201 protein-coding genes, 2 tRNA genes and 2 pseudogenes (1 of these 205 running past the window's edge) are annotated in these 230,686 nt (G+C 59.8%); 94 read left to right on the top strand and 111 right to left on the bottom strand.

All coding sequences use genetic code 11. From position 1 onward, the window contains the following. Nucleotides 1–544, top strand: the final stretch of a protein-coding gene (rapA, locus tag C8K63_RS11140) for an RNA polymerase-associated protein RapA (RefSeq protein ID WP_108216745.1). Its footprint begins 2,303 nt before the window's first position; the window shows 544 of its 2,847 coding nt (coding positions 2,304–2,847); the start codon falls outside the window, past its left edge; the stop codon is at nucleotides 542–544. Between the two features lie 73 nt (nucleotides 545–617). On the opposite strand, the gene C8K63_RS11135 is transcribed toward rapA, so the two are convergent. Then, the gene (locus C8K63_RS11135; RefSeq protein ID WP_108216744.1) at nucleotides 618–1,967 is read right to left on the bottom strand and encodes an MFS transporter; all 1,350 of its coding nucleotides are present in this window, start codon (nucleotides 1,965–1,967) and stop codon (nucleotides 618–620) included. Between the two features lie 268 nt (nucleotides 1,968–2,235). Here C8K63_RS11135 and C8K63_RS11130 point away from each other — a divergent pair, with 268 nt between their 5' ends. Both C8K63_RS11130 and C8K63_RS11125 read left to right on the top strand, forming a co-directional pair. Further along, on the top strand, nucleotides 2,236–2,601 hold the full coding sequence (locus tag C8K63_RS11130; RefSeq protein WP_108216743.1) for a YkgJ family cysteine cluster protein: 366 nt from the start codon (nucleotides 2,236–2,238) through the stop codon (nucleotides 2,599–2,601). A gap of 147 nt (nucleotides 2,602–2,748) precedes the next feature. Next, a complete protein-coding gene (locus tag C8K63_RS11125; RefSeq protein WP_305889176.1) occupies nucleotides 2,749–4,965 on the top strand; it encodes a bifunctional diguanylate cyclase/phosphodiesterase in 2,217 nt (738 codons plus the stop codon). Here C8K63_RS11125 and C8K63_RS11120 read toward each other — a convergent pair. Then, entirely contained in the window at nucleotides 4,922–5,818 is an 897-nt protein-coding gene (locus C8K63_RS11120) for an NAD(P)-dependent oxidoreductase (protein WP_108216741.1), read from the bottom strand. The genes C8K63_RS11125 and C8K63_RS11120 overlap by 44 nt on opposite strands. A gap of 197 nt (nucleotides 5,819–6,015) precedes the next feature. Between C8K63_RS11120 and C8K63_RS11115 the strand changes: the two genes are divergently transcribed. Continuing rightward, nucleotides 6,016–8,211, top strand: coding sequence for a hypothetical protein (locus C8K63_RS11115; RefSeq protein WP_108216740.1), 2,196 nt, complete (start codon nucleotides 6,016–6,018; stop codon nucleotides 8,209–8,211). Nucleotides 8,212–8,506: 295 nt separating this feature from the next. Here the strand turns inward: C8K63_RS11115 and C8K63_RS11110 are convergent, their stop codons facing one another. Then, nucleotides 8,507–8,812, bottom strand: a complete 306-nt coding sequence (locus C8K63_RS11110) for a DUF2288 domain-containing protein (protein WP_108216739.1) — start codon at nucleotides 8,810–8,812, stop codon at nucleotides 8,507–8,509. A 353-nt stretch (nucleotides 8,813–9,165) separates the two neighbouring features. On the opposite strand from C8K63_RS11110, the gene C8K63_RS11105 reads away from it, so the two are divergent. The 5 genes from C8K63_RS11105 (at nucleotide 9,166) to C8K63_RS11085 (ending at nucleotide 14,168) form a co-directional block, all read left to right on the top strand. Then, complete coding sequence (locus tag C8K63_RS11105) at nucleotides 9,166–10,293, top strand: branched-chain amino acid ABC transporter substrate-binding protein (RefSeq protein ID WP_108216738.1); 1,128 nt, start codon at nucleotides 9,166–9,168, stop codon at nucleotides 10,291–10,293. 232 nt (nucleotides 10,294–10,525) lie between these two features. Continuing rightward, entirely contained in the window at nucleotides 10,526–11,449 is a 924-nt protein-coding gene (gene livH / locus C8K63_RS11100) for a high-affinity branched-chain amino acid ABC transporter permease LivH (RefSeq protein WP_108216737.1), read from the top strand. Further along, nucleotides 11,446–12,702, top strand: coding sequence for a high-affinity branched-chain amino acid ABC transporter permease LivM (locus C8K63_RS11095; RefSeq protein WP_108216736.1), 1,257 nt, complete (start codon nucleotides 11,446–11,448; stop codon nucleotides 12,700–12,702). Before livH ends, C8K63_RS11095 begins: the two co-directional genes overlap by 4 nt. After that, nucleotides 12,699–13,466 carry a high-affinity branched-chain amino acid ABC transporter ATP-binding protein LivG gene (gene livG / locus C8K63_RS11090; protein WP_108216735.1) on the top strand — a complete coding sequence of 256 codons (768 nt, stop codon included), beginning with the start codon at nucleotides 12,699–12,701 and terminating at the stop codon, nucleotides 13,464–13,466. The genes C8K63_RS11095 and livG overlap by 4 nt, the downstream gene beginning before the upstream one ends. Then, nucleotides 13,467–14,168 (top strand): ABC transporter ATP-binding protein, encoded by a 702-nt coding sequence (locus C8K63_RS11085; RefSeq protein ID WP_108216734.1) that lies wholly within the window; start codon nucleotides 13,467–13,469, stop codon nucleotides 14,166–14,168. 170 nt (nucleotides 14,169–14,338) lie between these two features. Here C8K63_RS11085 and C8K63_RS11080 read toward each other — a convergent pair whose 3' ends face one another. After that, nucleotides 14,339–15,247 (bottom strand): LysR family transcriptional regulator, encoded by a 909-nt coding sequence (locus C8K63_RS11080; protein WP_108216733.1) that lies wholly within the window; start codon nucleotides 15,245–15,247, stop codon nucleotides 14,339–14,341. Nucleotides 15,248–15,354: 107 nt separating this feature from the next. On the opposite strand from C8K63_RS11080, the gene C8K63_RS11075 reads away from it, so the two are divergent. After that, on the top strand, nucleotides 15,355–15,954 hold the full coding sequence (locus tag C8K63_RS11075; protein WP_108216732.1) for a short chain dehydrogenase: 600 nt from the start codon (nucleotides 15,355–15,357) through the stop codon (nucleotides 15,952–15,954). 12 nt (nucleotides 15,955–15,966) lie between these two features. Here the strand turns inward: C8K63_RS11075 and C8K63_RS11070 are convergent, their stop codons facing one another. Further along, nucleotides 15,967–16,323, bottom strand: a complete 357-nt coding sequence (locus C8K63_RS11070) for a hypothetical protein (RefSeq protein WP_108216731.1) — start codon at nucleotides 16,321–16,323, stop codon at nucleotides 15,967–15,969. Nucleotides 16,324–16,496: 173 nt separating this feature from the next. Between C8K63_RS11070 and C8K63_RS11065 the strand changes: the two genes are divergently transcribed. Together C8K63_RS11065 and C8K63_RS11060 are read left to right on the top strand one after the other, a co-directional pair. Continuing rightward, a complete protein-coding gene (locus C8K63_RS11065) occupies nucleotides 16,497–17,165 on the top strand; it encodes a COG3650 family protein (protein ID WP_108216730.1) in 669 nt (222 codons plus the stop codon). 107 nt (nucleotides 17,166–17,272) lie between these two features. Beyond that, nucleotides 17,273–18,886 (top strand): NAD(P)/FAD-dependent oxidoreductase, encoded by a 1,614-nt coding sequence (locus tag C8K63_RS11060; protein ID WP_108216729.1) that lies wholly within the window; start codon nucleotides 17,273–17,275, stop codon nucleotides 18,884–18,886. 95 nt (nucleotides 18,887–18,981) lie between these two features. Here the strand turns inward: C8K63_RS11060 and C8K63_RS11055 are convergent, their stop codons facing one another. Continuing rightward, a complete protein-coding gene (locus C8K63_RS11055) occupies nucleotides 18,982–20,079 on the bottom strand; it encodes a PLP-dependent cysteine synthase family protein (protein WP_177413312.1) in 1,098 nt (365 codons plus the stop codon). Between the two features lie 247 nt (nucleotides 20,080–20,326). On the opposite strand from C8K63_RS11055, the gene nhaA reads away from it, so the two are divergent. Continuing rightward, nucleotides 20,327–21,514, top strand: coding sequence for a Na+/H+ antiporter NhaA (nhaA, locus tag C8K63_RS11050; protein ID WP_108216727.1), 1,188 nt, complete (start codon nucleotides 20,327–20,329; stop codon nucleotides 21,512–21,514). A gap of 103 nt (nucleotides 21,515–21,617) precedes the next feature. Here the strand turns inward: nhaA and C8K63_RS11045 are convergent, their stop codons facing one another. Beyond that, entirely contained in the window at nucleotides 21,618–22,082 is a 465-nt protein-coding gene (locus C8K63_RS11045) for a glycine zipper 2TM domain-containing protein (RefSeq protein WP_108216726.1), read from the bottom strand. Between the two features lie 164 nt (nucleotides 22,083–22,246). Here C8K63_RS11045 and C8K63_RS11040 point away from each other — a divergent pair, with 164 nt between their 5' ends. Further along, nucleotides 22,247–22,483 (top strand): hypothetical protein, encoded by a 237-nt coding sequence (locus C8K63_RS11040; protein ID WP_108216725.1) that lies wholly within the window; start codon nucleotides 22,247–22,249, stop codon nucleotides 22,481–22,483. Between the two features lie 5 nt (nucleotides 22,484–22,488). Here C8K63_RS11040 and pdxH read toward each other — a convergent pair whose 3' ends face one another. From pdxH to dinG, 5 genes are all read right to left on the bottom strand, one after another. Then, nucleotides 22,489–23,136 carry a pyridoxamine 5'-phosphate oxidase gene (gene pdxH, locus C8K63_RS11035; RefSeq protein WP_108216724.1) on the bottom strand — a complete coding sequence of 216 codons (648 nt, stop codon included), beginning with the start codon at nucleotides 23,134–23,136 and terminating at the stop codon, nucleotides 22,489–22,491. 24 nt (nucleotides 23,137–23,160) lie between these two features. Next, nucleotides 23,161–24,168 carry an OmpA family protein gene (locus tag C8K63_RS11030; protein WP_108216723.1) on the bottom strand — a complete coding sequence of 336 codons (1,008 nt, stop codon included), beginning with the start codon at nucleotides 24,166–24,168 and terminating at the stop codon, nucleotides 23,161–23,163. Nucleotides 24,169–24,281: 113 nt separating this feature from the next. Further along, nucleotides 24,282–25,427: a serine hydrolase domain-containing protein gene (locus C8K63_RS11025; protein ID WP_108216722.1), complete on the bottom strand. Its 1,146-nt coding sequence runs from the start codon at nucleotides 25,425–25,427 to the stop codon at nucleotides 24,282–24,284. Nucleotides 25,428–25,639: 212 nt separating this feature from the next. After that, on the bottom strand, nucleotides 25,640–28,039 hold the full coding sequence (locus C8K63_RS11020; protein WP_108216721.1) for a beta-galactosidase: 2,400 nt from the start codon (nucleotides 28,037–28,039) through the stop codon (nucleotides 25,640–25,642). 95 nt (nucleotides 28,040–28,134) lie between these two features. Then, nucleotides 28,135–30,279 (bottom strand): ATP-dependent DNA helicase DinG, encoded by a 2,145-nt coding sequence (gene dinG, locus C8K63_RS11015; RefSeq protein ID WP_007992389.1) that lies wholly within the window; start codon nucleotides 30,277–30,279, stop codon nucleotides 28,135–28,137. Between the two features lie 99 nt (nucleotides 30,280–30,378). On the opposite strand from dinG, the gene C8K63_RS11010 reads away from it, so the two are divergent. Further along, nucleotides 30,379–30,843, top strand: coding sequence for a CopD family protein (locus tag C8K63_RS11010; protein ID WP_108216720.1), 465 nt, complete (start codon nucleotides 30,379–30,381; stop codon nucleotides 30,841–30,843). Between the two features lie 220 nt (nucleotides 30,844–31,063). Here C8K63_RS11010 and C8K63_RS11005 read toward each other — a convergent pair whose 3' ends face one another. The 4 genes from C8K63_RS11005 to C8K63_RS10990 form a co-directional block, all read right to left on the bottom strand. Then, complete coding sequence (locus C8K63_RS11005) at nucleotides 31,064–31,822, bottom strand: hypothetical protein (RefSeq protein WP_108216719.1); 759 nt, start codon at nucleotides 31,820–31,822, stop codon at nucleotides 31,064–31,066. Continuing rightward, complete coding sequence (locus C8K63_RS11000; RefSeq protein WP_108216718.1) at nucleotides 31,815–32,093, bottom strand: DUF1145 domain-containing protein; 279 nt, start codon at nucleotides 32,091–32,093, stop codon at nucleotides 31,815–31,817. The genes C8K63_RS11005 and C8K63_RS11000 overlap by 8 nt, the downstream gene beginning before the upstream one ends. A 148-nt stretch (nucleotides 32,094–32,241) precedes the next feature. Beyond that, on the bottom strand, nucleotides 32,242–32,952 hold the full coding sequence (locus C8K63_RS10995) for an OmpA family protein (RefSeq protein ID WP_108216717.1): 711 nt from the start codon (nucleotides 32,950–32,952) through the stop codon (nucleotides 32,242–32,244). A 90-nt stretch (nucleotides 32,953–33,042) separates the two neighbouring features. Further along, nucleotides 33,043–33,738: an OmpA family protein gene (locus C8K63_RS10990; protein ID WP_108216716.1), complete on the bottom strand. Its 696-nt coding sequence runs from the start codon at nucleotides 33,736–33,738 to the stop codon at nucleotides 33,043–33,045. Nucleotides 33,739–33,927: 189 nt separating this feature from the next. On the opposite strand from C8K63_RS10990, the gene C8K63_RS10985 reads away from it, so the two are divergent. The 4 genes from C8K63_RS10985 (at nucleotide 33,928) to C8K63_RS10970 (ending at nucleotide 35,698) form a co-directional block, all read left to right on the top strand. Further along, nucleotides 33,928–34,425: a DUF6231 family protein gene (locus C8K63_RS10985; RefSeq protein ID WP_108216715.1), complete on the top strand. Its 498-nt coding sequence runs from the start codon at nucleotides 33,928–33,930 to the stop codon at nucleotides 34,423–34,425. A 4-nt stretch (nucleotides 34,426–34,429) separates the two neighbouring features. Then, nucleotides 34,430–34,906, top strand: coding sequence for a YchJ family protein (locus C8K63_RS10980; RefSeq protein WP_108216714.1), 477 nt, complete (start codon nucleotides 34,430–34,432; stop codon nucleotides 34,904–34,906). Nucleotides 34,907–34,994: 88 nt separating this feature from the next. Then, nucleotides 34,995–35,489, top strand: a complete 495-nt coding sequence (locus tag C8K63_RS10975) for an LEA type 2 family protein (RefSeq protein WP_108216713.1) — start codon at nucleotides 34,995–34,997, stop codon at nucleotides 35,487–35,489. After that, complete coding sequence (locus C8K63_RS10970) at nucleotides 35,486–35,698, top strand: SEC-C metal-binding domain-containing protein (protein ID WP_108216712.1); 213 nt, start codon at nucleotides 35,486–35,488, stop codon at nucleotides 35,696–35,698. The genes C8K63_RS10975 and C8K63_RS10970 overlap by 4 nt, the downstream gene beginning before the upstream one ends. Before the next feature lie 162 nt (nucleotides 35,699–35,860). Here C8K63_RS10970 and C8K63_RS10965 read toward each other — a convergent pair whose 3' ends face one another. Then, nucleotides 35,861–36,418, bottom strand: a complete 558-nt coding sequence (locus tag C8K63_RS10965) for a cysteine hydrolase family protein (protein WP_108216711.1) — start codon at nucleotides 36,416–36,418, stop codon at nucleotides 35,861–35,863. Nucleotides 36,419–36,672: 254 nt separating this feature from the next. Here C8K63_RS10965 and C8K63_RS10960 point away from each other — a divergent pair, with 254 nt between their 5' ends. The 8 genes from C8K63_RS10960 (at nucleotide 36,673) to C8K63_RS10925 (ending at nucleotide 46,423) form a co-directional block, all read left to right on the top strand. Beyond that, nucleotides 36,673–39,123 (top strand): penicillin acylase family protein, encoded by a 2,451-nt coding sequence (locus C8K63_RS10960; RefSeq protein ID WP_108216710.1) that lies wholly within the window; start codon nucleotides 36,673–36,675, stop codon nucleotides 39,121–39,123. A 156-nt stretch (nucleotides 39,124–39,279) separates the two neighbouring features. Then, a complete protein-coding gene (locus C8K63_RS10955) occupies nucleotides 39,280–40,332 on the top strand; it encodes a ligase-associated DNA damage response exonuclease (RefSeq protein WP_108216709.1) in 1,053 nt (350 codons plus the stop codon). Then, a complete protein-coding gene (locus C8K63_RS10950) occupies nucleotides 40,329–41,999 on the top strand; it encodes an ATP-dependent DNA ligase (RefSeq protein WP_108216708.1) in 1,671 nt (556 codons plus the stop codon). Before C8K63_RS10955 ends, C8K63_RS10950 begins: the two co-directional genes overlap by 4 nt. Before the next feature lie 225 nt (nucleotides 42,000–42,224). Continuing rightward, the gene (locus C8K63_RS10945; protein WP_007996874.1) at nucleotides 42,225–43,007 is read left to right on the top strand and encodes a transporter substrate-binding domain-containing protein; all 783 of its coding nucleotides are present in this window, start codon (nucleotides 42,225–42,227) and stop codon (nucleotides 43,005–43,007) included. Between the two features lie 56 nt (nucleotides 43,008–43,063). Continuing rightward, a complete protein-coding gene (locus tag C8K63_RS10940; RefSeq protein ID WP_108216707.1) occupies nucleotides 43,064–43,792 on the top strand; it encodes an ABC transporter permease in 729 nt (242 codons plus the stop codon). Beyond that, the gene (locus C8K63_RS10935) at nucleotides 43,789–44,499 is read left to right on the top strand and encodes an ABC transporter permease (RefSeq protein ID WP_108216706.1); all 711 of its coding nucleotides are present in this window, start codon (nucleotides 43,789–43,791) and stop codon (nucleotides 44,497–44,499) included. The genes C8K63_RS10940 and C8K63_RS10935 overlap by 4 nt, the downstream gene beginning before the upstream one ends. A gap of 27 nt (nucleotides 44,500–44,526) precedes the next feature. Then, nucleotides 44,527–45,645: a succinylglutamate desuccinylase/aspartoacylase family protein gene (locus tag C8K63_RS10930; RefSeq protein WP_108216705.1), complete on the top strand. Its 1,119-nt coding sequence runs from the start codon at nucleotides 44,527–44,529 to the stop codon at nucleotides 45,643–45,645. Between the two features lie 13 nt (nucleotides 45,646–45,658). Beyond that, nucleotides 45,659–46,423: an ABC transporter ATP-binding protein gene (locus C8K63_RS10925; protein ID WP_108216704.1), complete on the top strand. Its 765-nt coding sequence runs from the start codon at nucleotides 45,659–45,661 to the stop codon at nucleotides 46,421–46,423. A 147-nt stretch (nucleotides 46,424–46,570) separates the two neighbouring features. Here the strand turns inward: C8K63_RS10925 and C8K63_RS10920 are convergent, their stop codons facing one another. Together C8K63_RS10920 and dcd are read right to left on the bottom strand one after the other, a co-directional pair. Beyond that, entirely contained in the window at nucleotides 46,571–46,780 is a 210-nt protein-coding gene (locus tag C8K63_RS10920; RefSeq protein ID WP_108216703.1) for a hypothetical protein, read from the bottom strand. A 107-nt stretch (nucleotides 46,781–46,887) separates the two neighbouring features. Beyond that, entirely contained in the window at nucleotides 46,888–47,454 is a 567-nt protein-coding gene (gene dcd / locus C8K63_RS10915) for a dCTP deaminase (RefSeq protein WP_085724551.1), read from the bottom strand. Nucleotides 47,455–47,807: 353 nt separating this feature from the next. On the opposite strand from dcd, the gene C8K63_RS10910 reads away from it, so the two are divergent. Then, nucleotides 47,808–48,017: a cold-shock protein gene (locus tag C8K63_RS10910; protein ID WP_002554837.1), complete on the top strand. Its 210-nt coding sequence runs from the start codon at nucleotides 47,808–47,810 to the stop codon at nucleotides 48,015–48,017. Between the two features lie 160 nt (nucleotides 48,018–48,177). On the opposite strand, the gene C8K63_RS10905 is transcribed toward C8K63_RS10910, so the two are convergent. Then, nucleotides 48,178–49,185: a DUF481 domain-containing protein gene (locus C8K63_RS10905; protein WP_108216702.1), complete on the bottom strand. Its 1,008-nt coding sequence runs from the start codon at nucleotides 49,183–49,185 to the stop codon at nucleotides 48,178–48,180. A 163-nt stretch (nucleotides 49,186–49,348) separates the two neighbouring features. On the opposite strand from C8K63_RS10905, the gene C8K63_RS10900 reads away from it, so the two are divergent. From C8K63_RS10900 to C8K63_RS10885, 4 genes are all read left to right on the top strand, one after another. Further along, nucleotides 49,349–49,702, top strand: a complete 354-nt coding sequence (locus C8K63_RS10900) for an MGMT family protein (RefSeq protein ID WP_108216701.1) — start codon at nucleotides 49,349–49,351, stop codon at nucleotides 49,700–49,702. 44 nt (nucleotides 49,703–49,746) lie between these two features. Next, complete coding sequence (locus C8K63_RS10895; RefSeq protein ID WP_108216700.1) at nucleotides 49,747–51,306, top strand: AmpG family muropeptide MFS transporter; 1,560 nt, start codon at nucleotides 49,747–49,749, stop codon at nucleotides 51,304–51,306. Nucleotides 51,307–51,449: 143 nt separating this feature from the next. Further along, entirely contained in the window at nucleotides 51,450–53,165 is a 1,716-nt protein-coding gene (locus C8K63_RS10890; protein ID WP_108216699.1) for a proline--tRNA ligase, read from the top strand. A 19-nt stretch (nucleotides 53,166–53,184) separates the two neighbouring features. Further along, on the top strand, nucleotides 53,185–54,138 hold the full coding sequence (locus tag C8K63_RS10885) for a hypothetical protein (RefSeq protein WP_108216698.1): 954 nt from the start codon (nucleotides 53,185–53,187) through the stop codon (nucleotides 54,136–54,138). A gap of 96 nt (nucleotides 54,139–54,234) precedes the next feature. Here the strand turns inward: C8K63_RS10885 and dinB are convergent, their stop codons facing one another. Further along, nucleotides 54,235–55,296, bottom strand: coding sequence for a DNA polymerase IV (gene dinB / locus C8K63_RS10880; protein ID WP_108216697.1), 1,062 nt, complete (start codon nucleotides 55,294–55,296; stop codon nucleotides 54,235–54,237). Nucleotides 55,297–55,596: 300 nt separating this feature from the next. On the opposite strand from dinB, the gene C8K63_RS10875 reads away from it, so the two are divergent. The 4 genes from C8K63_RS10875 (at nucleotide 55,597) to C8K63_RS10860 (ending at nucleotide 60,199) form a co-directional block, all read left to right on the top strand. After that, nucleotides 55,597–55,673, top strand: a tRNA-Met gene (locus tag C8K63_RS10875). Nucleotides 55,674–55,905: 232 nt separating this feature from the next. Further along, nucleotides 55,906–55,982, top strand: a tRNA-Met gene (locus tag C8K63_RS10870). A gap of 279 nt (nucleotides 55,983–56,261) precedes the next feature. Then, a complete protein-coding gene (gene mprF / locus C8K63_RS10865) occupies nucleotides 56,262–58,904 on the top strand; it encodes a bifunctional lysylphosphatidylglycerol flippase/synthetase MprF (RefSeq protein ID WP_108216696.1) in 2,643 nt (880 codons plus the stop codon). Further along, a complete protein-coding gene (locus tag C8K63_RS10860) occupies nucleotides 58,904–60,199 on the top strand; it encodes a virulence factor family protein (protein WP_108216695.1) in 1,296 nt (431 codons plus the stop codon). Before mprF ends, C8K63_RS10860 begins: the two co-directional genes overlap by 1 nt. A gap of 169 nt (nucleotides 60,200–60,368) precedes the next feature. Here C8K63_RS10860 and C8K63_RS10855 read toward each other — a convergent pair whose 3' ends face one another. Further along, the gene (locus C8K63_RS10855; RefSeq protein WP_108216694.1) at nucleotides 60,369–62,270 is read right to left on the bottom strand and encodes a potassium transporter Kup; all 1,902 of its coding nucleotides are present in this window, start codon (nucleotides 62,268–62,270) and stop codon (nucleotides 60,369–60,371) included. A gap of 293 nt (nucleotides 62,271–62,563) precedes the next feature. Here C8K63_RS10855 and rimO point away from each other — a divergent pair, with 293 nt between their 5' ends. The 5 genes from rimO to tsaA all read left to right on the top strand — a co-directional run bounded on the left by rimO (nucleotide 62,564) and on the right by tsaA (nucleotide 66,895). After that, nucleotides 62,564–63,901 carry a 30S ribosomal protein S12 methylthiotransferase RimO gene (gene rimO, locus C8K63_RS10850; protein ID WP_108216693.1) on the top strand — a complete coding sequence of 446 codons (1,338 nt, stop codon included), beginning with the start codon at nucleotides 62,564–62,566 and terminating at the stop codon, nucleotides 63,899–63,901. A gap of 111 nt (nucleotides 63,902–64,012) precedes the next feature. Next, entirely contained in the window at nucleotides 64,013–64,486 is a 474-nt protein-coding gene (locus tag C8K63_RS10845) for a GNAT family N-acetyltransferase (protein WP_108216692.1), read from the top strand. A 155-nt stretch (nucleotides 64,487–64,641) separates the two neighbouring features. After that, on the top strand, nucleotides 64,642–65,352 hold the full coding sequence (locus C8K63_RS10840; RefSeq protein WP_007992725.1) for an rRNA pseudouridine synthase: 711 nt from the start codon (nucleotides 64,642–64,644) through the stop codon (nucleotides 65,350–65,352). 76 nt (nucleotides 65,353–65,428) lie between these two features. Next, nucleotides 65,429–65,899 (top strand): DUF1456 family protein, encoded by a 471-nt coding sequence (locus tag C8K63_RS10835; protein WP_108216691.1) that lies wholly within the window; start codon nucleotides 65,429–65,431, stop codon nucleotides 65,897–65,899. 297 nt (nucleotides 65,900–66,196) lie between these two features. After that, on the top strand, nucleotides 66,197–66,895 hold the full coding sequence (gene tsaA / locus C8K63_RS10830; protein WP_108216690.1) for a tRNA (N6-threonylcarbamoyladenosine(37)-N6)-methyltransferase TrmO: 699 nt from the start codon (nucleotides 66,197–66,199) through the stop codon (nucleotides 66,893–66,895). A gap of 183 nt (nucleotides 66,896–67,078) precedes the next feature. Here tsaA and fpr read toward each other — a convergent pair whose 3' ends face one another. Next, complete coding sequence (gene fpr / locus C8K63_RS10825; RefSeq protein ID WP_003443014.1) at nucleotides 67,079–67,858, bottom strand: ferredoxin-NADP reductase; 780 nt, start codon at nucleotides 67,856–67,858, stop codon at nucleotides 67,079–67,081. Between the two features lie 136 nt (nucleotides 67,859–67,994). On the opposite strand from fpr, the gene C8K63_RS10820 reads away from it, so the two are divergent. Next, on the top strand, nucleotides 67,995–68,921 hold the full coding sequence (locus C8K63_RS10820; RefSeq protein WP_108216689.1) for a LysR family transcriptional regulator: 927 nt from the start codon (nucleotides 67,995–67,997) through the stop codon (nucleotides 68,919–68,921). Here C8K63_RS10820 and C8K63_RS10815 read toward each other — a convergent pair. From C8K63_RS10815 to C8K63_RS10805, 3 genes are all read right to left on the bottom strand, one after another. Further along, nucleotides 68,918–69,280, bottom strand: a complete 363-nt coding sequence (locus tag C8K63_RS10815) for a diacylglycerol kinase (RefSeq protein ID WP_007996906.1) — start codon at nucleotides 69,278–69,280, stop codon at nucleotides 68,918–68,920. The genes C8K63_RS10820 and C8K63_RS10815 overlap by 4 nt on opposite strands. A 75-nt stretch (nucleotides 69,281–69,355) precedes the next feature. Continuing rightward, nucleotides 69,356–70,006: a response regulator transcription factor ErdR gene (erdR, locus tag C8K63_RS10810; RefSeq protein ID WP_108216688.1), complete on the bottom strand. Its 651-nt coding sequence runs from the start codon at nucleotides 70,004–70,006 to the stop codon at nucleotides 69,356–69,358. Between the two features lie 222 nt (nucleotides 70,007–70,228). Then, nucleotides 70,229–70,987: a tRNA-uridine aminocarboxypropyltransferase gene (locus C8K63_RS10805; protein WP_108216687.1), complete on the bottom strand. Its 759-nt coding sequence runs from the start codon at nucleotides 70,985–70,987 to the stop codon at nucleotides 70,229–70,231. 188 nt (nucleotides 70,988–71,175) lie between these two features. Here C8K63_RS10805 and C8K63_RS10800 point away from each other — a divergent pair, with 188 nt between their 5' ends. Next, nucleotides 71,176–71,598: a quorum-sensing-regulated virulence factor family protein gene (locus tag C8K63_RS10800; RefSeq protein WP_108216686.1), complete on the top strand. Its 423-nt coding sequence runs from the start codon at nucleotides 71,176–71,178 to the stop codon at nucleotides 71,596–71,598. Here C8K63_RS10800 and C8K63_RS10795 read toward each other — a convergent pair whose 3' ends face one another. Then, complete coding sequence (locus tag C8K63_RS10795) at nucleotides 71,599–71,793, bottom strand: hypothetical protein (RefSeq protein ID WP_108216685.1); 195 nt, start codon at nucleotides 71,791–71,793, stop codon at nucleotides 71,599–71,601. 480 nt (nucleotides 71,794–72,273) lie between these two features. On the opposite strand from C8K63_RS10795, the gene C8K63_RS10790 reads away from it, so the two are divergent. Continuing rightward, complete coding sequence (locus C8K63_RS10790; RefSeq protein WP_108216684.1) at nucleotides 72,274–73,392, top strand: TIGR00730 family Rossman fold protein; 1,119 nt, start codon at nucleotides 72,274–72,276, stop codon at nucleotides 73,390–73,392. Nucleotides 73,393–73,436: 44 nt separating this feature from the next. Here C8K63_RS10790 and recX read toward each other — a convergent pair whose 3' ends face one another. The 5 genes from recX to C8K63_RS10765 all read right to left on the bottom strand — a co-directional run bounded on the left by recX (nucleotide 73,437) and on the right by C8K63_RS10765 (nucleotide 76,923). Next, the gene (recX, locus tag C8K63_RS10785; protein ID WP_108216683.1) at nucleotides 73,437–73,904 is read right to left on the bottom strand and encodes a recombination regulator RecX; all 468 of its coding nucleotides are present in this window, start codon (nucleotides 73,902–73,904) and stop codon (nucleotides 73,437–73,439) included. Nucleotides 73,905–73,912: 8 nt separating this feature from the next. Then, complete coding sequence (recA, locus tag C8K63_RS10780; RefSeq protein WP_007996915.1) at nucleotides 73,913–74,971, bottom strand: recombinase RecA; 1,059 nt, start codon at nucleotides 74,969–74,971, stop codon at nucleotides 73,913–73,915. Nucleotides 74,972–75,054: 83 nt separating this feature from the next. Beyond that, complete coding sequence (locus C8K63_RS10775) at nucleotides 75,055–75,555, bottom strand: CinA family protein (RefSeq protein ID WP_108216872.1); 501 nt, start codon at nucleotides 75,553–75,555, stop codon at nucleotides 75,055–75,057. A 119-nt stretch (nucleotides 75,556–75,674) separates the two neighbouring features. Beyond that, nucleotides 75,675–76,016, bottom strand: coding sequence for a phage holin family protein (locus tag C8K63_RS10770; RefSeq protein WP_108216682.1), 342 nt, complete (start codon nucleotides 76,014–76,016; stop codon nucleotides 75,675–75,677). 172 nt (nucleotides 76,017–76,188) lie between these two features. Then, nucleotides 76,189–76,923, bottom strand: a complete 735-nt coding sequence (locus C8K63_RS10765) for an XRE family transcriptional regulator (RefSeq protein ID WP_108216871.1) — start codon at nucleotides 76,921–76,923, stop codon at nucleotides 76,189–76,191. Nucleotides 76,924–77,128: 205 nt separating this feature from the next. Between C8K63_RS10765 and mutS the strand changes: the two genes are divergently transcribed. Further along, nucleotides 77,129–79,708 carry a DNA mismatch repair protein MutS gene (mutS, locus tag C8K63_RS10760; RefSeq protein ID WP_108216681.1) on the top strand — a complete coding sequence of 860 codons (2,580 nt, stop codon included), beginning with the start codon at nucleotides 77,129–77,131 and terminating at the stop codon, nucleotides 79,706–79,708. 142 nt (nucleotides 79,709–79,850) lie between these two features. Continuing rightward, entirely contained in the window at nucleotides 79,851–80,189 is a 339-nt protein-coding gene (fdxA, locus tag C8K63_RS10755; protein ID WP_108216680.1) for a ferredoxin FdxA, read from the top strand. A gap of 472 nt (nucleotides 80,190–80,661) precedes the next feature. Here fdxA and rpoS read toward each other — a convergent pair whose 3' ends face one another. The 8 genes from rpoS to C8K63_RS10715 form a co-directional block, all read right to left on the bottom strand. After that, on the bottom strand, nucleotides 80,662–81,669 hold the full coding sequence (gene rpoS, locus C8K63_RS10750; protein ID WP_108216679.1) for an RNA polymerase sigma factor RpoS: 1,008 nt from the start codon (nucleotides 81,667–81,669) through the stop codon (nucleotides 80,662–80,664). A 106-nt stretch (nucleotides 81,670–81,775) separates the two neighbouring features. Continuing rightward, nucleotides 81,776–82,633 (bottom strand): peptidoglycan DD-metalloendopeptidase family protein, encoded by an 858-nt coding sequence (locus C8K63_RS10745; protein ID WP_108216678.1) that lies wholly within the window; start codon nucleotides 82,631–82,633, stop codon nucleotides 81,776–81,778. A 212-nt stretch (nucleotides 82,634–82,845) separates the two neighbouring features. After that, nucleotides 82,846–83,481 (bottom strand): protein-L-isoaspartate(D-aspartate) O-methyltransferase, encoded by a 636-nt coding sequence (locus tag C8K63_RS10740; RefSeq protein ID WP_177323574.1) that lies wholly within the window; start codon nucleotides 83,479–83,481, stop codon nucleotides 82,846–82,848. A gap of 41 nt (nucleotides 83,482–83,522) precedes the next feature. Beyond that, on the bottom strand, nucleotides 83,523–84,272 hold the full coding sequence (surE, locus tag C8K63_RS10735) for a 5'/3'-nucleotidase SurE (protein WP_108216677.1): 750 nt from the start codon (nucleotides 84,270–84,272) through the stop codon (nucleotides 83,523–83,525). Next, nucleotides 84,260–85,318 (bottom strand): tRNA pseudouridine(13) synthase TruD, encoded by a 1,059-nt coding sequence (gene truD, locus C8K63_RS10730; RefSeq protein ID WP_108216676.1) that lies wholly within the window; start codon nucleotides 85,316–85,318, stop codon nucleotides 84,260–84,262. The genes surE and truD overlap by 13 nt, the downstream gene beginning before the upstream one ends. Continuing rightward, nucleotides 85,315–85,788, bottom strand: coding sequence for a 2-C-methyl-D-erythritol 2,4-cyclodiphosphate synthase (gene ispF / locus C8K63_RS10725; RefSeq protein WP_108216675.1), 474 nt, complete (start codon nucleotides 85,786–85,788; stop codon nucleotides 85,315–85,317). The genes truD and ispF overlap by 4 nt, the downstream gene beginning before the upstream one ends. 43 nt (nucleotides 85,789–85,831) lie before the next feature. Then, complete coding sequence (fghA, locus tag C8K63_RS10720; protein ID WP_108216674.1) at nucleotides 85,832–86,677, bottom strand: S-formylglutathione hydrolase; 846 nt, start codon at nucleotides 86,675–86,677, stop codon at nucleotides 85,832–85,834. 8 nt (nucleotides 86,678–86,685) lie between these two features. Continuing rightward, entirely contained in the window at nucleotides 86,686–87,798 is a 1,113-nt protein-coding gene (locus C8K63_RS10715; protein WP_108216673.1) for an S-(hydroxymethyl)glutathione dehydrogenase/class III alcohol dehydrogenase, read from the bottom strand. 106 nt (nucleotides 87,799–87,904) lie between these two features. On the opposite strand from C8K63_RS10715, the gene C8K63_RS10710 reads away from it, so the two are divergent. Beyond that, nucleotides 87,905–88,801, top strand: coding sequence for a LysR substrate-binding domain-containing protein (locus C8K63_RS10710; protein ID WP_108216672.1), 897 nt, complete (start codon nucleotides 87,905–87,907; stop codon nucleotides 88,799–88,801). A 103-nt stretch (nucleotides 88,802–88,904) separates the two neighbouring features. On the opposite strand, the gene ispD is transcribed toward C8K63_RS10710, so the two are convergent. The 23 genes from ispD to rpsB all read right to left on the bottom strand — a co-directional run bounded on the left by ispD (nucleotide 88,905) and on the right by rpsB (nucleotide 115,037). Then, nucleotides 88,905–89,612 carry a 2-C-methyl-D-erythritol 4-phosphate cytidylyltransferase gene (gene ispD / locus C8K63_RS10705; protein WP_108216671.1) on the bottom strand — a complete coding sequence of 236 codons (708 nt, stop codon included), beginning with the start codon at nucleotides 89,610–89,612 and terminating at the stop codon, nucleotides 88,905–88,907. Further along, on the bottom strand, nucleotides 89,609–89,887 hold the full coding sequence (ftsB, locus tag C8K63_RS10700) for a cell division protein FtsB (RefSeq protein WP_008057335.1): 279 nt from the start codon (nucleotides 89,885–89,887) through the stop codon (nucleotides 89,609–89,611). Before ftsB ends, ispD begins: the two co-directional genes overlap by 4 nt. Before the next feature lie 169 nt (nucleotides 89,888–90,056). Continuing rightward, on the bottom strand, nucleotides 90,057–91,346 hold the full coding sequence (gene eno / locus C8K63_RS10695; protein WP_056720952.1) for a phosphopyruvate hydratase: 1,290 nt from the start codon (nucleotides 91,344–91,346) through the stop codon (nucleotides 90,057–90,059). A 156-nt stretch (nucleotides 91,347–91,502) separates the two neighbouring features. Further along, on the bottom strand, nucleotides 91,503–92,348 hold the full coding sequence (gene kdsA, locus C8K63_RS10690; protein WP_084322286.1) for a 3-deoxy-8-phosphooctulonate synthase: 846 nt from the start codon (nucleotides 92,346–92,348) through the stop codon (nucleotides 91,503–91,505). A gap of 5 nt (nucleotides 92,349–92,353) precedes the next feature. Next, entirely contained in the window at nucleotides 92,354–93,985 is a 1,632-nt protein-coding gene (locus C8K63_RS10685; RefSeq protein ID WP_095943886.1) for a CTP synthase, read from the bottom strand. A gap of 274 nt (nucleotides 93,986–94,259) precedes the next feature. Then, nucleotides 94,260–95,588, bottom strand: coding sequence for a tRNA lysidine(34) synthetase TilS (tilS, locus tag C8K63_RS10680; RefSeq protein WP_108216670.1), 1,329 nt, complete (start codon nucleotides 95,586–95,588; stop codon nucleotides 94,260–94,262). Nucleotides 95,589–95,719: 131 nt separating this feature from the next. Continuing rightward, nucleotides 95,720–96,667: an acetyl-CoA carboxylase carboxyltransferase subunit alpha gene (locus tag C8K63_RS10670; protein ID WP_108216669.1), complete on the bottom strand. Its 948-nt coding sequence runs from the start codon at nucleotides 96,665–96,667 to the stop codon at nucleotides 95,720–95,722. 139 nt (nucleotides 96,668–96,806) lie between these two features. Continuing rightward, nucleotides 96,807–100,328 carry a DNA polymerase III subunit alpha gene (dnaE, locus tag C8K63_RS10665; protein ID WP_108216668.1) on the bottom strand — a complete coding sequence of 1,174 codons (3,522 nt, stop codon included), beginning with the start codon at nucleotides 100,326–100,328 and terminating at the stop codon, nucleotides 96,807–96,809. A 76-nt stretch (nucleotides 100,329–100,404) separates the two neighbouring features. Further along, nucleotides 100,405–101,031 carry a ribonuclease HII gene (gene rnhB, locus C8K63_RS10660; protein WP_108216667.1) on the bottom strand — a complete coding sequence of 209 codons (627 nt, stop codon included), beginning with the start codon at nucleotides 101,029–101,031 and terminating at the stop codon, nucleotides 100,405–100,407. A gap of 11 nt (nucleotides 101,032–101,042) precedes the next feature. Further along, nucleotides 101,043–102,173: a lipid-A-disaccharide synthase gene (gene lpxB, locus C8K63_RS10655; protein WP_108216666.1), complete on the bottom strand. Its 1,131-nt coding sequence runs from the start codon at nucleotides 102,171–102,173 to the stop codon at nucleotides 101,043–101,045. 2 nt (nucleotides 102,174–102,175) lie between these two features. Next, nucleotides 102,176–102,952, bottom strand: a complete 777-nt coding sequence (lpxA, locus tag C8K63_RS10650) for an acyl-ACP--UDP-N-acetylglucosamine O-acyltransferase (protein ID WP_108216665.1) — start codon at nucleotides 102,950–102,952, stop codon at nucleotides 102,176–102,178. Continuing rightward, on the bottom strand, nucleotides 102,949–103,389 hold the full coding sequence (gene fabZ, locus C8K63_RS10645; RefSeq protein WP_007978374.1) for a 3-hydroxyacyl-ACP dehydratase FabZ: 441 nt from the start codon (nucleotides 103,387–103,389) through the stop codon (nucleotides 102,949–102,951). Before fabZ ends, lpxA begins: the two co-directional genes overlap by 4 nt. 108 nt (nucleotides 103,390–103,497) lie before the next feature. Continuing rightward, on the bottom strand, nucleotides 103,498–104,553 hold the full coding sequence (lpxD, locus tag C8K63_RS10640; RefSeq protein WP_108216664.1) for a UDP-3-O-(3-hydroxymyristoyl)glucosamine N-acyltransferase: 1,056 nt from the start codon (nucleotides 104,551–104,553) through the stop codon (nucleotides 103,498–103,500). Between the two features lie 3 nt (nucleotides 104,554–104,556). Beyond that, a complete protein-coding gene (locus C8K63_RS10635; RefSeq protein ID WP_108216663.1) occupies nucleotides 104,557–105,060 on the bottom strand; it encodes an OmpH family outer membrane protein in 504 nt (167 codons plus the stop codon). Between the two features lie 45 nt (nucleotides 105,061–105,105). After that, entirely contained in the window at nucleotides 105,106–107,496 is a 2,391-nt protein-coding gene (bamA, locus tag C8K63_RS10630; protein ID WP_108216662.1) for an outer membrane protein assembly factor BamA, read from the bottom strand. A gap of 74 nt (nucleotides 107,497–107,570) precedes the next feature. Beyond that, nucleotides 107,571–108,923 (bottom strand): sigma E protease regulator RseP, encoded by a 1,353-nt coding sequence (gene rseP, locus C8K63_RS10625; RefSeq protein ID WP_108216661.1) that lies wholly within the window; start codon nucleotides 108,921–108,923, stop codon nucleotides 107,571–107,573. Nucleotides 108,924–108,976: 53 nt separating this feature from the next. Further along, nucleotides 108,977–110,167 (bottom strand): 1-deoxy-D-xylulose-5-phosphate reductoisomerase, encoded by a 1,191-nt coding sequence (ispC, locus tag C8K63_RS10620; RefSeq protein ID WP_108216660.1) that lies wholly within the window; start codon nucleotides 110,165–110,167, stop codon nucleotides 108,977–108,979. Continuing rightward, a complete protein-coding gene (locus tag C8K63_RS10615) occupies nucleotides 110,164–110,970 on the bottom strand; it encodes a phosphatidate cytidylyltransferase (protein WP_108216659.1) in 807 nt (268 codons plus the stop codon). Before C8K63_RS10615 ends, ispC begins: the two co-directional genes overlap by 4 nt. After that, nucleotides 110,970–111,725, bottom strand: a complete 756-nt coding sequence (uppS, locus tag C8K63_RS10610) for a polyprenyl diphosphate synthase (protein WP_108216658.1) — start codon at nucleotides 111,723–111,725, stop codon at nucleotides 110,970–110,972. Before uppS ends, C8K63_RS10615 begins: the two co-directional genes overlap by 1 nt. Nucleotides 111,726–111,738: 13 nt before the next feature. Next, the gene (gene frr / locus C8K63_RS10605; RefSeq protein ID WP_108216657.1) at nucleotides 111,739–112,296 is read right to left on the bottom strand and encodes a ribosome recycling factor; all 558 of its coding nucleotides are present in this window, start codon (nucleotides 112,294–112,296) and stop codon (nucleotides 111,739–111,741) included. Then, nucleotides 112,293–113,036, bottom strand: coding sequence for a UMP kinase (gene pyrH / locus C8K63_RS10600; RefSeq protein ID WP_108216656.1), 744 nt, complete (start codon nucleotides 113,034–113,036; stop codon nucleotides 112,293–112,295). Before pyrH ends, frr begins: the two co-directional genes overlap by 4 nt. Nucleotides 113,037–113,246: 210 nt before the next feature. Further along, nucleotides 113,247–114,110, bottom strand: a complete 864-nt coding sequence (tsf, locus tag C8K63_RS10595) for a translation elongation factor Ts (protein ID WP_108216655.1) — start codon at nucleotides 114,108–114,110, stop codon at nucleotides 113,247–113,249. Nucleotides 114,111–114,299: 189 nt separating this feature from the next. Then, on the bottom strand, nucleotides 114,300–115,037 hold the full coding sequence (gene rpsB, locus C8K63_RS10590; RefSeq protein ID WP_008052780.1) for a 30S ribosomal protein S2: 738 nt from the start codon (nucleotides 115,035–115,037) through the stop codon (nucleotides 114,300–114,302). Between the two features lie 370 nt (nucleotides 115,038–115,407). Here rpsB and map point away from each other — a divergent pair, with 370 nt between their 5' ends. From map to dapC, 3 genes are all read left to right on the top strand, one after another. Continuing rightward, nucleotides 115,408–116,190: a type I methionyl aminopeptidase gene (map, locus tag C8K63_RS10585; protein ID WP_108216654.1), complete on the top strand. Its 783-nt coding sequence runs from the start codon at nucleotides 115,408–115,410 to the stop codon at nucleotides 116,188–116,190. A gap of 41 nt (nucleotides 116,191–116,231) precedes the next feature. Continuing rightward, nucleotides 116,232–118,934 carry a [protein-PII] uridylyltransferase gene (locus C8K63_RS10580; RefSeq protein WP_108216653.1) on the top strand — a complete coding sequence of 901 codons (2,703 nt, stop codon included), beginning with the start codon at nucleotides 116,232–116,234 and terminating at the stop codon, nucleotides 118,932–118,934. Between the two features lie 180 nt (nucleotides 118,935–119,114). Next, nucleotides 119,115–120,314, top strand: a complete 1,200-nt coding sequence (dapC, locus tag C8K63_RS10575; RefSeq protein WP_108216652.1) for a succinyldiaminopimelate transaminase — start codon at nucleotides 119,115–119,117, stop codon at nucleotides 120,312–120,314. A 25-nt stretch (nucleotides 120,315–120,339) separates the two neighbouring features. On the opposite strand, the gene C8K63_RS10570 is transcribed toward dapC, so the two are convergent. Next, nucleotides 120,340–120,546, bottom strand: coding sequence for a hypothetical protein (locus C8K63_RS10570; RefSeq protein ID WP_108216651.1), 207 nt, complete (start codon nucleotides 120,544–120,546; stop codon nucleotides 120,340–120,342). 32 nt (nucleotides 120,547–120,578) lie between these two features. Here C8K63_RS10570 and C8K63_RS10565 point away from each other — a divergent pair, with 32 nt between their 5' ends. From C8K63_RS10565 to C8K63_RS10550, 4 genes are all read left to right on the top strand, one after another. Further along, nucleotides 120,579–120,941, top strand: a complete 363-nt coding sequence (locus tag C8K63_RS10565) for an ArsC family reductase (protein WP_007978403.1) — start codon at nucleotides 120,579–120,581, stop codon at nucleotides 120,939–120,941. A 32-nt stretch (nucleotides 120,942–120,973) separates the two neighbouring features. Continuing rightward, nucleotides 120,974–122,008: a 2,3,4,5-tetrahydropyridine-2,6-dicarboxylate N-succinyltransferase gene (dapD, locus tag C8K63_RS10560; RefSeq protein ID WP_108216650.1), complete on the top strand. Its 1,035-nt coding sequence runs from the start codon at nucleotides 120,974–120,976 to the stop codon at nucleotides 122,006–122,008. 152 nt (nucleotides 122,009–122,160) lie between these two features. Next, nucleotides 122,161–123,366, top strand: a complete 1,206-nt coding sequence (locus tag C8K63_RS10555) for an aminotransferase class V-fold PLP-dependent enzyme (protein WP_108216649.1) — start codon at nucleotides 122,161–122,163, stop codon at nucleotides 123,364–123,366. Further along, entirely contained in the window at nucleotides 123,363–123,767 is a 405-nt protein-coding gene (locus C8K63_RS10550; RefSeq protein ID WP_108216648.1) for a SufE family protein, read from the top strand. The genes C8K63_RS10555 and C8K63_RS10550 overlap by 4 nt, the downstream gene beginning before the upstream one ends. A gap of 103 nt (nucleotides 123,768–123,870) precedes the next feature. Here C8K63_RS10550 and tcdA read toward each other — a convergent pair whose 3' ends face one another. Continuing rightward, nucleotides 123,871–124,689 carry a tRNA cyclic N6-threonylcarbamoyladenosine(37) synthase TcdA gene (gene tcdA, locus C8K63_RS10545; RefSeq protein ID WP_008019563.1) on the bottom strand — a complete coding sequence of 273 codons (819 nt, stop codon included), beginning with the start codon at nucleotides 124,687–124,689 and terminating at the stop codon, nucleotides 123,871–123,873. Between the two features lie 209 nt (nucleotides 124,690–124,898). Between tcdA and C8K63_RS10540 the strand changes: the two genes are divergently transcribed. The 4 genes from C8K63_RS10540 to C8K63_RS10520 all read left to right on the top strand — a co-directional run bounded on the left by C8K63_RS10540 (nucleotide 124,899) and on the right by C8K63_RS10520 (nucleotide 130,136). Further along, nucleotides 124,899–127,490, top strand: a complete 2,592-nt coding sequence (locus C8K63_RS10540) for a glycosyltransferase (protein ID WP_108216647.1) — start codon at nucleotides 124,899–124,901, stop codon at nucleotides 127,488–127,490. 223 nt (nucleotides 127,491–127,713) lie between these two features. After that, the gene (gene dapE, locus C8K63_RS10530; RefSeq protein ID WP_108216645.1) at nucleotides 127,714–128,865 is read left to right on the top strand and encodes a succinyl-diaminopimelate desuccinylase; all 1,152 of its coding nucleotides are present in this window, start codon (nucleotides 127,714–127,716) and stop codon (nucleotides 128,863–128,865) included. Further along, nucleotides 128,865–129,674: a putative RNA methyltransferase gene (locus C8K63_RS10525; protein WP_108216644.1), complete on the top strand. Its 810-nt coding sequence runs from the start codon at nucleotides 128,865–128,867 to the stop codon at nucleotides 129,672–129,674. The genes dapE and C8K63_RS10525 overlap by 1 nt, the downstream gene beginning before the upstream one ends. A gap of 84 nt (nucleotides 129,675–129,758) precedes the next feature. Continuing rightward, nucleotides 129,759–130,136, top strand: a complete 378-nt coding sequence (locus tag C8K63_RS10520; protein WP_108216643.1) for a hypothetical protein — start codon at nucleotides 129,759–129,761, stop codon at nucleotides 130,134–130,136. Between the two features lie 135 nt (nucleotides 130,137–130,271). Here C8K63_RS10520 and C8K63_RS10510 read toward each other — a convergent pair whose 3' ends face one another. Then, a complete protein-coding gene (locus C8K63_RS10510) occupies nucleotides 130,272–130,481 on the bottom strand; it encodes a cold shock domain-containing protein (RefSeq protein WP_007954750.1) in 210 nt (69 codons plus the stop codon). A gap of 236 nt (nucleotides 130,482–130,717) precedes the next feature. Here C8K63_RS10510 and plsB point away from each other — a divergent pair, with 236 nt between their 5' ends. The 4 genes from plsB to C8K63_RS10490 all read left to right on the top strand — a co-directional run bounded on the left by plsB (nucleotide 130,718) and on the right by C8K63_RS10490 (nucleotide 134,970). After that, nucleotides 130,718–133,210 (top strand): glycerol-3-phosphate 1-O-acyltransferase PlsB, encoded by a 2,493-nt coding sequence (gene plsB, locus C8K63_RS10505; RefSeq protein WP_108216642.1) that lies wholly within the window; start codon nucleotides 130,718–130,720, stop codon nucleotides 133,208–133,210. A 168-nt stretch (nucleotides 133,211–133,378) separates the two neighbouring features. Beyond that, on the top strand, nucleotides 133,379–133,720 hold the full coding sequence (locus C8K63_RS10500; protein WP_108216641.1) for a YbaY family lipoprotein: 342 nt from the start codon (nucleotides 133,379–133,381) through the stop codon (nucleotides 133,718–133,720). Between the two features lie 134 nt (nucleotides 133,721–133,854). Next, entirely contained in the window at nucleotides 133,855–134,253 is a 399-nt protein-coding gene (locus C8K63_RS10495) for a YbaY family lipoprotein (RefSeq protein ID WP_108216640.1), read from the top strand. A 27-nt stretch (nucleotides 134,254–134,280) separates the two neighbouring features. Beyond that, nucleotides 134,281–134,970, top strand: coding sequence for a DUF4197 domain-containing protein (locus tag C8K63_RS10490; protein WP_108216639.1), 690 nt, complete (start codon nucleotides 134,281–134,283; stop codon nucleotides 134,968–134,970). Between the two features lie 110 nt (nucleotides 134,971–135,080). Here C8K63_RS10490 and C8K63_RS10485 read toward each other — a convergent pair whose 3' ends face one another. The 4 genes from C8K63_RS10485 to C8K63_RS10460 form a co-directional block, all read right to left on the bottom strand. Next, nucleotides 135,081–136,427 (bottom strand): Fic family protein, encoded by a 1,347-nt coding sequence (locus C8K63_RS10485; protein ID WP_108216638.1) that lies wholly within the window; start codon nucleotides 136,425–136,427, stop codon nucleotides 135,081–135,083. Between the two features lie 143 nt (nucleotides 136,428–136,570). Next, entirely contained in the window at nucleotides 136,571–136,852 is a 282-nt protein-coding gene (locus C8K63_RS10480; protein WP_108216637.1) for a DUF6124 family protein, read from the bottom strand. Between the two features lie 1,035 nt (nucleotides 136,853–137,887). Next, nucleotides 137,888–140,953: an efflux RND transporter permease subunit gene (locus C8K63_RS10465; protein ID WP_108216635.1), complete on the bottom strand. Its 3,066-nt coding sequence runs from the start codon at nucleotides 140,951–140,953 to the stop codon at nucleotides 137,888–137,890. 6 nt (nucleotides 140,954–140,959) lie between these two features. Further along, entirely contained in the window at nucleotides 140,960–142,060 is a 1,101-nt protein-coding gene (locus tag C8K63_RS10460; protein ID WP_108216634.1) for an efflux RND transporter periplasmic adaptor subunit, read from the bottom strand. 93 nt (nucleotides 142,061–142,153) lie between these two features. Here C8K63_RS10460 and C8K63_RS10455 point away from each other — a divergent pair, with 93 nt between their 5' ends. Continuing rightward, the gene (locus tag C8K63_RS10455; RefSeq protein ID WP_108216633.1) at nucleotides 142,154–142,798 is read left to right on the top strand and encodes a TetR/AcrR family transcriptional regulator; all 645 of its coding nucleotides are present in this window, start codon (nucleotides 142,154–142,156) and stop codon (nucleotides 142,796–142,798) included. Between the two features lie 117 nt (nucleotides 142,799–142,915). On the opposite strand, the gene C8K63_RS10450 is transcribed toward C8K63_RS10455, so the two are convergent. Next, nucleotides 142,916–143,698, bottom strand: a complete 783-nt coding sequence (locus C8K63_RS10450; protein ID WP_007995774.1) for a class I SAM-dependent methyltransferase — start codon at nucleotides 143,696–143,698, stop codon at nucleotides 142,916–142,918. A 93-nt stretch (nucleotides 143,699–143,791) separates the two neighbouring features. Here C8K63_RS10450 and C8K63_RS10445 point away from each other — a divergent pair, with 93 nt between their 5' ends. Next, nucleotides 143,792–144,412, top strand: a complete 621-nt coding sequence (locus tag C8K63_RS10445; protein ID WP_108216632.1) for an energy transducer TonB — start codon at nucleotides 143,792–143,794, stop codon at nucleotides 144,410–144,412. 3 nt (nucleotides 144,413–144,415) lie between these two features. Here C8K63_RS10445 and C8K63_RS10440 read toward each other — a convergent pair whose 3' ends face one another. From C8K63_RS10440 to ppc, 6 genes are all read right to left on the bottom strand, one after another. After that, nucleotides 144,416–145,237, bottom strand: coding sequence for an isocitrate lyase/phosphoenolpyruvate mutase family protein (locus tag C8K63_RS10440; protein ID WP_108216631.1), 822 nt, complete (start codon nucleotides 145,235–145,237; stop codon nucleotides 144,416–144,418). A 33-nt stretch (nucleotides 145,238–145,270) separates the two neighbouring features. After that, the gene (locus tag C8K63_RS10435; protein WP_108216630.1) at nucleotides 145,271–146,131 is read right to left on the bottom strand and encodes a DUF72 domain-containing protein; all 861 of its coding nucleotides are present in this window, start codon (nucleotides 146,129–146,131) and stop codon (nucleotides 145,271–145,273) included. Next, nucleotides 146,131–146,436: a hypothetical protein gene (locus C8K63_RS10430; protein ID WP_108216629.1), complete on the bottom strand. Its 306-nt coding sequence runs from the start codon at nucleotides 146,434–146,436 to the stop codon at nucleotides 146,131–146,133. Before C8K63_RS10430 ends, C8K63_RS10435 begins: the two co-directional genes overlap by 1 nt. 217 nt (nucleotides 146,437–146,653) lie before the next feature. Continuing rightward, nucleotides 146,654–147,328: a tRNA (adenosine(37)-N6)-threonylcarbamoyltransferase complex dimerization subunit type 1 TsaB gene (tsaB, locus tag C8K63_RS10425; protein ID WP_108216628.1), complete on the bottom strand. Its 675-nt coding sequence runs from the start codon at nucleotides 147,326–147,328 to the stop codon at nucleotides 146,654–146,656. A 94-nt stretch (nucleotides 147,329–147,422) separates the two neighbouring features. After that, nucleotides 147,423–148,070 (bottom strand): adenylate kinase, encoded by a 648-nt coding sequence (gene adk, locus C8K63_RS10420; protein WP_108216627.1) that lies wholly within the window; start codon nucleotides 148,068–148,070, stop codon nucleotides 147,423–147,425. 288 nt (nucleotides 148,071–148,358) lie between these two features. Further along, entirely contained in the window at nucleotides 148,359–150,989 is a 2,631-nt protein-coding gene (ppc, locus tag C8K63_RS10415; protein WP_108216626.1) for a phosphoenolpyruvate carboxylase, read from the bottom strand. Between the two features lie 200 nt (nucleotides 150,990–151,189). On the opposite strand from ppc, the gene C8K63_RS10410 reads away from it, so the two are divergent. From C8K63_RS10410 to C8K63_RS10395, 3 genes are all read left to right on the top strand, one after another. Then, nucleotides 151,190–151,534 (top strand): pilin assembly protein, encoded by a 345-nt coding sequence (locus tag C8K63_RS10410; protein WP_104450704.1) that lies wholly within the window; start codon nucleotides 151,190–151,192, stop codon nucleotides 151,532–151,534. 374 nt (nucleotides 151,535–151,908) lie between these two features. After that, nucleotides 151,909–152,322, top strand: a complete 414-nt coding sequence (locus C8K63_RS10400; RefSeq protein ID WP_108216625.1) for a DUF4398 domain-containing protein — start codon at nucleotides 151,909–151,911, stop codon at nucleotides 152,320–152,322. A 46-nt stretch (nucleotides 152,323–152,368) separates the two neighbouring features. Then, nucleotides 152,369–153,166: an OmpA family protein gene (locus tag C8K63_RS10395; RefSeq protein ID WP_108216624.1), complete on the top strand. Its 798-nt coding sequence runs from the start codon at nucleotides 152,369–152,371 to the stop codon at nucleotides 153,164–153,166. A 141-nt stretch (nucleotides 153,167–153,307) separates the two neighbouring features. On the opposite strand, the gene C8K63_RS10390 is transcribed toward C8K63_RS10395, so the two are convergent. The 7 genes from C8K63_RS10390 to prfB form a co-directional block, all read right to left on the bottom strand. Next, complete coding sequence (locus tag C8K63_RS10390; RefSeq protein ID WP_007975029.1) at nucleotides 153,308–153,637, bottom strand: hypothetical protein; 330 nt, start codon at nucleotides 153,635–153,637, stop codon at nucleotides 153,308–153,310. Then, nucleotides 153,634–154,548 (bottom strand): alpha/beta hydrolase, encoded by a 915-nt coding sequence (locus tag C8K63_RS10385; protein WP_108216623.1) that lies wholly within the window; start codon nucleotides 154,546–154,548, stop codon nucleotides 153,634–153,636. Before C8K63_RS10385 ends, C8K63_RS10390 begins: the two co-directional genes overlap by 4 nt. Before the next feature lie 65 nt (nucleotides 154,549–154,613). Further along, entirely contained in the window at nucleotides 154,614–155,891 is a 1,278-nt protein-coding gene (locus tag C8K63_RS10380; RefSeq protein WP_108216622.1) for a flavohemoglobin expression-modulating QEGLA motif protein, read from the bottom strand. 32 nt (nucleotides 155,892–155,923) lie between these two features. Further along, a complete protein-coding gene (locus C8K63_RS10375) occupies nucleotides 155,924–156,478 on the bottom strand; it encodes a hypothetical protein (RefSeq protein WP_108216621.1) in 555 nt (184 codons plus the stop codon). Nucleotides 156,479–156,522: 44 nt separating this feature from the next. After that, nucleotides 156,523–157,239: a TetR/AcrR family transcriptional regulator gene (locus C8K63_RS10370; protein ID WP_108216620.1), complete on the bottom strand. Its 717-nt coding sequence runs from the start codon at nucleotides 157,237–157,239 to the stop codon at nucleotides 156,523–156,525. Between the two features lie 99 nt (nucleotides 157,240–157,338). After that, nucleotides 157,339–158,841: a lysine--tRNA ligase gene (lysS, locus tag C8K63_RS10365; RefSeq protein WP_008019605.1), complete on the bottom strand. Its 1,503-nt coding sequence runs from the start codon at nucleotides 158,839–158,841 to the stop codon at nucleotides 157,339–157,341. Nucleotides 158,842–158,936: 95 nt separating this feature from the next. After that, nucleotides 158,937–160,032 (bottom strand): peptide chain release factor 2 gene (gene prfB / locus C8K63_RS10360; RefSeq protein ID WP_108216619.1). Its coding sequence is split into 2 segments (ribosomal slippage): nucleotides 158,937–159,959 and nucleotides 159,961–160,032, totalling 1,095 coding nucleotides; the frame shifts between segments, so codons are not numbered across the junction. 415 nt (nucleotides 160,033–160,447) lie between these two features. Between prfB and C8K63_RS10355 the strand changes: the two genes are divergently transcribed. After that, entirely contained in the window at nucleotides 160,448–160,804 is a 357-nt protein-coding gene (locus C8K63_RS10355; protein ID WP_371920752.1) for a hypothetical protein, read from the top strand. A 252-nt stretch (nucleotides 160,805–161,056) separates the two neighbouring features. On the opposite strand, the gene C8K63_RS10350 is transcribed toward C8K63_RS10355, so the two are convergent. The 8 genes from C8K63_RS10350 to C8K63_RS10315 form a co-directional block, all read right to left on the bottom strand. Further along, the gene (locus C8K63_RS10350; protein ID WP_108216617.1) at nucleotides 161,057–162,058 is read right to left on the bottom strand and encodes a PleD family two-component system response regulator; all 1,002 of its coding nucleotides are present in this window, start codon (nucleotides 162,056–162,058) and stop codon (nucleotides 161,057–161,059) included. 48 nt (nucleotides 162,059–162,106) lie between these two features. Further along, entirely contained in the window at nucleotides 162,107–163,117 is a 1,011-nt protein-coding gene (locus C8K63_RS10345) for a chemotaxis response regulator protein-glutamate methylesterase (RefSeq protein ID WP_108216616.1), read from the bottom strand. Beyond that, nucleotides 163,114–165,393, bottom strand: coding sequence for a hybrid sensor histidine kinase/response regulator (locus C8K63_RS10340; protein ID WP_108216615.1), 2,280 nt, complete (start codon nucleotides 165,391–165,393; stop codon nucleotides 163,114–163,116). Before C8K63_RS10340 ends, C8K63_RS10345 begins: the two co-directional genes overlap by 4 nt. After that, nucleotides 165,390–166,070 carry a chemotaxis protein CheW gene (locus C8K63_RS10335; RefSeq protein WP_108216614.1) on the bottom strand — a complete coding sequence of 227 codons (681 nt, stop codon included), beginning with the start codon at nucleotides 166,068–166,070 and terminating at the stop codon, nucleotides 165,390–165,392. Before C8K63_RS10335 ends, C8K63_RS10340 begins: the two co-directional genes overlap by 4 nt. Then, entirely contained in the window at nucleotides 166,067–167,344 is a 1,278-nt protein-coding gene (locus C8K63_RS10330) for a protein-glutamate O-methyltransferase CheR (RefSeq protein WP_108216613.1), read from the bottom strand. Before C8K63_RS10330 ends, C8K63_RS10335 begins: the two co-directional genes overlap by 4 nt. Further along, nucleotides 167,341–167,877, bottom strand: a complete 537-nt coding sequence (locus tag C8K63_RS10325; protein ID WP_108216612.1) for a chemotaxis protein CheW — start codon at nucleotides 167,875–167,877, stop codon at nucleotides 167,341–167,343. Before C8K63_RS10325 ends, C8K63_RS10330 begins: the two co-directional genes overlap by 4 nt. Beyond that, the gene (locus C8K63_RS10320; protein ID WP_108216611.1) at nucleotides 167,877–169,499 is read right to left on the bottom strand and encodes a methyl-accepting chemotaxis protein; all 1,623 of its coding nucleotides are present in this window, start codon (nucleotides 169,497–169,499) and stop codon (nucleotides 167,877–167,879) included. Before C8K63_RS10320 ends, C8K63_RS10325 begins: the two co-directional genes overlap by 1 nt. 276 nt (nucleotides 169,500–169,775) lie before the next feature. Further along, complete coding sequence (locus C8K63_RS10315; RefSeq protein WP_108216610.1) at nucleotides 169,776–170,468, bottom strand: tellurite resistance TerB family protein; 693 nt, start codon at nucleotides 170,466–170,468, stop codon at nucleotides 169,776–169,778. Between the two features lie 194 nt (nucleotides 170,469–170,662). On the opposite strand from C8K63_RS10315, the gene C8K63_RS10310 reads away from it, so the two are divergent. From C8K63_RS10310 to C8K63_RS10275, 8 genes are all read left to right on the top strand, one after another. Continuing rightward, nucleotides 170,663–171,577 (top strand): LysR family transcriptional regulator, encoded by a 915-nt coding sequence (locus C8K63_RS10310; RefSeq protein WP_108216609.1) that lies wholly within the window; start codon nucleotides 170,663–170,665, stop codon nucleotides 171,575–171,577. Between the two features lie 147 nt (nucleotides 171,578–171,724). Beyond that, nucleotides 171,725–173,182: a gamma-aminobutyraldehyde dehydrogenase gene (locus C8K63_RS10305; RefSeq protein ID WP_256594926.1), complete on the top strand. Its 1,458-nt coding sequence runs from the start codon at nucleotides 171,725–171,727 to the stop codon at nucleotides 173,180–173,182. Nucleotides 173,183–173,375: 193 nt separating this feature from the next. Further along, nucleotides 173,376–174,527, top strand: a complete 1,152-nt coding sequence (gene ydcS / locus C8K63_RS10300; RefSeq protein WP_108216607.1) for a putative ABC transporter substrate-binding protein YdcS — start codon at nucleotides 173,376–173,378, stop codon at nucleotides 174,525–174,527. A 184-nt stretch (nucleotides 174,528–174,711) separates the two neighbouring features. After that, on the top strand, nucleotides 174,712–175,749 hold the full coding sequence (locus C8K63_RS10295) for an ABC transporter ATP-binding protein (protein ID WP_108216606.1): 1,038 nt from the start codon (nucleotides 174,712–174,714) through the stop codon (nucleotides 175,747–175,749). Nucleotide 175,750: 1 nt separating this feature from the next. Continuing rightward, a complete protein-coding gene (locus tag C8K63_RS10290) occupies nucleotides 175,751–176,698 on the top strand; it encodes an ABC transporter permease (RefSeq protein ID WP_108216605.1) in 948 nt (315 codons plus the stop codon). After that, a complete protein-coding gene (locus tag C8K63_RS10285) occupies nucleotides 176,688–177,515 on the top strand; it encodes an ABC transporter permease (RefSeq protein WP_108216604.1) in 828 nt (275 codons plus the stop codon). The genes C8K63_RS10290 and C8K63_RS10285 overlap by 11 nt, the downstream gene beginning before the upstream one ends. A 166-nt stretch (nucleotides 177,516–177,681) precedes the next feature. Further along, nucleotides 177,682–179,106, top strand: coding sequence for a gamma-aminobutyraldehyde dehydrogenase (locus C8K63_RS10280; protein ID WP_108216603.1), 1,425 nt, complete (start codon nucleotides 177,682–177,684; stop codon nucleotides 179,104–179,106). Between the two features lie 228 nt (nucleotides 179,107–179,334). Continuing rightward, the gene (locus C8K63_RS10275) at nucleotides 179,335–180,819 is read left to right on the top strand and encodes an APC family permease (protein WP_108216602.1); all 1,485 of its coding nucleotides are present in this window, start codon (nucleotides 179,335–179,337) and stop codon (nucleotides 180,817–180,819) included. 225 nt (nucleotides 180,820–181,044) lie between these two features. Here C8K63_RS10275 and C8K63_RS10270 read toward each other — a convergent pair whose 3' ends face one another. Then, the gene (locus tag C8K63_RS10270; protein WP_108216601.1) at nucleotides 181,045–182,082 is read right to left on the bottom strand and encodes a type II toxin-antitoxin system PemK/MazF family toxin; all 1,038 of its coding nucleotides are present in this window, start codon (nucleotides 182,080–182,082) and stop codon (nucleotides 181,045–181,047) included. A gap of 550 nt (nucleotides 182,083–182,632) precedes the next feature. On the opposite strand from C8K63_RS10270, the gene C8K63_RS10265 reads away from it, so the two are divergent. Next, nucleotides 182,633–183,145 carry a Bro-N domain-containing protein gene (locus tag C8K63_RS10265; RefSeq protein ID WP_108216600.1) on the top strand — a complete coding sequence of 171 codons (513 nt, stop codon included), beginning with the start codon at nucleotides 182,633–182,635 and terminating at the stop codon, nucleotides 183,143–183,145. Nucleotides 183,146–183,448: 303 nt separating this feature from the next. Here C8K63_RS10265 and C8K63_RS10255 read toward each other — a convergent pair whose 3' ends face one another. Further along, nucleotides 183,449–183,634, bottom strand: a complete 186-nt coding sequence (locus C8K63_RS10255; RefSeq protein WP_108216598.1) for a hypothetical protein — start codon at nucleotides 183,632–183,634, stop codon at nucleotides 183,449–183,451. 418 nt (nucleotides 183,635–184,052) lie between these two features. On the opposite strand from C8K63_RS10255, the gene C8K63_RS10250 reads away from it, so the two are divergent. The 7 genes from C8K63_RS10250 to C8K63_RS10220 all read left to right on the top strand — a co-directional run bounded on the left by C8K63_RS10250 (nucleotide 184,053) and on the right by C8K63_RS10220 (nucleotide 192,611). Further along, complete coding sequence (locus C8K63_RS10250; RefSeq protein ID WP_108216597.1) at nucleotides 184,053–185,681, top strand: glucan biosynthesis protein D; 1,629 nt, start codon at nucleotides 184,053–184,055, stop codon at nucleotides 185,679–185,681. A 277-nt stretch (nucleotides 185,682–185,958) separates the two neighbouring features. Further along, nucleotides 185,959–186,873, top strand: a complete 915-nt coding sequence (locus C8K63_RS10245; RefSeq protein ID WP_008021031.1) for a glutamate/aspartate ABC transporter substrate-binding protein — start codon at nucleotides 185,959–185,961, stop codon at nucleotides 186,871–186,873. 194 nt (nucleotides 186,874–187,067) lie between these two features. Beyond that, on the top strand, nucleotides 187,068–187,814 hold the full coding sequence (locus C8K63_RS10240) for an amino acid ABC transporter permease (protein WP_108216596.1): 747 nt from the start codon (nucleotides 187,068–187,070) through the stop codon (nucleotides 187,812–187,814). Continuing rightward, the gene (locus C8K63_RS10235; RefSeq protein WP_108216595.1) at nucleotides 187,814–188,485 is read left to right on the top strand and encodes an amino acid ABC transporter permease; all 672 of its coding nucleotides are present in this window, start codon (nucleotides 187,814–187,816) and stop codon (nucleotides 188,483–188,485) included. The genes C8K63_RS10240 and C8K63_RS10235 overlap by 1 nt, the downstream gene beginning before the upstream one ends. Next, a complete protein-coding gene (locus C8K63_RS10230) occupies nucleotides 188,482–189,216 on the top strand; it encodes an amino acid ABC transporter ATP-binding protein (RefSeq protein WP_007985725.1) in 735 nt (244 codons plus the stop codon). Before C8K63_RS10235 ends, C8K63_RS10230 begins: the two co-directional genes overlap by 4 nt. Before the next feature lie 168 nt (nucleotides 189,217–189,384). After that, the gene (locus C8K63_RS10225; protein ID WP_108216594.1) at nucleotides 189,385–191,286 is read left to right on the top strand and encodes a sensor histidine kinase; all 1,902 of its coding nucleotides are present in this window, start codon (nucleotides 189,385–189,387) and stop codon (nucleotides 191,284–191,286) included. Beyond that, on the top strand, nucleotides 191,283–192,611 hold the full coding sequence (locus C8K63_RS10220; RefSeq protein ID WP_108216593.1) for a sigma-54 dependent transcriptional regulator: 1,329 nt from the start codon (nucleotides 191,283–191,285) through the stop codon (nucleotides 192,609–192,611). The genes C8K63_RS10225 and C8K63_RS10220 overlap by 4 nt, the downstream gene beginning before the upstream one ends. 124 nt (nucleotides 192,612–192,735) lie before the next feature. On the opposite strand, the gene C8K63_RS10210 is transcribed toward C8K63_RS10220, so the two are convergent. After that, entirely contained in the window at nucleotides 192,736–193,770 is a 1,035-nt protein-coding gene (locus tag C8K63_RS10210; protein ID WP_108216592.1) for an alpha/beta fold hydrolase, read from the bottom strand. 243 nt (nucleotides 193,771–194,013) lie between these two features. On the opposite strand from C8K63_RS10210, the gene metR reads away from it, so the two are divergent. Continuing rightward, complete coding sequence (metR, locus tag C8K63_RS10205; protein WP_108216591.1) at nucleotides 194,014–194,931, top strand: transcriptional regulator MetR; 918 nt, start codon at nucleotides 194,014–194,016, stop codon at nucleotides 194,929–194,931. Between the two features lie 111 nt (nucleotides 194,932–195,042). Here the strand turns inward: metR and C8K63_RS10200 are convergent, their stop codons facing one another. From C8K63_RS10200 to C8K63_RS10185, 4 genes and pseudogenes are all read right to left on the bottom strand, one after another. Continuing rightward, nucleotides 195,043–195,540, bottom strand: a complete 498-nt coding sequence (locus tag C8K63_RS10200) for a GNAT family N-acetyltransferase (protein ID WP_108216590.1) — start codon at nucleotides 195,538–195,540, stop codon at nucleotides 195,043–195,045. 2 nt (nucleotides 195,541–195,542) lie between these two features. Then, nucleotides 195,543–195,659: pseudogene (locus tag C8K63_RS10195) on the bottom strand (LysE family translocator); the annotation flags it as partial. Between the two features lie 65 nt (nucleotides 195,660–195,724). After that, a complete protein-coding gene (locus tag C8K63_RS10190; protein WP_108216589.1) occupies nucleotides 195,725–196,159 on the bottom strand; it encodes an NUDIX domain-containing protein in 435 nt (144 codons plus the stop codon). An 86-nt stretch (nucleotides 196,160–196,245) separates the two neighbouring features. Continuing rightward, a pseudogene (locus C8K63_RS10185) lies at nucleotides 196,246–196,386 on the bottom strand (HD domain-containing phosphohydrolase); the annotation flags it as partial. Between the two features lie 211 nt (nucleotides 196,387–196,597). Here C8K63_RS10185 and C8K63_RS10180 point away from each other — a divergent pair. From C8K63_RS10180 to C8K63_RS10165, 4 genes are read left to right on the top strand one after another with little or no spacing between them, the layout of a single operon-like run. Next, complete coding sequence (locus tag C8K63_RS10180; RefSeq protein WP_108216588.1) at nucleotides 196,598–198,862, top strand: EAL domain-containing protein; 2,265 nt, start codon at nucleotides 196,598–196,600, stop codon at nucleotides 198,860–198,862. Then, a complete protein-coding gene (locus C8K63_RS10175) occupies nucleotides 198,859–200,733 on the top strand; it encodes a bifunctional diguanylate cyclase/phosphodiesterase (protein ID WP_108216587.1) in 1,875 nt (624 codons plus the stop codon). Before C8K63_RS10180 ends, C8K63_RS10175 begins: the two co-directional genes overlap by 4 nt. Beyond that, entirely contained in the window at nucleotides 200,730–201,734 is a 1,005-nt protein-coding gene (locus C8K63_RS10170; RefSeq protein ID WP_256594925.1) for a cytochrome-c peroxidase, read from the top strand. The genes C8K63_RS10175 and C8K63_RS10170 overlap by 4 nt, the downstream gene beginning before the upstream one ends. Then, on the top strand, nucleotides 201,731–203,545 hold the full coding sequence (locus tag C8K63_RS10165) for a DAHL domain-containing protein (protein ID WP_108216586.1): 1,815 nt from the start codon (nucleotides 201,731–201,733) through the stop codon (nucleotides 203,543–203,545). The genes C8K63_RS10170 and C8K63_RS10165 overlap by 4 nt, the downstream gene beginning before the upstream one ends. A 70-nt stretch (nucleotides 203,546–203,615) precedes the next feature. On the opposite strand, the gene C8K63_RS10160 is transcribed toward C8K63_RS10165, so the two are convergent. After that, nucleotides 203,616–204,941 (bottom strand): APC family permease, encoded by a 1,326-nt coding sequence (locus tag C8K63_RS10160; protein WP_108216585.1) that lies wholly within the window; start codon nucleotides 204,939–204,941, stop codon nucleotides 203,616–203,618. A gap of 184 nt (nucleotides 204,942–205,125) precedes the next feature. Continuing rightward, nucleotides 205,126–205,947: a carbon-nitrogen hydrolase family protein gene (locus tag C8K63_RS10155; RefSeq protein WP_108216584.1), complete on the bottom strand. Its 822-nt coding sequence runs from the start codon at nucleotides 205,945–205,947 to the stop codon at nucleotides 205,126–205,128. Nucleotides 205,948–206,071: 124 nt separating this feature from the next. Between C8K63_RS10155 and C8K63_RS10150 the strand changes: the two genes are divergently transcribed. Both C8K63_RS10150 and C8K63_RS10145 read left to right on the top strand, forming a co-directional pair. Further along, on the top strand, nucleotides 206,072–206,872 hold the full coding sequence (locus tag C8K63_RS10150) for a LuxR C-terminal-related transcriptional regulator (protein ID WP_108216583.1): 801 nt from the start codon (nucleotides 206,072–206,074) through the stop codon (nucleotides 206,870–206,872). Between the two features lie 158 nt (nucleotides 206,873–207,030). After that, a complete protein-coding gene (locus tag C8K63_RS10145; protein ID WP_108216582.1) occupies nucleotides 207,031–208,650 on the top strand; it encodes an FMN-binding glutamate synthase family protein in 1,620 nt (539 codons plus the stop codon). 27 nt (nucleotides 208,651–208,677) lie between these two features. On the opposite strand, the gene C8K63_RS10140 is transcribed toward C8K63_RS10145, so the two are convergent. From C8K63_RS10140 to C8K63_RS10130, 3 genes are read right to left on the bottom strand one after another with little or no spacing between them, the layout of a single operon-like run. Next, nucleotides 208,678–210,186 (bottom strand): glucosyltransferase domain-containing protein, encoded by a 1,509-nt coding sequence (locus tag C8K63_RS10140; protein WP_108216581.1) that lies wholly within the window; start codon nucleotides 210,184–210,186, stop codon nucleotides 208,678–208,680. A 1-nt stretch (nucleotide 210,187) separates the two neighbouring features. Next, nucleotides 210,188–211,129: a glycosyltransferase family 2 protein gene (locus C8K63_RS10135; RefSeq protein WP_108216580.1), complete on the bottom strand. Its 942-nt coding sequence runs from the start codon at nucleotides 211,127–211,129 to the stop codon at nucleotides 210,188–210,190. Then, complete coding sequence (locus C8K63_RS10130) at nucleotides 211,126–211,500, bottom strand: GtrA family protein (protein ID WP_108216579.1); 375 nt, start codon at nucleotides 211,498–211,500, stop codon at nucleotides 211,126–211,128. Before C8K63_RS10130 ends, C8K63_RS10135 begins: the two co-directional genes overlap by 4 nt. A 246-nt stretch (nucleotides 211,501–211,746) precedes the next feature. Here C8K63_RS10130 and C8K63_RS10125 point away from each other — a divergent pair, with 246 nt between their 5' ends. Continuing rightward, the gene (locus tag C8K63_RS10125; RefSeq protein ID WP_108216869.1) at nucleotides 211,747–212,886 is read left to right on the top strand and encodes an OpgC family protein; all 1,140 of its coding nucleotides are present in this window, start codon (nucleotides 211,747–211,749) and stop codon (nucleotides 212,884–212,886) included. A gap of 112 nt (nucleotides 212,887–212,998) precedes the next feature. Here C8K63_RS10125 and C8K63_RS10120 read toward each other — a convergent pair whose 3' ends face one another. Continuing rightward, the gene (locus C8K63_RS10120) at nucleotides 212,999–214,420 is read right to left on the bottom strand and encodes an amino acid permease (protein ID WP_108216578.1); all 1,422 of its coding nucleotides are present in this window, start codon (nucleotides 214,418–214,420) and stop codon (nucleotides 212,999–213,001) included. 648 nt (nucleotides 214,421–215,068) lie between these two features. Here C8K63_RS10120 and C8K63_RS10115 point away from each other — a divergent pair. Both C8K63_RS10115 and C8K63_RS10110 read left to right on the top strand, forming a co-directional pair. Continuing rightward, complete coding sequence (locus tag C8K63_RS10115; protein ID WP_108216577.1) at nucleotides 215,069–218,179, top strand: transglycosylase domain-containing protein; 3,111 nt, start codon at nucleotides 215,069–215,071, stop codon at nucleotides 218,177–218,179. Nucleotides 218,180–218,343: 164 nt separating this feature from the next. Further along, complete coding sequence (locus C8K63_RS10110; protein WP_108216576.1) at nucleotides 218,344–223,281, top strand: NEL-type E3 ubiquitin ligase domain-containing protein; 4,938 nt, start codon at nucleotides 218,344–218,346, stop codon at nucleotides 223,279–223,281. A 72-nt stretch (nucleotides 223,282–223,353) separates the two neighbouring features. Here C8K63_RS10110 and C8K63_RS10105 read toward each other — a convergent pair whose 3' ends face one another. From C8K63_RS10105 to C8K63_RS10080, 6 genes are all read right to left on the bottom strand, one after another. After that, nucleotides 223,354–224,574 carry a hypothetical protein gene (locus C8K63_RS10105; RefSeq protein ID WP_256594922.1) on the bottom strand — a complete coding sequence of 407 codons (1,221 nt, stop codon included), beginning with the start codon at nucleotides 224,572–224,574 and terminating at the stop codon, nucleotides 223,354–223,356. A 35-nt stretch (nucleotides 224,575–224,609) separates the two neighbouring features. After that, complete coding sequence (locus C8K63_RS10100) at nucleotides 224,610–225,104, bottom strand: CS1 type fimbrial major subunit (protein ID WP_108216575.1); 495 nt, start codon at nucleotides 225,102–225,104, stop codon at nucleotides 224,610–224,612. 31 nt (nucleotides 225,105–225,135) lie between these two features. Then, nucleotides 225,136–225,879 carry a pilus assembly protein gene (locus C8K63_RS10095; protein ID WP_108216574.1) on the bottom strand — a complete coding sequence of 248 codons (744 nt, stop codon included), beginning with the start codon at nucleotides 225,877–225,879 and terminating at the stop codon, nucleotides 225,136–225,138. Between the two features lie 42 nt (nucleotides 225,880–225,921). After that, on the bottom strand, nucleotides 225,922–227,172 hold the full coding sequence (locus C8K63_RS10090) for a hypothetical protein (RefSeq protein WP_108216573.1): 1,251 nt from the start codon (nucleotides 227,170–227,172) through the stop codon (nucleotides 225,922–225,924). Nucleotides 227,173–227,175: 3 nt separating this feature from the next. Further along, nucleotides 227,176–229,701 carry a CS1-pili formation C-terminal domain-containing protein gene (locus C8K63_RS10085; protein ID WP_108216572.1) on the bottom strand — a complete coding sequence of 842 codons (2,526 nt, stop codon included), beginning with the start codon at nucleotides 229,699–229,701 and terminating at the stop codon, nucleotides 227,176–227,178. 109 nt (nucleotides 229,702–229,810) lie between these two features. Beyond that, nucleotides 229,811–230,305 carry a CS1 type fimbrial major subunit gene (locus tag C8K63_RS10080; protein ID WP_223531167.1) on the bottom strand — a complete coding sequence of 165 codons (495 nt, stop codon included), beginning with the start codon at nucleotides 230,303–230,305 and terminating at the stop codon, nucleotides 229,811–229,813. Nucleotides 230,306–230,686: the final 381 nt, after the last annotated feature.

Here is a 230,686-nt window from a genome sequence, read left to right as displayed (position 1 = left end):
TGGCATGGACCTGGTCCTGTCCGGCTCGATGGGCAACACCGCCGTGGCGCTGATCAAGAACAAGGCACTCAAGCCGGGCACCGTGTTGCTGGAATTGCTGTATGTCAGCGAAGTGGTTGCCCCGCGCTCACTGCAACTGGGCCGCTACCTGCCGCCGGCCGCCCTGCGCTGCCTGCTCGATACCAATGGCAACGACCTGTCGGCCCGCGTTTCGTTCGAAACCTTGAACGATCAGCTTGAAAGCGTGCCACGTGCCAGCGCCAACAAGTTCATCCAGGCCCAGCGTGACCAGTTGACGCCACGGATCAACGCCGGTGAAGCGAAGATCCTGCCCCGTCACACTGAACGTGTCGCCGAGGCGCAGCGTCGCCTGGCCGCCGATACCGAAGAAGAACTGGCGCGCCTCACCGCGCTGCAAGCGGTCAACCCGACCGTACGCGACAGCGAACTGGTTGCCCTGCGCAAACAACGCGAGCAAGGCCTGGCCATGCTCGACAAGGCTGCGCTGCGACTGGAAGCGATTCGGGTGTTGGTGGCGGGTTAACTCCCTGCTCCACCCTGCTGAAAAAGAAGGCCCGCAGCGATGCGGGCCTTTTGTTTTAGAACATCAAAAGATCTTAAGCAGTCACCGCAGAACCCTCAGGCTCAACCACCGCCACCAACCCTTCCTTCATCCGCATTGCATCGCGCACAAAACACCGCGAAGCCAGCACCAGAAACACCACGGTGAACAACAGCGCCACCGGAATCAGGTACATCGCATCGTGCAGGCCGACCGCCTTGAAAGCTTCGGTCATCTGCCCGGCACCAACCGCCAGCATCGCCGAGTGGGCAAAGTGATCCGACAAGGCCCCGACCACCACCGGCCCCAAACCGCCGCCCAACAGATACAGCCCGGCAAAGAACAGCGCCATGGCCGTCGCTCGCAACCGAGGCTCGACCACATCCTGAATCGCCGTGTACACGCAGGTGTAGAAGTTGTAGGCGAACAGCCAGCCCACACTGAATACGGCGATAAACACACCGATCTCGATGCGCCCGGAATGCAGCGCCCACGCGGTGCAGACCGTCGAAATCACCAGGCTGAAGGCCGCAAACAACAGCCGCCCGTTGGCAATCCGCTGGTGAACCTTGTCCGCGATCCAGCCACCGAGGGTCAGGCCGACCAACCCGGTCACGCCGACAATAACCCCGGTGGCGACCGCCGCTTCCTGCAACGGCATGAGGAAGTAGCGTTGCAGCATCGGCACCAGAAACGAGTTGCAGGCATAAGTGGCGAAGTTGAAACACAGGCCGGCCATCACCAGCCACAGGAAAGTCGGCACAGCCAGTACCCGCCGGATCGGCCGATCGATCTTTTCCTGCGACACCTGAACGCTCTCGGCGGCGCCGCGTTTCGGTTCCTTGATGAAAAACATGAAGATCGCGAGGACCAGCCCGGGCACCGCTGCGATAAAGAACGGCGCGCGCCAGCTATCGAAGGCCTTGACCATCGCGCCGATGGTGAAGAACGCCAGCAACAGCCCCAACGGCAGCCCGAGCATGAAGATGCCCATGGCGCGGGCCCGGCGGTGAGCCGGGAACAAGTCGCCGATCAGCGAGTTGGCGGCTGGCGCGTAACTGGCCTCGCCGATACCGATGCCCATGCGCACGATCAGGAAGCTCCAGAAACTGCCCACCATACCGTTGACGGCGGTCAAACCGCTCCACACCGCCAGCCCCCAACCCATCAGCTTGCTGCGCGAGCCGGTATCGGCCATGCGCCCCAATGGCAAGCCGGCAATGGCGTAGACGATGGTGAATGCCGTACCGATGATCCCCAGCTGGAAATCGCTGAGGTGCCATTCCATGCGAATGGGTTCGATGATGATGGCCGGAATGGTGCGGTCGAAAAAATTGAACAGATTGGCCAGGAACAACAGGAACAGGATGCGCCAGGCATTGGCCGCTTGGGTCGAGTTCTGCATGGGTCCGTCTCTTTTATTGTTTTTGGGGCGTCACTGCCCCCGGACTTTGCAATCTAGACAGAGCGGCCACACCTGTCTTTCATTATTCGCCAGGCTGATACCAACCCATGGGACGCAACCTGTAGGAGCTTTCGCAGGGCGGGTATTTCGCAGTCCGTCCGGTCGTTGAAAAATACCTTTCTCCCCCCCTTCCCAAGCCGTTGGCGAAGCCTAGAATAGCGGCCTTGATTCCCCCCTGTGTTTCCACCCCTCCTTACGATAATCGCCCATGTCCGAAGCCAGTCCGTGTCTGAATTGCGGTGCCTGCTGTTCTCATTTTCGCGTGTCATTTTTCTGGGGTGAATGCGCCTCATCCGGAGGGACGGTACCCGATGAGCTTGTCGAGCAGATCAGCCCCAGTCGGGTCGCGATGCTCGGCACCGGCTGCAAACCCGTGCGCTGCACCAGCCTGGTGGGAGACGTGGGCAGTACGGTGCAGTGCTCGATTTACGAAAAACGCTCCAGCACCTGCCGGGAGTTCGACGCTTCGTGGGTCGATGGCCTGGCCAATCCCGATTGCGACGCGGCCCGTGCCGCTTTCGGCTTGCCGGCCCTGCAACCCGCATTCGAGACGCCCCAGAAGCACATCGCCTGAGTGTTAGCACTAATCGCTATTAAGCTAATATCAAAATGTTTGGCATCAATATGCCACTATCGCTTGCGCTCCATCCACGCCCTCTATACTCCAGGACATTCGCTGGCGCTCCTTGCGCCGGCCTGAAGGATAACGATGGGGCGTGCTATGGAGTGGCCTGGTTTGCATTTCCTTACCGAGCTACCAGAGAGTGGGCAGGTCGTACTTAATTGCACACATGACCCTTTTCTGGTGCTGCTGGCTTATCTGGTCGCCTGTGTCGGCAGCTTCGCGACACTGGACATGGCCGAACGGGTTGCTCACGCTGAAAAATCCGCTTCCCAAACGCTCTGGCGCTGGGTTGGCAGCGGATGCCTGGCCGGCAGTATCTGGGCCATGCACTTCGTCGGGATGCTGGCATTCCAGGCGCCTATCGCTCTTCACTACCAACTGCCTGTCACGGTGTTCTCACTAACCATCGCGCTGCTCGCCGCGTGGCTGGCCATGCATACCCTCAGCCTTCCCGAGCTGAGTTTGCGACGGTGCCTCACGGCATCGATCGGGATCGGCATGGGTATCGCGACCATGCATTACGTGGGCATGACGGCCATGCACGCCAATGCCTCGGTCTATTACCATCCGGGCCTGTTTGCCCTTTCCATTGCAATCGCGATCGGTGCCGCACTGGCAGCCTTGTTACTGGCATGGTATCTGCGCGACGGCGCCGGCATGCTGCATCAGCTCATCAAATACTGCGCCAGCCTGTTGCTCGGGGCTGGCATCCTCAGTATGCACCTCACGGCCATGGCCGCCTTCAACCTGGTGCTGCCCGAAGGCAGCCTGCCAGCGCAAACCGGCGATCACAGCCAACTGCAGCTGGCACTGACCGTGGCGGTCATGACCCTGCTGATCATCGGCAGCAGCATCAGCGCGGCGCTGGCGGACAAGAAACTGCAACGCAAGGACCACGATCTGCAACGGGTCAACTCCCTGCTCAGCCAGTTGGACCAGGCGCGCAGGTCGCTGCAACAGGTGGCGCACTACGACCCGCTGACCAACCTGATCAACCGCCGCGGATTCAACCAGGTCTTCGCCGAAAAACTCATCGAGAAAACCAACAAAGGCGGGATGCTGGCGGTCATGTTCCTGGACATCGACCATTTCAAGCGGATCAACGACAGCCTTGGCCACGATGCCGGTGACGAACTGCTCAAAGTGCTTGCCGGGCACATCAAGAGTTCGGTTCGCAGTCACGAAGATGTGGTCGCACGCTTTGGCGGCGACGAGTTCTGCCTGCTCATCGACCTGCATGATCGTGAAGAGGCGCGGCATATGGCCCAACGCATCATGTTGAAAATGAAGGAGCCTATCGAACTGGCCGGCAGGCGCATGGTCATGACCACCAGCATCGGCATCAGCCTGTTTCCGGAGGATGGCAAGACGTGTGAAGAACTGCTGAAGAACGCCGACCTTGCGCTGTATCAGTCCAAGGGCGGTGGCCGCAACGGCCTGAGCTTTTTCAGCGCCAAACTGAAAACCCGCGCCACACTGGAACTGCAACTGGAAGAAGAACTGCGCCATGCCCTGCGTGAAGACAATGGCCTGATGCTCTATTACCAGCCGATCTATGACCTCAAGACCGGTCAGGTCAGCAAGCTCGAAGCCTTGATCCGCTGGCAGCACCCGGTCCACGGGTTCCTCGTGCCGGATCGTTTTATCGCGATCGCCGAGGCCAACGGCCTGATCGCCGAACTGGACAACTGGGTGCTGCGCAAGGCCTGCGAGGATCTGGGTGAGTTGTCGCGCCAGGGTTATGCAGACCTCAAGATCGCCGTGAACTGCTCGCCCCTGAGCCTGGCACGCGTAGAACTGGCCGATGAAATCGAGTACGCATTGCGAGCCGCCGGTGTGAAGCCCCAACAGCTGGAACTGGAAGTCACGGAAAACGCCTTGATGGGCAATATCGCCAACACACTGATGTTGCTGCGACAGATTCGTGCCCTCGGCGTGTCCCTGTCGATCGACGACTTCGGCACCGGCTATTCATCCCTGGCCTACCTCAAGCGCTTGCCGCTCAACACATTGAAAATCGACCGTTCGTTCATCCAGGACATCCCCAAGGCCACCCAGGACATGGAGATTGTCCAGGCGATCATCGTCATGGCCCATACCCTGCACCTGCAAGTGGTCACCGAAGGGGTCGAAACCTTCGAGCAATATCAGTTCCTGGAAAACCATGGCTGTGATTTCGTTCAGGGCTATTTACTCAGTCGGCCGGTGCCGCTGGCCGAACTGCATCCGGTGCTGAACGAAATCAATCAGCGCGAGCACGCCTGTACCGTCACGACGCTGAGCCTGGCTCACGGTACATCTGCACTAATGTAGAGGGGTCCTTTTCAAGGGACCCCTGACTCCCATGCAGGCGCATCAACTGCGCGGCCAGGCCGCTGATCGGTGTCGCCGAGCCTTGCTCTCGCGAAAACTTTACCGCCGTATCCAGATCCTTGAGCAACGTGCGCACGTGCCACTTGATCGGTTCGAAACGGTTTTCAGCCATTTGCGGGGCGAGGATCTGCAACGGTTTCGAATCGGCAAAGCCGCCGGCCAGCGCTTCGGCGATCAGGCTTGCATCAACCCCGGAACGTTCCGCCAACGCGACCACTTCGGCAATCACCAAGGCATTGCAGGCGACGATCATCTGGTTGCACGCCTTGGTCACCTGCCCTGCCCCGACGCCGCCCATGTGCGTCACACGTTGCCCCAGGTTCAGCAGAACGGGACGAACCCGATCCAGATCCTCCGACTCGCCACCCACCATGATCGCCAGGCTCCCGGCTTCGGCCCCGACCACACCGCCGGACACCGGTGTGTCGAGCCAGCCCATGCCGGTTTTACCGGCGAGTTCTGCGGCCATTTCCCGTGTGGCGTTAGGCTCCAGGCTGGAAAAGTCCACCAGTAACTGGCCTTTCTTTGCCCCCTCGATAATGCCTGCCGGACCAAACACTACCTCGCGTACGACCGACGTATCTGCCAGGCACAACATCACCACGTCCGCGTGCTGGCACAGTTCTGCCGGGCTGGCGACCTGGCGTGCGCCGGCCTCCACCAGCGGCTTGCACTTGTCCGGATTGCGATTCCATACCGCCAGCGGATAACCCGCCGCCAACAGGCGCCGGCACATCGGCAACCCCATCAGGCCGATCCCGGCAAACCCCAGCGCAGGTAGCATTGACATCATTTTGCCTCCTTTAGATTAAAGATCACCGAATATTGGCCGATCCATCATGACTCAGGAAAGGATTCACGCCGAGTGATGCTCAGGCCAAGGACCAAGGCATGGTCCAGGTACGCGCTGAAAAAAAGACGCGATTGTATTCCGTGACGGTTCGACGACTGCGAGTCGGCCAACCAATCAGCCCAGGTAGATGGCGAACAATGACTTCTAAAAACAACCCGGCCACTGCGGTAACCGATCTGACGTTGAGCCCCGCGGCCAACAGCCCGTCATCACCGAAGCCATTGATTCAATCGCGCCCGTTGGCAACCCAGCAATACCTGTACTTCACCGAAACCAACACCGACCGCATCCTCGACAACCTCGACGGCCTGCGCGACATGGTGTTCCCGCGCGCAGCGCATCTGGAGGGCGACAGCGAACAGCACAACGATCAGGAATTCCCGTCGGTGTGCCTGATCGGCCTGGGCCGCTGCGGCTCGAACATAGCGCTGGACGTGGCGGAGCTGGTGTACAACGCCCGCAAGTTCTACCTCAACGAATTCAATAACGAAGATCGCCTGTCGCCGGACAAGCGTTTTGCCGAAAAGGGCTACAGCCCGGCCCAGTGGATCCGCAACAACCTGCGCCTGGGCCAGAACAAAAACACCAAGCCGGTGTTTCTGGTCGAGCCACTGGTGATGCTCGGCGACCTGGACAAGGACATCGCCGGACGCATCCGTTTCTCGCGCAAGGGCGAAAAAAGCGGGTTCCTGCGCGACTACAGCAAGATGAAAATCATGGACTTGTCGGAAGTCCACGCCGGTGGCGCCGGTAACGCGCCGATCCTCGGCCAGTACCTGGCCAAGATCATCCTGAACAAGGACACCCAGCGTTTCTCCAGCCCTGACTGGAAGATGATCCACTCGTACCTGATCGACAGCTGCGGCATCAAGGCCAACCAGTCGCGCCTGTATTTCTCGATCTTCAGTGCCGGTGGCGGTACCGGTTCGGGCATGGCCTCGGAATTCGGCCTGGCCCAACAGCACTCGTACATGAACAAGACGTTCGACACCAAACCGATGGACGAGCACGACAGCAAGAGCGGCCACGCCTTCGTCTTCGAACCGATCTTCACCAGTGGCATCTGCGTACTGCCGAACATTTCCGATCACCGCAGTGAAATGTCCGAGGCGCTGCACATCAACGCCGGCCGCCTGCTGTGCAAATACCTGTCGGAAGAGTGGGACTTCTCCTACAACTTCGCCAACGAAGACAGCAGCGAAGCCAGCGTCATGGGCCGCATCCGCCCATGGAACGCGATGATGTTGATCTCCAACGACATCATGCGTTACGCCGAAGAGAACGATGACGGCAATATCCAGAACATTGATGTCAATGCCATGGAAAAGCATGCCAACCAATACATCTCACAGCAGATCTTCAACATTCTCACGGCCCAGGCGGTGACCACCGACTACGACCAGAACTATTTCCGTCGCGCCGGCATCGACATCGGCGAAACCATCCGCCTGGACGCCAACGACCTGTTCATGAGCCTGGCCGGCCCGGTGGCGATTGCCTACGCAGAGTCCGTGGTGCCGGAAACCCCGCCGCCGAGCAGCGACAAATTCAAGGTGTTCGAGAAAGAGCCGCAGCGCCTGAACATCGACGACCTGTTCTTCCGTTCGATCGACCTGCCGCACTTCAACAAGGTCACCCAGGCCATCGAAGGCATCAGCCTGTTGCCGATCGAATCCAAGCGCTATCGCGCGTCGCTGGAGCAGTACAAGAACTCGGGGTACGACGCGGCGGCCCTGCACGACCTGCACTTCTTCAAGAACTGCTCGTCGGTGGTGTCGATCGTTTCCTTGCCGAAGGACTACAAGCTCTCCTACATGGATTTGAACCGGTTGAAGACTCACCTCAACAGCCTGTTCCCCAACACCACGCTCAAGCGCTACGCGCTGGTGATCGGTGCCTCGGCCAACCTGTCGCTGACCACCCTGATCGCCAAGAGCCCGTGCCTGTCGGACGACTTCCTGACACTGATCGTGGCGTTCATCAAGCGTTGCTTTGCGAAAAACCCGTACCGCTTCGACGAGACCCTGGACAACTCGATCCTCGACTTCATCATCAACGAACAGTTCGACGAAGACCGGATCGACGAGTTGCTCAACGAATTCGAGAACCCGGCGAAGATCCTCGATACCAACTGGTACGCGATCAAGCCGATGTACGAGAAGAAGTACCGAGAGCTGATCAATGACAAGGACAAGTTCGTCTCGATCAACGACATCCGCCTGTCGCGCGATTGCGTGAAGAAATCGATCAAATACCTGCGCGAGATCTACCGTCACCGCATTGGCAAGACCAAGGTCATTTCGTTGAATAACCATACGGGCAAGACGGCTTGATGAGGTATGCCTGAAAAGATCGCAGCCTTCGGCAGCTCCTACGGGCTGCGGTTCACATGACACCGCAGCGCGCCTTTGTAGGAGCTGCCGAAGGCTGCGATCTTTTGATCTGATCTTTTGATCTTTTATCCAACATCCAGAAACAATTGAGCAGCCGTTCAGTTGTCCTCTCAACTGTTCCCGTTACGTTTACGTCACCGTGAAGCTGTGGCCTTTCTCCACGGCAACATGCCATCACGCTACCCGGCTACACACTTTCCCCTCTGAAAAGAACGCACCAAACAAGTGCAACCTTTCAAGCCTGCGCCCTTTCCTGGACCAGAATCCACGGCGAAACAACCACGGCCCACAACTGCGGATCACGTTCAAAAAGATCCAGCGCCCGCGTTTCAGACAGCTTGCCGAGCTTGTCGCCGGCCAGCCAGGCAGCCACTTTCACCCCTTCATCCTGGGCCACGGCCTCGGCGGCGGCGATCAAATCCAGGCCAGGATCGACCCACAATAGGGCACCCTTGGCGAAGAACGGCTCCAGCTCTTTCCAGGTAATAGATGCGGTTTCACCAAGCAGCTTGGCATAGAGGGTGCTAGGTTCTTGATTCATGGGACTGTCCGGAAAAAGAAATCGACGCGAATGATAACGTCGCTGGTCTGGCAGAAAAACCCGGATGCAATTGAGTGACCGAAATGAAAAGCGCAGTAGAGCCAGGGAATGCACTGAATCCGGCTATAAGCCCTTCAACACCCCCGCCGCAATTCTGTCTTTTTCTTTCAATAAAGCGACACTTGCAGGTTTTGCCCCCCGGCGCCGCCTTCCCAGGCTGACAATCGGCGCTCTACACTGTACCGGTACAGTTGCCGGGGGGCATTTCCGGGGGGATGTCGTGGATATCTGACCCGGTTCTGCTGCCATCGGCGCCAGGACTATAAAAACTACAACAGTAAGAGTGGAGCACTATGACTAAGGCTACTAAGCAGATTTCCAAACTGTTTGCCGCTATGGTTCTGGCCGGGGTTGCCAGCCATTCGTTCGCAGCTGACACCATCAAGATCGGCATCGCCGGCCCTAAAACCGGTCCTGTAGCCCAATACGGCGACATGCAGTTCAGTGGCGCCAAAATGGCCATCGAGCAGATCAACGCCAAGGGCGGCGTAGACGGCAAGAAACTCGAAGCCGTTGAATACGATGACGCCTGTGATCCAAAACAAGCGGTAGCAGTCGCGAACAAAGTCGTCAACGATGGCGTCAAGTTCGTGGTCGGTCACCTGTGCTCCAGCTCCACTCAACCGGCTTCGGACATCTACGAAGACGAAGGCGTGATCATGATCACCCCGGCTGCCACCAGCCCGGACATCACCAGCCGTGGTTACAAAATGGTGTTCCGCACCATCGGCCTGGACAGCGCCCAGGGCCCTGCCGCCGGTAACTACATTGCCGATTTCGTAAAACCGAAAATCGTTGCCGTCCTGCACGACAAACAGCAATACGGTGAAGGCATCGCCACCGCCGTGAAGAAAACCCTGGAAGGCAAAGGCGTGAAAGTTGCCGTGTTCGAAGGCATCAACGCCGGCGACAAAGACTTCTCGTCGATGATCTCCAAGCTCAAGCAAGCCAACGTCGACTTCGTCTACTACGGCGGCTACCACCCGGAGCTGGGTCTGATCCTGCGTCAATCCCAGGAAAAAGGCCTGAAAGCCAAATTCATGGGTCCGGAAGGCGTGGGTAACGACTCCATTTCGCAGATCGCCAAGGACGCTTCCGAAGGTCTGCTGGTGACCCTGCCGAAATCCTTCGACCAGGATCCGGCCAACGTCGCCCTGGCTGACGCGTTCAAAGCCAAGAAAGAAGACCCGAGCGGTCCGTTCGTGTTCCCGGCCTACTCGGCTGTGACCGTGATCGCCGACGGCATCAAGGCCGCCAAGTCCGAAGACGCCGCCAAAGTGGCTGAAGCCATCCACGCCGGCACCTTCAAGACCCCGACTGGCGACCTGAGCTTCGACGCCAAGGGTGACCTGAAAGACTTCAAATTTGTGGTTTACGAGTGGCACTTCGGCAAACCTAAAACTGAAGCCAAGCCTCAGTAAGGCGTTGCCTGACTGACTGCCAATAAAGCCCACGGCGTGCCGTGGGCTTTATTTTACGAACGTATTGGGCCGCGCTGGCGTGATCCGCCAGTCTCCCCACCTGAAAATCTCAAAACCGTCATCAGCGGTTCGCTGGCAAACCCCGAATTCGAAGTGGATGCAGATCCACGGGGCTCGGGCGGGAAAATGACTCCACCAGTGAAATGCGTATCAGGTTTTTAGGAGCGCTGTAATGCCTGACATCTATCACTTTTTCCAACAGCTGGTTAATGGTCTGACCATTGGCAGCACGTATGCCCTGATCGCCATCGGCTATACGATGGTTTACGGCATCATTGGAATGATCAACTTCGCCCACGGCGAGGTGTACATGATCGGCTCCTACGTGGCGTTCATCGCCATCGCCGGGCTGGCCATGCTGGGACTCGACAGCGTTCCGCTGTTGATGACCGCTGCTTTTCTGGCAACCATTGTCGTCACCAGTGCCTACGGCTACAGCATCGAACGGATCGCCTACCGCCCCTTGCGCGGCAGCAACCGTCTGATCCCGCTGATTTCCGCCATCGGCATGTCGATCTTCCTGCAGAACACGGTTCTGCTGGCGCAAGACTCCAAGGACAAATCCATTCCCAACCTGATTCCGGGCAACTTTGCCATCGGCCCAGGTGGCGCACATGAAGTGCTGATTTCCTACATGCAAATCGTGGTGTTCGTGGTGACCTTTGTCGCCATGCTCGGCCTGACGCTATTCATCTCCCGCTCTCGCTTGGGTCGCGCCTGCCGCGCCTGTGCCGAAGACATCAAGATGGCCAATCTTCTGGGTATCAACACCAACAACATCATTGCCCTGACCTTCGTCGTCGGTGCCGCACTGGCGGCCATCGCGGCCGTGCTGCTGAGCATGCAATACGGTGTGATCAACCCGAACGCCGGTTTCCTGGTCGGCCTCAAGGCCTTCACCGCCGCGGTACTGGGTGGTATCGGCAGCATCCCCGGCGCCATGCTCGGGGGGATCGTGCTGGGGGTGGCGGAAGCCTTTGGTGCCGATATCTTCGGCGACCAGTACAAGGACGTCGTGGCGTTCGGTCTATTGGTTCTGGTGTTGTTGTTCCGGCCAACCGGCCTGTTGGGACGTCCGGAGGTTGAGAAAGTATGACTAGGAATCTTAAACAGGCACTGTTCAGTGCCTTGCTGGTGTGGGCCGTTGCCTACCCGGTACTCGGTCTGAAGCTGACCATCGTCGGCATCGACCTCGAAGTCCATGGCACCAGCACTACAACGCTGATCACCATCGCCGTGTGCTCGGTGCTGATGTTCCTTCGTGTACTGTTCGACCAGCAGATCAGCTCGGCCTGGCGCTCCTCGCCCAGCATGCCTCTGATTCCGGCCAAGGCCAGCAACTTCCTGACCCTGCCGACCACCCAACGCTGGATCATCATCGCGCTGATCGCCGGTGCGCTGATCTGGCCGTTCTTCGGCTCTCGCGGCGCGGTAGACATCGCCACGCTGGTGCTGATCTACGTGATGCTCGGCCTCGGCCTGAACATCGTGGTCGGCCTGGCCGGCCTGCTCGACCTCGGTTATGTCGGCTTCTATGCCGTCGGCGCCTACAGTTATGCGCTGCTGTCGCACTACTACGGTTTGAGCTTCTGGATCTGCCTGCCGATTGCCGGGATGATGGCGGCCACCTTCGGCTTCCTGCTGGGCTTCCCGGTCCTGCGTCTGCGTGGTGACTATCTGGCGATCGTGACGCTGGGCTTCGGTGAAATCATCCGGCTGTTCCTGCGTAACCTGACTGGCCTTACGGGGGGGCCGAACGGCATCAGCAACATCGAGAAACCGACGTTCTTCGGCCTGACCTTCGAACGTAAAGCGGCTGAAGGCCTGCAGACGTTCCACGAGTACTTCGGCCTGGAATACAACTCGATCAACAAGGTGATCTTCCTCTACCTGGTGGCGTTGTTTCTCGCGCTGTTCGCCCTGTTCGTCATCAACCGCTTGCTGCGCATGCCTCTGGGCCGTGCCTGGGAAGCCCTGCGTGAAGACGAAATCGCCTGCCGTGCGCTGGGTCTGAACCCGACGATCATCAAGCTTTCAGCCTTCACCCTGGGTGCCTGCTTTGCTGGTTTCGCCGGCAGCTTCTTCGCCGCGCGTCAGGGCCTGGTGACACCAGAGTCCTTCACCTTCATCGAGTCGGCGACCATCCTCGCCATCGTGGTGTTGGGCGGCATGGGCTCGCAACTGGGTGTCGTACTCGCGGCCACGGTAATGATCCTGTTGCCGGAAATGATGCGTGAGTTCAGTGAATACCGCATGTTGATGTTCGGCGCCTTGATGGTGCTGATGATGATCTGGCGTCCTCAAGGTCTGCTGCCCATGCAACGTCCTCACATGGAGCTGCGCAAATGAGCCGCGAGATCCTCAAAGTAGAAAACCTGAGCATGCGCTTCGGCGGCTTGCTGGCGGTCAACGGCGTGGCCTTGAGCGTGAAGGAAAAACAGGTGGTGGCATTGATCGGCCCTAACGGCGCCGGCAAGACCACCGTGTTCAACTGCCTGACCGGCTTCTACAAGCCAAGCGGCGGCAGCATCCTGCTGGACGGCGAGTCGATCGAGGGCCTGCCCGGCCACAAGATCGCCCTCAAGGGCGTGGTGCGCACCTTCCAGAACGTGCGGTTGTTCAAGGACATGACCGCGGTCGAGAACCTCTTGATCGCCCAGCACCGTCACCTGAACACCAACTTCCTGTCCGGTCTGTTCAAGACGCCGTCGTTCCGCAAAAGCGAGCGCGAGGCCATGGAATTCGCCGAGTACTGGCTGGACAAGGTCAACCTCAAGGCGTTTGCCAACCGTCCTGCTGGCACCCTGGCCTACGGTCAGCAACGTCGTCTGGAAATCGCTCGCTGCATGATGACCCGTCCGCGGATCCTCATGCTCGACGAACCGGCCGCGGGCCTGAACCCGAAGGAAACCGAAGACCTCAAGGCGCTGATCAGCATGCTGCGTGAAGAGCACAACGTCACCGTGCTGCTGATCGAACACGACATGAAACTGGTCATGAGCATTTCCGACCACATCGTCGTGATCAACCAGGGTACCCCCCTGGCCAACGGCACGCCGGAACAGATCCGCGACAATCCTGAAGTGATCAAAGCCTACCTGGGGGAAGCGTAAATGCTGCAGTTCGAAAACGTTTCCACCTTCTACGGCAAGATCCAGGCCCTGCACAGCGTCAACGTCGAAGTCCGCCAGGGCGAGATCGTGACCCTGATCGGCGCCAACGGTGCCGGCAAGTCGACCCTGCTGATGACGCTCTGCGGTTCGCCGCAGGCCCACAGCGGCAGCATCCGCTACATGGGTGAGGAACTGGTCGGCCAGGACTCCTCGCAGATCATGCGCAAGAGCATCGCCGTGGTACCGGAAGGTCGTCGGGTGTTTTCCCGCCTGACCGTGGAAGAAAACCTCTCCATGGGTGGTTTCTTCACCGCCAAGGGCGACTATGAGGAACAGATGGACAAGGTCCTCGGACTTTTCCCACGCCTGAAGGAACGCTTCGCCCAGCGTGGTGGCACCATGTCCGGTGGCGAACAGCAAATGCTCGCCATCGGCCGTGCGCTGATGAGCAAGCCCAAGCTGTTGCTGCTCGACGAGCCTTCCCTGGGCCTGGCACCGATCATCATCCAGCAGATCTTCGACATCATCGAACAGCTGCGCAAGGACGGTGTAACGGTGTTCCTGGTCGAGCAGAACGCCAACCAGGCGCTGAAAATCGCTGACCGCGCCTACGTGCTGGAGAACGGCCGGGTCGTGATGCAAGGCACCGGCGAAGCATTGCTGACCGACCCGAAAGTGCGCGAAGCGTACCTCGGCGGCTAAGCCATTGCGGTAAACAGAAAACGGCCTTCGGGCCGTTTTTTTATGCCCACCATGAGATCCCTTGTAGGAGCGAGCTCGCTCGCGATGGACGTTAACGATGACGGTGGCTGGCTGGATGAACGTGGTGTCTATACGTTCTTCGCGAGCAAGCTCGCTCCTACAGGGGGTCGCTACAGTCGATCCAGCGCCTCCCCACTGCGCTTGAACCACCCGATCAAATAATCCGCCAGCACCTGCGTGCGCTTGGGCAATCCGCCCTGATAAGGATGCACCAGATACATCGGCATGCTGCGGGTCTGATAATCGCGCAGGAGCCATCGCAAACGCCCGTCGGCCAGTTCTGTTGGCAAACAGTAGGATGGCAGGCGCGCAATACCGGCACCGACCAGTGCGGCTTTCTTCAACAGGTTGTAGTGGTTGCTGGCGAACGGCCCCGACACCCGCACCCGCAACAATTCATGCTGCTGGTGATACAGCCATTCTTCGCGGCCGCTGTAATGGCTGTTGAGCAGGCAACGATGTTCGGCCAGCGCCTGGGGCGTTTGCGGTTCACCGTATTGCTCCAGGTAAGCCGGGCTGGCGCAGGTCAGTTCTTGCCAAGCCAGCAACGGACGCGCCACCAGTCGCTGGTCAATCGCCACGTCAGAACGAATCGCCAGATCGAAGCCGTCGCGGGACAGTTCGCGGTAGCTGTTGTTGAGCTCCAGTTCGATCTGCACCTGGGGATACCTGGCGGAGAACTCCAGCAACAAGCCATCGAAGAAGGTTTCCCCGAGCGATACCGGAACTGTCATCCGTACCGGGCCGGCCATGTCGTCCTTCAGCCGCGCCAGCGCCTGACGCGCCCGCTCGACTTGCACCACCAGCGCCTGAGCCTGTGGCAACAACGCAGCGCCGGCTGCCGTCAGGCTCAAACGGCGAGTGGTGCGCTGCAACAGCACCACGCAAAACTGCGCCTCCAACTGGCTGATGCGCTTGGACAGCTGGCCTTTGCTGCAACCGAGCTGCTGCGCCGCCAGGGTGAAACTTCCCGCTTCGATCAATACGGCGAACGCGGCCAGGTCATCCATCTCACTCATGGATTGTTTCCATTTGAAAACCAAAGGTTGCCTATTAGTGCGCTTATCTAGAGAAAAAACCACTCTAAACTGATGCCTTGTTCAACCCATAACGAGGATCAGCTTCCATGAAAATTCTTTTGATCGGCGCAGGCGGTACCATCGGATCGGCTATCGACAAAGAACTATCGCAACGCCACGAAATCATCCGCATCGGTCGCACCAGCGGCGACTTCCGGGTGGACATCAGTGACAGCGCCTCGATTCGCAAACTATTCGCGCAGACCGGCAAATTCGACGCGCTGGTGTGCGCCGCGGGCAACGTGACCTTTGCCCCGCTCAATGAGATGACCGAAGAGAGCTTTGCCCTGGGCCTGAAAGACAAACTCATGGGCCAGGTCAACCTGTTGCTGATCGGTCGCGAGTTCGCCAACGACGGCGCTTCGTTCACCTTCACCACTGGCGTACTCAGTCACGATCCGATTTACAGTGGTGCCTCGGCAGCCTTGGTCAACGGTGCACTGGACAGCTTCGTCCGGGCCGCCGCCATCGAACTGCCCCGCGGCTTGCGTGTGAATTCGATCAGCCCGAACGTCCTGGTCGAGGCCATGGGCAAATACGCGCCGTACTTCCGTGGCTTCAAGCCGGTTCCTGCGGCGGATGTGGCCTTGGCCTACGCCAAAAGCGTGGAAGGCCTGCAAACGGGTCAGACCTTTCAGGTAGGCTGAGCCGGTTCAAGCTCAATCAACCAACGTGGGCAAGAGGTCTTTGGCGATGGCTTTCGGGATGGACACTCTGAACTGCGATCCCAGGACCGATTGCACTGTCGTCTCAGAAACCTTCCAGCCATTGATCGATAGCGTCAATTTCTGGCCTACCGACTCGAGGCTAATGCGCTGCATGCGCTCAGTTGCTTCAGGACTGAGCGTGACATTCATTTCAAACACCGAATGAAGTCTGTCGTTGTCCTTCAATAGCAAATCCATTCGGGTGAAGTCGGTTGCCGAAGACAAATTGATCTCGGCAGCCTGACTGCCCGTGGCCCCCGTCATCACAATTAAAAACAACCAGCTCTTCCAGCCCATAGCGTTCTTCATATCCGCCCCCTGTAAAACCGCGGCAGCTTACCTTTGGCACCCTGAAACTCGGCATCGGAATAATTCACAAGATGTTGCCGCAAATCACCCTCTACTTTGCCAGAGAGCAACTCCAGCCTTGTGATGAACGGTCAGCCTGAGTAACGTGGCGGCACTTGTCAGGAGACCCCAAGATGCGTGTTGCCCGTTCCCTAGTCCTCATAGCCCTGCTTCCGCTGTTCGCCGCTTGCCAGTTGTTCGAGGGCGAACGGCAGAACGCCTCCCACGTCGGCCAGACACGCATGCAAGGCCAGTTGACCGCGGCGGACGGCAAGCTGCTGTTCCAGCCGTGCAACCAGGCAAACCGCTACGTGGTCAACGACACGGGCGGTACCAGCGTCCTGCAGCAGGCCGCAAACCTGGCGGACAAGCAGGGCAAACTGTTTGCCGACGTGCGTGGGCGCGTTGTGGCCGGCAGCGGTGGTGACGGCCAGCTCGATCTGGAGCAGTTGTACCGCGTCGAGCGCTCGGGCACCGCGTGCGACGATCCGAATTTCAAGCTGCTGACCCTGCGCGCCGCCGGCCATACGCCGGAGTGGGACGTCAAGGTCAGCGGCAAAGGCATGGTCATTGACAGCGCCGGCCAGCCGCCCCTCGCCGTGCCCTACGTGGAAGAGCAACTGGGCGACGGCCGTTTCAACCTCAGCACCGAAGTCAATAACCAACACATAGAACTGTGGGTTGCACCGCAACGTTGCGTCGACAGCAGAACTGGCAGCATCCAGCACATGAGTGCCGAGCTGCGCGTTGACGGCCAGGTCCAGCGTGGATGCGGGTATTTCGGCGGCTCGCGCGACGACTGATTCGACGAGAGGCGGTTTTTGCCTCACTGGACGCTGTCTTTGGGGCTTATAATCGCCGGCTTCAAACGCCCTGGCGCAGTTGTGCGCCCCGCGAACCGGATCCCGCCATGTTACGAATCACCGAACTCAAGTTGCCGATCGACCATCCCGATGAAGACCTGCGCCCTGCCATCGTGCAGCGCTTAGGGCTTGCCAGCGATGACCTGCTCGATTTCACCTTGTTCAAGCGCAGCTACGATGCGCGTAAAAAGTCCTCCGAGCTGTGCTTCATCTACACCATCGACCTTGAAGTTCGCGACGAGGCGGCGGTACTGCACAAGTTCGCCGATGACCGTAACGTCAACGTGGCTCCGGATGTCAGTTACAAAGCGGTAGGCCAGGCACCGGCCGACCTGAGCGCACGTCCGATCGTCGTCGGCTTCGGTCCGTGCGGGATTTTCGCCGGGCTGCTGCTGGCGCAAATGGGCTTCAAGCCAATCATCCTCGAGCGCGGCACCGAAGTACGCCAGCGCACCAAGGATACCTGGGGCCTGTGGCGCAAAAGCGTGCTCAACCCCGAGTCCAACGTGCAATTTGGTGAAGGCGGCGCGGGGACTTTCTCCGACGGCAAGCTCTACAGCCAGATCAAGGATCCGAAATTCCTCGGTCGCAAAGTCCTGCACGAATTCGTCAAGGCCGGCGCGCCGGAAGAGATCCTCTACGTCAGCAAACCGCACATCGGTACATTCCGCCTGACCGGCGTCGTGGAAAACATGCGTGAGCAGATTCGCGCCCTCGGCGGCGAAGTGCGCTTCCAGCAGCGGGTCACCGACGTATTGATCGAAGACGGCCAACTGGTCGGCGTCGAGCTCAATGGTGGCGAGCAGATACATTCCAGGCACGTGATCCTCGCCCTCGGCCACAGTGCCCGCGACACCTTCCGCATGCTTCACGGGCGAGGCGTGTTCATGGAAGCCAAGCCGTTTTCGGTGGGTTTCCGCATCGAGCACCCGCAATCGCTGATCGACCGTGCCCGCCTGGGCAAATACGCCGGCCACCCGAAACTGGGCGCCGCCGACTACAAACTGGTGCACCACGCCAAGAACGGCCGTTCGGTCTACAGCTTCTGCATGTGCCCGGGCGGTACGGTGGTGGCGGCGACTTCCGAGCCGAACCGCGTGGTCACCAATGGCATGAGCCAGTACTCGCGTAACGAGCGCAATGCCAACTCCGGGATCGTCGTCGGCATTACCCCGGAAGTCGACTATCCGGGCGGCCCGCTGGCCGGTATCGAGCTGCAGGAACGCCTGGAATCCCACGCCTTTGTGCTGGGCGGCAGCAACTACGAAGCCCCGGCGCAACTGGTCGGCGATTTTATCGCGGGTAAACCGTCCACCGAACTGGGCAGCGTCGAACCGTCCTACAAGCCGGGTATTGCCCTGGGTGATCTGGCGTTGGCACTGCCGGCGTTCGCCATCGAAGCGATTCGCGAAGCCTTGCCGGCGTTCGAAAAGCAGATTCGTGGTTACTCGCTGCACGATGCGGTGTTGACCGGCATCGAGACCCGTACCTCCTCACCGCTGCGCATTACCCGCAACGAGTCGTTGCAGAGCCTGAACGTGAAAGGTCTGTTCCCGGCCGGTGAGGGTGCCGGTTATGCAGGTGGGATTCTGTCGGCGGGTGTTGACGGGATTCGCATTGCCGAGGCTGTGGCTCGGGATATCCTCGGCCTCGAGGCTTAAGCCTTAAAGCAAAAGATCGCAGCCTTCGGCAGCTCCTACAGGATTTACACCATTCCCTGTAGGAGCTGCCGAAGGCTGCGATCTTTTCATTTGTGTCAGATATTGGCGCGCAACACGCTAGCCGGCAGTGCCTCACCCCGCTCCACCGTCGCTGCCACTGCAGCCATCAAACCACTCAATTCATACCCCTGAGCCTTGAGCCAGTCCTGATCGTAATAGGTCGTGGCGTAGCGCTCGCCACTGTCGCACAGAATCGCCACCATCGACCCCGTCTCCCCCTGCGCCTTCATGTGTTGAGCGGCCATCAGTGCGCCGATCAGGTTGGTCCCGCTCGACCCGCCCACATGGCGTCCCAAACGCTCCGCCAGGTAGTGCATGGCCGCCAGTGACAGGGCATCCGGCACCTTGACCATCGCGTCGATCACCTTGGGCAAAAACGACGCCTCCACACGCGGCCGACCGATACCTTCGATCCGCGAGCCGTGGTCCAGTCGCAGGCTGGCATCGCCGGTCTGGTAGTAATCGAAGAACACCGAACGCTCGGCATCGGCACACAGCACGCGGGTGCAATGCTGGCGATAACGCACGTATCGGCCCAGGGTGGCCGTGGTGCCCCCGGTACCGGGGCTGGAAATCAGCCAGCTCGGCTCGGGGTGCTGCTCGAAACGCATCTGATGAAAGATCGACTCGGCAATGTTGTTGTTCGCCCGCCAGTCGGTGGCGCGCTCGGCGTAGGTGAACTGGTCAATGAAGTGCCCGTCGTGCTCGCGGGCCAGGCGCTCGGACTCTGCATAGATCTGGGTCGGATCGTCCACCAGGTGGCTTTGGCCGCCATAGAAGGCGATTTGCGCGATCTTTTCTTTCGAGGTAGTCGCCGGCATCACCGCAATGAATGGCAAGCCCAGCATACGCGCGAAGTACGCTTCGGAAATCGCCGTGGAACCGCTGGAAGCCTCAATGACCGGCGCCCCTGGCTTGAGCCAGCCATTACACAGCGCGTACAGGAACAGCGAACGGGCCAGTCGGTGCTTGAGACTGCCCGTGGGGTGGCTGGATTCATCCTTGAAGTACAACTCGATGCCAGGAAAACCCGGCAGCGGCAAGGGGATCAGGTGGGTGTCGGCGCTGCGCTGGAAATCGGCTTCGATGATCCGGATCGCTTCGCGGGACCACTGTCGGTTGTCGCTCATGATGGATTTCTCGTTGAATCGGGCAGGAGTCGGCCTTTTATCAAGGCTCATCCAACAAGCTTAGGAAAAAACCTACATCCAGCACAGATACAGCTGAGGTCCAATACGCCCGACAACTGCTAGGCTCAGCTTGGTACTAGCGGCTCACTCTGTAACGGCATATAACAAAAAAGAATATAACTTTTGTTTTAACAACTAACAGTACTTGTTAGGGTGTAACACCTTTTGAACTCACGGATGGAGAGCGACCTTGCCTCTGCGTAGCACTTTCACGCGTTTCTTTCAGTTGGAAGCTGCCAGCGGTCTGTTACTGATCGCCGCTGCCGTTCTGGCTCTAATCATCAACAACTCGCCGCTGGCGTGGTTGTACAACGGCCTGCTGGACACCCCCGTGGTGGCGCAGATCGGCGCGCTTAACATCGCCAAGCCGTTGCTGCTGTGGATCAACGACGGCCTGATGGCGCTGTTTTTCCTGCTGATCGGCCTGGAAGTGAAGCGCGAAGTCCTCGACGGCCAGTTGTCCAAACCGTCGCAAATCGTCCTGCCTGGCGCGGCGGCGATTGGTGGCATGGTGGTGCCGGCGCTGATCTACTGGTACCTCAATCGCGACACGCCACCGGCCCTCAACGGCTGGGCAATCCCGACCGCTACCGACATCGCCTTCGCCCTTGGCGTGCTGGCGCTGCTGGGCAAACGCGTTCCGGTCTCGCTGAAACTGTTCCTGATGACCCTGGCGATCATCGACGACCTCGGCGCGATCATCATTATCGCAATCTTCTATTCCGGCGCCCTGTCGACCCTGTCCCTGGCGCTGGCCGCGGCCTGTATTGCAGCGCTGATCGGGATGAACCGGCTCGGCGTGGTCAAGCTCGGGCCCTACATGATCATTGGCTTGATACTCTGGGTTTGCGTGCTCAAGAGCGGTGTCCACGCCACGCTGGCCGGTGTGACCCTGGCTTTCTGCATTCCGCTGCGCACGAAAAATGCCGAGCCCTCGCCATTGCTGACCCTGGAACACGCCCTGCACCCGTGGGTCGCCTACGGCATTCTGCCGCTGTTCGCGTTTGCCAATGCCGGCCTGTCCCTGAGCGGTGTCACCGTCGAAAGCTTCACTCACCACGTCCCCATGGGCATCGCCATCGGGTTGTTGCTGGGCAAGACCGTCGGTGTCTTCGGCCTGACCTGGCTGGCCGTGAAAACCGGTATCGCCGCCCTGCCCCAAGGCGCCAATTGGGGCCAGATACTAGGTGTGGCGATTCTCTGCGGCATAGGTTTTACGATGAGCCTGTTTGTCGGCTCGCTGGCCTTTGAGCCGGGGGTGAGTGATTTCGCCGGGATGGATCGCATGGGAATCCTGACCGGTTCGATTCTGGCCGCGCTGATCGGTTATGGGGTGACGGCCATGGCGAGTCGCAAGGGTTCCAGCCTGGCATCCTGATAAACCGCGATAACGCTTGGTGCCAATCAAGACTCGCCTCAGCCAAAAACAAAAAACCCGATCAGTCACCTGATCGGGTTTTTTGTTTATCCGGTGTTTACGCTTAGTGCGAAACGCGGCTGGTGCCACCCACACTGGCGATACGCACACGCTCACCAACACGGAACACTTCGTTTGGCTGAACTTCCTGAACGTAGGCGCGCATGCTGCCATCATCTTCGCGCACGGTGATTTCCACGCCCTGGGTGCGGGTCAAGCCTTCTTCAGCGGCCGAGCCGATCAGGCCGCCAGCGACTGCGCCGATGACCGCAGCAACAACACTACCTTTACCACCACCGATCGAGCTGCCACCCACGCCGCCGACCACTGCGCCTGCAGCGCCGCCGATCGGGGTTTTGGTGCCTTCGATTTTCACCGGACGCAATGCTTCGATGGTGCCCATGCGAACGGTCTGCACGCGACGTGCTTCGTCACGGGAGTAGGAGTCACCGGTCAGGCTCGATTGGCAACCAGTGAGCAACATTGCCATCGTGGAAAAGGAAGCAACCAGTAGAACAGACTTACGCATAGCATCAACTCCAAAGAAACAGATATTCATTAAACTCCGCAGCTTGACGCCTGTCACGGCACCGCCCGGATAAAATTGGTTTGATTCAGGCTCCGTTAAGGCGCCTCCGCGAACTCACACAGTAGCGGCAAAATCGGAAAACTGCCCACTGGCCAAGGACTCTCATGGACTATTTTATCATCGTCGTCACGACTGTTGCCGGTTTGTACTTCCATTGGTGGCTGTACGTGCGGATCAAACGCTGGATGGACCGCGACCTGGCACTAGCGCTGGCGGGCAAGGATGAGCAGAAAAAAGCCTTCATGCTCGAACGGTTGGCGAGTGCTCAGGCGCAGAAGATCAAGCGTCGAGACCTGCCGAAGTGGCTGGAGGCCGCTGCGGCAGACTATCCCGGTGGGTAAACTGCTCAGGGGGCCAGACGTTCAAGAATCCAGTCGGCGCCCTGCTGGCGGTAATTGAGGCGGTCGTGCAGGCGGCTTGGGCGGCCCTGCCAGAATTCGATGCGCTCCGGCAGCAGGCGATAACCACCCCAGTGTTCCGGGCAATGCGGCTGGGTGTCGCTGAAACGTTGCTCGGTGTCCTTGAGCAGCGCTTCCAACTCGCCACGACCGGCGATCACGCGGCTCTGCGGCGATGCCCAGGCCCCCAGGCGACTGCCCAGTGGACGGACCTGATAATAGGCATCGGACTCTTCAGGCGTGACCTTCACCACCCGCCCTTCGATGCGCACCTGGCGCTCCAGCGCCGGCCAGAAAAACGTCATGGCCGCGAACGGATTCGTGGCCAGGTGTTGGCCCTTGGCGCTTTCGTAGTTGGTGAAAAAGGTGAAGCCCTGCTCGTCCAGGCCCTTGAGCAACAGTATGCGACAGTGCGGTCGACCGTCCTGGTCGACGGTGGCCAGGGTCATGGCATTGGCTTCCACCGGCGCCTGTTCGGTTTTCACCGCGTCGGCGAACCACTGGTGGAACAGCGCAAACGGCTCGGCCGGGGCTTGTGCCTCGGTCAGGCCATCACGGGTGTAGTCACGACGCATATCAGCCAGGCCCTGGGTCATGGCGCATTCCTTTTGGTTAACCTATCACTGCTTTGCAGTATCGGTGGTGGCGACTTTCTTGTCAGCCGTCGAGGCTTTGGCTGGCGTGGTCTTTTTTGCCGGCGTTGCGGTTTTCGCAGGTGTTTTCTTGGCCGACGCTTTTTTCGCCGGGGCTTTTTTCGTCGCTGGAACAGCAGCCTTTTTAGTCGCTGGGGCCGGTGTCACAGGCTTGGCAACCGGTTTGACGTCAGCGGCAGCGACCATGGTCACCGGGGCTGGCGCCGGCATGTTGTACTTGCTCAGCAGCGCGACCATGGTGTTTTGCGGAGTCACCAGCAATTCCACGCGGCGGTTCAACGCACGCCCTTGCACGCTGTCGTTGGCGGCACGCGGCGCATCACCGCCCAGGCCACGCAGCATCAAGCGATCACGCTGCAAACCACTGAGACGGAAAATCGCCGCAACGGACTGGGCGCGCTCCTGGCTCAGTTTGACGTTGGCAGGCGCAGCGCCGGACGTATCGCTGTGGCCGAGGATCAAGACAGAGGTCTTTGGATCGGCTTCAAGGATTTTCGCAACCCGGGTAAACGGACCGAGTGTGACCGGCAGCAGCATGGCCGGACGATCAGGATTGAACGAGCCTTCGACCGGCGCAGTCACCACCAGCACGTTTTCGCGGCGTTCGAGTTGCATGTTGCTGCCCTTGACCGCCTCGCGCAGGCGCGGTTCGTAGTCGTCAAGCCAGGCCTGGGTGACTTTCGGGTCGGGCATCGGCACAGCCTTGGCGGTGCTCTGCTCGCTGCCGCCGAACGGCCAGTACCACTTGCTGCCGCTAGCGGTTTCGGCCTTGGCCACCGCAACGGGTTTGACTTCAGGTTTTACCTGCGGCTTGACCGCGGGCTTGTCGGCGCTGTCGTCCGAACCGAATGGCCAGTACCAGTGGCTGCTGCTTTCAGTCTTGGCAACGGGGGCCGCCGCGTCTTTCTGTGGAGTCTGTGCGCAACCGGTAATAGCGAAGCACAGGGCCAAGGCGAGGGTTTTATTGGATGACATTGGATATCCACAAAAATGAAGTCAAAAAAATCAGGCCACATCGGCCCGTATAAACAGACGCTTTGAAACTGGAAAGGCAATCGGGTTCCAGCACTGGAACCCGATGACCGCTTTTACAGACAAGTGGCCAGAACCCGCACCAGCTTTTGCGCGCGCGGATCCATCAAGACGTACGGCCCCAGGGTATTTGTCACAAATCCGAAGGCCACATCGTGCTCCGGGTCAGCAAAGCCAACGGAACCGCCGGCGCCGGGATGACCAAACGCCCGCGGACCAAGGCCGAAGGTGGCGTTGGCAACATCCGGTTGATCGAGCATGCAACCCAGGCCGAAACGGGTCCGGGTCAGTAAAGTCTTGTCCTCGCCGAGACTGTGCTCGCGGGTTAGTTCATCGAGCATTTCGCTTTCCAGCAGGCTGCCGTCGAGCAGGCCTGCATAGAAGCCGGCCAGGCTGCGGGCATTGCCGTGGCCATTGGCGGCCGGTTGCTGCATGCGTCGCCACTCGGATTTGTTGGTGCTGGTCATGATCGACGGCGGGTTGGTGAACGCCCGGGTCGTCATGGCCGTTGGCTCACGCATGGTCACTTGCAGCAGGCGCTGGGCGGCGGCATCGCCGACATTGCCCTTGCCCCGCGCAATGTGGGCCACACGATAGAACTCTTCGTCGGCCAGGCCGACATGAAAGTCCAGGCCCAACGGTTTGGCGACCCGCGCGACGATGGATTCCCCCGGTCCACGACCGTCGGCACGGCGCAGCAATTCACCGACCAGCCAGCCATAGGTGATCGCCGCGTAACCGTGACCCTCGCCCGGCGTCCACCACGGCGCTTCGGCGGCCAGGGCGTCGACCATGGTTTGCCAGTCGTAAAGGGCTTCGGGGGCCAGTAACTCGCGCAATGCCGGCAGGCCGGCCTGATGGCAAAGCAGTTGACGCAGGGTAACGGACTCTTTGCCGGCAGCGGCAAATTCGGGCCAGTAGCGCGCAACCGGGGCATCCAGTTGCAGCTTGCCTTCGGCCACCAATTGCAGCGCGGTGACGGCGGTAAAGGTCTTGGTGCAGGAGAACAGGTTGGCGATGGTGTCGCTGTGCCAAGCCTCGGCCCCGTCCTTGTCCGCAGTGCCGGCCCACAGATCGAGGACGGTTTCGCCACCGACCTGGATGCACAACGCTGCGCCACGCTCCTGAGGATCGTCGAACAGCGCCGCGAACGCCTCTCGCACCGCTTCGAACTTAAGCTCGTAATGACCCTGAATCTGCACCCGCAACTCCCCGGATTAACGCTCTACAAAGTGGTCGGCATTGTTCCAGCCCTTGAGGGTTTTGGGAACAGGGTTGAGCTGGATGGTTGTGGCGAGGGGGCTTGCCCCCGTTGGAGCGCGCAGCGCTCCCAAATTATTCAGCCGTTGCCGAGATTTTAGGGTTGCTACGCAACCCAACGGGGGCAAGCCCCCTCGCCACAGGGTTTCGGGTCTTAGTGACCTTTGCCGGAATGCCCGCCAGCGCCCTTCCCCGGCCCCTTGCCGGCCTCGGCCTTGCGGCCGCCCTCGGCGTCGTGACTGGCTTTGTCGGCGGCGGCCGCAGACTTCTCGGCCTCCTTGCCCAATTGCTCGACCGTCGTCAGGTTGCTCTTGCGCACGCTGTCGACAAAGCCCTGGAACGGCAGATCAGTAATGCCCACCAACCCGAAGTGACCGTTTTCACCGTCAAGCAGGCGCCCGGTGACCGGTTGATCGAGGTACTGAAACCAATGCACACCAACAATCGACGGCTCGCTCAAGGCCTGCTTGAGGAAGTTGGCATACGCCGCGCCGCGGTCCTCCTCCTTCGCCAACGGCGTGACGCCGCCCCAGAACGGGCCACGATCGGTCGAGCCAAAATTGAACTCGGTGATCAGCACGGGTTTGTCGAGACTGCGCAGTTTGGCGAAGTCGTAACCATCCTGAGGTTGCAAGGTATACATGTTGAAACTCAACACGTCGCAATACTGGGCGCAGGACTCCACGGCCTCCGGCGTGCTGATGGCGAAACGGCCGCCGAGCAGCAGCTGGTTCGGCGCGTGCCACTTGAGGGAGTCGGAGAGGGTCTTGAAATAAGTGTCGGCAAGGACCTTCTGGAAGTATTTGAAGTCAGCTTCGATTTCCGGGTGCTCGGCGCTTGGCAGTGGCGGTACGAACCCCGGGTCTTCCATCAGCTCCCAGGCCGGCAGATCAATGCCCCAGGCCTTCGACAAGCCAGCCTGATTACGGTACTTGTCGCGCAGTTGCTTGAGGAACGCGCGCTTGGCCGGCACGTCGGTGGTCATTTTCAAGGTGCCGTACGCCAGGGCATAACGGGCTTTCGGGTCATCGCCGGGACCGGCCCAGGCCAGTTCATTGTCCGCGTAGTAACCGATCAGCCACGGATCGTCACGATGGTCGCGGGCGGCGATGGCCACGGCACGTTCGGTGGCCATGGCGAAACGCGGGTCGAACGGGTCGGGCATGCCGCCCCACCAGTCGGTACCGGTGCTGATGCTGGCGTAGTCGCCGACGATCGACAGCGGCAAGGTGTACGGCACGCGATCAGCGTTGCCCAGTACCGGAGCACTCCAGTTGCCAATGGTGTTGAAGCCCCAGGCCTGCAAGCGATCAAGAGTGTGACTGGCCCAGCGTTGCTCGTCGAACAGCGCCTTGCACGGTTCGACAGATTTCGGCTCTGCCACTTTCGCTACCCTCGCTTCGGCGACGCCGGCCTTGGTTTCGCTGCCCAACGCGCAAGGATCACCATACAGACGCTGCAGGTTGGCAGCGTAGAAGTCGTACCAGCGTCCGGCATTATAGCCGCGTCCTTGATCGGACCCGTTGCCGCTACGGTTGTCGCCATCGCCATAGTGGTTGGCCAGCGCCTCGTCGGTCTTGGGCAGGGATTCGAACATCCACTCGCGACCGGCAACATAGGTCTGGTTGACATCCGGAGCCACGGTATTGACCCCGAGGGAATAGAACGGGTGGCCTTCAGGCGTCACCAGATACCAGCGACCGTCATGCTTCTCTGTGCGGAAAAAACCGCTGGCCTTGAAGGACGGGCCTTTGGTCAAACCACCGAATTTGTCCAGGGAGGACTTTTCGCGCTCGGCCAGCCAGGTTTTCAGTTGCTGCTGCTCTTTGCCGGCAGCGCCCTTGAGTTGTTCGTCGCTGCTGATTTTTTCCGGCCATTTAGCCCGGGTCGACTGGCCGTATGCATCCACCAATCCGCCATACACGGCTTGGGTGACCGACTCGCCGTCCTGCACACCAAAGCGTTCCAGCAGGATGCTTTGCGCGACCTTCGGCTGGTCCATCGACAAGCTCACCGACACCACTTGGCTGCGATCCAGGTCACCGGCGCTACTGGCCAGCAACACACGCTGCCCCTCGACAGTCACAGGCATCGGTGGGCCAGCCTTCATGCCCTGGCTCAGTGGTGAAGTCGCTTGCAAAGGCACCAACAGGGTTTGCGCAGGCCCCGCCGGCAAATCGACGCGGCTGACCAGCGTCTTGCCGTCGTTGCTCTGGATGGTCACGTACAGGGTCAGGGCCCAGTTCATCGCGCTCTGGATCCGCAGACTCATGACGCCCGACTGCGACCAGTCCCAAGCGCCGGTTTGCGGGGTCAGGCGCAATGTCGGCCGGGCGGCCGGGTTGAACGTCACCCGGCGCAGCACTTCGCCCTCGGGGGTTTGCTCGCCGTTGGATTGCGGCAGGCTGGCGTCCTGAGTCGCCACCTGGACCACGTCGGCGGGGCGTACAAAGTTGAACAGCGTCTGCGGGCTGGCGGGAGCGGCCAGCAGAGGTGTTGCGAACAGCAGGGCAAAAACGGCAGGTAACGAACGGCGCAGCGAACGGCAAATCATGAGAACGAAAATCTCCCTAACGACCCGGATGGGCCAGTGGAAAAGCGATGGCAGAGAGATAGACAACGCGGTGGGCAAAACCGCCCACCGGTGTTTCAGGAAATTTCTCGACGGAACGGCGGCAACGCGTTGAGGATGGCTTTGCCATAGCGCTGGGTCACCAGGCGCCGGTCGAGCAAGGTGATGGTGCCGCGGTCTTCTTCGGTGCGCAGCAAGCGACCACAGGCCTGGACCAGTTTTAGCGAGGCGTCCGGCACGGAGATTTCCATGAACGGATTGCCGCCCCGGGCTTCGATCCACTCGGCCAGCGCCGCTTCGACCGGATCATCGGGTACCGAGAAAGGAATCTTGGCAATGACCACGTGCTCGCAATAGGCACCGGGCAAGTCGACCCCTTCGGCGAAGCTCGCCAGGCCGAACAGCACGCTGGAGTCGCCGCCATCGACTCGCGCCTTGTGCTTGTTGAGGGTTTCCTGTTTCGACAGGTTGCCCTGGATGAACACTTGCTTGCGCCAGTCGCGGTCCAGGCCATCGAACACGTCCTGCATCTGTTTACGCGAGGAAAACAGCACCAGCGTGCCCCGCGAGCCTTCGACCAATTCAGGCAGATCACGAATGATCGCGGCGGTATGCGCTGCTGCATCACGGGGGTCGGCGTTCAGGTTCGGCACCCGCAACACACCGGCGTCGGCATGATGGAACGGGCTTGGCACCACCGCCGTCACGGCTTTTTTCGGCAGGCCGGCGCGCATGCGGAAGCGGTCGAAGGTGCCGAGTGCGGTCAAGGTCGCCGAGGTGACCAGACAGCCATACGCCACATTCCACAAATTGCGCCGGAGCATTTCCGCCGCGAGGATGGGACTTGCGTTGACCTCGATATCGAACAGCGAACCGCTCTCGGCCAGAGTCAGCCAGCGCGCCATGGGCGGGTTGTCTTCCGGGTCTTCGACGGTGAAGGCGGTCCACAGCTCCCAGTTGCCGGAAGAACGCGACAGCAGGCTGCCGAACAGCGGATACCACTCTTCGGCCTGGTTGCTGGCGATGCCAATGTTGACCTCGCCGTCCATGCCTTCCTTGAGCAGTTCGGTCAGGCGGGTGAACAGGTCCGTCAGGCGCGCGAAGCCTTTCTTCAGTTCAATGCCCATCTCGCGCATGTGCTCGGGAATCACACCGCCGACGAATCGGTGACGCGGGCGCTCGCGGCCTTCAACGTCTTCGCCGGGTTTGAAATCGGCAATCTGCTCGCAGGCGGTGAACATGAACTGCTGCTGGGTCTTGATCTCCCGCGCCAGCTCCGGCACCTGCTCGATCAACTTGCCCAAGTCGCCCGGCAACGGGTGCTGGGCCAACAGTTTGGTGAGGTTCTTGGCGGTGGTTTCCAGCCAGTCGGCGGTGGAGCGCAGGCGCGTGTAATGGGCGAAGTGGCCGATGGCCTTGTCCGGCAGGTGATGGCCTTCGTCGAACACGTAGATGGTGTCGCGCGGGTCAGGCAGCACCGCGCCGCCGCCCAGGGCCAGGTCGGCCAGAACCATGTCGTGGTTGGTGACGATCACGTCAACCTTGCCCATGCCTTCGCGGGCCTTGTAGAAGGCGCACTGGCCGAAGTTCGGGCAATGACGGTTGGTGCACTGGCTGTGGTCGGTGGTCAAGCGCGCCCAGTCGGCGTCTTCCAGGGCGGTTGACCAACTGTCGCGGTCACCGTCCCATTTATTGCCGGCGAGCTTCTCGATCATGCTGGTGAACAGCTTCTGGCTGGCCTCGTCGACCTCGATCTTGAAACCTTCTTCTTCGAACAACTGCGCCGTGGCGGTCTGCGCGTGGCCTTCCTGAAGCAACATGTCGAGCTTGGACAGGCACATGTAGCGCCCGCGCCCCTTGGCCAGGGCGAAGCTGAAGTTCAGCCCGCTGTTGCGCATCAGGTCGGGCAAGTCCTTGTAGACGATCTGCTCTTGCAGGGCCACGGTGGCCGTGGCGATCACCAGGCGCTTGCCGGCGGCCTTCGCCGTGGGAATCGCCGCCAGGCTGTAGGCCACGGTCTTGCCGGTACCGGTGCCGGCTTCCACCGCGACAATCGCGGGGTCGCCACTGCGCCGGCCTTCGTCGTCGGTGTCGATGTCACCCAGGACCTTGGCGACTTCGGCGATCATCAGGCGTTGGCCATAACGCGGCTTGAGGCTCTTGGCTTCGAGAAAACGCGAGTAGGCGCCCTGGATCGTGGTTTTGAGTTCGGTGCTGATCATGGATTGTCGGGCGCAAAAAACGCTGGATAAATTTTCAGTGGTTCGGTTTGGTCGCTATCATACCCCGCTAATGAATACCGCGCAGAACGGAGTAACCCAATGACACCTTTTAGCCTCATCTATAGCCTGCATGTACTGGCGGCCCTGGTCTGGGTCGGCGGCATGTTTTTCGCCTGGATGGTCCTGCGCCCCGCGGCGATCACGGCGCTGGAGGGCCCTGCCCGGCTGAAGCTGTGGGTAGAAGTGTTTCAAGGTTTTTTCCGCTGGGTCTGGGTGGCGGTGGTGCTGTTGCCGGTCAGCGGCGTGGGCATGCTGAATTTGCACTTCAACGGTTTTGAAACCGCACCGCGCTATGTACAGGTGATGATGGGTTTGTATGTGGTGATGACGGCGCTGTTTATCCGCATTCAGGCGCTGATGCTGCCGGAACTGCGCACCGCCGTGACCGGGCAGGACTGGCCCGCGGGGGCCAGTGTACTTGGACGGATTCGCCGCTTGGTGGGTATCAATTTGTTAGTGGGGTTGGCGGTGGTGGCGATAGCGGCGGCTCGGCCGATGTTTTGAAGTAACTCTGGCCTGAGAGGTGGTTGTGGCGAGGGAGCTTGTCGGAGCGCCGCATCGTCCCGCTGGGTTGCGAAGCGACCCTAAAACTGGCGACCACGTTTTTTCAGAAAATAAGTGGTGACCGTTTTTACGACTGCTTCGCAGTCGAACGGGACGGTGCGGCGACCCGACAAGCTCCCTCGCCACTGGAAATCAATTGCCACATACTTCCTGGCGAGATTTACAACCGCTGCACCGTCACCGAACCCGCCGCACCTTCAGCTCCCGGCTGTCCATCGGTGCCAGGTTTACCGCTCTTGCCGCCATCGGCCTTGTAAATCAGGCAGCCCTTGGCCTTGCCACCCGCGCCCGGCTTGCCGCCCGGGCCGGCCAGGCCACCGGCACCGCCGGCCACCTGAACCTTGATCCGGTCTGTCGGGTAGTCGTGCGGCACTGCCAGTTTAACCAGAGCCCCCGGAGCCCCTGGCTGGCCGTTGCTGCCGTCACTGCCATCGGCACCGCGACCGGCTTGACCCCAGGTGCAGCCCGGTTCCTCGCCGTTGGCCCCATCGAGACCAATAAACCCCGGTGCGCCCGCACCACCACGAGCATCAACGATCAATTGCGGTGCGTTCAGGGCCTTGATCTGCAAATCAAGATTGCGTCCGGATCGGGCGGCCTTCTGATAGGTTCCGGGTGCGCCACGGGCGGTGATCTGACTGCCTTCGGACAAATCAGCGCGACGGACCTTCAGGGCCAGCGCCTGCTCCCCCGGCACGATGGCAATGCGCGCTTCACGCCCCAGATGCAATTCACCCACGGTGACTTCGGTCACGTTCGAGGGAATCAGCAAGGTGCCGTAATCGGCCACTTCCAGGCGTTCCAGTTGCAGAGTGCTGGCGGTGTTGGGCAAGCGCATCAGCGAGTTGGGTTCGACACTCACCACCTGCGCGCTGGCCAATGGGCTGATGAGTGCGGCGAGCAGACAGAGTTTACGCATGGGAAGCCTTCGAAGCGGTGGGGGCTGGAATGGTTTGCAGATGGAATACGCCGAAAATGACGATCTTCAGACGGTCAAGCCAGGGATGGGCGCGACCCCGGAGGCTGCGATAGCACAGCAACGCTTCCAGAAGATGGATGAACCCCAACAGGCCGCCGGCCAGATTGACCAACGGGTGCAGCGGAAAGACGAACGGTGTGAGCAGATTGACCAGCACTACTGACCAGAACAGCAAGGTCAGTAACCGCCCCAGTCCCCATAAGACTTTCATACGCGCCCCCAATGAGAATTATTGTTTGCGCGAACAGTAACGGCTTCCACGCGGGATAAGCCAGAGGGCAACGGAAAAATCTTCATGCAGGCCGCCGAACGGCCGTCGCACCGCTCACAAATGTCGCCCGACGGCTCTATCTCATGGCTCAGCGGTTTATATGCAGATCCACGCGACGGTTTTTCGCACGGCCTTCTTCTGTTTTGTTGTCGGCAATCGGTTGGCTCGCGCCGTTGCCTTCGCTGGTGACTTTGTTCGGCGCCACACCCTGGCTTAACAAGTATTCCGCCACGCTGCTGGCACGTCGCTCCGACAAGGTCTGGTTATAGGCATCCGAACCGACGCTGTCGGTATGGCCGACCACTTTGATGCTGACCACATCGGCATCCTCGAACTTGCTCATCAACGCGTCCAGTTGACTCTTCGCCGTCGGGGTCAGGTCGGATTGATTGAAGGCAAACAGTACGTCATCGCTCAGGGTGATGACTTCGGATTGCGCAGGCTCGGCCTGGACGCTGTCCGGGTACTGCGGCGCCGGGCAACCGCGATGGTCGACCGGGGTATTGGCGGGAGTATCAGCGCAACGGTCACGTCGGTCGAAAACGCCGTCGCCGTCTTCGTCGCCATCCTGGGCATAGCAGATCAAGCCGCCAGACAAGATACCCAGCGCCGCCCCACCCGCGGCCCAAGCGCCACTCTCGATTGCGCCCAGGCCACCACCGACCAGGCCGCCGATCACGCTGCAAATTGGCCAGGTACGTTGATTGAGGGGGGCAGTGCCATCGCTGTGGGTGGCGCAACCGGTCAAGAGGCTGCCAAGTAGCAGAACCGGCAAGACGGTCCTTGTGAGAACGATCATGTTGAAAGCTCCTGTGTCACCGGCCAATACCGGTCACACAGGAGTAAAGACCCGCATCCGCGACTGCACAAGGCGCGGACCCGGGGGGGCTTAACGCTGGATTTTGATTTCGGTACGACGGTTCTGTGCACGGCCGTCAGCGGTTTTGTTGTCCGCAACTGGCTGGCTTTCACCGGCACCGACAACCGACACGAAGTTGCTGCGAGGTACGCCTTGCCCGATGAGGTATTCAACCACCGAGTGGGCGCGTTTATCCGACAGTTTCTGGTTATAGGTGTCACTGCCCACGCTGTCGGTATGGCCGGTTACGGTCAGTTGAGCAGTAGGGGCCTCGGCTTTCAAGCGAGTGGCAATCTTGTCGAGTACCTGTTTATCGGACGAGGTAAGCGTGGCTTTATTAAACTGGAAGTGAACATCGCGGATGACGATGGTTTCTTCCTGGACTACAGCCACTTCTTCGACCACAGGTGCAGGTGCAGGTGGTGGGCAACCGTTGGCATCGACCTTAACGCCTTTTGGCGTGCCTGGGCACTTGTCGCGACTGTCTGGCACACCATCGCCGTCTTCGTCGCCATCACCATGAACCCAGCAATAAGCCGCCGCCGTACCGCCGACGAGCAGAGCACCATACCCTGCCCATGCCGAGCTTTCGGTCGCACCGAGGCCCGCACCCACGACACCACCGACCGCCGCACAGGTCGGCCAGTCGGTTTTCTGCAAACCTGCGCAACCAGTCAAGACACTGGTTAGCAGAACCAAGGGTAATGCTGTCCGTACTATGCTCATCTAGTTTTCTCCTGAGGGATCGGCTTAAAACCGATTCAGGTAGTAAAGACCCGAGTTTTAATCTCCGCCAGCAATAGGCCATGCTGTTTATTCGTGTATTAACGACAGGTTGATGCTTTTGTCGCCCGGCCGCTCTAGGCCCGAACGTTCGGTCAGGCTAGTCTTGGCAGATCTGATTGAGGATCTTCGATGATTGCAGGTATTTCTTCACGCACGCCGCAGCAGGCACTGGCCGCTTTGCTTGACCGATATGCCCCCGCGCGCCTGTTGTTGATCGGCGCCAGCGAGTTCCCGGCGCTGGAGGCTTTCAAGCTCGCTCACCCGGACAGCAGCGTCGCTTTCGCTGCCCCCGGGCCGTTGCCCGACGAGTTGGCGGCCCGCCGATTCGACCTGGCCCTGGTGGTCGATTGCCTGGAGCATTTGCCCAAGCGCAACGGCCTGAATCTGCTGGGCGGCATTCGCAACCTCAACGCCAGCCGCATCGCCGTGTTGGCGGATCTGTCAGCGTGTGGTTGGCAGGAAACCGACTTTTTCTCCCTGGCCCTGCAAGCCAGCGAACGCTTTCAACGGGACGAACAGGTCTTGACCCTGTTCACCTACGATCTGCTTGAATACAAACAAGTCCCTGACTGGCTCAATTCGCGCTTCTGGGCCAATCCGGAAAACTTCGGGAAATACTGGTGGTAATGCAATGAGTACACCCATTTGCCCTTGCGGCAGCGGCACCCTGCTCGACGCCTGCTGCGGTCACTACCATGCCGGGCACCCGGCGCCGTGCGCCGAAGCCTTGATGCGCTCGCGCTACAGCGCCTACGTGCTGGGGTTGGTCGACTATCTGGTGGCCACCACCCTGCCCGCCCAACAGGCCGGCCTGGACCGTCAATCGATCAGCGACTGGAGCGCGCAAAGTACGTGGCTGGGCCTTGAGGTGGAAAGCTCCGAAGTGCTGGGCGGCCAGCCTGAACACGCTTTCGTGACCTTCACTGCACGCTGGCACGACAGTAATGGCGAGCACAGCCACCGCGAGCGTTCGTCATTTGTGCAAAACACCGGGCGCTGGTATTTCATCGACCCCACCGTGCCGCTCAAGCCCGGACGCAATGACACCTGCCCATGCGCGAGTGGGCAGAAGTTCAAGAAGTGTTGCGCAGGCTATTTCAGCAGTTAGGACATGGAATGTCTGTTCACCCCCGCAGGAGCTGCCGAAGGCTGCGATCTTTTGGGTCTGGACCGGGGCTCAAGGGAGAAACACCACGATGATCATCCGCCACGGCGCACTCTATCTGCTGATGTTGTTCCTGACACTCGGACTCGGCGGCTGTACATCGTGGTTCGACGACGACTTGCCGGACCCCGAGGTCCATCTGGTGAAGATCGAGGTGGTCAGCGCCAAACTGCTGGAACAGAAATTCCTCCTGCACTTTCGCATCGACAACCCCAACGACAGCGACCTGACGGTGCGCAGTCTGGAGTATCGCGTTCACCTGGGTGACATACTGCTGGCCGACGGCGAGTACGAACACTGGTTCACCATCGGCCCCAGGCACAGCGCTTACTTCAAGGTGCCGATCCGCACCAACCTGTGGTCCAAGGTCCGTGATCTGGCCAAACTGCTGAAAAAATCCGATCAACCCATTCCCTATCGTCTGGATGGTGAACTGGAAACCGGTATATTCATCGCCCACTACGTGCACCTGGCGCGCAATGGCGTGATAATCGCCGCCGATTTAATTCCGGAGCAACACCGATGACCCAGCAACCCCACGTCCACGGCCCTGACTGCAACCACGATCATGATCATGACCATCACCACCATGATCACGACCACGGCCATGTCCACGGTCCGAACTGCGGCCACGCTCACCAGGAACCGGCGCGCAATGCCCTGAAAGACGTCGGCCGCAACGATCCGTGCCCATGCGGCAACGGCAAGAAATTCAAGAAGTGCCACGGCGCTTGATGCTTCGGGCGAAGGCTTGCTTCGCCTGTTGAATCGCCTTCGCGAGCAGACCTGTGCTGTGGATGCAGTTCCCTTGCACGCGATGGACTGTCAGTCGACATCTGTGTAGCTGACACACCATCGCGAGCAATCGAGCGTCGACCGGCTGCTCCTACAGGTTTTTCAGTCCGCCTTTAATACACATGCGGTGCTGACCACCGTCGCATACTCCCCCTGCAAATTCCCCAGCGACATCGCATGCACCTCTTCGGCGCTATGGACATGGCCGAAAAAGTCAGCCTTGTCGAAGGTAAAGCACGCATCCTCGGCCACCCAGGTATCAAAACCCAGGTTGCCTGCGCTACGCGCCGTGGATTCCACCGAGTTGTGGGTCGCGACACCCACGATGATCAATTGCCCGATCCCCGCCTCGCGCAACTCAGTCTCCAGCCCCGTCGAACAAAACGCATCAGGCACCTGTTTCTGGATCAAGCGTTCACCGGCCATGGGCTGAAACCGCTCCTGAAACTCCACCCCCGACTGCTGCGGCCAGAACACTGAGTCCTCCGAGCGGGACAGGTGCTGCACATGGATCACCGGCCGAACCGTGCGCCGCCAATGGTCGAGCAATTCCAGCATGCGCGCTTCAGCCTGAGGATTATTCCGGCGGCCGAGTCTGGGATGCAGGATGCCTTTTTGTTGATCAATGATGATCAGTGCCGCGTTTGTCTTGAGCTCCATGCCGGCTTTTCTCCAGGATTGTCGAGCGTGTCGCACTTCAATACCACCAGTTACGGCTGGCAAGCCACTGTTGAGTGTCAAAAGATCGCAGCCTTCGGCAGCTCCTGCGCGAGATCGGCGTATCTCTACAGGAGCTGCCGAAGGCTGCGATCTTTGACAAATCCTGAAATAACCTCTTACCCCGCTTGCGCGGCCATCACCTGCTCACTAACGTAGCGCCTTTATTGCGCCACCACCCCCGCAGGAGCTTTGCCATGGCCTCGCCAGCCCTTACTCATTTTCTACCCCGGTTCGGCGTTGCCGCAGCAGTGGCCGGTGCCTTGAGCCTGACCGGTTGTCAGAACTTCAACGCCCAGGACACCCTCCCGCCGACCTCCGGCGTGCAACCGCTCAAGGGCCTGGCGCAGAACGTTTCGGTGCGCCGCAATGCCATGGGCATGCCGCTGATCGAAAGCAACAGCTTCCACGACGCGCTCTTCACCCTCGGCTACGTGCATGCCAGCGACCGCATCACGCAGATGGTCACCCTGCGCCTGCTGGCCCAGGGCCGTTTGGCCGAGATGCACGGCGCCGACCTGCTGGATGCCGACCGTTACATGCGGGCGGTCAACCTGAAGAAAAGTGCTGGCGAGTTGTACAAGGCCTCTTCGCCGCGTCTCAAGCGCTTCTTCGAGGTCTATGCGCGCGGCGTCAACGCCTACCTTTTCCGCTACCGCGACAAACTGCCGGCGGACCTCGCGGCCTCCGGGTACCAGCCTGAATACTGGCAACCGGAAGATTCGGCGCTGATTTTCTGCCTGTTGAACTTCAGCCAGTCGACCAACCTGCCGGAAGAAATTTCCACACTGGTACTGGCCCAGACCGTCACCACCGACAAACTGGCGTGGCTGACGCCGTCAGCTCCCGACGAAAAACTGCCGGTCGGCGAAAGCGAAAAACTGCAAGGCATCAAACTCAACGGGCAAGTGCCGGGGCTGGCCGAACTCGGCAAGGCCACCGGGCAACTGTCGGACCTGAACCTGCTCGGCGCCACCTCGTCGAACAACTGGGCCATCGCCCCGCAACGCAGCCGCAGCGGCAAGAGCCTGCTGGCCAGTGACAGTCACGGCCCGCTGGGCGTGCCTTCGCTGTTCAGTTACGTGCAGATTCGCGCGCCGAAATATCAGGCATCCGGCGTGACCATCGCCGGTCTGCCAATGGTGCTCGGTGGTTTCAACGGCAAGGTAGCGTGGAGCGTGACGTCCGTGACGGGTGACAACCAGGACCTGTTCCTGGAGAAGATCAAACGCCAGGGCAACGGGCTCACCTACGAAAACGCCGGGAAGTGGCAGCCGGCGATCGTGCGCAACGAAACCTATTTCGTCAAAGGCCAGCGGTCGATTCGCGAAGCGGTGTACGAAACCCGCCATGGCCCGCTGCTCAATAGCGCCCAGGGCACCACGCTGGCCAATGGTTTCGGCCTGGCCTTGCAGGCACCGAACTTCACCGATGACAAGACCCTGGACGCGTTCTTTGACCTGTCCCGCGCCCAGAGCGTCGAGAAAGCCTCGGATGCCAGCCGAGAAATCCGCGCCATCGCGCTGAACCTGGTGTTTGCCGACGCAAGCCACATCGGCTGGCAAGTCACCGGTCGTTACCCGAACCGCCGCGAAGGCGAAGGCCTGTTGCCCTCGCCGGGCTGGGAAGGTCGATACGATTGGGACGGTTACGCCGACCCGATGCTGCACCCGTACGATCAGGACCCTGCCCAGGGCTGGCTCGGCACCGCCAACCAGCGGGTCATTCCCCATGGCTACGGCATGCAGCTGTCAAATTCCTGGGCCGCTCCGGAGCGCGGCGAGCGCCTGGCCGAACTGGCCGGCGCAGGCAAACACGACAGCCGCAGCCTGATCGCCATGCAATACGACCAGACCACTACCTTCGCTGCCAAGCTGAAGAAAATGTTTGAAGCGCCGGGCATGACCCAGCCGCTCAAACAAGCCATGGACGCCTTGCCGGCGGCAGATCGTGCCAAGGCACACGAGGCCTACAGCCGCCTGATGGCGTTCGACGGCAAGCTCGGCCCGACCTCCACCGATGCGGCAATCTACGAACTGTTCCTGCAGGAAAGCACCCGGCAGATCTTCCTCGATGAACTGGGCCCGGAAAGCAGCCCGGCATGGAAGGCCTTTGTCGCCAACGGCAAGCTTTCCTACGCGGCCCAGGCCGATCACTTGCTCGGGCGTGAAGACAGCCCGTTCTGGGATGACGTGCGCACCGCGCAGAAAGAAGACAAACCGGTGATCCTCGCTCGCAGCCTCGCCGCGGCGATCAGCGCAGGCGACAGCCAATTGGGCAGTGATCACAAGGCCTGGCAGTGGGGCAAACTGCACCGCTATGAATGGAAGAACAGCAGCGGCCAGACCGTACGCGGACCGCTGCCGGCCGGTGGCGATCACACCACGCTCAATACCGCCGCCTTCGCCTGGGGCCAGGACTTCAACACTACGCTGGCGCCAGCCATGCGGTTTATCGTCGACTTCGGCCAGTCCGAACCGCTGATGGCGCAAAACGGCACCGGCCAATCCGGCAACCCGGTCAGCCCTAACTACCTCAACGGCATCGAACCGTGGCTCAAGGGCCAGTACATGAGCCTGCCGATGCAGCCGCAGAACTTCGACAACGCCTATGGCAAGGCACGGTTGACGCTGACGCCCGGCAAATAACCACGCCCCCTATCTGTGGGAGATTCTATGGTTGAGGGCTTTCCCTCAACCATAGAATCTCCCACAGGGGATGTTATTAATCCCCCCAAAAACAAATAGAACTTCTCGCCACACGCCAACCTCATAGCTGACAAGCCCCTCCACTCCGGTAACGAAATGGACCTTGTTATCTCGCGCCCCGAAGGTTTGTACTGCCCCGCCGGCGACTTCTACATCGACCCGTGGCGGCCGGTCGAACGCGCCGTGATCACCCACGCCCACGACGATCATGCCCGCGCCGGCAATCAGCATTACCTGGCGGCAGCGCCCGGCGAGGCCATCCTGCGCACGCGACTGGGCCAGAACATCAACCTGCAGACCCTGCGCTATGGCGAGCGCCTGCTGCATCGAGGCGTGCGCCTCAGTTTTCATCCCGCCGGCCATGTGCTCGGCTCGGCGCAAGTACGCCTGGAATACGGCGCACAAGTCTGGGTCGCATCCGGGGACTACAAGATCGAGCCCGACGGCACTTGCGCGCCGTTTGAACCGGTACGCTGCGACACCTTCATCACCGGCTCGACCTTTGGCCTGCCGATCTACCGCTGGCAACCCCAGGCACAGGTGTTTGCCGAGATCGATCAATGGTGGCAGGCCAATGCGGCTGTCGAAAAAGCCAGCGTGCTGTTCTGTTATTCCCTCGGCAAGGCCCAGCGCATTCTCCATGGCATCGACGCACGACTCGGTCCCATTCTGGTGCATGGCGCCGTCGAATCCATCAACGAGATCTACCGCGAAGCGGGGGTTTATCTGCCGCCCACGACTCATGCCGCCGACGTAAAAAAGAGCGACCCGCTGATGCGCAAGGCGCTGGTGCTCGCCCCCCCTTCAACGGCGAACAGCAGCTGGATGCGTCGCTTCGGCGATTACAGCGATGGCTTCGCCAGTGGCTGGATGCGCTTGCGTGGCATGCGTCGGCAGCGCGGTGTGGACCGTGGCTTCGTGCTGTCCGACCACGCCGACTGGCCCGGCCTGCTCTGGGCCATCGAACAGACTGGCGCTGAGCGGATCATGGTGACCGATGGATCGGCCGGCGCACTGGTACGCCATCTGCGCGAGCAGGGGCTCGAGGCCATGGCGTTCAATACCCAATACGGTGATCACGAAGAGGATGTGGTCATCGCCGAAGCCGAGCCTGCCGAGCCTGCCGAGCCTGCCGAGATGCTGCCATGAAGGCGTTCGCCGAACTGTATACCGAACTGGACACGTGCACCTCGAACAACGCCAGACTGGCGGCATTGCAAAACTACTTCGCCCAGGCCAGGCCGGAAGATGCTGCCTGGGCGTTGTACTTTCTGTCAGGGGGACGCCCCCGGCAATTGGTGCCGGTACGGGTCCTGCGCGAATTGGCCGTGGCGTTTTCCGGTTTGCCGCAATGGCTGTTCGAAGAGAGTTACCAGGCAGTCGGTGATCTCGCGGAAACCATTTCGCTGGTTGTACCGCAAGCGTCGCATCATTCGACCGACGGGCTGGCCGCGTGGATCGAGGACAAATTGCTGCCACTGCGCGGCGAAACAGAGCAGTCCCTCGCTCGACGATTACCGGCGCTGTGGACGCAACTGGACGGTCCGAGCCTGATGGTCTGCATCAAACTGATCACCGGCAGCTTGCGCGTCGTGGTGTCCAGGTTATTGGTGACCCGTGCCCTGGCAGCCATGGCTCACCTGGACTGCAAACGTGTGGCCCAGCGCATGGTGGGTTACACCGACCAGACCCATCGCCCCAGTGCCACCCGCTACTTAAAATTGATCGCCGCCGAATCCCGGGATGAACGCGCCCAGCGTGGTGGCCAGCCCTACCCGTTTTTCCTCGCCCACGTCTTGTCGCCACCCGTGGAGCAATTCGAAGCCCTGCTCGGCCCTGCCCAGCACTGGCAAGCGGAATGGAAATGGGATGGTATCCGCGCCCAGGTGATCAAGCGCGAAGGGCGACTGTGGATCTGGTCGCGGGGTGAAGGGCTGGTGACCGAACGCTTCCCTGAACTGGACAGCTTATTTCTGAGCCTTCCCGACGGAACGGTGATCGACGGCGAGATCGTCGCCTGGAAATCTGCAGCAACCGCCATCGACAAGGTGTTTCAACCCGCGGCGCAACCTTTCGCCCTCCTGCAACAACGCATCGTTCGCAAAACCCTGGACCGGAAAATCCTCGAAGAAGTGCCAGTCGTGTTAATCGCCTTCGATTTGCTCGAATGGCAGGGTGAAGACTGGCGCAACCGGCGTCAGGCCGAGCGACGCGCGCAACTGGAACGGGTGACCAGTGACTGTGCCAATCCGCGGTTGCGCCTCTCGCCATTGGTGACCGGCGACACGTGGCTCGACCTCGCCCGCCAGCGCGAGACATCCCGCGCCCTCGGTGTCGAAGGCCTGATGCTCAAGCCACGCGATGCCCTGTACGGCGTCGGCCGGACCAAGGACCTGGGTGCGTGGTGGAAATGGAAAGTCGACCCTTTCAGCGTTGACGCCGTGCTGATCCATGCGCAACGGGGGCAAGGACGCCGGGCCAGCCTCTACAGCGATTACACGTTCGCCGTGTGGGACGGCCCGCCAGACGCCAGCGAACGTTCCCTGGTGCCGTTCGCCAAAGCGCATTCAGGGTTGAGCGATGACGAAATCCGCCAGGTCGACAGCATCGTGCGCAAGACCACGGTGGAAAAAATCGGCCCAGTGAGCAGCGTCCAGCCGAGCCTGGTGTTTGAATTGGGTTTCGAGGGGATCGCCCTCTCCCACCGTCACGAAAGTGGCATTGCCGTGCGTTTTCCGCGCATCTTGCGCTGGCGCAAGGACAAGTCGGTCGACGAAGCCGACAGTTTGACGACCCTGCAAAATCTGCTCGGCTGAGCCTTCTTTTTATCCTCAAAATTTTTTCTTTTTGAGTCGAACGGGTGCGGCCATTTCCCTGCGCCCGTTTTCGTGCATAAATCTGTCTCCGGCTATTTCCAGACACCTTTTAAAACGCTTGTTCGGCACTCTGGTTCGGAAATTGCTACTTTCAACAGGTCTTACGCTTTCCAGTAACAATAATTCTGCGCCACAAGCGCTCATATTGGTTTTAGGGATTGAATAATGAAAAAAGCATTGCTGACCCTTTCTGCACTGGCGTTGTGCATGGCCGCTGGCTCCGCCATGGCGAAGGAGTACAAAGAACTGCGTTTCGGCGTTGACCCTTCTTACGCACCGTTCGAGTCAAAAGCGGCCGACGGCAGCCTGGTAGGCTTCGACATCGATCTGGGGAACGCGATCTGCGCCGAACTGAAGGTCAAGTGCAAGTGGGTCGAAAGTGACTTCGATGGCATGATTCCCGGTCTCAAAGCCAATAAATTCGACGGTGTGATCTCGTCGATGACCGTAACCCCGGCCCGTGAAAAAGTCATCGACTTCTCCAGCGAGCTGTTTTCCGGCCCAACCGCTTACGTGTCCAAGAAAGGTTCCGGCGTGACCGCAGACGTCGCGTCCCTCAAGGGCAAAACCGTCGGCTACGAACAAGGCACCATTCAGGAAGCCTATGCCAAAGCCATTCTGGACAAGGCCGGCGTAAAAACCCAGGCCTACGCCAACCAGGATCAGGTCTACGCTGACTTGACTTCCGGTCGTCTCGATGCAGGGATCCAGGACATGCTGCAAGCCGAACTGGGCTTCCTGAAGTCGCCACAGGGTGCCGACTACGAAGTCAGCAAGCCGGTCGACAATGAACTGCTGCCGGCCAAAACAGCGGTCGGTATTAAGAAAGGTAACACCGAGCTGAAAGCACTTTTGGATAAAGGTATCAAAGCGTTACACGATGATGGCACCTACGCCACCATTCAGAAGAAACACTTTGGCGATCTGAATCTGTACAGCGGCAAATAATGCCCGGCGCCCATCTCTGGATGGGCGCTTTTTTCATCCGATCAGGCTGCTGATTTATGTTTGAAAACCTACTGGAAAATCTGGGGCTCTCTGCCTTCAGCCTCAAGGGCTTCGGTCCGCTGCTGATGCAAGGCACCTGGATGACGATCAAATTGTCGGCGTTATCGCTGTTGGTAGCCGTGTTGCTCGGGCTGCTTGGCGCCAGTGCCAAGTTGTCAAAAGTCAAACTGATGCGCGTGCCTGCCCAGCTTTACACCACACTTATTCGCGGCGTTCCGGACCTGGTCCTGATGCTGCTGATTTTCTACAGCCTGCAAACCTGGCTGACCTCGTTTACCGATTTCATGGAATGGGAATACATCGAAATCAACCCGTTCAGCGCCGGGGTCATTACCCTGGGCTTCATCTACGGTGCGTATTTCACCGAAACCTTCCGTGGCGCGATTCTCGCGGTTCCGCGGGGCCAGGTCGAAGCGGCTACCGCTTATGGCCTCAAGCGCGGCCAGCGTTTCTGGATCGTGGTGTTCCCACAGATGATGCGTTATGCCCTGCCAGGTATCGGTAACAACTGGATGGTAATGCTCAAGGCCACCGCCCTGGTGTCGATCATCGGCCTGGCCGATCTGGTCAAGGCTGCCCAGGACGCCGGCAAAAGCAGCTATCAGCTGTTTTACTTCCTGGTACTTGCCGCGCTGATCTATCTGGTGATCACCAGCGCGTCCAACTTCATTCTGCGCTGGCTCGAACGTCGTTACTCCGCCGGTACCCGGGAGGCCGTACGATGATCGAACTCCTGCAGGAATACTGGAAACCCTTCCTTTACAGCGACGGCAACAACATCACCGGTCTGGCCATGACCATGTGGTTGCTCAGCGCATCGATATTCTTCGGTTTCATCGTCTCGATTCCGCTGTCTATCGCCCGGGTTTCACCGCGCCTCTACATTCGCTGGCCGGTGCAGTTCTACACCTACCTGTTCCGTGGCACGCCGCTGTATATCCAGCTTCTGATCTGCTACACCGGGATCTACAGCCTGGCCGCCGTGCGCGCACAACCGCTGCTCGACAGCTTCTTCCGCGATGCGATGAACTGCACCATCCTGGCCTTTGCCCTGAACACCTGCGCCTACACCACCGAGATTTTCGCCGGGGCAATCCGCAGCATGGCCCACGGTGAAGTGGAAGCGGCCAAGGCTTACGGACTGACCGGCTGGAAACTGTACGCCTATGTGATCATGCCGTCGGCCCTGCGTCGTTCGTTGCCGTATTACAGCAACGAAGTGATCCTGATGCTGCACTCGACCACCGTGGCCTTCACCGCGACTATCCCGGACATCCTGAAAGTCGCGCGGGACGCCAACTCGGCGACCTTCCTGACCTTCCAGTCGTTCGGTATCGCCGCGCTGATCTACCTGACCGTCACTTTTGCGCTGGTCGGCCTGTTCCGCCTTGCCGAACGCCGATGGCTGGCCTTCCTCGGGCCGACCCACTAGGACTCCGTTTTCAGGAAACAAAAATCCATGCGCCACCAGACTCATGACCTGCTGGCCCCGCTACCGGGGACTGCACGACAGATCCACAGTTTTCACTTCGGCCCACAACCCGCCAACGGCAAGATCTACATCCAGGCCTCCCTGCACGCCGACGAAATGCCCGGCATGCTGGTGGCCTGGCACCTCAAGCAACGCCTGGCGGAGCTGGAAGCCGCTGGCCGTTTGCGCAGCGAAATCGTCCTGGTCCCGGTCGCCAACCCGATTGGCCTGGAACAAGTACTGATGGACGTGCCGCTGGGCCGCTTCGAGCTGGAAACCGGGCAGAACTTCAATCGCTGGTTCGTCGACCTGAGTGAAGAAGTCGGCAACGAGATCGAAGGCCAACTCGGCAACGACCCGCAGCACAACCTCGAATTGATTCGTAACAGCCTGCGCAATGCGCTGGCCCGGCAAACCGCCAGCACCCAGCTGCAATCCCAGCGCCTGACCCTGCAACGGCTGGCCTGCGATGCCGACATGGTGCTCGACCTGCATTGTGATTTCGAAGCGGTCGCACACCTGTACACCACGCCGGAGGCTTGGCCACAGGTCGAGCCACTGGCCCGCTACATCGGTGCCGAGGCCAGCCTGTTGGCGACCGATTCCGGGGGCCAGTCGTTCGACGAATGCTTCACCCTGCTCTGGTGGCAGTTGAAGGAACGCTTCGGCGAACACTTCGACATTCCACCAGGCAGTTTTTCGGTGACCGTCGAATTGCGCGGCCAGGGCGACGTCAATCACCCGCTGGCGAGCCTCGACTGTCAGGCGTTGATCGACTATCTGATCCATTTCGGCGCGATCGCCGGCGAACCCGCGCCCCTGCCCGACCTGCCCTATCCGGCGACACCGCTGGCCGGTGTAGAGCCGGTGGCCACACCGGTGGGCGGGCTGCTGGTGTTCACCGCATTGCCGGGGGAATACCTTGAGGCCGGGCAACTGATCGCCGAGATCATTGATCCCGTCAACGATCTGGTCACTCCCGTTCATTGCGCCACAGCCGGGTTGATGTACGCCCGCTCGCTGCGCCGCATGGCCACTGCCGGCATGGTGATTGCCCACGTCGCAGGCACCGAAGCCTATCGCAGCGGCTATCTACTTTCGCCTTGAGGATGCACGCCCCATGTACAAATTGACCATCGAAGGCCTGCATAAGAGTTATGGCGATCATGAAGTCCTCAAAGGTGTTTCACTCAAGGCCAGGACCGGCGACGTCATCAGCCTGATCGGCGCCAGCGGCTCGGGCAAAAGCACCTTTCTGCGTTGCATCAACTTCCTGGAACAACCCAACGACGGCGCCATGAGCCTCGACGGGCAGAACATCCGCATGATCAAGGACCGTCACGGCATACACGTGGCCGATGCCAATGAACTGCAGCGCATTCGCACCCGCCTGGCCATGGTGTTCCAGCACTTCAACCTGTGGAGCCACATGACGGTGCTGGAAAACATCACCATGGCCCCGCGCCGGGTGCTGGGGTGTGACCGGAAAGAAGCCGAGGACCGCGCCCGGCGCTACCTCGACAAGGTGGGGCTGGCCTCCCGTGTGGCGGACCAATACCCGGCCTTCCTGTCCGGCGGTCAGCAACAACGGGTAGCGATTGCCCGCGCACTGGCCATGGAGCCGGAAGTCATGCTGTTCGACGAACCGACCTCGGCGCTGGACCCGGAACTGGTGGGTGAAGTGCTGAAGGTGATCCAGGGCCTGGCCGAGGAAGGCCGGACCATGATCATGGTGACCCACGAAATGAGCTTCGCCCGCAAAGTGTCGAGCCAAGTGCTGTTTCTGCACAAGGGCCTGGTTGAGGAAGAAGGCGCGCCAGACAACGTGCTGGGCAATCCGAAAAGCGAGCGGTTGAAGCAGTTCCTCAGCGGCAACCTGAAGTAACGCCTGACAAAAAAACTGTGGGAGCGAGCCTGCTCGCGAATGCGGTCTGACATTCAACATTTGTGTTGTCTGACACACCGATTTCGCGAGCAGGTCGGATCGCCGCACCGTCGCTCCCACATTTTTTGATCTGTAGTGTCTGAACTGTCAGACCATAGGCGCAGGCGGCGGCTCATCCGGCAGCGTAGGCTCGCCCGGTTCGTTAGGCTGTTCGTTCGGGGTATCAGGATCAGGCTGGCCGGGGATACCCCCTGCCATGCTGACGGGCGGATGTGCCAACAAGGACCAGGCCAGAACGCCAACCTGATTGGGTTCCAGCCTTGCCAGTTCAGCACTGATTCGCGGATCGATCTTCATTCGGCACTCCTAGGCGATGACCCGACCCGCCTTGCGCGGATCGGAACAGTACACCCCATAGAGTGTACGCCCGCTCAGGAATTCCCGGCACTTGTCGGACGGTTGACTCAGGTGCGAGGCAGGGTCACGCCACGCTGCCCCTGGTACTTGCCGCCACGGTCCTTGTAGGACACTTCACATTCTTCGTCAGATTCGAGGAACAGCATCTGCGCCACGCCTTCGTTCGCGTAGATTTTCGCCGGCAAATTGGTGGTATTGGAGAACTCAAGGGTCACGTGACCTTCCCACTCAGGCTCGAGCGGCGTGACGTTGACGATGATGCCGCAGCGCGCGTAGGTGCTTTTACCCAGGCAAATGGTCAAGACATTACGCGGAATGCGGAAGTATTCGACGGTGCTGGCCAGGGCGAAGGAATTAGGCGGAATGATGCACACGTCGCTGTGGATGTCGACGAAGCTGCCGGCATCGAAGTTTTTCGGATCGACGATGGCCGAATTGATGTTGGTGAACACCTTGAAATGACTGGTGCAACGCACATCGTAGCCGTAGCTCGACACGCCATAGGAGATCACACGGCTATCGTCGCTGCCGCGCATCTGGCGCTCGACGAAAGGCTCGATCATGCCGTGTTCCTGCGCCATGCGGCGAATCCACTTGTCCGATTTGATGCTCATGGCGGGTGTCCTGAATAGCGAGGTCGAAAAATTCTGTCCGGCATCTTACCGGGCGCGCCGCCGGGTTCAAAGTCCGCGGTGCAATTCTCGCCGAACAGGCAGGAATTACCTGTGCTGGCGACGAACCGTCGCACCGCCGATCCTTAAATCAGAGAAACCTTCGCAAGAAGCATTGGCACGTCCCGGAAAAAGGGTTAAGGTGGCGCCACTGTGCTGCTTGTGTCACTGAGAATCTCTACACGATATGTTGAATTTCGATCCAACCATCTACAAGAATTTTTCCTGCTCTTTGCACTCAGTCTCGGCCAGGGTTCTTCCTGAGTCGCAGTTATCTTTGTTCAAGGAGTTACACCATGTCTAATCGCCAAACCGGTACCGTTAAGTGGTTCAACGATGAAAAAGGCTTCGGCTTCATCACTCCACAATCCGGTGACGACCTGTTCGTTCACTTCAAAGCTATCCAATCCGACGGCTTCAAAAGCCTGAAAGAAGGCCAACAGGTTTCTTTCATCGCTACCCGCGGTCAGAAAGGCATGCAAGCTGAAGAAGTTCAAGTTATCTAACTTGTACTTGCTTTAGTAAAAAAGCCCCGCCCTCAACAGCGGGGCTTTTTTGTGCCTGTGTGTTTTTCACAGGTAAAAAAGATCGCAGCCTGCGGCAGCTCCTACAGGGTGAACATAACCCCCCTGTAGGAGCTGCCGCAGGCTGCGATCTTTTAGCGTATTACCAAGTCACGCCAAATCCTGCGGTGTAGCGTGTCTTGTCCAGATCCGCATCATCGGTGCCGCTGATGATGTCCCGCTCCGCCTTCAGGTTCAGCGAAGCCCAGTCAGTCACCTTGTAGCGTAACCCCATCTCGGCATCGAGTGCGTAGTCGGCCACACCCGACAGCGGCTTGCCGACCTCACCACTGGTGAAGAACTCGACATGCTTGCCGATCAGGTAGCGGTTGTAATCCCACGTCATGGCCAGTGCGTAGAAATTGTCCTTGCTGCCATCGGAGAACTCATAGTCCGTGCGGTTGACCAGCGAGCCCAGGGAGAACGCCCCGAGCTCGTTATCCCAGAACTGATAGCCGGGACCGGTACCGACGGTGCGCTGACGGGATAGGTGTTCGACCTTGTCGCGCTTGTACTCCAGACGCCCCTGCCAGAACCATTGCTCGGTCAGGAATCGGTCAATGGAGTACTCGGCCCGCCAGTTGTCGGTGGTCACCACGTCATCCTGGAACTCGCGGTTGTATTCACCCTCGGCGGTGTGCCGCCAGCGACCGTGGCGCGCACTGGTCTTGAAATCGATGTCGTAGTCATCGGTGTCGTTTTCCGCCCGCTGATAATCCAGCGCGATATCGACGTTGCCTTTCCACACCAGATCCTCGACCACCGGTTTTGGCTTGAGAATCTGCTGAATGCTCGCCAGTTCGACCGTCCTCGGTGCGTCGCCATTGGCCAGCGTGACCTTACCGGCGTCCGCCGCTTTCAGCGACTTGGCTTTCTCGCCACTGTAGGCATCCTGCTTGACCAGCAATTGCTGATCGCTGTCCAGAGTCTTGACCTGTTTCCAGTCGATCGTCACCGCACCGGCGTACTCGGTCTGGATCAGCAGCTTGCCGCCATCGAACAGCGTGATCTTGCCGCTCAGCTTGTCACCGTTCTTCAACCACACGGTATCGGCTAACAAGGGAGTAGAAGCACTGAGGACAGCGAGGTACAGCAGGGATCTGGACAACATAAGCAAAATACGGGCTCGGGCTTGCGAGAAAAGTCGGCATTATCCGTAGGAATAATGTCCTGACAAGGACTGACCCGACTATTTCTGTTGAGTTCATTTCTCAACCGCCTGTACAGGATTTACTCTATAGATGGTAAAGCAGACTTCTTCAGGAATGACGGACGTGACCGATCCAACCGATGAACCCGAGAGTGCGGCGCAAATCCGACGCACGGCGCTGTATCTGACACTGGCGCAAGTTCCCGAGGGCAAAGTCGTCAGCTACGGTCAATTGGCCGAGCTTGCAGGACTGGGTCGCGCCGCCCGCTGGGTCGGCCGCACCCTCAGCGAATTGCCGAGCGACAGCAAATTACCCTGGCATCGCGTTCTGGGTGCAAACGGGCGTATCAGCCTGCCGGCGGGCAGCCCTTCGGGCGATGAGCAGCGCGTACGATTACGCATGGAGGGCATCAGCGTCCTGAATAATCGTGTTGATATTCAGCGCCATGGCTGGCGTCCGGTAGAGCACAGCGGTTAGAGTGCGCGCTTTGTTTCCGTATTTCTTGAGGCAGACTCCAGCCCATGCCCCGTAAAACCTGGCGCGCCGCGCTCGCCGCTTATGCCAGCCCTTCGACACTCGTGCTGTTGCTGCTTGGTTTCGCCGCCGGCCTGCCCTACATGCTGGTGTTTTCAACGCTTTCAGTCTGGCTGCGTGAGGCTGGCGTGGCGCGTGAAACCATTGGCTATGCAAGCCTGATTGGCCTGGCATATGCCTTCAAATGGGTCTGGTCACCGTTGCTCGACCAATGGCGACTGCCATTGCTTGGCAAACTCGGTCGACGACGATCCTGGCTCGTGCTGTCCCAGGCACTGGTCATCCTTGGCCTGATCGGGATGGGTTTCTGCGATCCGCAAAAGCATTTGTCCTGGCTGATCGCCATTGCCGTGGTCGTCGCTTTCGCATCAGCGACGCAGGATATTGCGGTAGACGCCTATCGCCTGGAAATCGCCGAAGACAATCGTCAGGCCGCCCTGGCCGCCAGCTACATGTCCGGCTACCGGGTCGCCGCGCTGCTGGCGACTGCAGGCGCGCTGTACTTCGCCGAAGGCTTTGGCTCCACCGGCTTCAACTACAAGCATTCGGCCTGGGCCGGCACTTACATTCTGTTCGGGGTGCTGATGGTCCCGGCACTGCTGACTTCCACGTTCATGCGCGAACCACCCGTGCCGTTGCGCACGCAACTGCAGGCCGGTCGCTACAGCTTCGTGCATCAACTGGCCTCGGTGTTCGTGCTGATCATTTTGCTGGTGTCCGTGCCGGCCATGTTCACCCAGCTCTACTACACCGACTTCGCCAGCGTACTGTTCGAAGGCGTGAGCGTGCTCGACCTGCTGCTCGAAGACCGCGCGTTCCTGCGGGCCATCCTCTATATCACGCTCACCGCCCTGTGCCTCTCGGCCATGGGCCGTCGCGGCCTGGCACCCGTGCTGACTCCGATCAACGACTTCATCCTGCGATACCGCTGGCAAGCGTTGCTACTACTCGGCTTGATTGCCACCTATCGGATGTCCGATACGGTCATGGGCGTGATGGCCAACGTGTTCTACATCGACCAGGGCTTCACCAAGGACCAGATCGCCAGCGTCAGCAAAATCTTCGGCCTGATCATGACCCTGGTGGGTGCCGGCATGGGCGGCCTGCTGATCGTGCGTTTCGGCATCTTGCCGATCCTGTTTATCGGCGGCGTCGCATCCGCGGCGACCAACATCCTGTTCCTGATACTCGCCGATATGGGCCCCAACCTGAACATGCTGGTGCTGACCATCTCCCTGGACAACTTCAGTTCAGGCCTGGCCACCTCGGCGTTCGTCGCCTACCTGTCGAGCCTGACCAACCTCAAGTTCTCCGCCACCCAATACGCCCTGCTCAGCTCGATCATGCTGTTGCTGCCGCGCCTGATCGGTGGCTATTCCGGGGTCATGGTGGAAAAATTCGGTTACCACAATTTCTTTCTGATCACCGCCCTGCTGGGCGTCCCGACCCTGCTGTTGATCGCCTTGCACTGGTTCCAGGAGAACCGCCGCGCAGGTCCGACACCGACACCGGAACCGGTGCAGACCCCGGTCACCGAAGAATCGTAGGATCTTTACTCAGGAACAATCGCGGAGGGCCGAGTGAATCGTGCCCTCCTGCCACACCACTGACCGCGCGCCTGTACGCCAGCGGATCTCGCCCGTACAATGCTCCGTCACTTCTCGTCATCAGCAATCGATAACGGCCAACCATGCGCACCAGTCAATTTTTGCTCGCCACACAAAAAGAAACGCCTTCCGACGCGGTCGTGATCAGCCACCAGCTGATGCTGCGCGCCGGCATGATCCGCAAACTCGCCTCGGGCCTGTATACCTGGCTGCCGATGGGCTTGCGGGTAATGCGCAAGGTCGAAGCTGTCGTTCGTGAAGAAATGAACGCCGCCGGCTCTCTCGAAGTGTTGATGCCGAGCACGCAACCGGCTGAGCTGTGGCAGGAATCCGGGCGCTGGGAAGAGTACGGCCCTGAATTGCTGCGCTTCAAGGATCGCCACGGTCGCGACTTCTGCGCAGGTCCCACCCACGAAGAAGTCATCACCGATCTGATGCGCAACGAATTGAGCAGCTACAAGCAGCTGCCGATCAACCTGTACCAGATCCAGACCAAATTCCGTGACGAAACCCGCCCACGCTTCGGCTTGATGCGTGGCCGCGAATTCATCATGAAGGACGCCTACTCCTTCCACGCCGACCAGCCTTCGCTGCAGGTCACCTACGACCGCATGCACCAGGCTTACTGCAACGTGTTCACCCGTCTGGGCCTGAGATTCCGCCCTGTTGAAGCCGACAACGGCTCCATCGGCGGCGCCGGCTCCCACGAGTTCCACGTTCTGGCCGAATCGGGCGAAGACGACATCGTCTTCAGTAACGGTTCCGACTACGCGGCGAACATCGAGAAAGCCGAGGCTGTGCCACGGGAATCCTCGCGCGCCGCTCCGAGCGAAGAACTGCGCCTGGTCGACACGCCGAATGCCAAGACCATTGCGCAACTGGTCGAAAGCTTCAACCTGCCGATCGAGAAAACCATCAAGACCCTCGTGGTGCACGCCGAAGAGAAAGGCAAGCTGATTGCCCTGATCATCCGTGGCGACCATGAGCTGAACGAAATCAAGGCGGCCAACCAGCCAGGCGTTGCCAGCCCGCTGGTCATGGCTTCGGAAAGCGAACTGCGCGACGCCATTGGCGCCGGTGCCGGTTCCCTGGGTCCGTTGAACCTGCCGCTGCCGATCATCATCGACCGTTCGGTCGAACTGATGAGCGACTTCGGCATCGGCGCCAACATCGACGACAAACACTACTTCGGCGTGAACTGGGAGCGCGACTTGCCTGTTCCGACCGTTGCCGACCTGCGCAACGTTGTGGCCGGCGACCCGAGCCCGGACGGCAAAGGCACCCTGGAAATCAAGCGCGGCATCGAAGTCGGGCACATCTTCCAGCTGGGCAACAAGTACAGCAAAGCGATGAAGTGCGAAGTGCTGGGCGAAAACGGCAAGCCGGTCACCCTGGAAATGGGCTGCTACGGCATCGGCGTGTCCCGCGTGGTAGCGGCTGCCATCGAGCAGAACAACGACGAAAACGGGATCATCTGGAGCGACACCCTCGCGCCCTTCCAGATCGCCCTGGTGCCGCTGCGCTACGAAACCGAACAGGTTCGTGAAGCCACCGACAAGCTGTACGCGCAACTCACCGCTGCCGGCTTCGAAGTGCTGCTCGACGACCGCGACAAGAAAACCAGCCCGGGCATCAAGTTCGCGGACATGGAGCTGATCGGAATTCCACACCGGATCGTGGTCAGCGACCGCGGCCTGGCCGAAGGCAACCTGGAATACAAGAGCCGCACCGAGGCCGATGCGCAAGCGCTGCCGGTCGACGACGTACTGTCGTTCCTTCAGGCCCGCATCCGCCGCTGATACCAGACATAGAGGCGTCATGTTCAAGCGAAACACCTTAGGCCTCGGTGGTGCCGCCTTGTGCGGCACCCTGCTGGTCAGCGGCTGTGCCAACCACATGTCACAACGCAGCGAGCAAGAGGAACGTGTCGAGCGCAAACTGCTCGATCACAGCCTGCAGATCGATGTCGGTGAGCCCAAGGTGCTTGAGCTGCCGCAACGGCGGGTGAAAATTCACGAGCAGAAGACTTTCGAAGTCACCGAGTACGAAGTCACGCGTCACTACGACCGCTATACGCCGTACCAACCCTGGCGGGAGATTTACGAAATCCCGCTGGGCGCGGTGGCCGTGGTGGCGGGTGTCGGTGCCAACGTGGTCAATGTGTTCGCCCTCGGCAATCTGCCGGACAGCGTGACCAAGGATTGGCTGAGCTACGGTTTCGCCGGGCTCAACCCGTTCATGAACGTGCAGTCCCACGGGCGCGCGCAGCAGAACCTGGCCGGCATTGATGAAGTCCAGCACGACAAGCGTACGGAATATTCAAGCCTGCCCTGGAGCGAGCGCCCGGTCGAGGTCAAGGCCGGCAAGGAAACCTTCGAGCTGACCACCGACAAAAACGGCGTGTTACGCCTGAATCTGTTGGACAACCCGTTCGCCGAACATGACATCAATCATCTGAGCCGCTTGCTGATCCGTGTTGAGGATGCCCAGGGCAACGTGCACAACGATTCCACCCTGGTCATCAGCAGCAACTTGCGCAGCAAGCTCTATGAGGCCCACGGGTTGATTTATGACGATCTCGAAGGTGACGAAGTCAGCCAATGGGTCCACCGGGTCAAACGCCTGTCGGAGCTGGGTCTTGAAGAGGAAGCCAGTGAGCTGGAACAGAGCCTGATCGAACTGACGCGCAATGATCCTGAATTGCAGACCGAATTCCTCAAGTCACTGGCCCGCAATGGCGAGCGACTGGTGGCTAATCCGGGGCTGAACTAAACCCCAAAAAAAGATCGCAGCCTGCGGCAGCTCCTACAACAGATCGCGTTCTTCTGTAGGAGCTGCCGCAGGCTGCGATCTTTTGTGTTTCAGAATTTACCGCTCAAACAACTCCATCTGCTCGAACCCGCCCCGCAAGTCCTCCAGCCGCACGCCGACGCCCAACAACCGCACGGGTTTACCGCCGCGATTGAAGGCCTGGGTCAGCATCAACTGATAACTGCCCAGATCCCGCCCTGCCCCGGCCTGCTCCAATGTCGTCTGGGTGAAGTCGTGGAACTTCACTTTGACGAATGGCTTGCCCGGACGATAGCTGCTGTCAATTCGCGCCATGCGGCCAGCCAGGGTCTCCAGCAGCTCGGGCAATTTATCCAGGCAACTCTTCAGATCTGGCAGATCGACGTCGTAGGTGTTTTCGACACTGATCGACTGACGACGACTGTCGTTGTGCACCACGCGGTCATCGATCCCACGGGCCAGGCTCCAGAGTCGCTCGCCAAAGCTGCCGAATTCACGCACCAGCGCCAACTTGTCCCACTCGCGCAATTGCAGGCAATCGGTGATCCCCAGCTTGCCGAGTTTGTCGGCGGTGACTCTTCCGACCCCGTGCAATTTGCTCACCGGCAAGCCACTGACAAAATCCTCGACCTGGTCCGGCGTGATGACGAACAGGCCATTGGGCTTTTTCCAGTCACTGGCGATCTTGGCCAGAAACTTGTTCGGCGCCACACCCGCCGACACGGTGATATGCAACTGGTTGGAGACCCGGCGCCGGATGTCCTGGGCGATGCGCGTTGCGCTACCACCGAAATGCGCACTGTCCGACACATCGAGGTACGCCTCATCGAGCGAGAGCGGCTCGATGATCTCGGTGTAATCGCGAAAGATCGTGTGGATTTCCCTGGAAGCTTCTCTATAGGCGTCCATGCGTGGCTTGACGATGGTCAGGTCCGGGCACAGTTTCAAGGCATGCCCGGAGGACATCGCCGAACGCACCCCGTACGCTCGCGCCTCATAATTGCAGGTGGCGATCACCCCGCGCCGGTCCGCCGCCCCACCTACCGCCAGTGGTTTACCGGCCAGGCGTGGGTCGTCGCGCATTTCGATGGCTGCATAGAAGCAGTCACAATCGACGTGGATGATCTTGCGTTGAGTCATAGCAAAGCCGTGTTCATGGCAAAGAAAAGGCGTCATGGCGTGCCGGACAAACAGTATCTCACCGACACCTGTATATAGCACCAGTAGTCTGAATGTTCTTTTCCAATCGTAGGAAGAGTCGATTGTGAATTTATTTTTTCAATCGAAAAATTACTTTCAATAGACGCGCAGGCCTTGTCCTGCCTGCCTCACAGACCGGTCGACCTCCCCTTTTGAACGCTAACCGATTGAACAGGAAGAGGTTTTATCGGAATTGGAGGTTGACACCCGAGCGCATCTCTATAGAATGAGCCACACAGACGCGGGATGGAGCAGTCTGGTAGCTCGTCGGGCTCATAACCCGAAGGTCGTCGGTTCAAATCCGGCTCCCGCAACCAAACATCAAAAAAGGCTACTCGAAAGAGTGGCCTTTTTTGTGCGTGCTCGTTTTGTAGCATCGAACACCGAAACAAGGCCTGGACACTCAACGACACCGAAACCGGAAATCGTTCTGATTCCGAAACTTAGGCCATCGCTGCGACCGTTTGCCGCGATTCAACATTTATTTGACCTGCTTCAGGATTAACGGTTGACACCTCGGCGTATCTCTATAGAATGCCGCCACACAGACGCGGGATGGAGCAGTCTGGTAGCTCGTCGGGCTCATAACCCGAAGGTCGTCGGTTCAAATCCGGCTCCCGCAACCAAACATCAAAAAAGGCTACTCGAAAGAGTGGCCTTTTTTGTATCTGTTGAAAAAGTCCTTTCGCAACAATGACCTGTCACTGTGAAGCAAGCCGTTTGGGGAGCACCCATGCGCCGGGTTCAGACTATGCTCTATCGCAGGCTGAAGCCTTCACGACTGATGACGCGCCGTCCCCGTTGCCCGGTGATAGGCGTTAATATTTGTGATTATTTTTTTCTGCAGGGATTGGTAACTTGGCTGGATACCCCCATCCTGTCGCGCACAATCCAAGAGGTGATTGATGCGCGCCAACTCGTCTGACTCACAAGACACTGTCACAGCGACACAACCGATCAAGGCTGAGCGTCTGCGCCTGCTCGATCGTTTGAGCAAATACCGTCAACCCATTGGCCTGGCGGTCACCCTGCTGTTGTTCGCGATCGCGCTGATTGCCTGTCGCCACCTGTTGAGCGAACTCGATCTTTACGCGCTGCACGATTCGATCCTCGAAGTCCCGAAACCTGCATTGCTGGGCGCACTGGGCGCAACCGTGGTGGGCTTCATCATTTTGCTCGGCTACGAATGGTCGGCCAGCCGCTATGCCGGGGTAAGCCTGGCACCGCGCGAGTTGGCGCTGGGTGGTTTCACGGCCTTTGCCATTGGCAACGCCATCGGTCTTTCAATGTTGTCGGGCGGTTCGGTGCGCTATCGCCTCTATGCCCGTCATGGTCTGGGAGCGGCTGAAGTCGCCCGCATGACATTGTTCGCCAGCCTCTCGCTGGGTTGCGCCCTGCCGCCGCTGGCTGCCCTGGCGACGCTCAGCGACCTGCCGGCGGCGTCCACCGCCCTGGGACTCTCCGAGACGTTGCTGGGTGTGGTGGCAGGTGCCGTGCTCGTACTGTTTTCGGTGCTGGCTATCGGTATCTACCGTCGGCGGCTGCCGGAACAGCCTTACCCAGACAACCTGCTGGTCAAGGTCGGGCGCCGCACCTTGCGCCTGCCCGGGCGTCGCCTGACGTTCCTGCAATTGATCATCACAGCCCTGGACGTAGCAGCCGCCGCGACCGTGCTCTATCTGCTGCTGCCGGAAACACCGCCCTTCGGTGCGTTCCTGCTGGTTTACCTGCTGGCGCTGGCCGCCGGCGTGCTCAGCCATGTGCCGGGTGGTGTCGGGGTGTTCGAGGCGATTTTGCTGGCGGCGTTTTCCGATACCCTTGGCGCTGCGCCACTGGCGGCCGCCCTGCTGCTCTATCGCTTGATCTACGTGGTCCTGCCCTTGCTGGTGGCCTGCCTGCTGTTGCTGATCAACGAAGGTCAGCGCCTGTTCCAGACACGCCAGACATTGCGCGCGGCCTCAGGCCTGGCGGCTCCGATACTGGCGGTGCTGGTATTCCTGTCCGGTGTTGTCCTGCTGTTCTCCGGCGCCACCCCGGAAATCGATACCCGCCTGGAACACATCGGTTTTCTGATCCCCCATCGACTGGTCGATGCTTCGCACTTTGGTGCCAGCCTGGTCGGCGTTCTTTGCCTGTTGCTGGCCCAGGGGCTGCGTCGCCGGCTGTCGGCCGCATGGATGCTGACCACCATTCTGTTGCTGGTCGGCGCCCTGCTCTCACTGCTCAAAGGCTTTGACTGGGAGGAAGCCAGCCTGATGGTGCTGACGGCGAGCCTGCTCGGGGTATTCCGTCGCTCGTTCTATCGCCCCAGCCGCCTGACCGAAGTACCGTTCTCGCCGCTGTACCTGGTGGCCAGCCTGTGCGTGCTCGGTGCGTCGATCTGGTTGCTGCTGTTCGCCTATCAGGACGTTCCATACAGCCACCAGCTCTGGTGGCAGTTCACTCTGGACGCCGATGCCCCTCGCGGCCTGCGTTCATTGCTCGGGGCTGCCGTGCTGCTGATGGTGGTGTCGCTGACCTGGCTGCTGCGCACCGCGCGTCCGGTGATCCACCTGCCGACGCCCGACGAACTGGAGCGCGCCAGCAAGATCCTCATGGCATCGGCCCAACCGGATGGCGGCCTGGCCCTGACCGGTGACAAGGCGCTGCTGTTTCACCCCAACGACGAGGCGTTCCTGATGTACGCCCGCCGTGGCCGCAGCCTGGTAGCGTTGTATGACCCGATCGGCCCGGGCCAGCAACGGGCAGAAATGATCTGGCAGTTCCGCGACCTGTGCGACATCCACCACGCCCGTCCCGTGTTCTATCAAGTGCGCGCCGAGAACCTGCCGTACTACATGGACATCGGCCTGACCGCGATCAAGCTCGGCGAAGAAGCCCGGGTCGACCTCAAGCGCTTTGATCTCGAAGCCAAGGGCAAAGAGATGAAGGACCTGCGCTACACCTGGAACCGAGGCACCCGCGATGGTCTGTCCCTGGAAATCCATGAACCGGGCCACGCGCCAATGGATGAGCTCAAGGTGATATCCGATGCCTGGCTGACCGGCAAGAACGTGCGCGAGAAAGGCTTCTCTCTCGGCCGCTTCAGTGATGACTACCTCAAGTATTTCCGCATCGCGGTGATTCGTTTCGAAGGACGCCCGGTAGCGTTCGCCAACCTGCTCGAGACCTACGGCCATGACCTGGCCAGCCTCGACCTGATGCGTGCGCACCCGGATGCCCCGAAGCTGACCATGGAGTTCATGATGGTCGGCCTGATTCAACATTATAAAAACCATGGGTACGCGCGTTTCAGCCTGGGCATGGTGCCGTTGTCGGGGTTGCAACCCCGTCGCGGCGCGCCATTGACCCAGCGCCTGGGCTCGATGGTATTCCGCCGTGGTGAGCAGCTGTACAACTTCCAGGGCTTGCGCCGTTTCAAAGACAAGTTCCAGCCTGATTGGGAACCCCGTTATATGGCCGTGCCCGCCGGACTCGATCCGCTGGTTGCGCTGGCCGACACTGCCGCCCTGATCGCGGGCGGCTTGACCGGATTGGTGAAACGCTGATGATTCAACGCTCCTTGCGGTATGTATTGGGCACACTGGTGATAGTGGCCCTGGTTCTCGGTGGCGGTTACTGGTACCTGAAACGCCCGGCACCGGAACCGACCCTCCAATTGCTGACCCCGGCCGACGGTGCGGCGATGACCCGCGTCATCCCCGGCACCACGCCACGCGCCCAGGTGCTGGTAGCGGTCAACGAAGACCAGAAACTCAGCGACAAGCAATTGATGACCCTCAGCCGTAGCGGCGCGGCGCAGATTGTCCAGGTGATCCTGCCCAAGGACTGCCTGCTGCAAAGCCGTGCCCTGCAATCGGGCCTGAGAGAGCTCAAAGGCCCTGCGACCCTGGTCAGCGGTATCGGCCCGGGTGCCGTGCTGGCCTGGCGCTGGTTGTCCGAGCAGAAGAACGACAAGGCTCAGGCCGTTTCGGTCGACCTGGCCCTGGAAAAACCTGGCTGCACGCACCTGCTGCCGAAAAGCGCGGCCCACGGCCACTGGCTGGTGGCATGGAACGACAACCCGGACGACACCAGCGCCGGCTTCGTGCGCGATCAACCGAACGCCGAAACCAGCATCAGCGACTACGACATCAACCTGCCACAAGTGCTGAACAACGAGCTGCGCAAGATCCTCGTCGGTGGTGACAAGGCTGCTGGCGGCCTACAGATCCCGGTGGTCGAAGTGCCAGCAGGCCAGGCCAGGGACACCGTCACCCTGTTCCTGTCCGGTGATGGCGGCTGGCGCGACCTCGACCGCGACGTGGCGGGCGAGATGGCCAAGATCGGCTATCCGGTAGTCGGCATCGACACCCTGCGCTACTACTGGCAGCACAAGAGCCCGGAGCAAAGCGCACTGGACCTGGCGGAACTGATGCAACACTACCGACAGAAATGGGGCACCAAGCGCTTCATCCTGACCGGTTACTCGTTCGGCGCAGATGTTCTGCCAGCGATCTACAACCGCCTGGCCGAGTCGGAGCAGCAACGCGTCGACGCGATCATCCTGCTGGCCTTCGCCCGTACCGGCAGCTTCGAGATCGAAGTCGAAGGCTGGCTCGGCAACGCCGGCAAGGAAGCCGCCACCGGTCCGGAAATGGCCAAACTGCCAGCCGCCAAAGTGGTGTGCATCTACGGTGAAGAAGAAACCGACGAAAGCGGCTGCACCGACAAGACGGCGGTGGGCGAAGCCATCAAGCTGCCTGGCGGCCATCACTTCGACGAGAACTATCCGGCGCTGGCACAGCGTCTGGTGGATGTGATCGAGAAGCGGCAAGCCAAAGAAGCAGAAGCTCAAGAGTGATCTGAGCCTCGCTGAAGAAAAGCCCCCGCCATCTCACGATAGCGGGGGCTTTTTCATTCAACGCCACAAATCCCTGTAGGAGCGAGCCTGCTCGCGACGGTCTTCAACGATAACGCTGAACACCTGACACCCAGTGGTGATCTCAGGTTCATCGCGAGCAAGCTCGCTCCTACATCTCCACCTGCGTCCCCAACTCAATCACCCGGTTCAACGGCAGATTGAAGAAGCGCAAATTGCCGTTGGCGTTCTGCAACATGAACGCAAACAGCGCCTCACGCCAGCGCGACATGCCTTCGAGCTTGGAGGCAATGACCGTTTCGCGGCTGAGGAAGTAGGTGGTGCGCATCGGGCTGAAGTCCAGTTCTTCGAGATGACACAGTTTCAACGCCTTCGGTACGTCCGGCTCGTCGGTAAAGCCGAAGTGCAGAATCACCCGGTAGAAACCTTCGCCATAGGCATCGACCTCGAACCGTCGTGTTGGCGGCACCCGCGGGATGTCTTCGTACACCACCGTCAGCAACACCACTCGCTCGTGCAGTACCTGGTTGTGCAGCAGGTTGTGCAATAGCGCGTGGGGCACGGCATCCGGCCGTGCCGTCAGGAACACAGCGGTGCCCTGAACCCGATGGGGCGGTTGTACGGCAATGCTGCTGATGAAGATCGGCAGCGGCAATCCACCCTCATCGATACGCTCGACCAGCAACTGCTTGCCGCGCTTCCAGGTGGTCATCAGCACAAACAGCGCGAAACCGGCGATCACCGGGAATGCACCGCCCTGAACGATTTTCGGCACGTTGGCGGCGAAGTACACACCGTCTACCAACAGGAAACCCAACAGGATCGGCACCACAAGGACCGGCGGCCACTTCCACAGCAACAGGATTACCGCGGACACCAGAATGCTGGTCATCAGCATGGTCCCGGTCACCGCCACACCGTAGGCCGAGGCCAGGGCACCGGAGGATTCGAAACCCAGCACCAACAGCACCACGCCGACCATCAGCGCCCAGTTCACCGCGCCGATGTAGATCTGGCCCTGTTCAGCACTGGAGGTGTGCTGGATGTGCATGCGCGGAATGTAACCGAGCTGGATCGCCTGACGGGTCAGGGAGAACGCACCGGAAATTACCGCTTGTGAGGCAATCACCGTGGCCAGTGTCGACAGGCCGACCAGCGGGAGCAATGCCCAACTCGGTGCCAGCAGGTAGAACGGGTTGCGGGCCGCCTCCGGGTCGCCTAGCAGCAAGGCACCCTGACCAAAATAGTTCAGTACCAACGCCGGCAGCACGAGGATGAACCAAGCACGAGCGATCGGCTTGCGGCCGAAGTGGCCCATGTCCGCGTACAGTGCTTCGGCACCGGTCAGTGCGAGCACCACGGCACCGAGAATCGACACGCCCATGCCCGGATGGACCACGAAGAAACGTACGCCCCATACCGGGTTCATCGCTTGCAGGACTTCCGGATGCTGGCTGATGCCATAGACGCCGAGTGCCCCCAGCACGAGGAACCAGGTGACCATGATCGGCCCGAACAGAATGCCGATGCGTGCCGTACCGTGACGCTGGATCAGAAACAGCGCGACCAGCACTACCAGCGACAGCGGCACCACCCAATGGTCGATGCCTTCGAAGGCCAGCCCCAGGCCTTCAATCGCCGACAACACGGAGATCGCCGGGGTAATCATGCTGTCGCCATAAAACAACGCCGCGCCGATCAGCCCGCAGACCACCAGCAACATGCGCAATTTCGCGTGCCCCGCCGCCGCCCGCCGGGCCAGTGCGGTCAAGGCCATGATCCCGCCTTCGCCCTGGTTGTCGGCGCGCAGCACAAACATCATGTACTTGATCGACACGACCCAGATCAGCGACCAGAAAATGAGTGCCAGAATCCCCAGCACCCCGTCATGGTTGACCGGCACGCCATAGCCTCCGGAAAACACTTCTTTGAGGGTGTACAACGGACTGGTGCCGATATCGCCATAAACCACCCCGACTGCCGCGACCAGCATGCCGATCGGCTTCACCGCCGAATGTTCGGCACCTGCAGCCTGACTACTTGCCTGCCCCATCCACCACTCCTACTTCTCAGACCCGGGCTTCTTTGAAAGAAGCACTATGCTTTGTCGTGCAGCATGCGCTGTTTTACTTCACGTTACAGACGTTTTGTTGACAGTAAAAAATCAGTAAAGCGTAACGGCACGAAGCATAGCGCAGCACTCGTCGTATTTCCCTGCATAAAGCTGGTCAAGTGAACGACTGATCGCTAGAATTGCGCACTTTTTGATCAGAGGCGCCGTTCAAGCGCCCGTCCGTCGGTTTTGCCCTACCCGGCAAGCGGCGTCACAAAATACCGAGGTTAGACATGTCCACCACTCCTGCGCCGGCCAATCCAAAGGTTGGCTTCGTATCCCTGGGTTGCCCCAAAGCACTGGTCGACTCCGAGCGCATCCTTACCCAGCTGCGCATGGAAGGCTATGACGTGGTGTCCACCTACCAGGACGCCGACGTCGTGGTAGTCAACACTTGCGGCTTCATCGATTCGGCCAAGGCCGAGTCCCTGGAAGTGATTGGCGAAGCCATCAAGGAAAACGGCAAGGTTATCGTGACCGGCTGCATGGGCGTCGATGAAGGCAACATTCGCAACGTACATCCGAGCGTGCTGGCCGTGACCGGTCCGCAGCAGTACGAGCAAGTGGTCAACGCCGTGCACGAAGTCGTGCCGCCGCGCCAGGACCACAACCCGCTGATCGACCTGGTGCCGCCGCAAGGCATCAAACTGACCCCGCGCCACTACGCCTACCTGAAGATCTCCGAAGGCTGCAACCACAGCTGCAGCTTCTGCATCATCCCGTCGATGCGCGGCAAGCTGGTCAGCCGTCCGGTCGGTGACGTGCTCGACGAGGCTCAGCGCCTGGTCAAGTCCGGCGTCAAGGAACTGCTGGTGATCTCCCAAGACACCAGCGCCTATGGCGTCGACGTGAAATACCGCACCGGTTTCTGGAACGGCGCGCCGGTGAAAACCCGCATGACCGAACTCTGCGAAGCCCTCAGCACCCTCGGTGTCTGGGTGCGCCTGCACTACGTTTACCCGTACCCGCACGTTGACGAGCTGATCCCGCTGATGGCCGCCGGCAAGATCCTGCCGTACCTGGACATCCCGTTCCAGCACGCCAGCCCGAAAGTGCTCAAGTCAATGAAACGCCCAGCCTTCGAAGACAAGACCCTGGCACGGATCAAGAACTGGCGCGAAATCTGTCCGGACCTGATCATTCGTTCGACCTTCATCGTCGGCTTCCCGGGCGAAACCGAAGAAGACTTCCAGTACCTGCTGAACTGGCTGACCGAAGCCCAGCTCGACCGTGTCGGCTGCTTCCAGTACTCGCCGGTAGAAGGCGCACCGGCCAATGACCTGGACCTGGAAGTCGTCCCGGACGACGTCAAGCAGGACCGTTGGGAGCGCTTCATGGCGCACCAGCAGGCCATCAGCTCGGCGCGCCTGCAAATGCGCATTGGCCGCGAGATCGAAGTGCTGGTCGATGAAGTCGACGAGCAAGGCGCGGTGGGTCGCTGCTTCTTCGACGCCCCGGAAATCGACGGCAACGTATTCATCGACAACGGCAGCAACCTCAAGCCGGGCGACAAGGTCTGGTGCAAAGTGACCGACGCCGACGAATACGATCTGTGGGCTGAACAGATCTAAACGCAAAAAATACACAAAGCCCCGCACTCTTGACGAGATGCGGGGCTTTTTTACGGCTATCGTTTGAGATTGAACGGACTCACATCACTCACGCATCAGGGGCAGACAGGCATGCGTCAGCATTCGGTCATCCACACGCCGAAACTCGGCGACTACGAAGAACTGACCCGGGTCTGGGAGGCCTCGGTACGCGCTACCCACGACTTTCTACCGGACAGCTACATCAAACTGCTGAAAAACCTGGTGCTGACCCGCTACCTCGACTCGGTGATGCTGATCTGCACCAAAGATTCGAACCAACGCATCACCGGGTTCGCCGGCGTCGCGGCCGGCAAGATCGAAATGCTCTTCATCGACCCCGACCATCGCGGCCAAGGCCTGGGCAAGAAATTGTTGCGCTATGCCCTGGAACACCTGAACGCAGACGAACTGGACGTCAACGAACAGAACCCGCAGGCCCTGGGCTTTTACTTCAAGCAGGGCTTCGAGGTGATCGGTCGCTCGGAAGTCGATGGCATGGGGCAGCCGTATCCGTTGCTGCACATGCGTTTGCGTCAGGATCAACAATATTCACGCCATGGCTGAGCCAACACCGATACCGATGTAGGAGCTGCCGAAGGCTGCGATCTTTGCTTTTAAGATCAAAAGATCGCAGCCTTCGGCAGCTCCTGCAAATGGAACCGGGATTAACCGGCGCCAGGCAGGTACAATGCCCACCCCCTTTTTGTTACGGCCCTGACATGACTGACCCGATTCGTCTCTCCAAACGCCTCATCGAACTCGTCGGCTGTTCCCGTCGGGAGGCTGAGCTGTTCATCGAGGGCGGCTGGGTCACCGTCGACGGCGTGGTCATCGACGAGCCGCAATTCAAGGTCGACACCCAGAAAGTCGAGCTTGATCCAGAGGCCAAGGCCACCGCTCCGGAACCGGTGACCCTGCTGCTCAATGTGCCCGCCGGCATGGACGCAGACACCGCCATGGCCACCCTCGGCGCCGAAACCCTGAGCGAAGAACACCGCTACGGCAAGCGCCCGTTGCGCGGGCACTTCCTGCGCCTGACCGCCAGCACTGACCTGCAGGCCAACGCCAGCGGTCTGCTGGTGTTCACCCAGGACTGGAAAATCCTGCGCAAACTCACCGCCGACTCCAGCAAGATCGAGCAAGAGTATGTGGTCGAGGTTGAAGGCGAGATGGTGGCTCACGGCCTCAACCGTCTGAACCACGGCCTGACCTACAAGGGCAAGGAGCTGCCGGCGGTCAAGGCCAGCTGGCAGAACGAAAACCGCCTGCGCTTTGCCATGAAGAACCCGCAACCGGGCATCATCGCCCAGCTGTGCCAAGCCGTCGGCCTGAAGGTCGTCGCCATCCGTCGCATCCGCATCGGTGGCGTGTCCATCGGCAAAGTGCCCGTGGGGCAATGGCGCTACCTGTCCGGCAAAGAGAAGTTCTAAGGCTCCCCGCGCCACCACACCTTTCGGCGCTGCTGTTTTCGGCGGCGCCCATAGCCGAATTATCAGGACTGCACACATGATTCATAACGACGTACTGCGCAGCGTGCGCTACATGCTCGACATCAGCGACAAAAAAGTCATCGAGATCATCAAGCTCGGCGGCATGAACGTGACCCTGCCGGACCTGCTGACGTACCTCGACAAGAAAGAAGAAGACGAGGAAGGTTTCGTACGCTGCCCGGACGAAGTCATGGCGCACTTCCTCGACGGCCTGGTGATCTTCAAGCGCGGCAAGGACGAAAGCCGTCCGCCGCAGCCGATCGAAGTGCCGGTGACCAACAACATCATCCTGAAAAAGCTGCGGGTCGCGTTCGAGCTGAAAGAAGACGACATGCACGCGATCCTCAAGGCCGCCGAGTTCCCGGTGTCCAAGCCTGAGCTGAGCGCACTGTTTCGCAAGTTCGGCCACACCAACTATCGCCCGTGCGGCGACCAGCTGCTGCGCAATTTCCTCAAGGGCCTGACCCTGCGCGTTCGCCCGCAATAAACCTCCAGGCTGATTGCTACTGAACTGGCCTAATAATTCCGGACACCTCTTAAGGGCGATATGATTTCGCCAACTTGGAGGTTCCATGAACGAAAGAAAGGTCTATACCCGCGAGTACCGCAGGGGTCTACATGACAGGGAATATCATTCCCCTGGATGGCGGGTTCAGTCTTTAAAAGATCGCAGCCTGCGGCAGCTCCTACGCCGAACGAATTCCTCTGTAGGAGCTGCCGCAGGCTGCGATCTTTTGATCTTTGCGGCATCATGCCCTATCTAAATCCACCTCGACCCCAAACCATGACCTACAGCGTTTCCCCCATCGGCTTCGTGCGCTCCTGCTTCAAGGAGAAGTTCGCCATTCCGCGCCAGCCGCAACTGGCCCCGGCCGCCCGTGGCGTGCTGGAACTGGTGGCACCGTTCGATCAAGGGGACGCCGTACAGGGCCTGGAGCAGGTCAGCCATGTATGGCTGTTGTTCCTGTTCCACCAGGCCCTGGAAGAAAAGCCTCGCTTGAAAGTCCGCCCTCCTCGCCTGGGCGGCAACAAATCCATGGGCGTGTTCGCCACCCGCGCCACCCACCGCCCCAATGGCATCGGGCAGTCTGTGGTGAAACTGGACAAGGTCGAAGCCAACCGCTTGTGGATCTCGGGCATCGATCTGCTGGATGGCACGCCGATACTCGATATCAAACCCTACGTGCCCTACGCCGATATCATCGACACAGCCTCCAACAGCATCGCCAGCGCCGCGCCGCAGCTGATCCCCGTACAGTGGACGGATACAGCGCTGCAACAGGCTCACGGGCATGCCCAGCGCCTTGCAGAGCCTTTGATTGAGCTGATCGAGCAATGCCTGGCGCAGGATCCGCGCCCGGCCTATCAAACGCCTGCACCGGAGCGGGAATACGGCGCGCAGTTCTGGGATCTGGATGTGCGTTGGCATTACCCGACACCGGAGCTGATCCGCGTACTGGAAGTCATTCCCGCAAAGGGCTGAACGCCGGAAACGAATAAGCCCGCATGACCTTCCCAAGTCATGCGGGCTTTTCAGATGCGCTGCAAATCTACTGTAGGAGCGAGCCTGCTCGCGAAAAACCTGAGGACGCCGCTGGGTATCAAGCTTCCCGCGTTATCGTTGACCTCCATCGCGAGCAGGCTCGCTCCTACAAGTGACCTACGGTCACTTCTCGACGAACGCACGCTCGATCAGGTAATCACCCGGCTCGCGCATCCGCGGCGAAACCTTCAGGCCGAAGCTGTTCAGCACTTCGCTGGTCTCGTCGAGCATGCTCGGGCTGCCGCACAGCATGGCGCGGTCGTCCTGCGGGTTGATCGGTGGCAGGCCGATGTCGCTGAACAGCTTGCCGCTGCGCATCAGGTCGGTCAGGCGACCTTCGTTCTCGAACGGCTCGCGGGTCACGGTCGGGTAGTAGATCAACTTGTCACGCAATGCTTCGCCAAAGAATTCGTTCTGCGGCAGGTGCTCGGTGATGAACTCGCGGTAAGCGACTTCGTTGACGTAACGCACGCCGTGGCACAGGATCACTTTTTCGAAACGCTCGTAGGTTTCCGGGTCCTGGATGACGCTCATGAACGGCGCCAGACCGGTACCGGTGCTGAGCAGGTACAAATGTTTGCCAGGCTTCAAGTCATCCAGTACCAGCGTGCCGGTAGGCTTCTTGCTGATGATGATCTCGTCGCCTTCCTTCAGATGCTGCAACTGCGAAGTCAGCGGACCATCAGGCACCTTGATGCTGAAGAACTCGAGATGCTCTTCCCAGTTCGGGCTGGCAATCGAGTAAGCGCGCATAAGCGGGCGGCCGTTGGGCTGTTGCAGGCCGATCATCACGAACTGACCGTTCTCGAAGCGCAGGCCCGGATCACGGGTGCACTTGAAGCTGAACAGAGTGTCGTTCCAGTGGTGAACACTGAGGACACGCTCGTGGTTCATGTTGCTCATGTACGTGGGACTCCTGGAGATTTGGTCTGCGCATGCGCTGCTCTAAAGAAGCGGTGCGCAATTGCATCGCATTCTAATAGCAGTAACAATATCTGTTAAATGGATTATTAAGATAAGGGTTATCGGTTATATCGATATGCGATTTACTCTCCGTCAACTTCAAGTATTCGTCGCCGTCGCCCAGCAGGAAAGCGTATCCCGTGCTGCGGGTCTGCTCAACCTCTCGCAATCGGCGGCGAGCACCTCGATCACCGAGCTGGAGCGCCAGTGCAGCTGCCAGTTGTTCGACCGCGCCGGCAAACGGTTGAGCCTCAACGCGCTCGGCAAACAGCTGCTGCCCCAGGCTGTGGCCTTGCTGGACCAGGCCAAGGAAATCGAAGACTTGCTCAACGGCAAGTCCGGCTTCGGCTCGCTGGCTGTCGGCGCGACCCTGACCATCGGCAATTACCTGGCCACCCTGCTGATCGGCAGTTTCATGCAGCGCCATCCGGAAAGCCAGGTGAAGCTGCATGTGCAGAACACTGCCAATATCGTGCAGCAAGTGGCCCACTATGAAATTGATCTGGGTCTAATCGAAGGCGACTGCAGTCACCCGGACATCGAAGTACAAAGCTGGGTCGAGGACGAACTGGTGGTGTTTTGCGCCCCTCAGCATCCGCTGGCCAGGCGCGGTACGGCGACCATGGACGAGTTGAGCCACGAAGCGTGGATCTTGCGCGAACAAGGCTCCGGCACGCGGTTGACCTTCGATCAAGCCATGCGCCATCACCGCACTTCGTTAAATATCCGCCTGGAGCTTGAGCACACCGAAGCGATCAAGCGCGCGGTGGAGTCAGGCTTGGGGATTGGCTGCATTTCCAGGCTGGCTTTGCGCGACGCATTCCGCCGCGGCAGCCTGGTGCCTGTCGAGACGCCGGATCTGGATCTGGCGCGACAGTTTTATTTCATCTGGCATAAACAGAAATATCAGACCTCGGCGATGCGCGAGTTCCTCGATCTGTGCCGCGCCTTCACCGCCGGGGTCCGGCGCAGCGACGAGATCGTGCTGCCGACGATCGCCTAGAGCAGAATTACCGCCCACACCAGGGCAATCATGCTCAATGCCACGAACTGGGCGGCACTGCCCATGTCCTTGGCATTCTTGGACAGCGGGTGCCGCTCAAGGGAAATGCGGTCGATGGCCGCTTCCACTGCCGAGTTGAGCAACTCGACGATCAACGCCAACAGGCATACCGCGATCAACAACGCCCGTTCGACCCGGCTGACATTCAGGAAGAACGACAGGGGAATCAGGATGACGTTGAGCAATACCAATTGCCGAAAGGCGGCTTCACCGGTGAAGGCTGCGCGCAGGCCGTCCAGCGAATAACCGGAGGCATTGAGAATACGTTTCAGGCCGGTCTGGCCTTTGAAAGGTGACATAGAGTGGGCAACTGACAAAAAAGAAGTGGGAAAGCTAGATCAACCAAAGTCAAAAAAGCGTGAAGTCGCCAGCCTTTAATGGCTGGAAATTGACTCAAGTTGTTGCAAGAGCAGCGCAGCCTGGGTCCGGGTCCGCACATTCAGTTTACGGAAAATCGCGGTCACGTGCGCCTTGATCGTCGCCTCGGAAACACTCAGCTCGTAGGCGATCTGCTTGTTCAGCAAGCCTTCGCAGACCATGGTCAGCACCCGGAATTGCTGCGGCGTCAGGCTGGCAAGACCTTCGCTGGCCGCCTTGGCCTCTTCCGAGACGCTGACCGCTTCGAACGCCTGCGGCGGCCAGAACACGTCACCATCGAGGACCGCACGCACGGCTTTCTGGATCACACTCAAGTCGCTGGATTTAGGAATGAAGCCACTGGCGCCGAATTCACGAGACTTGACCATGATGGTCGGCTCTTCCTGGGCCGAAACCATGACCACCGGAATCTGCGGATACTGACCGCGCAGCAGGACCAGTCCGGAAAAACCGTAGGCTCCCGGCATGTTCAGGTCCAGCAGTACCAGATCCCAATCGGATTTTTCCGTCAGGCGCACTTCCAGTTCGGCGATGCTCGCCACTTCCACCAGACGGACATCCGGGCCAAGGCCCAGGGTCAGCGCTTGGTGCAAGGCACTACGAAAAAGTGGGTGGTCATCGGCAATCAGGATTTCGTATGTGGCCATTTTTCAAATGATCCTGTTTTTTTTTCATGGGACGCCCGATGCATTCGGACCTCGCCAAAGCACCTCAAGGCACAGCCACGGAGCTGCACCGACAAGGCACGTTCAACGCAAAAAAACGCGTTGCAAATTCAGGCCGCGCCCTAATCGGCGCCAAGCATGCCCAGCGAAGCCGGGGTGGTCAAGCAGCATGGCCGGTACAGGTTATTGCAGTATGCGCAACAATCAGCCCATCAACGGAGTGACCGGCTGAACATAGGGCATCAACTCGGCGTGCGCCGGGGTCGAAACGTTCATGTCCAACTGATGTTTGGCGTCGAGGTAATGCTGGCTGAACACATCGAAGTAGGCATCCAGCGCCGAGGCTGCGGTTACATCGCCTGCAAGGTCGAGGCACAGCGCCGCCACTTCCGCCGTGCACAGATGCTCGCTGCGAGTCGAGCGGCGCAACCGGTAGCGGGAGAGTTTCTCCGGCAGCAGGCTGAGGATCGGCAGTCGGTCGAAATAGGGGCTCTTGCGAAAGATCTTCCGTGCTTCGGTCCAGGTCGCATCCAACAGAATGAACAGCGGGCGCTTCGTGCCATCGACGTCCACAGTGTTTGTCACGCGTTCAGGTTCGACGTACTCCCCCGGAAACACCAGGTAAGGCTGCCATTGCGGGTCGGACAACAGCGCCAGCAACTTCGGATCGACCTCGGTACGGGACCAGATGAAGGCATGGTTGTCAGGTACCACGTCGGCGATCAGCCAACCGGTGTTGCTCGGTTTGAACACTTCCTTGTTGGTCATGATCAGGCACACGCCGGAGCGGGTAGCGACCTGCGGACGCCATGCGCACAGGCAGTGGCTCTCGATCACCCGACAGTCACGGCAACGCGGCGCACGCCAGCCGCGGGCCTGAATCGGCTTGATGCCCTCCTCCTCACGCTGATCGCGCAAGCGGGCTACGGCATTCAAGGCAAATCGCGCGGGGGTATGGCTCATAGCGGGCAACGCCCACAGAGAAGGGAAATCGACACGAAAAACACTCGACAGGGTAAAAAGTGCCAGCAGTTTACCAGACCGCCCGGCGCAAGCCTGTACCGTCCAGCCCACCTCCCCTATAATTCGCCGCCACTGAACGCACAGTCACGTGACGGGTCAAAGCCCCATCACTGAACCAGGAGAGTTTCATGCTGCGCCTTATCGTTCCTACCGCGGCCATTTTGCTGGCGTCGTCCTTCAACGCTCAGGCTGCGTCCCTGAAAGACACGGAACTGAACAAAATGCTGCAAAACGTCGCCACCCAGAGCAGCGTCGGCACTCCGCGAGCGATCAACGAAGACATACTCGATCAAGGCTACACCGTTGAAGGCAAGCAGTTGATCAACCATCTGAGCGTGCAGAGCAGCCACGCCGACAAGATGCGTGCAGACCCGAAAGCGGTGTACTTCCAGTTGGGAGCTTCTGTCTGCAGAAACGAAGGGTTTCGCAAGCTGATGGCCAAGGGCGCGATCATGCGTTACGACTTCACCGAAGTGAAGACCAACCGTCCGGTCGGCTCCGCAAGTTTCCAGGAATCGGATTGCCTGCAATCGGCCGGGAAGAAAAAGTAATCACTGGGAATTGGCGCGCCGCTGTTCATCTTCGGCGCGCAGTTCTGCCAGCAGCGCCTGCAAGTAATGTGAACGGCGTTCGCCACCGCGCAAACGTCGGCAGCACTCCTCTTCGAGACTCAAATGATGGGTCTCGGCTGATGACTTCAGCAATCGATACAGCTGCGTATCGATCTCCAGAACGACTCTGGTCATGGTTACCGCCTCCCTGCACCTCACTCATGATTGAGCGATAAATCCTTAAGCCGCTTGTACCGTGCGCCCTGCCGTTGACGCAAAGTTGTCGTGTGACGCTTGTAACTTAGTAAATCAGAGCGCCGCACATGCGACGCACGTTCAGACGAGCGGTGAATACACCTTGCAAATCGTCAATAAGCGGTTGCCAGGAAAAACTTTGTGGCGCAATGATCAAGGCAGCGCAAATCACTGTGAAGGTCTAGATTTCAGGGTACCCACGTTTACTTTTTCAGGGCTCGAAAGGGGCTGGCCGTCGCTTGTCGTGTTGTGCGAACGTTTCTTTCATCCAAGGGAAAAACAGAACCTGTTTGGATGATCCGATGCTTTCGGATCAAGTAGATCGCCCAGGCATGGGCCAGGGCAGACAGCGACACATGGAGTGTCGTGGCACCGACGTACGTTCTCGGGCCGAGGGTTCTGTGCAGAAGGAGAAGTTGAATGCCTTACCAACCGAATGACCTCCTGAGCCGTCATTTTGAAGAAAGCGGCCACGACCTCATCAGCAAGGTCGAAGAACAACTCAAGCTGATTTCACCCAACAGTCCGAACACCCCGATCTACCGCGACATGATCCTGACCGTGCTGCGCATGGCCCAGGAAGACCACAACCGCTGGAATGCCAAAATCACCCTGCAAGCCCTTCGCGAACTGGAACAGGCTTTCCGCGTGCTTGAACAGTTCAAGGGGCGACGCAAAGTCACTGTTTTCGGCTCGGCCCGTACTCCCATGGAACATCCGCTCTACAGCATGGCCCGGGAGCTCGGCGCTGCGCTGGCGCGCTCGGACATGATGGTCATTACCGGCGCTGGCGGCGGCATCATGGCCGCCGCCCATGATGGCGCCGGCCTGACACACAGCCTGGGGTTCAACATCACGCTGCCCTTCGAGCAACATGCCAACCCCACTGTCGACGGCACGACCAACCTGCTGCCCTTCCACTTCTTCTTCACTCGCAAGCTGTTCTTCGTCAAGGAAGCCGATGCCCTGGTGCTGTGCCCGGGCGGCTTCGGTACGCTGGATGAAGCGCTGGAAGTGCTGACGCTGATCCAGACCGGCAAGAGCCCATTGGTGCCAGTGGTGCTACTGGACACGCCGGGCGGCAAATTCTGGCAAGGCGCACTGGACTTCATTCACCAGCAACTGGAGGAAAACCACTACATCCTGTCCACTGACATGAAGCTGGTGAAACTGGTCTACAACGTCGAAGAAGCGGTAGAGCACATCAACCAGTTCTACAGCAACTTCCACTCCAGTCGCTGGCTCAAGCATCAGTTCCTGATTCGCATGAATCACGCACTCAGCGACCACGCACTCGAACACATACAGGAGGCTTTCGCCGACCTGTGTCTGAGCGATCATTTCCATCAGCAAACTTACAGCGGCGAAGAACACGACGAAGCCGAATTCAGCCATCTGACGCGGTTGGTCTTCAACTTCAACGCCCGCAATCATGGCCGCCTGCGCGAGCTTGTGGACCACATCAACCTGCCGGAAAACTGGGCACAATCAAAACCCCAAGTGCAGCAACGCACGCGGGAGCCCTCAAAGGTTACGTGAGGCATAAAAAACGGCCCGTTATCGAAATAGCGGGCCGTTTCAGTTCAATCGTCCATTCCTCGACCGCTGAACAGGCGGTTGATCATTTCCATGGAGTATCCCCGATACGCCAGGAACCGGCCTTGTTTGGCTCGCTCCCGGGCGTCTGCCGGCAATTGCCCGGAGAACTTGCGCCGCCAGGTATCGGCCAGTTGCTCCTGCCAGTCGATACCGCTCTCACGCAGGGCGAGTTCAATATCGCTGCGCTGCAGGCCGCGCTGGCTCAACTCCTCACGGATGCGTAAAGGGCCATAACCGGAGCGGGCGCGGTAGGAAACGAAACTTTCGAGGTAACGGGCCTCGGACAACAACCCCTCTTCCGTCAACCGGTCGAGTGCTGTTTCGATCATGTCAGGGAGGGCGCCGCGCTGACGCAGTTTACGCGTCAGCTCGACACGACCGTGCTCGCGTCGTGCGAGCAGGTCCATTGCGGTTCGTCGCACCGCGACGAGTGTATCGAGTACGGCGGTCATTGCTTCGATCAGATATCAGCGTCAGCCAGGTCGTCTTCGGTCTCTTTGACCGCAGAAGCTTTGGCATCTGCTACCGATGCCGGGGACAGCAGCTTGTCACGCAGTTGCTTCTCCAGCTTTGCCGCGACTTCCGGGTTGTCTGCCAGGAACTTGGCCGAGTTGGCCTTGCCCTGACCGATCTTGGTGCCTTCATAGGCATACCAGGCGCCGGACTTCTCAACGAAACCGTGCAGAACCCCCAGGTCGATCATCTCGCCGTTGAGGTAGATGCCCTTGCCGTAAAGAATCTGGAACTCGGCCTGACGGAACGGCGAAGCCACCTTGTTCTTTACAACCTTGACGCGGGTTTCGCTACCGACGACTTCATCACCTTCTTTCACCGCGCCGGTACGACGGATGTCCAGACGAACCGATGCGTAGAACTTCAGTGCGTTACCACCGGTGGTGGTTTCCGGGCTACCGAACATCACGCCGATTTTCATACGGATCTGGTTGATGAAGATCACCAGGCAGTTGGCGTTCTTGATGTTACCGGTGATTTTACGCAGCGCCTGGGACATCAAACGGGCTTGCAGGCCCACGTGCATGTCACCCATTTCGCCTTCGATTTCAGCCTTTGGCACCAGCGCGGCCACGGAGTCGACGATGATCACGTCAACCGCGTTGGAACGCACCAGCATGTCGGTGATTTCCAGGGCCTGCTCGCCGGTGTCCGGCTGGGAAACCAGCAGGTCGTCGACGTTGACGCCCAGCTTGCCGGCGTACTCAGGGTCGAGGGCGTGTTCGGCGTCGACGAATGCGCAGGTCGCGCCGGCTTTTTGAGCCTGGGCGATCACGGACAAGGTCAGCGTGGTTTTACCGGAAGATTCGGGACCGTAGATTTCAACAATACGGCCTTTTGGCAGACCGCCGATACCAAGAGCGATGTCCAGACCCAGAGAGCCAGTGGAGATGGCCGGGATCGCCTGACGGTCCTGATCGCCCATACGCATTACGGCACCCTTGCCGAATTGACGTTCGATCTGACCCAGGGCCGCAGCCAAGGCTTTCTTCTTGTTGTCGTCCATTAAAGTCCTCACGTAATCAATAAGGCCTGACGGCCAACACCTGTATAAGTAGCCAGTATTATTCCACAGCGATTCCGGATCGCCTACCCCTGATTTGAGATTTCTGCCGCGGCATACCGCAGCAGCCCCTCTAGCGCGGCCTTCACCGTTTGTCGGCGGACGTCGTCGCGATTACCCGGGAAGTGCTTCCGCTCGCAGAACACCTGATCTCCGACACCCCAGGCCAGCCAAACCGTGCCAACCGGCTTGCTCGCCGTTCCACCATCCGGCCCGGCGATGCCACTGACCGCCACGGAGAAATACGCGCTGTTTTTCTTCTGTGCCCCCCGGACCATGGCCTCGACCACCTCGCGGCTGACCGCCCCCACGGTGGTGAACAACTCCACCGGGACATCCAGTTGCAGGGTTTTCTGCCGGTTGGAGTAGGTGACATAACCGGCCTCGAACCAGGCCGAGCTGCCTGGAATCCGGGTGATGGCCTCGGCGATGCCACCGCCGGTGCAGGACTCCGCCGTAGTGACGTGGGCATTGAGAACCTGCAGGCGTCTGCCAAGTTCGGCGGCGAGCTGGGTGATTTCGTTCACGGTCATCTCCTGATCGGGCGGGATGAGGTTAACCGTACACGAGCAGACCGCACTTGCAAGCGACAGGACCGATCAAAATGTAAGGAATCAGAGGCTCTGGAAAAGGCCTGTCGGGGGAATCAATCTTCCACGTCGCCGGACGGAGCATGACCGATACCCATGCGCTTGACCGCCCAACGCTCATACAGCCCTAAAACTACGTCTGTCCCGGCCATCGCCGCCAGGCAACCACCCGCACAAGCGGCCCAAATGGAAACATTGGCGGCGTGCAGCAACATGATGACCGAGGCGCCACAGATCATGCTGGAGCCAGACCGCAGGCTCAGGCGCCAGACAAGGGGCCAGCCACGAACGCCCTCTTTATCGGCACGCCACATTTCACCGGCAACGCCACCGAGTATTGGCAGACTGATGACCAGCCACAGAGGCATGTCCAGCAACGCATATTGCTCAGCGGCCATTTCATGCCTCCTTGAGTGAACGGTCACACCGCATTCTTGAATAGATAGGCAAGCAGATTATGCATTGATGCATATTCAGTCAATGCATTAACGCATTGAAAGATGATTCAATGTTTTCAGCACGCGAAAAAAAACCCGCTCGGGAAGCAGGTTTTATCTGAACGCACGGGCGTTAGCGGGCGTACATACCCCACCAGAAGACATGACCGAGGATAACAATCGGCTCCTCCTGGATTTCCTGAAAGGTGTAATCTTCATCCGGATGCTCGTCACGGTTGAAGCTGCGCAGGCGAATCCCGGTCGGCAGGCGATACAGTTGCTTCACCCGCAATTGGCCGTTGTGGTTGATTGCGTAAAGGTCGCCATCAACGATATCGCCGATACCGCACTTGCCGGCATTGACCCCGACCGTGGCGCCGTCACGCAGTACCGGCAACATGCTGTTGCCCCGCACTGTCACGCATTTGGCCTGGTCGAACTGCACGCCGTTATGGCGCAGGCTACGCTTTCCAAAGCGCAAGCTAGAGCGCTCGCTTTCTTCGATGACGAATCTTCCTGATCCTGCAGCCAATTCAACCTCGCGAAGAAAGGGGACCGACACCTCGTCGTCATCGACGGGGGTATCGTCATCCCACAGACTTATATCCTTGAGTTCCGAATGCACGGGAGCGCGCCCGGCATTAGCGGCAGACGAGACGTCCGCGCGGCCGCGCAACTGATCGGTGCTCAAGGAGAAATACTCGGCAATCTTCGAAATATGTTTATCCGAGGGATCGACGATCTTCCCGCTGAGAATGCGCGAGAGCGTGGATTGAGGCACGCCGGTTCGACGGTGAAGCTCCGTGGGGGAGATCCCGTGCTGATCGAGCAATGCTCTTAATACGGTAGATACGTTGCGTTTTTGCATAACGCGCATAGTGCTTGCTCTACTCAAAGAAGACAATGCCGATTTGCATAAGTCATGCATATCCAGATTTCAAATGGCAAAGGAGTCCCGGCCGTGATGCCTGCGTCGGGTAGACCGCCCATGGTAACCTTGCGCCCATCGCGGAAAAGCCCGGCCGTTGCCCCGCTTTTGCCCCACCTCTTTCAACGAGCTTCCTGACAATCCGATGAATAAAGCCGTCTCCGACCTGTCCTCCCACACCCCGATGATGCAACAGTACTGGCGCCTGAAAAACCAGCACCCGGACCAGCTGATGTTCTACCGCATGGGCGACTTCTACGAGATCTTCTATGAAGACGCGAAGAAGGCCGCCAAGTTGCTGGACATCACCCTGACGGCCCGTGGGCAGTCGGCCGGGCAGGCGATTCCGATGTGCGGGATTCCCTACCATGCCGCCGAGGGTTACCTGGCAAAACTGGTGAAGCTTGGCGAATCGGTGGTGATCTGCGAGCAGATCGGCGACCCGGCCACCAGCAAAGGGCCGGTGGAGCGGCAGGTCGTGCGCATCATCACGCCGGGGACGGTGAGTGACGAAGCGCTGCTCGACGAGCGCCGCGATAACCTGATCGCCGCTGTTCTGGGTGATGAACGCCTGTTCGGCCTGGCGGTGCTGGACATCACCAGTGGCAATTTCAGCGTGCTGGAAATCAAGGGTTGGGAAAATCTGCTGGCGGAGCTGGAGCGAGTCAACCCGGTAGAGCTGCTGATCCCGGATGACTGGCCGAAGGATTTGCCGGCGGAAAAACGTCGCGGTGTGCGTCGCCGTGCGCCGTGGGATTTCGAGCGCGATTCGGCGCTCAAAAGCCTGTGCCAGCAATTCTCGACCCAGGATCTCAAGGGCTTTGGCTGCGAAAACCTGACCCTGGCCATCGGCGCCGCCGGTTGCCTGCTGGCCTACGCCAAGGAAACCCAGCGTACCGCCCTGCCCCATTTGCGCAGCCTGCGGCATGAACGCCTGGACGACACCGTGGTGCTCGATGGCGCCAGCCGTCGTAACCTGGAGCTCGACACCAACCTGGCCGGGGGGCGCGACAACACCCTGCAATCGGTGGTCGACCGCTGCCAGACCGCCATGGGCAGCCGCCTGCTGACCCGCTGGCTGAATCGGCCGTTGCGCGATTTGACGGTGCTGCTGGCGCGTCAGACCTCGATCACTTGCCTGCTCGACGGTTACCGCTTCGAAAGACTGCAACCGCAGCTCAAGGAGATCGGCGACATCGAGCGGATTCTTGCGCGAATCGGTCTGCGCAATGCCCGCCCGCGCGACCTCGCCCGCTTGCGTGACGCCCTCGGCGCACTGCCGGAGCTGCAAGTGGCGATGACGGAGCTCGAAGCCCCGCATCTCCAGCAACTCGCCACCATCACCAGCACCTACCCGGAACTGGCGGCACTCCTGGAAAAAGCCATCATCGACAACCCGCCCGCGGTCATTCGTGACGGCGGCGTACTGAAAACCGGCTACGACAGCGAACTCGACGAACTGCAGTCGCTGAGCGAAAACGCCGGACAGTTCCTGATCGACCTCGAGGCGCGGGAAAAGGCTCGCACCGGCCTGTCGCACCTGAAGGTCGGTTACAACCGCATCCACGGCTACTTCATCGAACTGCCAAGCAAGCAGGCGGAATCGGCACCGGCCGACTACATTCGCCGCCAGACGCTCAAAGGTGCCGAGCGCTTCATTACACCGGAACTCAAAGCGTTCGAAGACAAGGCATTGTCGGCCAAGAGCCGTGCCCTGGCCCGCGAGAAGATGCTTTACGAAGCGCTGCTCGAAGATCTGATCGCCCAGCTGCCGCCATTGCAGGACACCGCCGGCGCCCTGGCCGAGCTGGACGTTTTGAGCAACCTGGCCGAGCGTGCGCTGAACCTCGACCTGAACTGCCCGCGCTTCGTCAGCGAACCGTGCATGCGCATCAGCCAGGGTCGTCACCCGGTGGTCGAACAAGTGCTGACCACGCCGTTCGTGGCCAACGACCTGAGCCTGGACGACAACACCCGCATGCTGGTGATCACCGGTCCGAACATGGGCGGTAAATCCACCTACATGCGTCAGACCGCATTGATTGTGCTGCTGGCGCACATCGGCAGCTTCGTGCCAGCGGCCAGTTGCGAATTGTCGCTGGTCGACCGCATCTTCACCCGGATCGGCTCCAGTGATGACCTGGCCGGCGGGCGTTCCACCTTTATGGTGGAAATGAGTGAAACCGCGAACATTCTGCACAACGCCACCGAGCGCAGCCTGGTACTGATGGACGAAGTCGGACGCGGCACCAGCACGTTCGACGGTCTGTCCCTGGCATGGGCGGCGGCCGAGCGCCTGGCGCATCTGCGTGCCTACACGCTGTTCGCCACCCACTACTTTGAACTGACCGTCCTGCCGGAAGCCCAGCCACTGGTGGCCAACGTGCACCTCAATGCCACCGAGCACAACGAACGCATCGTATTCCTGCACCACGTGCTGCCTGGACCTGCCAGCCAGAGTTATGGCCTGGCCGTTGCGCAACTGGCGGGCGTACCGAGTGATGTCATCACCCGTGCTCGTGAGCATTTGAGCCGTCTGGAAGACACCGCCCTGCCCCACGAAACACCGGCACCGGCCAAAGGCAAACCGGCTGCGCCGCTGCAAAGCGATCTGTTTGCCAGCTTGCCGCACCCGGTACTGGATGACCTGGCCAAGCTCGACCTGGACGACATGACGCCACGTCGTGCTCTCGAAATGCTCTATACACTAAAGACACGGATCTAACGCTGCGGCTTGCAAGCTGTTAGAATCTCGCGCGGTTTGGGATGCTGCTGGCTAATAGCCTGGCCAGCAGACTATCGCTCCCGAACCTGGCGACCCCTACGAGAAGGGGCGCAGCAAGCCGCGCCTGAGGAGAAAATTAGAAATGACCTTCGTCGTCACCGACAACTGCATCAAGTGCAAGTACACCGACTGCGTAGAAGTCTGTCCGGTGGACTGCTTTTACGAAGGCCCGAATTTCCTGGTGATCCACCCGGATGAGTGCATCGATTGCGCGCTGTGCGAACCTGAATGCCCTGCCGTGGCTATCTTCTCCGAAGATGAAGTTCCAGCCGGCATGGAAAACTTTATTCAGCTGAACGCTGAGTTGGCCGATATCTGGCCTAACATCACCGAGAAGAAAGAATCGTTGCCTGATGCAGAAAAGTTTGATCGCATCATTAACAAATCTGTAGGCAGCAAGCTCAAAGACCTCGAACGCTGATTACCCCCGCGTTCCTGTAAAAGGCCCCAAAAGGGCCTTTTTGCTTTTCTGCAGGCAAAAAAAGGGGCGGTTTGACCCGCCCACATTTTTTCCCTATTCCCTGTGTTCCTTTTCATCGTCCTGATGAATCGCGTCCTGCGATGTCCATTTCCTTCATCCATGAAGGACGTGTCTATCCGTCGACACAACCTGAATATTAGAGTTTTCCCCTCGAAGATCAACCGCCCCCTTGGCGCGAATTCTAACTATCACACTTCATCAACAATAAAAAATAGCCATATAAATCATAAAGATATAGGAAAATAGAGTTCAGTATGGACGATTGCCAGGGTGTAAAAATAACGAACACTTACGCAAGTGTAAGCCTGGACTTACAGCACGAAACCAAAATCCCGAGTGGACTCGTTCTTCTGCTCAGACAATAAAAAACCCCGATCCGGTCGGGGTTTTTTATGCCATCGCAGTGAGCGCCTTATTGGAACAGCGACTCGCTCGACAGACCATTTTTTTCCAGGATCTCGCGCAGCCGCTTCAAGCCTTCGACCTGAATCTGTCTGACCCGCTCACGGGTCAGGCCGATTTCCAGGCCTACGTCTTCAAGGGTGCTGCTTTCATGACCGCGCAGGCCGAAGCGGCGTACTACCACTTCGCGTTGCTTGTCGGTCAGCTCCGAGAGCCATTGATCGATGCTCTGGGACAGGTCGTCGTCCTGCAGCAGTTCGCATGGATCGGTTGGACGGTCGTCAGTCAGGGTATCAAGCAGGGTTTTATCCGAGTCCGGACCCAACGAGACGTCGACCGAAGAAACCCGCTCGTTCAGGCCGAGCATACGCTTGACCTCTCCAACCGGCTTTTCCAGCAGGTTGGCGATTTCTTCGGGTGAGGGTTCATGGTCGAGTTTTTGCGTCAACTCCCGCGCAGCCCGCAGGTACACATTCAGCTCTTTGACCACATGGATCGGCAACCGGATGGTCCGGGTCTGATTCATGATTGCGCGTTCGATGGTCTGGCGAATCCACCAGGTCGCGTAGGTCGAGAAGCGGAAACCGCGTTCCGGATCGAACTTCTCCACCGCCCGGATCAAGCCGAGGTTGCCCTCTTCGATCAGGTCCAGCAGCGACAACCCACGATTGACGTAGCGTCGGGCGATTTTCACCACCAGCCGCAGGTTACTTTCAATCATGCGTTTGCGCCCGGCCGGATCGCCACTTTGCGACAGGCGCGCAAAATGAACTTCTTCTTCGGGTGACAGCAGGGGAGAGAAACCAATTTCATTGAGATACAGCTGCGTGGCATCAAGTGCCCGCGTGTAGTCAATGTACTTGTGTTGTTTCAACGATGCGGAGTGTTTGGATTTGGCACGAACGGAAGGTGGAGCCGCCCCTTCATCATTCGACATCGAATCCATATCGATGCTGCTCTCCATCAGGAGAACCTCATCGTCGATGTCAAACTCCGGCACTTCTTTACTGAGAGCCATTGTTATAGTCCTTTGGTGAGTTCGACCTCAAGCTCAAGCGGCGCCTTTCTCCCTGGCAACGCTGGAGCCTGTTCCCCTCTACGCGACGGAACAGGCTGGTAAGCGATCAACGACGTGGCAGGAATTGCAGCGGATCTACAGGTTTACCCTGGCGGCGAATCTCAAAATGCAGTTTCACCCGGTCTGTACCCGTTGACCCCATTTCGGCAATTGTCTGTCCGACCTTGACCTGCTGCCCCTCCCGAACCAAAAGCCTGCGGTTATGTCCGTAGGCACTGACGTAGGTTTCACTGTGTTTGATGATCACTAATTCGCCGTAGCCCCTTAAGCCACTCCCGGCATACACCACCGTCCCATCAGACGCAGCTAAAACAGGCTGTCCCAAATCTCCGGCGATATCAATTCCTTTATTCAAACTACCGTTTGAAGAGAATTTCCCGATAAGAATGCCATTAGATGGCCATCCCCAGCCGGTCGGGGCTGGCCCGGGAGGGGGCAATGGAGCCGGGGCAGGCTTGTTCGCGACGGACGGTACAATCGTTGTCGTGCTGGTGGTCGCACCGTTTACCGGACGACGGATGACCGTTGTTTTACTCGACGACGAAGGTGTTGAACTGGACGAACTGACCACCGTCGTCGACGTTGAATCGGTGCGACCATCAAAGCGAATCGTCTGACCCGGACGAATGGTGTAAGGCGCAGGAATGTTATTGCGTGCCGCCAGGGCCTTGTAGTCCCAGCCGTAACGAAAGGCGATGGAGAACAGGGTGTCCTTGGGCCGAACGACGTATTGTCCCGTGGTCACGACCGGGCGCTGAGGCGCGGCATTGTTGCTGTCCACGACACGAACATCGCTGGATTTGTTGCTGGAACAACCGACCAGCAAGGTGCTCAAGACAAGGCCAGTCACCAGGCGCTGAAAACTCGTTTTACTCATTCGCTGCGCAATGACTGTGAGACTCACCCGCCGCTCCCTCTGTGGTGGCTGAAAATGTGAAATGCCGGATTTCGGCAATGAACTGTCGCAAGTATAACGGGCCGTGCACGCTGTACCTTTAATGTAGCGAATCGGTGTCGCGCACACGTTTGCTGCCTGACGATGAATCCCGTTTAACCGCACGATGCCGCTGTAAGACAAAGGCAATCGCAGAGAATTCAGCGTGCCGAAACAAATGCTCAGGCCAGTGGCCCATTGAGCAATGGCACGAAGCGTACAGCCCCCAGAACATGCCTGGAAAAACCCTGTTCCTCGCGAATGATCAGCATCAATTGCTGGACTTCTCCGGACCCGACAGGGATCACCATTCGGCCTCCCGGTGCCAACTGGTCAAGCAATGCCTGGGGCACATCGGTCGCCACTGCAGTGACGATAATCCCGTTGTACGGCGCCAGTGCCGGCCAGCCCTCCCAGCCATCGCCCCAGCGGAACACCACGTTGCGCAGGTTCAGTTCGACCAGACGTTCCTTCGCACGATCCTGCAAAACCTTGATGCGCTCGACCGAGAACACACGCTCGACGAGTTGCGACAGCACCGCCGTCTGATAACCCGAGCCGGTGCCGATCTCCAGCACCTTGTCGAGGGGACCTGCCTCCAGCAGCAGCTCGCTCATGCGCGCCACCATATATGGCTGGGAGATAGTCTGGTTATTGCCGATCGGCAGCGCTGTGTCTTCATAAGCACGATGCGCCAGCGCTTCGTCGACGAACAGGTGGCGCGGGGTCCGGCGAATGACCTCCAGCACCCTGGCGTTGGAGATACCTTCTTCGTACAGGCGCTGGATGAGCCGCTCCCGGGTTCGCTGGGAGGTCATGCCAATGCCGCGACGCAGCATATCGTCTTGTTCGCGACCCATCAGCGCAGTCCCTCCAGCCAGCCGTCCAGACTTCTGAAGGCATCATTGAAGGTGCGATCCAGTTGCAACGGCGTGATCGAAACATAACCCTGCATCACTGCATGGAAATCGGTACCCGGGCCACCGTCTTCGGCATCCCCGGCCGCCGCGATCCAGTAACCGGACTTGCCCCGCGGATCCACCACTTTCATCGGTGCCGCGGCACGGGCGCGATGACCCAGGCGGGTCAGCTGGATACCGCGGATATGGTCCAGCGGCAAATTGGGAATGTTCACGTTCAGTACCGTACGCGGCGGCAGATCCAGGTCAGCATGGGCTTCGACCAGTTTGCGCGCGAAATAGGCAGCTGTGGGAAGGTTCTCTACCTGACGTGAGACCAGCGAAAAGGCAAATGAAGGGTGTTTCAGGAAACGCCCCTCAAGGGCCGCCGCCACCGTACCGGAATACAGGACATCGTCCCCCAGGTTCGCGCCCAGGTTGATACCGGAAACCACCATGTCCGCTTCGCGCTCCAGCAGGCCGTTGAGGCCCAGGTGCACGCAATCGGTGGGTGTGCCGTTGAGGCTGATAAAGCCGTTGGCCAGGGTTTGCGGGTGCAACGGACGGTCGAGCGTCAGCGAACTGCTGGCGCCGCTTTTGTCCTGGTCCGGGGCGATAACCACGCATTCGGTGTAATCCGCCAGCGCAGCATAAAGCGCGGCGAGACCGGGTGCGGTTACCCCATCGTCGTTAGAAATCAGAATACGCATGGGCTGTCCGTCTGCCCCACCGGCACCAGATCAACAAGCTCACGCACCAATACGGTGGCGAAGCATCCGGCCGGCAGGATGAATTCCAGTTGCAGAATGTCAGGCTCGGGATAATGCCACGTCAGCCCGCCAATGGGCAGCCGCAGGATGCGACGTTCGTGGCTCATACCGGCGTTGATCAACCAGTCACGCAAATCTGCTTCGCGTGCGGCGATGGCCTGCTCCAGTTCATGGACAACGCCCGTGGCCGGCGAGTCACCTTCGCCCCACTGCGGACCGGTCGGGTGCAGATCGAGAATCGCCAGGCGCGGGTCGCTGCACTCGGCTTCGCCTGCCGGGAAAAAGCTGCGACTGTCGGTGAACGCCAGCAGATCGCCCACCAAGGCACGCTGCCAGGTGCCATCGGCGACACGCGCGGCCAGCACCTGATTGAACAGAAAACTGCGCGCAGTGGAAAGCAGACGCGAGCGCACATTGCGCTGCTCCGGCAAAGCCTTGCGCGCGGCCCAGGCGCGTGCGTCGACGACGTTGCCGCCGTCATGGCCGAAACGCTGGGCGCCGAAATAATTGGGGATACCTTGTTTGGCAATCAGTTGCAGACGCTCTTCAAGCGCAGGCTTGTCGCCGGCGAATTGCGTCAGGCGCAAGGTGAAGCCGTTGGCCGAGTGCGCACCGCGTTGCAACTTGCGCTTGTGGCGGGCGGTCTTGAGAATCTTCAGCGTATCGTTTTGCGCGGCCGACAGATCAGGGTCGGCCTTGCCCGGCAGTTGCACGCTGAACCACTGGCGAGTCAACGCCTGACGATCCTTGAGCCCGGCATAGCTGACGGTGCGCAATGGCACACCTGCTGCCTTGGCAATCCGTCGTGCCGCTTCTTCTGTGTTCAGACCGCGCTTTTCCACCCAGATCCACAAGTGTTCGCCTTCGCCACTCAGGGGGATGTCGAGGACTTCGTCGACCTGGAAATCTTCCGCGATGGCTTTCAGTACCGCGGTGCCGAGGGGCTCACCATAGGCCCGCGGGCCGAGCAGTTGCGCCTCGTTCATGCGCGCAGCAACAAGGCAACGGAGTGCACGGCAATGCCCTCTTCGCGACCGACAAAGCCGAGCTTTTCGGTGGTGGTAGCTTTCACGTTCACTTGATCCAACTCTACTTGAAGATCCGCGGCAATCAGCGCGCGCATCGATTCGATATGCGGGGCCATTTTCGGCGTCTGGGCGACAATGGTGTTATCGACGTTGCCGACTTTCCAGCCCTTGGCATGGACCAGCGCGACGACGTGACGCAACAGCGCACGGCTGTCGGCGCCCTTGAATTGCGGGTCGGTATCCGGGAAATGCTTGCCGATGTCTCCCAGCGCCGCGGCGCCGAGCAAGGCATCGCTCAAGGCGTGCAAGAGGACGTCACCGTCAGAGTGAGCGAGCAGCCCGAAGCTGTGTGCAATGCGCACGCCGCCCAGAGTGATGAAGTCGCCTTCAGTGAAACGGTGCACATCATAGCCGTGGCCAATACGCATAAAAAAACGCCCCGATTTTTGTCAGGGCGTGATTCTACCTGCATTAGGCACCTAGAGCATGCGCGTGATGCCGCAAGTGGTCGTCAATGAAACTGGCGATGAAGAAATAGCTGTGGTCATAGCCGGGTTGCAGGCGCAACGTCAACGGGTGACCCGCCAGTTTGGCCGCCTGCTGCAAGGCGTCCGGCTTGAGCTGGTTGGCGAGGAAATCATCGCGATCACCTTGGTCGACCAACAGCGACAGCTTTTCATCAGCCTCGGCAATCAACGCGCAGGCATCCCATTCGCGCCATTTCGAACGGTCCTCTCCCAGATAGCGGGAGAAGGCTTTCTGCCCCCACGGGCAATCCATCGGATTGTTGATGGGCGAGAACGCCGATACCGACAGATAGCGCCCCGGATTGCGCAATGCGCAGACCAGCGCACCGTGGCCGCCCATGGAATGGCCACTGATGCCGCGTTTGTCCGACGCAGGGAAATGGGCTTCGACCAATGTCGGCAATTCCTGCACGACATAGTCATGCATCCGATAGTGGCGCGACCAGGGTTCCTGGGTTGCATTCAGATAAAACCCGGCGCCAAGGCCGAAGTCCCAGGTGCCATCCGGATCGCCCGGCACATCAGGACCGCGAGGGCTGGTGTCCGGTGCGACGATGATCAGCCCCAACTCGGCGGCCATGCGCATGGCGCCGGCCTTTTGCATGAAGTTCTCGTCGGTGCAGGTCAGGCCGGACAACCAGTACAACACCGGCAATTTGCCGCCCTGCTCCGCCTGCGGTGGCAGGTAGACGGCGAACACCATGTCGCAGCCGAGCACTTCCGAGCGATGGCGATAGCGCTTGTGCCAGCCGCCGAAGCTTTTCTGGCAGGAGATATTTTCCAGGCTCATGACAGACCTCAGAAATGGATGACGGAGCGAATGCTTTTTCCTTCATGCATCAGGTCAAACGCCTTGTTGATATCTTCAAGGCCCATGGTGTGGGTGATGAAGGTATCCAGCGGAATCTCACCGGACTCGGCCATTTCCACATAGCTTGGCAATTCGGTACGGCCGCGCACGCCACCAAACGCCGAACCGCGCCAGACACGACCGGTGACCAACTGGAACGGACGGGTCGAGATTTCCTGCCCGGCACCGGCAACGCCGATGATGACCGATTCGCCCCAGCCCTTGTGGCAGCACTCCAGCGCCGCGCGCATCAGTTGCACGTTGCCGATGCACTCGAATGAAAAATCGACGCCACCATCGGTCATGTCGACGATGACTTCCTGGATCGGGCGATCGAAGTCCTTCGGATTCACGCAGTCGGTTGCACCCAACTGTTTGGCGATTTCGAATTTCGCCGGATTGATGTCGATCGCGATGATACGGGCAGCCTTGGCTTTGACAGCGCCAATGACAGCCGACAGACCGATGCCGCCGAGGCCGAAAATGGCTACGGTGTCACCCGGTTTCACCTTCGCGGTGTTGAGTACCGCACCGATGCCGGTGGTGACACCGCAGCCCAACAGGCAGACTTTTTCCAGCGGTGCTTCTTTAGGAATCTTGGCGACGGAGATTTCTGGCAGCACGGTGTACTCGGAAAAAGTCGAGGTGCCCATGTAATGAAAAATCGTTTCGCCCTTGTAGGAAAAACGCGAAGTGCCATCCGGCATCAGGCCTTTACCCTGGGTCGCTCGAATCGCCTGGCAGAGGTTGGTTTTGCCCGACAGACAGAATTTGCACTTGCCGCATTCCGGGGTGTACAGCGGGATCACATGGTCGCCGACCGCAAGGGAAGTCACGCCCTCGCCAATCGCTTCCACGATCGCCCCACCCTCATGGCCGAGGATCGACGGGAAGATGCCTTCCGGATCAGCGCCGGACAAGGTGTAGGCATCGGTATGGCAGACACCGGAAGCCACCACGCGCAGCAAGACTTCGCCGGCCTTGGGCATAGCGACATCGACTTCAACGATTTCGAGGGGTTTCTTGGCCTCGAAGGCAACGGCGGCGCGCGACTTGATCATGATGACTCTCCAGTGAAGAAAACGAGACAGGGAGTGTAATACAGCGCCTTACAGTGAATAATCCGGACAAAAGCAAAACATTATTGCTGCACAGGGATAATCATCCATGTCCGAAAACCGCTGGGAAGGAATCGACGAATTTGTCGCCGTGGCTGAATGCAGCCAGTTTACCGCTGCCGCGGAACGCCTCGGGGTTTCTTCTTCCCATATCAGTCGACAAATCGTACGCCTCGAAGAGCGCCTGCAAACCCGTCTGCTCTATCGCAGTACTCGCCGGGTCACGCTGACCGAAGCCGGGCAAACCTTCCTGCAGCACTGCCAGCGTTTGCAGGACGGCCGCGAAGAGGCCTTGCGGGCGGTGGGCGACCTGACCAGCGAACCCAAGGGCATGCTGCGCATGACCTGCGCCGTGGCGTACGGCGAGCGCTTCATTGTGCCGCTGGTGACCCGCTTCATGGGGCTGTATCCGCAACTGCGCATCGACATTGAACTGACCAATCGCCAGCTTGACCTGGTGCACGAAGGCCTCGACCTGGCGATTCGCCTCGGGCGTTTGCAGGACTCACGGCTGGTCGCCACCCGCCTCGCGCCACGGCGTATGTTTCTCTGCGCATCGCCTTCTTACATTGAGCATTACGGTCGGCCGCACAGCCTGTCGGAACTCAGTCGCCACAACTGCCTAATCGGCAGCTCGGACTTATGGCAACTGGAACAGAACGGGCGGGAGTTTTCGCAAAGGGTGCAGGGAAACTGGCGTTGCAACAGTGGGCAAGCCGTACTGGATGCCGCGCTGCAAGGCGTAGGACTGTGTCAGTTGCCGGACTATTACGTGCTGGAACATTTGAATAGCGGCGCGTTGATTTCATTGCTGGAAGCACATCAACCACCGAACACGGCGGTTTGGGCGCTGTATCCGCAGCAGCGGCATTTGTCTCCGAAGGTGCGCAAGTTGGTGGATTTTTTGAAGGAGGGATTGGCAGAAAGGCAGGAGTACAGGATTTAAGATCAAAAGATCGCAGCCTGCGGCAGCTCCTACAGAGAACGGGTACGACATCCATTTGCGGATCACCTGAAATCCTGTAGGAGCTGCCGCAGGCTGCGATCTTTTAGCGACGATTGGCCCAACGCTGCCTCAACCATTCAAGGTCTTCAGGACGCGTGACCTTGAGGTTGTCGGACCGTCCTTCGATCAGACGTGGGGCCGAACCGGCCCACTCCATCGCCGAAGCTTCGTCAGTAATAACGGCATCGGCCACCAGACTGTCCGCCAAAGCCCGATGCAACGCCCCAAGGCGAAACATCTGCGGTGTGTAGGCCTGCCAGATCACGCTGCGATCCACGGTTTCGACCACGCGACCGTGCTTGTCGACTCGCTTGAGCGTATCCCGAGCCGGAACCGCCAGCAGTCCGCCGACAGGATCGTCTGCCAGCTCAGCCAGCAGCTTGTCCAGATCGCCACGACTGAGGTTCGGCCGTGCGGCATCGTGAACCAGTACCCAATCCTCATCGTCGGCACCTTGCGCATGCAGGTGCAGCAACGCATTGAGCACCGACCCGGAACGTTCGGAGCCACCCTCGACCCGGGCAATACGCGGATCACTGGCACACGCCAGGTTCGGCCAATAAGGATCGTCAACAGCAAGACTGACCACCAGACCTTTCAGGCCTGGATGACCAAGGAAACAGCCGAGGCTGTGTTCGAGAATAGTGCGCCCGCCCAGTTGCAAGTATTGCTTGGGACGGTCTGCAGCCATACGGGCACCGACGCCCGCGGCAGGAATCACGGCCCAGAAGGCCGGCAAGGTCTGGTTCATTGCGCGAGCTGGTAAAGGGTTTCACCGTCCTTGACCATGCCCAACTCATGGCGAGCCCGCTCTTCAACGGTCTCCATGCCCTTTTTCAACTCACTGACTTCAGCGTCCATCACCCGATTGCGTTCCAGCAATGTCTGGTTCTCAGCTTGCTGATCGGCAATCTGCTGAGTCAACTCGGCCACTTGCGCCAGGCTGCCATTACCCACCCACAAGCGGTACTGCAGGCCAGCCAGCAGCAGGAGCAAGACGAGGAACAACCAATTGGGACTGCGCATCGAATATCAGGTATCCAGTGAAAAAAGACAGCCATGCCAAACGTGAAGCTTCTGATAGCACGAAGCCTGGAAGAACCAGGCTTGTGCTTATAAGGCATCAGATTAGTGGCAAAAACGTCGCTGTAGCGATTTTTCCGACACAATCCGGTGTCTTTTTACCAGTTACCGCTTAACCGCGGAACTCGCTGCGACCGTTGTACTTGGCTTTGCCGTTCAACTGCTCTTCGATACGCAGCAGTTGGTTGTACTTGGAAACGCGGTCGGAACGGCACAGGGAACCGGTCTTGATCTGGCCAGCCGAGGTGCCCACGGCCAGGTCGGCAATGGTCGAGTCTTCGGTTTCGCCGGAGCGGTGCGAGATCACGGCGGTGTAACCGGCAGCCTTGGCCATCTGGATGGCTTCCAGGGTTTCGGTCAGGGTGCCGATCTGGTTGAACTTGATCAGGATCGAGTTGGCGATCTTCTTGTCGATGCCTTCTTTCAGGATCTTGGTGTTGGTGACGAACAGGTCGTCGCCTACCAGTTGGGTTTTCTCGCCGATCTTGTCGGTGAGGATCTTCCAGCCAGCCCAGTCGGACTCGTCCAGGCCATCTTCGATGGAGATGATCGGGTAGCGCTCGGTCAGGCCTTTGAGGTAGTCAGCGAAACCTTCGGCGGTGAACACCTGGCCTTCGCCGGACAGGTTGTACTTGCCGTCTTCGTAGAATTCGCTGGCTGCGCAGTCCAGAGCCAGGGTCACGTCGGTGCCCAGCTTGTAACCGGCGTTGGCCACGGCTTCGGAGATCACTTTCAAAGCGTCTTCGTTGGAAGCCAGGTTCGGCGCGAAACCACCTTCGTCACCCACGGCAGTGCTCAGGCCACGGGCCTTCAGCACAGCTTTGAGGTGGTGGAAAATCTCGGTGCCCATGCGCAGACCTTCCGAGAAAGACTTGGCGCCAACCGGCTGAACCATGAATTCCTGGATGTCGACGTTGTTATCGGCGTGCTCGCCGCCGTTGATGATGTTCATCATCGGAACCGGCATCGAGTAGACACCCGGGGTGCCGTTCAGGTTGGCGATGTGAGCGTACAGCGGCAGGTCCTGGTCCTGTGCTGCTGCCTTGGCCGCGGCCAGGGAAACGGCGAGGATCGCGTTGGCGCCCAGGGAGCCTTTGTTTTCAGTACCGTCGAGCTTGATCATTGCCAGATCGAGCGCTTTCTGGTCGCTTGGGTCCATGCCTTTCAACAGGTCGCGGATCGGACCGTTGATGTTGGCTACTGCCTTCAGAACGCCCTTGCCCAGGTAACGGCTCTTGTCGCCATCACGCAGCTCGAGCGCTTCACGCGAGCCAGTGGAAGCACCGGACGGCGCGCAGGCACTGCCGATGATGCCGTTGTCGAGAAGCACGTCCGCTTCCACGGTGGGATTGCCACGGGAGTCGAGAACTTCACGACCTTTGATGTCGACGATTTTAGCCATTGTTGTAAACACTCCAAAGTTGACGAAAACGACGCAGCTGTAGGAAATCTTCAATCGTCGGCAAGTGAGGTGCAGCGGGCTGTCTTGCAGACGACAAGGCTCAGGCCCGAGGGCCTGAGCGTTAAATCGTGCGGTACTTTACCGGAGAATTGAGAATTACGCGGTTTCTACCGTCGGAAAACTCTTCACCAGTTCGTCCAAAGCCTTGAGCTGGGCCAGGAATGGCTCCAGTTTGTCCAGGCGCAAGGCGCAAGGACCGTCGCATTTGGCGTTGTCCGGATCCGGGTGGGCTTCCAGGAACAGGCCGGCCAGGGACTGGCTCATGCCGGCTTTTGCCAGATCGAGGACCTGGGCGCGACGACCACCGGCGGAATCGGAACGACCGCCAGGCATTTGCAGCGCATGGGTCACGTCGAAGAACACCGGGTATTCAAACTGCTTCATGATGCCGAAGCCGAGCATGTCGACGACCAGGTTGTTGTAGCCGAAGCTCGAACCACGCTCGCAGAGGATCAACTGATCGTTACCGGCTTCTACGCATTTGTTCAGGATGTGTTTCATTTCCTGAGGCGCGAGGAACTGGGCTTTCTTGATGTTGATCACTGCACCGGTCTTGGCCATCGCGACCACGAGGTCGGTCTGGCGTGACAGGAAGGCTGGCAACTGGATGATGTCGCAGACTTCAGCGACGACCGCGGCCTGCTCAGGTTCGTGGACGTCGGTGATGATCGGCACGCCGAAGGCTTGCTTGATGTCCTGGAAGATGCGCATGCCCTCTTCCAGGCCAGGACCACGATAGGAGGTCACAGAAGACCGGTTGGCCTTATCGAAACTGGCCTTGAACACGTAAGGGATACCGAGCTTTTCGGTGACCTTCACATACTCTTCGCAAACCTGCATTGCCATGTCACGGCTTTCCAGCACATTCATGCCGCCGAACAGCACCATGGGTTTGTCGTTGGCAATCTCGATGTCGCCGACGCGGATGATCTTCTGTGCCATCGGGGTTACGCCTTCTTCTGGTGTTGAGTCAACGCTGCCTTGACGAAACCGCTGAACAGCGGGTGACCGTCGCGTGGCGTCGAGGTGAACTCTGGGTGGAACTGGCAAGCGACGAACCATGGGTGATCCGGAGCTTCAACCACTTCAACCAGTGCGCCATCCCCGGAGCGACCGGAGATTTTCAAACCAGCCTCCATGATTTGCGGCAGCAGGTTGTTGTTCACTTCGTAGCGATGACGATGACGCTCGACAATCACATCCTTGCCGTAGCAACCGTGGACCAGGGAGCCCGGCTCCAGCAGGCAATCCTGCGCACCCAGGCGCATGGTGCCGCCCAGATCGGAAGTTTCGGTACGGGTTTCGACAGCGCCGGTGGCATCTTCCCACTCGGTGATCAGGCCCACGACCGGGTGACCGCTTGCACGATCGAACTCGGTGGAGTTGGCGTCTTTCCAGCCCATCACGTTACGGGCGAACTCGATAACGGCCACTTGCATGCCTAGGCAGATGCCCAGGTACGGAACCTTGTTTTCGCGAGCGTATTGAACGGCAGTGATCTTGCCTTCAACGCCACGCAGACCGAAGCCGCCAGGTACCAGGATGGCATCGACGCCTTCCAGCAACGCAGTGCCCTGGTTCTCGATGTCTTCGGAATCGATGTAGCGCAGGTTGACCTTGGTACGGTTGCTGATGCCGGCATGACTCATCGCTTCGATCAGCGACTTGTAGGCGTCCAGCAGTTCCATGTACTTGCCGACCATGGCGATGGTGACTTCGTGCTCAGGGTTGAGCTTGGCGTCGACCACGGCTTCCCACTCGGACAGATCGGCACCGCCGCATTGCAGGCCGAAACGCTCGACGACGAAATCGTCCAGGCCCTGGGAATGCAGGATGCCCGGGATCTTGTAGATGGTGTCAGCGTCTTCCAGGCCGATCACCGCACGCTCTTCAACGTTGGTGAATTGCGCGATCTTGCGACGCGAGGAAATATCGATCGGGTGGTCGGAGCGGCAGACCAGCACGTCAGGTTGCAGGCCGATGGAACGCAGTTCCTTCACCGAGTGCTGGGTTGGCTTGGTCTTGGTTTCGCCGGCAGTGGCGATGTACGGCACCAGTGTCAGGTGCATCAGCATCGCGCGCTTGGCGCCGACTTCGAAACGCAGTTGGCGGATCGCCTCGAGGAACGGTTGCGACTCGATGTCACCCACGGTGCCGCCGATCTCGACCATAGCCACGTCAGCGTCGCCCGCACCCTTGATGATGCGGCGCTTGATTTCGTCGGTGATGTGCGGGATCACCTGGATGGTTGCACCCAGGTAGTCACCACGGCGCTCTTTGCGCAGGACGTGTTCGTAGACACGGCCGGTGGTGAAGTTGTTGTTCTGGGTCATGGTCGTGCGGATGAACCGCTCGTAGTGGCCCAGGTCCAGGTCGGTCTCGGCGCCGTCGTGAGTGACGAACACTTCACCGTGCTGGAACGGGCTCATGGTGCCCGGGTCGACGTTGATGTACGGGTCCAGCTTCAGCATGGTGACCTTAAGTCCCCGCGCCTCCAGGATGGCCGCCAATGATGCCGATGCAATGCCTTTCCCCAATGAAGAAACAACACCGCCCGTGACGAATATGTAGCGCGTCATGAAAAACCCTAGAAGTCTGCGTTAAAGCGGTCCGAGCCGCCGGGGAAAGCGAAGGAAGGCCGAAGCCCCCGATCACCTGCATTAATCACAGTGCACCTTTCAAAAAAACCGCCGCGTTGGGACAGACCGGAAAATGAAACACCGGTTCGTTGCTCGCTACACATTTTTTGGAATCGCCCAGCAAAGACTGCCTGGTAATCGGCAACTCCTGCAATTCAGGCGAATCCACAGAAGTTGTATCAAGAAGGGAGCGTAGTCTACCGGAAAGCCCCTTTCATCTCAAACCCAGATCCTCGCCTGGTGGCTGCCAATGTAAATTCCAGCCTCCGCTCACACTACCGTCGAGTCCTTTCAGGTTCGCCACTGCCAGCAATTGGTCGTTTTTGTAGAGCAGCGGCAATCTGCCGCGTACGAAGGACGGTACACCGTTTTCATTGAGCAAACGTTTCAGGTCCCGATGGCCGCGGCCAGGCAAAATCATGACCTCTCCCCCTTCACGATAGCGGATCTGTAACGGGCCATCGGGTATTTGCCCGGTGAGCGAAAGCACGCCGTTGTCCGGGATAGCCAGCGGTGACGCCGGATCCTGCCACGCTCCGGCGACGGGCAGTGGACGCAACCAGCAACCGGACAGCCACCAGATCCGCCCGCCTGCACGGTGCAGTTCACCGTCCGCCAGCCGCCACACCGGACAGGCATCGCCGTTGGCGTCGCGCAAATCCTCCCAACCCGACCAATGGTCGGTGTCCGGCAGACGGGTCAACGGTTCGAGCCAATGACTCAAGGCATTGCGCTGCCGGGCAACAGACAATTGCGCAAGCGGCGCCAGTTCAAGGGATCGCAACCCCAGCCAGTCGAACTCACTGGCAGCGCTGGCCTCACGCAAATCCATGTCGGCCAGCTCTTCGAGCAACCCCTGCGCTTCAGTCAAATGCGCCGCGCTGCGGGCCATGGTCGCCACCGCTTGCGGCCAGCGCTGGATCAGCACGGGGAAGACTTGATGCCTAAGGTAATTGCGCGAGTACTGCCGATCCTGGTTCGAGGGATCTTCAATCCAGCTCAAGCCGTGCGCACCGGCATAAGCCTCCAGTTCAGCCCGCGTGACATCAAGCAATGGCCGCAGCAGATGCCCTCTACCCAACGGGCGTTGACGCGGCATACCGGACAATCCGCGCACGCCCGCTCCGCGCAACAGACGAAACAACAGGGTTTCCGCCTGATCGTCGCGGTGCTGGGCTGTCAGCAGCACTTCACCGGGCCGAGTCACTTCGATGAATGCGTGATAACGCGCGTCCCGGGCTGCACGCTCCAGGCTGGCGCCTGGCTTCACCTGTACGCAAACGATCTGCAACGGGACGCCCAGCGCAGCGCACACAGAACGACAATGCTCCGGCCACGCATCGGCCACGGCTTGAAGGCCGTGATGAACGTGGATGGCACTCAGCGCCGGCAGGGATTCGGTTCTTGCGAGGTGTGCAAGAAGGTGCAGCAGGACGGTGGAGTCCAGGCCACCGGAGAAGGCGATGCGCCAGGCTGTGGCGTTGCGCCAAGGCTGCAGACTCAGCAGAAGCCTGGCAGGCCAATCAAGATCGGAAGGATTCATCAGGATCGATCGCCTCACATAAATACCCTGTAGGAGCTGCCGCAGGCTGCGATCTTTTGACTTCGATTTTAAAAAACAAGATCAAAAGATCGCAGCCTGCGGCAGCTCCTACAAGGGTACCGCGAGGTCAGTTAGAGACCGTAGCTCATCAGACGCTCATAACGACGGGCCAGCAGCGCGTCGTTATCGAACTTCTTCAGCATCGCCAGTTGCGAGCTCAACTCGGCGCGGATCGATGCCGCTGCGGTGGCCGGATCACGGTGCGCACCGCCCAATGGCTCGCCAATCACCTTGTCCACGATACCAAGACCCTTGAGGCGCTCGGCGGTGATGCCCATCGCTTCTGCGGCATCCGGTGCTTTCTCGGCGGTTTTCCACAGAATCGAAGCGCAACCTTCCGGCGAGATCACCGCGTAGGTCGAGTACTGCAGCATGTTCAACTGGTCGCAGACACCGATCGCCAGTGCACCACCGGAACCACCCTCACCGATCACGGTGGCGATGATTGGGGTTTTCAGACGAGCCATGACACGCAGGTTCCAGGCGATCGCTTCGCTCTGGTTACGCTCTTCGGCGTCGATGCCAGGGTAGGCGCCGGGAGTGTCAATGAAGGTCAGGATCGGCATTTTGAAACGCTCGGCCATTTCCATCAGGCGGCAAGCCTTGCGGTAGCCTTCCGGACGTGGCATGCCGAAGTTGCGGCGAACTTTCTCGCGTACTTCACGGCCCTTCTGGTGACCGATGATCATCACCGGCTGGTCGTCCAGACGGGCAATACCGCCAACGATGGCAGCGTCGTCGGAGAAGTGACGGTCACCGTGCAACTCATCGAACTCGGTGAAGATGTGTTCGATGTAGTCCAGGGTATAGGGACGTTTCGGGTGACGCGCCAGACGTGCGATCTGCCAGCTGGTCAGCTTGCCGAAAATGTCTTCGGTCAGCGTTTTGCTCTTGTCCTGCAGGCGGGAGATCTCATCGCCGATATTCAGCGAATTGTCATTACCGACCAAGCGCAACTCTTCGATCTTGGCTTGCAGGTCGGCGATCGGCTGTTCGAAATCTAGAAAATTCGGGTTCATAGGCGTCCGTCTTGGGTCGAGTCCCAAGGGATCTTGGGCCGGCCGGTTGTCTATTCGCGCCCTACCTTAAGGGAGAGGCGCGTTGAGGTCGAGATTAAAAATTCAGGTTGCGGGCAGGCGCTCTGATATCACCTGCCGGTCAACGGTATTGGAGGAAGACGTTGTCTCGCCCGAACTGGTCACGCAGGGCTTGAATCAACGCATCCGCCGGATCGATCCGCCAGCCTTCGCCGAACTGCAACAAGGCCTTCGCATCAGGGCTGGTGTAATCCATGGTGATCGGACAAGCACCGCGGTGACGCTTCAACAGTTCACCCAGCCAGCGTAGCTGATCGCCCTTGAGGTCCTTGGCGTGCAACTTCAGGCGCAGGCTTTCGGCCAGGTTGGTGCGCGCATCTTCCATGCTCATCACCCGCTTGACCCGCAACTTCAGGCCACCGGAGAAGTCGTCATTGCTGACCTCGCCTTCGACCACCACCATCGCGTCGGTCTGCAACAGCGACTGCGCGGAGTGGAATGCTTCGGAAAACAGCGAGGCCTCGATCCGTCCTGAGCGGTCGTCGAGGGTGATGAACCCCATCTTGTCGCCCTTTTTGTTCTTCATCACCCGCAAGGCGATGATCATCCCAGCGACCGTCTGGGTATCGCGCGCCGGTTTCAGGTCGATGATGCGCTGACGGGCAAAGCGACGGATTTCACCTTCGTACTCGTCGATCGGGTGACCGGTCAGGTACAGGCCGAGGGTATCTTTCTCCCCTTTCAGGCGCTCCTTGAGGGTCAGCTCCTTGGCCTTGCGGTGATTGGCGTAGACGTCGGCGTCTTCTTCGACAAACAGACCGCCGAACAGGTCGGAGTGACCGCTGTCCTGGGTGCGTGCAGTTTGTTCGGCCGCCTTGATCGCTTCTTCCATGGCCGTCAGCAGCACCGCTCGATTGCGGTCGATGTTGGCCTGGTAGGCTTTCTGCTCATCGTGGAAATACGGCCCGAGGCGATCCAGCGCGCCGCTGCGGATCAAGCCATCAAGGGTGCGCTTGTTGATGCGTTTGAGGTCGACCCGGGCGCAGAAATCGAACAGGTCCTTGAACGGACCGGCCAGACGCGCTTCGGTGATCGCCTCGACCGGGCCCTCACCCACACCCTTGATGGCACCCAGACCGTAAATGATCCGGCCTTCGTCGTTCACCGTGAACTTGAATTCGGACGTGTTCACGTCCGGCGCGTCGAGACGCAGCTTCATGGTCCGCACTTCTTCGATCAAGGTCACGACCTTGTCGGTGTTGTGCATATCCGCCGAAAGTACCGCGGCCATGAACGGCGCCGGGTAATGCGCTTTCAGCCATGCGGTCTGGTACGACACCAGACCATAAGCGGCGGAGTGGGACTTGTTGAAGCCGTAACCGGCGAATTTTTCCACCAGGTCGAAGATGTTACCGGCGAGGTCCGCATCGATATTGTTGGTGGCGCAACCTTCAATGAAACCGCCGCGCTGCTTGGCCATTTCCTCGGGTTTTTTCTTACCCATGGCGCGACGCAGCATGTCCGCGCCACCGAGGGTGTAACCGGCCATGACCTGGGCAATCTGCATCACCTGTTCCTGATACAGGATGATGCCGTAAGTCGGTGCCAGTACAGGCTTGAGGCCTTCGTACTGGTAGTCCGAGTGCGGGTACGCCAGCTCGGCGCGGCCGTGCTTACGGTTGATGAAGTCGTCCACCATGCCCGATTGCAGCGGGCCCGGACGGAACAACGCCACCAGTGCGATCAAGTCTTCCAGGCAGTCGGGCTTGAGCTTCTTGATCAGCTCTTTCATGCCCCGGGATTCAAGCTGGAACACCGCCGTGGTTTCGGCTTTTTGCAGCAGGGTGTAGGTCGGCTTGTCGTCCAGCGGGATGAACGCGATATCCAGTGGCGGCTCGTTGACCTTGGCGCGGTCGCGGTTGATGGTTTTCAGCGCCCAGTCGATGATCGTCAGGGTTCGCAGGCCGAGGAAGTCGAACTTCACCAGACCGGCCGCTTCGACGTCGTCCTTGTCGAACTGGGTTACCAGGCCGTCACCGGCTTCGTCGCAATAGATCGGCGAGAAGTCGGTCAGCTTGGTTGGCGCGATCACCACACCGCCGGCGTGCTTGCCGACGTTACGCACAACGCCTTCGAGCTTGCGGGCCATTTCCCAGATTTCCGCAGCCTCTTCATCGACCTTGATGAAATCGCGCAGGATCTCTTCCTGCTCGTAGGCTTTTTCCAGGGTCATGCCGACTTCGAACGGAATCATCTTCGACAGGCGATCCGCCAGGCCATAGGACTTGCCCTGCACCCGCGCCACGTCGCGGACCACAGCCTTGGCGGCCATGGAACCGAAGGTGATGATCTGGCTTACCGCATTGCGGCCGTACTTCTCGGCCACGTAGTCGATCACCCGGTCACGACCATCCATGCAGAAGTCGACGTCGAAGTCGGGCATGGAAACCCGTTCCGGGTTGAGGAATCGTTCGAACAGCAGGTCGTATTCCAGCGGGTCGAGGTCGGTGATCTTCTGCACATAGGCCACCAGCGACCCGGCACCCGATCCACGGCCAGGACCTACCGGTACGCCGTTGTTCTTGGCCCACTGGATAAAGTCCATCACGATCAGGAAGTACCCGGGGAACCCCATCTGGATAATGATATCCAGCTCGAAATTCAGCCGGTCGACATAGACCTGGCGCTTGGCTTCGTAGTCTTCGGTGGTGTCCCTGGGCAGCAGAACGCTAAGCCGCTCCTCCAGACCGTCGAAGGACACCTTGCGGAAGTACTCGTCGATGGTCATGCCATCGGGGATCGGGAAGTTGGGCAGGAAGTGCGTGCCCAGCTTCACTTCGATGTTGCAGCGCTTGGCGATCTCGACGGTGTTTTCCAGCGCCTCGGGAATGTCGCTGAACAGCTCGGCCATTTCCTCGGCGCTTTTGAGGTACTGCTGATCGCTGTAATTCTTCGAACGCCGTGGATCGTCGAGGGCGCGGCCTTCACCGATGCAAACGCGGGTTTCGTGGGCGGCGAAGTCTTCCTGCTTGATGAAGCGTACGTCATTGGTCGCCACCAGCGGCGCACCGAGCTTCTCGGCCAGGGCCACGGCGCCGTGCAGCTGTTCTTCATCGTTCGGGCGATTGGTGCGCTGGATTTCCAGGTAGAAACGATCCGGAAACACGTCCATCCATTCGCGGGCAAGGGTTTCGGCCTCGGCGGGATTGCCGCTGAGCATGGCCTGGCCGATCTCGCCTTCTTTGGCCGCCGAGAGCATGATCAGGCCCGCATTGGCTTCAGCGACCCATTCGCGCTCGATGATGATCGAGCCGTTGCGCTGACCATCTATATAGCCGCGGGAAATCAGTTCTGTGAGGTTGCGATAGCCTTCGGCATTCATCACCAGCAGGCTGATCCGGCTCAGCGGGTTGTCCGGATCCTTGTTCGACAGCCACAGGTCGGCACCGCAGATCGGCTTGATCCCGGCACCCATGGCGTTTTTATAGAATTTGACCAGGGAACACATGTTGTTCTGGTCAGTGACCGCTACGGCAGGCATGTTCATGCCGACCAGGGTCTTGACCAGCGGCTTGATCCGCACCAGACCGTCGACCAGGGAGTATTCAGTGTGCAGGCGTAGGTGAACGAATGAAGCCGGCATAGTGATCCTGTCTGAGAACGTAAAGACAACAAGGCCCGGATTGTACCGGGCCTTGAGTAAAACATCAGCCTCGCGACTAACTCTCGATGAGACCTTCCCGCGCCTCATACGCCAGCCGCACCGGGGCAAACGAACGCCGGTGAATCGGGGTCGGACCAAGACGGGCGAGCGCTTCCAGATGAACGGGGGTCGGGTAGCCCTTGTGGCCGCCAATGCCGTAACCCGGGTAGATCAATTCGAACGCGGCCATTTCCCGGTCGCGACTGACCTTGGCCAGAATCGATGCGGCGGCGATAGCTGGAACCTTGCTATCGCCCTTGACCACGGCTTCGGAGCGCATCGGCAGTTTCGGGCAACGGTTGCCGTCGATCATCGCCAGCTTCGGCTGGATATGCAGCCCGGCGACCGCACGCTGCATGGCCAGCATGGTGGCGTGCAGGATATTGAGTTCGTCGATTTCTTCGACTTCGGCGCGAGCGATACACCAGCTCAGGGCTTTTTCGCAGATTTCGTCGTAGAGCTTTTCGCGGCGGGCTTCGGTGAGTTTCTTCGAATCGTTCAGGCCGAGGATCGGGCGGTTCGGATCGAGGATCACCGCTGCTGTCACTACCGCACCACAGAGCGGGCCGCGACCGACTTCATCGACACCGGCAACCAATTCTTCGACTTGCGCGACCAAGGTGAAATCCAGCCCCATCTGCATGCTTGTTTTACTCATTTAACTTGGCCGATCAGGTTCAAAACTGCGTCCGCAGCCTGGTTGGAGGCATCCAGACGCAGGGTCCGGTGAATCTCATCAAAGCCACGGGTCTGCTCTTCACCGCCTTCGATCAGCGGTGACAAGGTCTGGGCCAGCGCTTCGACCGTGGCATCGTCCTGCAGCAACTCGGGCACCAACAGACGCTGGGCCAGCAAGTTCGGCAATGAAATGTAGGGGCTTTTCACCATGCGCTTGAGAATCCAGAACGTCAGCGGTGCCAGACGGTAGGCAACCACCATCGGCCGCTTGTACAGCAATGCTTCAAGCGTTGCGGTTCCGGAGGCAATCAGCACGGCGTCGCAGGCTGCCAGGGCCAGATGTGAGTTGCCATCGAGCAAGGTCAGCGGCAGATCACGGCCGGCCAGCAACTCCTCCAGTTGAGCCCGGCGCTGCGGACTGGCGCAAGGCATGACAAACCGCACGCCCGGGTGCAGCGTACGCAAGCGCTGGGCCGTATCGAGGAACAACGCGCCGAGTCGACCAACTTCACCACCGCGGCTGCCGGGCATCAACGCCACCAGCGGCCCGTCAGGCAAACCAAGTTCGGCCCGCGCTGCGCTGCGATTGGCTTCGAGTGGAATGGCGTCGGCCAGGGTATGACCGACGAACCGCACCGGTACGCCCTTCTCTTCGTAGAATCTGGCTTCGAACGGGAACAGAGTGAGCATCAGGTCGCAACCTTCGCGAATCTTCAGCACCCGCTTCTGCCGCCAGGCCCAGACCGACGGGCTGACGTAATGCACGGTCTTGATCCCGGCCTGGCGCAGCTTGAGTTCGATATTGAGGTTGAAGTCTGGCGCGTCGATACCGATGAACACATCGGGTTTCGCGTCGATCAGGTCGGTGACCAGCTTCTTGCGCCGTGCCAGCAACTCGCGTAACCGGCCCAGCACTTCCACCAGACCCATGACGGACAGACGTTCCATCGGGAAGTACGGGGTCAGGCCTTCGGCCTGCATCAGCGGACCACCGACGCCAATGAATTCGACCATCGGGTGACGAGCCTTGAGTGCGCGCATGAGGCCCGCGCCCAGAATGTCGCCGGAAGCCTCGCCCGCTACCAGCGCAATACGCAGATTGGCCATGATTAGCGGGTGATGCCGCGGGTCGAAGACTGGATGGAGTCGCGGAACACCGCTACTTCCGGGAACTGCGCAGAAGGCTCGGACAGTTCGACGAGCGCCTGCTCCACGGTCAGACCCTGGCGGTAAACCACCTTATAGGCACGACGCAGGGCGTGAATCGCATCTTCGCTGAAACCGCGACGGCGCATGCCCTCGAAGTTCATGCTGCGGGCTTCGGCCGGGTTACCGAACACAGTGACATACGCAGGAACATCCTTGCCGATTGCAGTACCCATGCCTGAAAAGCTGTGGGCGCCAATATGGCAATACTGGTGAACCAGGGTAAAACCGGAAAGGATCGCCCAGTCTTCCACATGCACATGGCCCGCCAGTGCGGTGTTGTTCACCAGGATGCAGTGGTTGCCGATAACGCTGTCGTGGCCGATGTGGGCATAGGCCATGATCAGGTTGTGATCGCCCAGGGTCGTTTCCGAACGGTCCTGGATGGTGCCACGGTGAATCGTCACGCCTTCGCGGATGATGTTGTGATCACCAATCACCAGGCGGGTTTCCTCGCCCTTGTACTTCAGGTCAGGTGTGTCTTCGCCCACCGAGGAAAACTGGTAGATGCGATTGTGCTTACCGATTCGCGTCGGACCCTTGAGGATCACGTGCGGCCCGATGACTGTCCCCTCGCCGATTTCCACACCTGCGCCGACGATCGACCACGGGCCGACCTCGACGCCGTCAGCCAGAACGGCTGTCGGATCGATGATTGCACGAGGGTCAATCAAACTCATAGCTTGCGTTCCGCGCAGATGATTTCAGCGGAGCAGACAGGCTTGCCGTCGACCGAAGCCTGGCATTCGAACTTCCAGATTTGACGCTTGCAGCTAATGAACTTGGCTTCAAGGATCAGCTGATCGCCCGGCAGAACCGGCTGGCGGAAGCGCAGCTTGTCGGAACCGACGAAGTAATAAAGAGTGCCGTCGGCCGGTTTCACGTCGAGCATTTTGAAACCAAGGATCCCGGCAGCCTGAGCCATTGCTTCGATGATCAATACGCCAGGCATGATTGGATGCGCAGGGAAGTGACCATTGAAGAACGGTTCGTTGATGCTGACATTCTTGTAGGCGCGAATGCGCTTGCCTTCAACATCCAGCTCCACTACCCGGTCCACCAGCAGGAACGGGTAACGGTGAGGCAGGTATTCGCGAATCTCGTTGATGTCCATCATTTCGGGGGGAAGCCTATGTAAAGATTGGGAGCGCGCGACTGACGCACGTTCCGCTAGCAAATCAAGGAGGCAGTCTAGCGGCTGTGCACACTTGATATGGAAATGGTATCAGCCATCTGATGAAGCATTACCGTCAGGGGTCACTTCCCCTACTTGCTTTTCCAGCTGGCGCAGACGCCGCGCGATGTCATCGAGCTGACGAATGCGTGCTGCGCTTTTGCGCCACTCGGCCGCCGGCTGCATGGCCGTACCCGAAGAATAGGCACCCGGCTCGGTAATCGAGTGGGTCACCATGGTCATCCCGGTAATGAAAACGTTGTCACAAATGTCGATGTGCCCCACCAGCCCTACGCCACCGGCGAGCATGCAGTGCTTGCCGATCCTGGTGCTGCCGGAGATCCCGACGCACGCCGCCATGGCGGTGTGATCACCGACCTGAACGTTGTGGGCAATCTGAATCTGGTTGTCGAGCTTCACACCGTTGCCGATGATGGTATCGGCCAGCGCACCGCGATCTATAGCTGTATTCACGCCGATTTCAACGTCATCGCCGATCAACACGCCACCGATCTGGGCGATTTTCTGCCAGATACCTTTTTCATTGGCAAAACCAAAGCCTTCGCCTCCGAGCACCGCTCCGGACTGAATGACGACCCGTTTGCCGACGCGAACGTCGTGATACAGGGTCACACGCGGCGCGAGCCAGCCACCCTCACCCACCACGCTGCGAGCACCGATGAAGCAATGCGCACCGACAGTCGTACCGGCTGCAACCTGCGCACCGCTTTCGATCACCACAAAAGCACCGATACTCGCCGCAGGATCGACGACCGCATCCGCAGCGATCACTGCCGTGGGATGTATGCCGGCAGCGGCCTTGGGCTTGGGATCGAACAGGTGGGAAACACGTGCGTAGGCCGCATACGGATCCGGCACCACCAGTACATCCCCGCAATGACCTTCGGCGTCAGCGGCTTTCAGCAACAAGGCTGCAGCCTGGCTGCCTGCCAGGTACTTACGGTATTGGGGGTTTGCGAGAAAGCTCAACTGAGCTGGGCCAGCCTCCTGCAAGGTGGCTAGCCCAGTAATTGCTTTCTCGGGATCGCCACGTAGCGTGGCGCCGAGGAACTCGGCCAACTGGCCGAGCTTAATGGTCACGGTCATGGATTACTTCAGCTGATTCATGCGCTCGATAACCTGGCGCGTGATGTCGTACTGAGGCTTGACATCAATCACTGCGCCACGCTCGAAGACCAGGTCAAAAGCACCTTTCTTGATGACTTCTTCCACAGCGCTGTCCAGTTTCGGCTTGAGCTGCTTCAGCATTTCACGGTCGGCAACGGCCTTGGCTTCGTTCAGTTCCTTGGACTGGAACTGGAAGTCACGGGCCTTTTGCTTGAATTCAAGCTCCAGACGCTCGCGCTCGCCCTGCTGCATTTTGTCGCCACCGGACATCAGGCGGTCCTGAATGCCCTTGGCGCTGGTTTCCAGAGTCTTGAGCTTGGTCAGCTGAGGACCGAATTTTTTCTCGGCATCCACGGCGTACTTCTTGGCCGCGTCGGACTCCAGCAGAGCCATCTGATAGTTCAGAACAGCAATTTTCATGTCGGCAAATGCCGGACCAGCGACCAGTACGCTGGCCAGGAGAACCAATTGAGTCAACTTACGCACGATGCACTCCTACAAAATTCATTGTCGTTATCTTGGGTCAGACGCTTAGAACGTCTGGCCGAGGGAAAATTGGAACACTTGAGTCTCAGCGTTATCCGGTTTCTTGACCGGCATGGCCAATGCGAAACTCAGAGGACCCAGTGCGGTGACCCAGGTCACACCCACACCGACAGAACTGGCCATATCGCTCAAGCTTATGTCGTTGCACTGCGTGTTGGACTTCGACGCAGGGTTGGTATTGGTCGTCTGCTCGCACTTGGAGTCGAATACATTACCCACATCCCAGAATACCGAAGTACGCAGGGATCGCTGATCCTTGACGAAAGGCATAGGGAACAGTACTTCAACACCGCCCTGGATCAGGACGTTACCACCAAACGGCAGTGGATCATCGTCCGGATCAGCCGCCGTTCCGGCATTACCCGTTACACCTACGCCACGACTCGGCGTACTACGAGGACCCAGAGTGCTGTCCTTGAAGCCACGAACCGAATTGAAACCACCAGCATAGTAGTTTTCATAGAATGGCAAGCCATCGGTAGAGCCGTAACCGTCGCCATAACCCAATTCGGTGTGCAGGCGCATGGTGTAATTGTCGCTCAGTGGCTGGAACAACTGGCCACGGTAATCGAGCTTGAAGAACGACAGGTCGCTACCCGGTATGGTGGCTTCCGCCGTCAAGCTTTGAGAATGACCACGGGTCGCCAATACACCCTTGTTCAGGGTGGATTCGGACCAGCCGGCCGAAGCCTTGAAGTTCAGGTACTGATCACCTTCACGGTTAACGAAGTCGAAAATCTCGTCGACGGTGAATTGACCGGTCTTGATCTTGTCCTGTTGCGCATTCAGACCGAAGGTCAGACGCGAAGTCTCGCTGATTGGATAACCGACACTCACACCGGCACCCAGGCTGTCTACGGCGTAGCTGGCGACATCGGTATCGAGCTCATCGTAGTCAGTCGTGCGGTAGAACGCGTTGTAACCCAGGCTCACGCCGTCGGCGGTCCAGTAGGGGTCTACAAAGCCGAAGTTATAGCGGGTCTGGTATTGGCTTTTGGTCAAACCGATGCTGACCTTGTTACCCGTACCCAGGAAGTTGTTCTGGGTGATCGAGCCACCAAGGATCAGACCGGCACTCTGGGCGAAACCGACGCTGGCGGTAATCGAACCGGAGGCTTGCTCTTCAACGCTGTAGTTGACGTCCACCTGGTCATCGACACCCGGCACGGCCGGGGTTTCAACGTTGACTTCCTTGAAGAAACCCAGACGTTCCAGACGGGTCTTGGACTGGTCGATCAGGTAGGTCGAAGCCCAGCCGCCTTCCATCTGGCGCATTTCACGACGCAGCACTTCGTCTTCGGACTTGGTGTTGCCACGGAAGTTGATGCGGTTCACGTAGGCACGCTTGCCCGGATCGACCGCGAACAGGATGTCTACGGTGTGATCTTCATCGTGCGGTTGAGGCACGCCGTTGACGTTGGCGAAGGTATAACCCTCGTTACCCAGACGGCGGGTGATCAGTTCGGAGGTGGTGGTCATCAGCTTGCGCGAGAACACCTGGCCTTTTTGCACCAGCAGCAGGGACTTGACCTGGTCTTCAGGGACTTTCAGGTCGCCGCTGAGCTTGACGTCACGAACGGTGTATTTCTCGCCTTCGTTGACGTTGACGGTGATGTAGACGTGTTTCTTGTCCGGCGTAATGGAGACCTGGGTCGAAGCGATATCCATGTTGATATAGCCACGGTCCAGGTAGTAGGAACGCAGACGCTCCAGGTCACCGGACAGTTTTTCACGGGCGTACTTGTCGTCGTTCTTGAAGAACGACAACCAGTTGGTGGTCTTGAGTTCGAACAGGTCGATCAGGTCTTCATCGGGGAAAACCGTGTTGCCCACCACGTTGATGTGCTGGATAGCGGCAACCGTACCTTCGTTGATGTTGACCTTCAGGCCGACGCGGTTACGCGGTTGCGGCACCACTTCGGTATCGACGGTAGCCGAGTAGCGACCCTGGGCGACGTACTGGCGCTGCAGTTCGTTACGAACACCTTCGAGGGTGGCACGCTGGAATATCTCGCCTTCGGCCAGACCGGATTGCTTGAGGCCTTTCATCAGGTCTTCGGTAGAGATCGCCTTGTTACCTTCGATCTCGATACTGGCAACAGACGGGCGCTCGACTACCGTGATGACCAGGACGTTGCCATCGCGGCCCAGCTGGATATCTTGAAAGAAACCGGTTTTGAACAACGCACGAGTGGATTCCACCAGGCGACGATCATCCGCCTGTTCACCGACGTTCAGCGGCAAAGCACCAAAGACGCTCCCCGCGGAGACCCGCTGGAGGCCATTGACGCGAATATCAGAGATAGTGAAGGACTCGGCGTGAACTTCGGCGATCATCAATACGGTGAGAACCGCAGTTAGCAGCAGACGTTTCATGAAGTCCTTTCTTATTCCAACTGGCAATAAACAAACTGCCGCAAAATGCGGCAGATTCGCAATTCAGCGAAGCGTTACAATCGACCCAGATCATTGACCAGAGCAAGCAACATCACCCCGATCACCAAACTGATACCGATCTGTACCCCCCAACCTTGCACCCGATCCGACAAGGGACGACCACGCGCCCACTCGATCAGATAAAACAACAAATGCCCCCCATCCAGTACCGGAATGGGCAACAAATTCAGAACGCCCAGGCTAATACTCAGATAAGCAAGGAAATTCAGGAAATCAGCAACGCCCGACTGGGCCGAAGCGCCCGCCACTTTAGCAATGGTTATCGGTCCACTCAAGTTTTTTACCGAGAGCTCGCCGAACAACATTTTCTTCAGAGAATCAAGGGTCAGCACGCTCATGGTCCAGGTGCGTCGAGCCCCCTCGCCAATCGCTGCCAATGGCCCGTAACTGACCTCGCGGATCATTTCCGGTGGCCAATCGACCGCCTTCACCCCAGCCCCCAGGTAACCGCTGGGTGACTTGCTCTCGCCGCGAGCGGCCAGCGTCACCGGGACGTCGATTTGAGCACCGTCGCGCTCGACCCGCAGCATGATTTTGGTATCAGGATGCATACGGACGGTATCGACGACCTGCTGCCAGTCATCCAGCGTATGACCATCAAGCTCCAGTAACCGGTCACCCGTCTTCAGGCCGGCAGCCTGAGCTGGCCCCTTTGGATCGAGCTCAGCCAGGACAGGCGGCAATGCCGGGCGCCACGGGCGAATCCCCAATGAGTGGATAGGATCGGGTTCGTCAGCCCCTTTGAGCCACTTGTTCAGCGCAAGCTCACGAGGAGAATCAGCCGTGGAGCCCTGTTCGCGAACCATTATCTGCAACGAGCCGCTTTCACCCAGGCGACGAACCAATCGCAGATTCACCTCCGCCCAGCCAGAAGTCGCCTCACCATCAATGGCCACGATTTCCTGGCCGGGACTCAAACCCGCCTTGGCCGCAATACTGCCGGACTCGACAGCCCCGATGACTGGACGCACCTGCTCGCTGCCGAGCATTGCCAAACCCCAGAAGAACACCAATGCCAGCAGGAAATTGGCTATCGGCCCTGCAGCTACGATGGCAATGCGCTGACGAACGGATTTGCGATTGAAGGTCTGGCCGAGCTGATCGAGGGGCACTTCACCCTCGCGTTCGTCGAGCATTTTGACGTAGCCGCCCAATGGGATCGCGGCGACGACGAATTCGGTGCCTTGCTTGTCGTGCCAGCGCAACAAAGGCATGCCGAAGCCTACGGAGAAGCGCAGCACTTTGACCCCACAACGACGCGCGACCCAAAAATGGCCGAACTCGTGGAAGGTAACCAGCACACCCAGAGCAACCAGGGTGCCGACAATCATATAGAGCGCGCTCATCTACTTTCTCCGCAATCCGATCCGCTGCTGCCTGGGCCAACTGTCCGCAGCATTTACCGCCCGTGACGACTCAACCATTGTCCAGCCAGCAATCGCGCCTTCGCGTCTGCCGTGAACACTGCCTCGAGATCACCCACTGCCACTACGGGCTCCAGATTCAATACTTCTTCGATGATACTCGCGATTTCCGGGTAACGAACCCGTTCGTCGAGAAATGCCGCCACCGCCACTTCGTTCGCCGCATTGAGCATTGCCGGCGCACTGTTACCCGCCTCGGCTGCCTGACGGGCCAGACGCAGGCAAGGGAAACGCTCTTCATCCGGTGCCTGGAAGTCCAGCCGTGCAATGGCAAACAGATCCAGCGGTGCCACACCCGAGTCAATCCGTTCCGGCCAGGCCAGGGCATTGGCGATGGGCGTGCGCATGTCCGGATTACCCAATTGCGCCAGAACGGAACCATCGACGTAGTCGACCAGCGAATGGATCACACTTTGCGGGTGAACCACCACCTCGACCTGGGATGGCCTGGCATCGAACAGCCAGCAGGCTTCGATCAACTCAAGCCCCTTGTTCATCATGCTGGCCGAGTCAACGGAGATTTTTCGCCCCATGGACCAGTTCGGGTGCGCACACGCCTGATCGGGAGAAACATGCGCCAGCTCAGCCATTGGCGTCTGCCGGAACGGACCGCCGGAAGCTGTCAGCAGAATCCGACGCACACCGACCGCCTCAAGGCCACGGGCATAATCCAGCGGCATGCACTGAAAAATCGCGTTGTGCTCGCTATCGATCGGCAGCAACACCGAACCGCTCTGGCGCACCGCCTGCATAAACAGCGCGCCGGACATGACCAGTGCTTCTTTATTGGCCAGGAGGATCTTCTTGCCAGCCTCCACCGCCGCCAGTGTCGGGCGCAATCCCGCTGCACCGACGATGGCCGCCATGACCGTATCGACTTCCGGATCGGAAGCGACCTGACACAAACCTTCCTCACCCACCAGAACACGGGTCGAAAGACCTGCCGCGCGCAAATCATCCTGCAAGGTGCGGGCAGCCGCGACCTCAGGCACGACAGCAAATCGCGGCACATGGCGCACGCAGAGCGCCAGCAATTCACTCAAGCGGGTGAAGCCACTCAAGGCAAAGACCTGATAACGGTCAGGATGGCGAGCGATGACGTCGAGCGTACTCAGGCCAATCGAGCCGGTCGCACCCAGCACGGTAATCTGTTGCGAGCGGCTCATGGGGCCGCCATCCACAGCAGCACGGCAAATACCGGAATCGCTGCCGTCAGGCTGTCGATGCGATCCAGCACGCCGCCGTGCCCCGGAAGCAGATTGCTGCTGTCCTTGATCCCGGACTGGCGCTTGAACATGCTCTCAGTGAGGTCGCCCACCACCGAAATGAACACGATCAGCGCAGCACCGATCAGCCCTTTAAGCAGCTCGGCCACCGTCCAGTCGCGCACCAGGGCAACCATTGCGGTAATCGCCAGACTCAGCGCCAGACCACCGTACACGCCCTCCCAGCTCTTGCCCGGACTGACTTGCGGTGCGAGCTTGCGCTTGCCGAAAGCACGACCAGAGAAGTAGGCGCCAACATCGGCCCCCCAGACCAACACCATCACCGCCATGATCAGCCAGTTACCCAGCGGGTATTGCTTGATCTGCACCAGGCCTTGCCAGGCCGGCAGGAGAATCAACAGGCCGATCACCAACCTGGTCGCCGCATTGGACCAATGCTCGCTCGAACGCGGATAGGTCAGCACCAGATACGTCGCCACCGCCCACCACAACACCGAAGCCCCCAATACCCAAGGCGCGAGGCCGGGCAGGATGTACATGAGGAACAGCATCAATGCGACCACAACGGCATAGCCGACGCGGAACGCCTGAGCGGCGAAACCCGCCAGGCGCGCCCACTCCCAGGCACCAAGGGTTACGACCAGACCGATGAACAGTGCAAAACCGGAACCTTCAAGCAGGAAAAACCCGCACAAGGCAATCGGCAGCAGGATCAGCGCGGTGATGATTCGTTGTTTAAGCATTAAACCCGGGCTCCAGCCTCGACCTGCTCGCTCGTTTTACCGAAGCGGCGCTGGCGGGAAGCGAAATCGGCCAGCGCATTGCGCATGGCATCGTGTTTGAAGTCCGGCCAGAACAGGTCGGAAAAATACAACTCGGCATAGGCCAGTTGCCAGAGCAGGAAGTTGCTGATGCGGTGCTCGCCACCGGTACGGATACACAGGTCCGGCAACGGCAGGTCGCCCGTGACCAGGCAGGTCTGCAGCAGTCCAGGCGTGATGTCTTCCGGACGCAAGTGCCCGGCCTGAACTTCTCGCGCCAGTCGTTGCGCAGCTTGCGCGATATCCCACTGACCACCGTAATTGGCGGCGATCTGCAGGATAAAACGATTGGCGCCAACCGTCATGGCCTCGGCTTCACGCATGGCAGCCTGCAGCTCCGGATGAAAACGCGAGCGGTCACCAATGATGCGCAGACTGATGTTGTTGTCGTTGAGGCGCTTGGCCTCACGACGCAACGCCCTGAAGAACAGATCCATCAAGGCGCTGACCTCATCGGCCGGACGCTGCCAGTTCTCGCTGGAAAAGGCGAACAGGGTCAACACTTCGACCTTGGCCTCAGCACAAACCTCAATGACCGCACGTACCGCATCCACGCCCGCTTTATGCCCGGCGACACCCGGCATAAAGCGCTTCTTCGCCCAGCGATTGTTACCATCCATGATAATCGCGACATGGCGCGGCACCGCGGACGGTGCAGTCTGCTTGGTCTTTTCCATGAAAACGCGACCCTTATACGGCCATCAGGTCTTTTTCTTTCTCTGCCAGCTTCGCGTCGATTTCGGCCACGAACTTCTTGGTCAGATCGTCAATCTCGCCAGTGGCACGACGCTCTTCGTCTTCGCTGATTTCTTTTTCCTTGACCAGATCCTTGAGCTGGCTGTTGGCATCACGACGGATGTTGCGCACCGCTACACGGGCATCCTCAGCAACGTCGCGAGCCTGCTTGGTGAAGCCACGACGGGTTTCTTCAGTCAGTGCAGGCATGGAGATCAGCAGCAGCTCGCCTAGGTTGGTCGGGTTCAGGTTCAGACCCGCGCTACCGATCGCCTTGTCGACAGCACCCAGCATGTTGCGCTCGAAGGCGACGACTTGCAGGGTACGGGCGTCCTTGACGGTGATGTTGGCCACTTGCTTGATCGGGGTGTCGGCGCCGTAGTACGGCACCATCACGCCTTCCAGGATGCTCGGGTGCGCCTGGCCGGTACGAATGCGACCGAAATTGTGCGCCAGCGATTCCACGGACTTCTGCATGCGCTCTTTAGCGTCTTTCTTGATTTCGTTGATCATTGTTCGCCTTCCTCGATCAGGGTTCCTTCAGCGCCGCCATGCACGATGTTCAGCAGGGCGCCGGGCTTGTTCATGTTAAATACGCGTAGCGGCATCTTGTGGTCGCGGCACAGGCAAATCGCCGTCAGATCCATCACACCCAGCTTGCGATCCAGCACTTCATCGTACGTCAGATGATCGAACTTCTCGGCATGCGGGTCTTTGAACGGGTCTGCGGTGTAGACGCCATCGACCTTGGTCGCCTTGAGCACGACATCGGCATCGATTTCGATTGCACGCAGGCAGGCAGCCGAATCCGTCGTAAAGAACGGGTTACCCGTACCGGCCGCGAAAATCACCACGTCCTTGGAGTTCAAGTGGCGCATGGCCTTGCGGCGATCGTAGTGATCGGTCACGCCTACCATGGAAATGGCCGACATCACGATGGCCGAGATATTGGCACGTTCCAGCGCGTCGCGCATTGCCAGGGCGTTCATCACAGTGGCCAGCATGCCCATGTGGTCGCCGGTAACCCGATCCATGCCCGCCGCGCTGAGCGCCGCGCCGCGGAACAGGTTGCCACCACCGATGACCAGACCGACCTGAACACCGATGCCGACCAGTTGGCCAACTTCCAATGCCATGCGATCCAGAACTTTCGGGTCGATCCCGAACTCTTCCGAGCCCATCAGGGCCTCGCCGCTAAGCTTGAGTAGAATGCGTTTATAGCGAGCCTGATAACCACTGCCCTGCTGAGCCATTGCGAATCTCTCCTGCGGCGTATTTTAAAAATTCTTTGCGAGCTGTTTACAGCTGGCGTTCAATCTAGCTTGGCGCTGCTTCAGCGCCATCGGAACATGGCTTTGTAAGTCAGTTCCAAACGGAAACCAATTAAAAATTGGTGCCCCATCTGAAAAGAGGCTGCGCGCGTGAGCGGGCAGCCTCTTCTGGGCGACAGTTAAAAAACCGTCTTATTGCTTGGCGGCAGCCAGCTGGGCAGCAACTTCTTCTGCGAAGTTGTCCACTGGCTTCTCGATGCCTTCGCCTACTTTGAAGTAAGTGAAGGAAACGATTTCAGCGCCGGCTTTCTTGGCCAGTTCGCCGACCTTGATTTCAGGGTTCTTGACGAACGCCTGCTCAACCAGGCTGGCTTCGGCCAGGAACTTGCTGATACGGCCTTTGACCATGTTTTCAACGATGTTTTCCGGCTTGCCGGCGATCTTGTCAGCGTTCAGCGTCAGGAACACGCCTTTCTCGCGCTCGATCGCTTCAGCGGAAACTTCCGATGGCAGCAGGAATTCAGGATTGGTAGCCGCTACGTGCATAGCGATGTCCTTGGCCAGCTCAACACTGCCGCCTTTCAGGACAACTGCAACACCGATCTTGTTGCCGTGCAGGTAGCCACCGACAACGTCACCTTCAACGCGTGCCAGACGACGGATGTTGACGTTTTCGCCAACCTTGCCGACCAGTACCAGGCGAGCAGTTTCTTGAGCTTCGATCAGCGGAGCAACATCAGTCAACTTGTCGGCGAACGCTTTTTCAACGCTTGCTGCAACAAATTCCTTGAAGTCGTCCTGCAGGGCCAGGAAGTCGGTCTGCGAGTTCACTTCCAGCAGAACGGCGGATTTACCGTCTTCCTTCAGCGCGATTGCGCCTTCAGCGGCAACGTTGCCGGCTTTCTTGGCAGCCTTGATGGCGCCCGAAGCACGCATGTCATCAATGGCTTTCTCGATGTCGCCGCCAGCCTTGGTCAAGGCCTTTTTGCAATCCATCATGCCTTCGCCGGTACGCTCGCGCAGTTCTTTGACCAACGCTGCAGTAATCTCTGCCATTTCAAAATCCTCTTGGATAGGTTTTCAACCATTCCACCCGATCGAACGGGCGATCAATTCTTCCCGAACCACCCTTGTTAGCTGCCGCACGTTACAGATAGAGCAGTGGGCGCCGACAAATGGTTTTCGAGGTGGCAAAAAGGGGGCCAAGCCCCCTTTTTGCTTACTGAGTCAACGCCAGGGCGTCAATTACTCAGCTGCAGCCTGAGTTTCTTCAGCTGCGAACTCAACGGTGCCGCCGGCAACATTGTTGCGACCGCGGATGACAGCGTCAGCCATCGAACCCATGTACAGCTGGATAGCGCGGATTGCGTCATCGTTGCCTGGGATGATGTAGTCAACGCCTTCCGGGCTGCTGTTGGTATCGACTACGCCGATAACCGGGATGCCCAGCTTGTTGGCTTCGGTGATCGCGATACGCTCGTGATCAACGTCGATAACGAACAGAGCGTCTGGCAGACCGCCCATGTCCTTGATACCACCCAGGGAACGATCCAGCTTTTCCAGGTCACGAGTGCGCATCAGCGCTTCTTTCTTGGTCAGCTTGGCGAAAGTACCGTCTTCTGCTTGAACTTCAAGGTCACGCAGACGCTTGATGGAAGCACGAATGGTCTTGAAGTTGGTCAGCATGCCGCCCAACCAGCGGTGATCGACGTACGGCGAACCGCAACGTGCTGCTTCTTCAGCAACGATCTTGCCAGCGGAACGCTTGGTGCCGACGAACAGAATCTTGTTTTTGCCCTGGGCCAGACGCTCTACGAAAGTCAGAGCTTCGTTGAACATTGGCAGGGTTTTTTCAAGGTTGATGATGTGGATCTTGTTACGCGCGCCGAAAATGTACTTGCCCATTTTCGGGTTCCAGTAACGGGTCTGGTGACCGAAGTGCACACCGGCCTTCAGCATATCGCGCATGTTGACTTGGGACATGATAGTTCCTTAATAAGTCGGGTTTGGCCTCCACGTATCCCAATGACCAACCAGCAGCATCAGCTGAAGGCACCCAGGTCATCGTGTCGACACGTGTGTGGATTTAGGCTTTTCGGGACATCCCCGGAAAGCGGCGCATTTTATATCACAAGGCAGGGCAAAACGAAACCCGGATTCTGAAATCCTGGCGGGCGCTTTGTTCCATCCCTTGGAATCCGCCAAGAATGCACCATTCTATAGAGAGAAGCGATGCACACAGGCGCGGATTTGCGCTGATCGTCTGGTAGAATCGCATTTTCAGGGCTGCGAAGATCGATCGCGCAATGCCCTTTCCGTTTAGAAAGCGCCGCCTGGCGCAGAGAGAGCCTGTATGACCGTCACCCTCAAAACCCCCGAGGATATTGCCAAAATGCGTATCGCCGGCAAACTGGCCGCCGATGTGCTGGAAATGATTGCCGAATATGTCAAGCCGGGCGTTACCACCGACCAACTGGACCAGATCTGCCACGACTACATCGTCAACGAGCAGAAAGCCATCCCTGCCCCGCTCAACTACAAGGGTTATCCGAAGTCGATCTGCACGTCGATCAACCACGTAGTCTGCCACGGCATCCCGAACGACAAGCCGCTGAAAGATGGCGATACCCTGAACATCGACGTCACCGTCATCAAGGACGGTTACCACGGCGACACCAGCCGCATGTTCCACGTCGGCACCGTGCCGGTCTGGGCCGAGCGCCTGTCCAAGGTGACTCAGGAGTGCATGTACAAGGCGATTGAAATCGTCAAACCCGGCTGCCGCCTGGGCGACATCGGTGAAATCATCCAGAAGCACGCTGAAAAAAACGGATTCTCGGTGGTTCGCGAGTTCTGCGGCCACGGTATCGGCAAGGTGTTCCACGAAGAGCCGCAGATTTTGCACTACGGCCGCGCGGGCACCGGCATGGAACTCAAGGCCGGCATGACCTTCACCATCGAGCCGATGATCAACCAGGGCCGTGCCGACACCAAGGTACTGGGCGACGGCTGGACCGCGATCACCAAGGACCGCAAGCTCTCGGCACAGTGGGAGCACACCCTGCTGGTGACCGAAACCGGTTACGAGATCTTCACCCTGCGCAGCGATGACACCATCCCTCGCGTTTCGGCCTGATCCCGTTACCGTACATCGCCTACAGAAAGGAAAGCCAATCGATGCCGCAGGTGGATCCCGAACTCTTCGACCGCGGCCAGTTCCAGGCTGAACTGGCCCTGAAGGCTAGCCCGATCGCGGCCTTCAAGAAGGCGATCCGCCAGGCCCGCGAGGTGCTTGACGCGCGCTTTCGTAGCGGCCGCGACATTCGCCGGCTGATCGAGGATCGCGCCTGGTTCGTCGACAACATCCTGCAGAAAGCCTGGGATCAGTTCAGCTGGAGCGAGGACGCCGACATCGCACTGGTTGCGGTCGGCGGCTACGGCCGTGGTGAATTGCATCCTTACTCCGATATCGATTTGCTGATCCTGCTGGACAGCGCCGACCATGAAGTTTTCCGCGATTCCATCGAGCGTTTTCTGACGCTGCTGTGGGACATCGGCCTGGAGGTCGGTCAGAGCGTTCGCTCGGTCGACGAGTGCGCCATCGAAGCCCGCGCCGACCTGACGGTCGTCACCAACCTGATGGAAAGCCGCACCATCGCCGGCCCCGAGCATTTGCGCCAGCGCATGCTGGACGCCACCAGCACCGCGCACATGTGGCCGAGCAAGGACTTCTTCCTGGCCAAGCGTGCCGAACAAAAGGCCCGCCACCACAAGTACAACGACACCGAATACAACCTGGAACCCAACGTCAAAGGCTCGCCCGGCGGCCTGCGGGATATCCAGACGATCTTGTGGGTGGCCCGTCGCGAGTACGGCACCCTGAACTTGCGGGCACTGGCGGGCGAAGGATTCCTGGTCGAGAGTGAAAATGCCCTGCTCGCCTCTTCCCAGGAGTTCCTGTGGAAGGTTCGCTATGCCCTGCACATGCTCGCCGGCCGCTCCGAAGACCGCCTGCTGTTCGATCACCAGCGCACCATTGCCGGACTGCTGGGCTTCAAAGGCGACGACGCCAAACAAGCCATCGAAAATTTCATGCAGCAGTATTACCGGGTGGTGATGAGCATCGCCCAGCTCAGCGACCTGATCATCCAGCACTTCGAGGAAGTCATCCTCGCACCGGAAGACCAAGCGCCGCCGCAGCCGATCAACTCGCGCTTCCAGCTGCATGACGGCTACATCGAAGCACGCCACGACAACGTCTTCCGCCGCACGCCGTTCGCCATGCTCGAAATCTTCGTGCTGATGGCCCAGCAGCCGGAAATCAAGGGCGTGCGCGCCGACACCATTCGTCTGCTGCGGGAGCACCGTCACCTGATCGACGACGACTTCCGCAACGATATTCGCAATACCAGCCTGTTTATCGAATTGTTCAAATGCAAGATCGGCATCCACCGCAACCTGCGGCGAATGAACCGTTACGGCATCCTGGGGCGCTATCTACCCGAATTCGGTTTTATCGTCGGGCAGATGCAACACGACCTGTTCCACATCTATACGGTCGACGCGCACACCCTGAACCTGATCAAACACCTGCGTAAGTTGCAGTACACCCAGGTGTCGGAAAAATTCCCGCTGGCCAGCAAGCTCATGGGCAAGCTGCCCAAACCCGAGCTGATCTACATGGCCGGCCTGTACCACGACATCGGCAAAGGCCGGCATGGCGATCACTCGGACATCGGCGCCGTGGATGCCGAGGCCTTTTGCCAGCGCCACCATCTGCCAGTGTGGGACAGCCGCCTGATCGTGTGGCTGGTGCAAAACCACCTGGTGATGTCGACCACCGCCCAGCGCAAGGACTTGTCCGACCCGCAGGTGATCCACGATTTCGCACAGATCGTCGGCGACGAAACCCGCCTCAACTATCTGTATGTGCTGACCGTCGCCGACATCAACGCCACCAACCCGACCCTGTGGAACTCCTGGCGCGCCAGCCTGCTGCGCCAGCTCTATACCGAGACCAAGCGCGCCCTGCGTCGTGGCCTGGAGAACCCGGTGGACCGCGAAGAACAGATCCGTCAGACCCAGAGCGCCGCCCTGGATATCCTGGTGCGCGGCGGCACCGACCCGGACGATGTCGAGCAACTGTGGGCGCAGTTGGGTGATGACTATTTCCTGCGCCACACCGCCGGCGACGTGGCCTGGCACAGCGACGCGATCCTCCAGCAACCGGCCGACGGCGGGCCGTTGGTACTGATCAAGGAAACCACCCAGCGCGAATTTGAAGGTGGTACGCAAATCTTCATCTACGCCCCCGACCAGCACGACTTCTTTGCCGTGACCGTGGCCGCGATGGACCAGCTCAACCTGAACATTCACGACGCCCGGGTCATCACCTCCACCAGCCAGTTCACCCTCGACACCTACATCGTGCTCGACACCGACGGCGACTCGATCGGCGATAACCCGGCGCGGATCAAGCAAATCCGTGACGGTCTGACCGAAGCCCTGCGCAACCCGGACGACTACCCGACCATCATCCAGCGCCGGGTTCCACGCCAGCTCAAGCATTTCGCCTTTGCGCCGCAGGTAACGATCCACAACGACGCCCAGCGCCAGGTGACGGTACTGGAGCTCACGGCGCCCGACCGCCCGGGCCTGCTGGCGCGGATTGGCACGATTTTCCTGGAGTTCGATCTGTCGCTGCAAAACGCCAAGATCGCCACCCTCGGTGAGCGCGTGGAAGACGTGTTTTTCATCACCGACGCCAACAACCAGCCGCTGTCCGACCCGCTGCTGTGCAGCCGCCTGCAGGATGCGATCGTCGAACAACTGAGCGTCAACCAGGAACCCGATATCAAACTGACGCGCATCAGCATCTGAATCAACCGACCCCTATCCGGGGGGCGAACCTGCCCCTTGTAGGAGCTGGCTTGCCAGCGAAGGAATCAAAAGCGCCACGCTTACCCAGTAAGCACGCGTTATCGTTGACGACCATCGCTGGCAAGCCAGCTCCTACAGGAAACAGGGCTTGCCCGTTCCCACACCGAACGAGATACATTGATGAACAACGCTCTGTCCCAGCTCCAGCCCTACCCGTTCGAGAAACTCCGCGCCCTGCTCGGCAGCGTGACGCCCAACCCGGACAAGCGCCCGATCGCGCTGTCCATCGGCGAGCCGAAACACCGTTCGCCAAGCTTTGTCGCCGAGGCCCTGGCCAACAATCTGGAAAAAATGGCCGTGTACCCGACCACCCTCGGTATCCCGGAGCTGCGCGAAGCCATCGCGGCATGGTGCGAACGTCGCTTCGATGTCCCCAAAGGCTGGATCGACCCGGCGCGCAACGTACTGCCGGTCAACGGCACCCGCGAAGCGCTGTTCGCCTTCACGCAGACCGTGGTCAACCGTGGCGATGACGCGCTGGTGGTCAGCCCGAACCCGTTCTATCAGATCTACGAAGGCGCGGCGTTCCTCGCCGGGGCCAAGCCGCATTACCTGCCGTGCCTGGACGAAAACGGCTTCAACCCGGATTTCGACGCCGTGTCGCCAGACATCTGGAAACGCTGCCAAATCCTGTTCCTGTGCTCGCCAGGCAACCCGACCGGTGCTTTGATTCCGGTGCAAACCCTGAAAAAGCTGATCGCCCTGGCCGACGAATATGACTTCGTGATTGCCGCCGATGAGTGCTACAGCGAGCTGTACTTCGACGAACAAACCCCGCCGCCAGGCCTGCTCAGCGCTTGCACAGAACTGGGTCGCAAGGACTTCAAGCGTTGCGTGGTGTTCCACAGCCTGTCCAAGCGTTCGAACCTGCCGGGACTGCGTTCGGGCTTTGTCACCGGTGACGCCGACATTCTCAAGGGCTTCCTGCTCTATCGCACCTACCACGGCTGCGCGATGCCGGTTCAAACACAACTGGCCAGTGTTGCCGCGTGGAATGACGAGGTGCATGTGCGCGCCAACCGTGCGCTGTATCGCGAGAAGTTCGATGCAGTTCTGGAAATCCTCAGCCCGGTCATGGACGTACAGCGGCCAGATGGCAGCTTCTACCTGTGGCCGAATGTAGCCGGTGACGACGCCGCCTTCTGCCGCGACCTGTTCGAGCAGGAGCACGTGACCGTGGTGCCGGGTTCTTACCTGTCGCGAGATGTGGATGGCGTCAACCCGGGTGCCGGGCGTGTACGCTTGGCTCTGGTTGCGCCGCTTGCCGAGTGTGTCGAAGCTGCCGAGCGGATTCGCGCGTTCATCCAGCGCCGCAAATAACCGCGCCGCCGCTCAGGGCCAGGTGTTACTTCACCTGGCCGGGTTCGGGCTCACTCAAATCCAGCTCCCCCAACACCTCACGCAACACGTCATCGCCAATCCGGTGATGACGACTGCGGCTGTACAACTCCGGGCGCTGCGCCCGCCCTGAAACACCGCTCCCACAGGTTTTGTGTTGACAGGACAACCAGCCGCCGCGAAACCGTTCGGCCATGGCATAATCCCAGACCATTTATTTCCAGCACCTGTAAAGGGGGCAATTCCTTGACCGTTTCAAGCAAAACGTTGCACCTTTTCGGCATCAAAGCCTGCGACACCATGAAAAAGGCGCGCACCTGGCTCGATGAACACGCTGTCAGCTATGACTTTCATGATTACAAAGCGGTCGGTATCGACCGTGAACACCTCACCCAATGGTGCAGCGAGCACGGCTGGGAAGTGGTGTTGAACCGTGCAGGCACGACCTTTCGCAAGCTCGACGACGAACGTAAAGCCGATCTCGACCAGACGAAAGCCATCGAACTGATGCTCGCACAACCCTCGATGATCAAGCGCCCGGTGCTCGATCTCGGTGACCGAACCCTGATTGGCTTCAAGCCAGATATCTACGCGGCCGCGCTCAAGTAAGCAGCCCGTTCCATTTTGTTAGAGGTATCAACATGTCTACTACCCTGTTCAGCCTGGCCTTCGGCGTCGGCACTCAAAACCGTCAAGGCGCATGGCTGGAAGTGTTCTACGCCGCCCCGGTACTCAAGCCATCGGCTGAAGTCGTCGCCGTTATCGCACCGATCCTGGGCTACACCGAAGGCAATCAGGCCATCGCATTCAGCACCGCCCAGGCCTCGCAACTGGCCGAAGCCCTCAAAGGCGTCGACGCTGCCCAGGCTGCCCTGCTGACCCGTCTGGCCGAGAGCCACAAGCCGCTGGTTGCCACCTTGCTGGCTGAAGACACCCAGCTGTCGTCCACCCCGGAGGCCTACCTCAAGCTGCACCTGCTGAGCCATCGCCTGGTCAAGCCACACGGCCTGAACCTGGCCGGGATCTTCCCGTTGCTGCCAAACGTGGCCTGGACCAGCCAGGGCGCGGTCGACCTGAGCGAACTGGCCGAACTGCAACTCGAAGCCCGCCTGCGCGGCGAGCTGCTGGAAGTGTTCTCGGTGGACAAGTTCCCGAAAATGACCGACTACGTGGTTCCGGCCGGCGTGCGTATCGCTGACGCTGCACGTCTGCGCCTGGGCGCTTACGTGGGCGAAGGCACCACCGTGATGCACGAAGGTTTCATCAACTTCAATGCCGGCACCGAAGGCCCGGGCATGATCGAAGGCCGCGTTTCCGCTGGCGTATTCGTCGGCAAGGGTTCGGACCTGGGCGGGGGCTGCTCGACCATGGGCACCCTGTCGGGCGGCGGCAACATCGTGATCAAGGTCGGCGAAGGCTGCCTGATCGGCGCCAACGCCGGTATCGGTATCCCGCTGGGCGACCGCAACACCGTCGAGTCGGGCCTGTACGTGACCGCCGGCACCAAAGTCGCGCTGCTGGACGAGAACAATCAGCTGGTCAAAGTCGTGAAGGCCCGTGAACTGGCCGGCCAGACCGACCTGCTGTTCCGTCGCAATTCGCAAACCGGTGCCGTGGAGTGCAAAACCCACAAATCGGCCATCGAACTGAACGAAGCGCTGCACGCTCATAACTAAGCGTCACGCATTCACCTGTGTAGGAGCGAGCTTGCTCGCGATGGACGTCAACGATAACGCGCTGCACCAGACACCCCGCGTCATCCTTGCATTCTTCGCGAGCAAGCTCGCTCCTACACGGGTCAGGCGTAAACCCTCCAGGGCCCGATAGCATGATGATTCTCTCTCCCTGGCGCGCCGATTTTCCGGCCATCGCCGCCCTGCAACGGCAAGGCCAGACCTATCTGGACAACGCCGCGACCACGCAAAAACCCCAAACCCTGCTGGATGCCCTGGCGCATTACTACGCCAACGGCGCGGCCAACGTGCATCGGGCGCAGCATTTGCCTGGCGCCCACGCCACCCAGGCGTTCGAGGACAGCCGCCGCAAAGTCGCGCAATGGCTCAATGCCGGCGACTGCGGGCAGATCATCTTTACCCACGGCGCGACGTCCGCGCTGAATCTCCTGGCCTATGGCCTGGAACATCTTTTCAATCCGGGCGACGAGATTGTCATCAGCGCCCTGGAACATCACGCCAACTTGTTGCCGTGGCAGCAACTGGCGCACCGTCGCGACCTGAAACTGGTGATCCTGCCGCTGGATGCCGACGGCGTGATCGACCTCGAAGCCGCCACCGGTTTGATCGGTTCGCGCACACGTCTGTTGGCCGTCAGTCAACTGTCCAACGTGATTGGCGCGTGGCAACCGCTACCTCAATTGCTGGCACTGGCCAAGGCGCACAACGCCCTGACCGTGATCGATGGCGCCCAGGGCGTGGTCCATGGCCGCCACGACGTGCAAGCACTGGGCTGCGACTTCTATGTGTTTTCCAGTCACAAGCTCTACGGCCCTGATGGCCTGGGCGTGCTGTTCGGGCGCAATGCAGCTCTGCAACAGCTGCGTCCCTGGCAGTTCGGCGGTGAAATGGTGCTCGATGCCAATTATCACGACGCACGCTTTCGCCCGGCACCTCTGGGTTTCGAGGCCGGGACGCCGCCGATTGCCAGTGTGATCGGCCTGGGAGCGACCCTGGATTATCTCGCAGGGCTCGATCAGGAGGCCGTGTCCGCCCATGAAGCGGCGTTGCATGCCTGTCTGCTCAAGGGCCTGGAGGCACGTCACGGCATCCGCCTGCTGGGCAAACCGCAAGTGGCACTGGCCAGTTTTACCGTCGAGGGTGTGCATAACTCCGATCTCGCGCATTTGCTGACCGAACAAGGGATCGCGGTCCGTGCCGGCCATCACTGCGCCATGCCGCTGCTCAAAAGTTTTGAACTGGCCGGGGCAATTCGGGTGTCGTTGGCGCTGTACAACGATTCCGAAGACCTGGAGCGGTTCTTTGAAGCCCTGGATCGGGCGCTGGAGCTATTGCGATGAACTTGCCTGCCGATGCCGTGACAGCACTCGAGACCTTCCAGAAAGCGGCCGGCTGGGAACAGCGCGCACGCCTGCTGATGCAATGGGGCGAGCGTCTGCCGGCCTTGAGTGATGCGCAGATGTGCGATGCCAACCGGGTGCACGGCTGTGAAAGCCAGGTGTGGCTGGTGGGCGAATTGCGCGATGATCATTGGCTGTTCAGCGCCAACAGCGACGCGCGCTTGATTCGCGGGTTGGTGGCGTTGCTGCTGGCGCGGGTCAATGGATTATCGACGGCCGAGTTGCAGCAGGTGGATTTGCCGGACTGGTTCAATCAGTTGGGGTTGGGGCGGCAGTTGTCCGAGTCGCGCAGTAATGGCTTGAATGCGGTGCTTCAGCGAATGCGGGAGTTAGCTCAATAAGGGGCTGCTTCGCAGCCCATCGCGAGCAGGCTCGCTCCCACAGGGGGAACGCATTCCAATGTGGGAGCGAGCCTGCTCGCGAAGAGGCCATCAGCCATACCGATCAGGCCTCAGGCTTGACCCGATCCGCCGGCCGCCGCACACCCGCCACGATCTTGTCCACGGCCTTGGTCGCCGCGACCATGCCGAAGGTCGCCGTCACCATCATCACTGCGCCAAACCCGCCGGCGCAGTCGAGCTTCACGCCATCACCGACAAAGCTTTTCTGCAGGCAAATGCTGCCATCCGGTTTCGGATAACGCAGTTGTTCGGTGGAAAACACGCACGGCACGCTGTAATGGCGGGTCACGGTGCGTGAGAAGCCGTAGTCGCGGCGCAGTGTCGAGCGCACTTTCGAGGCCAGCGGATCATTGAACGTGCGATTCAGGTCGCAGACCTGGATCAATGTCGGGTCAATCTGCCCACCCGCGCCGCCGGTGGTGATGATCTGGATCTTGCGGCGCTTGCACCAGGCGATCAGCGCGGCCTTGGCGTTGACGCTGTCGATGCAGTCGATCACACAGTCGATGTTCGGCGTGATGTACTCGGCCATGGTGTCGCGGGTAACGAAGTCAGGCACCGCGTGCACTGTGCAGTCCGGGTTGATCCCGCGCAGACGCTCGGCCATCACCTCGACCTTGGGCTTGCCCACCGTGCTGTCCAGCGCATGCAGCTGGCGGTTGGCATTGCTGACGCAGACGTCGTCCAGGTCGAACAGCGAAATCTCGCCGACACCACAACGGGCCATGGCTTCCGCCGCCCAGGAACCTACTCCACCGACACCGACGATCGCCACATGGGCCGCGCGCAGGCGCTCAAGGCCTTCGATGCCATACAAACGGGCAATGCCTGCAAACCGCGGATCTTCTGTACTCATAACCATTACCCCAAAAACCGGCGGGCATTATATGGCGAGTTGAAGACAAAATCAGTTATAGGAAAAAGCGAAAGAACTTTAGCGAAGCCAGATTGCCCAATGTCTGGCAATTCCCTGTCCGCTGTACGACCAGAGAATGCCCGGTGTAGGATGCGCGCCCCTTGGCGACCGCCAACCGTTCCTTCGTTCCACAGTCTTTGGAACCCGAAATAACTATGTCATCGCGTAAATTTGGACTCAACCTGGTCGTGGTGCTCGCCATCGCTGCCTTGTTTACCGGCTTCTGGGCGCTGATCAACCGCCCGGTCACCGCCCCCAACTGGCCTGAACAGATCTCCGGTTTCTCGTACTCGCCTTTCCAGCAGGGCCAGTTCCCGCAGAAAGACCAGTACCCGACCGACGATCAAATGCGTCGCGACCTGGAGATCATGAGCAAGCTGACGGACAACATCCGCATCTACTCGGTCGATGGCACCCTGCAAAACATCCCGAAACTGGCGGAAGAGTTCGGCTTGCGGGTGACCCTGGGGATCTGGATCAGTCCGGATCAGGAACGCAACGAACGGGAAATCACCCGCGCCATTGAAATCGCCAACGCCTCGCGCAGCGTGGTTCGTGTGGTGGTCGGCAACGAAGCGATTTTCCGCAAGGAAATCACTGCCAAGGAACTCAGCGTCATGCTCGATCGCGTGCGTGCCGCCGTGAAGGTGCCGGTAACCACGTCCGAGCAGTGGCACGTGTGGGAAGAACACCCGGAACTGGCCAAACACGTCGACCTGATCGCCGCGCACATCCTGCCTTACTGGGAATTCATCCCGATGGACAAGGCCGGGCAGTTCGTCCTCGACCGCGCCCGCGACCTGAAGAAGATGTTCCCGAAAAAGCCGCTGCTGCTGTCCGAAGTGGGCTGGCCGAGCAACGGCCGCATGCGCGGTGGCGCCGATGCCTCCCCGGCGGACCAGGCGATCTACCTGCGAACCCTGGTCAACAAACTCAACCGTCAGGGCTTCAACTACTTCGTGATCGAAGCGTTTGACCAGCCGTGGAAAGCCAGCGACGAAGGTTCCGTCGGCGCCTATTGGGGCGTGTTCAACGCCGCGCGCCAGCAGAAGTTCAACTTCGAAGGCCCGGTGGTGGCGATTCCGCAATGGCGTGTGTTGGCCATTGGTTCGGTGGTATTGGCGCTGTTGTCGCTGACCCTGCTGATGATCGACGGCTCGGCCCTGCGCCAGCGTGGCCGTACCTTCCTGACCTTCGTTGCCTTCCTCTGTGGTTCGGTGCTGGTGTGGATCGGTTACGACTACAGCCAGCAATACAGCACCTGGTTCAGCCTGACAGTGGGCTTTTTGCTCGCCCTCGGTGCGCTAGGGGTGTTTATCGTACTGCTGACCGAAGCCCATGAACTGGCCGAAGCGGTGTGGGTGCACAAGCGCCGGCGCGAGTTCCTGCCGGTGGAAGGCGACTCCAGCTACCGCCCGAAAGTGTCGATTCACGTGCCCTGCTACAACGAGCCGCCGGAGATGGTCAAACAGACCCTCAACGCCTTGGCCAACCTCGACTATCCGGACTTCGAAGTCCTGATCATCGACAACAACACCAAGGACCCGGCGGTCTGGGAACCGGTGCGCGATTATTGCGAAACCCTCGGCCCGCGCTTCAAGTTCTTCCACGTGGCACCGCTGGCCGGCTTCAAGGGCGGCGCGCTGAACTACCTGATTCCGCACACTGCCAAGGATGCCGAAGTCATTGCCGTGATCGACTCGGACTACTGCGTCGACCGCAACTGGCTCAAGCACATGGTGCCGCACTTCGCCGACCCGAAAATCGCCGTGGTGCAGTCGCCGCAAGATTACCGCGACCAGAACGAAAGCACTTTCAAGAAGCTCTGCTACGCGGAATACAAAGGTTTCTTCCACATCGGCATGGTCACCCGCAACGACCGTGACGCGATCATCCAGCACGGCACCATGACCATGACCCGTCGCTCGGTGCTCGAAGAGCTGGGCTGGGCCGACTGGTGCATCTGTGAAGACGCCGAGCTTGGCCTGCGGGTATTCGAGAAAGGCCTGTCGGCGGCGTATTACCACACCAGCTACGGCAAAGGCCTGATGCCCGATACCTTCATCGACTTCAAGAAGCAGCGTTTCCGCTGGGCCTACGGAGCGATTCAGATCATCAAGCGTCACACCGCCAGCCTGCTGCGCGGCAAAGACACCGAACTGACCCGTGGCCAGCGCTACCACTTCCTCGCGGGCTGGTTGCCGTGGGTGGCGGACGGCATGAACATCTTCTTCACCGTCGGTGCGCTGTTGTGGTCGGCGGCGATGATCATCGTGCCGCACCGGGTCGATCCGCCGCTGCTGATTTTCGCGATCCCGCCATTGGCGCTGTTCGTGTTCAAGGTCGCCAAGATCATCTTCCTCTACCGCCGAGCGGTCGGGGTCAACTTGAAGGATGCCTTCTGCGCGGCGCTGGCCGGTCTGGCGTTGTCCCACACTATCGCCAAAGCGGTGCTGTACGGTTTCTTCACCAGCAGCATTCCGTTCTTCCGTACGCCGAAAAATGCCGACAACCATGGCTTCTGGGTGGCGATTTCGGAAGCCCGGGAAGAGATGTTCATCATGCTGCTGTTGTGGGCTGCGGCCTTGGGAATCTTCCTGGTGCAAGGCCTGCCGAGCAATGACATGCGCTTCTGGGTGACCATGCTGCTGGTGCAGTCGCTGCCGTACGTCGCGGCGCTGATCATGGCGTTCCTGTCGTCGCTGCCCAAACCGACCGCCGAGCCTGAAACGGCACCTGTCGTCTAAATCTTTGCAGATGCACTAAACGGCGGCCAATGGTCGCCGTTTTGCTTTAAGATAACCGCCATTTTGCGGGGCTTGAGCCCAATGGCCTGACCCAATACCTGTAGGAGCGAGCTTGCTCGCGAGAAACGCAAGGGCAACGCGGTTGTTCAGATCGCACGCGTTATCGTTAACGTCCATCGCAAGCAAGCTCGCTCCTACACATTTACAGCATCCGGAGTTTTCCATGACGGCCCACGCCGACCTTTCGCCGACCCTCCAACTCGCCATCGACCTGATCCGCCGTCCGTCCGTGACGCCGATCGACGCCGATTGCCAGAAGCAGATGATGCAGCGCCTGGGCGATGCCGGTTTCACCCTGGAACCGATGCGCATCGAAGATGTGGATAACTTCTGGGCCACCCACGGCCAGGACGACGGTCCGGTGCTGTGCTTCGCCGGCCACACCGACGTGGTCCCGACCGGCCCGGTGGCGGCCTGGCAGATCGAACCGTTCAACGCGCTGATCGACGAACACGGCATGCTCTGCGGCCGTGGCGCCGCCGACATGAAAGGCAGCCTCGCCGCCATGACCGTCGCGTCCGAGCGTTTTGTCGCCGACTACCCGAATCACAAGGGCAAAGTCGCGTTCCTGATCACCAGCGACGAAGAAGGCCCGGCGCACCACGGCACCAAGGCCGTGATCGAACGCCTGGCCGCGCGCAAGGAACGTCTGGACTGGTGCATCGTCGGCGAACCGTCGAGCACCACCCTGGTGGGTGACGTGGTCAAGAACGGCCGTCGCGGCTCCCTCGGCGCCAAGCTGACCGTGCGCGGTGTGCAGGGCCACGTGGCCTATCCGCACCTGGCGAAGAACCCGATCCACCTCGCCGCCCCGGCCTTGGCGGAACTTGCCGCCGAGCATTGGGACCACGGCAACGACTTCTTCCCGCCGACCAGTTTCCAGATCTCCAACGTCAACTCCGGCACCGGTGCGACCAACGTGATCCCGGGTGACCTGGTGGCGGTGTTCAACTTCCGCTTCTCCACCGAGTCCACCGTCGAAGGCCTGCAAAAACGCGTGGCCGACATCCTCGACAAGCATGGCCTGGACTGGCACGTCGATTGGGCCCTGTCCGGCCTGCCGTTCCTCACCGAGCCGGGCGCGCTGCTGGACGCGGTATCGTCGAGCATCAAGGACATCACCGGTCGCGAAACAAAAGCCTCCACCAGCGGTGGCACCTCAGACGGGCGCTTCATCGCAACCATGGGCACCCAAGTGGTTGAGCTGGGCCCGGTCAACGCGACCATCCACCAGGTCAACGAGCGTGTGCTGGCAGCGGATCTCGACGTGCTGACCGAAATCTACTACCAGACCCTGATCAAGTTGCTCGCCTGATGCTCACGTGCCCGATCTGCAGTGAACCGCTGAACGCGGTGGAAAACGGCGTGGCCTGCCCCGCCGGGCATCGTTTCGACCGTGCGCGCCAGGGTTACTTGAACCTGTTGCCGGTGCAGCACAAGAACAGCCGCGACCCTGGGGATAACCAGGCCATGGTCGAAGCCCGCCGCGACTTCCTGAATGCCGGGCACTACGCCCCGGTGGCCAGGCGTCTGGCGCAGCTGGCGGCCGGTTACGCGCCGGCCCGCTGGGTCGATATCGGTTGCGGCGAGGGTTACTACACCGCGCAGATCGCCGAGGCCTTGCCGGACGCTGATGGCTACGCGCTGGACATCTCCCGCGAAGCCGTCAAACGCGCCTGCAAACGCAACCCCAAGCTCACCTGGTTGATCGCCAGCATGGCGCGCGTGCCATTGGCTGCCGGCAGTTGCCAGTTCCTGGCGAGCGTCTTCAGCCCGCTGGATTGGGAGGAAGCCAAACGCCTGCTCAGCGTCGGCGGCGGTCTGATGAAAGTCGGGCCGACCAGCGGCCACCTGATGGAACTGCGCGAGCGGCTGTACGACGAAGTCCGTGAATACATTGACGACAAACACCTGGACCTGATGCCGGAAGGCATGGCGCTGGCGCACAGCGAGACGCTGACGTTCAAGCTGACGCTGAACAAGCCGCAGGACCGCGCCAACCTGCTGGCCATGACCCCCCACGGTTGGCGCGCCAGTGCCGAGCGCCGGGCAGCGGTCATCGAACAGGCGGAACCGTTCGAGCTCACCGTATCGATGCGCTACGATTATTTCGTACTTCAATAACTTCAAACATTTTTGGTCTTGAGCAACAGCTCAAGACCGGCTAAATCCGCGAATGGATTTTTCAGACCCGCAGTGAGGACATCCATGCGCCAACCCGATATCGAGATTTACCTGAAAGACGCCGACGTCGACCACAAGGCCATTTCCGCCTGGCTCGGTGCGGCATTGGGCCCGTGCACGGATTGGGTCCAGAAGGGCCAGACCTACAAGTGCAAGGCCGGCAACGTGCCAGTGACCTGGTTGCCAAAAGCCGTCGGCAAATGGAACAGCCTGTACCTGGAAAGCGACCAGACCCCATGGGACGACGACATCGCCTGCGCCCGCGCCGCGTTTGCCGCGCTGAACGTCGAAGTGCGTTGCGCACCGGGTAGCTGGGTCGAGGAGGAAGGTGAGGAGACGGCGGATCGCTGGCTTCGCATCAGCGCCGATGGTGAAGAAGAGATCACCTGGAAAACTGCATAAAGCCTGAACACCGCCCCTGTAGGAGCGAGCTTGCTCGCGATGGTCGTCAACGATAACGCGTCAATTCAGCAAAAGCGCGGAGTCCTTGAGTTCCTCGCGAGCAAGCTCGCTCCTACAGTGGTTTTTGCGTGTGGTTTACAGACCTACAACATCCTCAGCCTGCAACCCCTTCTGCCCTTCCACCACCGCATATTCAACCTGCTGGCCCTCGGTCAGGGAACGGTGGCCTTCGCCGCGAATCGCGCGGTAGTGCACGAACACGTCCACCCCGTCCTCGCGCTGAATGAAGCCGTAGCCCTTGGCGTCGTTGAACCACTTCACGTTGCCGGTTTCGCGTGTTGCCATTTGTTCATACTCCCTTTTTATTATTGATCGGGCTTTTCGCAGGAAAGCCTCGGGAACGTCAGCCTGCGCATACCGGTCCCATGAGGGCAACGGCGACAGAGCGCCGAGTATATGACAGACGTTAAAACTCTCAACAGGAGTTTACTTTCGCGCTTTTTTGCCGATTTTCGATGAATCCGGCACACTATCGCCCTCCCAAGCAAACGCTCGGTTTTATTCACTCACGCAGAAGCCGTATGACCCGCTCCCCGTTTCGCCGTCTTGTGTTTGGCACCCTGCGCCGCCTGTTGTACCTCTGGGTTCGCTCCGAGACGATCAACCAGTCGTCGCTCACCCTCAACCTCGACCGCAGTCGTCCGGTGTTCTACGTCCTGCAAAACCCTTCGCTGACCGACCTCGCCGTGGTCGACACCGAGTGCAGCAAGGCCGGCCTGCCACGCCCGGTGCTGCCGGTATCGGTGGGCAACCTGCTGGAACCCGCTGCGTTCTTCTACCTGACGCCGGACCCGGACTGGCTCGGCCGACAGGACAAGCGCGGTGCACCGCCGACGTTGACTCGCCTGGTCAGCGCCCTGAGCCAGAACGCCGCCGAAGATGCGCAGATCATCCCGGTCAGCGTGTTCTGGGGCCAGTCGCCGGACAGCGAAAACAGCCCGTGGAAACTCCTGTTCGCCGACAGCTGGGCCGTTACCGGGCGCCTGCGTCGCTTGCTGAGCATCATCGTGCTGGGACGCAAGACCCGCGTGCAGTTCTCCGCGCCGATCCACCTGCGCGAACTGATCGAGCACGACAAGGGCCACGAGCGCACCGTGCGCATGGCCCAGCGCATCCTGCGGGTGCATTTCCGCAACCTGAAGGCCGCAGTGATCGGCCCGGACATTTCCCACCGGCGCAACCTGGTCAAAGGCCTGCTCAACCAGCCACAGGTCAAACAAGCGATCCTCGACGAAGCCGAACGCGAGAACATTTCACCGGAGAAAGCCAAAGCTCAAGCGCTGCGCTATGGCAACGAAATAGCCTCGGACTACACCTACACTGCGATCCGTTTTATGGAAGTGGTGCTGAGCTGGTTCTGGAACAAGATCTACGACGGCATCAAGGTCAACCACATCGAAGGCGTGCAGAAGGTCGCCCAGGGTCACGAAGTGATCTACGTGCCGTGCCACCGCAGCCACATCGACTATCTGCTGCTGTCATATCTGCTGTTCCGCAACGGCCTGACCCCACCGCACATCGCCGCCGGCATCAACCTGAACATGCCGGTGATCGGCGGCCTGCTGCGTCGCGGCGGTGCGTTTTTCATGCGCCGCACCTTCAAGGGCAATCCGCTGTACACCTCGGTGTTCAACGAATACCTGCACACCCTGTTCACCAAGGGCTTCCCGGTGGAGTACTTCGTCGAGGGCGGCCGTTCGCGCACCGGGCGCATGCTGCAACCGAAGACCGGGATGCTGGCGATCACCCTGCGCAGTTTCCTGCGTTCGTCGCGCATGCCCATCGTCTTCGTGCCGGTGTACATCGGCTACGAGCGCGTGCTGGAAGGCCGGACCTACCTCGGCGAGTTGCGCGGTGCGGCCAAGAAAAAAGAATCGATCTTCGATATTTTCAAAGTCATTGGCGCACTCAAGCAGCGCTTCGGCCAAGTGGCGGTGAACTTCGGCGAGCCGATCAAACTGGCGGAATTCCTCGACAGCGAACAGCCGGACTGGCGCCAACAGGACCTCGGCCCGCAGTTCAGACCCGCCTGGCTCAACGAAACCACCAACCGCCTCGGTGAGAAAGTCGCCCGGCATTTGAACGAAGCGGCGGCGATCAACCCGGTCAACCTGGTGGCACTGGCGTTGCTGTCCACCAGCCGCCTGGCCCTGGACGACCGCGCCATGGCACGGGTGCTCGACCTGTATCTGGCACTGTTGCGCAAGGTCCCGTACTCGCCACACACCACCCTGCCGGACGGCGATGGTCGCGCCCTGATCGAGCACGTGAAGGACATGGACCTGCTGTCCGAGCAGAGTGATGCCCTGGGCAAGATTCTCTATCTGGACGAGCAGAACGCCGTCCTGATGACCTACTACCGCAACAACGTGCTGCACATCTTCGCCTTGCCGGCGCTGCTGGCGAGCTTCTTCCAGAGTGCATCGCGCATGAACCGCGAACAGATCCTGCGCTACACCCGCGCGTTGTATCCCTACCTGCAGGCGGAGCTGTTTATTCGCTGGTCGCTGGACGAACTGGACGCAGTAATCGATCAATGGCTGGAAGCCTTCGTCGAACAAGGCCTGCTGCGTTTCGAAAACGACGTGTACCTGCGCCCGGCGCCAAGCTCGCGGCATTTCGTGCTGTTGACGCTACTGTCGAAAAGCATTGCCCAGACCCTGCAGCGCTTCTACATGACCGTGTCCCTGCTGCTCAACAGCGGCCAGAACAGCATCAGCGCCGAAGAACTGGAAGACCTGTGCACGGTCATGGCCCAGCGCCTGTCGATCCTGCATGGCCTGAACGCCCCCGAATTCTTCGACAAGAGCCTGTTCCGTCACTTCATCCAGACCATGCTCGACCTCGACGTGCTCAAGCGCGATGAAGCGGGCAAGTTGAGCTATCACGAACTGCTCGGCGAACTGGCCGAAGGCGCGGCCAAACGGGTGTTGCCGGCGGAGATTCGTTTGTCGATCCGTCAGGTGGCGTTGCATCGCAGTGAAGATGCGGCGGAGCTGGTAACACCGCTCTGATTGCATCGGATCACTGCACGCAGGTTTATGGCTGAAGCAAGGACGCTTCTGACCCATGCCACTCTCTCTTCGCCCCTGCCTGCAGGAATTCCCCTACATAGAAATCGCTGCCTCGACCCTATGCTGGGCGCTCGTCAATACCGACGATCAATCGATAAGGAAATCAATATGAGCAACGAACCCGTAAAGACCATTGGTGGCAAAGTGCATTACCTGGAAAAGATTGCGCTGATGCCTGACTCGACTCTTCATGTCCGCCTGCTGGATGTCAGCCTGCAAGAGGTCGCCGCTAAGGAACTGGCCGTACAGATCACTCCCAATGCAGAAAATGTCGGGCTGAACTTCAACCTGACGTACAAGCTTGCCGATGTCCTGCCCGGCCATACCTATGCAATCAACGCGAGCATCACCCACGAAGACCGTCTGGTCTTCACCACCACTCAACAACACCGGGTGGAATTGGGTGTCGATTATGTAAAGGGGCAGGAAGTGCTGGTCAGCCGCGTCTGAGAACGCCCCGAGGCAAGTTCGGCGATATCCCTGGCACCATATTGCAACATGTTACCGGGGTTATCGCCGGTAAAATCCGCTAAATTGTCGTTGGCGCCGGTTTTCTTCAGGCGCCAACGACAAGGATCCGCTTCATGAAAAAACTCTCTCTCCTCGGGCTTACGGTTTTGCTCGGCGCCTGCCAATCCATGCAATCTGCCCCGAAGGCCAGCCTCGACGGCGAAGTCTTTTACCTGCAACGCAGCACCCTGCCGCCCACCGCCACCCTGAGCGTGAGCTTGCAGGACGTGTCCCTGGCCGACGCACCGGCCATTGTCCTCGACGAACAGAAAGGTCAGGTCAAAGGTCAGGTGCCACTGCCGTTTCATCTGAGTTACGATCCGGCGCAGGTCAAACCAGGCCATCGCTACTCGGTCAGCGCGCGCATCGAAGTCGACGGCAAACTGATGTTCATCACCACCGAAAACCATGCCGTGCAGCTTGATGGCAAAGACCCGCAACCGCTGAAAATCCGCGTCGACGCCGTTCGCTAATTCTCTTTTTTGAACAAGGAAGCTGCCATGCTCCGCCCTACCCTCCGTTTTGCCGGCCTGTGCGCAGGTTTGATGTTCTGCGCCAGCGCGATGGCGCTGTCGCTCAGCGATCTGTCGCAAAAAGACGCCACCGGTGGTCTCAAGGACGCCCTGACCCAAGGTGCGCAACTGGCCGTGAAACAGCTCGGCACTCCCGGGGGCTTCAGCAACAACCCCGAAGTAAAAATCGAACTGCCGGGCAAACTGGGCAAAGTCGCCAGCAAGATGAAACAGTTCGGCATGGGTGATCAGGTCGATGAACTGGAAGCCAGCATGAACAAGGCGGCGGAAAGCGCCGTGACCCAGGCCCAGCCAATCCTTGTCGATGCCGTGAAGAAAATGACCGTTGAAGACGCCAAGGGCATCCTCAGCGGCGGCAACGAGTCGGCCACCCAATACCTGAACAAGACCAGCCGCGAACAGATCCGCGCCAAGTTCCTGCCGATCGTCAAGCAAGCCACCGACAAGGTTGGCCTGGCCCAACAGTACAACTCGTTCGCCGGGCAAGCGGCGACCATGGGCGTAGTGGATGCGAAGAATGCCAACGTCGAAAACTACGTCACCGAGCAGGCCTTGAATGGCTTGTTCGAAATGATCGGCAAACAGGAAGAGACCATCCGCAAGAACCCCGCGGCGGCGGCCACCAGTTTGGCGAAGAAGGTGTTTGGTACGCTCTAGGCCACGCGCAACCCTTGTAGGAGCGAACTTGCTCGCGATGAGGTCGTCTCAGTCGGCATCGATGCTGGCTGATATTGCGCAATCGCGAGCAAGCTCGCTCCTGCAAGGAATCAGGTTGCCGAGACCGGTCGTAGAAAGAACACCCACTCGCGCCCCATCTTGCGTTTCTCGAACAACTTCAACGCGACCAGCCCATTTAGCGTGGCTGACGCTGTGTTGTAGGAACAACCCAGATTCTCCTTCACGTTGACCGCCGTGAACTCCTTGGCCATTCCACTCCTGGCCACTTGAAACAATGCCCGCTGTTTCTCGGTGAGCTGGTCGAGAAAACCACTTTCACGCAACCAGCAATCGAATTGCTGCGCATCCTCCAGACTTTTCCGATACGCCTCGGTAAAACTGCCCACAGCCCGCAACACCACCGAACACTGGAAATCGACGAAATACGTCAGATCCAGGTCATCCGCCTCGGTATTCAAATACGACCGCCCGTACTTCAACGGCGCATTGCGCAACAAGACACTGATAGCGATGTAGCGAAACGCCGAGTAGTCATTTTTGAACATGAACCAGTAAAACAACGCGCGCGCTACCCGACCGTTGCCGTCGCGAAAAGGATGCTCGTAACCCAGGACGAAATGCAGCGCGATGGCTTTGATCAATGGATGAAGGTAGTCCGCTTGATGAGGGTTGTTATAGGGTTGGTTGATCCACTTGGCCAGCACCTGCAAACGTGACACGAGCCCTGCTGCAGGCGGTGGCGAATGCACGGTGTTGCCCTCGCCATCCTGGACTACGACATCATCGTTGGTCCTGAATGCGCCAGGCGAATACCGCGAATCGTCGATACCCTCGACGCCAACTCGATGCATGGCTGCAATCAGCTCAACGCTCAGCGGCTCGTAACGCTGCTCCCAGGCGAAGTTCATCATCTTGAAGTTACCGATGACCATTCGCTCATCCGGCGTGCGCGGCGAACGATGGCGCTTAAGCATGTCCTTGGCCACCCGCGTCGTGGTGGCCGCACCTTCGAGCTGGCTACTGCTGATGGCCTCGTCTTCGATCAGATCATTGAGCAAATAGCTGAAATGAGCGCGCTCGCCAATCTGGCCGGTCATGTATTCCAGCACTGCGGTTGTCGCCTGACGATCCACTACGGAAATGGCTTTTTGCGCCTGCGGCGTCAGCATGAATTTCAGCCAGCACGCCGGTTCACCCAATGGCAAAAGATTCAAATACTGTGCGGTCCGCGCTTTCTTGACCAAGGCCCAGCACAGATTCGAATCCAGCCCGGGCGCCCAGCGATAGCGCAATGCATCGAACGGCAGGTAACGCCCCTGATCGTCCAGGGGCTTGAGCAAGGCGAGGTATTGCGAAAGGCGTTCCTTGTGGGGCGACTGCCCCAGCCGCTCAAATACCGGATCGAACCGGCCTCTCAAGGTGGGTGGGTTTTTCATGGCACTGTCTCAAACATGCGTGAAACCGGACGCTGAGTACAACACCTGACCTTTTTAGCCTCAATATCAGACGGGTCCGAGATAGATGTAGGAACAATGAATGCCCGCTGGCCGGTACAGGTTCAGCAGGCTTTTTCCTTTTGCTATTGCTGCGGATCCAGCTGATCGAGGACGCGATTCACTGATAGCTGCGCCAGGACAATCATCTGCTGAATGCCGAGTGCCAGATTGCAGGTGGGGCCGCTCAGGATGGACGACAGTTCGGTTGCCATCACATTCGCTGAGGCAAGGGTTTCGTAGGCATGGACGAGGAGGGTTTCGGAATTGACGTCTGGACGGATGGTGAAAATTGGGCAGGGACGACTTGAAGTGCCGATATGCTCTTCAGACTCTGAAGCCGGGGGGTTTGGGCTAGGTTTGATCATCATAAAGCTCCTAACGAAAGTCGGAGCAGCCAGCATCACTTGCAGATGATGGGTGGCAGCTGTGTGCAGGTCTGCAAGACCGAGTCGTTAGGCAACCTCGGCAGACCCGAAGATCTCCCGCACACAGCCACCATAAATCGGTGGTCGCTAAAAAAGCGCCACGATTATAGGTGCGCCAGTGGGCGCCTAACAAACTATTGGCGGGCTTGCAGTCCCGGTCGCTGAATTGGCAGCGACCGTCAGAGGCTAGAGATCGTGCTTCCGACAGGCAACCTGAAAGTCTTGTGGGAATGGTCTGAATTGTTGGCTTGGGCGATAAACATTGTTGACTGTCGGGCAGCCATCGCGAGCAGGCTCACTCCTACAGGTGCTGAGTACATCTGTGAGAGATTGGTCGGCTGGCGGGCCGCCTTCGCTGGCAAGCCAGCTCCTACAGGGATTGGGGACATCTGCAAGAAATTGGTCGGCTGGCAGGCCTGGTTATTCATGCGTACGCATTTCCCTGTAGGAGCTGTCGAGTGCAACGAGGCTGCGATCTTCTGGCTTTATTCCTTACAAACAAGATCAAAAGATCGCAGCCTTCGGCAGCTCCTACAGTTGGGCTGGGTACATTCGAAAGAAATTGGTCGGCTGGCAGGCCGCCTTCGCTGGCAAGCCAGCTCCTACAGAAAAGCAAAGGCAGATCGGCGTACACCCGCCGCTTTTCACCACTCAACAGGCCGAGCGTTAGCTCGCCTGCAGCTTTTGATCTTGATCCACCCGCCCCCTCGGCAGGCTGAGTGGAGGTGTTCATCCGGGGATGGGCGCGCAGCGCCGTTCGACGCAGTCGAACTCATTGCATGTAGGTCGAAGCGAAGCCGACCGGAGGGCAATGCCCCCGGATGAATGCCGGAACGAAGGAACCCCGAGCCTAAGCGAGGGGCCGTACGTTCGGGGCGAGACCTTTTGGTTCCTTTTGGGGCGTTTGCCAAAAGGGACTCGCCGTAAGGGCGAAACCGCCAGCCGCCGTTACCGCAGCAACGGATATGTACCCGGTCAAACGGTCTCCTTCCTGACCCGGAACCAGGCCGCATACAACGCCGGCAAAAACAAAAGCGTCAACGCCGTCGCAACGATCAACCCCCCCATGATCGCCACCGCCATCGGTCCGAAAAACACACTGCGCGACAACGGAATCATGGCAAGCACCGCCGCCAGCGCCGTCAACACAATCGGCCGAAACCGCCGAACCGTCGCCTCGATAATCGCCTGCCAAGGCTTAAGCCCAGCAGAAATATCCTGCTCGATCTGATCCACCAGAATCACCGAGTTACGCATGATCATCCCCGACAAGGCGATGGTCCCCAGCATGGCCACGAAACCGAACGGCTGGCGGAACACCAACAGAAACAGCGTCACCCCGATCAACCCCAGCGGCGCCGTCAGAAACACCATCGCCGTGCGCGAGAAACTGCGCAGTTGCAGCATCAGCAAGGTCAACACCACCACGATGAACAACGGCACGCCGGCCTTCACCGAATTCTGTCCGCGCGCGGAGTCTTCCACCGTACCGCCGACATCCAGCAAGTACCCATCGGGCAGTTCGGCGCGGATCGGATCGAGGGTCGGCATGATCTGCTGCACCAGCGTCGCCGGTTGCTGCTTGTCATAGATGTCGGCACGAACGGTCACGTTGGGCAAGCGGTTGCGGTGCCAGATGACGCCCTCTTCGAAGCCGTACTCCAGGGTCGCGATCTGCGACAGCGCGACGCTGCGACTGTTATCGGTCGGTACCGCCAGGCTCGGCAGCAACGACAGTTCGGTGCGCTCACGCAAGGTGCCGCGCAGCAGGATCTCGATCAACTCGTTGTCTTCGCGGTACTGGCTGACGCTGGAACCGGTCAGGGAGCTTTGCAGGAACCCGGACAGGTTCGCCGTGCTCACGCCCAGCGCCCGTGCGCGGTCCTGATCGATGTTCAGGTACACCACCTTGCTCGGTTCTTCCCAGTCCAGGTGGACGTTGACCACATGCGGGTTCTCGCGAACCTTGGCCGCGACTTTGCGCGCCAGCGCCCGCACCTCCTCGATGTGCTCCCCGGTCACACGGAACTGCACCGGGTAACCAACCGGCGGACCGTTTTCCAGGCGCGTAACCCGTGAGCGCAAGGCCGGGAATTGCTCATTGAGTGTTGCGATCAACCAGGTACGCAGGGTTTCTCGTTCCTCGATGGTTTTCGCCAGGACGACAAACTGGGCGAAGCTCGCCGCCGGCAGTTGCTGATCCAGCGGCAGGTAAAAACGCGGCGAACCGGTGCCGACGTAGGCCACGTAATTGTCGATCCCCGCCTTGTCCTTGAGCAGCGCCTCAAGGCGCTTGACCTCGTCGGCGGTGTTGCTCAGCGAAGCGCCTTCGGCCAGTTTCAGGTCGACCATCAACTCCAGGCGACCCGATGCCGGGAAGAACTGCTGCGGCACAAACTTGAACAGCACGATGGAGACGATGAACAGCATCACGGTCGCTGTGATCACGGTTTTACGCCAGCGCACGCACCACTCCACCAGACGCCGGACGCGCTGATAAAACGGCGTGGCATACGGATCCGGCTGGCCGGCACCGTGCTTGGCGGCGTGAATCTTCGCCAGGTCCGGCAGGAGTTTTTCCCCCAGATACGGCACGAAGACCACCGCAGCCACCCACGACGCCAACAGCGCGATCGTGACCACCTCGAAGATCGAACGGGTGTATTCGCCCGTGCCCGATTGAGCCGTGGCGATCGGCAGGAAGCCGGCCGCGGTGATCAGCGTACCGGTGAGCATCGGGAATGCGGTACTGGTCCAGGCATAACTCGCCGCTTTGACCCGGTCGAAACCCTGCTCCATTTTGATCGCCATCATTTCCACGGCGATGATCGCATCGTCCACCAGCAAACCCAGGGCCAGTACCAGCGCGCCGAGGGAAATCTTGTGCAGGCCGATGCCGAGGTAATACATGCACGCGAACGTCATCGCCAGCACCAGCGGAATCGCCAGGGCCACCACCATGCCGGTGCGCACACCCAGGGAGAAGAAGCTCACCAGCAACACAATGGCCAGCGCCTCGACCAGTACTTGCACGAACTCGCCGACACCGGTTTTCACCGCGGCCGGTTGGTCGGAGACTTTGCGCAGCTCCATACCGGCCGGGAGGTTTTTCTGGATACGGGCGAACTCGATTTCCAGCGCCTTGCCCAACACCAGAATGTCACCGCCGTCCTTCATTGCCACCGCAAGGCCGATGGCGTCTTGTGCCATAAAGCGCATGCGCGGTGCCGGTGGATCATTGAAACCACGCCGCACATTGGCCACATCGGAGATGTGGAAGGTGCGATCACCGACGCGGATCGGGAAGTTCTTGATCTCGTCGACCGTCTGAAAATTCCCCGTTACCCGTAGTTGCAATCGCTCGCTGCTGGTCTCGAAGAAACCTGCCGTGGACACCGCGTTCTGTTCTTCAAGGGCTTGCTGGACAGCTGCCAGCGGCAAGCCGAGGGTGGCGAGCTTGACGTTGGAGAGTTCGATCCAGATTTTCTCGTCCTGCAAGCCCAGCAGTTCGACCTTGCCCACATCCTTGACCCGTTGCAGCTGGATCTGGATGCGGTCGGCGTAATCCTTGAGCACGGCGTAGTCGAAGCCCTCGCCGGTCAGGGCGTAGATATTGCCGAACGTGGTGCCGAATTCATCGTTGAAAAACGGCCCCTGAATCCCCGGCGGCAGGGTATGACGGATGTCACTGATCTTCTTGCGCACCTGATACCAGAGCTCCGGGATCTCCACCGAATGCATGGAGTCGCGAGCGATGAAGGTGACCTGGGATTCGCCCGGACGGGAGAACGACACAATGCGCTCGTACTCGCCGGTTTCCATCAGTTTCTTTTCGATGCGTTCGGTGACCTGGCGCGAGACTTCCTCAGCGGTCGCTCCCGGCCAGTTGGTGCGAATCACCATGGCCTTGAAGGTGAACGGCGGGTCTTCACTCTGGCCGAGCTTGGTGTAGGAAAGTGCGCCGACGATGGCCAGCAACAGCATCAGGAACAGGACGATCTGGCGATTACGCAGCGCCCATTCGGAAACGTTGAAGCGCATCGGGGCTTACTCCTTGTCCGCCAGATTGACCACACGATTGGAGCGATCCACCGGGCGTACCTGCTGCCCTTCGAGAAGCACATGAACACCGGCGGCCACGACCCAGTCGCTGGCGTTGAGTCCCTCAAACACCGGTACGGTTTTCTCGCCGAAGGCACCGACCCGCACCGGGGCTTTTTTCAAAGTATTGTTGGCGCTGACGACCCAGACATAGGTCACGCCGTTTTCCGCCGTCAGCGCAGACAGCGGAACGGACAGAGGAACCACGTCTGCGGCCTGCACAAACACTCGGGCGCTCTGGCCCAGTTCGACAGGAACCTTGCCGGAACTGAAGGCAATGCGGGCCGCGAAGGTGCGCGATTTTGGATCAGCCGACGGCGACAGTTCACGGATACGCCCTTCGAATCGCTGATCGGGCTGGGTCCAGAGTTCCACCGACACCGGCTCACCGACCTTGAAGCGACCGAAGTTCTGCTCCGGCAGGCTGATCAAGACTTCACGCTCGCCATCGGTGGCCAGTGTGAACACCGTTTGCCCGGCGGCCACGACTTGCCCGACTTCCACCAGACGCTTGGCCACGACACCGTCCTGCGGCGCACGCAACACGGCGTAACTGGCCTGGTTATTGGAGACGTTGAATTCGGCTTTGATTTGCTTGAGGCGCGCTTCGCCGGAACGGTAGAGGTTTTCGGCGTTGTCGTACTGCGAGCGGCTGACCAGTTGGCGCTCCATCAGGGTCTTGTAGCGATCACGCTCGGAACGCACCAGGTTCAGGTTGGCCTCGGCGGCGGCAACCTGGGCGCGAGTGGCCTCCAGTTGCAGGCGCACGTCCTGAGGGTCGAGCTCCGCCAAGGGCTGATCGGCCTTGACCCGCTGCCCCTCTTCTACCAGTCGTCGGCTTACCTTGCCGCCGATTCGGAACGCCAGGTCCGGCTCATAACGCGCGCGAACTTCACCGGGATAGCTTTCCATGGACTGCGCCGAAGGCTCTGGCTGGACCACCATGGCCGGGCGCACGCTGACTGTCGGTGCCTCTTCGTGACCACACGCAGACAATAAAAAAGCCAGGGTGACTGGCAACGCGAGGGGCAAGGCATAGCGGAACATGGTAAAGGACCTTTCGCTAATGGTACTTTGAATAATTATACTGAGCAGTATGTTATTAATAGCAAACTCACGAGTCCAGTAATAAAAACGAATATGCCAAACAATCTTTCAGCACCCAATGGCCCAGGCAGACCCAAGGACATGGTCAAGCGCCAGGCGATTCTCGATGCAGCCAAAGCGCTGTTTCTGAGTAAGGGTTATGCCAATACCAGCATGGATGCCGTCGCAGCCGAGGCCGGTGTGTCGAAGCTGACGGTCTACAGCCACTTCAACGACAAGGAGACGCTGTTCTCCGCCGCCGTGATGGCCAAGTGCGAGGAGCAGTTGCCACCGCTGTTTTTCGAATTGCCGGAAGGCGTGGCGGTGGAAACCGTGTTGCTGAACATCGCGCGCGGTTTTCATCAACTGATCAACAGTGATGAATCAGTGAACCTGCATCGCTTGATGATGACCCTGGGCAGCCAGGACCCAAAGCTGTCACAGATATTCTTCGAAGCCGGGCCGGAGCGCATGCTGCATGGCATGGAGCGCCTGCTGAGCAAGATCGATGAAAGCGGTGTGCTGCGCATCGACAAGCCGCACAACGCCGCCGAGCACTTCTTCTGCCTGCTCAAGGGCGCCGGGAATTTCCGCTTGCTGTATGGCTGCGGCGAGCCGCTGGTTGGCGAGGCGGCGGAGAGCCATGTGCGGGAGGTGGTGGGGTTGTTTATGCGGGCTTATCGGCCTGAGCAGGCCTGATGGATTTGCGGTGTCAGGGGTAAAGCTATCGCGAGCAGGCTCGCTCCTACACTGGCTCTATGCAACACCGTAGATCCCTGTAGGAGCGAGCCTGCTCGCGATGGAGGCGACTCGGTCTCAGGGTTTGAGCGCCTTCTTCGGATAAATGTCATACCGACTGGACTTGCCATCCAGCGCATGGCTCGGCTTCGGCCCGTCGATGCACGGTGCCTTGCGCGGGCGCTTGACCACCACCCGGTGGCTGGCCAGGGCCAAGGCGGCTTCGAGCAATGCCGGCGCATCCGGGTCATCGCCCACCAATGGCCGGAACAGGCGCATTTCCTTCTTCACCAGCGCAGTTTTCTCACGATGCGGGAACATCGGGTCGAGATAGATCACCTGCGGCGGCTCGCCTTCCCAGTTGCGCATCACTTCGATCGAGTTGCCCTTGAGCAAGCGCATACGCGCCACGATCGGCGCCACATCGAAATCTTCCGCGCCACGGGCCAGGCCGTCTTCCAGCAAGGCGCCGATCAGCGGCTGACGCTCGATCAGGCTCATCTCGCAACCGAGACTGGCCAGCACGAACGCGTCTTTACCCAGCCCCGCCGTGGCATCCAGCACCCGCGGACGCACGCCTTGGGCGACGCCAACGGCCTTGGCGATCATCTGCCCGCTGCCGCCGCCGTACAGCCGGCGATGGGCCGCACCGCCCTCGACGAAGTCCACCCGCACCGGCCCCGGTGCATCCGGCCCCAGCTGTTGCAGCTGCAAGCCCTGGTCGCCCACCTGCAAGGCAAACTCGCCATCCGCCACTTGCATTGGCAAGCCCAGGCGCTCGGCCCATTGCTCGGCTTGTGGCTCGAAAGCCGCGTCCAGGGCCTGGACATGGATGCGGCAGGCCGCAGGTTGATCAATCATCGGAAAACACGCTCAAAAAATTAATGATCGGCAAAAACGGCCGATAACAAAACTATCGAGCATTTTGCCAGAGCTGAGCGTCGACCGAGAGAAATGTCAGACATTCAACCCACAATCACAGGTTTTATCTCGCCCTACGGCGACTACAACCTGCGAAACACCCAGGCACTGAGCGGCGTCAGCCACATCTGGCAGGATTTCTTTGCCCGGGCGCTGGCCGAACAGTCGGGTGAAGTGCTGCCGCAATCGCTGAACTTTCCACCGGTCGATCTCCAAAGTCCCGTCGAGCCGACCGTCGGCAGCGAGCTGCTGGAGCACATCGTGGCCCAGCGCGAATGCGAGGTGAAAGACAAGGTAATCCGCCCGCCCGAGCCACTGTTCCTGCCGATTGCCGAATTCGAAATGGACCTGGCCGACAAACCACGCCCACCGTTCCCGGCGGATGAAATCGTCGCCCAGCAAAAACAGCAGGACTTCGAAAGCGGCTGGGTTCGCCCGATCGTGCTGAAAGCCGGTCAACCGATATACGAAGCAGGCCCTGCCCCGCAACCGCGCCCGCTGCACTTGCCTATTGCCGAATTCGAACTCGACCTTCTCGACAAGCCGTTCCCGCCGTTCTCACCGCAAGAACGGGTGGAGCAGCAGAAACAGCTCGATTTCGATAATGGCTGGGCCCGCCCGATCATCTTGCAGAACCTGCGTATCGCCGCCTGATCCTCAGCCTTTAAAAAACTGATTGGCCTTCTGGTACGGCATCGACCGGGACGTGAAACCGAACGTACCTGACGTCTGGATCTCTTCGGCGGCGCGAAAGAATTCGCCATAGGCCGCCAGTGCGAGCGCCGAACCGACGCTGATGCGTTTGACGCCCATCTCACCCAACTGCGCGACCGTCAGCTTCAAGCCCCCCGACATCAACACATTCACCGGTTTCGGCGCCACGGCGCGCACCACCGCCAGCACATCCTCGGCGCTGCGCAGACCCGGTGCGTAGAGCACATCGGCACCGGCCTCGGCGAATGCCTGCAAGCGGCGGATGGTGTCGGCCAGATCGGGATTGCCGTGCAGGAAGTTTTCCGCCCGGGCAGTCAACGTAAAGTGGAACGGCAGACTGCGAGCGGCAGCCACAGCGGCCTCGATTCGCGCCACGGCATGTTCGAAACAGTAGATCGGGCCTTCTTCGCGGCCGGTGGCATCTTCGATTGAACCACCGACGGCTCCGGCCCCTGCTGCGCGCAAGATACTTTTCGCGCAGTCGGCCGGGTTGTCGGCAAAGCCGTTTTCCAGGTCCACGGCAACCGGCAGGTCGGTGGCGGCGACAATCGCCTTAACGTTCAGCAGGGTATCGTCGAGGGTCAATCCGCCATCGGCACGGCCCTGGGAAAAGGCATAACCGGCACTGGTGGTCGCCAGCGCCTCGAAGCCGAGGCTGGCGAGCATTTTCGCCGAGCCGGCATCCCACGGATTGGGAATCACAAAAGCCCCGGGGCGTTCATGAAGGGCTTTGAACGCTTGGGCTCGAAGGGTTTGCGCGTCCATTGGTCAGGCTCCTGAAGGGGGAAAGAATCCGCCTCAGAGCAGGCCAAGTTGCTCGATGGCGGGCTCTCTGTATAGCTCAGGTAGCGCCGGCAAGCCAGGCAAACGCAGCATCAGCCTGGCGTGAAAGCGCTGCGCCAGCTTCGCCGCCAGTACGTTGTCGGCGGTGTGCAGGAAGATGTACGGCGTGCGACCTTCTTCGATCCACACCGCGATCTTTTCGACCCACGGTTCCAGGAACGTATCGTTGGCCTCAAGCGTCGGATGGCCAATAAAACGCACCTGCGGGCATTGCGTGAATGCCGCCGGACGCGGTGGCACACGGGGTTTCTTCGATTGAGCGTGGAGCACCGAAGGTTCGGTCGAGGTGCAACTGAACAGCGCACGGGGATCGAGACAGATGCGTTCGACTCCACGATCCAGCAGCAGACGGTTGAGCATTCGCTCGCTGTCACCCTTGGCAAAAAACTCGTCATGCCGCACTTCCACGGCCAGCGGCCGCTGCAGGGCATCGATAAATCCGGCCAGTTCGGGCAATCGTTGGGGCGTGAAGCTTTTCGGCAGCTGCAACCACAGTGGCGACACCCGCTCACCGAGAGGGCTGAGCAATTGCACGAAGGTTTCGGCGTCGGTCAGCTGCTCGCGCAGGTCTCCACCGTGGCTGATCTCGCCGGGAAACTTGGCGGTGAAGCGAAAGTGCTCGGGCATGTTGTCGGCCCAACGCTGCACGGTGCTGGCAGCCGGGCTCGCGTAGAAAGTCGTGTTGCCTTCTACGGCATTGAATACCTGGGAATAGAGATCAAGAAAATTGGCGGGTTTGGCGTCCGGCGGATACAGGTAATCGCGCCAGGCGTTCTCGCTCCAGGACGGACAACCAAGGTAATACGGCAGCAACATCAGATGTACAGGTCGAGACCCAGCACATCCGCTTCCCAATCGACGAAACCGGCGGTGCTCAGGTAGCTGGCCAGGGCCATCGCCACGCTTTTGCTCATGGCACGGTGGTAAATCAGGTCTTGCTGACGGGCGGGGAGATTGCTCAGTTTTTGCGCAGAGGCTTTGGCAGCGCGGGCAGCCAATTGCTCTTCAGTCGGGAACTCCAGCTCGCCTTCGATATCAATGGCGTCATCTTCCAGCACGCGGCCTTGGCGAGGTTTGCGCTTGATGGGGTAGGACTGAGAGGAGGCGCCGTCTATACGCATGCGTGCATACTCGGAATCAGTGATGGCAGTTTAGTGGCGCATTTCCCACATCGCAAACCGCCGAGTGATAACTAGAACACATAAAAGGCAAAAGGTTTAAAAGCCGAGGCTAAAAATGACGATTGGTGGTGCCTGGAAAAAATCGCAGCCTGCGGCAGCGCCTACAGGGAAATGCGAGCGTCTGTAGGAGCTGCCGCAGGCTGCGATCTGTTAAGGCTTAACGCGCCTTGGGCGTCGCCACTTTATCGCGCAGATAAACCGGCTGCGCCTCATCAGCCACGATCGCCTCGCCGCGCTCCCAGGCAAATCGCGCCAGGGTCAGCAGGTCTTCGGCGTGGGGCAACATGCCCGCGTCCTGCCCGCTCAGGCTGACAGCGATACGCTCGGCATATCCCCAACCAGTGCCCGCGCCGAACCATTCGCCGCTGGCATCGGCCGGCAATGCAGCAGACTCCGGCGACAGTACCGCTTCAGCACCCACCAGGCGCATCTCCCCGGCCGTTTCGCGGTAGCAACCCCAATACACTTCATCCATGCGTGCATCGATGGCAGCAGCCACCTGGCTGGCGCCGTGTTCGCGCAACGCACGTTGCGCCAGCACGGCCAGGTTCGACACCGGCAACACCGGGCGATCCAGGGCAAACGCCAGGCCTTGCACCACGCCGATGGCGATGCGTACGCCCGTGAAGGCGCCCGGGCCACGGCCAAACGCGATGGCATCGACCGCTTGCAGTGTGGTCCCGGCATCGGCCAGTAACTGCTGGATCATCGGCAACAGCTTCTGCGCGTGCAGGCGCGGGATCACCTCGTAATGGCTCGTGACCTTGCCGTCATGCAGCAAGGCAACGGAGCAAGCTTCAGTCGCGGTGTCCAGGGCCAGCAAGGTGCTCATCGATGTTTCCGTAAAAGAGGTCAGAAAAAAGTGCGTCAGTATAAACAACTACGGCCCGCAAGCGGGCCGTGGATGATGCAGCGGATCAGGTTTTTCAGCTCAGGGCTGCAAGCACCTTGGCGGTGATCGCTTCAACCGAACCGACGCCTTCGATATGGCTGTACTGCGGCTTGCCATTGGCAGCCGCCAGCTTCTGGTAGAAATCCACCAGCGGCTTGGTCTGGGAGTGGTAGACCGACAGGCGATGACGCACGGTTTCTTCGGTGTCGTCCTTGCGCTGTACCAGCTCTTCACCGGTGACGTCGTCTTTGCCAGCCACTTTCGGCGGGTTGTAGACGATGTGGTACACGCGGCCGCTGGCCTCGTGAACACGGCGACCGGCGATACGCTGGACGATTTCTTCGTCTTCGACGGCGATTTCAACCACTGCATCCAGCTCGACGCCGGCCGTCACCAGGGCTTCAGCCTGGGGAATGGTGCGCGGGAAGCCGTCGAACAGGAAACCGTTGGCGCAGTCGGACTGGGCGATGCGGTCCTTGACCAGTGCGATGATCAGGTCATCGGACACCAGGCCACCGGCATCCATGATGCTTTTAGCCTTGATGCCCAACTCGGTGCCGGCCTTGACCGCTGCACGCAGCATGTCGCCGGTGGAGATTTGTGGAATGCCGAATTTTTCGGTGATGAACTTAGCCTGAGTACCTTTACCGGCCCCGGGAGCTCCCAGCAGAATGACGCGCATCGATGTGCTCCTCAATTTTTTATATGGATAACGTCAGATTCGCCTCATTGGGCCAATCTCAAAAATAGGGTCGTGACCGCCCAAACGGCCAAAGGCTGCTCAAGATACACAGCAGGGTGCGCCCACACAAGACGCCAAAAGTCGGAGAAACCGCTGCCTCTTGCGACCATTGCGCGCGGTTTGCCAAGTCGCAACCCCATCATTAACTGTCGCCTGACAGCACTTTTCAACCCGTCATACGGCGGCATCCGGCTCACCTGCCGGATGCCTGACCCCACGGCAAAAATCTTAGCCGGTGTTACGCAAACCGGCGGCAATCCCCGCCACAGACACCAGCAAAGCCTGTTCTACCGGGCTGCCCTGCGCCACGTCCTGCACTCTTGAACGGGCCAGCAACTCGGCCTGCAATAGATGAAGCGGGTCGAGGTAAGTGTTGCGCAAGCGGATGAACTCAAGGGTCGCCGGGCTATGTGCCAGCAGCTGCGACTGCCCGGTCAGGCCGAGAACGATGGTGCACGCCTGCGACAATAGGTCGCGTAAATGCGCACCCAATGGCAACAGATTCGGCTCCACCAGACGCTCATCGTAGGACTGGGCAATGTCGGCATCTGCCTTGGCCAGGACCATTTCCAGCATGTCGATGCGGGTGCGGAAGAACGGCCACTGCTCACGCATCTGCCCCAGCAGTTCGCCTTCGCCGCGCTCCAGGGCCTTGCTCAGGGCCGCTTCCCAACCCAGCCAGGCCGGCAGCATCAGGCGCGTTTGGGTCCAGCCGAAAATCCACGGAATCGCCCGCAGGCTTTCGATCCCCCCGGCGCGACGCTTGGCCGGACGACTGCCCAGTGGCAAACGACCGAGCTCCTGTTCCGGCGTGGACTGGCGGAAATACTCCACGAACTGCGGATTTTCCCGCACCACGGCGCGGTAAGCGCTGACACCGTCTGCGGCCAGTTCGTCCATCAGATGGCGCCACTCGGGCGTAGGTGGCGGCGGAGGCAGCAAGGTCGCCTCGAGCACGGCGGCCAGGTACAGGTTGAGGTTCTGTTCGGCGATGTCCGGCAGGCCGAATTTGAATCGAATCATTTCGCCCTGTTCAGTGGTGCGGAAACGACCCGCCACCGAACCCGGTGGCTGCGACAGGATCGCCGCGTGGGCCGGGCCGCCGCCTCGCCCCACGGTGCCGCCACGACCGTGGAACAACAGCAGTTCCACTTGCTGCGCACGACAGATGTCCACCAAACGCTCCTGTGCCCGGTACTGCGCCCAGGCCGCCGCCGTGGTGCCGGCGTCCTTGGCCGAGTCGGAGTAGCCGATCATCACTTCCTGCGGCCCTTGCAGGCGCGCGCGATAGCCCGGCAACAGCAGCAGCTTTTCGATCACCGGGCCGGCATTGTCGAGGTCGGCGAGAGTTTCAAACAGCGGCACCACGCGCATCGGCCGCAACACGCCGGACTCTTTGAGCAACAACTGCACGGCGAGTACATCGGAAGCCGCACCGGCCATGGAAATCACATAGGAACCGAGGGATGCCTCAGGCGCAGCGGCGATTTCCCGGCAGGTCGCCAGCACCTCGGCGGTGTCTGCCGAAGGCTTGAAGTACGCCGGCAACAAGGGACGACGATTGCTCAATTCGCGCATCAGAAAGGCGATGCGCTCTTCCTCGCTCCAGTCCTCGTAGCTTCCCAGGCCAAGGTAGTCGGTGATTTCGGTCATCGCCGCGGTGTGCCGTGACGAGTCCTGGCGCACATCCAGACGAACAAGGAACAGTCCGAACGTCACGGCCCGACGCAGGCAGTCGAGCAACGGCCCGTCGGCGATCACGCCCATGCCGCACTCGTGCAAAGAGTGGTAGCAAAGTTCCAGCGGATCGAGCAGTTCGCGGTTGTTTTGCAGCACTTCGGCCGGTGCCGGCGTTGGCGTCGACAAGGCGGCGTGTGCCCAGTTGCGCGTCGCCCGCAGACGTTCGCGTAGCTGTTTGAGCACGGCCCGGTAAGGTTCGGCGCTGTCACCGGCCTTGGCCCTCAATTCATCGTTGGCCTGCTGCATCGATAGTTCAGCGGCGAGGCGATCGACATCCCGAAGGTACAAATCGGCCGCCATCCAGCGCGCCAACAGTAAAACCTCACGGGTGACCGCAGCGGTCACGTTGGGGTTGCCGTCGCGGTCGCCGCCCATCCACGAGGCGAAACGAATCGGTGCCGCCTCCAGTGGCAAGTGCAAGCCGGTGGCGGTGTGCAGGGCCTGATCGGCCTTGCGCAGATAATTGGGAATGGCCTGCCACAGTGAATGCTCGATCACCGCGAAGCCCCACTTGGCTTCATCCACCGGCGTCGGACGCGTGCGGCGAATTTCTTCGGTGTGCCAGGCTTCGGCGATCAGACGCTGCAAGGTGGTCTTGATCTGCTCGCGCTCGGCACTGGTCAGGTCACGGTGATCCTGAGCCGCCAGTTGCGCGGCGATGGCGTCGTACTTCTGGATCAGCGTGCGGCGTGCTACTTCGGTGGGATGCGCCGTGAGTACCAACTCGATCTCCAGCCGGCCCAGTTGCCGGGCCAGCGCGTCGGCGCCATGCCCCTCGGCACCAAGGCGCGCAAGCAACTCCGGCAACACCCGGGCTTCGAACGGCGCCTCCTGGGATTCCTCGCGGCGGTGAATCAACTGATATTGCTCTGCGATATTGGCCAGGTTGAGAAACTGGTTGAACGCCCGCGCCACCGGCAGCAACTCGTCTTCGGTCAACTGGTTGAGGCTGGCACTGAGTTCGGCGTCCATGGAGCCGCGCCGGTCAGCCTTGGCGCCCTTGCGGATCTGCTCGATCTTGTCGAGAAAACCCTCGCCATATTGCTCACGAATGGTGTTGCCCAACAGCTCACCCAGCAGGTGAACGTCCTCGCGCAAGCGTGCATCAATATCGGTCATCAGCAGGTCTCCAGCAAAAATCCGGGCGGCTAAGAACCTAAAGAGTGCCGCCCCAGACGGGTTCTTACAAGCAAGACGACGAAGGGCCTTCAAACCTTGCCTGTTGAAGCTAGTCTGAAGATAAGCTGCACAATGGCTGTCGCCGGCCAATGCCGGACACTCACCCTGCCTGCCACGAGCGGGAGCGCAATGAGGTCAATATGAAAATCCGCGAGCTTGCCCACCACTGGGAAGAAAACGCCAAGGGTCGCCTGACCGACACCGGCTACTCGATTCATCTGGACGTGGAGTCTGCCGCACGGCTGGCCGCGCTCGTCGAGATGTACCCCAAGCGGCATCCCGAAGAACTGCTCGGCGACCTGATCGGCGCCGCGCTGGAAGAGCTGGAAAGAAGTTTCCCGTATGTCAAAGGTTCGACCGTGGTCGCCACCGATGAAGAAGGCGATCCGCTGTACGAAGACATCGGGCCGACCCCGCGCTTTCTGGCGCTGTCCCGTCGGCATTTGCACGATTTGTCGATGCCTGACGACAAACAGAAACACTGATTTTCCGCAGAACCTGTGGGAGCGGGCTTGCTCGCGAAAGCGTTCTGTCAGTTGGAATTGATGTTGACTGACACGACGCTTTCGCGAGCAGGCTCGCTCCCACATTGCCCCGTATTCCCCTTCAAAAGCCGCGTTTCGTCGGGCCGACCAAAGGCCTGGAAACACGGCTGCGCATGGCGCAAATCCCCGTCCCAGAGCCCGGTCGATTCGATCACGGCTTTTTCAATAGCTGACTAAATTCTCTGAACTTTCAAAAAAAGCCTCGGGTCAACCCAAGTAACCACGCCTGGGACGAGCGTTTCAAAATACCCCGCAATCGATGGTTTCAGTGCCTTGCCCAGGGTGGACTTCGACGTTTTTCAGGAATTGGCCCAATGGAGTTGAAGACCATGAAAACCCGAACCAGCACGTCCTCATTTACCTGTTCGCAAAACCTCAGACTGGCGGCGTTGGCCCTGGGCAGCTGCCTGGTCCTGGCCGGCTGCGCCGGTAACCCGCCGACCGAGCAGTACGCAGTCACCCAATCGGCCGTCAACGATGCCGTGAGCGCCGGCGGCACCGAGTTCGCCGCCGTGGAAATGAAGTCGGCCCAGGACAAGCTCAAGCAAGCCGAAATCGCCATGCACGACAAGAAATACGACCAGGCGCGGATGCTCGCTGAACAGGCCGAGTGGGACGCTCGCGTGGCCGAGCGCAAGGCCCAGGCGATGAAGGCCGAACAATCAGTGAAGGACGCGCAGAAAGGCGTCCAGGAATTGCGTCAGGAAAGCCAGCGCAGCGTTCAGTAAGCGGCGCGGCACCCCCGCATTCCCACTCGACTAAAAGGACGAAATCATGAAACCTGATCAATTGATGATCCCTGCCCTGCTGGCTGTCACCGTCGCCCTGACAGCCTGCTCCACACCACCCAACGCCAACCTCGAACAGGCCCGCAGCAACTACACCGGCCTGCAAACCGATCCGCAAGCGGCCAAGGTTGCGGCCCTGGAAACCAAGGAGGCCAGCGATTACCTGGACATGGCCGATAAGGCCTACATGGACAAGGAGGACGCGGCCAAGGTCGACCAGCTTGCCTATTTGACCAATCAACGCGTCGAAGTGGCCAAGCAGACCATCGCCCTGCGCACCGCCGAGGCCAGTCTGAAAGATGCCTCGGCGCAACGGGCTCAGGCCCGCCTCGACGCCCGTGATCAGCAGATAAAACAGTTGAAGGACAGCCTCAACGCCAGGCAGACCGATCGCGGGACGCTGGTGACCTTCGGGGATGTGCTGTTCGCCACCGACAAGGCCGAGCTGAAAGCCAACGGCCTGGCGAACATCAATAAACTGGCGCAGTACCTCCAGGAAAACCCCGAGCGCAAAGTGATCGTCGAGGGCTATACCGACAGCACCGGTACGGCGTCGCACAATCAGTCGCTGTCGGAGCGTCGCGCGGGTTCCGTACGTGCTGCACTGGTGAAGATGGGCGTTGATCCGGCGCGTATCGTCACCCAGGGTTACGGCAAGGAGTATCCGGTGGCAGATAACAGCAGCACCTCGGGCCGGGCGATGAACCGCCGGGTGGAGGTGACCATTTCCAATGACAATCAGCCGGTGATGCCGCGTTCGGCGGTGAGTTCATACACCCAATAATCAAGTTACTGCGCGAAACCAATGTGGGAGCGGGCTTGCTCGCGAAAGCGGTGGATCAGCCAACACATATGTTGGATGTGAAACCGTCTTCGCGAGCAAGCCCGCTCCCACATTTGATCTCTATTGCCAACAAATACCGGTTTACGGCTCCAGCTTCTGCGGGGTTTCCTGCCCCATGCAGCGCACGGCTTTTTTCTTGCTGTCGACCAGCACGCCGGTCAGGCCTTTCTGTTCCATGTCGAACAGCACCAGCACGCCATCGATGCACTGCGCGACTTGCGCGGCCGGTTCCAGAGAGACTTTGTAGTCTTCGCCCGGAATGGTCTTGAGCATGGTGAATTCGTTGAGCAGCAACGCATCCTCGGGCTTGGCGAAGTGCAGGTAGCCGTACCACCACAGGGCACCGACGGTGCCGAGGATGCTGCAGATACCGGTGATGATCAGCGGGATGGCGTTACGTTCTTCACTCATTGCGGACTCTCTGGTGGTTCATCTTCGGAATTCGGGGGTGCCGGGTAATTGGGGATTTCACCCAGGCGGCGCAGGCCGTTGAAATGTTGCGGGTCATCGAGAAAACGCAGCATGACTTTACGCCAGACCGGGTTGGCGAACGTCTGCACATGACCGCCACGGGTCAGTTGCAGCACCCGCGGCGGCGGCGCAGCTTGATACAACCGGATGCCATTGGAAAGTGGCACGATCGGATCGTCGATGCTGTGGTAGAGCAGTTTCGGCACATCCTTGAGTTGCGCCATGGAGTTGATCGCGCTGTCACCATCCGGTACCAGCCAGGACAACGGCACCTGGAATGGCCAGGTCAACCACGAGTTGCTCAGGGCAAACCGGCCCACGCTGCGGTAACTGGCGGGGGCACCATCGAGGACGATGGCCTTGAGTTGTTTCTGCCGTTGCGGGTGCTGCACCAGGTAATGCACGGCCATCGAGCCACCAAGGCTCTGGCCGAGCAGGATCAACGGCTTGCCCTTGACCTCCGGCGCCTTGTCCAGCCAGGCGAATGCGGCGTCGATGTCCTGATACATCGCCGGCAGGCTTGGCTCACCTTCGGACAAGCCATATCCGCGATAGTCCACAAGCAACACCTGGTAACCATTTTTCGGCAACCAAAAGCTCCCGCCGAGGTGCATGGGCAGGTTTCCGCCGTTGCCGTGCAGGTGCAGCACCGTGCCTTTGACCTCGACACCCTTCTTCGCCGGCAGCCACCAGGCGTTCAGCTTGAGGCCATCGGCGGTGATCAGGGTGACGGTGCGGTATTCAAGCCCAGCCTTTTCCGGAGTGAACAACTGGCCGGGTTCGGGGTAGAACAGCAGTGAACTGCAGCCGTTCAAGACCAGGAGAAGGCAGAGGATGCCGAGGGTTCTCATCCGTTGAAACCTCGCAGTATGGAGTTGAAACACGGAGCTCGCTCCTACAATGGTCCGCGTCATCGTTACAGGATGTTGGAGTAATCCGCCTCGATCCGGTCCAGGCTCAGGTGGTTGAGGAAGTTGGAGAAGCACATCCACGCCGATAGTGCGTTCATGTCGCGGAACTGTTCCGGCAGGTACTTGGGCGGCACTACCAGGCCTTCGTCCACCAACTGGCGCAAGGTGCGCATGTCTTCCAGCGTGGTCTTGCCGCAGAACAACAGCGGTATCTGCTCCAGCTTGCCTTTGCGCACGGCCAGTTGAATGTAGTTGTAAATCATGATGAAGCCCTTGAGGTAGGACAAGTCTTTGGTAAATGGCAGACCTGTCGGCACCGAGCCACGGAACACGCGACTGGCGTTGCTATAGCTCTCGGGCATCTCGAAACCTTGCTCGCGGAAGAACTCGAACACCTGCAGGAAGTCCGCGCCCTCCTCCACCATGTGAATCGCACGGGTGCGGTTGGTGAGTTTGCGCAGGCGACTCGGGTACGAGGCGAAAGTGATGATTTCCATCAGGATCGCCAGGCCTTCCTGGGTCACCGTCGACGAGGGCGGTCCCTTGGAGAGGAAGGTGCAGATCGGCTGGTTCAGGCCGTTGAGCGTAGTGCCGACGTGCACCAGCCCTTCGTGGACTTCCAGTGCACGCACATCGCGGTCGTTGAACATCGCGTCGGCGCGGATCTTGATGTAGTCGGCGCCCGCCGCCGCATCGGCGACGATGCCGTCGGACTCGAACACCCGGATGGTTTCCTCGGCCTCGCCAAACACCTTGTTCAAGCGATGCTGCAACAGGTCGACCGCATCCTTGGCAGTCAGCGTCTTCGGTTCATCCTTCAGATCGCCGCGGCCATCGATGTTATTCAGGTATTCGGACAGCATCATGCCCAGGTCGGACAGCGTCGGGTCGCCGGCGTGGAACGCGTCGGACGCGGCGCCGTACAACTCCTGGGAAATCAGGCCGAAATCCTCGGTGCCACGCGCTTCGAGCATGCGCACCACCATGCGGTATTCCTTGCACATGCGCCGCATGATCTGGCCGACCGGGTTGAACTGGCCGAGCTGGCGGGTGATGTCGCGCTCGATGTTCTGGAACTCCAGCTTCACTTTGCTGGAATCGAACGCCAGCGGCCGGTTGAGGTAGTAGTCGCGGTCCACCGCCGGCATTTCCTTGCCATCGGCCTTGAGGAAGCCCTTGCGAATGTTGTCGTCCCATTTGACCGCATCGAGGACGCGGATCGGCGTCTGCGCCAACACGATGCGATCGGACAAAATGCGTATCGACTGTTGGTAATCGTCCACGCGAAACTCCTGTAGAAACCCGTTGGTGCCGGTTATTTGGCTTTGGCCTGACGCTGATAGCGCACCGCTTCGACGAACACATCGGTATTGGCCGGGTCGTCGAGGTAGGCGGCGACTTGATCCATGTTGCTGTCGATCAATACGCCATCGCCGTCGTCGGTCTGCAAGCGTTCGCCGTTCAGGGCTTTTTGCTTCATGGCCTGGTTGATCTGGTCGAGGTCGAGGTTGTACACCACCAGCTCATGCTTGTCGGTCAGTTCAAACCCGCCAATGGTGAAATGCCCGCCGAATTGCGCCGGCACCTTCGCCGACAGATACCAGCGGTTGCCATGGCGCGACAGGGTGAACGGGTAGGCTTCACGTTCCCTGGGCCTGGCCCGGTAGTAGCTGACGGCCTGATAACGGTTGTCGCCGATGCGGGTCAGTTCGAGGTTGAGCGGCTCGCCCCAGGCATTGGTGCTGGTCCATTTGCCGAGTAATCCTTTGGGCGCGGGTTCGCTTGTGGGCAGCGGTTCCTTGAAGGTCACCAGACAGCCACCGAGCAGCAGGAACGACAAGGCGATCACAACGACACGCCAGGCTTTCATTCAAAACTCCCTATGAACACACCGCTGACCTACAGGGGATCGCGTCACACCGACGCCAGCACCAGGTGCATGTAGCGCGTCAGAATACCGAGCATTTCCTGTTCGGCGGCAGGCTCGTCTACATTGAGCAGCCCTTGATATTCCATCCGGCCGATAATCGCCGTCAACACCTTGGCATCCTGATGCGGCTCGCGCGAGCCCAGCACCTGGAACAGCTGGCAAGAGCCCTGCAACAGGATTTGCTGATGCGAGCGCACCAGCTCGGCCAGACGCGGGTTGAGCAATGCTTCCTGGCGAAACGCCTGCTCGGCCATCAAATGTTCACGGCGATTGACCAGTTGCCGATGAACGTAATCGGTCATCAGCCGGGCAATATCGTCCGCCAGTTTCGAACGCGCCTGCGGGCTACCATCGCCACTGGCGATCATGTCGCGCAGCAGGCCTTCGTTGTTCACCCACAGCTTGCCCATGTACGCCGCACTGCGTTCCACGTATTGGGCGAAGGTATCGGTGAGCAAGTCATCGATATCCTTGAAATAGTAAGTGGTCGCCGACAACGGCACTTGCGCCTCGGCGGCCACCGCGCGGTGTCGTACGGCGCGCACGCCATCGCGCACGACAATGCGCATGGCAGCATCCAGGATTTCCTGTCGTCGCTGCTCGCTGCCCTGTCGGCTGGCCTTGCGGCCCTGGTACTGAACACTTTCAGCGACCGCAGTGGCGACACCCGCTGCACCTTCTTGAGCTATTGCACGAATCACGACAGGTATTTCCTCTCAGATGAAAGTAACAAGTTGATACGTTTGTACCAGACAGGCAATAAAAAACCGCCTGAAAAGGCGGTTTTTTAATTGAAACACTTACGCTTGCGGCCGCATGTGCGGGAACAGGATCACGTCGCGGATCGATGGGGAGTTGGTCAGCAACATCACCAGACGGTCGATACCGATACCTTCACCCGCCGTTGGCGGCATGCCGTACTCCAGCGCACGAACGAAGTCGGCGTCGTAGTGCATGGCTTCGTCGTCGCCGGCGTCCTTGTCGGCCACCTGTGCCATGAAGCGCTCGGCCTGGTCTTCCGCGTCGTTCAACTCGGAGTAGGCGTTGGCGATTTCACGACCACCGATGAACAGCTCGAAACGGTCGGTGACGTTCGGGTTCTCGTCGTTACGACGGGCCAGCGGCGACACTTCGAACGGGTACTGGGTAATGAAGTGCGGCTGCTCCAGCTTGTGCTCGACCAGTTCTTCGAAAATCATCACTTGCAGCTTGCCCAGACCTTCGAAGCCCAGCACCTTGGCCCCGGCTTTCTTGGCGATGGCGCGAGCCTTGTCGATGTCGTTCAGGTCGTCAGCGGTCAGCTCAGGGTTGTACTTGAGGATCGAGTCGAACACCGACAGACGCACGAACGGCTCGCCGAAGTGGAACACCTTGTCGCCGTACGGCACGTCGGTGCTGCCCAGAACCAGCTGAGCCAGTTCGCGGAACAGTTCTTCGGTCAGGTCCATGTTGTCTTCGTAGTCGGCGTAGGCCTGGTAGAACTCCAACATGGTGAATTCAGGGTTGTGACGAGTCGAAACGCCTTCGTTACGGAAGTTGCGGTTGATCTCGAACACTTTCTCGAACCCGCCAACAACCAGGCGCTTGAGGTACAGCTCCGGCGCGATACGCAGGAACATGCCCATGTCCAGCGCATTGTGGTGGGTTTCGAACGGCTTGGCTGCCGCGCCGCCAGGAATGGTCTGCAGCATCGGCGTTTCCACTTCCAGGAAGTCACGCTTCATCAGGAAGCTGCGGATGTGGGCGATGACTTGCGAACGCACGCGGAAAGTCTGGCGCACGTCTTCGTTGACGATCAAGTCAACGTAGCGCTGGCGGTAACGCTGTTCGGTGTCGGTCAGGCCGTGGTGCTTGTCCGGCAGCGGACGCAGGGATTTGGTCAGCAGGCGCACGCTGGTCATTTCAACGTACAGGTCGCCCTTGCCGGAACGGGCCAGGGTGCCTTCGGCTGCGATGATGTCGCCCATGTCCCAGGTTTTCACCGCGGCCAGGGTTTCTTCGGACAGGGTCTTGCGGTTGACGTAGACCTGGATTCGCCCGGTCATGTCCTGGATCACCATGAACGAGCCACGGTTGAGCATGATACGACCGGCAACCTTGACCGGGATCGCCGCTTCTGCCAGCTCTTCCTTGGTCTTGTCCGCGTACTGTTTCTGCAGTTGCTCGCAGTAGTTTTCGCGGCGGAAGTCGTTGGGGAAGGCATTGCCCTTGGCGCGCTCGGCAGCAAGCTTTTCCTTGCGCAGGGCGATCAGGGAGTTTTCTTCCTGTTGCAGGGCTTGCGGGTCGAGTTCTAGGTCGCTCATGTCTTTAAATATTCCATCTGGTTCGTTGTCCCCGGCCTGCGGCCGGGGATCGCCGGCAAGCCGGCTCCTACAGGGGGGCGCGGTGTGTCAGTGTATTACAGCCCCGATTTCAGGCTCGCTTCCAGGTATTCGTCGATGTCGCCATCGAGCACCTTGTCACAGTCGCTGCGTTCGATGTTGGTGCGCAGATCCTTGATCCGCGAGGCATCGAGCACGTACGAACGGATCTGGTGACCCCAGCCGATATCGGACTTGGTGTCTTCCAGCGCCTGGGACGCCGCGTTGCGTTTCTGTATTTCCTGCTCGTACAAGCGCGCCCGCAACATTTTCATCGCGGTGTCTTTGTTGGCGTGCTGGGAACGTTCGTTCTGGCAGCTGACCACGGTATTGGTCGGTACGTGGGTGATACGTACGGCCGAGTCGGTGGTGTTTACGTGCTGACCACCGGCACCGGAGGAACGATAGGTGTCGATCCGCAGGTCTGCCGGGTTGATTTCGATTTCCACCTTGTCGTCGATCTCTGGGGAGACGAACACTGCGGAGAACGAGGTGTGGCGACGGTTGCCGGAGTCGAACGGGCTCTTGCGCACCAGACGGTGCACGCCGATCTCGGTCCGCAACCAGCCAAACGCGTATTCGCCCTTGATGTGCACGGTCGCGCCCTTGATCCCGGCGACTTCACCGGCCGACAGCTCCATGATGGTCGCGTCGAAACCGCGCTTGTCGGCCCAGCGCAGGTACATGCGCAGCAGGATGTTGGCCCAGTCCTGGGCTTCGGTGCCGCCGGAACCGGCCTGGATGTCCAGGTAGGCGTTGTTCGGATCCATTTCATGGCTGAACATGCGGCGGAATTCAAGCTTGGCGAGGTTTTCCTCGAGACGGGCCAGCTCGGCGACGACATCGCCCACTGCGCCTTCGTCGTTCTCTTCAACGGCCATGTCCAGCAGGTCACGGCAATCGGCCAGACCGGTGTTCAATTCGTCCAGGGTATCGACGATCTGCGCCAGCGCAGCGCGCTCGCGGCCCAGTTCCTGGGCGTATTCAGGTTTGTTCCAGACAGCCGGATCTTCAAGCTCGCGATTGACTTCGGTCAGACGCTCATGCTTTTGATCGTAGTCAAAGATACCCCCGAATAGTTTCGGAGCGCTCGGACAGGTCCTTGATGGTGTTCAGGATCGGGTTGATTTCCATGACGGGCAGCACTCGTTGGCGAACTTTTGAAAGCCGGCGAGTATACCGTAATCAAGCGGTCCCGGCAGCCCGCATGGCGGGTTTACCGGCGAATGGTTTCAGTCAGCGGCCACCTGCCACATGTTGCCAATGGCTTACCGCCGATTACGCCACATCCAATGCTCCTTCCATGCAGACCGAATGCTCTCCGGCCATTTTACCGCGCCCAATTACCGCGAGCGTCTCCAGTTGTCCGCCGCCGACCGAGTAAATCGCCCGAGCTGTAGGAAATTAATGTCATAAATAACAGACCCTTCCTACTTGAATAGCAATTGCGCAATCCACCTACCCCCCCTATAACTAGGCAGCACACACAGCCGAATAGCATCTCATAAAAAATACAACTTCAAAGCTCACAACAATTAAAAGGCCAACAATGAAAAACCACTATTATATGGCCGCTGCGTTAATACTTATGATTTTTGGTGAGATACTAACGATTTATAGCGAAGTCTACGCCTCAAAGCTTCCGGATCATCCACTGGAAACCCCATTAGCATTCCTAAAGCCCATAGCATTAATCAGCCTTGCCGGAATAAGCCTGATTTTTGCCTACTGGCTTGGGTATCAGGCTACTGGAAACATATGGATAGTGACCGTAGCCTCCCTGACACTTCTACTAATCCTTGAGCCCATAGTGATATATGCAATGATGAGGGAGCTACCAGAAAGAGGGGCTCTAATTGGTTTCATCCTTGGCGCCACTGGACTGATTGCCACTGTCACTCTTTAATCAGATCCAGAAAAGACATTATGCCAACCAAGGACACCACCCATAAACTGCTGACAAACATACCTTAAAACCCAAAAAAAACAAACCTGCCAACTAACAATTACATGAAGCGACTATCCGTACAAAAATATTCGTAAATCATGCAACAAGCTTCTTTAGTCAAACTTCATGCACAAGGTTTGCGAGGACTTCGTCTTCGGACGCAGCCTCGCGGGCTCCGCAGCTGCTACAGCGCTACGGAGCGTTGTACCGTCACCCTACCCCCACCTGATTACGCCCATTGTTCTTCGCCGAATACAGCCCCTTGTCCGCCGCCAGGATCAGGTCGCGGCAATTGCTGCCTGTTTTCGGGGTGATGGTCGACAGGCCGATACTGATGGTCAGGCTCGAACCTTCGGTGGGCGAGTTATGTGGGATCTTCAGGGCGGCCACGGTCATGCGCAGCTTTTCCGCCACCAGCCGTGCACCGCCCTGGGAGGTGTTGGGCAGCACCAGGGCGAACTCTTCGCCGCCGTAGCGGGCCGGCAGGTCCGAAGGCCGGGCACTGGCGTCCTTGATCGCCGCGGCGACCTTGCGCAGGGCTTCATCGCCTTCCAGGTGGCCGAAGCTGTCGTTATAAGCCTTGAAGTAATCCACATCGATCATCAGCAACGACAACTGGCTCTGCTCACGCAGCGAACGGCGCCATTCCAGTTCCATGTATTCATCGAAATGCCGACGGTTCGACAACCCGGTCAGGCCATCGGAATTCATCAGGCGTTGCAGCACCAGGTTGGTGTCGAGCAGTTGCTGCTGGCTGACCCGCAACGCGCGGTACGCCGCGTCCCGTTGCAGCAGGGTCATGTAGGAGCGCGAGTGATAGCGGATGCGCGCAACCAGCTCGATGTTGTCCGGCAGCTTGACCAGGTAATCGTTGGCCCCGGCCGCGAAAGCCGCGCTCTTGATCAACGGGTCTTCCTTGGTCGACAGGACGATGATCGGAATGTCCTTGGTCGCCGGGTGATTGCGGTATTCACGTACCAGGCTCAGACCGTCCAGCCCCGGCATCACCAGGTCTTGAAGAATCACCGTCGGCTTGATGCGCACCGCGTGGGCGATGGCCTGGTGCGGGTCGGCGCAGAAGTGGAAATCGATATTCTCTTCGTTCGCCAAACCGCGGCGCACGGCTTCGCCGATCATGGCCTGATCGTCCACCAGCAACACCATGGCGGCGTTTTCGTCGGTCTTGAAGTCGTCGAGCTGTAATTCAGTCATGTGCGGTCACCTGAGTACTACCTGAGCCAGGAATGAGGGCAAAAGTGCTCATTTGGCGAAAATCTCCAGCAATCGTGGCGCTATCTTGTCCAGCGGGCGAATCTCCACGGCAGCGTCGATGGCCGCGGCCGCCTTCGGCATGCCGTACACCGCACTGCTGCCTTGGTCTTGTGCGATGGTCAGGAAGCCCTGTTGGCGCATGAGTTTAAGCCCCTGGGCGCCATCACGCCCCATGCCGGTGAGCAAAACCCCTATGGCGTCACCGTTCCAGTAACTGGCCACGCTCTCGAAGAACACATCGATGGAGGGCCGGTAGATCTCGTTGACCGGCTCGGCGGTGTAGGCCAGCGTGCCGTTTTTCAGCAAGCGAATATGGTGATTGGTGCCGGCCAGCATTACCGTGCCGCTTTGCGGCGGCTCGCCGTTCTCGGCCAGGCGCACATTGAGGCCGCTGGCGCTGCTGAGCCATTCAGCCATACCGGCGGCAAACACCTGGTCAACGTGCTGCACCAGCACGATGGCCGGAGAGAAATCACGCGGCAGCCCTTTGAGCAAGACTTCCAGCGCTGCCGGCCCACCGGCGGATGAGCCAATGGCGATCAGGCGCTGGCGTGAGCCCGAACTGCGCAACGGTGCCGGCGTCGGTCGCGGAAGGTTGCCCTTGTCGCCGATCAGCCAGCTGATGTTGAGGATCTTGCGCAACAACGGCGCGGCCGCTTCCTGGGCATTGCCGGTGCCGATGGCCGGGGTGTCGACCACGTCCAGCGCACCGTGGCCCATGGCCTCGAACACACGGTGCACGTTCTGCTGGCGATCCACGGTGACGATGACGATGGCACACGGGGTCTCGGCCATGATCCGCCGCGTGGCCTCGACGCCATCCATCACCGGCATGATCAGGTCCATCAGAATCAGGTCCGGCGTGTCCTGCGCACACTGGCGCACCGCCTCGGCACCATTGCCGGCGACCCAGACCACCTCGTGGGCCGGCTCGAATGCCAGAGCGCGGCGCAGGGCCTCCACCGCCATGGGCATGTCATTGACGATTGCGATCCTCATGCTCGTGCTCCTCCGATGAGCTCGACCACTGCATCGAGCAAGGCGTCGTCATGAAAACTGGCCTTGGCTAGATAATAGTCGGCCCCGGCATCCAGTCCACGGCGCCGGTCCTCTTCACGATCCTTGTAGGACACCACCATCACCGGCAGCGATTGCAGGCGATTGTCCCGACGCAGCAGCGTGACCAGTTCGATGCCGTCCATGCGCGGCATATCGATGTCGGTGATCAGCAGATCGAAATCCTCCGAACGCAGCGCGTTCCAGCCGTCCATGCCGTCCACCGCAACCGTCACGTCGTAGCCGCGATTGAGCAACAGCTTGCGCTGCAACTCTCGCACGGTCAGGGAATCATCCACCACCAGAATTCGTTTGCGGGCCGCCTCGACCACCTGATCGCTGCGACGGGCAATGCGCTCCAGACGCCCGGTGTTGAGCAATTTATCCACCGAACGCAGCATGTCTTCGACATCGATGATCAGCACCACCGAACCGTCGTCGAGCAAGGCCCCGGCGGAAATGTCCTGCACCTTGCCCAGACGCTCATCCAGCGGCAACACCACCAATGTCCGCTCACCGATAAACCGCTCCACTGCCACGCCGTAGATCGCATCGCGCTCGCGAATCACCACGACGCTCAGGGTTTGCCCGTTGTTCTGGCTGGCCGGGCGTTGCAACAATTGGCTGGCCGCCACCAGGCCGACATGCCGGCCTTCGTGCCAGAAATGCTGGCGACCTTCGACCTGCACGATATCCGCCGGCTCCAGGTCGCACATGCGCTCGATATGCGCCAGCGGAAAGGCATAGGCTTCGTCGCCGACTTCCACCACGAGGCTGCGCACCACCGACAGGGTCAGCGGCACCTCGAGGTGGAAACGACTGCCCTCGCCCGCCGTCTGCTCCAGCACCACCGCGCCGCGCAACTGCCGGACCATGTGCTGCACCGCATCCAGGCCAACGCCGCGACCGGACACCTCGGTGACCGTGTCGCGCAGACTGAAACCGGGCAGGAACAGGAATGTCAGCAACTCCTCTTCGCTCAACTGAGCAGCGGTTTGCGCGGGCGACAAACTTCGTTCAACGATGCTGCGACGGACCTTTTCCAGGTCCACGCCATTGCCGTCATCGCTCAATTCAAGCACCAGCAAACCGGCCTGATGGGACGCACGCAGGCGAATCAAACCTTCAGCCGGCTTGCCCGCCAGCAGGCGTTGTTCCGGGGTTTCAATGCCGTGGTCGACCGCATTGCGCAACAAGTGAGTCAGCGGCGCTTCAAGTTTTTCCAGCACGTCGCGATCAACCTGAGTCTTCTCACCCTCAATCTCCAGTCGCACCTGCTTGCCCAGATCGCGCCCCAGATCACGGACCATACGCACCTGACCGGTCAGCACATCGGCAAACGGCCGCATGCGACAGGCCAGCGCCGTGTCGTATAACACCTGTGCCCGCTGGCTGGCATGCCAAGCGAACTCATCGAGTTCGGTGTTCTTTTCCATGAGCAATTGCTGGGATTGCGCGAGCAAGCGGCGCGCATCCTCAAGGGCTTCCCGGGCCTCCAGGCTCAAGGCGTGATCCTTGAGATGCACGTTGAGACTTTCCAGTGCACGCAGGCTGTTGCTCTGCATGCGCTTGAGGCGCTGCATGGTCGCAAGGTGCGGTTTGAGCCGCAGGGTTTCCACCAGGGATTTGCTCGACAGATCGAGCAGGCTGTTCAGGCGCTCGGCGGTGACACGCAGCACACGTTCGCCGTTTTCGGTGGTGCGTGTGGTCTTGCGCGGGGCTGGCGCCGATGGCGGCTCGTCGGCAGACGCCGGCGACTCGACCTTGGGCGCGGGTGCTTCGAGTTGAAGTTCGGCCATCAGCGGTTCTGCTGGCGCGATCAACGGCGCCGTCGGGTCCAGTAACCGCGCCATCAATGCCACATAGGCGTCGATGTCCGCGTCCCCCGGCGTGCTGCCTGGCGTGGCAATGCGCATCAGCAAATCGGTGCCTTGCAACAACGCATCGATGTGCCCCGGACGCAGCACCAGGCGCCCTTCCTGGGCACTGACCAGGCAATCTTCCATCACATGGGCAACGCTGACCCCGGCATCGACGCCAACGATCCGCGCCGCTCCCTTGAGCGAGTGCGCCGCGCGCATGCACGATTCAAGTTGATCGGCCAGGGTCGGGTCGCGCTCAAGCGCCAGCAGGCCGACACTCAAGACCAGGGTCTGGGCTTCGGCCTCCAGGCTGAACAGCTCCAGCAAAGAGGCGTCGCGCATTTGCTCGGGGGTCATGAGAGGCTCCGGGTCACGGCGGACAGCAGCTGTTCTTCATCCAGCCAACGCAGGCTGCGACCTTTGAATTGCAAGACGCCACGGGTGTATTTGGCGCTGGCTTGCGCACCCGAACGCGATGCGGTATCGAGGACGTGCTCGTCGATGGCGTGAATCCCGTCGACTTCGTCCACCGGCACCACCACTGGTCCGCCGTGGGCCGCGATGATCAGCATGCGCGGCATGACCCGCGTGCCGGGTGCGACGTTGCTGGTGCCGTCGAGGCCGAGCAGTTCCACCAGTGACAGGCAGGCGACCAACGCGCCGCGCACATTCGCCACGCCGAGCAAGGCTCGGGAGCGCTGGTGCGGCAAGGAGTGAATCGCCTGCAGCGGCGCCACCTCGACCAGACTGCGCGTGACCAGGCCCAGCCATTCTTCACCCAGACGGAACATCAACAACGAGCGGGTTTTCACCTCGCTCTCGACCGTGACGGACACTGGCCCGCGATCCTCCTGCTGCAACGCATAGCGATCGAGCAAGCGTGTGGCGGCCGCCGAATACACCGCACAATTGCGGCAATGAATATGCTCGACCAGCAATGGGCAGGACTTGTCACCGTGGATACCGATGCGGTTCCAGCAGTCGTCGATGGCCTGGGCATCCCGTGTGACGCTAAAGGTGTCGGAGGCGATCATCGTTTACGCTCACTGTCGGTGGTGCGTGCGCTACGGGCGGCACGTACCTGCAATCGCCTGGCTCCCGCCACGTCGCCCTGGGCCTGCAGCAATGCAGCCAGGTGCATCAACGCTTCGGGATGTTGCGGTTCGAGGTACAACGCCTTGCGATAAAAGCCCTGGGCTTCGAGGACGTTTCCGGCTACATCGCTGAGCAGTCCCAGCCAATAGAACACCTGGGCTACCGGCTCATGACTGCGCAAATAGCTTTCACAAGCAGCCCTCGCCTCGGCACTTTTGCCTGCATTGGCCTGCGCGGCGATGTTCGCCAGCAGCACGGCCGTATCGGTGCCAGACGTTTTCGGCGCAGAAGCCAGCGGCACAACACTGGCGAATGGACGGCTGCGCACTGGCATTGGCACAGGCGATGGATTGCGCAACGGTTGCAGCACTGGCAATGGCGCTGGAACGAATGCCGGCAAGGGATCAGGGTCCGGCGTCCCCTGTCGACTGAACGCGAAGGACTGCGCGATACCGATCGAGCGCATTCCCAAACGCCCCAGCAGACCGCCTTCGGCCGGACCGATAAACAGCACGCCGTCAACGTGGGTCAGGCGCTTGAGCACTTCGAAGACTTGCTTCTGGGTCGGCTGGTCGAAATAGATCAGCAGGTTGCGACAAAACACGAAATCGAATGGCGGCTCACCGGCCAGCAAGGCCGGATCCAGCAGATTGCCGACCTGCAAACGCACTTGCTCAAGCACCCTCTGATCGAGGCGATAGCTCTCGCCTTCATCGATGAAATGACGGTCGCGAAACGCAATGTCATCACCCCGAAAGGAGTTCTTGCCATACAAAGCCCGCCGGGCTTTTTCCACTGACAATGGGCTGACGTCCATGCCGTCGACCTTGAACTGGTGTGGCTTGAGCCCGGCATCGAGCAACGCCATGGCGATGGAATAGGGTTCTTCACCGGTAGAGCACGGCAGACTGAGAATCCGCAGTGCGCGCAAGTTATTGATCTCGGCCAGACGTTTGCTCGCCAGCTTCGCCAGGGTGGCGAAGGATTCCGGATAACGGAAGAACCAGGTTTCCGGAACGATCACCGCTTCGATCAACGCCTGCTGTTCGTCCCGCGAGTCCTGCAAGATGCGCCAGTATTCATCGGCCGAGGGTGCTTGCGCCGCAATGCTGCGCTGGCGTACCGCTCGTTCGATGATTGCCGGACCCACCGAGGTCACGTCGAGTCCGATACGCTCTTTGAGGAAGTCGAAAAAGCGCTGATCGCTGCTCATGACCGCTCCTCCAGCAGTGCCGGATCCAGTGGCGGCGAGGGAAACAGCAAGGCGCGGACCTGTTCGTCCAGTAGATCGCTGACCCGTACCCATTGCAGCAAGCCCTGCTCGTCCTTGCGCACCGGCCCCAGGTAAGGCGCGTGCCGATTTTCCAGGCCGTAGGGCTGAAAATCCGCTGGATCGCAGCGCAAGGTGTCGGTCGCCTGTTCCAGAATCAATCCGAGCAACTGTGCTTCGGTAGTTTCATCCGGGCGATAGTTGACCAGCACCAGTCGCGTGCTGGTACGGGCCTGTGCAGGCGTACCGAACGTCAGTGCGCTCAAGTCGATCACCGGCACCACGGCGCCCCGATAGGCGAACACCCCGGCGACCCAGGCGGGGACATGGGGAATGGGCTTCAAGGGCAGGCGCGGCAGCACTTCCGCCACCTCGACGGCTTGCAACGCATAGCGCTCGCTGCCGATGCGGAACACCAGAAACAATGCATGCAGCGCCCGTTTCACGGCAGAGCGTTTGGCCGTGATTTCGCTCATCAGACTTTGAATCGCGAAACGCCGCTGCGCAGCCCGACGGCCACCTGGCTCAGCTCATCGATGGCGAAACTGGCCTGACGCAGAGACTCGACGGTCTGGCTGCTGGCATCGCCCAACTGCACCAGCGCATGGTTGATCTGCTCGGCGCCGGTAGCCTGGGCCTGCATGCCTTCGTTGACCATCAGCACCCGCGGCGCCAGCGCCTGAACCTGATGGATGATCTGCGACAACTGCTCGCCGACCTGCTGCACCTCGGACATGCCGCGACGCACTTCCTCGGAGAACTTGTCCATGCCCATGACCCCGGCCGATACCGCCGACTGGATCTCGCGCACCATTTGTTCGATGTCGTAAGTGGCCACCGCCGTCTGGTCCGCCAGGCGCCGCACTTCGGTGGCGACCACGGCAAACCCGCGCCCGTACTCACCGGCCTTCTCGGCTTCGATGGCGGCGTTGAGCGACAACAGGTTGGTCTGGTCGGCGACCTTGACGATGGTCACCACCACCTGATTGATGTTGCCGGCCTTCTCGTTGAGGATCGCCAGTTTGGCGTTGACCAGATCGGCCGCGCCCATCACCGAGTGCATGGTTTCCTCCATGCGCGCCAGGCCCTGTTGCCCGGAGCCGGCGGCCACGGAAGCCTGATCGGCGGCGGTGGAGACCTCGGTCATGGTGCGCACCAGATCCCGGGAAGTGGCGGCGATCTCACGGGAGGTCGCACCGATTTCCGTGGTGGTGGCGGCGGTTTCAGTGGCGGTCGCTTGCTGCTGCTTGGAGGTGGCGGCAATTTCAGTGACCGACGTGGTCACCTGCACCGACGAACGCTGGGCCTGGGACACCAGGGACGTGAGCTCGGTCATCATGTCGTTGAAGCCGGTCTCTACCGCGCCGAACTCGTCCTTGCGCTCCAGATTCAGGCGGCTGCTGAGGTCGCCAGTGCGCATGATTTCGAGGATTTTCACGATGCGGTTCATCGGCGCCATGATGGCGCGCATCAACAACAGGCCGCAGAGGGCGGCGGCCAGCACCGCGATCACCAGGGAAATGCCCATGATGACTTTGGCGGTGACCACCGCATCATCAATGGCCGCGATTTCTGTGTCCGCCACGCTCTTGTTATGATGCAGGATGTCATTGATCTTCATTCGACCTGCTATCCAGGTCGGGGTCAGTTCACCGCTGAACATTTTGACGGCCTCGGCGTTTTGGTTGCGTTTATGCAACTCGATCACCGCGGCCAGAATCCGGTGGTAGTCCTCATGAAGTTTTTCGAACGCTGCGAAATCGACCCTGTCTTCTTCGTCGCCCATCGTTGCACGGTAGAGCTCCATTTGCTCTTTCAACCGCTCAGCGAAGCCCTTGAAGTTCGCAGCATCCTCGGCATCGAAGCCCTGCCCTTCCTCCAGGCCGAGCATGGCCTGAATGCGTACATAGCTGTCGGACCACGCGCCACGAATCATCGAACTGTAATACAACCCTGGCAGAGCGTCCTCACGCACGCTGGCCTCGCTGTTTTCGATCGTCAACAGCCGGGAATACGAGACGACCACCATCAGCAACATGATGGTGATAATTACCGCAAAGCTCGCCAAAATGCGTTGGCGCAACGTCCAGTTCTTCACAGTCATTCCTCGGGGTTGATACGAAATGCGGGGGAGTATAGCTGAGGGCGGTGTTTCATAAATAAGACGGTTACGCCCCCCTTCCCGGATCGGGTCAGGGACTCTCTATCAGATCGGGTAGAAGTAGCCAGTGACGTAAGTGCAGAAGCCGACCGTGGATTGGCCGTGCGAGGTGTCGGGTGGCTGCAATGACCAGCGTCGTACACAAATCCCGAGATTGGCGAGTCGAGTAAACCTGTAGGAGCTGGCTTGCCAGCTCCTACGATATTTATGTGCTTACCGGGAAGCCTGGCGAACCTGCTTCTCAAGCTCGGCTTTCAACCCCGGCTCCAGCTCGAGCTGCCGCGCCAGCTCATCGAGGTAGGCCTTCTCCATGAAGTTTTCCTCGTCCACCATCATCACGCTGGCGATGTACATTTCGGCGGCGATTTCCGGGGAGTGGGCGGCGCGGGCGACATCGCTCGGGTCCAGCGGCTTGTTGAGCTCGGCGTGCAGCCAGCGTTGCAGTTCCTGGTCGCTGTCGAGCCGGCTGAACTCGCCTTCGATCAAGGCTCGCTCACGCTCATCGACATGACCGTCAGCCTTGGCCGCAGCCACCAGCGCCTTGAGAATCGCCTGACTGTGCGACTCCACTTGCGCGGCCGGTACGCGGTTCAGGGTTTGCGGCTCCGTACCGGCCGCAACGCCCTGCTGCGCCTGCCAGTTGCCGTAGGCTTTATAGGCCAGCACGCCCAACGCGGCGAGACCGCCGTAGACCGCGACCTTGCCCCCGACTTTACGGGCCTTTTTGCTGCCGAGCAGCAAACCCATGGCGCCTGCCGCCAATGCCCCGCCACTCGCGCCGCTGAGCAAACCGCCGAGGGCACCGGTGCCACCGCTCGCGCCCTTTTGCGGTGAGCTACCGGCCTTGTTCTGCAACAGGTCCTGGCCGGACTTGAGTAGTTGATCGAGCAATCCACGGGTGTTCATTTGCCACCTCCACAAGACGTTTAACCTGAAACCAAGGCCACCAGCCTAAAATGAAAGTGCCCACGCCCCGGGGGCGAGAGTGCTTCCAGATGTTGCATTGCCTCGATCCGCGCATTGCCGCCTGGCCCGGCCCATCAGAAAAAAAGATATACACTCTGGCCAATCGATAAAAACAGCCCACCGGGTGCTTTCCCATGATGACCTTGCGTCAGATCCGTCATTTCATCGCCGTGGCCGAGACCGGCTCGATCTCGGCCGCCGCGCAAACCGCGTTCATTTCCCAGTCGACCCTGACCCTGGCGATCCAGCAACTGGAAGAGGAAATCGGCGTCAGCCTGTTCAGTCGGCACGCCAAGGGCATGACCCTGACCCACCAGGGGCATCAATTCCTGCGTCAGGCGCACTTGATCCTGGCCACCGTGGATAACGCCAAGCGCAGCCTGCAACAGAGCACCGACCAGGTCGCCGGGCAGTTGATCGTCGGAGTGACCAGTCTGGTCGCCGGTTATTACCTGGCGGATTTGCTCACCCGTTTCCAGCGGGCCTACCCCAACGTGGAAATCCGCGTGATGGAGGACGAACGCCCGTATATCGAGCATTTGCTGGTCAGCGGCGAGATCGATGTCGGCGTGCTGGTCCTGTCCAACCTCGAAGACCGCCATGCCCTGCAGACCGAAGTGCTGACCCACTCGCCGCACCGTCTATGGCTGCCGGCCCAGCACCCGCTGCTGGAGCACGACAGCATCAACCTCGCCGACGTGGCCCTCGAGCCATTGATTCAGCTGAACGTCGATGAAATGGACCGCAATGCCCAGCGCATGTGGTCGGCAGCCTCGCTGCAACCGCGCATCACCCTGCGCACGGCCTCGACCGAAGCGGTGCGCAGCCTGGTGGCCGCCGGGCTGGGCGTTTCGATCCAGCCCGACATGACGTATCGCCCGTGGTCACTGGAGGGCGACATCATTGAAGCCCGCCCGATTGCCGACCTCAGCCAGACCCTGGATGTCGGCCTGGCCTGGCGTCGCGGCACCGCGCGGCCGGCGCTGGTCGACCCGTTCCTCACAGTCGCCCGCGAACAACCCCACGGCGGGCGCAAGCCATCTATTTAATCGAACGCCACCTTCAGTATTTAGAATTTGTCGACCTCGGGTCCGCGCTCTAGTCTTGTTGCATCCAATAAAGACGGCCGGGCCCCAGTCACAGGGAGCGCTGCCATGTCTACACAACAAGCCACACAAAGAACGAGAACACGAAAAATGGCTGGCGCGCAGACCCCGTTGTTCACCGCATTATTGATCGATGGTGAATTAGTCGCCGGTCAAGGCTGCGTCGAGCCGATTCTCAACCCTGCCACCGGGGAAGTCCTGACCCGGATCGCCGAAGCCAGCACCGAGCAAGTCGAAGCCGCCATCCTCGCTGCCCACCGAGCCTTTGCCGGGTGGTCGCGCACCACGCCACAGCAACGCTCGAACCTGCTGCTGGAAATCGCCAACTCCATCGAAAAAAACGCCGACCTGCTGGCCCGCCTCGAATCCATGAACTGCGGCAAACCGTTGCACCTGGCCCGTCAGGATGACCTGAATGCCACGGTCGACGTTTTCCGCTTCTTCGCCGGTGCCGTGCGTTGCCAGACCGGCCAGCTCAGCGGCGAATACCTGCCGGGCTACACCAGCATGGTCCGTCGCGATCCTATCGGGGTCGTGGCGTCGATTGCGCCGTGGAACTACCCGATCATGATGGCCGCGTGGAAAATCGCCCCGGCCCTCGCCGCCGGCAACACCCTGGTGTTCAAGCCGTCGGAACACACGCCGCTGTCGATCCTGGCCCTGGCGCCAGCGCTGGCCGAGATCCTGCCACGGGGTGTGATCAACATCGTTTGTGGTGGTGGTGAAGGCGTCGGCAGCCACCTGGTGAGCCACCCTAAAGTGCGCATGGTGTCGCTGACCGGCGATATCGTCACTGGCCAGAAAATTCTTCAAGCCGCCGCCAAAACCCTCAAACGCACCCACCTCGAACTCGGCGGCAAGGCCCCGGTGATCGTCTGCAACGATGCCGACATTCAGGCCGTGGTCGAAGGCGTGCGCACTTACGGCTATTACAACGCTGGCCAGGATTGCACCGCCGCTTGCCGGATTTACGCCCAGGCCGGGATTCATGACCGTTTGGTGGCCGAGCTCGGCGCGGCCGTCAGCAGCCTGCGCTTCGCCGGCAAACGCGACGCCGACAACGAAATCGGCCCGCTGATCAGCACCCGCCAGCGCGACCGCGTGGCCAGTTTTGTCGAGCGCGCACTCGGCCAGCAGCACATCGAGCGGGTGACCGGCGCAGCCGTGCATTCCGGCGCCGGATTCTATTACCAGCCGACCCTGTTGGCCGGCTGCAGACAAGGCGATGAAATCGTCCAGCGCGAGGTGTTCGGGCCGGTAGTTACCGTGACTCGCTTCGATGAGCTGGAACAAGCGGTGGACTGGGCCAACGATTCGGAATACGGCCTGGCTTCGTCGGTCTGGACCCAGAACCTCGACAAGGCCATGCAGGTCGCGGCGCGCTTGCAGTACGGCTGCACCTGGATCAACAGCCATTTCATGCTGGTCAGCGAAATGCCCCATGGCGGCCTGAAGCGCTCGGGCTATGGCAAGGACCTGTCCAGCGATTCGCTTCAGGACTACAGCGTGGTGCGGCACATCATGGCCCGCCATGGCGAGCATTTATAAAAGAGCACTACGCTAACAATTAGCCGTAAAGGCATTGATGTTGAAACGTCACAACACCGTGCCCCTTGTAGGAGCTGGCTTGCCAGCGAAGGCGCCAGTGAAGGCACCGCACGGCTCCTACAGGACTGTGTTTACAACGTTGAAACCACGTTCAAAAACTGCCCCGACCATAATTAAAGAAGAGGGAATTCCCATGTTCGTGCACAAGACCGCACTGTTCAGTGCAATCACCACCGCACTGCTCGCCAGCGCCAGCGTCCAGGCCGCCGAGCCGCTCAAAGCTGTCGGGGCGGGCGAAGGCCAACTGGATATTGTGGCCTGGCCTGGCTACATCGAACGTGGCGAGAGCGACAAGGCCTACGACTGGGTCACCGGTTTCGAGAAGGAAACCGGCTGCAAGGTCAACGTCAAGACCGCCGCCACCTCCGATGAAATGGTCAGCCTGATGGCCAAGGGCGGTTACGACCTGGTGACGGCGTCCGGAGATGCCTCCCTGCGCCTGATCGTCGGCAAGCGTGTGCAGCCGATCAACACCGCGTTGATCCCGAACTGGAAAAACCTCGACCCGCGCCTCAAGGATGGCCCCTGGTACGTGGTCAACAAGCAGACCTACGGCGCCCCGTATCAGTGGGGCCCGAACGTGTTGATGTACAACACCAACGTATTCAAGACCGCGCCCACCAGCTGGGGCGTGCTGTTCAATGCGCAAGACCTGCCGGACGGCAAGCCGAACAAGGGCCGCGTGCAGGCCTATGACGGCCCGATCTACATCGCCGACGCGGCGCTGTACCTGAAGACCGCCAAGCCGGAACTGGGTATCCAGAACCCCTACGAACTGACCGAGGCCCAGTACAAAGCCGTGCTCGACCTGCTGCGCGCCCAGCAGCCGTTGATACACCGCTACTGGCACGACACCACGGTACAGATGAGCGACTTCAAGAACGAAGGCGTGGTCGCCTCCGGCGCGTGGCCGTATCAGGTCAACGGCCTGATGAACGAGAAGCAGCCGATCGCCTCGACCATCCCGAAAGAAGGCGCCACCGGTTGGGCCGACACCACCATGATGCATGCCGAGGCCAAGCACCCGAACTGCGCCTACAAGTGGATGGACTGGTCGCTGCAACCGAAAGTCCAGGGCGACGTAGCGGCGTGGTTCGGCTCGCTGCCAGCGGTTCCGGCGGCGTGCCAGGGCAGTGAACTGCTCGGCGCCGAAGGCTGCAAGACCAACGGTTTCGATCAGTTCGACAAGATCGCCTTCTGGAAAACCCCGCAGGCTGAAGGCGGCAAGTTCGTGCCGTACAGCCGCTGGACCCAGGATTACATCGCAATCATGGGCGGTCGTTAAAGCAGACCTCCCTGTAGGAGCGAGCTTGCTCGCGAAGGTCGTTAACGATCACGCGGGCATCCTCAATGAACGTGTCGACCAGGCGTTTTTCGCGAGCAAGCTCGCTCCTACAACAGAATCCCCGTTTTTCAGAAGTCCAGGCAGGGCCGCTGCGACGGCCGTCGCCTTTTTGGAGCACCGCACCATGACGCTTGCAGTCCAGTTCACCAACGTCTCCCGTCAGTTCGGCGAAGTGAAAGCCGTAGACCGGGTTTCCATCGACATCCAGGACGGCGAGTTCTTCTCCATGCTGGGGCCTTCCGGCTCGGGCAAGACCACCTGTTTGCGCCTGATCGCCGGTTTTGAACAACCGAGCGCAGGTTCCATCCGCATTCATGGCGAAGAGGCCGCCGGCCTGCCGCCGTACCAGCGCGACGTGAACACCGTGTTCCAGGATTACGCGCTGTTCCCGCACATGAACGTGCGCGACAACGTCGCCTACGGCTTGAAAGTCAAAGGCATCGGCAAGGCCGAGCGCCTCAGGCGCGCCGAAGAATCCCTGGAGATGGTCGCCCTCGGCGGCTACGGCGACCGCAAGCCTGTGCAGCTCTCCGGTGGCCAGCGCCAGCGTGTGGCCCTGGCCCGCGCCCTGGTCAACCGTCCACGGGTGCTGCTGCTCGACGAACCCCTCGGTGCCCTCGACCTGAAACTGCGCGAGCAAATGCAGGGCGAGCTGAAGAAGCTGCAACGCCAGCTCGGCATCACGTTCATTTTCGTCACCCACGACCAGACCGAAGCACTGTCGATGTCCGACCGCGTGGCCGTGTTCAACAAAGGCCGCATCGAACAAGTCGACAGCCCGCGCAACCTGTACATGAAACCGGTCACCACCTTCGTGGCGGAATTCGTTGGCACCTCCAACGTGATTCGTGGCGACCTGGCCAGGCAGTTGAGTGGCAACCCGCAGCCGTTTTCGATTCGCCCGGAGCATGTGCGTTTCGCCGAAGGCCCGCTGGCCAGCCACGAAATCGAAGTCACTGGCTTGCTCCACGATATCCAGTACCAGGGCAGTGCCACCCGCTACGAACTGAAACTGGAAAACGGCCAGACCCTGAACATCAGCAAGGCCAACAACCAATGGCTGGACACCAGCGCACAACACCAGACCGGCCAGCGCATCAGTGCTCGTTGGGCGCGTGAAGCCATGATCACATTACACGACACCGTTGCGGGCGGGGTGTGAGATGAACACCCTGGCTATCTCCCAAACCCGGTCGGGCAGCTCGCCGTTGCGCCGGTTCTCAAGCCTGCTGTATCGCCGGCCAAACCTGTACCTGTCGATGCTGCTGGTGCCACCGCTGCTGTGGTTCGGCGCGATCTACCTGGGCTCATTGCTGGTGCTGCTGTGGCAGGGTTTCTACACCTTCGATGACTTCACCATGGCGGTTACCCCCGACCTGACCCTGGCCAACTTCACCGCGCTGTTCCAGCCATCGAACTTCGACATCATCCTGCGCACTCTGGGCATGGCCGTCGTCGTGTCGATGGCCAGCGCCATCGTCGCGTTCCCGATTGCCTACTACATGGCGCGCTACACCACGGGCAAGACCAAGGCGTTTTTCTACATCGCGGTGATGATGCCGATGTGGGCCAGTTACATCGTCAAGGCCTACGCCTGGACGCTGCTGCTGGCCAAGGGTGGCGTGGCGCAGTGGTTCGTGCAGCACCTGGGGCTGGAACCGGTCCTGCAGTTCGTGCTGGGTATTCCGGGGGTTGGCGGCAGTACCTTGTCGACCTCGCACCTGGGGCGCTTCATGGTGTTCGTCTACATCTGGCTGCCGTTCATGATCCTGCCGATCCAGGCCTCGCTGGAGCGCCTGCCGCCGTCGCTGCTGCAAGCCTCCGCCGACCTGGGCGCCAGGCCAAGCCAGACCTTCATGCAAGTGATCCTGCCGCTGTCGATCCCGGGCATTGCCGCAGGTTCCATCTTCACCTTCTCGCTGACCCTGGGCGACTTCATCGTGCCGCAACTGGTGGGCCCGCCCGGCTACTTCGTCGGCAGCATGGTGTATGCCCAGCAAGGCGCGATCGGCAACATGCCGATGGCCGCCGCCTTCACCCTGGTGCCGATCGTGCTGATCGCCATCTACCTGTCCATCGTCAAACGACTGGGGGCCTTCGATGCACTCTAATTCAGAAAAGCAGGGGGACAAAGCCTCTCTCGGCCTGCGCATTGCCGCATGGGGCGGGTTGCTGTTCCTGCACTTCCCGATCCTGATCATCTTCCTGTACGCCTTCAACACCGAAGACGCGGCGTTCAGCTTTCCGCCCAAGGGTTTCACCTGGAAGTGGATCGGCGTGGCGTTCTCGCGGCCGGACGTGCTGGAAGCGATCAAGCTGTCGTTGCAGATCGCCTCGATTGCCACTCTGATCGCCATGGTCCTCGGCACATTGGCCTCGGCCGCGCTGTACCGCCGGGATTTCTTCGGCAAGCAAGGCATCTCGCTGATGCTGATACTGCCGATTGCCCTGCCGGGGATCATCACCGGGATCGCGCTGCTGGCGACCTTCAAGACGCTGGGAATCGAACCGGGGATGTTCACCATCATCGTCGGCCACGCGACCTTCTGTGTGGTGATCGTCTACAACAACGTCATCGCCCGCTTGCGTCGTACCTCCCACAGCTTGATCGAAGCCTCGATGGACCTTGGCGCCGACGGCTGGCAGACCTTCCGCTACATCATCCTGCCGAACCTCGGCTCGGCGTTACTGGCCGGCGGCATGCTGGCATTTGCCCTGTCGTTCGACGAAATCATCGTCACCACCTTCACCGCCGGCCATGAACGCACCCTGCCGTTGTGGCTGCTCAACCAGCTCAGCCGCCCACGGGACGTGCCGGTAACCAACGTCGTGGCGATGCTGGTGATGATCGTGACCATGCTGCCGATTCTTGGTGCCTATTACCTGACGCGGGGTGGTGAGAGCGTTGCGGGCAGTGGCGGTAAGTAACTGACAACCAACATCTCCTGTAGGAGCGAGCCTGCTCGAGAAAAACGTTAACGATGACGAGGGCAGCCTGGATAAGCGCGGCGCTCTGACGTTCTTCGCGAGCAAGCTCGCTCCTACAGTGATCCGGTTTCTACAGAACAATAAAAGCGCCAAAGAGGACATGAACATGCAAACCAAATTACTGATCAACGGCCAACTGCTCGACGGCGAAGGCCCCGCCCAACCGGTGTTCAACCCGGCGCTGGGGCGCGTGCTGGTGGAAATCAACGAAGCCAGCGAAGCCCAGGTCGATGCCGCCGTACGCGCTGCCGACGCCGCGTTCGACAGCTGGTCGCAAACCCCGCCGAAAGCGCGTTCGCTGCTGCTGCTCAAACTCGCCGATGCCATCGAAGCCCATGGCGAAGAGCTGGCCAAACTGGAATCGGACAACTGCGGCAAGCCCTACAGCGCCGCGCTGAACGACGAGATCCCGGCAATTGCCGACGTGTTCCGTTTCTTCGCCGGTGCCAGCCGCTGCATGAGCGGATCGGCCGGTGGCGAGTACCTGCCGGGTCACACCTCGATGATCCGCCGCGACCCGGTGGGCGTGATCGCCTCCATCGCGCCGTGGAACTACCCGCTGATGATGGTCGCCTGGAAAATCGCCCCGGCCCTGGCCGCCGGCAATACCGTGGTGCTCAAGCCGTCGGAACAGACTCCACTGACGGCCCTGCGCCTGGCCGAACTGGCGTCGGATATCTTCCCGGCCGGCGTGCTCAACCTGGTATTTGGCCGTGGTCCTACCGTTGGCAGCCCGCTGGTGACCCACCCGAAAGTGCGCATGGTGTCGCTGACCGGTTCGATCGCCACCGGCTCGAACATCATTTCCAGCACCGCCGACAGCGTCAAACGCATGCACATGGAACTGGGCGGCAAGGCCCCGGTGATCATCTTCGACGATGCCGATATCGACGCCGCCGTCGAAGGCATCCGTACCTTCGGTTTCTACAACGCAGGGCAAGACTGCACCGCCGCCTGCCGCATCTATGCCCAGGCAGGCATCTACGACAAGTTCGTGGAGAAACTCGGCGCGGCAGTCAGCAGCATCAAGTATGGCTTGCAGGACGATCCGTCGACCGAACTCGGCCCGCTGATCACCGCGCAACACCGCGACCGCGTGACCGGTTTCGTCGAGCGCGCCATCGCCCAGCCACACATTCGTTTGATCACTGGTGGTAAAGCTGTCGAAGGCGACGGTTACTTCTTCGAACCGACCGTGCTGGCCGATGCACAACAGGACGACGAAATCGTGCGTCGCGAAGTGTTCGGGCCAGTGGTGTCGGTGACCAGATTCAGCGATGAAGCACAGGTGCTGGGCTGGGCCAACGATTCGGACTACGGCCTCGCCTCTTCCGTGTGGACCGCCGACGTCGGCCGCGCCCATCGCCTGTCGGCCCGCTTGCAGTACGGCTGCACCTGGGTCAACACGCACTTCATGCTGGTCAGCGAAATGCCCCACGGCGGTCAGAAACTGTCCGGCTATGGCAAGGACATGTCCATGTACGGGCTGGAGGACTACACCGTCGTACGGCATGTGATGTTCAAGCATTAAGAAAAGCATCGCGAGCAGGCTCGCTCCTACAGTTGATCGCATTCCCCTGTAGGAGCGAGCCTGCTCGCGATGGCGTCACCACAACACTCAAGGAAGAAACCGGCACCAACACCACCAGGCTCCACCCCAAAGAAGACAAAACAATAACCACCGAACCGGGCGGTGCCCTCAAGGCCCCGTCACGGTTTCGGACATCCGAAATCTGCCGATTTTCCGGAGCAAACACACATGAGTGCATTACCCGAACTCTCTGCAGCCCTTGCCGACAGCGATGCCGAGCAACTACGCAAACTGGGTTACACCTCCAACTTCAATCGCAGCATGAGCCTGTGGGAAAACTTCGCCCTGGGCTTCACCTACCTGTCCCCGGTCGTCGGGGTCTATACCCTGTTCGGCCTGTGCCTGGCCGCGGGCGGGCCACCGATGTTCTGGGCTTACTTGCTGGTCGGTTGCGGCCAGTTGCTGGTGTGCCTGATCTTCGGCGAAGTGGTTTCGCAGTTCCCGATTTCCGGCGGCGTGTACCCATGGGCCCGTCGTCTGGTGGGCAAGCGCTGGGCGTGGATGGTCGGCTGGATCTACTCCATCGCCCTGTGCGTGACCATCGCTGCCGTGGCGGTGGGTGCCGGTCCGTACCTCGCCGCCATGATGGGCTTTGAACCGAGCAACAACACCAACATCATCATCGCCCTGTTCCTGACGCTGTTCGCCACCCTGGTCAACCTCAGCGGCACCAAAGTGCTGGCACGGATCGCCATGTTCGGCTTCCTCTGCGAGCTGGTCGGCGCAGTCATCGTTGGCGTTTACCTGCTGATTTTCGAACGTCATCAACCGATCAGCGTGCTGTTCAACACCTTTGATATCAGTGTCGACGGCTCGTACCTGCCGGCGTTCCTCACCGCTTCGCTGGCGGGGATGTTCCTGTACTACGGCTTCGAGGCCTGCGGCGACGTGGCCGAAGAAACCCCGAACCCGAGCAAGCAGATCCCGGTGGCCATGCGCATGACCATCTACATCGGCGGCATCGCGGCGATGTTCGCCTGCCTGGCGCTGATCCTGGCCGTGCCGGACATGCAGGCCGTGATCAACGGTACCGACAAGGACCCGGTCACCACCATCCTCAACAACGCATTCGGCCCGGTGGGTTCGAAAGTGGTGATGGGCGTGGTGATGATTTCCTTCATCTCCTGCGTGATCAGCCTGCAAGCGGCAGCCAGTCGTCTGCTGTATTCCTACGCCCGTGATGAAATGGTCATCGGCAGCCGACTGCTGAAAAAGATTTCCCCTACGACTCAGGTACCCGTTGCCGCACTGTTCGTGTCCGGCGTCCTGCCGGCACTGATCATCATCCTCGGCTTCTTCCTGCAAGACGCGGTGGCCACCATCGTCAGCTTCGCGGCCATCGGCATCTACCTGGCGTTTCAGATGATCGTGCTCGCGGCCCTGTACGCCCGCATGAAGGGCTGGAAACCGAGCGGCAAATTCACCCTCGGCGCCTGGGGCTGGGCGGTGAACATCGGCGCGCTGGTCTACGGCGTCGGCGCCATCATCAACATGGCCTGGCCACGTACGCCGGACGCCGCCTGGTACATCAATTACGCGATGGTGCTGAGTACCGCCATCGTGATTGGTCTGGGCCTGCTCTACATGTGGATCGCCAAGCCGTATGACCACGGGAAGGCGCCTGCGGGGGATGCGTGGAAGGTTGGTCGGTAATAGTTCTTTGATCGGACGCGCTGCCCGCAGCGATGCGGGCAGGATTGAGGTTGCTAAAACATATTGAGCATTTGAACAGACATAAAAAAACCGCCCCTAAAGGCGGTTTTACTTTCACAGAAGAGGGTATTAACCCTGTCGCCTGGGTAGAGTTCTGCTCTCTTTGCCAGACCATGTGAGCCAATGGTATTAACCGATGAAGGCGGTGTCAATTCGTTTTGCTTGTTAAAAAACAGTGGCCGCGACTTCATTTTCAGCATCCAGATTTCGTTGAAATTCGAGCTCATCCTCATACTCAAGCCCCATTTCCGCCGCCCACCTTTTGGCTAGCTTCTGGACAGCAACAAGCTGCCTCAATGCGGTATTGCGAATGTCCAACTCTGTATTGAGTTGGTCGACGACCTCCTGCAGCTTTTGAGCTTTAAGCTGAGCCTGAAGTAAATCGTTGTACGGAACATAACCGGAGGCTCCCACGGCGTGAATCAGCGCTGACCTCAGCAACTTGCTCTCGGTGACACTCAGCGCAACAGGGTACTTAACGCTCCTCCCTGTATCCCTCCCGTCGCCGAAATAGCTGATTGGAGGCAAAATTCGTTGGGTCGAAACGCACTCAAGCATGCTGCAAAGCACATAGCTTTCTTTTCCGCTGTTTTGGTAGCGAGGCATTTTGTCCAAGGTAGCCTGTTCCAGCTTGAAGGCTGACCTGTCTTCGACGGCAATAGCTCTTGATGTCACAGGGGCAACCTGAACAAGATTTTTTGATATCACCTTCACAACGACAGCAAGCCTGCGCTTATGCATCTCGGCCTCAAGCAGCGTGTCCATGTACCGCTTGTTGGACTTGCTCGACGCATCTGTGCGTGCGCTTCGCTGCACGAACCCATAGTCCACTTCGACCAGTTTCCCTTGGCGCCCCAGAAGTTTCTGTAGCTTCAAGCTTTTGTCTTTTTTCAGCGTCTGATTCAGAAAAATCTCTTTAGAAACATCCTGTCTTTGAATCAGCACCGAAAAAACAGCGGGCCGCGTAGCCGTGGCGGCGGTCGACTTTATCGATTCGAGTCGCCAAAGGTGATTGCTGTCATTGATGAAGCATTTGGTCAGGAAAACCGGGTGTGGGGCTGTCCCCGGCTTGGAGCGCGGCATCCCTGGAATCAGTGTTTCACGGATATCTTCGTAAATTTCCGTTCCCAGAACGACTTGGCTGGATCCGCCGGTAGTTTTATTGATCACCGTTTCGAGATAACGGACAACGATCGTCTGCATTTGCTTCCCTGACTTGTAGAAAGAACGTTTTTTTCGCTGGACTCTTCTGAAAAAACTCGCGCCTCCCACAAGCGATTTATAGAAGAAGCACTAGCTGGAAACTCGATCAATGCAGAAAAATCTGCAGTCCAATCTTGAACCCGGAAAAGTTATAGGAAAAATCAGGGGCGCACGCTATGTCACCTCGGTAGATGCAAAAACAGAAAATTCCTACAGATACAGCCTTCCTGAAAAACCCTCGATTCCTACAACACGCGTCGCCAGAGTAGACTTGGCGCCGCGAGCGCCTGACCGATAGGCTTTGTTCCGTCGCTGCCAAATCAGCGGCCCGGAGTCGAAGCCGGAACATATCAACATGGCGCATCCGCGCCCCCATATGAGCTGGGGCATTTTTTTGCCTTTCAGTTTCGCGTTATGGCGGGCCGTGTGGCGCGGGCCTCTCGGCTTCCATGTTGATCGAGAATGTTCCGACTTCGAACGCCCCACGGTCCGCCACCCAAATCTGTCGAAGGATTATTGGCGGCTCCTTTCTTCAACATGGAGTCGAAAAATGCATAAGCACACAACCCATCCGACTGAAATTCCTTCCTGCTTCATCCCTAAAGTCTTCACCCGCCACAACCGCTTCCTCCATGCCTTCATGCAAGACAACCAAGCCTGGTTCTGCGCACAGGATCTGGGTCGTCTGATGGGCAAACCACTCAACGAACGCCTGACCCTGAAACTCGACCCCGACCAACGTCGCACTGTCTGGCTGCTCAAGGACGGCAAAACAGTCGAAACCCTGATGGTCAGCGAATCAGGCATGTACGCCTTGCTGGTTCATCATTTCGTCCCGGAAAACCGCAACCTGCGCCAATGGTTGAGCAACGAAGTCATACCCTCGCTGCGTGATGCGAAATCAGAGCCTGTGGAAAACCTGCCAAGCCTGAGTTCCTTGAATTGGGCTGGAATCTCCGTGCCCTTGCTGCATTACCAACATCACGCCTGGATCAAGTGGCGAGACATGCCTGAGTTGATGCAGGTGCAGCGACCCTTCCCAATCGCTGGCACTTGCCGTTGAAGGGATAAATCGAGCTGAAAAAAGGGACAGACTTCACGGTCCGTCCCTTTGGTTTGAGTCCTCTCAATTAATTGTCCTGCTGAATGAGTTATTTCCACATGAACAAGACTCACAGCGTCAAACGAACCCTCATCGAAATGATTCCATGTGATAGCTCGTTTGCAGAGGCGTATCTCCATAAGCACGACCAGCAATCTGTCCGACAGCAAGCAATAGACGCTGGCATAGCCGACGCTGATGCAGGCAGGTTAACCAGCCTGGCCACCGTGAAGGCCAAATGGCTCTCACGGTAACCAGCCCTGCTCAAAACCTCGAAACACTCCTCATCGCATCCACCAGATACCTCATCGCGATCCTGTCGCTCTCCGACAGCTCCCGATAGCGTTCCACCAGTTTCATTTCCTCGCTGTTGAGCCGGCGTCTTCGCCGCCCGGTGGCCAGGCAAGGAAAGATTCCCAACAATTCAGTGATGTTCTGTACTTTCGACATGGACGATGTCCTTCTCTAGACGTCAAAGAAACTGCAAAAAACCGCATCGCCCTATCCCTTTTTCAGCAGCCGCTGGGTGCCCACTGAACCGCACCGGTCCGAAGGGCATAAACCGGTCATGTGCACAGAATAGAAATATTCCGGGCGCTGAAAAGCAATTTTTAGAGTAACTAGTCGAAAAAAGCAGAAATGCCCTTTAAATCAGAAACCACTGTCGGAATTGTTTCCCGACATGTCTTGTTTCATTGCTGGGCCAGCGCAGTGCCATCAATCAATTTTGCTCTTCAATCGAACGCTTTAAGCTATCGGGCATCTGTGTAAAAGTCCGTTGCGTTTGGCCGAAGGCATGTCCGAACCGATATTTCTGATCCAGCACGTGCCAGGAACGGCGCGGGATTGTTCACGACAGGTTGTATTTATGCACCGCAGGAACTTGCTCAAAGCCTCCATGGCCATCGCGGCCTACACTGGTTTGTCCGCCACGGGCCTGATGGCGGCCCAGGCCTGGGCCGCCAGCGGCGGCACCGCTGATGGCGAGGCCACCGCGTTCGATTTCGAAGCGCTGAAACTCCAGGCCAAACAGCTCGCCAGCCGTCGCTACCAGGACACCAAGCAACAATTGCCGCCGACCCTGGCGAGCATGACGCCGCAGAACTTCAATGCGATCCGCTACGACGCCAGGCACTCTTTGTGGAATGACCTGAACGGTCAGCTGGATGTGCAGTTTTTCCACGTCGGCATGGGGTTCAAGCAGCCGGTGCGCATGTACAGCGTCGACCCCAAGACCCGTCAGGCGCGCGAGGTGCATTTCCGCCCGTCGCTGTTCAACTATGAAAACACCACGGTCGACACCGCACAGCTCAAGGCCGATTTGGGTTTCTCCGGCTTCAAGTTGTTCAAGGCCCCGGAACTGGACAAACACGACGTCGTGTCTTTCCTCGGCGCCAGTTACTTCCGTGCGGTGGACGCCACCGGCCAGTACGGTTTGTCGGCCCGCGGGCTGGCCATCGACACCTACGCCAAAAAGCGCGAAGAATTCCCCGACTTCACCAAGTTCTGGTTCGAGACGCCGGACAAGGACAGCACCCGCTTCGTGGTCTACGCCCTGCTCGACTCGCCGAGTGCCACCGGTGCCTACCGCTTCGATATCGACTGCCAGGCCGAGCGCGTGGTGATGGAGATCGATGCCTACGTCAACGCACGCACCGCCATCGACCAACTGGGCATCGCGCCGATGACCAGCATGTTCAGTTGCGGCACCCACGAACGCCGGATGTGCGACACCATTCACCCGCAAATCCACGACTCCGATCGCCTGGCCATGTGGCGCGGCAACGGCGAGTGGATCTGCCGCCCGCTGAATAACCCGGCGACCTTGCAATTCAATGCCTTCGCCGACAAGGACCCGAAAGGTTTCGGCCTGGTACAGACCGACCACGAGTTCGCCAGCTATCAGGACACCGTAGACTGGTACAGCCGCCGCCCGAGCCTGTGGGTCGAGCCGACCACCCCATGGGGCGAAGGCTCGATCGATCTGCTGGAAATCCCGACCACCGGCGAAACCATGGACAACATCGTCGCCTTCTGGACCCCGAAGAAACCAGTGGCTGCGGGGGACTCGTTGAACTACGGCTACAAACTCTACTGGAGCGCACTGCCACCGGTCGGCACTCCGCTGGCGCGAGTCAATGCGACCCGTTCAGGCATGGGCGGATTCACCGAAGGCTGGGCGCCGGGCGAGCATTACCCGCCAGTCTGGGCCCGTCGTTTTGCCGTGGACTTCACCGGCGGCGGCCTGGACCGCTTGCCTGAAGGCGCGGGCATCGAGCCGGTGGTCACTTGCTCGAACGGCGAGGTCAAGGATTTCAGCGTGCTCAAGCTCGATGACATCAAGGGCTACCGCATCCTGTTTGACTGGTACCCGACCAATGACAGCGTGGAACCGGTCGAGCTGCGCCTGTTCATCCGCACCAACGACCGCACGCTGAGCGAAACCTGGTTGTATCAGTACTTCCCGCCAGCCCCGGACAAGCGCAAATATCCGTGATGACCAAGTAGCACCCAACCACCATTCGGTTTTCCGAACGCGACCTGCGGGTCAGTTCGGTTAACCGGATCATCCAGCCTCAATATTCGCGCCATAAATATTTAATTTCCTTATAAATCAATAACATGACCTATTGGCACTGGTCTGGCACGAGTCATGCTCTACACTTCTTCGACGAATGTCCTTTGCGCCCTCTCTCAGTAGCGCTCAGGTGATTTGCAGCACAAAAGGGCCGATGAACTGGCTCCATAAAAAAAACAATGTCGAGGAAAATTTGATGCGCATCGTTCCCCACATCCTGGGCGCAGCCATTGCTGCCGCTCTGATCAGCACGCCAGTTTTCGCCGCCGAACTCACCGGCACCCTGAAGAAGATCAAAGAGTCCGGTGTCATCACCCTCGGGCATCGTGACGCTTCCATTCCGTTCTCCTACATCGCGGATGCTTCCGGCAAACCGGTCGGCTACTCCCACGACATCCAGCTGAAAGTCGTCGAAGCGCTGAAAAAAGACCTCGACATGCCAAACCTGCAGGTCAAGTACAACCTGGTGACTTCGCAAACCCGTATCCCGCTGGTGCAGAACGGCACCGTGGACCTGGAGTGCGGCTCCACCACCAACAACGTCGAGCGTCAGCAGCAAGTTGACTTCTCCGTTGGCATCTTCGAAATCGGTACTCGCCTGCTGTCCAAGGCAGACTCCAAGTACAAGGATTTCCCTGACCTGGCCGGCAAAAACGTCGTGACCACCGCCGGCACCACGTCCGAGCGCATCCTCAAGTCGATGAACGCCGACAAGCAGATGGGCATGAACGTCATCTCCGCCAAAGACCATGGCGAGTCCTTCCAGATGCTGGAAACCGGCCGTGCCGTGGCTTTCATGATGGACGACGCCCTGCTGGCAGGTGAAGCAGCCAAGGCCAAGAATGCGAAAGACTGGGCAGTGACCGGTACTCCGCAGTCCTACGAAATCTACGGTTGCATGGTGCGCAAAGGCGACGAGCCGTTCAAAAAGGCTGTGGATGACGCCATCAAGGCCACCTACGCATCGGGCGAGATCAACAAGATCTACGAAAAATGGTTCATGCAGCCAATCCCGCCAAAAGGCCTGAACCTGAATTTCCCGATGAGCAACGAGCTCAAGGCCCTGATCGCCAATCCGACCGATAAAGCGGCTGACGACAAGAAATCCTGATTTCTGACTAACCTTATCTCCTGACAGGGCGCATGCCCTTTCAGGAGGTGGTCACTTCCTGCTGGCATTTTCTGGAAACACTCGAACCGGTGGCTGTCGAGCCGGACGCGTGTGCCTGTCCCTCAAGGACAGGCGGGAACGGAGCTTCCCCCAAGCGGGCACTTGCACATCGATCGAACTGAGGGGAGACCCTAATGAATTACAACTGGGACTGGGGCGTGTTCTTCAAGTCCACCGGCGTGGGCAGCGAGACCTATTTCGACTGGTACGTGACCGGTTTGGGCTGGACCATCGGCATCGCCATCGCGGCCTGGATCATTGCCCTGACACTGGGCTCGATCCTGGGCGTCATGCGTACCGTGCCGAACCGCATCGTATCGGGCATCGCCACCTGCTACGTCGAACTCTTCCGTAACGTGCCGCTGCTGGTGCAGCTGTTCATCTGGTACTTCCTGGTACCCGACCTGCTGCCGGCAGACCTGCAAGAGTGGTACAAGCAGGATCTGAACCCGACCACCTCGGCCTTCCTCAGCGTCGTGGTGTGCCTGGGCCTGTTCACTACCGCCCGGGTTTGCGAACAGGTGCGCACCGGTATCCAGGCCCTGCCCAAGGGCCAGGAATCCGCGGCCCGCGCCATGGGTTTCAAGCTGCCGCAGATCTACTGGAACGTGCTGCTGCCCCAGGCCTACCGGATCATCATTCCGCCGCTTACCTCGGAATTTCTCAACGTCTTCAAGAACACGTCCGTGGCCTCGCTGATCGGCCTGATGGAACTGCTGGCGCAGACCAAACAGACTGCCGAGTTTTCCGCCAACCTGTTCGAAGCCTTCACCCTGGCGACGCTGATCTACTTCACCCTGAACATGAGCCTGATGCTGCTGATGCGCATGGTCGAGAAGAAAGTCGCCGTGCCGGGCCTGATTTCCGTAGGGGGTAAATGATGGAATTCGACTTCTCGGGCATCATCCCGTCCCTGCCGGGCCTGTGGAACGGCATGATCATGACCCTCAAGCTGATGGCCATGGGCGTGGTCGGCGGGATCATCCTCGGCACCATCCTGGCATTGATGCGTCTGTCCCACAGCAAAGTGCTGTCGAACATCGCGGGCGCCTACGTCAACTATTTCCGTTCGATCCCGTTGCTGCTGGTCATCACCTGGTTCTACCTGGCGGTGCCATTCGTGTTGCGCTGGATCACCGGCGAAGACACGCCGATCGGCGCGTTCGCCTCCTGCATCGTGGCCTTCATGATGTTCGAAGCGGCATACTTCTGTGAAATCGTCCGCGCCGGTGTGCAGTCGATTCCCAAGGGCCAGATGGGCGCTGCCCAGGCGCTGGGCATGACTTATGGCCAGATGATGCGCCTGATCATCCTGCCGCAGGCATTCCGCAAGATGACCCCACTGTTGCTACAACAGAGCATCATCCTGTTTCAGGACACCTCGCTGGTCTACGCCGTCGGCCTGGTGGACTTCCTCAATGCTTCGCGCGCCAGTGGCGACATCATTGGCCGCTCCAATGAGTTCCTGGTTTTCGCCGGCCTCGTGTACTTCATCATCAGCTTTGCCGCCTCGCGGCTGGTCAAGCGTCTGCAAAAAAGGTTCGCCGTATGATCTCTATCAAAAGCATCAACAAGTGGTATGGGGACTTCCAGGTACTGACTGATTGCAGCACCGAGGTCAAAAAAGGCGAAGTGATCGTGGTGTGCGGGCCATCCGGTTCCGGCAAATCGACCCTGATCAAGTGCGTCAACGCCCTGGAACCGTTCCAGAAAGGCGACATCGTGGTCGACGGCACCTCCATCGCCGACCCGAAGACCAACCTGCCGAAACTGCGTTCGCGCGTGGGCATGGTGTTCCAGCACTTCGAGCTGTTCCCGCACCTGACCATCACCGAAAACCTGACCATCGCGCAGATCAAGGTGCTGGGCCGCAGCAAGGAAGAAGCCACCAAGAAAGGCCTGCAATTGCTCGAGCGCGTCGGCCTGTCGGCTCACGCCCACAAACACCCGGGCCAGCTCTCCGGCGGTCAGCAGCAGCGTGTGGCGATTGCCCGTGCGCTGGCGATGGACCCGATCGTCATGCTGTTCGACGAACCGACCTCGGCGCTGGACCCGGAAATGGTCAACGAAGTGCTCGACGTGATGGTGCAACTGGCCCACGAAGGCATGACCATGATGTGCGTGACCCACGAAATGGGCTTCGCCCGTAAAGTGGCGGACCGGGTGATCTTCATGGACGCCGGCAAGATCATCGAAGACTGCAAGAAAGAGGAGTTCTTCGGCGACATCAACGCCCGTGCGGATCGTACGCAGCACTTCCTGAACAAGATTCTGCAGCACTAATACCAACGTAGCTCGCCCCTACCCTGTAGGAGCGAGCTTGCTCGCGATGGTCGTTAACGATGACGCGTTCATCCTGAATGCACGCGTTGTCCTTGAGTTCTTCGCGAGCAAGCTCGCTCCTACAGTTGGAGTAGGCAGGCAATCGCTGGTTGACCCAAGGCATCTGTGATGAAATGCGACTCCAATCTTTATCGCGCAGCAATGCCATCACTCGCCGTGAAACCCCGTCTGATTCGCCATTTGTTCCTGCCACCGCTGATCATCGCCATGATGATCGGCCTGGGCTATATCGGCTTCTGGGTCAGTGAGCACTATGGTATTCACAGCCTTGGCGAGAACGGCCAGCGACAGCTGGAACTGCACGCCCGTGCCGTCGAAAGCGAAATCAGCAAATACACCTACCTGCCCAGCCTGCTGGAGCTCGAAACCAGCGTTTCGCAGTTGCTGGCCGACCCGACCCCGGAACACCGGCAAACGGTCAACGATTACCTCGAAGGCCTGAACCGGCGCAGCCGCAGTCGGGCCATCTACGTGATGGACACCACCGGCCGCGTCATGGCTACCAGCAACTGGCGCGATGTCGACAGTTACCTGGGTGAAGACCTGTCCTTTCGCGCCTATTTCCAGAACGCCGTGCGTGGTCAGCCCGGGCGCTTCTACGGCATCGGCAGTACCAACGGCGAACCCGGCTACTACCTGGCCCATGGCCTGGAAGAACACGGCAAGATCATCGGCGTCGCGGTGGTCAAGGTACGCCTGGAAGCCATGGAAGAACGCTGGCAGCGGGCACGCCTGGAAGCCTTCGTCAGCGACGAGAACGGCATCATCATTCTCTCCAGCGATCCGGCTCGGCGTTTGAAATCGGTGGTGCCGCTGAGCGAAGAAACCAAGGAAAAACTCGCCCGCAGCCTGCAGTACTACTGGTTCCCGCTCAACGAACTGCAACCGCTGGCCCGGGAAATTCTGTCCGAAGGCGTGGAAAAACTCACGTTCCCGGCCAACAGCGAACTGGCGTCCGACGATGAAAACATCAGTTACCTGGCGCAAACCCGGCCGCTCGGCGATACGCCGTGGAATTTCACCCTGCTCACGCCGCTCCAGGACCTGCGCCGCGAAGCGATCAATCAGGGGATTCTGGTGGCCGTGGCGTTTGCCCTCTGTGCCTTTCTGTTGATTGCCTGGAACGAGCGGCGCAAGGTGATCGCCACACGTCTGGCGGCTCGGGAAGCCTTGCAGGAAGCCAACAATCAGCTGGAGCGTCGGATTACCGAACGCACCACCGACCTGCGCGCCAGCAACGAACGGCTCAAGGGCCAGATCCGCGAGCGCCGGCTCGCCGAAGAGACCTTGCGCCGTGCCCAGGATGAACTGGTGCAGGCCGGAAAACTCGCGGCCATCGGCCAGATGTCCACCAGCATCGCCCACGAACTGAACCAGCCGCTGGCGGCGCTGCGCACCTTGTCCGGCAATACCGTGCGCTTCCTCGAACGTGGCCAGCTCGATGTGGCCAGCACCAACCTCAAGACCATCAACGAACTGATCGACCGCATGGGCCGCATCACCGCCAGCCTGCGCTCGTTCGCCCGGCGCGGTGACGACAAGGGCCAGGCCTGTCTCGGCAAAGCGGTGGACGCGGCCCTGCAATTGCACGGTGCACGGGTGGAAAACACCCCTCTGCAATTGCACCGCCATTTCGAAGCTGTGCAGGTGCAGATCGACCAGACCCGCCTGGAGCAGATTCTGGTCAACCTCATCGGCAACGCCCTCGACGCCATGCAAGCGCAGCCGCAACCCGAGCTGTGGCTCGAAGGCGAAGCGTTCGATGGTAAATACCGCCTGCGCGTGCGCGACAACGGCCATGGCATCGACGCCGAAGCGCGCAAGCACCTGTTCGAACCCTTCTTCACCACAAAACCCGGCGAACAGGGCCTGGGCCTTGGCCTGACCCTTTCCGCCAGCCTGGCCGCCGCCACCGGCGGTCACCTGGGTGTCGAGCACCCGTCCAGCGGTGGTACCGCATTCGTCCTCAGTTTACCGTTGGTAAGCCCCACTCCCGCCGAGCCAATATGAACAACGACCTTAGTGTATTGATCGTCGAAGACGACCCCCATGTGCTGCTCGGCTGCCAACAGGCGCTGACCCTGGAAGACATTCCCTGCATTGGCGTGGGCAGCGCCGAAGAAGCCCTGGAGCGGGTCGGCGACGATTTCGCCGGCATCGTCGTCAGCGACATTCGCCTGCCGGGTATCGATGGCCTGGAATTGCTGACCCGGCTCAAGGCCCGCGACCGCAGCCTGCCGGTGGTGCTGATCACCGGGCACGGCGACATCTCCATGGCCGTCGGCGCGATGCAGAAAGGCGCCTACGACTTCATGGAAAAGCCGTTCTCTCCGGAGCGCCTGGTGGACGTGGCCCGCCGCGCCCTGGAGCAACGCAGCCTGGCACGGGAAGTGTCGTCGCTGCGCCGGCAACTGGCCGAGCGCGACTCCCTCGAAGGGCGGATCATCGGACGCTCGCCGGCCATGCAGAACCTGCGGGAACTGATTGCCAACGTCGCCGATACCTCGGCCAATGTGCTGATCGAAGGCGAGACCGGCACCGGCAAGGAGTTGGTCGCACGCTGCCTGCATGATTTCAGCCGACGGCACACCAAGCAGTTCGTCGCCTTGAACTGCGGCGGCCTGCCGGAGAACCTCTTCGAAAGCGAAATCTTCGGCCACGAAGCCAACGCCTTTACCGGCGCGGGCAAACGGCGGATCGGCAAGATCGAACACGCTGACGGCGGCACGCTGTTCCTCGACGAAGTGGAAAGCATGCCTCTGCCCTTGCAGATCAAACTGCTGCGGGTGTTGCAGGAACGCACCCTCGAACGCCTCGGTTCGAACCAGAGCGTGGCGGTGGATTGCCGGGTGATCGCGGCGACCAAATCCGACCTCGTCGAGTCGAGCAAGGCTGGCGAATTCCGCAGCGACCTGTACTACCGCCTCAACGTGGTGACCCTGGAATTGCCGCCGCTGCGCGAACGCCGTGAGGACATCCTGCAACTGTTCGAGCACTTTTTGCAGCTGTCGTCCCTGCGCTTCGACCGCGCGGTGCCGGAGCTGGACAACCAGACCGTTTCGAACTTGATGAGCCACGACTGGCCGGGCAACGTGCGTGAACTGCGCAACGTTGCCGAGCGCTTTGCCCTGGGCCTGCCGGCGTTCAAGAAAACCGGTGCCGGCGGTGGCAATCAGGGCCTGGCCTTTGCCGAAGCGGTGGAAGCGTTCGAGCGCAACCTGCTCAGCGATGCCTTGCAACGCAGCGGCGGCAACCTGACCCAGGCCAGCCAGGAACTGGGCATGGCCAAGACCACGCTGTTCGACAAAGTGAAAAAATACGGGCTAAGCCATTGAGGGTCCTGAAGTCGGCGGTAGCATTCATGTAGGAGCTGGCTTGTCAGCGAAGGGGCCCTTGAATTATGTATCGCCCTTAAGGACGCCTTCGCTGGCAAGCCAGCTCCTACAGGGGCCCCGGGTGTTACAAAAGATTCGGCGCCAGCGCCGGATCAATCTGCGCCCAGTGCGAAGTGTCCTCACGGTGCTCGCGCAAATACGGCAACACCGCCGCCAGCAACGGCGCCTTGAACGCCTCCTGGAAGCGATGGGCCAGGCCCGGAATCAGGATCAATTGGCTGCCTCGCAGATGCGCCGCCAGATGCACCCCGTGCATCACCGGCAACAACGGGTCGGCCGTGCCATGCACCACCAGCGCCGGCACCCGCAACTGATTGAGCAGGGTCACCCGGCTCGGTTCGGCGAGAATGGCCATGATCTGGCGTTTCACGCCCTCGGGATTGAACGCCCGGTCATAGGACAGCGCCGCCTGATGCAGCAGCACCTGCCGATCATCAGTGACCATCGGGCTGCCCAGCGCCGCCAGCAAGTCGGCCTGTTGCTCCAGGGCCACTTCGCGGCTCGGTGCACCGCGCCGGGACAACAACTGCACCAGCGCCGCACTCGGTGCTGGCAAGCCTTCGGCGCCGGAGGTGGTCATGATCAGGGTCAGGCTCTCGATCCGTTGCGGTGCCATGGCCGCCATGTGCTGGGCGATCATCCCGCCCATGCTGGCGCCCAACACGTGGAATTGATCGATGTGCAAGGCGTCCATCAGCCCCAGGCCATCATCGGCCATGTCAGTCAGCGAATACGGCGACGACACCGGCAATCCGAGTTTGTAGCGCAGCACTTCGAAGGTCAGGTTGGCTTCGGCCGGTGCTTGCCGCCAGGTCGACAGGCCGACATCGCGATTGTCATAACGGATCACCCGGAACCCCTGCTGGCACAGGGCGACCACCACCTCGTCCGGCCAGTGAATCAACTGCCCGCCCAGGCCCATCACCAGCAGCAAGGCCGGGTCCGACGCACGGCCGATGCTCTGGTACGCCAGGCTTACCTGGGCCAGATCCACCCGTTCGGTCGCAACATCGACGTCACAACGCGAAGCCGCCAGGGACGGCAGGCCGAACAACAGCGCGGCCAACAATACGATTCGTGAAAAGAATGAAGCACCCATGAAAAACACCAAAACGCAGAACCCCAGTAGAGCGCGAGTCTGATGAAGTTTGTTCAAGCGCGCTGCCACAGTTCCATGACAGTTTGATGAAGAGTGCCGGGCGGTCGTCTTCAGGACCGCGTTATCGTTCACCGCGAGCAGGCTCCTGTGTAAAAGAGGGCACTCCTGTCGACAGCCAACCCAACATGAGACAAACTCAACCTTTTCGATTTATCGACAAGTTTTCCTCATGGAGCCCCCCCGGTGCTTGAAATCCGTCACCTCAAGACCCTGCACGCCTTGCGCGAAGCCGACAGCCTGGTGGATGCGGCCGACCGCCTGCACCTGACCCAGTCGGCCCTGTCTCACCAGTTCAAAGAACTGGAAGAGCGCATGGGCATGCCACTGTTCGTGCGCAAGACCAAACCGGTGCGTTTCACCAGCGCCGGTCTGCGCCTGCTGCAATTGGCCGACGCCACCCTGCCGCTGCTGCGCGCCGCCGAACGAGACATCAGTCGCCTGGCCGGTGGCACCGCCGGTCGCTTGCACATGGCCATCGAATGCCACAGTTGCTTCCAGTGGCTGATGCCGACCATCGACCAGTTCCGCGACGCCTGGCCGGAAGTCGAGCTGGACCTGGCCTCTGGCTTCTCCTTCGCTCCGCTCCCGGCCCTGGCCCGTGGCGATCTGGACCTGGTGGTGACCTCCGACCCGGTGGATCTGGCGGGGATCACCTATGTACCGCTGTTCACTTATGAAGCGATGCTCGCGGTGGCCAACCAGCACCGCCTGGCCAGCAAGGCCTACATCGTCCCGGAAGACTTGCTCCCGGAAACCTTGATCACCTACCCGGTGGAACGGGACCGGCTGGACATCTTCACCCGCTTCCTCGAACCCGCCGACATCGAACCGGCCCAGGTCCGCACCTCGGAACTGACGGTGATGATGATGCAACTGGTGGCCAGCGGTCGTGGCGTATGCGGCATGCCCCATTGGGCTCTGCATGAATACAGCTCACGGGGTTATGTGAAGGCCAAGCGGCTGGGGGAGAAGGGTTTGTTCGCAACGTTGTATGCGGCGATCCGCACCGACATGCTGGATGCGCCGTACATGCGCGACTTCCTGCTGACGGCCAAGGACACGTCGTTTTCGACGCTCGACGGTGTGAGTGCCGTTCGGTAGAAACACATCCCCTGTAGGAGCGAGCTTGCTCGCGATGGAGTGTCAGGCACTGCTGCATCAACTGACACACCATCGCGAGCAAGCTCGCTCCTACAAGGAATTGTGGTGGCTTCAGAGTTCGCGCCACATGTGGATCTTGTCGAAATAATCCTCCCCTACCCGCACAGCCATCGGTTCCAGGCCGAACTGGATGAAACCGCAGCGCTGGTAGAGGTTGAACGCGGCATCGTTGCCAGCTGTGACGGTCAACTGGATCAGGCGCAAACCCGCATGGCTCTGCGCCTCGGCCAAGGCCGCCTGAACCAGCTGATAGCCGAGCCCACGCTGGCGGACTGTCGGTGAAACATACATGCCAAACAGCGTCACCTTGTGCCGGGCCTTTTCCCGAGCCTCGAGAGCGAGGCCGACGATGCCCGCCAATTTGCCTTCTTCGAACGCCCCGAGCACCAGGTCCAGCTTGCCCGTCAGGCGCAACTCCCACCAGTCCAGCGGCATCGCCGCCCGTTCGCGCACGCTCGAAGTGAAGGCCTGCGGATGCAGGTCGTAGGCTTCGAGCATCAATGCCCGATAGTCCAGGGAGTGGCTGGCATCCAGTCGTTCGATCCACATGTTCAAGCCATCCGTTTTTGCTCAAGCATCAGCCGCAGTGCCAGCCCGGACAACACGAAGCCCATGAAATAGCGCTGCATCGCCAGCCAGGTCGGGTTGTTGACGAACCAGGATGCAACGCGGCAGCGGCAAAAATCAGCAGGTCCTGAAGGCAGGATCATGGACGAGGTCCTTTGCGTAATGATCAGGCGATCGCGGTCAGCGATGCCCGATAAAACGGCAGGATCAGGTCCCGTGTCAATGGCGCCAGGCTGATACCGCCATCGGTGGCCGGGTCGATCCAGATCACTTCTTCGATCTCCGCCTCCGGGGTTACGTTTGAATCAATATTCAGCTGAAATAGCTCGGCGTGGACGACAAAACCCGGCTCGTTGGCGGCCGGTGCCGAGAAGTGACCGAGGTAAACGGCCTGCGCCGGGTCGATGTCCAGACCCAGCTCTTCTTCCAGCTCACGAGCCAGGGCGTGAACCGGCAATTCATGGGGCTCGATCTTGCCACCCGGCTGCATGAACGCGGTGGTGCCGCGCTTGCGTACCAACAGTGTGCGGCCATCAGGGCCGATCAGCAGGGCGGCGGCGATATGGATAATACGCGGTGAAACAGCGGATGCAGATGTCATGTGTCAGCCATGGACCCTGATGGAAATCACAAGGATCCCATGTCCGACCGTCCGCCGTCATGCCTTGGCCTGAAGCAGCTGCGGGGCCGGTCGGGGAAACCGCTGCCGTCGCAGCGTTCCTGGTGGTGCAGGATCAACCGCGCCGCATCCTTCATCGGGGCCTTCATCAGGGCCAGGGTCATCAGTAGCGATTCGCTCTGCTTCGGATAGCCACGATAGCGGGCGCGGGCCTACGTCCTTTCTTGCCCATGCCTGAATGACAGGCTGGATGAATCTTCCGCCACGGGCGCAAATCATCGCCTTGAACCCGACAGGCGAAGTGACGAACTGACAACTATGCTCACACACTGGATGATACAACCGGCCCGCAAGCAGGTCTGTGGAGGGGAAAAGGATGCTCCCGAAGTTGAACGTGCGCACCCCGGTGGGTGCCGATCAATGATTTTCCGGCTACCGCAAATCAATCGCCGCATACTCATCGTCGACGACACCGCGTCGATTCATGCCGATTTCGCCAAAATACTCAGCCCCACCACTGTCGAGGATGACAGTCTGGGCCAAACCGAAAACCTCCTGTTCGGCACTCAGTCCACCACGCCGACTCAACACTTTGAGCTGGACTCGGCGTTCCAGGGTCGCGAAGCCCTGGACAAACTCGAAGCCGCCCTCGCGAACGATCGCCCCTACGCCATGGCTTTCATCGACATGCGAATGCCGCCAGGCTGGGATGGCCTGGAGACCATCGAACGGTTGTGGCAGGTCGATCCCAAACTGCAGGTGGCGCTGTGCACCGCCTACTCCGACTACTCCTGGGAGGACATCGACCAACGACTGGCGCTGAACGACCGCCTGCTGATTCTGAAGAAACCCTTCGACGCGATTGAAATACGCCAGATGGCCAGCGCCCTCACGGTCAAATGGCAGATGACCGAAGACGCCGCGCTCAAGATGAACCTGCTGGAACAAGCGGTCCAGGAACGCACCCGGGAACTGTCCGATGCCAATATCATCGTGCAGAACAGCCCGACCATCCTTTACCGGTTACGTGGCGAGCCGTCGTTTCCGCTGATGTACATTTCCCATAACATCACCCGCTACGGTCACCTCGCCGCCGATCTGGTGAGCTCGGCCAACTGGGCCCAGCAGTTGATCCACCCGGAAGATCAGGCCAGTGTCGATGCGGCCATGGCCCGGGTGCTGGACCGCCATGCGTTGGGCGCCTCGATTGAATTTCGCCTGCGCACCGGCCAGGGTGCATGGCGCTGGGTGGAGAACCGCTACATTCCCGTACGCGACCTTGACGGTCGCCTGCTGGAAGTCGAGGGGATCATTCTCGACATTACCGAACGCCGGTTGGCCGAAGAAAAAATGGCCTTGCTTGCCCGCACGGACGGGCTCACCGGCCTGGCCAACCGCGCCACCCTGATCGAACGCCTGCATCAGGCCTTTGCTGCCGCACGTCGAGGCGCAGAGGCATTCGCGGTTTTTTATCTGGACCTGGATCACTTCAAACGGATCAACGACACCTTCGGCCACCCGGTGGGTGATCTGCTGTTACAGGAAGTGGCCCGGCGCATCAAATACGGCGTGCGGGAAAACGATGTGGTGGCACGCCTGGGCGGAGACGAGTTCGCGATCCTGCAACTGGACGTCAGCGATCCGACCCAGTCCGCCGCCATGGCGGCCAATATCCGTGATGCGCTGCTGACGCCGTACAACCTCGCCGGCAATGCCCTGCACCTTTCAGTCAGCATCGGCATCAGTACCTACAGCGTCGCCTGCCTCGACGCCGACAGCCTGCTGAGCCAGGCGGACATGGCGCTGTACCGTTCCAAGGAAATGGGCCGCAACCAATATCACTTCCACTCGCAGGAGATCACTCAGGAGGTGGCCGAACGCATGGCCATCGCCAAGGACTTGATGACGGCCATCGAAAGCGATGAACTGGCGCTGCATTACGTTCCGGAAGTGGATATGCACAGCGGCAGGATCCTGGGCATGGAAGCGCAAGTGCGCTGGTGCCATCCCCGGCGCGGCGAGCTGCCGGCCTCGGCTTTCGTGCCCGCGGCGGAAAAGACCGGTGCCATCATCCCTCTCGGACGCTGGGTGCTGGATCAGGCCTGCCGGCAGATGAGCCTGTGGCGTAACGAGGGAATGGCACCCCCAGTGATGGCGATCAAACTGTCCCTGGCGCAGCTAAAGAGTGGTCCGGAACTCATTTACGACGTGCTGCGCACCACTGCACGATGGGAGCTCGCCCCCTGGGACCTGCGTTTTGACGTGACCGAAGCGACTCTGGCACAAACCAAGTGGACCCAAAACGATGTACTGCCACGCCTGCGTGAGCTGGGGGTAAAAATCGCCATCGATGATTTCGGCACCGAATATTCATCATTCGATTACCTGAAAACCTACCGGGTCAATCACCTGAAGCTCAACCAATCCTTTATCGACGGCGCGACCCAGGATGCGGCTGGCGCCAACGGCCTGCGGGCAATCGTCAACTTCGCCCGGGACCTGGGTATCGGCATCATTACCGAAGGCGTCCAGCCATCGGATCGGCCCCGCACGCCAGAGTCAGCCGCCCCGCTATCAAGCGCGCAAGGCCTCTACTTCAGCGAGGCCGTGAATCCTGAACAAGCGACCCGACTGCTCAAGGACGGGAGCATAGGTCCCCCGTCCTCCAGGGAGGATGAGGGATGAAAACACTTTTCCCCCAGACCAACCGACGTATTCTCATCATTGACGATGCACCGGCGATCCATGCCGATTTTCGCAAGATCCTCACCCCGGGCACCGGCGACGAGGTGGATCTGGACAGTCTCGAACACTCACTGTTCGGGACTCGGCAATCACCACGTCTCACCTTCCAGCTCGACTCTGCCTACCAGGGCAAGGAAGCCCTGGAGCTGGTCGAACGTGCACTGGCCGATAGCCGCCCCTATGCCCTGGCATTTATCGACATGCGTATGCCGCCCGGCTGGGACGGCCTGGAAACCATTGAACACCTGTGGAATGCCGACCCGAACCTGCAAATTGCCTTGTGCACCGCCTATACCGACTACAGCTGGGAGGCCATGGCCGAACGACTGGAGTTCGGTGACCAGTTACTGATTCTGAAAAAGCCTTTCGACACCCTGGAAATCCGCCAGATGGCCAATGCCCTGACCTGGAAATGGCAGCTGGCACAGGACGCGGCGCTGAAGTTGTTGAGCCTTGAGCAGACTATCGAGGCACGGGTCCACGAACTGCTCAAGGTGTCGCACCTGCTACAGTACGACGCCCTCACAGGGCTGCCCAACAGCACATTGCTGGGTGATCGACTGAGCCAGTCGCTGGCCACTTGCCGACGCCATGACAAGCATCTGGTGGTGATGTTTCTCGGGCTGGACCGGTTCAAGCGCATCAACAACGCTCTGGGCCACCCGGCCGGGGACGAAATGCTCAAACGGGTCGGGCAACAACTGCTCAAGTACGTGCGAGAGACCGACTCGGTCTTTCGCTATGGCGCCGACGAATTCGTGGTGATCCTCAGCGACATCAACCACCCCCAGCAGACCCGTGGCATCGCCGAAAAACTGCTGAGTGCCGTGCGCAGCCCACAGTCGATCGCCGGCAAGGAGATCAGCATCACCGCCAGCCTGGGCATCAGCATTTATCCCGATGACGGGTTAGAGGCCATTGACCTGATCAAAAAAGCCGAATCCGCCATGCGTAACATCAAGGAAAGCGGCCCGAACGACATCGGTTTCTTCATCGAAGCCATGAACCAGCGTGCCCGGGAGCAGCAGAGCATCGAATCGGGCATTCGTCAGGCCCTGCAAAAGCACGAATTCGTCCTGCACTACCAACCGAAAATCGAACTGCACAGCGGACGGGTGGTCGGTGCCGAGGCGCTGGTGCGCTGGCAAAAACCCGGGAATGGCTGGATCTATCCTTCCGAATTCATCCCCGTGGCCGAAGACAGCGGCCTGATCGTGCCACTGAGCAAGTGGGTATTGGCCGAAGCCTGTCGCCAGACTCGACGCTGGCAAGCAGCCGGATTGCCGGAGATCCGCATGTCGGTCAACACATCGGCCATCGACTTTCGTCAACGTGATTTCGTCGAAGGCATCGAACAGATACTCCAACAGACGGGAATGCCCCCCTACCTGCTGGAACTGGAGATCACCGAAGGTGTACTGATGCAGAACGTCGAGGCGACCATGACCGCGTTGCACCGGCTCAAGACGCTGGGAGTGTGGCTGGCCATCGATGACTTCGGCACCGGCTATTCCAGCTTGAGCTATCTGCGCCGGTTCCCCATCGATGTGCTGAAAATCGATCAGTCGTTCATTCGTGGCCTGAGCAATGACAGCAACGACGCCGCCCTGGTCGGCGCGATCATCAGCCTGGGCCGGAGCCTGGAACTGAATGTCGTCGCCGAAGGCATCGAGACCGAGGAACAACTGGCGTTTCTCAAGGCCCATCAATGTGAGGAAGGCCAAGGTCACTACTTTAGCAAGGCCTTGCCGGCAGACGCTTTTGCGCAGCTGCTGGCCTTCGGGTGGGCAGAACAACGAGACGACTCATGAACAGCCGGAAACTGCAGCCCGGCGTCGAGTTCGCCAGGCAATCGCCAGTGCCCCTTGCGCATCGAGCGTTTGCGCTCCTGCTTTACGGGTTCTGTGCAGTCGCCAGTGCCGCGCCGCTGGACGAACCGCTCAAACCGTTGCCCGAGATACCGAAACAGAACCCCAATCAGGTCGAACTCGGTCGCAGGCTCTTCAGTGATCCGCGCCTGTCGGTCAACAACACCCTGTCCTGCGCCAGTTGTCATCAACTGGACAAGAGCGGGGCCGACACCCGCGCGTTTTCCCTCGGCTTCGATGGACGACCGGTATCGATCAACACGCCGACGGTGTTCAACGCCAGCCTCAACTTTCGCCAGTTCTGGGACGGTCGCGTCGAAACACTCGAGGCGCAGAGCAACGTCGTCATTACCAGTCCCCACGAAATGGGCAGCGACTGGAACACCATCGTCCAGCGGATCAATGAGGATGCAGACTACCGCGCAGGCTTCAGCGCGGCGTACCCGAATGCAGTGACCAAGGCCAACATACAGAGCGCCCTGGCCGCCTACGAGCGCACCTTGCTCACGCCCGGATCCCGTTTCGATCAATACCTGCTGGGCAATACGGACATCCTGACCCTCGAGGAGAAATACGGCTATCAGCGTTTCAAGGACTACGGCTGCATTGCGTGTCATCAGGGCGTGAACATCGGTGGCAACATGTTCCAGAAGTTCGGGGTGTTCGGTGATTACATCGCCGATCGCGGCAACCCGACCGTGACCGACCAGGGACGGTTCAACATCACTGGTGACGAAGCGGACCGCTCGGTGTTCAAGGTCCCGAGCCTGCGCAATGTCGCGCTGACCGCCCCCTACTTTCACGACGGCTCGGCGCCCACCCTCGAAAAAGCCGTGGACGTCATGTTCCAGTATCAGTTGGGGCGCATGCCGAGCGTGGAAGACAAAGCGTTGATCATCAAGTTCCTCAAGACCCTGAGCGGAAAAAGGGAGGGGCAGCCATGAGAAAAATTTCTCGTCGCGCCAGCCTGCTGTTTCTCGGGATCATCGCCGTGACCCTGGCTTCCGCACTGGTCTTTCTCTACCTCAAATCCAGCTCGGCACGGACCGTGGCATACACCGAGTCCCGGGATCTGGTACGCCAGATCAAACAGCAGGACTCACGGTGGGAAACCGAGATCCTCAAATCCAGGGTGGCGATTTCGCATAACTACGACCCTCTGGTTTCACCCATGAACGAGATGAACCGGCTATGGGAACGCTTCGACACCATGGAGTCCGGTCATGGCCGCAACAACTCACGGCAATGGGACGATGCCCACGAAGGTTTTCTGCAGGCGATGCAGGAAAAGACCCGTCTGGTGGAGCGGTTCAAGTCGCACAACGCCTTGTTGCGCAACTCCCTGGCCTTCCTGCCCACCGCCGAGGACGACATCCAGGCGCAACTGTCCAACCTGCCTGACCTCGACAAGCTGCAAGTGCAGAGCATCGCCACCGACACCTATGACCTGTTGCTCAGTGCCCTGGAGTTCGCCCAGGTCACCTCCGCCGACAAAGCCGCCGACATCCAGGTGGGGCTGAGCAAACTGGCGGTGAACATGCAACGCCTGCCCATGAAGTTTCATGCCCCGATCAGGATCCTGAGCAACCACGTTGCCTTGATTTTGCGTGAGCAGCCGATCGTCAACAGCTTGCTCGAAGAGATCGAAGCGGTCCCTGTGGCCGATCGTCTGGACAACATCACCAGCATGCTCGACCGTGATCAGCAACAAGCCGAGAAGACCGACAAGAAGTACCATTTCTACCTATTGCTGCTTTCCGTCTTGCTGGTGCTGGTATTGATCTGGCTGACCATCCGCCTGATCCGCAGCTTCGCCGAGATCAATCGGGTCAATACGGCCTTGCAGACCGCCAATGACGTGCTCGAACAACGGGTCGAGGAGCGTACCCGCGAGCTCAGGAATGCCCAGAGCGCACTGCTCGACGCCGCACGCCAGGCCGGCATGGCCGAAATCGCGACCAATGTGCTGCACAACGTCGGCAACGTGCTCAATAGCGTGAATATTTCTTCCGACCTGATTGCGCGAAAGCTTCGCAGCAGCAAGACCCAGGGCCTGGGCAAGGCAATGCAACTGATTAACGAACACCCGCAAGACCTTGGGCATTTCCTGACTCAGGACGACAAGGGCAAGCTGCTGCCCGGTTATCTCAATAAACTGGTCGACGCCATCGCTCACGAACAGCAGGAAGTGGCCGACGAACTGGGGCAGATGAGCAAGAGCGTCGACCACATCAAGGACATCGTTGCCACCCAACAATCCTATACCGGGGCCCACAGCATCACCGAACCGCTGTACATCAGCGAACTGCTCGAGGACGCCCTGCACATGAATGCCGGCGCGCTGACCCGGCACCACGTCACAGTGATCAGGGAATACAGCGAGGTGCCTCAGGTGATGGTTGACAAACACCGCTTGCTGCTGATCCTGATCAACCTGATCAGCAATGCCAAATACGCAATGTCCGACCTCAACAACCGGCCCAGGGAAATGACCCTCGGTGTGCGAATCATCGACGACACTTTCCTGGAAATCAGCGTCAAGGATGACGGCGAAGGTATCGCTGCGGAAAACATGACGCGGATTTTTGCCCACGGTTTCACCACCCGCAAGGAAGGTCATGGTTTCGGCCTGCACAGCTGCGCGCTGGCGGCCATCGAGATGAACGGCCACCTCACCGCCCACAGCGACGGTCCGGGCCTGGGCGCGCTGTTTACCTTGCAGATACCGCTGATCACCGTAACGGAGAACGCATAAGCGGGGGCCGGTACTACATTTCGCGTACAACTGCCGCTACGCCAATCCCGGCCGGCCGCCTGACGACGCCTCAGAGCGCTTCCTGGAAATCCATCTCCGGCGGCTGCCGACGGAAACCGCCGGTCAACACCGCCAGGTACACCACGCCAATCGCCAGCCAGCTCAACCCCAGGTAAACCGCCAGGTGATCGAGGCTGACCATCAGCCACAAGTCCGCCGCCAGGCCGATGAACGGGAACAGCAGGAACAGCACGAATTCGCGCAGGCCTTTTTTCTCGCCACCGATCCAGTAATGGAAGATCACCGACAGGTTGACCAGGCTGAACGCCAGGAACGCGCCGAAATTGATGAACGAGGTCGAGGTGGTAACGTCCAGTTTCAGTGCCAGCAACGCCACCACCGCGCACAGCAGAATGCTGTTGATCGGCGTGCCGAAGCGTTCGTGCAAGGTGCCGAAAAACGCTTTCGGCAACACGCCGTCGCGCCCCATGGCATACAGCAGCCGTGAACCGCTGGCCTGGGCCGACAGCCCCGAGGCGAACTGGCCGACGATCAGGCCGATCAGGAAGATCGAGACGAACAGGTCGCCACCGATGTTGCGGGCAATTTCGTAGGCCGCCGAGTCGACGCTGTCGAACTGGAACGACGGATGGGCGATCTGCACGAAGTACGACACGCCGACGAAAGTCAGCCCGCCGATCAGGGTGATCAGCATGATCGCCCGGGGAATGGTACGGCGTGGATCGCGGGTTTCTTCGGTCAGGGTGCTGACCGCGTCGAAACCGAGGAACGAGTAACAGGCGATGGCCGCGCCGCTCATGATCAGCGGCATCTGCATGTCGCCGTTGAAAAACGGTTTGATCGACCACAACGGCGTGCTCGCATCACCGCCGACGTAATGCACGCACAACGCGACGAAGGCGATCAGCACCAGGAACTGCACCAGCATCAGCAAGGCATTGATGCCGTTGGCCAGTTTCAGGCCGACGATATTGATCGCGCTGGTGATGCCGATGAACGCCAGCACCCAGATCCACTGCGGCACGGCCGGGAATGCGGAGTTGAGGTAGGCCGCGCCGATCAGCCAGATCGCCATTGGCAGGAACAGGTAATCGAGCAGCACCGCCCAACCGGCAATGAACCCGAGTTTCGGGCTGATGGCCTTGCGCACATAGCTGTAGGCCGAGCCGGCCACCGGGAACGCCGAGGCCATGCGCCCGTAGCTCATGGCGGTGAAGAACATCGCCACCAGCGCCGCGAGGTACGCGGCCGGCACCATGCCGACGGTGGATTGGGCGAGGATGCCAAAGGTGCCGAGTACAATGATCGGCGTCATGTAGGCGATGCCAAACAGCACCACCGACCCCAGTGACAGGGTGCGTTGCAAACGAGCCATGAGCGACTACTCCGAATTTTATTGGATTTATGGCAGAGCCGAGTTCGGCGCAAATTACGGGTGTTGTGTTGTTGTTCTTCGACGTTGAGTCAGATAAATCGTAAAAAGATCGCAGCCTGCGGCAGCTCCTACAGGGGGACCGCGATCAATGTAGGAGCTGCCGCAGGCTGCGATCTTTTGATCTTCAGCCCTTGGGAATCAGCAGCTCCCGTAACCCGGACGCATGCTCAACCCTCTCCCCCGGCAACTTCAGCCGCTGATCATCCAGATACCGATAATCCTGGCGCGCCGCCGTCAACTGGTTCAGGTCCAGTTCAACCGCAAACTGCCCTTCCTCGCGCCCGGCTTCGAACAACAATGTGCCCAACGGATCGACCAATGCGCTGCCACCGGCAAACAACAAGCCACCGTCACCCTCTTGCACCCGGTTGACCATCAGCGCAAACGCCTGGTTTTCCTGGGCGCGGGCCATGATCGCGGTGCGGTGGGTCGGGCCGTACGGGTCCATGTTGCCGTTGGTGACGATCAACAGTTCGGCCCCCAGTTGCGCCAGGGCGCGGGCGCTTTCGGGGAATTCGATGTCGTAGCAAATCAGCAGGCCCACGCGCACGCCGTTGAACAGGCAGGTGGCGTAGCGATCGCCCGCCTCGTAGACCCCGCGATCCGAAGCCCACAAGTGCGTCTTGCGGTATTTCAGCGCGATGCCTTCAGGAGTGATCAACAGCGTGGTGTTGTAGAAACGGCCGTTGTCGTTCTCGGCCATGCCGATGGCCACGGCGATATTGCGCTGGCGGGCGGCGGCGATCACCGCACTGACGGACGGTCCGTCCAGCGCCTCGGCCACCTCGGCTACGGACTGCGCCGAAGGGAAGCCCATCAAGTGGCCTTCAGGGAACAGGATCAGTTGCGTATCGGCAGCGCACGCAGCCATCGCCGCCAGGGTGCGTTCGAGGTTGTAGGCCGTGTCGTTGTCACGGCCTGCCAATTGGGCGAGTTCGACCTTCATGGGTATTCCTTGTCATGGGCCGGGCGGCAGAAAGATTGCCCGGTCGGTGTCTGTGCGCCAGTATGCGCAGCAAGCAACCGGGCGGGGAATTACGCCGCAGGGGTAACACGATAGGGGTAGATGCATGGCACTCTCGTTGGACGACATCGCCTGGCACCGCTCGGTGGGGCAACTGATCGACGCTCTGGACAAGCCCAATTTCTGGACCCAGCTCGTCCGGTTGCTGGACCAGTACGTGTCCTTCGACAGCTGGGTGGCCCTGCTTTTCAGCGCCGACCAGCGCCCGCAGGTGTTCGCCGAGTGCCCCGGCGAGGATGGCAGCCCCGACCAGTTGTTCCAGGATTACCTGCGCGGGCTGTACCTGCTCGACCCGTTCTACATCGCCTGCCGCGAGCAATCGCGCACCGGGCTGTATCGCCTGTCGGAAGTGGCTCCGGAGCACTTCGAGCTGACCGAGTATTACCAGCGCTACTTTCGTCTGAATGTGGTGGCCGATGAAATCCAGTTCAATTGTCAGCTCGAGGGCGAGCGCACGCTGTGCCTGTCGCTGGGTAGCACGCAGCGCTTCAGCGGCCAGCAGATCGCCTTGTTGTCGTTGATCCAGCCGTGGGTGCTCGGCCTGCTGCGCCAGCGTCTACCCTATGAAATCAACGAAGTCGTGGCCCTGGCCCCCGCACCACCGCAAGCCGATTGGCGCGTACAGCTGGAGGCCTCGGTGCAGCAACTCAAAGGCGCGCAGTTGACGGCCCGGGAACTGGATGTCGGGCGTTTGATGCTCAGCGGTTGCTCCAGTAAAGAAATCGCCCGTAAGCTGGAAATCTCGGTCGAAATCGTGAAAGTCCACAAGAAACACATGTACAGCAAGCTGGGGATCAAGTCCCAGTCCGAGCTGTTTTCGATTTTTCTGCAGGCACAAAATGCCTGACGGCTTTTCTGTAGGAGCGAGCTTGCTCGCGATGGATTCAAAGGCACCGCGTTTATCCAGGATCAACGCGTCATCGTTAACGTCCATCGCGAGCAGGCTCGCTCCTACAGTGTTTTGTGTTTTAGCCAAAATATTGAGTCCGAACCCAAGGAAACCGTATGAGCCTGTCACTCCTGAGCCGCTACGCCTTCTTTGCCGTCTGCGTGATCTTCACCCTCGCCAGCCTGCCGTTTCTTGAATACGACTGGCTCTGGCCGATAACCGCCGTCACCGCTGTCCTCAGCCTGATCGGCCTGTTCGATCTGCTGCAAAGTCCCCACGCGGTGCGCCGCAATTACCCGATCCTCGGCAATATCCGCTATCTGGTCGAAGGCATCCGCCCGGAAATCCGCCAGTACCTGCTCGAATCCGACAGCGACGCCCTGCCCTTCTCCCGGGCCCAGCGCTCGCTGGTCTACTCCCGGGCCAAGAACGAAACCGCCGACAAACCCTTCGGTACGCTGATTGACGTGTACCAGTCGGGTTTCGAATTCATCGGCCACTCCATGCGCCCCGCGCCCTTGAGCGACCCGAGCAGTTTCCGCGTCACCGTCGGCGGCCCGCAGTGCACCCAGCCGTATTCGGCGTCGGTGTTCAATATCTCGGCCATGAGTTTCGGCTCCCTCAGCGCCAACGCCATCCGCGCGTTGAACCAGGGCGCCAAGCTCGGCAACTTCGCCCATGACACCGGCGAAGGCAGCATCAGCCCCTATCACCGGGAAAACGGTGGTGACCTGACCTGGGAACTGGGTAGCGGTTACTTTGGCTGTCGCACCAGCGACGGTCGCTTTGACCCCGAACGCTTCGCGGCGCAAGCCCGGACGCCGCAGGTGCGGATGATCGAAATCAAGATGAGCCAGGGCGCCAAGCCCGGCCATGGCGGCATCCTGCCCAAGCACAAGGTCACCAGAGAAATCGCCGAAACCCGCGGCATCCTGATGGGAGAAGACTGCGTGTCACCGTCACGCCACAGCGCGTTTTCCACCCCCATCGAAATGATGCATTTCATCGCACAGCTGCGTGAACTGTCTGGTGGCAAACCGGTGGGCTTCAAGTTCTGCCTCGGCCATCCATGGGAGTTCATGGGCATCGCCAAAGCCATGCTGGAGACTGGCATCCTCCCGGACTTCATCGTGGTCGATGGCAAGGAAGGCGGCACCGGCGCCGCGCCCGTGGAGTTCACCGATCACATCGGCGTGCCGATGCGCGAAGGCCTGCTGTTTGTGCACAACACCCTGGTGGGCCTGAACCTGCGGGACAAGATCAAACTCGGCGCCAGCGGCAAGATCGTCAGCGCCTTCGACATCGCCAGTGTGCTGGCTATCGGTGCCGACTGGGCCAACTCGGCGCGCGGCTTCATGTTCGCCATCGGTTGCATCCAGTCGCAGAGCTGCCACACCAATAAATGCCCGACCGGCGTCGCCACCCAGGACACCTTGCGCCAGCGCGCGCTGGTGGTGCCGGACAAGGCCCAGCGGGTTTACAACTTCCACCGCAACACCCTCAAGGCCCTGGCGGAAATGCTCGCCGCCGCCGGCCTCGAACACCCGTCGCAGTTGTCCGCCAAGCACCTGGTGCGACGCATGTCGGCGACCGAGATCAAGCTGTTCTCGCAGTTGCACGTGTTCCTCAAGCCGGGCGAGTTGCTGACCGGCGAAGTGAACGGCGAGTTCTACTCGCGGATGTGGCAGATGGCTCGGGCCGACAGTTTCGAGCCTCATGAAATAGAAGCTGCATGACCTCGCCGCCCCGGTCGAAATCGCACGTCACCAACGCAGCGTTTTGCTCGGGGCCGGCTCCTTCATCACGATAAAACCGTAATCACCGATCAGGTAAATCCGGTAGAACTGGCTATCCACCAGCGGCACATAGCCCTGATAGCCAACCCGCGTCGCGTTGCGCCGCTCCCGCTCCGCCACCACGTTGGTGATACCCGCTTTCGGCAGATTCTCGGCCAGCATGTAAAAGTCGGTATTGAGCAGGTAGTGCAGCACCGGCATCTGCTTGAATGAGCCTGCCGCCGCCGTCAACCAGTAGTCGGAATAAGTCACCGACATATAGATCCGCTTGGCCTCGCGCAGTGCCTGACGGCTGGCGATGTCGTAATCAAGGCTGGCCAGCGCCGTGGACGCGAAGGTTTTCTGCACGGTCAGCACCCGGCCAAAGGCAAACGACAGCGACAACATCGCCAGCAGCGCAATGATCAGCAACAGTGGCAATCGTTCATGGATCGACGCCAACGCCAGATGGCTCAAATAGCACAGCAACACCAACAGCACGGCGAAGCCCATCAAGGTGCGGGCGCCTTCGTTGAAGTCACGGAAAAACAACGTGACACCGGACACCAGCAGCGTCACCACCGGCAATGTCAGCAAACACATCACGCCGATCAACAGCTTCTTCGGTCCGCCGTCCTGACGCGCCGCTACGTTCAGTCCCAGCCGCACCGCCCCTGCCATCGCCAACAGCAACAACCCACCGAATACCCAGAGCCATCCACCATTGAACAGCAGCACGACTTTTTCCAGGACCCGGGCAATGTTGATCTGGATCTGCAATAGAGGATGCGCCGTCCAATCGAGCAACGCTGTGCGATTGGAGTCCATGAACGGACCAGCACTGACGCTGTAGATCAACCCGCCGAGGATGAGCTGGGCGGCTTTCCAGCCCAGCAGTTCGCCCCATGGCACCGGGGCGGTTTTATCGTTGGCGGCCCTGAGCAACTCCAGGCAACACAGGCCCAGGAACACATTCAGGCTGACCTGGTACAACCCCAGCGCCAGTGCTATCAGGAACGACTGCACCAGCCATTGCACGCTGCGCAAAGGGTGACGAAAGGTGATCGCGTAGATCACCGCCACCAGGCTCAGGGACGTGGTGGGACCGTCGTATTGATAAGACAGGTTCTGCAGGAAGAACGGGTTGTACCAGAGCGGCAACAGCACCAGGCAACAAGCGACGGTGGGTTGGCGGAAGTAATGGAACGTCAGGCTGGTCAGCGCCGACGCCATGGCCAGCGTGGCGATCAGCAAGGGCAAGGGAAAGATGTTCGGCGCGGCATGGCTGAAAGTCAGGGCGTTGTAGAACAACTGGGCGAACAGTCGCCCCTGTTCAGCCCAGGCCATGCCCGCCGCCAGCGAGCGCCAGTTGTCATCGATGTAGGGGAAGTCCGCGAGGATCAACGGCAGGACATATAAGAAGGTTGCGAACAGAAAAAACCGCCAGACCTGATGCCGGCTGAGCTCGCGAACGAGGAAGTCGTTGAACCGCCCCATGCTAACGCCCGCCCCTGTCTTTACCGCCGACGATGTCCTTGATCACGTAGCGCGGCCGGTGCTTGGCCTCGATATAGATGCGACCGATGTATTCGCCGAGGATGCCGATGCCGATCAGTTGCACGCCGCCGAGAAACAGGATCGCCGTCATCAGCGACGGATAACCGGGGACGCTGTTGCCGAAGAGAATCTTGTCCAGCACCATGTACACCGCGTAAAGCACCGCGAAAATGGAAATGCCGCCACCGACGTAAGTCCACAAGCGCAGCGGCACGGTGCTGAACGAGGTCACGCCTTCCAGCGCCAGGTTCCACAGCTTCCAGCCATTGAACTTGCTGCTCCCCGCCACCCGCCCGGCCCGCTCATACTCCACCACCGCCGTGTTGAACCCGGCCCACGACAACACGCCTTTCATGAACAACTGGTGCTCGGGCAAGGAACGGATCACGTCGACCACCTTGCGATCCATCAGCCGGAAGTCCCCGACATTTTCCTCGATTCGGGTGTAGGCGATGCGATTGAGCACATGGTAGAAAATCGACGCGCTGTGGCGCCTGAGGTAGCCGTCGACGTCGCGATTACGGCGCTTGGCGAGTACCACATCGGCGCCCTTTTGCCATTGTTCGACCAACAACGGGATGACACTGATCGGGTCCTGCAGGTCGACATCCATGGGAATCACGGCATCGCCGCCGGCATGTTCCAGACCGGCAAACAGTGCCGGTTCCTTACCGAAGTTGCGCGAAAAATTGATCAGCATGACCTGATCATCCGCCTGGGCCAGTGCCGTAGCCTGTTCGGCCGTGCGGTCGCAGCTGCCATCGTTGATGAACACGATTTCGACCTCGGCATCGCGCAGGTGCAACTCGCGTCTCACCGCCTGATAAAACAGGTTGATCGCCTGCTCTTCATTGAACACCGGGACAATGAGCGAGATTTTCATCGATCACGCTCGCGAAACACCACGTATTTGGAATACAGGAAGCCGAACACCAGGCTCAACGCCGAAAACAGGGTCACGGTGAGCAAACCGTGCAATCGCCAGACGTCGCCCAGATGGCCGACACCCAGACTCAACGCCCCCATGCCCAAAAGAAATAGCAGATAACCTGCGACCGTGGCACTGGCGGCGAAGGTAAATTGCGCGTTCATGTAGAAGGAAAACGAGGCAGCCACGCAGAAGGCTGCCAGGTTGCTGAGCGCCTGACTGAGGCCGGCTGCCACGCTCAACAGGAAAAATACCTGCCAGTGAATCAGGGTGTTGGCGACCCCGATCACCGTGTAACTGGACAGCCCCTTCCACAACAGTCTCATGTGAGGCTCCCATTTTAAGAGCGTTGCGCTCATTAATATTGGAGCCTGTCTACTGTCAGAAAGCGCAGGTTAACGGACCTTTCAGACCAGCGGTTGAGCCTCGGGGCAATGCCCGAGACATCCGGTAATATCCCGGTTTTGCAATTGCTCGTGAATCAGTCCACCCTGCGCGCCGCCGCTTGGGCGCGGGGCCTTTTGCGCCCACGCGCCGATCCCATTTTTACCTGCTGTTACGAGCCTGCTGTCATGACGTTAGCGCGCGATCACCGGATCGACTTTTTTCGTGGTCTGGCACTGATCTTCATCTTTTGGGATCACGTGCCCCACAACCCGTTGGGGCAAATCACCCTGCGTAACTTCGGTTTCAGCGATGCGGCCGAGGTTTTCGTGTTTCTGGCAGGTTTCGCGGCCGTGCTGGCGTACGGCAAAGTCCTGGCGCGCGAAGGCGTTCTGATCACCTGCGTGAAAATCCTGCGTCGGGTGTGGGTGCTCTACGTGGTGCATATCTTCCTGCTGGCGATGCTGATGGGCATTGTGTTTTTCGCCAACAGCCATGTGGAAACACGGGACCTGGTGGAGGAAATGGGCATGCATCACTTCATCAGCAACCCGCAGCAGGCCCTGATCGATGAACTGCTGTTGCGCTTCAAGCCGAACCTGATGGACCCGTTGCCCCTGTACATCGTGCTGTTGGCGGGTTTGCCCCTGGTGCTGCCCGTACTGGTGCGCAAGGCCTGGGTGGTGGTCGCGATGTCATTGGCGCTGTATCTGATGGTGCCACTGGCGGGCTGGAACCTGGCGGCCATCAAGGACGGCGTGTGGTATTTCAACCCGGTTGCCTGGCAGTTGCTGTTCGTACTCGGCGGTGCCGCTGCGATTCACAGCCAGCGCCCGCGCCTGCCCGACACTCGCCCGTTGCTATGCCAGCCGCTGTTTGTCAGTGCAGCGCTGTATGTGGTGGCCGCGGGTGTGTTGACGGTCCTGTGGCGTTGGCCAGATCTACACGACGCCGTGGTGCCGGCGAGCCTGAAAAACCTGCTGTACCCGATCAGCAAGACCGACCTGTCCCCCGTGCGCCTGCTGCATTTCCTCGCATTGGCCTACGTCACGGCGAAGTTGATTCCCGACAGCGGATGGACGCAAAACTGGCTCGCGCAGCAAAGTTGCCGCATGGGCCGTTTCTCGCTGGAGATTTTCTGCCTGGGCGTGCTGCTGGCGCCCCTGGCGGACATGGTCAATGCGTTGACCGACGATGCGTTTGCCATGCAGATTTTCACGGCGCTGGTGGGCGCCGGATTGATGGCGTTACTGGCGACCTGGCTTGAGTTCAACAAGCGTTTGAACCATACCGCTCAGGCAGCCCAAGGATCGACCGCAATATTGTAGGAGCGAGCTTGCTCGCGATGGACTCAAGAGCGCTGCGTTTATCCTGTAAACACGCGTTATCGTTGACGATCATCGCGAGCAAGCTCGCTCCTACAAGTTTCAGCGATACAACTTACGAAGCCGAACGCACCGCACCTTGCGAAACATTCGTCGGTTGCAGCTTGAACATATAGAACAGCACCGTCAGCAGCACCAGGAACGCAGGTCCCACATACAACGCCACGCGGGTGTCCGGGAAGTACGCCATCAGGCCGACCACCAGCACCAGGAACGCCAGCGCCAGATAAGAGCTGACGGGGTACAGCCACATACGGTATTTCAGGCCGGCCGCTTCGTTGGCGCTCAGGCCTTTGCGGAATTTGAGCTGGGCCAACAGGATCATCACCCAGGTCCAGATCGCGCCGAAGGTGGCGATGGACGTCACCCAGACAAAGACCTTCTCCGGTACCAGGTAGTTCAGCAGCACGCCCAGCAGCAAGGCGAAGATCGACAGCAGCAGCGCACGCCGCGGTACGCCGTTGTTCGAGGTCTTGGCGAAACCCGCCGGGGCCTGGCCGTTCTGCGCCAGGCTGTAGAGCATGCGCCCGGTGCTGAAGATGCCGCCGTTGCAGGACGACAGTGCCGCGGTGATCACCACGAAATTGATGATGCCGGCGGCGGTCTTGATGCCCAGACGCTCGAAGGTCATTACGAACGGACTGCCCTGGGTACCGATTTCGTTCCACGGGTAGATCGACAGGATCACGAACAACGCACCGACATAGAACAGCAGAATCCGCCAGAACACCGAGCCGATCGCATTGGGGATGGTTTTCTGCGGGTTCTTCGCTTCACCGGCGGTCAGGCCGATCATCTCCACACCCAGGTAGGCGAACATCACCATCTGCAGCGACATCAGCACGCCAGTTACACCGTTGGGCATGAAACCGCCGTGGCTCCACAGATTGGAGATGCCCAGGGCCACGCCATCGTTGCCGAAACCGAAGGCGATGATGCCGATGCCTCCGAACACCATCGCAACGATAGTGACGATCTTGATCAGGGCAAACCAGAACTCGAACTCACCGAAGGCCTTGACTGCGATCAGGTTGATCGAGCCCATGCTGATCAACGCCGCAAGCGCCCAGATCCAGCGCGGCACGTCGGGGAACCAGATGCCCATGTACACCGCCACGGCAGTGATTTCCGCGACGCAGGTCACCAGCCACAGGAACCAGTAGTTCCAGCCGGTCAGGAAGCCCGCCAGCGGGCCGAGGTAGTCCTGGGCGTAACGGCTGAACGAGCCGGCGACCGGGTTGTGCACGGCCATTTCGCCGAGGGCACGCATGATCACCAGGATCGCCAGACCGCCGATGATGTAGGACAGCATGATCGCGGGGCCGGCCATTTGGATGGCCTTGGCTGAACCGAGGAACAGACCGACGCCGATACAGGCACCGAGTGCCATCAGGCGAATATGCCGCTCGCCGAGTTCACGTTTAAGCGGACCGCCCTGAGCGGTCTCGCCGTTAGGCTGGTGATTGCCTACGGGCATAAGGGGCACCTCATCTTGTTGTTGGATATGACCACCGAGCGTTGAAGCCCCCGACCGATAAGCCAGTTGCTTCGAGTAACCGGGCCTGCCTTGTAAGCAGAACCATCCTGTAGGACAAAACCTGCAAGATCAGCGGGTCGGGCAGTATAAAAAGCTGACGACAGAGATATTCACTATATAAACCACTAAATTCAGCCATAAACCCCGGCAATAACGCGACTTTTGGAGAGGCATCACCTGGATATTGTAGGAATTTTCGCCATTTAAACGGCGCGGAGTATTGCACAACAATGGTGCATCGTCATGCCCCTGCCAAAGCCGTATTTCCCCCTTCGACATGTCTAAAACAAGCATTCCAGCCGACTGCTTTTGTGGCGAGGGTGCTTGCTCCCGCTCGCCTGTGTAGCAGGCGCAATCCGGCTGATCCCATTTATCAGACGAAGCGCAATTACCGGTATTGGGGCCGTTACGCAGCCCAGCGGGAGCAAGCTCCCTCGCCACAGGCTAATCAGCGCTGGTCGCCCCCTTAGCTGACTGGCATTAGGCCATTGCCCGACATTTTACCCTTCAGATTTTTTTTCACCCTCGCCAACCACCGTCTAAGCTTGAGTCAAGTCCGATCAATCTGCGTAAATGGATCAGTCGACTATGGGCGCTTTGTGGCAAACCGATTCGAGTAAAACCGTGGTTCCGACTGAACGTGAGGATGAAGCGCCGCCACCTGAAAAACCCCGCCGTTCCAAACACGGATGGGGAGCGTTCTGGCTATTGCTGCTGATCATCGCGATTGTCGTGGGGCTGGCGGCTGCGAGGGAAATGCGTACCTCGAAATTCCAGGCCCGGGAAGTCAGCAAATACGCAGCGTCCCTGAGCTTTGAGCTCAAGCCCGGCCCTAGCGATGCGATTCGCTATCCGGGCGACGGTCCGTTCGATCGGCGTCTGGGCTACAGCTCGCTGGATGAATTCCTGCCGCGCCTGATCAAGCGCAATTTCGTCGTTGAGGCGCAAACCCGCTTTTCTCCGGCGCTGTTGAAGTACAGCGACAAAGGCCTGTTCGTGCCTTATGCCGAGAAAATCCAGGCCGGGCTGTCGATCACCGATTGCCGCGCAGCGCCGCTGTACCAGTACAACTATCCGCAGCAGCTTTATTCAACCTTTGCCGCGATCCCGCCGGTAGTGGTCAATAGCCTGCTGTTCATCGAGAACCGCTTTCTGCTGGACCCCAGGCAACCGCTGGCCAACCCGGCGGTGGACTGGCCGCGGTTCGGCATGGCGGCGTGGTCACAGGTGGCCAAGCTGTTTCACGTACCCGGCCAATCCGCCGGCGGCAGCACCCTGGCCACGCAACTGGAAAAGTACCGGCACTCCCCCGATGGCTTGACGGTCAATGGCGCGGAAAAAATTCGCCAGATGATCTCCGCCACCGTACGCGCCTATCAGGCCGGGCCACAAACCCTCGAAGCCAGGCAGAACGTGGTTCGCGACTACCTCAACAGCGTGCCGCTGTCGGCCGTACCGGGCCACGGCGAAGTGCATGGCATGGCTGAGGGCTTGCGTGTGTGGTATGGCTCCGACTTCAACAAGGCCAACGAAGTCCTGACCAGCACAGCAACGGACCCAAAAACCATGGCGGAAAAAGGCCTGGCCCTGCGTGAAATGCTGTCGCTGATGATTGCCCAGCGCCGCCCGTCGCATTACCTGACCAAGGGTCACGATGAACTCGCCGACCTCACCGACAGCCATATTCGCCTGCTGGCGCAAAACAATGTGATCGACGCTCAGTTCGCCGCCGCCGCCCTGGCCAGCAAATTGACCTACCGCGACTGGGCCACCCAGCCGACCATTCAACCGATCGAAGCCAACAAGGGCATCAGTGTCGCGCGCAGCCGCCTGGCCGGCATGCTCAATCGCCCGCTGTATGACCTCGACCGCCTCGACCTGTCCGCCACCAGCACCCTGCAAGGCGAGTTGCAAGCCGAGGCCACCGAGTACCTGAAAAAACTGGCCGACCCCGCTTTTGCCACGCAAATCGGCCTGATCGGCGAGCGCCTTCTGACCCCCACCAGCACCACCCAGGTTCGTTACAGCTTCACCCTGTTCGAACTGACCCCGGACGGCTCGCGGGTACGGGTGCAGACCGACAGCACCGACCAGCCATTCGACATCAACGAAGGCAGCAAACTGGAGCTGGGCTCCACCGCAAAAATGCGCGTGCTGACCACCTACCTGCAAATCATCTCCGAGCTGCACGACAAATACGCCGGCATGGCCGTCCCGGAACTGAAGAAAGTCGACGTGCCGGAGCAAGACCGCCTGAGCCGCTGGGCGGTCGATTACCTGATCGAGAACAAGGACCGCGACCTGAAAAAAATGCTCGGCGCAGCCCTGGACCGCAAATACTCCGCCAGCCCCGGCGAGGCGTTCTTCACCGGTGGCGGCCTGCACGTGTTCAACAACTTCCGCAAGGAAGACAACGACCGCATACCGACCCTGCGCGACGCCCTGCGCGAGTCGATCAACCTGCCGTTCATTCGCCTGATGCGTGACCTGGTGCGCTACACCACCTACTCCGGCCCGAACAGCAGTGCCGTAATGCTCAAGGACGACCGCGACCCGCGGCGCCAGGAATACCTGGCTGAATTCGCCGACCGCGAGGGCACTTCCTTCCTGCTCAAGTTCTGGAAGAAGTACAAGAACAAAGACACCCAGGACCGGCTCGAGACCTTCCTCGACAGCATGCGCCCGACCCCGATCCGCCTGGCCGCCGTGCACCGCTACCTGCTGCCACAGGCCAGTCAGGCAAGCTTCAACGCCTTCGTGCGCTCGCACCTCACCGGTGCCAAGCTCACTGAAAAGCTCACTGACGAGCGTCTCGTGCGGCTCTACGAGGCCTACGCTCCCGGCTCCTACGACTTGCCGGACCAGGGCTTCATCGCCAAGGTTCACCCGCTGGACCTGTGGCTGATGGGCTACCTGCTCAATCACCCCGACGCCAAGTGGGGCGACATTGTCAAAGCCAGCCAGTTCGAACGCCAGGAAGTCTACAGCTGGCTGTTCAAAAGCAGACACAAGGGTGCCCGCGACAGTCGCATCCGCACCATGCTGGAGATCGAGGCATTCCTCGACATTCACCAGCGCTGGCAGAAAGTCGGCTATCCGTTCGATCACCTGGTGCCCTCACTGGCCACCGCCATCGGCAGTTCCGGCGACCGTCCGGCTGCATTGGCGGAACTGATCGGCACCATCCTCAACGACGGTGTGCGCATGCCGACCCTGCGTATCGACAGCCTGCACTTCGCGGCCAACACACCGTATGAAACCAAATTGATCAATGATCCGGACGTCGGCAAACGAGTCATGCCGTCCGAAGTCGCCACGGCCATGCGCGAAGCCTTGTCGCAAGTGGTGGATGCCGGTACGGCGAAACGGGTGTCCGGCAGTTTTGTAACCCCGGATGGCAAACCGTTGGCCATGGGCGGCAAAACGGGTACAGGGGACAACCGCATTGAAGCGATTGGTTCAGGCGGGAGGATTCTGAGCTCCAAATCCATCAACCGGACGGCGACGTTTGTCTTCTACATTGGCGATTCACACTTCGGCACCTTGACCGCATTCGTGCCCGGGCAAACAGCCGAAGCCTACAAGTTCACCTCGGCGTTGCCGGTGCAGGTGCTCAAAGGCATGGCACCGATTCTCATGCCGTACCTGCAACCCGGCAGCAAAACAGGTTGCTTGCCGACTGATGTCGCGCGGCGTTAACGGAACCATTACGTTGTGCGGTGGTAATTAATTATTTTCGGCATGGATAATTCCAATGCGTTGGGAGCAAGAACACTGTTCAAGCAACAATAATTCAGGCTTTTACTTTGAGCCTTGGGCGTTAGGCTGATGACTCCCATCAACACTCAAGGTTTATTAACAACATGCCTGACTTACAAGGAAGTACGTCGACTACCGATCATAAAGGCCGGCACTACGAACTGATCAAAAACCGGATTCATCCAGTCTTTCAAAGCACTTCATTGCGAAATGTCCGGGAACTGGGCCGCGCCGAAAAAGCGCCCGCGCCCTGGATCAGGACAGCCACCGCACTTGATCAATCCCGCTTACAAAAAGCCGGCCTCGAACTCTGGTCTTCCCGCAACAAGGTGGATCGTTTTCTCGACCGGTTGCAAAACGTTTATGAATTTGCCGAGCCCCTACTCACCGATGCACTGAAAAAACTGGATATCGATGTCGACGTTAAAAAAACGTATCTGCATCTTTACCTGCCCAAAGAGCAGCCCTGGTATGTTATCGATACGTCCAGGGGGGTCGTCACCCGTACTGTTTCGCTGATCGACGCCGCACTGCACAACTTCGCGCTAAGTGAATCCTGCGAACCGGACTCGGACTTCATCAGTCAGCCCGATGATCGTGATCATTTCGATGTCTTGCCCATCAAACACAAGCTCTCCATCGCAAGGTTTCAGGCCTTGTGCCGTGAGCTGGACATCGGCGCCCGCTACACCCGATACCTGGAAGAACAGTTACTGCCCCGCGATGGCGTCGCAAAATATTGGCTCCAAAGCCGTATCGTTGAAAGCGAGAAAGCCGCTTTCAGAGCCGCCGCGGAACAGGCGAAGATGGCCGGCGAGATCGACGCCGATGCCCGCGACATGGTCATTGAAATGCTGGAGGGCCAGCGCAACACCACCTGGAAAGGCAAGCCGGTGCAATTTGCCGACCTGTCCATTCTCGACAACCGCTTGACCGGGATCGTGCTGATCACTGCGGACCTGGGGCCATCGCACGAGGTGATGCCGGTGATCGCCTATGTGCCGCAGGATCCGCAGCACCCGATCAAGCAATACCCCTCGACTGTCGCGTTCATGAACGAATTGACGCGGCAGTTGCGCGACGACGCGCTTATCGCTTCCACCGGGATAACGTACCGCCAGTTCTTCAGCCGGTTCATCGACCATTCGCAACGCGGGCATTTCTTCGGAGGGCTGCAACAACGCCTGTTCGAGGTCAAATGGCATCGAAAGGAAGCCTTGGATCCACGCCCGAGCTGGCGGGATGTGCCGATCGATAACCCGCGATTGAGTTTCGACATTGCGCCGATCACAGGCGACCTCTGGGTACATCTTTATCAAAACAAACTGAACAAGATTCTCAATGACGCTCGGGACATCGCCGTGTCGACCGCCGATTCCGATCGCAAGGCGCGGTGGGCCTGGTGGGACAATTTCAAGAAAATAGTCTCCGATATTTTTAATGTCGCGCTGTTGATCGCCACGCCGTTCGCTCCGGGGCTGGGCGAACTCATGCTGACCTACACGGCGTATCAACTGACCAATGATGTCATTGAAGGCGCCTTGGACCTGGCCGAGGGACTATGGGCAGAAGCGGCGGATCACGTTGTGGGGGTCGTGACGGACGTGGTTCAACTGGCCGCGTTTGCCGCCGGGGCGAGCATCGCCGACGCGTTCCGGCTCAAGGTTTCTACATGGGTCGAGGGCCTGCAACCGGTGAGCTTGCCCACCGGTGAAACCCGCTTGTGGCACCCGGACATCGAGCCCTACGCCCATCCAGACCTGTCGCTGCCAACAGATTCCAGCCCCGACCGACTGGGCCTGCATCGCCATCAAGGCCGGGACATTCTTCCTTTGGAGGGCCGCCACTATGTGACTCGAAAGGATCCGCAAACCGCGCAGTATCGACTTGAACACCCCACCCGTCCCGAAGCCTATGCACCGAAATTGGCCCATAACGGTCGCGGCGCCTGGCGCCATGAAGGTGAAAACCCCTTGACCTGGGAGCACCCGAAGCTGATGCAACGGCTGGGGCACATGACCGATGGCTTAAACTCACGGCAACTGGAAAACATCCGCTTGATCAGCGGCACCGAAGAAGACGCACTGCGGCGCATGCACGTCGAAAACGCCGAGCCGCCACTGTTGCTGGAAGACACGGTGAACCGCTTCAGGGCGATGGAAGATGTTGCCGCCACGACTACGCAGATTCGTTCGGGAAGCCCGATAGACCCGTCATCGCACTGGTTCGAGCAACTGATCACCGAACTGCCGGGCTGGCCGTCCGACCATGCCTTGAGGGTGTATGAACGCTCCGACCTGCTCGGCGCCTCCCGCCTGTACGGCAACGCCAGTGCCCGGCCGGAACGGACGCTGGAGATCGGGCTGACGGACGTGATGGCCGGCAGGTTGCCGGAGCGGGTCGTCAGGTTTCTCGATGAGCAACAACTGGAAGCGTTGGTCGGACCGGGATTGTCCAGGCAAGCGAAGGTACAGCGCCTGCGTGATCGCCTGGCCGAGCAGGTCGAAGGGCGCAAGACCGACATCGCGGATTACATCTATCGCTCTCGCACACGCAGTACCGATCGACGCGTTCAAGTCTTGCAGCGGCAATACCCTGAACTGCCGACGATCATCGCCGAACGCCTGGTGGCCCATGCCCGGCAAGACGATCTGCGCATCGTCGACACACAGCAGCGCCTCCCACTGGATCTCAAGAGCCACGCCCGTGAGTGTGCCTTTGAAACCCGCGCGACACGGTCCAGTGAAGGCTTCTACCAGAACGAACGACTGACCGCCGATACCGAGCGCCTGGCGCTCAACGCGCTGCGACTCAACAGCGATGCCTTGGGCGATCTGCGCGTGGAAATACGTGACAGCACCGCCGATGGTTCTTTGCGTTGCGGCGTCGGTCCTGACGATGCCACTCAAGTACGACTGCTCTTACGGGTGGGAGACGATCGTTATGAAGTTGTCGACGGTCAACATCGTCCGCTTTCCGATGCTGTCGACTTTCATGAAGCGCTGCTGCGTGCCTTGCCGGAGCAGGCACGCCGGTCAATAGGTTATGGATTGGGCCAGGGACAAGCCCTCAAGCAATGGATAATGGTCAAGACCATGGCACCGGCCGAACGCCGCACGCTCTTGCTGGAGCCTTCCATCCGGCCGGTGGCGGAGTTGGACACGAGCCTGCTTTTACGCGGCCCTGCTTTCTCCAGACAGCCAGTCACCCTCGAGCAACGGGTGAAAAATCTGTATCCGCACCTGCGTGAACATGAAGTCGACAACTTCATTCGTTCCATGCCTTCGGGCAGCGATCCTGTTCAGTTGCTGAACAAACTGAAGCAAGAACTCACAGAACTGGAAAACATCCTTGATACCTGGAAGAAAAAAAACACGCCATTCGAGCCCGACAATACGCTCCTTGCGCCCAGGGAAATCACGTTCATCGCTGATCGCCTGATGGAATGCTTCCAGCGCAAACCCCTTTTGTTTGGCGAACGCAGTACGCACTTCGACAAGGGTTATGCACTGGACTTATCCACTGAACTCCTGAGTTTCAACCTGGAGCCCTGGTGGAAAATTCTGCCGGACATCCGACCGTATCTTGAGCAGATCAGCACTTTGAGTCTGGATGGGCTGGAGTTCTCGCCGGGCGCCACGGGGCTTTTGAAAGACTTTGCCCGACTACGCCACCTCAGTGCACGTCGCTGTCACCTGACCCGTTTGCCGGAAAACGTGGCCAGCATGCACCTGCTCGAAACCCTGCGTCTGAGCCACAATCTTTTTACGCTGGATACAGAGGCGCTCGAGCGATTGAAGCACCTGACACGCCTGCAGACCCTGCGGCTCGATCACAACCCGCTGCGCCGCCCCCCCAATGTCGAGCGCATGCCACGCCTGAAAGTGCTCTACCTTTCAAACACCGGGATCGATACCTGGCCAGATGGATTGCTGAGTAAAGACGGATTGCTGAACAGGCATCGTCCCAAGGGATTCTTCCTTGACCTGCGGGATAACCCGATCAAGACCGTACCCACTGTCGTCAACGGGTCAAGGCAAGCATTGGTGGTAGCACGCACGCGGCTGGACATCGACTCATTGCACGATACCCAACGCCAGCTCCTGTTCCAATACCGCGATTCATCAGGCTTGCCGCGCCAGAACACCTACGCCCCTCTGGCCGCCAATGCGCGCGCCAAATGGCCGGTCGATGATGACTCATCGCTCTGGGGGGCGAACTCGCCTGGACTGGGGACTTACCGAGCAGAGGCCTGGGACAACCTGATGAACGAGCCGAACAGCGAAGGCTTCTTCAGAATCATCGACAACCTGACCCATTCGGCCGATTTCAGAGCCGGTGGCGCTACCCGCAAAGCCCTGTCCCGTCGCGTCTGGGAACTGATCGACGCGGTGGACCTGGATACGCCACTGCGCGAAAGACTGTTTCAGACCGCCGAGCAACCCACCACCTGTGCCGACGCCAGCTCCGAAGTTTTCAACAACATGGGCGTGCAGGCGCTTGCGTCCCAGGCGTATGCCTATTCGACCAATGCCGCCGAACTGGAAACCCGGATGGTGAGCTTGAGCAAGGGTGCCGCGCGCTTGCAACGGGTCAATGACATCGCCCGGGCCGATGCGCTGTCACGCCCGAGCAGGGTCGAAGAAGTGGAAATCTACCTGGCGTTTCAGACCCGTCTGGCATCGCGCCTTGAGTTGCCCTGGCAATCGGAGGGCATGCTTTACCGGCAGATCGCCGCCGTGAGCGACAACGCCATCGAGCAGGCGTACGTCACCGTTCTAGCGCTGGAGCAAGGGGACGGCTTGCTTGACGTCATGCTCGCACAGCCGTTCTGGGACCAGTACCTGCGCGAGACCCATGACCTGAGATTCCGTTCGAATGATCGGGCGTTCGATGAGAAGTTACGACTTCTCGAGCAACGCAGGGAGGCTGGCGAAATCAATGAGCAGGCCTACTCGGACAGCCTCAACACGCTGGCCGATGAAAAACTGCAACTGGGACGAAGCCTGACCCGGATGCTGCTGGACAAACACGCGTTGTAAACGAGTAACCAACTCCTGGAGTCCAGGCGTCGCCTTGACTTCAGGAGTCTTGCTGCAATTTTTACCGGAGCGTCACACATCCGAGTCCCAGATAACGGTGATGTTGCCGCTGAACGTGTCATTGAATCCGGTACCCACTACTACATCGATGGAGGGCTTATAGACCTCGAAATGCAATTTCCCCGCTTTTCGATCCACATAAAACCCTGGCTGAAAGGGTCCATACCAAACGCCGTTTTTCAGCCAGAGGTCCTTGACCGGCCCGTTGTTGCCCTCGATTCCGTCGGGCAGACTGAGTCTTGTGTCCACAAGGGCGAATTTCGTCCTTCCCCACAAAGGGCAACTGTTCCCGCTCGGCTGACTGCACTGCATCATGACTCTGAAGCGCGACGACGCCGAGATGTAAAACAATTGGTCACGGTAGATGCGGGTCGGCTTGCGACCACTCTCGATCCAGGGTCGCCAGCCGCCCTCCGGCTCCAGCGTCACCTTGTTCCCACCCGGTGGCAGGTCGACCTTGAGCGTGTGTTGAACATCCAGTACAAAATCGAGGCTCAGCAAACTGTCGTCCGGCACCATCATCGGCCCCACGTCGAAATCCGCGGCTGGCCCGACGGAATAAACCATCGATCCGGTGTAAAGCCCGGATGACATACCCAAGGGATTGGGGGTGCGCAGCTCATAGGCAAAATCCATATTCTCGAACGACATGCTCGGGATGGTAAAGGCGGGCAACTTGGTACACGCCGCTTGCACGGGCGTCTTCCAGAAAAAACGATAAGCCGAATCGTTGTAGCTTCCCACACCGCTGTATAGACAAGGCGGTGCTGCGTAAACCCAACTACGGTCGGTCCAAAGCTTTTGATGGCCTTCGAGCATGTCTGTTACCCCCACCAGGTTGGCGGCTGTATCGCTCAGCACATATCTTGAACCCATGCCAATGATGCGTATTTCAACGGTCTCCGTTTCCTGGGTGTCGCGATTGGTGACAGTCAGCTGCCGCCAATTGGCGGGCGCTTTCACCCCCACACCACCACCGCCGGGCACGACGGCGCGAGTGGAATTGAAACGAATCGGCACCTGAATGCTGAACGTTTGGTTGGCCGCACATTCGGAAGGATAGATCGCGCAATAACCACTGTTGGGCGTCTTGTTGATAAACACATTCCTGTTCGGTTGCGCTGGATCGGGCGTGAACAATGCGCGGATCTCTTGATTCGCCGCCTCTGCCGAAGGCACGCACAGCGTCATCAGCAACGCCAGTTTGCCGGTCAGTTTTTTCAAAAAGCCCATTAGTGTCATCCCCGATAGATTCGTCGCTCGATATTTCATTCTCCCGGCGCCCTGGCGTTGAACAACAGCAAGACGTTGCCGGCGTAATCACCCGCGCGGTATCCCCCGACCGGTTTTACCGGGTCGATCTCCAGCGCCACCCGCTTGCCCGTCGCGGCTTCTTCCCGAGACACGACCTGGCCCATGACAGTACTCAGTTCAACGCCGTTGAATCTGACCCGTAGCGCGATGTCATCGTCCGGCCTGCCGTTCGACAGGTAGGGCGTACTTTCCAGGCGCGCTTCAATCGCGCTGGTGTCGTGGCGCACGTCGAAGTTCTTGCGCAGGCTGCCCAAGGTTGATGTGGGGTAGCTCCAGAGCAGTGGCTGTGGCCGGTGAATCCAGTTCGGTTCGGACGGAATGATGTAGAAAGCCCGACTCGGAACCGTCAGCGATACTTCGAAGGTGTGCTCCTCGCGAGCGGCCCAACTCATGGTGCTCATCAGTCCAGTGATTGCCATCAATACGACGACGGCGCATTGCTTGCTCATATTCATTACCTACCCCCCATGGAAGCAGCCGTTAACGGCTCACTACCTTCAAGTCCTGTTTACGTTCGCCTTCGATCAACTTGAAACGGTATTCACGGCCCTTTTCCTTGTCGAAGCCGAATGACTTGCCCGCCAGAACATGGTGTTTGAGGGTGGCTCCACAATCGCTCTCCTTGCTCAATGAACAGCTTTTGAACTCATCGACGACGAGCACCGAGTTGCCGTTGTTGCGCAGCTCGTAACGGCTGTCGGTTTCAGTGATGGCTGTCTCGAAACGGACGTCTTTGGGTCGCACGAAGAAAATCGTGCCGAATCCGGTCATGACGTTGACGCCGGCGCTCAGGGTCTTTTTGTAGTCCTCGCGCTCTTCGCCGCTGACCACGAATTCGTCCTCCTTCTCCGGCACCACCGGCACGAAACGCACGCGAAAATAACGCTCGCGGTCACGTTCGCCCATGTACAGCAGGCGAGTGCCCTGCATACCCTGCGCCGGCACGATCAGCCGCGCGGGGCTGGCCATCAGGCCATTGCGCGACGCCTTGTCAGCCGCGGTTTCGACCGGGATTTCCCGAGACGTGCCGTCAGCCTCATAAACGATCTCCAATACGTTGACCTTGACGAACGCGGTGCTGTCACCGCTGTTGAAGACCCGCTTCAGGTAAGTACTTTTGTCGCCATCCAGATAGTCATAAACAGTGCCGACATTGATTTGCGGCCCGGCGTTGGCCGCCATGCAAAACACACTGAGCATCGACAGCAAAAACAGACGTGTCATGTTTTCAATCCCAAAAATTAAAAAAATGGAGGGGCCGGACGCTCAAACTTCCGAATCCCAGATGACGGTGATATTGCCCTTGAGCGTGCCGCTGAAGCCGGGACGCAGCAGAAAATCGATCGCGTCCCGAGGCATCTCGAAACGCAGCGAACCTGGCTTGCGATCCAGATAATGACCAGGCTGAAACGGGCCTACCCAAACGTTATTCGTCAGCGAGACATGATTGATCGGGCCATTGCCGGGGCCGGTGATGCCCGCGGGCAGGCTGAGCCGGGTCTCCACCTGTGTGCTGCTGCCGTTCTCGCCGCGCAGATCGCATCGAGTACCGCCCGGCGATTCGCACTGCATCATCACGCTGAAGCGCGAAGACGCTGAGATGAAAAAGGCCTGATCGCGGTAAACCCGCGTCGGCTGGCGACCGCTTTCGATCCAGCGGTTCCAGCCGCCTTCGGGTTCCAGCGCCACCTTGTTCCCACCCGGTGGCAGGTCGACTTTCAGGGTGTGTTCTACATCCAGGTTGAAACTGAGCGTCAGTACCGAGTCATCCGGCTGCATGATGTCCCCCATGTCAAAGTCCATTCCGGGCCCGACGGTGTAGGTCAAATCACCGTAGTACTGGCCCGAAGACATTTTCAGCGGGTCGGGTGTACGCAGTTCGTAGCCAATCTGCATCCGTTCATAGGTAAAACCCGGGATGCGGTAATTGGCCTGAGCGGCGCACACGTTCGTTCCGGACGTCAGCCAGAAGAACGTTCTGGCGTCTGGCCACGCATACATGCCTCCGGTACTTCTGCACGGCGATGGCGGTGCCCAGGTCCAGTCGCCCAACAGGCGTGTGTGCCAGCCGGGCCATGTCGTGGGCTCACCTTCGCCCACCAGGTTTTCCGCCGTATCGGAAAGAATGTAGCGGCCACCGATCGAGACGATCCGCACTTCCACCTCGGCCTCCTCCTGCGTGTCGGCATGCCGCACGCTCAGTCTTCGCCAGTCGCCTGGGACCCGAAACATCGGCGCCCGACGCGGGTCGTTATGCCCGGCCTCGATCGCACTGACAGACTGGAAGCCGATTGGTATCAGCAGAGAAAACAGGTCTCTCTCCTTGCAGAACGCAGGTTGACTCTGGCAATGCCCAGTGACGGGGGTCACGTTGATAAATTCGTTGTGCATCGGTTTTGCCGGGTCGGGGCGAAACACCGCACGGATATCCATGGTTGCGCCCGACGCCGATTCACCTGCCAGGCTCAACATCAGTAATACCGTCAGGCCCCCCAGCGAACGTACTGACCTTTTCATCACTCAACCCGCCTTCTGCTCGGTAAAGGTGATATCGGCCAGGGTGTCCGGCGTACACCGCAGGTCACCGATCATCAGCACGTTGTTTTCGCTGCGATGGCGGTCGGCCTCGAGACGGAACTGGCACAGCAACTGGTTGCCTTGACGCACTTCCAGCGTTGGCGAACCGGCGTTCATTTCCATCGAGAAGAAACCATCGACCTCTGTCACGCCACGACTGGCGTGGTTGATCACGTGATGACCCTTGAGCGGCTGCCCTTGCGAATCGACCAGCCGGCCCAGCACGGTCAGGGTTTTCATCACCCGCACCTTGCGGTACTCGACCCCACCCTTGTTCAGGTGATAACGGGTGCGTGCCGGTTCGATGGTGGCCGCCGGTACATGGTTGCCTTCGAAATCGAAACTCACCGAGCTGTTCTGGTACGCGGTGATGGGAATGAAGTTGCGTCCCGGCTTCAGCGCCGCGCTGCCGCCGCTGTAATCGTCGGCGCGCAGGGCAATGTCGTCGATGTCCGACTCGACATCGACAATCAGCCCGGCACCGCGCATCTCATGCTGGCTGGTCAACACCATCTGCTGGCCGCCGAGGACCAGGGTACTGTCCAGGTTGAGGCCGCCGGTAAAATTGCCGTTGAAGGACGAACGCTGAACGAAACCATCACCATTGATCGCGTCGGTACGAAAGTTGGCGAGGCTGGAAACGCCGACGCCGTAGGTATCGGTGAGCGCCGTCACCGAGACGTTTTGCAGTACGTGATCTTTCAGGTCTTTGCGCCAGCCAATGGAGGCGTTATTGTCGCGACCGCCGTCCCGTGCCGTGCGCGAACCGATGCTGCCGCTGATCTGCTGTCCAGGTGCGCCGAGTGCCAGGTTGACGCTAAGGTCGACGCCGCGATTGCGATCGTTGCCACTGCTGAAACTGCCCGGGCGATCGAACAGCGACAGCCGCCAGTTGCCGTCGCTGCCAAACAGATTGGTGCGCTGGTTCCAGCCCAGATCGACGCCGACGCCTTCGACGTTGCCCTCGCTGTGGGATACCCGGGCATTGATCGTGCTTTTGCTGCTGAGTCGATGATTGAGTGCCAGTGAGGAGTTGCTGGTCTCACCGACGAACACATTGCGTTGGCGCACACGGGTGCCATCCGGCAGGGTTTCGTAAAGGTTGGTGGTGTCCAGCCAGCTGCGGTTGTGGCTGATCACCACGCTGCCGGCGCCATAGTTATAGAGGCTTTGCAGGTCCAGACCGGTGCCGTGGTCCTGCGTCTGATAGACGTTGGCGTACAGGCTGATGTGATTGGCCAGGGTCCAGTCGACGGAACTGCCGTATTGCAGTTTTTCGCGAACCTGCCGCGCCGACAGCCCCAGAATGACCCGTGGGTGCGCCAGGTAATTGACCGAGGCCCCGGCCGTGGCGCTGCCGCTGGACTGCTGATTCCAGTTGCTCCACAGTTTGCTTTCTTCCCCGGCAAACAGGTTGTAGCGCCAGCGCTCGTCGAGGTTGCGCCAGTTGTTGGGCTTGTACACCAACTCTTGAGTGCTCGAGGTGATCTGACCGTCCTCGATCAGGCGCACTTCGACTTCATAGATGCCTCCCGGCAGCGGTCGGGTGTCGAGGGTCTGCAAGCCGGCGGGCACCGACTGGGTATTGATCAACAGACCGTCGCGATAGATTTCCACCGAGCCCTGGCGGTTGGCCGTGACATAGATCGGATAGACGCTGGGCATCGGACTGTTGATGGCGAGGCTGTCGGAGCTGCCATACATGACGCCGACAGCCGTGTCGGGACTGGTGCCGAACGTGCGCGGCTGGCGGGTCAGTCCTTCGGAATTGGGGGTGAAATAGCCCAGACGAAAGAAGCTGCCTTGCAATTCGCGCTGGGTGTAAAGCTCATGGACTGCGTGATAAAGCTTGTCATCCGGACCGCCAAGGCGGGCCAGCTGTGTGTTGAATGTCTGGCTCCAGTTGCCCAGGCTGGCGCTGGCTTCAAGACCGAAGCGTCCGCCCAGATCCTGTTGCTGCCCTCCATTGAGATTGAGCTGGTTGCGTACCATCAGACCGCTGCTGCCGCCATCGGGCTGCTCGTAATAACGCTTGGCCTCGACGTCTCGCTCAGCATTTTCGGTGAGGATCGAGACGAGGGAGTTCTCCAGGTTGTAATGCACGGCCAGCACCTGATCCGGACACGAACCGGTGCACGCGCCCAACAGTACGCCTGGCTTGAGATAACTGGCCCACTTTTCCCGCTCGGCGGCGCCGAAGCGGTTTTCGCTGGTGTCGGTGAATTCAAGCAACGTGATGCGATCATCGCGAGACAACACCACCATGGCCTCCCCCAGCGGTTGCTGATCGAGCTCCACCCGAACAGCCAGAGGCACATCAAAGAAATGCTCCTCGAAATCTGCCGGCAGGCCTTTGGCCTGAGCCAACAGACTTCGCGGTGTCGTACCGACGGAAGAAACGGGAGCCGCCGCAGCACTGGCACAAAACAACAGCGCAAGCGCAGCCGCGATGGGTGTCATCGGGAACATGAACTCTTACTCTGGTTACGAACGGGTTGGAATCCGGCGGACAGGCCGGTTGGCTTGTCCGCCGGTTAACGCCACTTGAGCAGTTAGCGTTTGTTGCCTTGAAGTTCGATCAACGCGTGGCGACCGGAGCAACGGCGTCGAAGGTCATTGCGACCACACCGGTGTAGTCGCCCGGCTGGAAGGTTGTGCCCTTGGCGGTGATTTTCAGCGGCGCGCGGTAGTTCGCGTCGGACTCGGATTCACCCACGACCAGTTGTGGAGTGAGCGTCAGTTCCTTGTTATTGAACTCGACTTTCAAATCGATCGACTGAGCACCAGAGATCAATTTAGGTGCACTTTCCAGACTGGCGTGAACCGAGCCGTTATTGTTGCGCACGTCGAAGAATCCATTGACTTCTCCCATCTTGCCAGTGGCTGGCTGGAAGCTCATGTCCTGATCCTTGTTGACCAGATCAGGGTCGGTTGGCACTACGTAGAAGCCATTGGTTGGCACGTGAGCGATGAGATTGATCGAGTGAGCAGCCTCGCCCGCAGCGAAAGCCATGGAGGATTGGAGAGCCAGAACAGCCAGTGGGGCAGCGATTGCGAATTTCTTGAACATCATTCAGTACCTGTTTTCTTTTAAGGGTTCGGTTCATTGAAAGTTCAGAGACAGCTCATACCGGTAAAGGCCGCTTGCCGTGCTCTTTCAACGCCGAGGCATGATCGACTTATCGCTCTGGAAAGTAAGCAGGCAACTTCCTATGAGCTCGTAGTTAAACTACCTCATGACCAGAAAGACAAAACCGCAAAAAATCGAAATATCAAACAGTGACTGTAAGTTACGCCCTACATACAGTTTTATTGAAAAAACCAGACAGCAGTTCCAGCCAATATACATAGGGACTTTTACGACTTTAGAATATAAGCTCAAAAAACTTTAGAGTAATAACTTTAAGATTCTTGAATAGCCGGGTGTTCGTAGGAAGAGAGGCCGGCGGTAGGT

The sequence above is a fragment of the Pseudomonas sp. GV085 genome, assembly GCF_003050925.1.
Taxonomy (GTDB): Bacteria; Pseudomonadota; Gammaproteobacteria; order Pseudomonadales; family Pseudomonadaceae; genus Aquipseudomonas.
Note: the sequence above shows the minus strand (reverse complement) of the source record. Positions and strands in the feature narration are given on the sequence as shown.

Excerpts from the sequence above, each read along its gene's own strand:
- C8K63_RS11135 (WP_108216744.1), bottom strand. The coding sequence starts at position 1,967 with ATGCAGAACTCGACCCAAGCGGCCAATGCCTGGCGCATCCTGTTCCTG.
- C8K63_RS11130 (WP_108216743.1), top strand. The coding sequence starts at position 2,236 with ATGTCCGAAGCCAGTCCGTGTCTGAATTGCGGTGCCTGCTGTTCTCAT.
- C8K63_RS11125 (WP_305889176.1), top strand. The coding sequence starts at position 2,749 with ATGGAGTGGCCTGGTTTGCATTTCCTTACCGAGCTACCAGAGAGTGGG.
- C8K63_RS11120 (WP_108216741.1), bottom strand. The coding sequence starts at position 5,818 with ATGATGTCAATGCTACCTGCGCTGGGGTTTGCCGGGATCGGCCTGATG.
- C8K63_RS11115 (WP_108216740.1), top strand. The coding sequence starts at position 6,016 with ATGACTTCTAAAAACAACCCGGCCACTGCGGTAACCGATCTGACGTTG.
- C8K63_RS11110 (WP_108216739.1), bottom strand. The coding sequence starts at position 8,812 with ATGAATCAAGAACCTAGCACCCTCTATGCCAAGCTGCTTGGTGAAACC.
- C8K63_RS11105 (WP_108216738.1), top strand. The coding sequence starts at position 9,166 with ATGACTAAGGCTACTAAGCAGATTTCCAAACTGTTTGCCGCTATGGTT.
- livH (WP_108216737.1), top strand. The coding sequence starts at position 10,526 with ATGCCTGACATCTATCACTTTTTCCAACAGCTGGTTAATGGTCTGACC.
- C8K63_RS11095 (WP_108216736.1), top strand. The coding sequence starts at position 11,446 with ATGACTAGGAATCTTAAACAGGCACTGTTCAGTGCCTTGCTGGTGTGG.
- livG (WP_108216735.1), top strand. The coding sequence starts at position 12,699 with ATGAGCCGCGAGATCCTCAAAGTAGAAAACCTGAGCATGCGCTTCGGC.
- C8K63_RS11085 (WP_108216734.1), top strand. The coding sequence starts at position 13,467 with ATGCTGCAGTTCGAAAACGTTTCCACCTTCTACGGCAAGATCCAGGCC.
- C8K63_RS11080 (WP_108216733.1), bottom strand. The coding sequence starts at position 15,247 with ATGAGTGAGATGGATGACCTGGCCGCGTTCGCCGTATTGATCGAAGCG.
- C8K63_RS11075 (WP_108216732.1), top strand. The coding sequence starts at position 15,355 with ATGAAAATTCTTTTGATCGGCGCAGGCGGTACCATCGGATCGGCTATC.
- C8K63_RS11070 (WP_108216731.1), bottom strand. The coding sequence starts at position 16,323 with ATGAAGAACGCTATGGGCTGGAAGAGCTGGTTGTTTTTAATTGTGATG.
- C8K63_RS11065 (WP_108216730.1), top strand. The coding sequence starts at position 16,497 with ATGCGTGTTGCCCGTTCCCTAGTCCTCATAGCCCTGCTTCCGCTGTTC.
- C8K63_RS11060 (WP_108216729.1), top strand. The coding sequence starts at position 17,273 with ATGTTACGAATCACCGAACTCAAGTTGCCGATCGACCATCCCGATGAA.
- C8K63_RS11045 (WP_108216726.1), bottom strand. The coding sequence starts at position 22,082 with ATGCGTAAGTCTGTTCTACTGGTTGCTTCCTTTTCCACGATGGCAATG.
- C8K63_RS11040 (WP_108216725.1), top strand. The coding sequence starts at position 22,247 with ATGGACTATTTTATCATCGTCGTCACGACTGTTGCCGGTTTGTACTTC.
- pdxH (WP_108216724.1), bottom strand. The coding sequence starts at position 23,136 with ATGACCCAGGGCCTGGCTGATATGCGTCGTGACTACACCCGTGATGGC.
- C8K63_RS11030 (WP_108216723.1), bottom strand. The coding sequence starts at position 24,168 with ATGTCATCCAATAAAACCCTCGCCTTGGCCCTGTGCTTCGCTATTACC.
- C8K63_RS11020 (WP_108216721.1), bottom strand. The coding sequence starts at position 28,039 with ATGATTTGCCGTTCGCTGCGCCGTTCGTTACCTGCCGTTTTTGCCCTG.
- dinG (WP_007992389.1), bottom strand. The coding sequence starts at position 30,279 with ATGATCAGCACCGAACTCAAAACCACGATCCAGGGCGCCTACTCGCGT.
- C8K63_RS11010 (WP_108216720.1), top strand. The coding sequence starts at position 30,379 with ATGACACCTTTTAGCCTCATCTATAGCCTGCATGTACTGGCGGCCCTG.
- C8K63_RS11005 (WP_108216719.1), bottom strand. The coding sequence starts at position 31,822 with ATGCGTAAACTCTGTCTGCTCGCCGCACTCATCAGCCCATTGGCCAGC.
- C8K63_RS11000 (WP_108216718.1), bottom strand. The coding sequence starts at position 32,093 with ATGAAAGTCTTATGGGGACTGGGGCGGTTACTGACCTTGCTGTTCTGG.
- C8K63_RS10995 (WP_108216717.1), bottom strand. The coding sequence starts at position 32,952 with ATGATCGTTCTCACAAGGACCGTCTTGCCGGTTCTGCTACTTGGCAGC.
- C8K63_RS10990 (WP_108216716.1), bottom strand. The coding sequence starts at position 33,738 with ATGAGCATAGTACGGACAGCATTACCCTTGGTTCTGCTAACCAGTGTC.
- C8K63_RS10985 (WP_108216715.1), top strand. The coding sequence starts at position 33,928 with ATGATTGCAGGTATTTCTTCACGCACGCCGCAGCAGGCACTGGCCGCT.
- C8K63_RS10980 (WP_108216714.1), top strand. The coding sequence starts at position 34,430 with ATGAGTACACCCATTTGCCCTTGCGGCAGCGGCACCCTGCTCGACGCC.
- C8K63_RS10975 (WP_108216713.1), top strand. The coding sequence starts at position 34,995 with ATGATCATCCGCCACGGCGCACTCTATCTGCTGATGTTGTTCCTGACA.
- C8K63_RS10970 (WP_108216712.1), top strand. The coding sequence starts at position 35,486 with ATGACCCAGCAACCCCACGTCCACGGCCCTGACTGCAACCACGATCAT.
- C8K63_RS10965 (WP_108216711.1), bottom strand. The coding sequence starts at position 36,418 with ATGGAGCTCAAGACAAACGCGGCACTGATCATCATTGATCAACAAAAA.
- C8K63_RS10960 (WP_108216710.1), top strand. The coding sequence starts at position 36,673 with ATGGCCTCGCCAGCCCTTACTCATTTTCTACCCCGGTTCGGCGTTGCC.
- C8K63_RS10955 (WP_108216709.1), top strand. The coding sequence starts at position 39,280 with ATGGACCTTGTTATCTCGCGCCCCGAAGGTTTGTACTGCCCCGCCGGC.
- C8K63_RS10950 (WP_108216708.1), top strand. The coding sequence starts at position 40,329 with ATGAAGGCGTTCGCCGAACTGTATACCGAACTGGACACGTGCACCTCG.
- C8K63_RS10945 (WP_007996874.1), top strand. The coding sequence starts at position 42,225 with ATGAAAAAAGCATTGCTGACCCTTTCTGCACTGGCGTTGTGCATGGCC.
- C8K63_RS10940 (WP_108216707.1), top strand. The coding sequence starts at position 43,064 with ATGTTTGAAAACCTACTGGAAAATCTGGGGCTCTCTGCCTTCAGCCTC.
- C8K63_RS10935 (WP_108216706.1), top strand. The coding sequence starts at position 43,789 with ATGATCGAACTCCTGCAGGAATACTGGAAACCCTTCCTTTACAGCGAC.
- C8K63_RS10930 (WP_108216705.1), top strand. The coding sequence starts at position 44,527 with ATGCGCCACCAGACTCATGACCTGCTGGCCCCGCTACCGGGGACTGCA.
- C8K63_RS10925 (WP_108216704.1), top strand. The coding sequence starts at position 45,659 with ATGTACAAATTGACCATCGAAGGCCTGCATAAGAGTTATGGCGATCAT.
- C8K63_RS10920 (WP_108216703.1), bottom strand. The coding sequence starts at position 46,780 with ATGAAGATCGATCCGCGAATCAGTGCTGAACTGGCAAGGCTGGAACCC.
- dcd (WP_085724551.1), bottom strand. The coding sequence starts at position 47,454 with ATGAGCATCAAATCGGACAAGTGGATTCGCCGCATGGCGCAGGAACAC.
- C8K63_RS10910 (WP_002554837.1), top strand. The coding sequence starts at position 47,808 with ATGTCTAATCGCCAAACCGGTACCGTTAAGTGGTTCAACGATGAAAAA.
- C8K63_RS10905 (WP_108216702.1), bottom strand. The coding sequence starts at position 49,185 with ATGTTGTCCAGATCCCTGCTGTACCTCGCTGTCCTCAGTGCTTCTACT.
- C8K63_RS10895 (WP_108216700.1), top strand. The coding sequence starts at position 49,747 with ATGCCCCGTAAAACCTGGCGCGCCGCGCTCGCCGCTTATGCCAGCCCT.
- C8K63_RS10890 (WP_108216699.1), top strand. The coding sequence starts at position 51,450 with ATGCGCACCAGTCAATTTTTGCTCGCCACACAAAAAGAAACGCCTTCC.
- C8K63_RS10885 (WP_108216698.1), top strand. The coding sequence starts at position 53,185 with ATGTTCAAGCGAAACACCTTAGGCCTCGGTGGTGCCGCCTTGTGCGGC.
- dinB (WP_108216697.1), bottom strand. The coding sequence starts at position 55,296 with ATGACTCAACGCAAGATCATCCACGTCGATTGTGACTGCTTCTATGCA.
- mprF (WP_108216696.1), top strand. The coding sequence starts at position 56,262 with ATGCGCGCCAACTCGTCTGACTCACAAGACACTGTCACAGCGACACAA.
- C8K63_RS10860 (WP_108216695.1), top strand. The coding sequence starts at position 58,904 with ATGATTCAACGCTCCTTGCGGTATGTATTGGGCACACTGGTGATAGTG.
- C8K63_RS10855 (WP_108216694.1), bottom strand. The coding sequence starts at position 62,270 with ATGGGGCAGGCAAGTAGTCAGGCTGCAGGTGCCGAACATTCGGCGGTG.
- rimO (WP_108216693.1), top strand. The coding sequence starts at position 62,564 with ATGTCCACCACTCCTGCGCCGGCCAATCCAAAGGTTGGCTTCGTATCC.
- C8K63_RS10845 (WP_108216692.1), top strand. The coding sequence starts at position 64,013 with ATGCGTCAGCATTCGGTCATCCACACGCCGAAACTCGGCGACTACGAA.
- C8K63_RS10840 (WP_007992725.1), top strand. The coding sequence starts at position 64,642 with ATGACTGACCCGATTCGTCTCTCCAAACGCCTCATCGAACTCGTCGGC.
- C8K63_RS10835 (WP_108216691.1), top strand. The coding sequence starts at position 65,429 with ATGATTCATAACGACGTACTGCGCAGCGTGCGCTACATGCTCGACATC.
- tsaA (WP_108216690.1), top strand. The coding sequence starts at position 66,197 with ATGACCTACAGCGTTTCCCCCATCGGCTTCGTGCGCTCCTGCTTCAAG.
- fpr (WP_003443014.1), bottom strand. The coding sequence starts at position 67,858 with ATGAGCAACATGAACCACGAGCGTGTCCTCAGTGTTCACCACTGGAAC.
- C8K63_RS10820 (WP_108216689.1), top strand. The coding sequence starts at position 67,995 with ATGCGATTTACTCTCCGTCAACTTCAAGTATTCGTCGCCGTCGCCCAG.
- C8K63_RS10815 (WP_007996906.1), bottom strand. The coding sequence starts at position 69,280 with ATGTCACCTTTCAAAGGCCAGACCGGCCTGAAACGTATTCTCAATGCC.
- erdR (WP_108216688.1), bottom strand. The coding sequence starts at position 70,006 with ATGGCCACATACGAAATCCTGATTGCCGATGACCACCCACTTTTTCGT.
- C8K63_RS10805 (WP_108216687.1), bottom strand. The coding sequence starts at position 70,987 with ATGAGCCATACCCCCGCGCGATTTGCCTTGAATGCCGTAGCCCGCTTG.
- C8K63_RS10800 (WP_108216686.1), top strand. The coding sequence starts at position 71,176 with ATGCTGCGCCTTATCGTTCCTACCGCGGCCATTTTGCTGGCGTCGTCC.
- C8K63_RS10795 (WP_108216685.1), bottom strand. The coding sequence starts at position 71,793 with ATGACCAGAGTCGTTCTGGAGATCGATACGCAGCTGTATCGATTGCTG.
- C8K63_RS10790 (WP_108216684.1), top strand. The coding sequence starts at position 72,274 with ATGCCTTACCAACCGAATGACCTCCTGAGCCGTCATTTTGAAGAAAGC.
- recX (WP_108216683.1), bottom strand. The coding sequence starts at position 73,904 with ATGACCGCCGTACTCGATACACTCGTCGCGGTGCGACGAACCGCAATG.
- recA (WP_007996915.1), bottom strand. The coding sequence starts at position 74,971 with ATGGACGACAACAAGAAGAAAGCCTTGGCTGCGGCCCTGGGTCAGATC.
- C8K63_RS10770 (WP_108216682.1), bottom strand. The coding sequence starts at position 76,016 with ATGGCCGCTGAGCAATATGCGTTGCTGGACATGCCTCTGTGGCTGGTC.
- C8K63_RS10765 (WP_108216871.1), bottom strand. The coding sequence starts at position 76,923 with ATGCAAAAACGCAACGTATCTACCGTATTAAGAGCATTGCTCGATCAG.
- mutS (WP_108216681.1), top strand. The coding sequence starts at position 77,129 with ATGAATAAAGCCGTCTCCGACCTGTCCTCCCACACCCCGATGATGCAA.
- fdxA (WP_108216680.1), top strand. The coding sequence starts at position 79,851 with ATGACCTTCGTCGTCACCGACAACTGCATCAAGTGCAAGTACACCGAC.
- rpoS (WP_108216679.1), bottom strand. The coding sequence starts at position 81,669 with ATGGCTCTCAGTAAAGAAGTGCCGGAGTTTGACATCGACGATGAGGTT.
- C8K63_RS10740 (WP_177323574.1), bottom strand. The coding sequence starts at position 83,481 with ATGACCTCCCAGCGAACCCGGGAGCGGCTCATCCAGCGCCTGTACGAA.
- surE (WP_108216677.1), bottom strand. The coding sequence starts at position 84,272 with ATGCGTATTCTGATTTCTAACGACGATGGGGTAACCGCACCCGGTCTC.
- truD (WP_108216676.1), bottom strand. The coding sequence starts at position 85,318 with ATGAACGAGGCGCAACTGCTCGGCCCGCGGGCCTATGGTGAGCCCCTC.
- ispF (WP_108216675.1), bottom strand. The coding sequence starts at position 85,788 with ATGCGTATTGGCCACGGCTATGATGTGCACCGTTTCACTGAAGGCGAC.
- fghA (WP_108216674.1), bottom strand. The coding sequence starts at position 86,677 with ATGAGCCTGGAAAATATCTCCTGCCAGAAAAGCTTCGGCGGCTGGCAC.
- C8K63_RS10715 (WP_108216673.1), bottom strand. The coding sequence starts at position 87,798 with ATGATCAAGTCGCGCGCCGCCGTTGCCTTCGAGGCCAAGAAACCCCTC.
- C8K63_RS10710 (WP_108216672.1), top strand. The coding sequence starts at position 87,905 with ATGTCCGAAAACCGCTGGGAAGGAATCGACGAATTTGTCGCCGTGGCT.
- ispD (WP_108216671.1), bottom strand. The coding sequence starts at position 89,612 with ATGAACCAGACCTTGCCGGCCTTCTGGGCCGTGATTCCTGCCGCGGGC.
- ftsB (WP_008057335.1), bottom strand. The coding sequence starts at position 89,887 with ATGCGCAGTCCCAATTGGTTGTTCCTCGTCTTGCTCCTGCTGCTGGCT.
- eno (WP_056720952.1), bottom strand. The coding sequence starts at position 91,346 with ATGGCTAAAATCGTCGACATCAAAGGTCGTGAAGTTCTCGACTCCCGT.
- kdsA (WP_084322286.1), bottom strand. The coding sequence starts at position 92,348 with ATGGCACAGAAGATCATCCGCGTCGGCGACATCGAGATTGCCAACGAC.
- C8K63_RS10685 (WP_095943886.1), bottom strand. The coding sequence starts at position 93,985 with ATGACGCGCTACATATTCGTCACGGGCGGTGTTGTTTCTTCATTGGGG.
- tilS (WP_108216670.1), bottom strand. The coding sequence starts at position 95,588 with ATGAATCCTTCCGATCTTGATTGGCCTGCCAGGCTTCTGCTGAGTCTG.
- C8K63_RS10670 (WP_108216669.1), bottom strand. The coding sequence starts at position 96,667 with ATGAACCCGAATTTTCTAGATTTCGAACAGCCGATCGCCGACCTGCAA.
- dnaE (WP_108216668.1), bottom strand. The coding sequence starts at position 100,328 with ATGCCGGCTTCATTCGTTCACCTACGCCTGCACACTGAATACTCCCTG.
- rnhB (WP_108216667.1), bottom strand. The coding sequence starts at position 101,031 with ATGCAGATGGGGCTGGATTTCACCTTGGTCGCGCAAGTCGAAGAATTG.
- lpxB (WP_108216666.1), bottom strand. The coding sequence starts at position 102,173 with ATGGCCAATCTGCGTATTGCGCTGGTAGCGGGCGAGGCTTCCGGCGAC.
- lpxA (WP_108216665.1), bottom strand. The coding sequence starts at position 102,952 with ATGAGTTTGATTGACCCTCGTGCAATCATCGATCCGACAGCCGTTCTG.
- fabZ (WP_007978374.1), bottom strand. The coding sequence starts at position 103,389 with ATGATGGACATCAACGAGATTCGCGAATACCTGCCTCACCGTTACCCG.
- lpxD (WP_108216664.1), bottom strand. The coding sequence starts at position 104,553 with ATGACCGTGACCATTAAGCTCGGCCAGTTGGCCGAGTTCCTCGGCGCC.
- bamA (WP_108216662.1), bottom strand. The coding sequence starts at position 107,496 with ATGAAACGTCTGCTGCTAACTGCGGTTCTCACCGTATTGATGATCGCC.
- rseP (WP_108216661.1), bottom strand. The coding sequence starts at position 108,923 with ATGAGCGCGCTCTATATGATTGTCGGCACCCTGGTTGCTCTGGGTGTG.
- ispC (WP_108216660.1), bottom strand. The coding sequence starts at position 110,167 with ATGAGCCGCTCGCAACAGATTACCGTGCTGGGTGCGACCGGCTCGATT.
- C8K63_RS10615 (WP_108216659.1), bottom strand. The coding sequence starts at position 110,970 with ATGCTTAAACAACGAATCATCACCGCGCTGATCCTGCTGCCGATTGCC.
- uppS (WP_108216658.1), bottom strand. The coding sequence starts at position 111,725 with ATGGAAAAGACCAAGCAGACTGCACCGTCCGCGGTGCCGCGCCATGTC.
- frr (WP_108216657.1), bottom strand. The coding sequence starts at position 112,296 with ATGATCAACGAAATCAAGAAAGACGCTAAAGAGCGCATGCAGAAGTCC.
- pyrH (WP_108216656.1), bottom strand. The coding sequence starts at position 113,036 with ATGGCTCAGCAGGGCAGTGGTTATCAGGCTCGCTATAAACGCATTCTA.
- tsf (WP_108216655.1), bottom strand. The coding sequence starts at position 114,110 with ATGGCAGAGATTACTGCAGCGTTGGTCAAAGAACTGCGCGAGCGTACC.
- rpsB (WP_008052780.1), bottom strand. The coding sequence starts at position 115,037 with ATGTCCCAAGTCAACATGCGCGATATGCTGAAGGCCGGTGTGCACTTC.
- map (WP_108216654.1), top strand. The coding sequence starts at position 115,408 with ATGACCGTCACCCTCAAAACCCCCGAGGATATTGCCAAAATGCGTATC.
- C8K63_RS10580 (WP_108216653.1), top strand. The coding sequence starts at position 116,232 with ATGCCGCAGGTGGATCCCGAACTCTTCGACCGCGGCCAGTTCCAGGCT.
- dapC (WP_108216652.1), top strand. The coding sequence starts at position 119,115 with ATGAACAACGCTCTGTCCCAGCTCCAGCCCTACCCGTTCGAGAAACTC.
- C8K63_RS10570 (WP_108216651.1), bottom strand. The coding sequence starts at position 120,546 with ATGGTCTGGGATTATGCCATGGCCGAACGGTTTCGCGGCGGCTGGTTG.
- dapD (WP_108216650.1), top strand. The coding sequence starts at position 120,974 with ATGTCTACTACCCTGTTCAGCCTGGCCTTCGGCGTCGGCACTCAAAAC.
- C8K63_RS10555 (WP_108216649.1), top strand. The coding sequence starts at position 122,161 with ATGATGATTCTCTCTCCCTGGCGCGCCGATTTTCCGGCCATCGCCGCC.
- C8K63_RS10550 (WP_108216648.1), top strand. The coding sequence starts at position 123,363 with ATGAACTTGCCTGCCGATGCCGTGACAGCACTCGAGACCTTCCAGAAA.
- tcdA (WP_008019563.1), bottom strand. The coding sequence starts at position 124,689 with ATGGTTATGAGTACAGAAGATCCGCGGTTTGCAGGCATTGCCCGTTTG.
- C8K63_RS10540 (WP_108216647.1), top strand. The coding sequence starts at position 124,899 with ATGTCATCGCGTAAATTTGGACTCAACCTGGTCGTGGTGCTCGCCATC.
- dapE (WP_108216645.1), top strand. The coding sequence starts at position 127,714 with ATGACGGCCCACGCCGACCTTTCGCCGACCCTCCAACTCGCCATCGAC.
- C8K63_RS10525 (WP_108216644.1), top strand. The coding sequence starts at position 128,865 with ATGCTCACGTGCCCGATCTGCAGTGAACCGCTGAACGCGGTGGAAAAC.
- C8K63_RS10520 (WP_108216643.1), top strand. The coding sequence starts at position 129,759 with ATGCGCCAACCCGATATCGAGATTTACCTGAAAGACGCCGACGTCGAC.
- C8K63_RS10510 (WP_007954750.1), bottom strand. The coding sequence starts at position 130,481 with ATGGCAACACGCGAAACCGGCAACGTGAAGTGGTTCAACGACGCCAAG.
- plsB (WP_108216642.1), top strand. The coding sequence starts at position 130,718 with ATGACCCGCTCCCCGTTTCGCCGTCTTGTGTTTGGCACCCTGCGCCGC.
- C8K63_RS10500 (WP_108216641.1), top strand. The coding sequence starts at position 133,379 with ATGAGCAACGAACCCGTAAAGACCATTGGTGGCAAAGTGCATTACCTG.
- C8K63_RS10495 (WP_108216640.1), top strand. The coding sequence starts at position 133,855 with ATGAAAAAACTCTCTCTCCTCGGGCTTACGGTTTTGCTCGGCGCCTGC.
- C8K63_RS10490 (WP_108216639.1), top strand. The coding sequence starts at position 134,281 with ATGCTCCGCCCTACCCTCCGTTTTGCCGGCCTGTGCGCAGGTTTGATG.
- C8K63_RS10485 (WP_108216638.1), bottom strand. The coding sequence starts at position 136,427 with ATGAAAAACCCACCCACCTTGAGAGGCCGGTTCGATCCGGTATTTGAG.
- C8K63_RS10480 (WP_108216637.1), bottom strand. The coding sequence starts at position 136,852 with ATGATCAAACCTAGCCCAAACCCCCCGGCTTCAGAGTCTGAAGAGCAT.
- C8K63_RS10465 (WP_108216635.1), bottom strand. The coding sequence starts at position 140,953 with ATGCGCTTCAACGTTTCCGAATGGGCGCTGCGTAATCGCCAGATCGTC.
- C8K63_RS10460 (WP_108216634.1), bottom strand. The coding sequence starts at position 142,060 with ATGTTCCGCTATGCCTTGCCCCTCGCGTTGCCAGTCACCCTGGCTTTT.
- C8K63_RS10455 (WP_108216633.1), top strand. The coding sequence starts at position 142,154 with ATGCCAAACAATCTTTCAGCACCCAATGGCCCAGGCAGACCCAAGGAC.
- C8K63_RS10450 (WP_007995774.1), bottom strand. The coding sequence starts at position 143,698 with ATGATTGATCAACCTGCGGCCTGCCGCATCCATGTCCAGGCCCTGGAC.
- C8K63_RS10445 (WP_108216632.1), top strand. The coding sequence starts at position 143,792 with ATGTCAGACATTCAACCCACAATCACAGGTTTTATCTCGCCCTACGGC.
- C8K63_RS10440 (WP_108216631.1), bottom strand. The coding sequence starts at position 145,237 with ATGGACGCGCAAACCCTTCGAGCCCAAGCGTTCAAAGCCCTTCATGAA.
- C8K63_RS10435 (WP_108216630.1), bottom strand. The coding sequence starts at position 146,131 with ATGTTGCTGCCGTATTACCTTGGTTGTCCGTCCTGGAGCGAGAACGCC.
- C8K63_RS10430 (WP_108216629.1), bottom strand. The coding sequence starts at position 146,436 with ATGCGTATAGACGGCGCCTCCTCTCAGTCCTACCCCATCAAGCGCAAA.
- tsaB (WP_108216628.1), bottom strand. The coding sequence starts at position 147,328 with ATGAGCACCTTGCTGGCCCTGGACACCGCGACTGAAGCTTGCTCCGTT.
- adk (WP_108216627.1), bottom strand. The coding sequence starts at position 148,070 with ATGCGCGTCATTCTGCTGGGAGCTCCCGGGGCCGGTAAAGGTACTCAG.
- ppc (WP_108216626.1), bottom strand. The coding sequence starts at position 150,989 with ATGACCGATATTGATGCACGCTTGCGCGAGGACGTTCACCTGCTGGGT.
- C8K63_RS10410 (WP_104450704.1), top strand. The coding sequence starts at position 151,190 with ATGAAAATCCGCGAGCTTGCCCACCACTGGGAAGAAAACGCCAAGGGT.
- C8K63_RS10400 (WP_108216625.1), top strand. The coding sequence starts at position 151,909 with ATGGAGTTGAAGACCATGAAAACCCGAACCAGCACGTCCTCATTTACC.
- C8K63_RS10395 (WP_108216624.1), top strand. The coding sequence starts at position 152,369 with ATGAAACCTGATCAATTGATGATCCCTGCCCTGCTGGCTGTCACCGTC.
- C8K63_RS10390 (WP_007975029.1), bottom strand. The coding sequence starts at position 153,637 with ATGAGTGAAGAACGTAACGCCATCCCGCTGATCATCACCGGTATCTGC.
- C8K63_RS10385 (WP_108216623.1), bottom strand. The coding sequence starts at position 154,548 with ATGAGAACCCTCGGCATCCTCTGCCTTCTCCTGGTCTTGAACGGCTGC.
- C8K63_RS10375 (WP_108216621.1), bottom strand. The coding sequence starts at position 156,478 with ATGAAAGCCTGGCGTGTCGTTGTGATCGCCTTGTCGTTCCTGCTGCTC.
- lysS (WP_008019605.1), bottom strand. The coding sequence starts at position 158,841 with ATGAGCGACCTAGAACTCGACCCGCAAGCCCTGCAACAGGAAGAAAAC.
- C8K63_RS10355 (WP_371920752.1), top strand. The coding sequence starts at position 160,448 with ATGAAAAACCACTATTATATGGCCGCTGCGTTAATACTTATGATTTTT.
- C8K63_RS10350 (WP_108216617.1), bottom strand. The coding sequence starts at position 162,058 with ATGACTGAATTACAGCTCGACGACTTCAAGACCGACGAAAACGCCGCC.
- C8K63_RS10345 (WP_108216616.1), bottom strand. The coding sequence starts at position 163,117 with ATGAGGATCGCAATCGTCAATGACATGCCCATGGCGGTGGAGGCCCTG.
- C8K63_RS10340 (WP_108216615.1), bottom strand. The coding sequence starts at position 165,393 with ATGACCCCCGAGCAAATGCGCGACGCCTCTTTGCTGGAGCTGTTCAGC.
- C8K63_RS10335 (WP_108216614.1), bottom strand. The coding sequence starts at position 166,070 with ATGATCGCCTCCGACACCTTTAGCGTCACACGGGATGCCCAGGCCATC.
- C8K63_RS10330 (WP_108216613.1), bottom strand. The coding sequence starts at position 167,344 with ATGAGCAGCGATCAGCGCTTTTTCGACTTCCTCAAAGAGCGTATCGGA.
- C8K63_RS10325 (WP_108216612.1), bottom strand. The coding sequence starts at position 167,877 with ATGAGCGAAATCACGGCCAAACGCTCTGCCGTGAAACGGGCGCTGCAT.
- C8K63_RS10315 (WP_108216610.1), bottom strand. The coding sequence starts at position 170,468 with ATGAACACCCGTGGATTGCTCGATCAACTACTCAAGTCCGGCCAGGAC.
- C8K63_RS10310 (WP_108216609.1), top strand. The coding sequence starts at position 170,663 with ATGATGACCTTGCGTCAGATCCGTCATTTCATCGCCGTGGCCGAGACC.
- C8K63_RS10305 (WP_256594926.1), top strand. The coding sequence starts at position 171,725 with ATGGCTGGCGCGCAGACCCCGTTGTTCACCGCATTATTGATCGATGGT.
- ydcS (WP_108216607.1), top strand. The coding sequence starts at position 173,376 with ATGTTCGTGCACAAGACCGCACTGTTCAGTGCAATCACCACCGCACTG.
- C8K63_RS10295 (WP_108216606.1), top strand. The coding sequence starts at position 174,712 with ATGACGCTTGCAGTCCAGTTCACCAACGTCTCCCGTCAGTTCGGCGAA.
- C8K63_RS10290 (WP_108216605.1), top strand. The coding sequence starts at position 175,751 with ATGAACACCCTGGCTATCTCCCAAACCCGGTCGGGCAGCTCGCCGTTG.
- C8K63_RS10285 (WP_108216604.1), top strand. The coding sequence starts at position 176,688 with ATGCACTCTAATTCAGAAAAGCAGGGGGACAAAGCCTCTCTCGGCCTG.
- C8K63_RS10280 (WP_108216603.1), top strand. The coding sequence starts at position 177,682 with ATGCAAACCAAATTACTGATCAACGGCCAACTGCTCGACGGCGAAGGC.
- C8K63_RS10275 (WP_108216602.1), top strand. The coding sequence starts at position 179,335 with ATGAGTGCATTACCCGAACTCTCTGCAGCCCTTGCCGACAGCGATGCC.
- C8K63_RS10270 (WP_108216601.1), bottom strand. The coding sequence starts at position 182,082 with ATGCAGACGATCGTTGTCCGTTATCTCGAAACGGTGATCAATAAAACT.
- C8K63_RS10265 (WP_108216600.1), top strand. The coding sequence starts at position 182,633 with ATGCATAAGCACACAACCCATCCGACTGAAATTCCTTCCTGCTTCATC.
- C8K63_RS10255 (WP_108216598.1), bottom strand. The coding sequence starts at position 183,634 with ATGTCGAAAGTACAGAACATCACTGAATTGTTGGGAATCTTTCCTTGC.
- C8K63_RS10250 (WP_108216597.1), top strand. The coding sequence starts at position 184,053 with ATGCACCGCAGGAACTTGCTCAAAGCCTCCATGGCCATCGCGGCCTAC.
- C8K63_RS10245 (WP_008021031.1), top strand. The coding sequence starts at position 185,959 with ATGCGCATCGTTCCCCACATCCTGGGCGCAGCCATTGCTGCCGCTCTG.
- C8K63_RS10240 (WP_108216596.1), top strand. The coding sequence starts at position 187,068 with ATGAATTACAACTGGGACTGGGGCGTGTTCTTCAAGTCCACCGGCGTG.
- C8K63_RS10235 (WP_108216595.1), top strand. The coding sequence starts at position 187,814 with ATGGAATTCGACTTCTCGGGCATCATCCCGTCCCTGCCGGGCCTGTGG.
- C8K63_RS10230 (WP_007985725.1), top strand. The coding sequence starts at position 188,482 with ATGATCTCTATCAAAAGCATCAACAAGTGGTATGGGGACTTCCAGGTA.
- C8K63_RS10225 (WP_108216594.1), top strand. The coding sequence starts at position 189,385 with ATGAAATGCGACTCCAATCTTTATCGCGCAGCAATGCCATCACTCGCC.
- C8K63_RS10220 (WP_108216593.1), top strand. The coding sequence starts at position 191,283 with ATGAACAACGACCTTAGTGTATTGATCGTCGAAGACGACCCCCATGTG.
- C8K63_RS10210 (WP_108216592.1), bottom strand. The coding sequence starts at position 193,770 with ATGGGTGCTTCATTCTTTTCACGAATCGTATTGTTGGCCGCGCTGTTG.
- C8K63_RS10200 (WP_108216590.1), bottom strand. The coding sequence starts at position 195,540 with ATGTGGATCGAACGACTGGATGCCAGCCACTCCCTGGACTATCGGGCA.
- C8K63_RS10190 (WP_108216589.1), bottom strand. The coding sequence starts at position 196,159 with ATGACATCTGCATCCGCTGTTTCACCGCGTATTATCCATATCGCCGCC.
- C8K63_RS10180 (WP_108216588.1), top strand. The coding sequence starts at position 196,598 with ATGATTTTCCGGCTACCGCAAATCAATCGCCGCATACTCATCGTCGAC.
- C8K63_RS10175 (WP_108216587.1), top strand. The coding sequence starts at position 198,859 with ATGAAAACACTTTTCCCCCAGACCAACCGACGTATTCTCATCATTGAC.
- C8K63_RS10170 (WP_256594925.1), top strand. The coding sequence starts at position 200,730 with ATGAACAGCCGGAAACTGCAGCCCGGCGTCGAGTTCGCCAGGCAATCG.
- C8K63_RS10165 (WP_108216586.1), top strand. The coding sequence starts at position 201,731 with ATGAGAAAAATTTCTCGTCGCGCCAGCCTGCTGTTTCTCGGGATCATC.
- C8K63_RS10160 (WP_108216585.1), bottom strand. The coding sequence starts at position 204,941 with ATGGCTCGTTTGCAACGCACCCTGTCACTGGGGTCGGTGGTGCTGTTT.
- C8K63_RS10155 (WP_108216584.1), bottom strand. The coding sequence starts at position 205,947 with ATGAAGGTCGAACTCGCCCAATTGGCAGGCCGTGACAACGACACGGCC.
- C8K63_RS10150 (WP_108216583.1), top strand. The coding sequence starts at position 206,072 with ATGGCACTCTCGTTGGACGACATCGCCTGGCACCGCTCGGTGGGGCAA.
- C8K63_RS10145 (WP_108216582.1), top strand. The coding sequence starts at position 207,031 with ATGAGCCTGTCACTCCTGAGCCGCTACGCCTTCTTTGCCGTCTGCGTG.
- C8K63_RS10140 (WP_108216581.1), bottom strand. The coding sequence starts at position 210,186 with ATGGGGCGGTTCAACGACTTCCTCGTTCGCGAGCTCAGCCGGCATCAG.
- C8K63_RS10135 (WP_108216580.1), bottom strand. The coding sequence starts at position 211,129 with ATGAAAATCTCGCTCATTGTCCCGGTGTTCAATGAAGAGCAGGCGATC.
- C8K63_RS10130 (WP_108216579.1), bottom strand. The coding sequence starts at position 211,500 with ATGAGACTGTTGTGGAAGGGGCTGTCCAGTTACACGGTGATCGGGGTC.
- C8K63_RS10125 (WP_108216869.1), top strand. The coding sequence starts at position 211,747 with ATGACGTTAGCGCGCGATCACCGGATCGACTTTTTTCGTGGTCTGGCA.
- C8K63_RS10120 (WP_108216578.1), bottom strand. The coding sequence starts at position 214,420 with ATGCCCGTAGGCAATCACCAGCCTAACGGCGAGACCGCTCAGGGCGGT.
- C8K63_RS10115 (WP_108216577.1), top strand. The coding sequence starts at position 215,069 with ATGGGCGCTTTGTGGCAAACCGATTCGAGTAAAACCGTGGTTCCGACT.
- C8K63_RS10110 (WP_108216576.1), top strand. The coding sequence starts at position 218,344 with ATGCCTGACTTACAAGGAAGTACGTCGACTACCGATCATAAAGGCCGG.
- C8K63_RS10105 (WP_256594922.1), bottom strand. The coding sequence starts at position 224,574 with ATGGGCTTTTTGAAAAAACTGACCGGCAAACTGGCGTTGCTGATGACG.
- C8K63_RS10100 (WP_108216575.1), bottom strand. The coding sequence starts at position 225,104 with ATGAGCAAGCAATGCGCCGTCGTCGTATTGATGGCAATCACTGGACTG.
- C8K63_RS10095 (WP_108216574.1), bottom strand. The coding sequence starts at position 225,879 with ATGACACGTCTGTTTTTGCTGTCGATGCTCAGTGTGTTTTGCATGGCG.
- C8K63_RS10090 (WP_108216573.1), bottom strand. The coding sequence starts at position 227,172 with ATGAAAAGGTCAGTACGTTCGCTGGGGGGCCTGACGGTATTACTGATG.
- C8K63_RS10085 (WP_108216572.1), bottom strand. The coding sequence starts at position 229,701 with ATGTTCCCGATGACACCCATCGCGGCTGCGCTTGCGCTGTTGTTTTGT.
- C8K63_RS10080 (WP_223531167.1), bottom strand. The coding sequence starts at position 230,305 with ATGATGTTCAAGAAATTCGCAATCGCTGCCCCACTGGCTGTTCTGGCT.